Source organism: Nostoc sp. PA-18-2419 (genome assembly GCF_005869855.1).
Taxonomy (GTDB): domain Bacteria; phylum Cyanobacteriota; class Cyanobacteriia; order Cyanobacteriales; family Nostocaceae; genus Nostoc.
Genome location: NZ_SZNH01000011.1, coordinates 1 through 230,686, shown reverse-complemented (window position 1 = coordinate 230,686; position 230,686 = coordinate 1). Strand labels below are relative to the sequence as shown.

Here is a 230,686-nt window from a genome sequence, read left to right as displayed (position 1 = left end):
GGTGTTTCTCGATGAGTGTGGTTTAGGTATAAATTTAGTAAAACGATTGGAAAAACAAAACCAGGATGTTATTACTGTAAAGCTTGGTGAAAAATTTACTGTACTAAGTGATTATCAATATACTATTAATCCCGAAAATAATCAGGATTACAATGCTTTAATCAAAGACTTGATTGGAGAAAATAAGCTGCCAAAAACAATTGTTCATTTGTGGAGCGTTACACCTAATAATGAACAAGAATTAGAAATCGGAAAAATTGATAAAACTCAAATAACGGGATTCTACAGTTTGCTATATCTTGCCCAAGCTTTGGGAAGACAAGAGACTACAGAGAATTTTAATATTATTGTTATTTCTAATAACTTACAACCAGTAACAGCAACTGAAGTAATTTTTCCAGAGAAAGCCACTTTGCTCGGTCCAATTAAAGTTATTTCCCAAGAATATTCAAATATTAATTGTCGTAGTATTGATGTTATCTTACCCCATATAGGCAGCTGGCAAGAAGAAAAACTCTTAGATAGATTACTAGCAGAACTGAGGGTTGATGATTCTCAAAAGCTAATTGCTTATCGAGGTAGCAATCGTTGGGTACAAAGTTTTGAGCCTGTGCGTTTTGAGCAACCTAAAATCCAAAAGCCTCAACTACGAGAAAAGGGAGTCTATTTAATTACAGGTGGACTTGGAGGTATTGGACTTGTTTTAGCAGAATACTTGGCTCGAACTGTACAAGCAAAGCTGCTGTTAGTAGGACGAACAGCTTTGCCCAAAAAAGATGAGTGGGAAAAATGGCTATCCACCCATAATGAAACTGATAGCACTAGCAGTAAAATTCGTAAAGTTCAACAACTCGAAGATTTAGGTGCAGAAGTTTTAGTAATCAGTGCTGATGTCAGCAACATCGAACAAATGCGAAGTGCTATTGCTGTTGCTCAACAGCAATTTGGTCAACTTAATGGTGTTATCCATGCTGCTGGGGTTGCTGGAGGCGGTGTGATTGGGCGAAAAGCTCAAGCAGATGCACAAAGTATTCTCGCTCCTAAGGTTAAGGGGACAATAGTTATTGATAAAATTGTTAAAGATATTCAATTAGATTTCTTTGTCTTGACATCATCAAAAACCTCAATTTTAGGGGGATTTGGACAGGTAGATTATTGCGCTGCAAATGCTTTTCTTGATGCCTTTGCCCATTATAATGCCTCAAAATATCACAGATTTACTACAAGTATTAACTGGGATAATTGGCAAGAAGTTGGAATGGCGGTAAACACAGAAGTACCTGAACAACTCCAAGAATTGCGAGTAGAAAATCTTCAACAAGGGATATTACCTGATGAAGGCGTAGATGCTTTTCTCCGAATTTTAGAAAGTACAATGCCTCAAGTTATAGTATGTACTTCTGACTTATTGCATTATACAAAACACTATACTTCTTACAACGAAACACAAGTCTTAGAATTTTTAGAGACTGTCAATCCATCCAACTCTAAATATCCTCGACCGGAACTAAGTAATGATTATGTTCCTCCTCGAAATGAAATTGAGCAAAAGCTTGCCGATATCTGGCAAGAAATCTTAGGAATTAATGAGGTAGGTCTCTACGATAATTTCTTTGAATTAGGAGGAGATTCACTATTAATAATTCAACTTCGCAGTCAAATTAAAAAATTTTTAAATAAAAATATTCCAACTGCTAGCCTATTTGAATATTCAACTATCAGTGCTTTGGCAGAACATATTGGCAGAAAACAGCTTGAAGAACCGATATTTTTGAAAGCTGACGAACGTGCTAGCAAAAAAGAAGCGGCTATGCAAGAAAAAAGACAATTAATGAAACAAAGGAGGAAGTGGGATGGATAGCGAACAAATCCATGATTCCATCAAAGGCATAGCCGTAATCAGTATGGTTGGTCGTTTTCCAAAAGCCAAAAATGTTGATGAATTTTGGCAGCATTTGTGCAATGGAGAAGAGACGATTTCTTTGTTCAATGATGAAGAATTAAAAGCTTCGGGCGTAGACTCAGCTACACTAAGTAATCCTGAATATGTCAAAGCTGGTGCTAATCTTTCAGATATTGAAATGTTTGACGCTTCTTTCTTCGATTTCTCGCCTAAGGAAGCCGAAATCATGGATCCACAACACCGGATTCTGCTTGAGTGTGCTTGGGAAGCTATAGAAACTGCTGGCTATGCTCCTGGATCTGAGAAAGAGTTGACTGGTGTTTATGTAGGAAATTTTATTAACAACTACTGGCTGAGTAGATTAAGTGTCAACCCTGAGATAATCGAATCAACGGGTTCATTAATTGAATTAAACAATAGTCATCATTACCCAGCTACAAGAATTTCATATAAGTTAAACCTCAAAGGGCCAAGTATAAATATTAGTACGGCTTGCTCTACATCATTAGTAGCTGTTCACTTAGCTTGCCAAGGATTGCTCAACTATGAGTGCGATTTAGCTTTAGCAGGTGGTATTTCAATACAGTCTATACAAAAGCAAGGTTATTTTTATCAAGAAGGGGGGATGACTTCCCCCGATGGTCGCTGTCGCGCTTTCGATGCTAAAGCAAATGGAACTATTTTCAGTGATGGCGTAGGGATTGTCCTACTCAAGAGATTAGAGGATGCTTTAGCAGATGGGGACTGCATTCTTGCGGTGATTAAAGGTTCAGCTATTAATAATGATGGAGCCGCTAAGGTAGGTTACACAGCTCCTAGCGTCGGTGGTCAAGCTTCAGTAATAGCTGAGGCTCAGGCGATCGCTGGATTTAATCCAGAGACAATTACCTATATCGAAACTCATGGAACTGGTACAAGCTTGGGAGATCCGATTGAAATTAGTGCCCTCAAAAAGGTATTTGAATCCCGTACCAAAAAGAATGGATTCTGTGCTATTGGTTCGGTAAAGCCGAATATTGGACATCCAAATATAGCAGCTGGGGTGACTAGTTTAATCAAAACGGTCATGGCACTGAAACACGGTTTGATTCCTCCTAGCTTACACTTTGAACATCCTAATCCGGAAATAGATTTTGCCAATAGTCCCTTTTATGTCAACACCAAATTATTAGAGTGGAAAACTGACGGTAGACCCAACAGAGCTGGTGTAAGTTCTTTTGGTATTGGCGGGACTAATGCTCATGTGATTTTGGAAGAAGCTCCAGTAATTGAAGCTTCAAGTTCCTCGCGTCCTTGGCAATTGCTTGTACTCTCAGCTAAAACCAGTTCAGCCCTGGAAACTCTGACAGCGCAATTGTGTACTCACTTCGAGCAAAATCCTGATATTCTTCTACCGGATGTAGCTCATACCCTACAAGTTGGTCGTCGGGCTTTTGAGTATCGCCGTTTCATCGTTTGCGATCGCCAAGAAGATGCAATAAAATTTCTTGACAACCAAGACCCAATAGGTGTTTTTAGTCATCACCGCAAGCCTGGTCATTGTCCAGTGATCTTCATGTTTTCCGGACAAGGGGCGCAATATGCAAATATGGCTAAGGAACTATATGAAATTGAACCGACGTTTAAAAAACATGTAGATGCTTGCGCTTTTATTTTACAACCCTACCTCGGTCTTGATATCTGCTCCCTACTTTATCCCAAGGAAAAAGACACTGAAACTGCTTCAAAGCAATTACAACAAACAGCGCTGACACAACCAGCGTTATTTGTTATCGAGTATGCTTTAGCTCAGTTATTAATGTCGTGGGGTGTGCTACCAGAGGCGATGATTGGTCACAGTATCGGGGAATATGTAGCAGCAACCATAGCAGGTGTATTTTCTTTAGAGGATGCTTTAAAAATTGTCGCCAAAAGAGGAGAGTTGATGCAACAACTATCCTCTGGAAGTATGGTAGCAATTAAGCTTCCAGAAAAAGATGTGCAGTTGTTATTAGAATCAGAAACGCTCTATAAAAATTATCTCCAAATAGCAGCAATAAATAGCCCATCTTCTTGTGTTGTTTCTGGAACAAACGAGGCAGTTGCGAGACTACAAAATCAATTATCTTCTCAAGAAATTGAATCTCGGCTATTGCATACATCTCATGCATTCCATTCACAAATGATGTCACCAATACTAGAGGCGTTTATTGAGATAATAAAAAAAGTCAAACTGAATCCACCATGTATTCGTTTTATTTCTAATGTTACTGGTAGTTGGATTACAGATGCACAAGCCACAAATCCAAATTATTGGAGCCAACATCTACGAGAAACTGTGAGATTTTCTGATGGAATATCTCTACTGTTAAAACAGTTTGAAGGTGTTTTTCTAGAGGTAGGACCAGGACGAACTTTAAGTACTATTACTACACAGCATTTAAATAAAAATGCTAAACAACAGGTAATAAGTTCATTACGCCATGTGAAAGACCAACAATCTGATGTTAACTTTTTATTGCAAACATTAGGTCGGTTGTGGCTTTTTGGTGTACAGATTGACTGGTCAGGATTTTATACTCACGAGCAGCGTCATCGTTTGCCTTTACCTACCTATCCTTTTGAGCGACAAAGATACTGGATTGATGCTAAATCACCATCGCCTTCTTTAAATAGTAAGTCAGCAAAATTAGATTGTAAACAAGATATTACCGACTGGTTCTATGTTCCTTCATGGAAGCGCTCTTTGCTACGTAACTCATCCTCTGCTCAAATAGAATCTACACCAGACGATTGGCTATTTTTTCTTGATGAGTTAGGAATTGGGGAAAAATTAATCAATGCATTAATTAATCAAGGTAAAAATGTCATTACCGTTAAGCAAGGAGAGCAGTTTAAAAAACTAAGTGATAGCAGTTATATAATTAATCCACGCAGATACGAAGACTACAATAGTTTATTTAAAGAATTAATATTATTAGGAAAAACTCCCCAAAATATTATTTATTTATGGAGTATCAGTAATCTGGAAAATCGCCATCCAGAGAATTATTTAGAATTCAATAGTTTGTTGTTGATAACAGAGAACCTTAGTAAGCTAAATAGCCGCATAGAGAGCAGTAAAGTTAAGAGCGATCGCTTACAACTTTGGGTTATATCAAACAACATTCAAGAAGTCAATGGTAATGAAAAACTAGACTCCCAAAAAGCAACAATATTAGGTTTATGTAAAGTTATTCCTCAAGAATATTCTCATATGAACTGTCGGTGTATTGATGTTGCCTTAAAAAATCACCAAGGCTTTGAAGATAGATATGGAAAAGAAGGAAATTATTACAGTAACATTACCGACCAACTTTTAAGCGAGTTCACAGCTCTTTCCTCAGACTTGGTAGTTGCATATCGCGACTTATATCGTTGGGTACAAACATTTGAGCCAGTTCGCTTAGAGTCAGAAGTTGGAGAAAAAATACCGTTAAAAAAACACGGTGTTTACCTGTTTTTTGGGGGATTAGAAAGTATTGAAATTGTGCTTGCAGAATATATAGCCAAATTTCTAGAAGCACAACTAATATTTATCGAGGATTTAGATTTTCCAGAAAAGGATGATTTCTCGCAATGGCTCGAAGCTCACCTTGAAGAAGATGAAGTGAGTTGCAAAATTCAAAAGTTATTAGCATTGGAGGAATTAGGTGCAAAAGTATTGGTAGTGCGTGCAGATATAAGTAATTATCAACAAATCCACCAGAGTCTTGCACCTGAAAATATTGGTCAAATTGATGGGGTTATCTATTCGACTCGAATCAAGCGCGAAGATATATTTAGTTTGATTCCAGAAATTAGTAATTTAGAATTAGAAAAGCTATTTAAGTTACAACATCGTCAAATTACTGTATTAGAAAAATTCTTAGAAAATAAAAAATTAGATTTTTGTATTGTCTTTTCTTCTTTATCTTCTATTTTAGGAGGATTCGGATTAAGTTTATATTCAGCAGCTAATCATTTTATAGATACCTTTACTAACCAACATAACCGAACTTATTCTTTGCCGTGGTACACTATAAATTGGGATAAATTAAAACTCAATTCTGCTCAAGAGCAAAAAGTACTGCGAGGATCAGGGGTAGAATTAGCCATTACTCCAACAGAAACTATAGAAGTATTTAAACGAATATTTTCTTTAGATAAAGGAACTCAAGTTGTTGTTTCCACAGTAGATTTAAAAGCTAGGTGCGAGCGTACATTTGACCTTGACTCTCTACCAGATTCAAAATCTTCCTCTCAAATAGACTCATCCTCACTTTACTCCAGACCTAATCTTACTAATTCTTATGTTGCTTCGACAAATGAGTTAGAAAAACAAATTACCCAAATATGGCAAGAGGTACTTGGGATTGCAGAAATTGGTATTTACGACAACTTCTATGAGTTAGGAGGAGACTCCCTGATTGCAACTCAACTAATTTCTCGCTTGCGAGCAAACTTCCCAGTAGATTTACCGCTACGTGACCTTTTATTGCAAGCTATGATGCCTATCAAGCAGGCAGAAATGATTGAGCGACTTCTGGTAGAAAAAATTGAAGAATTATCTGAAGAAGAGGTAGAAATGCTTTTGGTTAATCATACATATATTAATATATAGAGAGTTGAAAAGAGAAAATGTTTCTCTTCTAAACGTGATAAAAAATCCTTTAATTTTCAGTTTTTCAAATTAATTTATTTCAAAAATTATTTATAAATAGGAAAAATAGTTTATGTCTTTGGCAACTAATTCTTTTATATCTTTAGCTAGCAATCCTCCAAATTATGAATCGGTTGCTCGCTTACAGAACGAATTTAAGAATAGAGATGAATTTATAGTGGATGGTGTAATACCTTTTTTAGAGCAAATATTGTTTCCATATATCTCTAAAGAAGCGCATATTCTCGACCTTGGTTGCGGTTGTGGACATTTAGTACAACAGCTTCACTTGAAAGGGTATCAAATGACTGGAATTGATGCATCTAAAGGACTATTAGGCTATGCTCAAACAAATGCACCTGACAGTGAATTTATCTTTGGTGATATACGCAACTTTGAGTTGCCACCTACCTTCAATGCTATTATTTCAATCGATGTTTTACTTTTCATCCTCAATAATGAAGACTTAACAGCCATCTTCAAAAATGTATATGCAGCATTACAGGACAATGGTCTGTTCGTGTTTTCGATACCATTAATAGAATTGATGGATAAGCAGACTCAAGAGGGTTCTTTCAATCATATCTATGTTAATGATGAATGTGCATTTATTGAATTATTTAACTATAATTCGGAAAAAAAGATGTGGAAAATCGAAGTTACCGGATTTGAATTAGTAGAAAAAACTTGGAAGCGTTCAGACACTACTTGGCTGAGAAAAGATCACTTATTCACAGATGTTCAATCGGCTTTAGAAAATGTAGGCTTCACTGAAATTAGTCATGTTGATGCTGGAGGGTTAGGAGGTAGCGCTTGCTTTGTTTGTTGGAAACATATCTAGCACAATAGTAAAATGACAAAGTTTTTGGTCTTCATGGTACTGCAATCATAATTAATAATTATTTACCTAAAAAAAGTTGCACTTAGTAACTCTTGAGATAACTTTTAACAATGGATAAACAATACTCTAATTTATCGCCAGCAAAAAAAGCTCTTTTAGAAAAATGGRAGGGAGGAAAATTTAAATCTGATACTATTCCTAAACGTCAAATTAGTGAGAATATTCCTTTATCTTTCTCTCAACAAAGATTATGGTTTATTGACCAACTTTATCACGGGAGTTATTTTTACAATATTCCTATCGCTTTTCAGATAAAAGGACAGCTTAAAATTACAGCACTTAGGCAAAGTCTGAATAAAATTCTTCAGCGTCATGAAGTTTGGCGCACAACTTTTAAACTTGTAAATGGAGAACCAATACAGAAGATTGCACCGCAATTAACTTGGGATTTACCCATTATTAATCTTGAGTATTTGTCTGATAAAGATTGGGAAGGAGAAGTTAAACAACTTGTAGCTAAAGAAGCAACAAAACCGTTTAATTTAGCTAAAGGACTTTTAGTTAGAGCAACTTTACTTCGCTTGAGTGAAGAAGAACACGTTTTGCTTGTAACCATGCACCACATTATCACTGATGGATGGTCTTGCGGTGTGTTCCTGCGCGAGTTGTCAACGCTATACGCTGCTTTCTCAACAAATCAACCTTCTCCCTTACCCGAACTCCCAATTCAGTATGCAGATTTTGCAATTTGGCAACGCGATCGCATTCAAGGTAAATTCTTAGCAACCCAATTAAATTATTGGAAACAACAACTCAGTGGTGAGCTACCTGTACTACAATTACCTACAGACCGTCCACGACCTCATGTCACTACTTTTACTGGTGCTAAGCAATACTTTACATTTTCTAAAGCTCTAACTGATGCATTGAGACAATTAAGCCAGCAAGCAGACGCTACTTTATTTATGAGTTTGCTGGCAGCATTTAATATCTTACTATACCGCTACACAGAGCAAGAAGATATCTTAATTGGTTCTCCAATTGCTAACCGCAACCGTACCGAATTAGAAGGAATGCTGGGATTATTTGTTAATACTTTGGTATTACGTAATAACCTCAATGGTAATCCTACTTTTTACGAACTTTTACATCGAGTTCGTGAGGTGACTCTCGATGCTTATGCACATCAAGATTTACCTTTCGAGATGCTTGTAGAAGAATTGCAACCCGAACGAAACTTAAGTCGAAATCCACTTTATGAAGTCATGTTTGTCCTGCAAAACAGTCCGGTATCTGTGCAGGAGGTTTCTGGTTTAACCTTGCGTACTTTAGACTTCGACAGCGGTACAGCTCAATTAGATATTTTCCTGTCGATGTTTGAATCCCAAGAGGGATTAACAGGATGTTTAGAGTATAATACAAATATTTTTGATTCAACAACTATTAGCCAATTTATTCGTCATTTCCAGACTTTATTAGAAAACATCGTTGTTAATCCAGAGCAAAATATCTGTAGTTTTTCACTTTTAAATAATTTTGAAAAAGAGCAATTATTATTTAAATTTAATCAAACTATTGCAAATTATAAAAATGCAGCTTTGCATCAATTATTTGAGCAGCAAGTTGAACTAACGCCTGACTCTTTGGCATTAATTCATCAGTCACAAGAATTAACTTATCGTCAACTTAATTATAGAGTTAATCAGCTTGCACATTATTTAGAAAAACAGGGTGTAACAACAGAAACTGTCGTTGCTATATGTCTAGAACGTTCTCTAGATATGGTAGTGGCAATTTTAGCTATCCTCAAAGCTGGTGGAGCGTATATTCCCCTCGATCCAAGTTATCCAGTTGAGCGTTTGAGTTTTATGCTTTCTGATTCTCAAGCATCGATATTAATTAGCCAACAGGAAATATTAGAGAAACTCTCACTATCTTCAGCTAAAACTGTTTGCTTGGATATCCACAAAGACGAAATTGCTCAAGAAAATCAAGAAAATCTCATTAGCAAATCACAAGCTGATAATCTTGCCTATATTATCTACACCTCTGGCTCAACTGGAACTCCTAAAGGCGTTCTTGGTACTCATCGCGGTACAGTAAACGGCTTACACTGGTTATGGAAAACTTATCCTTTTACCCCAAATGAAGTTTGTTGTCAGAAAACAGCTATTAGCTTTGTAGATTCTATATGGGAAATTTTTGCTCCTTTACTTCAAGGAATTCCTACAGTAATTATTAGCAATCAAACTCTACTAGACTCGCAGCTATTTATCGAAGCTTTGGCACATCATCGAGTTACCCGGATTATACTTGTACCCTCACTACTGCATTTATTTTTAGATAATTATCATCATCTAACCAAAAAATTATCACAACTAAAACTTTGGATAACTAGTGGAGAAGCACTATCTATTAACTTGGCTAAAACTTTTCGAGAATTGATGCCATTTGCAAAACTAATTAATCTTTACGGCTCATCAGAAGTTTCTGCCAACGCTACTTACTACGATACCAGTTTATTATCAGATCAAGCCAATAGTGTCCCTATCGGCCGTCCTATTGACAATACTCAAATCTATGTCTTAAATCACCATTTACAACTAACACCTATAGGAGTTGTTGGGGAACTTTATGTTGGTGGTGACGGATTGGCAAGGGGTTATTTGCATCGTCCAGAATTAACTCAAGAAAGATTTATTGATAACCCTTTTATTAAAGGAACTAAACTTTATAAAACAGGCGATTTAGTGCGTTATCTGATAGATGGTAATTTAGAATATTTGGGTCGCCGTGATGAACAAGTAAAAATTCGAGGATTCCGAATAGAATTAGGTGAAATTGCAACTGCGATCGCTCAACATCCAGATGTGCAAGAATCTGTTGTAATTGCCAGCAATGATACTCAAGAAAATCAACGTTTGATTGCCTATGTTGTTACGCATAAACAGGATATAGCTGCACAACTATTGCCAGATTTACAACAGAAGTTGCCTAATTACATGTTCCCATCTGCTTTCGTTGTACTGGATGCGCTGCCACTAACACCTAATGGCAAAGTAGATAAGCGTTCTCTGACCACAAATGAAGTTATCCGACCAAATACTACCCAATCTTTCGTTGCTGCTCGTAATTTTACAGAATTATCATTAGTAAAACTTTGGGAAAAGCTTCTAAATACTAACCCTATTGGGGTAACAGATAACTTCTTCGACTTGGGTGGTCACTCATTTTTAGCTGTACGCTTAATTGCTCAAATTCATGACAGATTTGAGCATAATCTTACCCTATCTACTCTTTTTGAAAACCCAACAATTGAAAAACTAGCAACCATTGTCAGTCAACCATCACGCCATAGTTCTAATTCTCCTTTAGTAGCAATTAACTCCAATGGTGACAAGATACCTTTCTTCTGTATACATGGTGCTGGTGGAGGTATTAATAACTACTTTATATTGTCTAGAAGGCTTGGTGAGGACTATCCATTTTATGCCTTAGAACATAACTTAGAGCAAGACCTACCTGAAATTATTTCGGTCGAGGAAAGCGCAACTCGCTACCTCAAAGAAATTCGTCGAGTACAACCAAATGGCCCTTATTTTTTAGGCGGTCATTGTTACGGTGGTACGCTTGCTTTTGAAATGGCGCAGCAATTACAAAGGCAAGGTCAAACAGTAGGTTTGTTAGTTGTTATCGATACGATTTTATCAGAAACACGTATTGAATCTACAAAAGATGACGATGCAAAATTCTTACTCCGGATGGCTGAATCGATAAAAACTAACAATAATATAGATTTTTCAATCCCTTTTGAGGAACTTCGAGTTTTATCATTAAATGAGCAATTTCATTTAGTAAATAAAAAAGCAAACTTTCTTTTTAGCGATACAGAGGTTGAAGATTTTTTTCATTATTACAAACTTTTCAAAGCCCATGTTCAAGCCATGCGAAATTATGTTCCCCAAGTTTATCCTCAATCTATAACTCTATTTCGAGCTAAGGAGGAGATTATTCATGACTTTGATAATCCAGAATGGAGTACTGATGACCCATTATTGGGCTGGGGTAAATATTATAGTCAACCTATTCAAGTAATTGAAGTTCCTGGCGATCATTTCTCGATTTTTGTTGAACCTCATATTCAAGAATTAGCGAAACATCTGAGAAATTGTATCGATAATGCTATGTATAAACTAAATAGATAATGGGAGTACAAAAGCTGATGAAACTACCCCCAGGGCCGAAAACTCCTTCTTGGTTGATAGGTCTGCGATTCGAGATTAATCCTTTTGGTTATATGGATGCTATTTCCAAACGTTATGGTGATATCGTCACTTTAATGTTTGGTTCTACACCAATTGTTTATATCAGTAATCCCTTAGGAATCAAGGAGATTTTCACAAATACTAAGGAAATTGCAGCTAGGGGTGAGTTGAACCAAGATTTCGCTTTGATGACAGGAAATCAAGGAGTTCTGCAATTAGATGGCTTAATTCATAAAAATCGGCGTAAGCTATTAATGCAATCTTTTCACGGAGCGCGAATGCAAGCTTGTGGGCGGCATATTTGTGAACTCACAGAAAAGATGATGAATAAACAAGTGATTGGAAAACCTTTTATTGCCTATCCAACAATTGAAGATATTACCTTACGAGTGGGTATAGAAGTTGTAATGGGTTTGGATAAAGGAGAGCGCTGTGAGAAAATCAAACAATTATTTGTATATGCGCTCAGAGTCGGACAGTCTCTTAGAGATAAGATTCTGGTGAATATTTTTGGACAACGAGATTTAGGTCAATGGAGTCCAGAGGGGTATCGTCTTCACTTAAGACGAGAACTTTTTCAATTGCTATCGGCTGAGGTTAAAGAACGGCGATCGCAAGCAGATTTTTCACGCTCTGATATGCTCTCGGATCTGCTCTTTGCTTGTGATGAAACAGGCGAAACATTGAGTGATGAAGAGGTACGTGACCTGTTATTATCGCCGATATTTGCGGCTGGTGATGCTTCTGGAACTGCAATTACTTGGGCATTATATTGGATTCACCGTTTAAAAGATGTTCGCTCGCGCCTGCTATCAGAACTCGATAGCCTTGGTGAAAATCCAGACCCGATGAGTATTGTAGGATTACCTTACCTAAATGCTGTTTGTAATGAAGCTTTGCGAATTTACCCGACTCAGTTGTTTGCATTTCCCAGGTTGGTAGAATCGACCGTTGAGGTCATGGGTTACCAGTTGAATCCCGGTACAATACTGATTGCTAATATTTATTCCACACATCAGCGCGAAGATTTATACCCTGCCGCAAAAGAATTTAATCCAGAACGCTTTTTAGAAAAACAATTTTCTCCCTATGAATTTTTGCCATTTGGCGGTGGTTCTCGTGTGTGTATCGGCGGAACTTTTGCCTTATTTGAAATGAAACTTATATTAGCAACTATTCTTTCACGTTATCAATTAGAGCTAGTTAGTAAGCGTCCAGAACGTCCCAAATATGGAGGTCTAATTTGTTACCCGGCTAGCGGTGTGAAAATGGTTATGCATAGTCGGCGTCAACATCAAGGACAGTCGCAGACATTCGTTGTCAGTTCAGTTTAACACCTCTCAAAAACTTAATTTTTATTAAAAATACTAATGAAACTACCTGATGGCCCAAAAACTTCTCCCCGATCGCTCGCTGATGAATTTAAGACCAATCCCCTTGGGTTCATGGATACTATGGGCGATCGCTATGGTGATATTTTCACTATTATGGCTGGTTCTACACCTTTAGTGATTGTCAGTAATCCAGAAGGGATAAAGCAGATTTTTACCAGTGCTAAAGAAATTACAGCTTCTGGTAAGTTGAACGAAGGTGGTGCGCCACTGGTGGGAAACAACGGGTTACTGATGCTTGACGGTTTGCGCCACAAACATCGCCGTCAGTTGTTGATGCCTCCTCTGCACGGGACTCGGGTCAAAGTATATGGGCAACGCATCTGTCAAGTAACAGATCGAGTCATCAACGATTTGGCACCAGGGCAAGCTTTTATTGCTTACTCTACAGTACAAAAAATTACTCTAGAGGTAATACTGCAAGCTTTGTTTGGTTTGTACGCAGGAGAGCGTTACGAACAATTTAAGCAAATACTTTCCAAGTTACTCATTTTTGCCCGGTCTCCCTGGCTGGGGTTATCTCTGGCTTATCCGTTTCTGCGAAAAGATTTAGGGCGTTGGACTCCTTGGGGATATTGGCTTGATCTCCAACGCCAATTTGACAAACTACTCTATGCTGAAATTACTGAACGCCGAGCAAAAGTAGATCCAACTCGCAGCGATGTCCTCTCTGAACTACTGTTTGCTCGTGATGAAACAGGTCAACCAATGACCAACGAGGATATACGCGATTTGTTTCCCTCATTACTATTAGGTGGTCAAGATGCCTCAGCCACCGCCATAACTTGGTCATTGTACTGGGTTCACCATTTAAAAGATGTTCGCGAACGATTGCTAGCAGAACTTGATACTCTTGGTGAATCTCCAGATCCGATGGCTATTGCCACGCTACCTTACCTCGGTACTGTCTGTAATGAAGCACTACGAATTTACCCAACTCAAGTAGTTACGTTTCCCAGATTAGTAGAATCACCAATTGAAGTCATGGGGTACGAATTGAGTCCAGGTACAGTCACTAGAGGCTGTATTTATTTGACACATCAGCGTCAAGACTTATACCCACAACCACAGGAATTCAAACCAGAACGGTTTCTAGAGCGACAATACTCTCCTTATGAATTTCTACCATTTGGGGGCGGTGCTCGCCGCTGTCCGGGCGAGGTGTTAGCGCTTTTTGAAATGAAGCTAGTTTTAGCAACAATTCTCTGTCGCTATCAACTAGCACTAGCCGATGAACAAAGAGTAGAAAAACCCAAGGCTATAGGTGTTAACTATCCCCCTGCTAGTGGCTTAAAAATGGTAATGCTTGGTAAACGCCAGCGCCCAGCAAAGCCACAGCAGTTCGTTGCTAATTCAGCATAAAATACGTTTCGTTTTGCAGTAAGTAGTTAGAATGTCAATCCTAAAAAATACCAAATAAAAACCATGATTGAAAAAATCGAGCCATTAGGAACAGGAACAGGAAAAATAGTATACAGTACTAACGATTGTGAAGATATTTTACACTTTTCTCAAGCGGAAATTCTCGATTTATTCAAGTCATCTGGAGTTATTCTGTTTCGAGGTTTTAGTGTAACTCCTATACAGATGAAAGCTTTTTCGGAAAAATTCAGTCATAGCTACCTTAAAGACCCCACCAAGGGAAGTCTTGACTCGGTTGATTTTGTTAACTCAGTAGATACCGGAATGGGTGCTAGTGCTGCTCATACAGAGCATGGTTCTAGTCCTTATCAACCCGATGTTATTTGGTTTTGCTGTACAACCCCTGCACAAGAAGGAGGTGAAACTTTATTTTGGGATGGTATCCAACTTTGGAAAGAAATGAGCAAAGATACCAAACAGTTATTTATTGATAAAAAACTCAAGTTTACTTTTGAAGATGTGCCATTAAATGTATTAAATCAATGGGTTGACTGTGGTGAAACCATTGATGATTGCAAGCAAGTCTTGGATCAATTTGAGAATTTTAATTATCAAATAAATGAAGATTCAAGCTTTTCTTTAAAATATCTTTGCTCAGCAGTAGTAAAAACCAAGTATGGGAATCAAGATGCATTTGCCAACTTCGCTTGGACAGCTCACGCTCGCGGATGGGAGATTTTTGAAGATGGTTCAAAGTTTTCTGAGGAAGTTGTCGATGAACTTGAGAAACTTTTCGACAAGTCTACCCAAGAAATATCCTGGCAAGCTGGCGATTTAGCGATGATAGATAATTCGAGATTTATGCACGGTCGCCGTGAATTTAAAGATAATCGACGGCAGCTATTCACTACCATAGCTAAAATTTTTGACTAATGGATGGCTAAATATAGTAATCCTCAAGCAGCTTTTTTTTAGGAGGAGTTTGAATTGCAAACTCAAGAGTTTGATCAACTTAAGACAACAGATTGCCGTTTTTGCTCGTTGGTTTCCAAAGCTAACAAAGAAGACCCCATTGGCACAGCAGGTACTTGTGACCACTGGTTGATTATGGAAATTCCCCAACCTTGGCCGCAAGACATCTATGAAAAAAATCTCACAATTAAAGCATTGATAGATTTTTTTCAAGAGGTCACCCTCAAGCATAAAATTAATATTAGACCAATACTAATTGCTCCAGATCGCGAGTATTCTCATCCTGGTTTTACCCGCGTGCTGTACTACTATCGTCCTGCCAAACTCTTTTGTGAGTTTGAGAAACAGGAATTTGTTGTGCCACACGAACAAGCAATTACTTTAGTAACGGCAATATTGAAACAGTCCATCCAACAGCCCAACAATTTATCAGAATTTCAGCAGTATCAACAACAAACCAGTCACATCCGCGAACTCATGGTTTGCACACATGCTCAAGTGGATCTTGCTTGTGGTAGATTTGGAACCCCCCTATATCGCCGACTAAGAAAGGAATATGCTCCGGCTGCCAAGGGAAATTTAAGAGTGTGGCAAACAACTCATTTTGGCGGTCATCAATTCGCACCCACCTTAGTTGATTTACCCCAAGGATGCTTGTGGGGACATTTAGAACCTGAAATCCTTGATTTACTGACGAACAGAAATGGTTCAGTTGCAGACTTGCATAAATTCTACCGAGGATGGACGGGTTTAACCAAGTTTGAGCAAATTGCTGAGCGCGAAATCTGGACACAATTGGGTTGGACTTGGCTCGACTATTTGAAAGTCGGCAAAGTGGTTGCTACTGAAGAAGTTCTCCAAGGACAAGAGCCTGATTGGGCAGAAGTACGTATTGATTATGCTACTCCTGATGGAGGCGTATCTGGTGCTTATGAAGCCAGAGTTGAAGTTAGTGGTGAGGTGATGAGTACACTTAACTCTGGAAAATCGATGGAGTTGAAAGCAGTGAAGCAGTATCGCGTTAGCCGTTTGGTCAAAGTTGAGTCAACAGCATCAAACTAAGAACCTAAAAATGACTTCCCAAAAACAATCTCAACTGACAAATGAGATCCTCCAAGGCAATCTCATTAAACTGATGTTCAAGTTATCAACTCCCGGTATTTTGGGAACGCTGTTACTCAGCTCAAGCACTTTTATTGATGCTTTATTTGCAGGACAACTAATTGGTGAAACTGCTGTCGCTGGTATATCTCTTGCTTCACCATTAACTTCTGTTATTCTTGGTTCTGCTTACTTAGTTGGCATAGGTTCTGCTTCTGTTCTTAGTCGAGCTATTGGTTCTGGAGATATTAAAACTCAGTCCAAAATATTTGGCAACTTAATCATAATAAGTATTATTATCTCCTTGGTACTGACAATCATTGGCTACAGTTTTGGTGAAGAATTAATTGTGTTCATGGGCGGAAGTGGTGAAGTTGCCTCTAATGGAGCAAAGTTTTTTAAGACTTATATGCTAGGTTCAGTATTTTGTATCATAGCTATTGCTGCTAACCATCTGATCAAATCTGAAGGAAAACTCCGATTAACTATGATATTTGCAGCTATTTTTGTCATTGTTAATATTATTTTAAATACTATCTTTATTAAAATATTTAATTGGGGAATTCAGGGATTAGCTTTTGCTACAGTTATTGCAATGCTTGTTTACTGTATTGCTATCTTAACATATTTCATTTCTGGTAAAAGTTCTATCCCAGTTCATCCTCTAAAATTAGTTATTGCAATAGATTTATTACCTGAGATTTTATCAGTGGGAATCTCAGAGCTACTAACTCCAATTATGAGTTTAATTCAAAGTTTTGTAGTTTTTAAATCTATCTCTCATTATGGAACCCAGAATGATATAGCCTTCTTCGGAGCTACAGAGACATTAAGTTTATTAGCATTCATTCCTCTGAATGGGTTTATGCAAGCCTTCCAACCTGTAATCGGTATAAATTATGGAGCAAAAAATTACCATCGGCTGAAAAAAGCTTATTTGACTTTTGTCGTTGGTGTCATTGCTTTGTTAATATTATTTTGGCTGCCTATGCAATTATTTCCCAAAACCTTTCTGGGCTTGCTCTTACCTAAGGTAACTTTCACTATTGATGATTTTATTTACTTTTGGATTCTTAATTTAGTGATACCATTAATGCCAGTTATTGCTTGCAGTGTAGTTCTTTTTCAATCTATAGGTAAAGGAAAAGTTGTTGGGATAATAGTTATTTTAAGAAGTCTAATTTTATTTATTCCAATGGTAATCATCTTATCAAGATTTTTTGGTTTAGGAGGTATATATTATGGAATAGTTTTAACGGATGTAATAATTTTGTTAATTGCAATTAAGTTAACTTTACAAGAATTTAATTATTTTAGCAAAATGGAAACCAAAACTTTATAGTTAAGAAAAAATTCTTGGATAGATTTATTGAAGTTTTATTTTGTAGATAAATGTCCTACCAATCGTGAGAGTTAAAAAAATGGTTCAGAAACAAAATGGTGCTGTTTTGATTACAGGAACATCCACAGGAGTAGGTCGAGCAGCAGCGCTCCTACTTGACAAAAAAGGATATCGTGTCTTTGCTGCGGTGCGTAAAGAAAAAGATGCTGAATCACTTAAAAATGATGCATCTGAGAATTTAACACCGATATTAATGGATGTTACTAAAGCAGAAGAAATTAAATTTGCTGCCGACATTGTTTCAAAATCTGTTGGCGATCGCGGATTGGTTGGATTAGTGAACAATGCGGGTTTCTTGGTGGACGGCCCTATCGAGTATCTTTCAATTGACGACTTGAGATGGCAATTTGAAGTCAATGTTTTTGGACAAATAGCAGTTACTCAGGCATTCTTACCATTAATTCGCAAAGCCAAAGGTCGGATCATAAACATCGGTTCAACAGGTGGCAAAATAGCTTTCCCATTCGCCTCTGCATTGTGTGCTTCCAAGTTTGCCTTAGAAGCATTTACAGATGCATTGAGAATGGAGTTAGAACCTTGGGGAATTGAAGTTATTTTGGTGGAACCAGGCTCGATTGCTTCAGCAGCGCCGGATAAGGTGGAAGAAAGCTTTGAGAAAAATTTTGCCAATATGTCACCTGAAGCTAAAGCTATGTATGGTGATGCCTACAAATTTTTTGTCGAGGGTTTGATTAAATCGAATCGCACAGGAATGCCACCCGAACAAGTTGCAGGTGCAATTATAGAAGCTCTGGAAGCTAGTAAACCCAAAACGCGTTATTTCTTGTCTAAAGAACAGATGCTTCTAATGCTTGATTTGATGCTGAAAAAAATTATGCCCGACCGCAGTTTTGATGCAATGATTTTAAAAGGTTGGAAGTTAAAAAACCAGAATTAAAGCTATCTCTTTGTATTAAAACCAAGTGAATACAAAGAAGGTAAGGTAAATTTAATTGCAATGCTTTGAGAATACCAATATTCAATAAATTTAAATAAAAATCATGGTTTTATCAGACTACAAGCCTGCCACCTTTGAGTCTCCCTTGACTGTACAACAATGGGTATACGCTTACTGGGTTTCACGATGTATTTATGTTGTTGCTAAACTTGGAATTGCTGATTTGCTCAAAGACGGTTCCCAGCACTGCAATGCTTTAGCTGCTGCAACAAATACCCACAGTGATTCTCTTTATCGAGTGTTACGAGCTCTTGCTAGTCTGGGAATTTTTGCTGAAACCCAACCCCAATGCTTTGAACTGACTCCACTAGCAGATTGTTTACAGAGCAATGTCCCTGATTCTATACATAATCAAGCAATCATGCGGGGTGAGGAGCATTACTACAAATCCTGGGGAAATTTGATGCATAGCGTGCAGACAGGGGAAAGTGCCTTTGAAGATTTGTATGGCATGAATTTGTTTGAGTACAACAAACAAAATCCTGTTGTCGGAGAAATCTTCCATCAAGGTGTCGCTGCGATCGCTAAAGAGGCACATATTCCACAATTGTCGGCTTATGATTTTTCGTCAATTAGCAAGCTAGTTGATGTTGGTGGTGGTACAGGTAGCTTTCTTGCTGCCATTCTCGAAGCTAACCCGACGATGACAGGGGTGTTGTTCGAGCTCACAGAAGTGATTGAGGAGACCAAAAATTCTGGCGAAACTGCATCTGTCAATGATCGCTGTCAACTGATAGGAGGTAGCTTTTTTGAGCCTATCCCCGAAGGTGGAGATGCTTACTTACTTAAGCATGTTATTCATAATTGGGATGATGAGCAAGCGATCGCCATTCTTAAGCGCTGTTATCAAGCTATGAAAGAACAAGGACGATTGCTAGTCATAGAGTCCATAATATCTCCTGGAAACGAGTTTTCTTGGACGAAGTTTGGAGATGTCAATATGTTGGCGATGTGCTCTGGTGGACGGGAGCGTACTGAAGCCGAATTCAGAGACTTGTTTGAATCTGCTGGGTTTAAACTCAGCAAAATTTACCCAACAGAAACCGATTTCAGCATTATTGAAGGAGTTAAAATATCTAACATTAACTGAAGCACGAGTCTGTCATTTTGATAATTGAAGAGGCTGAGAAATAGTAAACGAATAATTCGTAATGACGCTTGAAGAATCGCTAACGCTGCGCTAACGTAATTCGTAATGACGCTCGAAGACTCGCTAACATAATTCGTAATAGGTACAACGTAGGGGCACATATCTATGCACCCCTACAAATTTATGTACTTTATGTGATTGGGAATCGCTATATATAACACTCCTAAATAATTTGTGAATTATACCAATTTGAAAAAATAATATGACAAATACATCATCTGTAGAGACGCGATGAATCGCGTCTTAGAGGCAATTAATTTTTGTCTATTCCCTATTGCCTATTCCTTATTCCCTATTGCTTGCCTGAACAAGTAAATTTAGCGTTGGAATGTAGAGTTCAGTTTTTTCAAAATGTCTTTAACCCAAAAAATTCTTTCCCAATTACCCGGTGATGTTTTAACAGGGTTGGAGCAAAGCGATCGCATCTTAACATCCCTCAGAGAAAATACTGCACCTGTACCAACCTTAGTTACAGAAAGTCAGCAGCCTTTAGGCATTGTAGACTGGGATGTGCTGATCAGCGGTGGGACGTTGGGCATTTTAATTGGTTCGGCTTTAGCACTCAAGGGACTACGGGTAGTATTGATGGAACGGGGAATTCTCCGGGGAAGGGAACAAGAGTGGAATATTTCTCGTAAAGAGTTAGATGTGTTTGTGGAATTGGACTTATTAACACAGGAAGAATTAGAAACTGCGATCGCGACTCAATATAACCCTGCACGAGTCGGCTTTCACGGGGGTACAGAAATTTGGGTAGAGGATGTTTTGAATATCGGTATAGATCCTGTATATTTGCTGGCTACATTAAAAACCCGATTTCTCGCTGCTGGTGGGAAGTTGTTGGAAAACACACCTTTTACTGGAGCAGTAGTACATCCAGATGGGGTAATGGTAAATAATCAATTTAAAACTAGGCTGTTAATCGATGCAATGGGACATTCTTCTCCCATCGCCCAACAAGCACGTCAAGGAAAAAAACCAGACGCTCTTTGCTTGGTGGTAGGAACTTGCGCCCAAGGTTTTCCGGAAAATAGCTCAGGCGATTTGTTGTTATCATTTACATCTTTGCAGAATCAATGCCAGTACTTCTGGGAAGCGTTCCCAGCTAGAGATGGTAGAACCACTTACTTATTTACCTACATGGATGCACATCCCCAACGCTTAAGTTTAGCAGCTTTCTTTGAGGAATATCTGCGTCTTCTACCAGAATATCAGGGTGTGGAATTAAGTCAGCTGAAATTTCAACGAGCCTTGTTTGGCTTTTTTCCCAGTTATCGCCAAAGTCCCCTTAGAACTCCTTGGAATCACATTTTACCAGTAGGAGATAGTAGTGGTAGTCAATCTCCCTTGAGTTTCGGTGGTTTTGGTGCGATGGTGCGTCACCTAAAGCGTCTAACATTTGGCATTGAAGAAGCGCTGCAAACTGAACAATTATCTGCAAAAACGCTGTCACTCCTGCAACCGTATCAGCCAAGTTTGACTGTTACCTGGTTATTTCAAAAGGCGATGAGTGTTGGTGCAAATCAGAAAATTCCCCCAGAGCAAATTAATCAACTACTGTCAGCAGTGTTTGAGGAAATGCAACAACTGGGTACACCAGTGCTAAAACCGTTTTTGCAAGATATAGTACAATTTCGGGCACTCTCACAAGCACTGTTAAAAACCAATTTATCTCATCCAGAATTAGTTATTAAAATCATTCCCCAAGTTGGTTTAGGAAATTTGTTAGATTGGATGGTGCATTACGTAAATTTAGGTGTTTATACTACCTTGTTTCGCTTAAGTCCGATGTTAGAAAGATGGATTAAGAATCAACCAAGCAAACAACAATATTATTGGCATCGTTTAATTGATGCTTATAAATATGGTTCTGGCGGTGATTACTTAGACTAAACTTAATAATTTTTCGAGTCAGGAGTCATAATAATTGAAAATTTAACGGTTTAATACCTGCTGGATTTTACTTAAATTATCAAGCTTGGGTATTCAAGCCTGATTAATTCTGAATTGTGACGATGAAACTTAAACAATATGTGTGTGAGGATATTATGATTGAACGGAAATCTGTAGGAATCAAATACTTTGGCGTGCTGATTGGCTTCCTGCGCGATCGCCAAGGATTTCTAGAGGAAGTTCGCCAAGGTGCAAGATTACCAAATAAAATCATTTCTTTACTGGTTTGTAGTTCTTTATTCCTGGCTATCTATGGCGCAATCATTGGTGCATATCATAGCTGGATGCAAGCTTTGTCTTCCGCGATTAAACTTCCAGCCCTTTATTTAATCACACTGCTAATTTGCATTCCGACGTTATATTTCGCTAACATCATCTTTGGCTCAAAGCGAACTTTTGGACAACATTTAGCATTAGTATTAACTGCGGTTTCCGTAACTAGCGTACTTTTATTTAGCTTTGCACCAATTACCCTCTTTTTCTTAATTACTACTAATAATTACCAATTTTTAATTCTTTTAAATGTCTTCATTTTTGCACTCACTGGATTTATTGGTATTTCGTCGTTATATCAGGCTACGAGTTTAGTTTTAGAACAAGATAATGAAGGTAGCAAGACACGCCAGAAGATTTTACAGTTTTGGTTATTTCTTTATGCTTTCGTTGGTAGCCAGCTAGGATGGACTCTCAGACCATTTTTTGGCACACCTGATTCTGTCTTTCAATTGTTCCGCGAAAGAGAAGGTAATTTTTATCTCAGTGTGATTCAAGCTATTGGCTATCTCTTGGGAGTTCGTTAATTATTAGAAATCATCTGAGCAGCGATTGGCGAAATTTTAGGTTTGCGTTAATCTTACATCAAGAGTTGTGATAGCTAGCTCAACCTAATTTAACGTCAAATGTGATTACGAGCAAAACAAAGTGAAGCAAACTAATCGCAAAAATTCTATCTGCATTTTTCAATATTGACCTACTTACAAAACTTAATAAGCAGCAATTGAATGTGTGTATTTTTTACGACTTGGCAAATTGGCAACTATTGTCAAAATAATTGTGTTACTTTCAATACTATACAAGGTGTATTTGCACTTTCAAGCTATTAGACGGGTTGCAACCCGTCTTTATTTATCGCCAAACAAAGATATTTGACTAATGGAATTGACCAACACAATAAGTTAAAAGTCCTTGTGTTATATACAGTAACCATTAAAGAATAACATCAAAAGCGTAAACGCAGCGCACCTTTGCCGTCGCTCTTAAACCCAAAAACCCAGTCGTTATGACTGGGCTTTTGGTGGGCTATATGACCCCAAGGTTAGTTATACAAGTTATATATAAGTTGTTCGTTGTTCTAATAATGACTACAACGCCGAGATTACAAATTCCAGAAACTAGTTACGACTTAGGCAAGAATTCTCTAAAAATCTTTTAAAGGAAATGATTTACAAATAAATAATCGAATGGCGGCTTGCTAGGCCAATAGTAGCGTGGCAACGCTAAAATGTTGCAAAAAATTGTAGGTTGGATTTCCTTACGTCAACCCAACACCCTGATTTGCATTGGGTTTAGCAACGCGAAACCCAACCTACACCTAACGTATTACGCAAAGCGTCTCCTAGAGAAGTAATCACAACGTCTGTGCGATTACTTCACTTGGTTGGCAATGACAAGTATTCACCCGAACATGATATTAATCGTTACCATGCTTAACTGACTACTGCTTCAGCTTTTTGCTCTACTTTTTGTTTCACTGGCACATACGGCTTTTCTACACCCTGCGCGAGATATTCTGCTAGCTGACTTTCAATTTGATCGCGGACAATCTGGCGATATTCTAGAAAATGCTCGTTGTGGGCACAAGCAGCGAGGTAATGCTCAAAAACTCCGGGGTTACGTTTGAGAATACTAAATAAATGATGCCAGAATTTCCAACGGGTTTCGCGTTTGATTCCTTGTCGCCAAATCACAATTAACAAGGCTTTGACAATTAACCACTCTGGCATTTTGGCTGGTGCTTTCCAAGTTGGTAAACCCATCATCAAAAAACAGCGATAGGTGCGATCCAAGTATTGTACTGGGTCGTATAAAGTACAAAATGCCTCAATATATTCTCTGGCAATTTCTTCTAAAGGACGGGTGGGAACAAAGTTCATCAATGTTGTTTGGTTGATATTACCATCTTGATTTTCCCGCAGCCGCCCTTCTTTTTTCAGGCGATGCCAAAGCGCAGTATTGGGTAACGCTTGCAACATCGCAAAGGTAGTAGAAGGAATTGCTGCTTGTTCTGCAAAACGGACAATGCGATCGCCTGCACCAGTTTTTTCGCCATCAAATCCAATAATAAACCCAGCCATCGGGCGCAATCCAGCTTTGATGATGGTTTGCACAGCATCAGTTAGAGAACTGCGAGTGTTTTGGAATTTTTTGGTAAGTTGCAAACTATCTTCATCTGGTGTTTCAATGCCCAAAAACACCGCAGCAAAACCTGATTCAACCATCAACTCTAACATTTCTGGATCTTGTGCCAAATCAACTGAAGCTTCAGTATCAAATCGGAAGGGATATTTATGTTCTGCCATCCAGACTTTTAACTCTTTGAGCAACAATTTTACATTGCGTTTGTTGCCGATAAAGTTATCATCCACCATGAACACACCCCGCCGCCAACCCAGTTCATAGAGGAAATCTAACTCTGCTAACAGTTGGGCTGGGGTTTTGGTACGTGGTTTGCGACCGTAGAGAACAATGATGTCACAAAATTCGCACTGGAAGGGACATCCGCGCGAAAACTGCACCGACATCATGTCATAGGCACCCAATTCTAATAAATCAAAGCGGGGTATTGGTGTAGTTGTCACATCTGGTTTTTCTGTGGCGCGGAAAATCCCAGAAGTTTCTCCCCGTTGAACTGCTTCAATAAACATCGGCAAAGTGATTTCCCCTTCATCCAAAATCAAGAAATCTGCACCCACATTTTGCACTTCGTGAGGTACAGAAGTTGGGTAAGGCCCGCCGACTGCAACCAACTTACCACGCCGCTTTGCTTCCTGAATTTGGTCGAGTAAATCTTGTTTTTGCACAATCATCGCCGACAAGATTACTAGATCTGCCCACGCCCATTCATCTTCTGTTGCTGTACGAATGTTGCGATCTACGAGCTTAAATTCCCATTCTTGGGGGAGAATTGCTGCTACTGTTACTAAACCTAGAGGTGGTAATAAAACCTTGCGATCAACTAATTCCAAAATTTTTTCATATGACCAAAAGGTTTTGGGAAATATTGGATACACCAGCAATACTCGCATTTAGTATCAATCCTCACACTTTGATTATTATCCCAACTCTAACGAAAATAACGACTTATTGACTTTTGATGAAAGTTGTTTTAGTTTACCACTGATATCAAATAGCGAGTTGGTACAGACAAGAGTTAACCCTTGTCTATGGAGAGTGGAGCTTTTGCAAGAGGATGTGCGATTTACCCCATTGGAGAAACTCTCGCAATCTTAGCAAACCAAGAAAATACTCCCGGAGCTAAAAGCAATATGATATTCATGTAAAAAGCTAGACCGCGACTTGAAAAAAAGGAACTACAATTATGCTGAGGCGAACTTTTCCCTCGCCGGAAGCGTTACGACGCTTACCGTTTGGTCTAGCTGACATTGCCCTGATTCTGGGTACGTTAGTATTAGTAGGACTAATTGCACGTGTAGGAGCAGGTACATTAATCAGCTTTGTACCACCAGACGTTGTACCTAGTGTCAGCTTAGATCCACGTAATTTGCCTTACTATGCAGGGCGTTCGACCCTACGAATGTTTATCGCTCTGTTTTGCTCAACTTTGTTTACCTTAATATATGGCTACATTGCTGCCAAAAGTCGGCGGGCAGAGCAAGTTTTAATTCCCCTGCTGGATATTTTACAGTCCGTTCCTGTCTTGGGCTTTTTGTCAATTACGGTGACAGGTTTCATTGCTCTGTTTCCCGGTAGTTTACTGGGATTAGAAGCAGCATCGATTTTTGCCATCTTTACCAGCCAAGTCTGGAACATGACCTTTTCCTTTTACCAATCGTTGAGAACAGTACCACCCGAACTCGATGAAGCAGCAAGACTCTACCGCCTATCACAATGGCAAAAGTTTACAAAGTTAGAAGTACCTTCAGCTACCATTGGGTTGCTGTGGAACGCAATGATGAGTTTTGGCGGTGGCTGGTTTTTTGTGGCGGCGAGTGAAGCCATCAGCGTCTTGAACCAGAAGTATACGCTTCCAGGACTTGGTTCTTACGTTGCAGCTGCCGTTGCTAAAGAAGACTTGTCTGCTTTAGGTTGGGCATTACTAGCAATTGTAGTGGTGATATTATTGGTAGACCAGCTATTCTGGCGACCGCTAATTGCTTGGGCGGATAAATTCCGCTTAGAGACAAGTGCAGCCGCAGAAGCGCCAGAGTCTTGGCTTCTCGACTTGCTCAAAGCTGCGCGACTTCCCAGTTTGATTACCCAGCTATTGACACCAGTCGGTGAATTTGCTAGCAGCTTTCTGTCATCACTGACACCATCACGTCCAAGATATAATGTAGATCAAAATCAGYAGGTATTAAGCGATCGCCTTTACAAGTTTGTTTTATTAGTAGTAATTGGCGCACTTGTAATTACCGGGTTGCACTTTATTTTCACCACAGTCGGGTTAGGCGAAGTAGTCAAAGCATTTTTCTTAGGGTTACTTACCTTGGGGCGGGTACTGGTATTGTTGGTAATAGCATCACTAATCTGGACACCGATTGGTGTAGCGATCGGCTTTAACCCAAAATTAGCACGTTTATTGCAGCCTGTGGTGCAATTTTTAGCATCATTTCCTGCCAACTTCATCTTTCCCTTTGCCACCCTCTTGTTTATTCGTACTCACATCAGCATCGATTGGGGTAGCATTTTATTGATGTCCCTTGGCGCTCAGTGGTACATTCTTTTTAATTCCATCGCTGGAGCAATGAGCGTACCCACAGATTTGCGTGAAATGGCAGCAGATGTTGGCTTACATGGCTGGAAGTTGTGGCGTAAATTAATTATCCCCGGCATTTTTTCTTCTTGGGTTACAGGTGGTGTTACCGCTAGTGGTGGAGCTTGGAACGCCAGCATTGTGTCTGAAATCGTTAGCTGGGGACAAACCACTTTGACCGCAACCGGTTTAGGAGCATATATTGCTCAAGCGACTCAAGCAGGTGACTGGCCTCGCATCACCTTAGGAATTGGAATGATGAGTTTGTATGTAGTTGGTCTCAATCGATTATTCTGGCGACGGTTGTATCACTTAGCAGAAACCAAATACCATTTATAAAAAATCAATCAAGGCTTAATTAAAAGACCTCTTAGAGGTTTTACTAAGCAAAACCGTCCCTCCCGAATTCGGAGAGGGACAGACTTGAACTAAAGTTCAAGGCAGGGAGAGGGAGAGGTTCATCGAACTCATGTTAATTCACTCGCACTGATGACGCACAACTTCAGTCCTGCACAGTAAACCTGAGTAAAAAGTAGTGTAATTATGACAAAAATCACACAAACTACAGAGCAAGTACTAATCGGCGTTGAAGAGGTTAATAAAAGTTTTCCCCTTCCCGATGGCAAAGGCGAGTTTACAGTTCTGCGTCACATTAACGCCAAGGTAAATTCAGGTGAAGTTGTCGCTTTACTTGGCCGTAGTGGTAGTGGTAAAAGTACCCTGCTGAGAATTATGGCAGGCTTGATTCCACCCACCGATGGACAAGTGATTAGCAATGGCAAACCCTTACGTAGTGCTAATAAAGATGTGGCAATGGTTTTTCAAAGCTTTGCGCTGCTACCTTGGCTGACAGTACAACAAAATGTGGAACTGGGATTAGAAGCCCAAGGAGTGAATCGAGAATTACGACGACAACGCGCCCTCAAAGCTATTGACTTGGTGGGTTTAGATGGTTTTGAAAGTGCCTATCCCAAAGAGTTATCCGGTGGGATGAAACAGCGAGTTGGTTTTGCACGGGCATTTGTGATTGAACCGCAAGTATTATTTATGGATGAGCCATTTAGCGCGTTGGATGTCCTGACGGCTGAGAACCTGCGGGGTGAAATTGATGACCTCTGGAATGCTGGTAGTTTTCCGTCAAAAAGTATATTAATTGTCACTCACAACATAGAGGAGGCAGTATTTTTAGCAGACCGAGTGATTATTTTGGGAGCAAATCCGGGGCGCGTTCGTGGCGAAGTTGTTATTGATTTGCCACGCCCCCACGATCGCAATCACCCCCGTTTCAAAGCTTTAGTAGACTATATATATACGGTGATGACCAACCCAGAAGCCGAAGTCACTGGAGAAGTTACAGTAGCAGCCACTAAAGCACCAACAGAAACATCGAAATCACCTTATGCCCAATCGCTACCTCATGTACGAGTTGGTGGGATCAGCGGTCTTTTGGAATTAATTGTTGAGCAACCAGAAGGCAAGGAAGATATTCCTAAGTTAGCAGAACGGCTGCAACTAGAGGTGGATGACCTTTTACCGATTTTGGATGGCGCTGTGTTGTTGCGCTTTGCAAAAGTCACACAAGGTGATGTCCAACTAACCGACATTGGGCGTGACTTTGCTACCACTACGATTCTACGAAGTAAAGATTTGTTTCAGCAGCAAGTTTTGCAAAATGTACCTTTGTTGGTCAGCATACTACAAACACTGCGTGAAAAACGTAATGGTTCAATGCGCGCGGATTTCTTCCTAGATTTATTGGATGAACATTTTCCTCATGCAGAAGCAGAACGACAATTTGCTACCGCAGTTGACTGGGGTCGTTACGCAGAACTATTTGAGTATGATTCTAGGGAAGAACGTCTCTATTTGCCAGAGCCAATGTTGGCAGAAAGTGCTGAGTAAGCAATGCTGAGTTAGGAGTTGTTCTCTCCCCATCTCCCCTTATCCCCAGAGGGGGCCCCACCTTCCCCACCTCTGTTTCTCCTACACCTTATCCTTTATTGGTGGGACGATGCCAAATTTATTTAAACCTGTATCAATTTTCTTGAGTGTTTTCAAATCTTCTTCTAGTAAGGGATAGCTATTACTGTTAAACAAATCTGCACTTACAGGTTGCTTTTCCAAGAAACAGAAAGCTTGACGAAACTGATACGGTTCGGCTTTAATTGGTGCATCAAAGTGAGAAGGAATAATCCACTCGAAGTTCCAACTTGTAACTTTATCAGCCCAGTCAATGGTTTCTTTAGGTGCGCGGTTGAGAATTAGAGTCTGTAAAATTGGTGCTACGAATAACCGACCATTACCCCGCAGGGCATCAAACGATCGCTGCCAATCATTCTGCCATTTAAAAGGATACAATCCAAAATAAGCTTTTTTTGAGCGTTCTGGTGCTTTTAAGGCATTTTGGAACACCTGACCCCAAGGACGTATTTCTAATCTGCTTGGTTGAAAGTATAAAGTAAACAAACAGATGCGCTGCCATCCTTTGCAACGATTTGCCTGCATGTCTGCAATCATGTCACTAGCTTTATCCTTAGCATGAAATAGCAACGGATATGGATCTAATTGGACGATCGCAGGTGGATCTTCTGGAACTGAAAGCACTGAATCTGTTACCAGTAGAGTATGCGATCGCTTGTGAAAAAAAGCAACTTCCGCAAACCAACCAGTCCCAAGGTTGATGGGGCCGAGTATGGCATAATCAAATTCATCAGCAAAGGGTGTTTTGCTACTATCTTCTGGAAGCACCTGAGTTCGTTTGGCGGGAAAGCCAAGCCAGCTAAGGGGCAAATTTACCGGGAAACTCCATTGATTGGGGGCTACAAACACCTGTGCAGTAGGAAAGTATCTCGCAAAGGGGCCAACGAAAACCTTGTGTTCTAAACCGGAGACAGTTGGCAGGATGATGTACTTAACATTACCGTGTTCGGCTGCCAACTCATTCACAAGCCGGATGCACTCTGGGGTGGGCGCAACAGGCCCATAAATCAACAGACCCCCTGCTTCCAGCTTAACTACAGTCATGCGAATTGGCACAACAACGTAAAAAATGCCTTGAAGTTGGTCAAAATTCCAGATTGTGTCCTTGAGGACTTCTTTGCGGATTGTCCGCCGCTTACCATATGGGTAAAGTGGCACAAGAGGCCATAATCGCCAGGAAAAGTCCCTTAGATGAATCTGTTCTGCATTGACTATGCGTCCATCATCGACCACTGTGCGCCCCCCTTCAAATTGTCTGCTCAAATTTTAATAGGATATAGCTAGTTCTAAATAATTTGTGAAATATTTTTTTATAGCTGTCATCAATAACACATAATTCAGATTATTCTTTAATTTCAAAATCAACTTTATCGTAAATATCTAATAATGAGATTTCAAATTGAATTGAGGATAGGACTAAAATACTATTTTCACCTTCATATTCTGAAAAAATCCATTTTTTATCATCAGTTTTATAATAATGTTCTACATGCTTTTTATATTGGTCAATTAAAACATATTCTTGAAAACCGGGTATACTCCGATAAGCCGCAAATTTTTCATCTATGTCATAGCTTCTGGTAGATTTAGATAGCACTTCAGCAATTATCAAGGGATTGGTAATTGTATCTGTACGTCCTTGGGCAAATTCTAACGAGCCTGCAACAACCATGACATCTGGATATGTATAAATTTGTTTTTGAGGAATCCATAAACGTTGCTCAGCTACGAATACTCGATAAGGTTGTCACTTCAAAGCAAAATTAAGGGCTGGATAAAAATTACCAGCTATTTGATTGTGATTTGGTGTTCCACCTATCATCGGTATAATTTGACCATTTATATATTCATTACGATACTCACAAATGACTTCTAATTCTAAGTATTCTGTAGGAGAATATTGGCGTTGTTCTTGTAATTGCATAAGACCAAATAATTTTTGATTTGGGATTTAAGATTAGTGCAAAATTTACGCTGGWTTCCAAGTRCCGTGGAARCTGTGRGGAATMACRCTRGGTAATCCTARTTTACAAACKGGTTCTGCATCTAGRCGATCGCTATCAAATACCCAAACTTCACTACTATGAGAATTACCATCGTAGACAACAGTTAGCACCCAACCTTGTTGAGGGTTTTGGCTATCTTGAGCGTGTATGGGTTCGGAAGGATAGCGATTTTCTCCTAAGTCTGCTTCAGTGAGGTTTTCAGTCTTGTGATCAAAACGAGCGATCGCATTTACTATTTCTTGGCTAATATCCGTTCCTGAACGGAATGTTGACATATATGTATACCGAGAATCTTGCCCCACGTTTTGCTGTGGTACATTCGGAAATTCACAATGTCCGTTTAATAGTTGTTGAATTGACGTAACTTTGCCAGTTTGGGGATGCAGATGAACTCGCGTTAGTGTGCTTTTAGCTGGGGTGTGAGTCTCACCTGTAGCTACTTTCTTGAGATATTGATTAGTTTGAAAATCTTCATAACGAGCGATATCCACAATCACTGAGCCGCTAGCATCTACATAACCGTTAGCAAAATGCCATTGGAACCAAGGTTCGGTTTCTCCACGACTGACTACAGATAGGGTTTCTCGATCAATAACTAAAATCTGAGTTCCTAATTTAGGTTGCCACTCTAGCGAATCACTATAGTTGTTTGTCCCTATTAGCACGGGTAAGACATTCAACTGCACTGGCGGAAGGAAAAATACAATATACTGTCCTGCTAAAACAAAATCATGCACCAATGGTACACCATCTAGCTGGTATGCGGCTTGTTGGATAATCCGACCCGTGGAATCGCTTTTGTAAATATTAAGCGTTGCATTTAGTGCAGGGCTGATGCCAAAGTTAAAAATCTCTCCTGTTTGCTCATCACGCTTACAATGCGCGGAATAGTTTAATCCTTTAGTTAACCCCCCTAAATCATCTTCGCCCCAAGTTTCTAAAGTTTCTAAATCGAGGGCGTGGGGTTTACCACCTTCCCACAGTGCCAAAAGTTTATCTGCAAGTGCTAGCACCGAAGTGTTGGCAGCATTCTTGATGGGCTTTTGCCATTGATTCCAAATTGGCCCTGGTGCAGTCATGCCATAATTGCCGTAGAGTAGTGTACCTGCTGCGGCTTCTTCTTGATAGCCAGAGGTTTGCACGTAGCGATAAACTCCAGTGGCTCCTGCATCGGTAAAATTTACAGCAAGAATTGCTCCATCTCCATCAAACCAGTGTCCCATGTGAATGCCACCGCGTTCTAGCCGTGCGGGGCCATTGCGATAAAGCTTACCACGCAAGCCATCCGGGATTTTGCCAGAAAGAATTGGCAGTTGCGTAAGAGGAAATTCTGTTGCTGGTTCGGCGATCGCACCTGCCCAAGCTCTTTTTGTTGACTTTGGAGTAATTGTGTGCATATTAAATCATGCTCGGTTATCAATCTACACAGCTGCTTTCTACATTGTTGTATATTGGTGCGTTACAGCTTTAGCCTAACGCACCTTACTGGCTGACATTCTGAATTTTGCTATATATGAGGTAGCTCATAGTAACTGCTAGAAATAACTACTAAATTGAAATCAATCAATATTCCTAGTGGTTGAAAAAACTATGATTAGCCAACAAACAATAGATATTGTTAAATCTACAGCACCAGTTTTGAAAAAGAACGGTCAGCAAATCACAACTCGGATGTATGAAATTATGTTTCAAAAGCATCCAGAAATCAAAAAACAATTTAATATCTCTGCTCAAGCAGATGGTTCTCAGCCTGCGAGATTGGCTACAGCAGTTTATGCCTATGCTAACAAAATTGATAATCTACAAGCTTTAATGCCGATGGTGGAAAAGATTGCCCATCGTCACGTGCAGACGCGTGTTACACCAGAACAATATCCAATTGTTGGAGAAAGTTTATTGCAAGCAATCAAAGATGTTTTGCAAGAAGCAGCTACAGAAGAAGTGATGGCGGCTTGGACTGAAGCTTATCAGGCATTATCTCAGGTGTTTATCAACAGGGAACATAATATATATAATAAGTGAAGATAAAAATCACAGCTTGTCCATTCATAACTACAGAACTTTGTGTTATGACGACAGAATTTAGTACAGCATTTGATTAATTTGTAGCAAATTAAATTTGGCAATACTCTACAATGCCAATGCATCGAGATGTATTGTTAATGCTTGCCTCTGCAATGCCAATGCATCCCCTTGCATTATTAATGCGTGCCTCTGCAATGCCAATGCATCCCCTTGCATTATTAATGCGTGCCTCTGCAATGCCAATGCATCGAGATGTATTATTAATGCTACGTTTTTATCCAGAACTGTAGTAGGCATTCTAGAACACTAATCATATTATATCCGGCAAATTACTTATGATATGTCATTGCGAACGAAGTGAAGCAATCGCAGAGGTCTTGTGATTGATTCACTTCGTTCCCTACAGGAACGCGTTCCGCCAACGCAATGACAAGTGTTTAACCGGAGATGATATCATTTTTCTGTTGTCGATCAATCGCTTGGAACCAACAACATCCGCGCCTCAATCGCTTCCCAAGTTTGGGGCGACACCCGCACTGCTGCTTGTTTGCACTGGATGATGAGGTAATTGGCGTAAAGATAATTTTCTAGTGCTTTTATTTCTTCCTCTGATAAATCGATCATTTCTAAGGTGGCATTAAAAGCATTAAGCCAAGTTTGTTTGATGCACTCAATAAATGCCAGACGCACTGCCTGCACTTGTTGATTATCAAATCTTTTAGCTTTCAGTGCTTCTAATCGAGCAATAAGCACAGTAAAGTTAACTTGGTTAAAAATTTTTAAGTTTTCAAGCTTACTGGCATTGCAGATCGTGTTGGTGATGGCGTTGCTGTATTCAACGGCGTAGGAGAAGGAGAAGGCTATAGTGATGGTATTGGCGATGGCGATGCCATTACCGTAGGCTAGGACATTGGAGTAAAAGAAGGCATTGCTGATGGTGATCGCATAGGCGTAGATGTAAATGTTGGCAATAGCAACTGCACGTTTACCCACAGGTTTAAAATCTCCTGGCGATCCAGCTGTCACCTGTTCTGCCCAATTGAATAAAGCTTGTAACTTCGGTGTATTAATATATTTTTGCGCTTCCTTTTCCATCAGCACCAGCAAATCATCTGCACCACCACGCATCAATCCAGCTACCAATAAAAATACCTCTTTCCAGCGTTTATCTGTCAGGTGTTCAGTAACTAACTTCTCAACTTGGCGATGGTCATCAATATACTGTGCTGTTAAATATTCCTGTAGCGTTAGATGAGAGAAAGAAAAGACATCCTCAGCGCGTTCTACCAAAATTCCTTGTTGAACAGCAATAGCATTCAGCACTGCTTCCCCATCTAAATGCTGAGGTGCATTCAGATTACTCGCTAAGAATATTTTTATCTGCCCAACAATATCACGCTGTGAAAAGAATAGTCTGTCAGACTCAAAACCAAGATATGCAATCTCTGATAATAATATCTCTTCTAATTCTGTATGTAGTCCTTGATAAATCTCATCTCTGAGAATTCGCTTTTGTGATGCCCACTCCTCTAGCAATATCCGCAGTGCCTTCCGGTAAAGAACACTGCGATTATCTGGAAAACTTTGGGAACGATCGTAAACTAAACACAGAAATGTTAGCAATAAAGGTGTGTGCGCCAACTCTTTTGCAGCTTCATGTTCTGGTTTTTGCAATAATTCCCAACATTTATCGCCTGTATTCGCTTGTTTGTCTGGTTCACAATGAAACCAGTTATAAATAAATTGCTGAATTTGACTATCGTCAAAGTCTGCCATTGCCACATCGCTAAAACGGCGAAAACCACTGCGATAAGCCGCCGTGCGACAGGAGGCAATGAAGCGATTTTTATCGTACTTGTCAACAAAATTTTGAATTTGACTAATTGCCTCGGTTAAGTTTTTTGTTGGTACTTCATCCAAACCATCCAGCAAAATTAGTAACTTACCTTCTTCTAAAGCTTTAGCTGCAAATTTTTCGGGTGATGGAAAGCCGCAAGTACGAAACTCCTCAGCAATAAACTTTTCAATATCGATATTGCTGGATGCAAACCTTTTCAATTCGATAAAAACTGGAATGCAAGCGTGTTTAAATCTTTCTTTTTTACCTTTGAGTGCTTCTAGTCCCATCTTCCGTATAAATGTAGACTTTCCGGCACCTGGTCCACCTAGCACCATTAGATATTGCTTATCATTAGCAACTTTAATTCCTGCTTGTTTAGGAGCATCTTGAGATTGAAACCTTCGGCTTTTAGCTTGGCGATAGACTTTTTCTAAATTTTCAATAGATTCAAAACTTTGAATAGTATCATCATTTAAAAACTGTACTGCTGTGTAGACCGATTCCAGCTTTACAGGTTCACGCATTCCTAAGACTTTAAGAATACCATGCCGTTCTTCGTAGTTCTTTTCATATTGATTTGAGGCGGCAAAAATTAACTTCTTGGTTTTTTCATCCAGAGTTTTGCCCAATACTTCTAAAACCTGACCACTCATTTGGAAAAACATAGCAGCGACACCGCTAACGGCTGATATCGCCCAAGGTTCCATTCCTGTCATAAGATTATCAGTGAATATGTTTAAAAATTAAAGCAAAGTTGTATTATCCTCTAAGTTATATTATGACAACTACACCAAGCTTCAATTCCTGGGTTACCTGTTCTCAACCAAATCCTCAAGCAAACTTGCGTTTATTCTGCTTTCCTTATGCTGGTGGTAACTCGATGATTTTTCGCACATGGTCTAATAACCTACCTCGTAATGTCGAGGTATGTGCAGTAGAATATCCGGGACGGGGAAGACAGATGAGTTCACCACCGATTACGCGGTTAGAAGCTCTTGTAAAGGCGATCGCTCCAGTTCTTCTACCATATTTAAACAAACCGTTCGCCTTTTTTGGTCATAGTATGGGTGCGTTGGTTAGCTTCGAGTTAACTCGTTTACTGCGCTTAGAATATAATCTTAAACCGTTTCACCTTTTCATATCTGCTCGCCGCGCTCCACAAATCCCCCCGACAAAACCACCCATCCACGTTTTACCAGACCCGGAGTTACTCGAAGAATTACGCACTCTCAATGGTACACCCAAAGCAGTACTACAAAATCCGGAACTGATGCAGATATTCCTCCCGGTTTTACGGGCAGATTTTGCAGTTTTAGAAACTTATATTTACACTCCCCAACAACCATTGGAGTGTCCAATTACTGTTTTCGGTGGTTCCCAAGACCAAGAAACTAGCCATGAAACTCTGCAAGCATGGCGAGAGCAGACGATCGCTACTTTCTCATTACAAATGTTTGATGGCGACCACTTCTTTATACACTCTCATCAAAACTTATTATTAAAACTTATTTCTCAACAATTGCAGATGTCTAAGCATAGCTTGTAGTAAACATCGCCACTGTATTTATTAAAAAGCAAAAAGAGTGCTATACATATAGGACTTATACCATGTCCGTTTAAAAACTTATCATTTAGGCTGACGCCAAGACGCAGGGATACGGCAGGGCGATCGCATCTTAATTATAATAAAAACAACACCCTTTTTTAACTAGAAATCCGCTTCTCAACTATTAACATTAAGCCTTTCAATTTCCCATCTTCTGTAAAACTTTGGCTAGTACGATATTTATTATCGTTATTCACCAGATTAATCATTTCAGTTGCTAATAATTGACCTGTAGCTTTATTCCAGATATTAAAAATGATAATGCTATCTCCATGTTCCCGTGCAATAGTGGTGAAATTTGCCCATGCAGGAACATCTACTGCTTCTATTTCTATTTCATCATCACTAATTACCTGACCAACAAAATTGTTAGTGGCAATTCTACCATCACCATAACGGTAAGTATTGGTTTGTAGCCATTGATTATCAACTATCTTTTGTGTAATTTCTGCTTCAAAACGTTCTGTTTCTTGAGCATTCGCATCCATTTTAATCCAGTAACCTGACCAAGTGCCAATATGTTTGGGGAAAACCTGAAAATCACTCAATTGTTTTGGCATATTACTATTACACAGTTTATCTACCTATTTTTATTTATACATTAAGAGAGTACTTTCAAGTATTGAGCGCCTCTAAATATTGTTGTTGCTATATTGTGTCATTAAATAAAAAGAAATTAGGAGTCAGAATATAGAATTTTCCTGACTCTCTGAACTTCTTACACACAATATTTCTACTTTTTATTTTTGAGTAGCGATCGCTAACCTTGCTCCTTTCACCTGACGTACTTGATCCATTATCCCCACTATCTCACCGTGCAATACTTTTTGGTCGGCATTAATAATCACTAATGAATCTGGGTTAGAACCAACTAAAGTCCGCAGTCGTCCTGCTAAATCATTAACTGCTATTGGATCGCGGTTTACGCTGACCTGACCTTTTTCATCTACCGTAATGGTAATTTTAGCGGGAGTTTGCTCTTGCTTAGCCGTGGCTGCCTTCGGTAGATTTACTGGCAACCCTTCTGAGCGTGTTAAAAATAGCGTTGACATAATGAAAAATGTCAAAAGGGCAAACATCACATCAATCAGAGGTACTACATTGATAAATGGTAGTAAATCTGGTTCATTATCCTCTAGATCCATAAGACTTCTCCTGTTGTTCGTAGCGGTTATGTTGTTCATAGCGATCAAGGAAGAGTATTTCTAGCTGTCCCCCGAACTCTTGAATCATTGCTATCTGCCGTTGATATAGTCCCCGGAAGATACTGGCTCCTAAAAGCACAAAAATAGCCACAATTAATCCTGTAGCGGTAGCAACTAAAGCTTCACTAATACCAGCAGTAACTGCACCAGTTTTAGTAGCTCCGACATCACCAACATTCAGTCCAGCAAATGAGCGAATTAATCCTAAAATTGTGCCCAGAAGTCCCATCAGAGGTGCTAAACCGATAATGGTGTCAAATACAGCTTGAAATCGCTTGAGCAGAGGGATTTCTGCTTGCGCCTCGCTTTTCAAAGCCAAACGAAATTTTTCAGGATTCGGTCTTTCTAACTGTAGTCCAGCCAGAAAAATGCGTGCTACGGGTAAATCTACATTTTTTTGCAGCTTATCCACAGCACTAACGAGATTATCAAGTCGATAAAGATTTAAAACCTCTCGCACCACCCGGTTTTGACGTTTACCAATCTGTATCCAAAACTTCGCCCGTTCAATCATTAGTGCCCCTGCTAAGACTGAAAACGCCAACAGGGGCCACATGACCACACCACCTGCTGCAAATAAATTTTGAATTCCCATGTAGTGCCTCTAAGCGTCATCAACAATACAAACTCAGACTACCAGAATCTAGACAAAAACTGAAACTCTTTCTCAATAAAATATAAAATATAATGAAAAATTTTCAAATACTTAATACTATTATTTTTATTTAGTTATTTGTTCGTTTGTTTTAGATAAAATAATTTAATTTATTTGAAACAAAAATTAATTTTGTCCAAAAACTATGATATCGGTGGTTTAAAAAGATATTTTTGCTAGCAGAGGCTTGTGTAAGGTCGTTCCATAGTAATTTTAATTATTTACTTGATATTTGTAACCATGCATTTTAAGATGACTAAATTAGTGAGAATGGGTAGCAATAGCTATGAGCTTTTCCGGCATTACTGTCGAGCAACGTTCCAAAGAAGTTGAGGCTCTCAAGTCTTTTCTGGCTTACAGTCTGATAGGCTCACTGGCGCTGCATATCGGCGTACTGTCTTCAGGCATAGGTAATTATTTAGCGATAGCGCCTGAAGAGAATGATCAACCAATAGAGGTGGCGATCATAGATTCTCCAACTACGGAACCAGAAAAACCAGTTGAACAAATTCCAGAAGAACCCAAAAAACAACCAGAGAAAATAGAACCAGAGATTGTACAAAAACAGCCTATAGAAACTCCACCAGTCCAACAACTTATTGAAAAACCAAAAATTCAGCCTGTTCAACAGCAACCAGAACGGACTACTCAAAGACCACAGCCACAAAATAGAGAAATTGCTCCCAAGCCACAAGTTGCGGTAAAAACTGTTGCTCCTCGAAGCGGTGGTGGCGGTGGTGGCGGTGGCGGCGGTAGTTCAGTCCTTACAGGTAACTCTGGTAGTTCTGGCTCTGGCGTTGCTGTAAGTACTGGTTCAGGTACAGGTATTGGTTCGGGTACAGGTTCAGGAATTGGCTCTGGCTCCGGTAGTGGTACAGGTTCAGGAATTGGCTCTGGCTCTGGTAGTGGTATAGGTTCAGGAATTGGTTCTGGCTCTGGCAGTGGTATAGGCTCAGGAATTGGTTCTGGCTCTGGCAGGGGTATAGGAAATCAAGTAGAAAACCGTCCGACAGTAGCAACAGCGCCAATAGCGCCAGCACCTCCACAAATTAACAATTCAGGTAATGCTAATGGTCGTGCAGCCTGCCGTGAATGTAACGCCAAGTATCCAGAGGCAGCAAGACGGCGGGGTGTCGAAGGCAGAGTAGAAGTAGCTGTTGATACTGACAAAGAAGGTAATGTTACTAACGTGCGGATTGCTAAATCCAGTGGAAACCGTGAATTAGATGAAGAAACCGCCAGACAAGCACGTGATTGGAAATTAAAACCCTCAGAAGGTGGTAGACAAGGAGTATCTATTGCTACTGAATTTGCTATAAAAGGTTCGCGGCGATCGCGCCAAGTTCAAGAACGGCAAGCACAAAGAGAAGCAGAAGAGAGAACTCAGCAAGCAGCAGCACCCGCTAACTCCACACCGGAAAATCCAAGACGTAGACGACGAGAGTTGACACCCCCATCTAATGAAGCAACAGCCTCAAGACCAGCAGAATCTCAATTGAGTCGGCAGCTGGCACCTCAAAGAAGAGGAACTATTACCTCAGGCTCATCATCTGAAGCGAGGATAAATCGCACTCAAGGAAGTGGTAGAGACACTTTACGCCGCATCCGCCGTGAACGAGCGACCAATTCATCGCAAAACTCACAACCAACCACAAATCGACCGCAGCGAACACAAAACAGTAGCCAAAATAAGTTGCGGGAGTCTTTGCGCCGTTTACGTCAACAACCTCAATCGCAACCCGCTGCACCAAGTCAGCAGTAGAGCTACAAAATTGACTGTAATCTAAAATTGTTTTCTCATTTAGTTGTTAGTTGTCATTGATTCAGTGTTTTTCTGATTATCATTGACTACTAACAACTTTTTATTTTTTATTGCTGATGCGTAAGTTAGATTTTTTGTGAACTCCTAAAAGGTACGGTTATTGCGATCGCTTATGACTATAAAACCGAACCTGCTGAACTTGAATATCGATCTAGCGTTGATAGCTAGGAAACTTGAGATTGAGCTGAGCGAAATTTGAAGATTGCTTAACAGACGTATTATATTTAGTTGTTCGCCAGCTAAAAAGCTTGAAATCGAGCCACTAAATAGTTCATCTTAGAGGTGGTAGTTATGGCACTCATTCGTTGGGAACCATTCCGGGATATTGAACGCTTACAACCATTGTGCGCTCGTGAGCGTTGGGAACTATTCCAAGAAATCGATACCTTACAGCGACAAATGAATCGCTTGAAGACCGGACTATAGGTAAACAGCAGTCAATTTCTACTACAGGTACTTACACTCTCGATCAGCGCCATGTAGAGCGCATGGTGCTCGATGCACAGACCAACGCTTAAGAAGACCAAAAACACCACCAACAGATTGATACAAAGAATCTAGCAGATTCACTAATAATTAAGCCCATAAATAGCTGCAAGAATCGGGTGGTCAGGTGAGTCCAGGCCACCGCTCTCGAATTGAAGCACTAGTAAATGATTTATGGCAGGCAATTAATCAAGATAATAGCGATCGCATCAAATCTCTATCTAGTGAGTTACAACAAGCTTTAGTGCAAGTGGGTGGTGCAGGCAAAGAATTTGATAACTAAATATTCAGGGCTTTTAAACTTTTGGTCATACCTTAATTAGCGATAATCACCGTCTCCTAAAAATCAGGAGGTAGTTGTTCCTTATACAAGAATGACTTTGCGGATTGATATCCCTCTACCAGAAGGAAGAAGGGTTATCAATGGGGTAATTTTATCATGGGCAATTAAATACATAGGTAATAATTTTAGTTCTCAATTTATGAAAGTGTAAGTAAATAATTTTGCACTTAATCATCCCCAAATTCCCAGATTGAGGCTTTGAAAATCTGCTGTGTCTACATGTGTACGAATAAAGTTAGGGGTTAAAGTGCGGATAGTTTGGTAAGATTTCTACAGTCTGTTCGAGCAGCCCAAAAAGGTCTTCAAGATATTGTTGTGGAAGTCTAGTCTTATCCAACTAAACGAGTCCATGCTAGCCTTGTTTTGGCAGCCAAGATTATCTGATGATCTAGTGCTTTGTTTACTGCATTGGGTTATTGAGAAGGATTGTACTTTAGTTGAAGATTACCCACTCTCCATCGCCAGTACGTCACTTCAGGCAAAATCACCTAATTACAGGCAGTAGGAATTGTTTTTCAAATCAAGCACTATTAAAAATGGCGATCATCTTTGCTCGTCACCAAGTATATGCTCAAGGGATAGTCAACGCTAACTCAGAATTTGCTGCCAAGCAATATTCTTACCTTGTCTTTGGCATCAAATTGATTGATTTGAATAAAACTTCTACATAAACACACACTGATGCAGTTTCATTTGCTTGAATAGCTATATTGATAGGACATTGATACGAAGGAAATTCATTCCTAATTATGGCAAGTAAATTCATTGATGTTAGGGAATATACTGTCAGGGCGCACAAAAGAGAGATTCACACTCGTGTTTTCCAGTTTGTCTGTAAAGAGTGTAACGAAGTCACAAAACGTGAAACTTATGGACCTCGACCTCTATTTTGCGAGAGATGTCGCCCTCCCCAACCACCGAAGAAATCCCAACCAGCATCTCACAAAGCTAAACCCCGACCAATGTCTTACAAAAGTGACACCGATTTAAATTGATTGAAGCGTTATGAATTCAAAAGGACAACTAGAACCACCTCCGGGCACGTTTCTCTCACCATTATTGGAATTACGAGACTATTATGCTCGTCTTACACAAGAGTACGAACGCTTATTCGTGGAAGCGCGATCGCAGCTCGATCATGTAGAAGCATTGTTATCTAACTGGTCTTTTTCTGATGCTAACAAGCATATATCAAGACTTAAGGCAGTGGATGAAACCTCAAACTCTTCCCCAGATGGCTCTGTGCGCTTTTTATCACCCCGTGAGGACATCTCTCCAATCAACTTAGTTGAGTCTATAGAGTTAGAAGAAAAAGACTTAGACGATGTTGAAATCAATAATTCCTTTGGTGTTGTTGATACAAAAGCAAATCAACCTCCAACTAGATCGCCAATACAAGCACCTACAGAGAACAACGATAACTCAGCTAAGGTGTCAGAAATCCCCATGCTACCTCAGTATCAATCTCTGTCTCGAATGGAAGCTATAAAGCAGCTATTGCAAGAGCAGGCAGGTATTGTGTGTCATATCGATTTCATCGTGCGATCGCTTTATGGAGACTTAGATCCTAATCTGTTTAAAGTAGTTAAAGGTAGAGTTCAATCTTCCCTCACCCAAGGCAGAGAAAGGAGCTACTGGGTAATTATTCCCGAAGAACCTGGTTGTTATACTCTGGATTTAAGTTTAGTCACCTCAAATAATGGCAATGGTGCTTCTAGGAGTATCAAAAACAAAAAGAAGAAAGCTTTCGTACCTCCAAAAATAAAAACAGTACCAATGCTCAAAGGTTTTGAAGGTCAATTCTTAATTGATGCTCTTACCTCTCTTTTTGAAAAAAATCCAGGTAAAGTTTTTACCGTCGCTGAAGTAATCGCTGGAATTTATGGGGAACTAAGTTCTCTGGAACTTCGAGAGATTAAAAATAAGGTGCTTAATGAATTATCCAGAGGCTATCGAACAGGGAGATTTTCTAAGGTTCCCGATCAAATCGGCTTGTACACCTGGGACTCCAATATGATATCGCAAGGTAGTTATCGGAATTAGGGATTGGGGGTGTTGACTGTTAACTGAGGAGTGAAGAGTTATTATTTTTGCCCCTCACCCCCCATCTCCTCATCTCCTCATCTTCCCATCTCCTCATCTCCCTACTTACCCCAAAAACAGCTTGTATGCCGGATTCTTGTTTTCATCCCAATAGCGATAGCCAAGGGTATCCAGAAACGCTTGCCACTCTTGCATTTCGTAAGGAGGAACCTGGATACCAACAACGATTCGCCCGTAGTCTGCGCCGTTGTTGCGGTAGTGAAAAAGACTGATATTCCAGTTGAGACTCATAGAATCAACAAACTTCATCAATGCACCAGGACGTTCAGGAAATTCAAAACGGTAGAGCAATTCATTGTAAGCAAGGGGAGAGTGTCCACCTACCATGTGCCGCAAGTGTAATTTAGTGAGTTCGTCGTCCGTTAAATCAAGGGTTTCAAATCCATGAGCTTGAAAGGTTTCTACCATTTTTGAAGCATCGGTACGGTTTTGAATTTGCACACCAACAAAAATATGGGCTGTTTTGGCATCGGCAATGCGATAATTAAACTCGGTGAGATTGTGTTTGCCAATCAGTTCACAAAATTTACGAAGACTGCCGCGTTCCTCTGGAATTGTGACTGCAAAGATAGCTTCACGGCGTTCGCCCAACTCTGCCCGTTCTGCTACGAAGCGCAGGCGGTCAAAGTTCATGTTTGCACCACAAGCTACAGCAATTAAGGTTTTTCCCTGGATTTGTTCTCGTTCTGCGTAGGCTTTGGCAGCGGCGATCGCCAATGCACCTGCTGGTTCTAAAATTGATCGCGTATCCTCAAACACGTCTTTAATCGCCGCACATGTATCATCCGTACCCACTAAAATAATCTCATCTACATACTGCTGACACAAACGGAAGGTTTCTTCACCTACTTCTCGTACTGCTACCCCATCGGCAAATAACCCCACTTGGGATAAGCGCACTCGATGTCCGGCTTTTAAAGATTGAGACATCGCATCAGCATCGACTGGTTCAACGCCAATCACTTTAATTTCTGGACGCAACCGTTTAACATAAGCTCCAATTCCAGAAATTAATCCGCCTCCACCAATGGCTACAAAAATTGCATGGATGGGTTGCTGATATTGGCGTAAAATTTCCATGCCGATTGTTCCTTGTCCAGCAATTACATAGGGGTCGTCAAAGGGGTGAATGAAGGTTAACCCTTTTTCGGCTTCTAATTGACGGGCATAACTATAAGCATCGTCATAAGTATTTCCATGTAATACAACTACTCCGCCCCTACTTTTAACTGCATCCACTTTAACTTGAGGTGTGGTTATCGGCATGACAATAATCGCTCTCGTTCGCAGACGGTCGGCTGCCAAAGCGACCCCCTGAGCATGGTTTCCCGCAGACGCAGCGATTACACCCTGTGCCAATAGATCTGGTGACAGTTGCACCATCTTATTATAAGCACCCCGCAATTTAAAGGAAAATACTGACTGCATATCCTCGCGTTTTAACAGAAGTTGATTATTCAGCCGTGCTGACAAATTTGGGGCATATTCCAGTGGTGTTTCCTGGGCAACATCATACACACGGGCAGTCAGGATTTGGATAAGGTAGTCGCAATACATGGCGTCAACAGATTAGCAAATACCGGATGGAAATTAATTTTACGCTACAGGTGTACCTGTAAGGGGGAGTGGTGGGAGATGAGGGAGTGTGGGAAGTGTAGGGAGAGAGGGTGGCAAGATTTCTTCCCCATCTCCCACACCTCCGTGCTTACCCGATTTCCCACTCCCTGTGTTGCTTGAGAACATTCACCTTTGAATTTGTGTTAAAGTGTCAAAGGAAGATTAGATTCGGCTGTGTAGTTTGTTATTATATATACTTGTATTACAGACCTCTCCGGATATAAATCTCTACACTCCCATGCTTCTGGAGATACTTTATGTCAATTTACGTCGGTAATCTATCTTATGAGGTTAAAGAAGATGACCTCAGGCAAGTCTTTTCAGAATATGGAACTGTAAAAGATGTGCAATTGCCTATCGACCGAGAAACAGGTCGGGTAAGAGGTTTTGGTTTTGTAAAAATGGAAACAGACGCAGAAGAAGCAGCAGCAATTGAAGCCCTTGATAACGCTGAGTGGATGGGTCGAAGCTTAAAAGTTAATAAAGCTAAACCAAAGACAGATGGAGGTTCTTTTGGTGGTGGTAGAAGAGGAAATAATAGTGGTGGTGGTGGTGGATACTCTCGACGCTACTAAAATATCGAACTAAGAATTTAACTCTAAGGTCTTGAGGGCAGACAAGGCGTCTGCTTTTTTTTACAAAGATTAGGGTGTTGGGAATAGGGAAAGAAAAAGATCCTTTAGGGGTGGGTAACAACCGCTCCAAAATAAAAAGTGTATTTCGAGATCCGCAGTGCGTAGAAATACGGCGTCCACAGTCTAAGTCTCACACCCCACACCCTCTGAAGCTCCAGTTAAACAAGCGTTTACTATACACACTAATCAAGCAAACTTAGTAGGAATATAATATGACCCAAATAATCGTAGGCGAAAATGAAGGAATAGAATCAGCCTTACGTAGATTTAAGCGAGAAGTGTCTAAGGCAGGAATTTTTCCAGATATCAGAAAGCATCGCCACTTTGAAACGCCTCTGCAAAAGCGCAAACGCAAAGCGATCGCTAAGCATAAGCAGCGTAGAAGTTTCCACAATTAATTATAAGTCTGTGCGAGTGTTTTAGCTTAGTTCCAATGAATTGCCTGATAATTATTAAGGCAATCTATAGAAAGCAAAACATGCAGACTCTCCAAAAACTCTTCCTGCCAAACATGGGCTGCGGGACTTGGGCCTGGGGCAATCAATTGCTTTGGGGATATGACGAAAGCATGGATGACCAGTTGCAAGCCGTGTTTAACCTATGTGTCAGCAACGGTGTGACTTTATTTGATACAGGTGATTCTTATGGAACTGGGAGATTGAATGGTCGAAGTGAGCTACTCTTAGGACGATTCAACCGAGAATATGTAGGTTCTAATCAAGAAAATATTTGTATTGCTACTAAGCTTGCTGCTTACCCGTGGAGATGGACACGCCAGTCAATGGTAAGGGCTTGTCAGTCATCTGCTCAACGTCTGGGAAGAAATGTTGATTTAGTACAAATGCATTGGTCTACAGCAAATTATGCTCCCTGGCAAGAAGGGCGGTTGTTGGATGGTTTGGCCGATGTCTATGAGCAAGGGTTGGTTAAGGGAGTAGGACTATCCAATTACGGCCCGAAACGGCTCAAGCAAGTACAGAAAAAGTTTGCCCAGCGAGGCGTTCCCATCACTACTCTGCAAGTTCAATATTCTCTGCTGTCTACATATCCTGTTACCCAACTCGAACTCAAAGATGTTTGCGATGAGTTGGGAATCAAACTGATTGCTTACAGTCCTCTGGCTTTGGGGTTACTCACAGGAAAATACTCTGTTGGAGGTTCTTTACCCAAAGGTATCCGAGGTCTGCTGTTTAGACAGATTTTACCAGGAGTGCGATCGCTTTTAGCATGTTTGCAAGAAGTGGCAGAGTCCAGAAACAAAACCATGTCACAGGTAGCAATTAACTGGTGCATCTGTAAAGGAACCATTCCTATCCCTGGAGCAAAGAGTGTGGAACAAGCAAGGGAAAATATTGGTGCGCTGGGTTGGAAATTAGACGCTAGCGAGATGACAGAGTTAGATAGAGTGGCGGCGAATGCAGACAAAAAAATGGTACAAAATATCTTTCAAACTAAATAAAATTCAGACATAAGTAAGATACTTATGTCTGAATCAATCTAATATATATAACTATTTTGAGATGAGTTTTGAGGGACATTTTGCTATATATATTTTGGTAAATAGCTGTTTCATTTACTAGATACTGGATATGAAGGAAGGAAACATAATTAAATATATGCAAACCAATTAAACCTTGTGTAGTTAGAAATTTACCTTGTGCCTCCTACTTTCTACTTAATTCCATATAAACTACTTTTAATTAAATTTTCAAAAAGACTTATACCCAGGAGTTATGTCCTAATATTAAATCTCACTAACTTGATTTTTTGCATTTTATAAGAAAGAATGAATATTGAGTCTAACATCTTGTAGACACTCTTGGTGACAACTTAACCTTATCCAATGTCCACAGTCCGCGCAAGCGGACTTTATTTATGTATAACCGTAGTTAGTTACACTCTTTAAGACATAATGACAAGCATGAATGCTATGAAGAGTAATAGTTCTACCTCCTGCCTCCTACTAAAACGACTGTCTTACCAGCTAACTTTTTTATAATTTACCACTTGTATTTTACTTAGTTGCTGACAAAGAGTTATGGTTTTAGCACAAAATAAAAATACTTATAATTTATACTAAAACTACTATATAGAATTTATATTTTATTTTTTAACAAGACTGAAAACATATCTATCCCTTCTTTTATATTTCCTGTTTTCTATTCTCTATTACCTTTTTGAACGGGATAGTAGTTTTGAGCGATCGCTATTTTCTCATCAACACAATTTACGACAGCTAGAAAATCAAATTGATTGACGCTCTCTACCTAAAATTTAGTTAGGCCTAAGTGAATACTTCGAGGGTTAAACTTGTAAAACCTGATGGATTGTAATGGCGAATAGCACGTTGCAATAAAGTATGGCTACTTAGCCAATCCATTGCCAAAAAAAACGTATCACCATTTTCTACATATTGCGGAAAACTGGCAGAAACCCCGTCATTCAAATGTAGAGTCAGGTTATTCTCTGACAGTTCATGAAGTTGTATCCACGAAGTTGCAGTTTTTGGGTGGACTATCCAATCAGGTGTCATCTTTGTAAGGATTCCTTGCCAGTTATCGTTCTCGTTATTCACTTGAGAAATAGGATAACTTTCAGCAAAGCTGTTTAAATGTTCTATGAGAATAGTAATCCGTTGTAAAGAGCCACTTTCATCATATCTAGCTATGGCACTCGCACGCCTATCTTCATCTCTTAAACACGTATCAAAAAAAAAAGGGAGTACTTGGTTCTACTCTTATAGATCCCCAGGAAAAGCAAGTATCTAAAAATAAGCCTTTCGTGATTGGTTTTAAGTAGGGACTAAAAGTTTTTGACTCTTGAGTGCCATCGGCATAAATATAATGATTCTGATGATAAATTTCACTGCAATCATTTTTGGCACAGAAACTTCTAATACATTGGAAAGATTCTCTAGATTTTTCCTTTAATAAATATCTAGTCCAAGTCCCATACAAGTCTGCTGAATAATATTGACAGAAATTACCCCAATTTTGTAGTTGTGGCTCCATAAAGAGACTTACCTTATCAAACTCAAAATTACTCATATCATATCAGCTTAACTACTTACAATATGTCATTGTGAGTAGAACGTACCACTTCTGTGCGGGATGCTACGCGAATGTAGAAGCAAGCTAAGCGTTTCGTCGAGAAGCAATCACAATATTTTTTGGGGGTCTTAAACCTAATTATTCATCTGCCAATTGGACTCGAGTACCCAACTAAATTATGATGACTGAATTCTTATTAAAAATTTGGTTTCGGCACTTTTTTAATTTGCTCAGTAAAGTATACTTCTTGATGTTTGAGTTGTTGCGCTAGTTGTAACCCTTTTTGAAAAGCTGTTAGTGCTTGAGGATATTCTTTGCGTTGTAAATACAATTGCCCAATTTCGTCATAAGCTTGCATCAGCCCGTAAAAGTTGGCGGCTTGGGTTTGTGTATCTACAAGAATTTGGCTAGCCTCTAAAGCCTCATCTATTTGTCCTTGAGAACGGTACAGCGCAATTATCTTCTGCAAAGCTTCACCAGCACTAACAAACTCCTGCAATTGCCAAGCAGTGGTATAAGCTTCTTGATAATTTTTAAAAGCCTCTACCAGTAAACTAGGATTAGTCTTCCCCAGAGATTCATAATCTGAAGCGATCGCCAGCTTTAATTCTGGTATTTTAATTAGATTATTTTCATTAGTGTAAATTTCTCCAAGTTTGTTAAGTACATTTAATGATTGCTGCGATTGTTGTGTCTGTGCGTAAATCTCTGCCAATTGTTGCAGATATGTTACCTCGTTTACATATTCCCCTTGGGAGGTAGCTAAACTCAACAATTCCTCGTAGACTGGCGCAGCTTGGCGATAATCAAACCAACTCAGATGCAGTTCTCCAATTGTCTTGAGAGTTTCTACTAATGCTGCGGTATCTTTTTGTTGTCGGACTGCTAGCAAAACTTGGTTATAAGCTTCTACAGCTTGTTTAGGCGATCGCACATTTTGGTAAGCTTGACCTAGCGATCGCCATAGTTCTAAATCAATTTCGCTAGATTTTTTCTCTTGTTGGGTCTGCTTTTGAATTGCTTGCAATCGTTGAGTAATATATACTACTTCTTGGCGGTTGTTTTGATTCCAAGCGATCGCACCGACTCGTGATAATGCTTGCACTTCTGCTAGAGAACCCAAAAAGCGCCGCAAGCGGAGTTCTCGGTTCCAAATTTCAAAGGCCGCAACTTCATCCCCTGCTTGCAGTTTCGCCGCAGCTTGTTTGTTTAACTCATCTAATTCTGGTTCTAACCTTTGCCGTTCTTGGGGAGTTAACGGTAACGGCTTTTTATCCTTGGGCGATCGTGGTAAAAGTGGATCGGGTGTGGTAAATTCTAGCGGATTAGGAGGAAATTTATCTGGTGGTTTGGGCTTTTTACTTTCTGCTAGCGCCAAAGAACTGCTAAAAAGTATACTAATAGTAACAATAACAATTAAGCGCTGTAGCATAGTAACTTTACCTTCTTGAATCGGGAATTAACCAAACAGGGCATTGGGCATTGGTATTTATGTTAATCTCACATAACTTACTATTTCCTGCTCTCAACCCTGCCAACTTGTTTGACGCATAAAAGATTAACAATTATCCCCACTTTCTACTTCCCATTCCCCATTACCATCAGCAAGGTCTACAATACTTCAAGATAATTTTAAAACAACTAATTGTTTGTCTGTAATGACTCATTCTACTGATATAGCCACTTTAGCCCGCTGGATGTCTGCTGACTTTAGCAATCAAGAACAAGCTTTTGAAAATCCACCTTTTTATGCCCACATTCGTGTTTGTATCCGTCCTTTACCCTGGGAATTGTTCTCAGGCGTCAGCTTGTTTCTCGAACAAGCTTATCATTTTATGCTCAATCAACCTTACCGAATGCGGGTGATGAACTTGATCGAGTCAGACAACCACATTATCATCGAACACTACACACTCAAGGAAGAACAAAAATTTTACGGCGCATCCCGAGACCCCGAACGTCTAAAAGTTTTATCCCTCGATCAATTAGAAAAAATGTCAGGTTGCAATATGGTTGTAGAGTGGACAGGTGATAGCTTCAAAGGCAAGGTTGAACCTGGTAAAGGGTGTATTGTCGTTCGTGATGGTAAAAATACTTATCTTGATAACGAATTTGAGATTGACGCTAAAGAATTTTTCAGTCTCGACCGGGGAAGGGATTTAGACACCGATGAACGTCTCTGGGGTTCTATAGCCGGGCCATTTCACTTTCTCCGGTGGAGTAATTTTGCTGATGAAGTAAAGGTGTAACAAGCCAGGAGTCAAGAGTGAGGAATTAAAACTTATAACTCATACCTTGGTTGTAGCAGTTGCGATCGCACTGTCATAATTAACAGACAACTACTAACTGAGTCTTTTAAATGCTGTATTGAGCTTATGATGTATAGATTGCGCTGAGCTAGTAGATAATTTATAGCCTAGTCAAAAACTAGAAAATTTATTCACTCAAAAGATGGAAATTTAGATAAAAGATTGGTAACATAGTAATTCGTGGGTCTGGCGACATAGCCAAGTGGTAAGGCAGAGGTCTGCAAAACCTTTATCCCCCGGTTCAAATCCGGGTGTCGCCTTAAGGCTTTTAGCCTTTTTCTGTTCTTCTTCTACCCGATTATTCCTAAAATGATAGTCATTTTGATAGTCAAAGACTTTCCTGATGCAGCAACTAACATCATCAGGTAGACTTAGGATTGCCTGGGTTTGCTTAAGTATTTCAGTAAGTATAAATACTTATCGGGCATTCTTTTAGTTATTTAGGGGAGCCTGGGGCTGTCTATGGTAGCCTGGGATTATCTTAGATAACTGGAATGCAGCAAATAACTTGATGGATATTCTTAAACAGTTAGGGGCGATTGAGGCAGAGCTAGAGGAACTTAAGGAGAGCTTAAGTAAGAATGATCGGGATTATGATTATGTTTCGATAGCTTTGAAAGCCCTTAGGCGCTCTATGATTGCTTACAGCCAAACAAGGCATTCTAATGACCAACTGCCATTTAAGGTCATAGCTAATCCCCTATGCGCTGATCGCCCTAGATATCGCCCTGGTCAGTACAAGCAGCAGAAAAGGTAGCCTTTTAAAAAATCAGAGGTTACCAGAGGCTACTTTTTAGGTTACTTTTTCCTTGAAACTCTTAGCTGATAAGCATTGTACCATGATAATCTAACTGTACCATGAGAAAAACTATCATGGGGCAGCTAGGATGCTTACTACATAAGCATTGTACCATGATGCCCCATCTGTACCATGAGAAAATAGAAAAAAAGATAGGAAACCTTAACCCTACCTAAAGGCTTCTGGCTGTCTGTAGCTGGAAAGAAAAGTTTTAAGAAAATGATGGTACAGATGGGGCATCATGGTACAACCTATGTATGGTAAGGGTTTCAGAAATAAGCATCATGGGGCAGTAAAAAATATGATGGTACAGGCTGTAACCTATGCTGGGTAACTATTTCAGCCATCATAATCCTTAAAGAGGATATATATCATGGGGCAGTAACTAATAGATCATGGTACAACCTATGTATGGTAAGGGTTTCAGAAATAAGCATGAAAAAACCTGGGTCTGACTCCAGGCTTTTACTAAACTACAAAATCACTTTAGAACCAAGCCGCCCCCAACTGCCCGATTAACTCCGCATCAAAGAAAGTCTGGTTAGACTCGGATTCTCTCGCATAAACCCAAGGGCGAGATCCATCAGCTTGAGTAATCTTTTTCCGAATATAGCCAAGATCACCTAAAGCCTTCGCTATCTTTTTACTGCTAGCTCTTTGTTGAGTAACTGGAATGTTTAGGCACTTCTCCATGAATGCAGAAATCGCTAATGAAACTCCACCGGACAACTCTAGCTCTTTCTTCGCCATAGTCTTATTCTTGTCTGCCACATAGCTTTCGAGCTTCCTCACACAATGCAATACTTTTTCATCCCACTCATTACCTTCTTGATAGTTTTTGTTTCTTTCTTCGGATGCCACAGACATATCAGGAGTTAACCACCAAATGGCTCCTCTCTGGGAGTAGTAAAGCGCAGTAGCTAATATTTCCTCCCGGTTCTCCTTTAGATACTCCAGGTTAACATCTCGATCGCCAAGGTCAATAACCCAGAATCTCCGGCTACCTGTAGAATCTCGAAGGAAATCATCTGAGTTGCAAGTACCACCAAATACCACATGGCGCGGATGATCGGTTGGCTTCTTCTCATACAAACCTCGGAAGGTATCTTTGCTAGAACTCATAAATGCTTTGAGAGCCTCGACATCTTTCTTGCGAGTAATACCTTCAATCTCGCCCATCTCTACTATCCAAGCTCGATCCAGTTGTCTTTTAACCTCTAAGTTATCGGTTGATGACTCCATCTCAAGGAAATAATCACCACCGATTAGGCTAAAGAAAGTTGATTTTCCTGCGCCTTGCTTGCCCTTGAGAACTAATGCGCTGTCGGCTTTGCAACCGGGCTGCATCGCTCTAGCTGCACTAGCGATCAACCAAGAGGATAGTAGAACCTGGCTCAACTTATCATCAGTACCGAATAAAATACTGGCTAAGTTGCTCCAATCTTTCATCGGTTCATACTGATTCTTGACCAGATGCCCACCAATCCTACAAATCCTTTCTAAACTTTCGACTCTTTGATCATATCGATCAGTAAAGTAACAATCGCGGGTATCTAATGTTTTAGGATCAGTTCCAGGATGCACCCATATTGCTAACCTTGACCTTTGGCATTCTTCGAGCATTTCCTTAACTGGATTAAAGGAATAACTAGCGATCCAAGCAGAGAACTTTCGGGTAAACTGCTCCATGCTAAGTTTCATCATTATTCCTAAAGCATCTTCCAGTTGATCGATCAAATCTCCTTCGGTAACCACTCGATCATCAAGTAACAAATCGCCAGTCCAAAGGTTCAGTTTAACTCGCCCTTCATAAACTTCTTTGAATACCTCGAACCAAGCCAAACCCTGCTCTTGACCTGCTTTGTTTATTTTGATTCGATAGTCTGCGATCGCTTCTTTTTGGTCTTTGGCATCTTTGTTGTTATAGCTAGCTGAGCCATCTACTTGAGGAACCAAGATATCAGTTTTGCTCTTTCTTGACTGAGTATTACTAGATGGGTTAGAATGGTTATAGTTCATTTCTTTTTCCTTTGAGTTATAGTTCATATCTTCTTCCTTTGAGTCGAATGGGCTGTTATCTAACATTTCTTTCTCCTTTTCCTGTTGATTGTTTAATATCTGAATATTGATCTTTGGCGCTACTAGCTGGTTACTGGTAGCGCTATTTGATTGCTCAGTCATGCCTCTACCACCTTAGGCTCGCTAGTTGGTACAAACAATCCTAAAGCAGCTAGCCTGATATATTCTGATTGGCTGTATCCTGCGATCGCTGCCAGTTCCTTAATCTTCGCCACTTCTAACTCGGTAGCTTTGAAGTTGATGTATTTATCTCTTTTCATACCTATGTCCTCTATTGGGGTTACTCTAATAATCTGTCATTATTAGAAAACCAATGGAATAATCAGGGTTTGAGCCACTTGGGAACTCAGCACCCGACTAATCTTTTATTGAAATATCTGATTTTTCATTAGATTTAGATAAGATAAACTTATTAAAATCCTTCTTAATCTCTCGAAGGACTGTAGAGCGCACATATGATGAAATGGTTTGCCCAGTTGCCTCCGAGACTTCCGAGAATAACTGATGCTCCGCTGGAGTCAGCCATATCTGCAACTTCATTCTTCTGTTAACTCTCTGATTCGCCATGATGATATCCTTTTATTCCTTGTACTCCCATTATAACACCAGGAGAGACTAAACTGGCACAGGTAAAAAAGAAACTGGCACAGGAAGGTCAACCCATTCATAGGAGATTTGGTATTTTAATGCGAGTCATAGGTCATTAAAGTTCTGCCAGAGATACTCTAGGAACATATAATCAAGCAAGTAACAGCATCAGGGTAGAAAAGAAAGCCCTGAGAGCCATGGACAGTCTCAGGGTTAATGTAGTCTACAGATTAAGTTAGGAGTTCAGTATAGAAGTTAATGCCATACTCCTAGATTCAGTCAGGGTTACTGCCCATCCATGAAATATTGAAGGTAGAGGGCATCCTCGGTAGTTAAATCTTCGATATCAGGTAGCACTAGCCGCGATCGATCAGCCTCGACCAATCTGATTAGCTTCGGTACAAAATCGGTCTTCCAGCGAGGAATGAGAACCTCGGCAGCTAAAAAAGTCCCATCCTCCTCAAATACTTGAGTTAAAAGGTAGTTAAACCAAACTTGGGATTCTAGAGGCTCTATCCCTGCCATTTGATCAATAATGGCTAAATATAGTTCATAGGCTCCTGAGTAGGACTGACCCTTCCAGATTAGCCCGCCATTACCGACTCGATGGGTAGTACATTCTACCCCATAAAACTCATGAGTAAGTAATCGCGCCACAATCGCTAAATATTCAGCAATAACCGCATCCTGTCCATATTCTTTCTGATACTGGGTTAAATACTCTTGTACTTGCCCTGGGGTTAGGTTACCTAGCTTGATCTGAACATCAATCAGATTGCCCAAATACCGCATTACAGCCCTTCTGGACTTAGCCACTTTGGCTGCTTCCTCGCGCTTTTTTCTCTTAGCCTCCTCTTCGATACCTTGTAATCGGGCTAACTCTTGAATATGTTGATCTATTTCAGCCTGGAGTTTTTCTAACATTTTTTTTTACCTATGCTATTTAACATATTTAGTCAAGATCTGAATCCTAGAGGTTTTTTGGTTGACTAAATCTATATATAAGCCACACAGGAGGATATAAATGGCAAAGGTTAATCAGAGCAGACAAGTAGGGATCAGAATGGAACAGGGTACTTATGATTGGTTATTGGAGCTTTCGGAGAGATCGGGGGTATCGGTATCAGAGTTAATCAGAGAAATAATCAAACAACAACAAATGGCTGAAGGCACTCGAAAGGTTTATGGAGAATGTCTAGAGTATCTGGCTAGCTTGGAATCCTCTGAGTTTATTACAGGATTAGAGGTATTGATTGATACCTTCCGGGAGGCTCAAGGTAATGTCTAGAGGTAAGAAGGTTTGCCCTATTTGCAACTTAAATGCAGAAGCTAGAGAGGCATTTGATGAAAAGCTAGCGCTGGGGCTACCTGCAACAGCCTTAGCTGATTTCATGATTACATTAGGCTCACCCTGTACTCCTCAGCAAATCTACAGCCATAGGAAGCACAGTAAGCCAACAAAAAACCAAACTATCAGCCTAGTTAATCAGTTTTCGCCATTGATCTCCAATGTCTCAACCGAGGGGTTAAGCAATGATATTAGGCAGGAAAAGTTACTTAATGTAGCCTTGCAAGCTGTTGATGCCTTGGCTGAACAGTTCAATGCTAATAACAATCTCAGGACAGCCCGAATGTTAAAAGAAATGATTGATCTGGCAGATGGCTTAGTTAGAGGTCGAATGAGCCGAGAAACTATTCCAGATCCTATCCTTAATGTTACTGTCGCGATTGGCTCCCTAGAGGATCGACTAGACCAAGAACTACAACAAAGTATCAGGAGGATGGATAAAAGTTAGAGCTTCAGTAAGCCATCTGGCTAATCAGTTCTTTTAGTCGAAATATTTCGATGAAAATAGAAAATCTTTCGATAATCCCTTAGATTCCCTAATGGTAAGGGTTCTAACCATTTTCTCAAATCAAAAGCTCCTGAGTATTTGGCGATACTGAGGAGCCTAACAAATAAAAACTAGCAATAAAATCCATATATGACCATTGTAGCGCATAATGATCGCCTTGGCAAGCAGTCAGCATATTATTTTACAGATTCATTCGAGGATAGGCTCGCCTGCGGTAAGTCCTGGGAAGAAAGTTTAGCTGATTTTCTTCATCATCAAGGCTTAGACAAAGCCTATCAGCTAGATCAGTTCATCCCTTGGAGATCAGTCTATGGGGATTGGAAGAAAGATCCGACTAACTGGAGGAGTCGGGGACAATCAGAGTTAGGGCGATCGCTGTTTGCTCAATACCAAAGGGATATCAGAGTTATCCATAATGGCAGAGGGTATAACCTAGAGGTCAAGTCCAAATCAGCAATCTTTAAAGACAATAACATACTGGTTGGCGGAATAGCAAGTAGATGGGAGAAATATCGATTCAAGGTTGATTTTGTGGTTGCCATTGACCGAGAAACCGGAGAAGCTAGGGTGGCTGCTGCCGACAAAATAGCCAGAGAAACTAGTTGGTTGAGAATCAAGGCTCAAGAGTTGAGTTATGGAGTCCCCAGGCATTTATTTAAGCCCCTAGACTCCTGGATAGATTTCATCAAAGCTCAACCCATTCGCTAAAGTTCTGGCAGCTTCAAAGGTACTGTGTTCCCTGCATAATGGCTCAGAATAATCTCTGGGCTATTACCAACTAGTTTTGATACTGCGGTAATAGTTAATCCTTGCTCAAGCATTAATGTAATAAATGTATGCCTTGTATTATAGGGGCATCTGTAGCGCTCGATTTCTCCTGATTCTAATAGTTTCTGGATTACTCCTTTGTAGGTTTTCTTCCCTGATTTGCAACCCTTCCATACTTGGTTACTAAACTTACTGTTATTGATGATTCCTCCAGTGGGGCTAGTAAAAACTGTCTGATTAGGATCTGGCTGGTCAGGGCGAATAGATAAAAGTAGGGCTTGAACCTGCTGATTACAGGGAAACTTCCGAGTCTTGCCTGTCTTAGTTCCCTTCCTAATATTCAACTGACTATCATAGGACTCAGCAAAGATAATCTGGGAGCAATCATGGCTAATATGTCTCCATTGGAGCGCAATAGCTTCCCCAGTCCTGCAACCAGTCCAGAAAAGGAACTTAACAAAAGGGGCATAATGGGGCTTAGTCTCCTCAAATGCGCTGATAATGATTCTCATTTCTACCAGGCTAAAGGGGTCGATCGCATCTGATTCTTTCTTAAGTAGTTTGATGTCTTCTGCCATACCAGTAAATGGATTATTGGTAATGATACCGGAAGATTTAGCCCAGGAGCAGCAGGCTTTCAGATAGGTTAGGACTCGCTTGGCAGCATTGGGGGTTAAATGGGTCAGCAAATGATCTCGGATAGCGATCGCCTGATTTAGGTCTTTAGTAGGTAGGGCATTGATATGATTATGGTACTTTCGGGCATAGTCGCGCTGGTATGTAGTAGATGCTATCTGAGGTCGCATGTACTCGCAGTATTTCAGCCATAGCGCCATTACATCTGACTCAGGGCATATCGGTTTAACTAGCGATAACTGAGGCTGCCTGTAGGATTCTAGAAGCTCCCTGTAGCGATTTAGAGTTATATCTAAGTTACCAGTTAGGATGTCTTCTTCAATCTTGTTGGCAACTGTGGCGACCCTTCTCCGATTTATCTCATTGGCATCTAATCCGGTGCTAAGGTAAATCTGTTTGCCTGTTTGTTCGATTGTTCTGGGCATTCGGAGTCTTAACTTACCTCGGAAATCCTCGATCCCAACATCGCCCTTTGCTGTTCTTACTGCTTTCATGACTATCATTAAACCTTTACCTTACCTAATGATATTCAATCTGATAGTCAAAGTCAAGGGTTGGGTCAAAGATTATTAGGGTGCAGGGGTTTGGTCAGTTGCGGCAGAGGTCCGCAAAACCTTTATCCCCCGGTTCAAATCCGGGTGTCGCCTTGAGCAAAATCAAGCATTACAGGATTTTCAAGCCGTCTTTTATTGGGCATTTAAGGCTTGTTTTCAAAGCCTTCAGATTTATTTTGGGTAATTTGGGTAAAGAACTGGGGTAAAAATGTAAGGTAGAGGTTTTATGACCCCAGTTAATTATCCTTATTGAATTTCAAAATTTCAAAGTATTGCCCGTCGGGGTTCAATGCAGGTTAAGAACTCTAATAGCAGTTTCCAATAAGTTTTTTCTCATCCTATTGTTACGCTGACGGGAGTTAAAAACGAAGCGTTTCTACCTTTCGACAAGGCACTCTAATACACCTTTAGGAAGACATCAAGCCTCAACTTTAGCGGCAACAATGCAGAGGGATATTGACTATAGAGAGTTTGATGCCAGTTCAGCTAAGTACAAACCAGTAACTTCATTCAGCACCATTAGCTTGTTATTGGTTCTCTGTAGGTATTGATTGCCAAGCAAAACGATGTTTCCAGTGCGATGTGAAATTAAGTTGAACTGCTTGGTTAAAGTCCTCCAAAGCTGCTGAAAAAGCTTTCTGTTTTGGTTTTGCTGCACCTTGCTTGTTCAACTCTTTAGGACATTGTGGATTCCATACATATTTTTGACAAGTATTGTCAGGGTTTTGAAAGACGGGATGATAATGTAACCTATTGCAACAAACTTGTAACCACTCTTGCCACCCACAAGGCCACAAGCGCACTGTTCCATCAAGACTACCACTGGCAATCAGTTTACCATCAGGGCTAAAAGCTGCGGAATTTACCCAATACTCATGCCCGCACCAAGGTTTACCAATGGGATTGCCGTCAATATCCCACAAGCGCACTGTCGAATCATTGCTGGCACTGACAATCCAGTTGCCATCAGGGCTAAAGGCGACACAATTAACTTCTTTTTCATGTCCGCACCAAGGTTTACCAATGGGATTGCCGTCAATATCCCACAAGCGCACTGTCGAATCATTGCTGGCACTGACAATCCAGTTGCCATCAGGGCTAAAGGCGACACAATTAACTTCTTTTTCATGTCCGCACCAAGGTTTACCAATGGGATTGCCGTCAATATCCCACAAGCGCACTGTCGAATCATTGCTAGCACTGACAATCCAGTTGCCATCAGGGCTAAAGGCGACACAATTAACTTCTTTTTCATGTCCGCACCAAGGTTGAGTGATGGGGTTGCCTTGGATGTCCCACAAGCGCACTGTCGAATCATTGCTAGCACTGACAATCCACTTGCCATCAGGGCTAAAGGCGACACAATTAACTTCTTTTTCATGTCCGCGCCAAGGTTGAGTGATGGGGTTGCCTTGGATGTCCCACAAGCGGATTGTCGAATCATTGCTAGCACTGACAATCGACTTGCTATCAGGGCTAAAGGCAACACAATTGACCCAATTCTCATATTTGCGCTGCGATCGCCCGATCACCCGCTCTTGTAGTATTTGATGTAGCTCCCACAAACGCACAGTTTTATCCCCACCACTGACAATCAGCTTGCCATCGGGGCTAAAGGCTAGGGAATTAACCTGTCCTTCATGTCCGCGCCAAGGTTGAGCGATCGGGTTGCCTTGGATGTCCCACAAGCGGATTGTCCGATCGCAGCTACCACTAACAATAAACTTGCCATCAGGGCTAAACGCTACAGAATTTACATGCCCTTCATGCCCGCGCCAAGGTTGAGTGATGGGATTACCTTGGATGTCCCACAACCGCACTGTAGAATCACTACTGCCACTGACAATAAACTTGCCATCAGCGCTAAAGGCGACGCAAATAATTTTTGCCTCGTGTTTGTGCCAGGGTTGAGTAATGATGTTACCTTGTAAATCCCACAAACACACCGTCCCGTCAAAACCAACACTGATAATACAATCGCCATTTGGGCTAAAGGTGACGGAAATAACTCCTTCTTTATGTCCGCGCCAAGGTTGAGTAATGGCGTTACCTTCTAGATCCCACAAACACACCGTTCCATCAAAACCAACACTGACAATGCAATTGCCATTTGAGCTAAAGGCGACGGAAATAATTCCTTCCTGATGCCCCTGCCACGGTTGAGTAGTGAGATTACCTTGTAAATCCCATAAACACAAAATTCCGTCAATACTGCCACTAACAATAAACTTGCCATCAGGACTAAAGGCTAAACAATTCACCTCTTGCTCGTGTCCCCAGAAAAATTCAGCAGTGGGATTGCCAACGATATTCCACAAGCACACAGTAGAATCACTACTGCCACTAGCAATAAACTTGCCATCGGGACTAAAGGCTACACAATTTACCTCTTGGTTGTGTCCACGCAAGTTATTTGCCTCTGTGGGTGTGTTCATTGCTTCTTTTAAACTTCCCAAAACAGGAGCCAGAAGCTGATTTGGGTATTTCTCTAAATTCTCACCCATTGTTTGAATTGCCAGCACCAAACCCTCTAGCGGTTTGACAGGAAGTAAATTCAAAACCCTGGCAGATTGCTCGCGTAGTTTTAATTCAGTCAGTGCAAAGTTTAACTTTTGAATTTCTTGTTCCTTTTCTCTCAAATCGCAATTCTGCCATCCAACATTAGCATTAATATATTGATTAGCTTGTTCGCTTAAATAACCAAACGTTTGCTCTTTTAGTTCTTGATAAGTCTTTGTCTTCAGAACCCGGTTTGCAATATCTTCCTTTTCCCACAATATATTCAAGATGTATGCCAGAAGTGGTAAATAATCATCTTGTTGGTGAAAATCATCAATAATTTGCTCAACTAGCCCTTGTTCAAAGGTAACGCCATTTCTAACAGCAGGTTCAGCGATCGCTAACTTTAATTCGCCATTGCTCATTCTAGTGAGTATACGACTATAGCGATCGTGGATCTTCGCAAGTTGGGCATACTCGCTAAATCTATCCAAAAAATCAGAGCGCATTGCTAAAACAATTTTGACAGAGCTATCCTGCTGCTGCAATAGTTGAAATAGACTAGCAACAAACTTGTCACGTTCTGGCTTTGGAGTTTTCGTAAATAGTTCTTCAAATTGGTCAATAAAAATCAGAATGGACTGATAATCTTGTTTAAAATATGTAGCAATTTTAATTAGGGTATCTTCTCTGATATTTCGAGCAATATTCGCTATTTTTGATTGTTTTCCGTATGTAAAGGCAAGACACTTATAAAGAGATTTAAAAGGATTTTCATCTGGATGAAAAGTTAAATTAATTAAGGAATTTTTATTATCTCCCAAATAAGGAATTAAACCTGCCCGAATCAATGATGATTTGCCACTGGCTAATGCTCCTAAAAGTAAGAGGACATTATCTTTTTTCAAGTGATCGCCCAGATTAGCAATCCACTCTTCTCGACCAAAAAATTTGTCTTTATCTTTAATTTCAAAAGTTTTTAATCCTAAATAGGGAGAGTCTGTTTTGAGTGGATGACAATGAATATCTTCAGACTTACTGTCAGAAAAAAAGTTGTATTCAGAAATACCTTGGACATTACACCCAATATTTATATTGCTTTGAGAACTGTTAACCATCTTATTTCCTTACCTTTGGACACCTCGGGATAAATCTTTACCTTAGTTATAGTTCCTCGGCTAATATTTGTAAGTACCTCAACAAAATTAATTACACATTCTCTTGTGAAGCTTTCCCTGTTGCCACCGTATATAGAAGTTTTGTAAATCCCATCCACGAAAGATTAAGGATTTAAATTCATTCATTCAGCAAAATTACTTAAGCGACTTTTAAAAATATGTAGTAACTTTATCCTTAAACGCCATAAATGGCAAACGGGATGGAACTTTTTGATAACCTACACCTTGCTATGTTTAGCGGCAAAGGTGGAGTCGGAAAAACAACAATCTCCTGCACCTTTGCATGTCGTTGGGCGCAGAAATTTGTCAACGAGCAAATTCTTTTAATCTCAACCGATCCGGCTCACTCTCTTGGAGATGTCTTACAAATTAGCGTTGATGACATTCCTCGTCCCATAGCAGAACTACCCAATCTACAAGTAAGGGCATTGGATGCAAAGCTTCTGTTACAAAAATTTAAAAAACGTTACGGTCAGGTTTTAGAACTACTGGTGGAGCGGGGTAGTTTTGTTGAAGGAGAAGACTTGCTTCCAGTTTGGGATTTAGATTGGCCTGGACTGGATGAGTTGATGGGCTTATTAGAGATCCAACGCCTTTTCAACGAGCAGCAGGTAGATCGAGTAGTAGTAGATATGGCTCCTAGCGGTCATACTCTCAACTTGTTTGGGTTGATGGATTTTTTAGATACTTTCCTCCACTCTTTGGAACTGTTTCAAGAAAAGCATCGGTATATTAGCAAGACCTTTGCTGGAAGTTACACACCCGATCGCGCTGACGAATTTTTGCAAACCCTGAAAGCTGAACTGTCACAAGGTCGTCGTCTGCTTCAAGATTCCACCCATACAGCTTGCTTGTTAGTTGCGATCGCCGAACCAATGAGTTGGTTGGAATCAAAACGATTCCTAGAAGCGTTACAAACCATGCAGGTTCCTTGTGGAGGGTTGTTTGTCAACCAAGTTCTTACCAGTGCGACTGACCCAGATCGTTACCAAGAACAACAACTGCTGATCAGCCAGTATACGGCTCTTGCTAGCGGAAAGCCGATGTTGATTGTGCCACAGCAAAATGAAGAGCCTTTAGGGGTTTCAGCCCTTACGCATCTGATCAACCAAATCCATGTTCCTCAGATGGAACCGCTATCTCCTGTCGATCTACTCCCAGTTCAATGGCCAGAAACAATTCCGCCTAGCTTTGGAGATTTTCTGAGCAAAGGTCGTCGCCTATTACTAATTGGCGGTAAAGGTGGAGTAGGCAAGACCACAGTAGCAGCTGCCATTGGTTGGGCTATGGCTCAACAACATCCTGAGCGTAAAATTCGCATGGTTTCTATCGATCCAGCCCATTCCTTAGGTGATGCCTTTGGTCTGAACTTAGGACACGAACCATATCAAATAACTGCCAATCTTGGTGGTCAGGAAGTAGATAGCGATCGCATTCTCGATCAATTCAGAGCCGATTACCTGTGGGAACTGGCCGAAATGATGAGTGGCGAAACCCAAACAAGCGAAGCTATTGAAATGGCCTATGCTCCTGTTGCTTGGCGCAAAATTGTCGAGCAAGCTTTACCAGGGATTGATGAAATGCTTTCCCTATTAACAGTAATGGAATTACTAGAGCAACAAGAAGAAGACTTGATTATTTTAGACACTGCTCCTACAGGTCATCTTCTACGTTTTCTAGAAATGCCAACTGCACTAGCAGACTGGCTAGCTTGGATTTTCAAACTCTGGATCAAGTATCAAAATGTCCTTGGTCGTACAGAGTTTATGGGGCGTTTACGAATTTTGCGACAGCGCGTCGTCAAAGCCCAAAAAGTGCTAAAAGACCCACAACAAGCAGAGTTCATCGGGGTTACACTTAACCAGACTAGCGTACTTGCCGAACAACAACGCCTGTTCAAATCTCTGCAAGAAATAGGTGTGAGCCAGAATTATTTTGTTCTCAACCGCTTTACTTCTACAGCAACCATTAATTGCGATCGTGCGAGCCAGAATGACCACCAGATAAGTTTTCCAGGTTTGACAATGATTCGCTTACCTCTGCTTCCTCGCTCAGTTCAGCCTTTAGAACGCATCCAAGCAGCAGCCGCCTGTTTATTCTAAATGCTAATTATATTAAATACTTTCATATCCAAAAAGAAATTTATTATGCAACCCACTCCAAACCACAGAAAAATTCCAGCCAAAATTAGCTCAATGCCTCCTCAGCGTTCTCAAGCAAGAGTTTACTTAAATGCTTACAAAATGATGGTGGAAAAAGAGCGTTTAGAGCAAGAACTACAGAAACTCGAAGCACGCCGACATCAGATTCAGCAGCGTCTTGCCATTTTAAATAGTCAAATAATAGCTGAAGAGGACACCCATCAGCAAGCAAATATTGATTTTGAGGACAATAGACCAAAATTCAATACCCTAACATTGGAATACTAAGGTTGGGTTTTGCTGTCGCTTTACCCAGCCTAGAATTATCTTTAAGCCAAGCGTATTGGTTTAAAATCCAATTTCAATGGTGAAGCTACGAATTTTTCCTGTATCTAGGTTAGCTTTATCTGCTACTTCTAGCGTCCAGCTTCCTTGGGGACTTTTACCTTTAAAAACAGCAAGTTTAGGGCTATTCACTTCGTCATAAGTTGTTTTTATGTTATCTGAAGATCCGCCGAGGCGATCATGGAGGATTATTGGCAGTACACCTGTTTGGGTTGGAGGATTAAGAGTAACTACGAGGTCAGCAATGTAAGTATGCTCTATGTCTACAGTAACTTTGATGGATTTAACGAGGTTGGTATTAGCGATCGCCAATGGTAATTTTGATGTTTGCAAGTCGCTAATTGGTACATCTTGCACTGCTTGGAATCTGGTGATGGGTGATGGTTGATTGGGCTTAGCCAGTTCCACTGCTTTGAGAGCATTCATCCGACCGTAACCGTAGAAAGGACTGCGACCGTTAGCATCATACTTACCTCCGGGTTGGTCAATGCGATCGCAGGAGTGTTTAATAATGTCTCGTACTTCATCCCAACGCAGATTTGGATTGCTAGCAATAATTAAGGCTGCTACACCAGCAGCACCCGGAGCAGCGCTAGAAGTGCCGCCGAATGAGTTTGTGTAATTACCTACGGTATCACCCAAATTTAGATTACCAGAGTTATAACCAACTGTACCAGAGCGATCAGTTGTCCAAATTCCAGGAGTTTGAGAATTGTAACCATGATTGCTGGGGAAGGCGCACCAGACTGCTTGACCATAGTCGCTATAAGCGCTTCTGGTGCCGAAATCATTACAAGCTGCCACAGCAGTCACATTTTGGTAGCTGGCGTAGCCGTCGTTATCGACGCTTTCGTTACCATTACCAGCAGCGAAGAAAATTACACAACCTTTGCCGTTGCGTCCTTTAGTAATTGCATAGTCAATAGCAAGTCTTGTAGAGTCAGGTAGAGGCACTTTTTGGTTGTGTAGCGGATCGTTTGCGTTAAACCAAACACCATCTGCTGGTCCCCAGCTGCAAGAGATCACATCAGCACCGTTTTGAGCTGCCCAAACAAAAGCATCGGCTTCCTCCTGCGATCCCAATGCCGAAGCTAAACGAATCGGCATTAGTTTTGCACCAGGTGCGACACCAGATGCACCAAAGTTGCCKTTTGCACAAGCTACTCCAGCACAGGATGTTCCGTGGTTGTCATCGTTTCCTGGTCTGGGATCGTTAGTTTTACGCGTAACATCACGGGGGGCAACAATTTTTTCAGAGGAACGGAATTCTTCATGATCGAGATCTACACCGTCGTCGATAATTGCAATAATCGTTCCGGTACCATTGCTCAATTTCCAAGCTGCCTCAACGTTGGCATGGGCGTTGATAACTTTACTATTAATTGTTGTTTGCTTGAGGTGCCATTGCTGTGGGAAAGCTTGACGTGGGCGTAACTCACGCACTAGTTCTGGATGGCATAACTCAACTGATTGCTCATTTAGAAGTCTCTCGGCGATGTCAAAGATGGCTAAACCAGTATTTGCAGGGGCGCTGACAAAATAAGCATTTCGGGCATACTCAAGTTGGCGTTTTATTGTTAAGTTGTAACGTTCTAAAACTTGCTCACACACCCTTGACTCTTGGCGATTATCAAACTTAACGAAGAGGTTTTCCGTATAAATTACAGGTTCTTGGGATGTGGGATCGACGAGAACACGTCCCGCAAATTCAATTTTAGACTCTTCATTGAGAATTGCCCTAGCGCGATCGCGCAAAGCAACCGCTTGAGTCGGAACTTTCGCTTGGAGAATTTCTACACCCGCTTGGCGAAACCGCGTTTTTAAATCGAATTGATTAAGGATATTACGGGCTGCAACTGAGACTGGTGCGACTTCAAACGGTCTTTCACTAATCAGAGTGCTGCGGTTTTCAGTACGAACTACAATGTGTTGATCGCTAATTGCAAGTTCATACCGTTGACCATTTTCACCACCATAGCGAACTTGAACCATAATTTAATCTCCTATATTTATTGGACATGGGGCAAACAGGGAGTATGGGAGGAAAAGGAGGTGTGGGAAGAAATCTTGCCCCCCTCTCTCCCCACACTCCCCACACTTCCCTATCTCCTCATCTCCCCACTCCCTCATCTCCTTGATCAATTTTCATGTGTTATATCTGGATTAGGGCGCAGAAAAGATATAGCTTAAACAGAATTTAATCTCTCTAAGTTCATACAACTCTTTAATTCTTCTTTCCAGAAAAGAGGGGGTTAAAAGTCAGATTGATTTACGAATCTTCACTATATATCTGTACAGAACTAGGAAAGATTTGTATTTCACGTCACTAAAAAAGCTATAACATCATTAGAACTTGAAAAAATGATTTATTTTCCTGCTGAGTATCTTCTGACGATATATTCTCTACCCTTGATTGCTGAAGTGAGATTCCAAAAAGATTACTTTTCTGAGTATCCTCAACAAATTCGTGTTAGCAGCAATCGCTCTGCTATATCCTACACTCGTCAGCCTGGGTACTATGCAATACATTACGATCAACCTAACACGGTGGCTCGGGGAGCAATTTTACAACTCAATCAAGGAGCGATCGCAATTTTTTCTGGCGAACCCAATCAATCACAAAAAAATACATTGAGTCCCATTTACACACTCGAACCCAATGGTTCCCTTGCTGTACCAACTGGATTGGTTTTTATCCGCTTTGCTGAAGGTGTTGATGTGGAGTCCCAGCGCCAGGCCATCAATGGAGCAGGTTATAAGGTAGAGGAAAGTCTTGACTATGCACCCCACGCCGCCTGGTTGCGTCCTCAATCAGGTAATATTGCCGATGCAATCACTGGAATTTCTCGGTTAGAAGCGATACCAAGTGTTGAGAATGTCGAACTTCAGATGTTGATGGAAAGGGGTTTGAGACTAGGGCAGTAAAGGAATATCATATGAAAAGGCGATCGCTTCAGCAAAAGGCTACAGAACTTCGGGAAGAGAAGGAAGATTTGCTCGTTTATCTCCTCCGATTCTTCCCTGTACCCTATCTCGCCTCAACAAACAACTTTCCTTAACTACTACACCGGCTTGAAGAATATACTTTTTAACATTGCTCGGCCCTCTGTCGTTATTTCTGCATTCTTACAGGTTACCAGAGGGGTTGACGAGCCTGATTCTGAATTAGCTTTGTTGCTTTCAATCTCGCCGGTGAAGTATCCAGACTGCTTCAGACGATTTAGTAACTCTAGTAATTCTTCTGGATTAACCTGTTTACCCTCGAAGTCCTCAGCAAAAAAGCTAACATCTCGCTGCCCTTCTTCATCGTGTTTAATCTTGTCGAGCAAGACGTAAACGATTTGATCCGGCAGGTTATCTGCTGGTGTCAGATCATTAAGTGACATAGAACACTCCTAAAAATAGTTAGATATTATTGTAAGCTATTAAGAAAATTTAGCAATAATTAATTTACTCAAAGCCAATAAATAGACAAATTCTACCCTAGGAACTAAATTGAGGATTGAGCTAAATTATCAACAAAGACTGAAACCTTAGTTGGAAGCAGCAACTACCAACTTCCTCCCCTTGCAAGTAAGAATTGAGCGATTGCAACGAATAGCGAATTCTAGAACGACTATGACATCAATCCTCAATCGCGATCGCCAGAAAAAGCAGGGGAGCAGAGGAGAAAAACTACCCAATGTTCCAATGAATTAGAACCAAATTCATAAAGCTTGCTTTTTGTGCTTTACTATCCATCGAACTCAAGTTAAACTCCAGTAAGAAGGCGACCATCCAAAACCAGGCTAAGTTGCCCATTGGCAAGAATGGTAGTTCCTTGGATATAAGCAGCAACTGGGATTGCTTCCCCCAGAGGATGGATCGCAGAAGATTGCTTACCGATGATGCAATCTACTTCCAAAGCACATCGTTTGTCTAAGTAACGAAATACTAATAACGGCTTATCTTGCTTGAAAGCATTTAGTGTATCTGTACTGTAAGTGGTAACTGAGGTAGGAAGGTGGTTAGGACAAATCAGCACATCAGTCAATAAGTGGATAGGGACGAGCATTTGTGTTGTTGAATAATCGCGATCGCCACGAAGCAAGCCACTGATGCCAGAAGACTGCAATAATAACATGCGTCCCGCTTGAGTTTGAATAATTTGTTCGGACTGTGATAGACAAATCTGCTCTACAGAATCGGCAATAAATGCATAGACTTTGGAGTTAGCTTGACAGATGATAAGTTGAGCAATTTTTTGCTCGAGGGGAATTTGGAGCGAGAAAGCTGTACCATGTCCAGCCTGAGACTTCAATACTATTCTTCCCTGAATAGCTGTTAATTGCTTGAAAACCTCGGTTAATTCTGCTCCTAACTCTAAGGCTGCACGCTCGCATAAAACAGATGAAACCTCTGGTTCAAGTACCAGCTCGGTCACTTGTAAGATATTCTCTGGTTTAGTCAAGTCAAGTCCTTGGGCTGAAGCCTGTTGATAGATTTGAAATAAGTTAAGTCCTGCGCCATCATCACAGCCATCAATAATTAGTTGATTTCCCTGCTGGTAAACTTGAATTTCGATGATACCGCTGCTATTTTTACCAAGGTCTTGCCGTGTTTGGGAAGACTCAATACTTTGCTTTAGTAAATAGCAACTTATATGCAATAAAAGAGCATGAAGGCGATCGCTAAATGCCCGATCAATTTGGATATCGGTAATTTGTAAATGCAGTTTAGCAGACTTATCTTGGAGAGCTTGTAACTGATACCAAAGTTGATGCAACGGTTCTAAAGCTACTTTCAAAGGAATAGTTGTAACTTTTTTGACCAAATTGGCAGAACGGTTAATTAACTTTTCCTGCTGTATGAGTTCTTGTTTGAGTTGGTGATGATTGTTATTCAGGAAATCAACAGTTGATGCCACCTGAGACGCTTCAGCCAAAACAGATTGCAGAGTATTGTACAATTGCTCAGAGCGATAACCAGCTAGAGGAGAAAGGATATCTGAAATTGCTGCTAAACGTCCTGACCATTCCTGTAGATTATCCAGCAGATGTTGCAATCGTTTAACTTGTCGAAGCAACTGCTTGATTGTATATTGCTGTTGTTCTCCCTGACAAACTTGCTGATTATAGGTAGTTAGTAATGTTGCAAGCAGCACATTTAGTTGTGCGAGATGCTGAATATTTATAGGTGTGGCGGCTGGAATACTTGTTGCCACAACAGTAGAAATGGATTCTTGCAAACAGAGTGGATGACGATCAGCAAAAGATTTAACTAGGGATGCTTCAGATGTTTGAGTAGGTAGAGAAAAATCCCCCAACCAAGCCTGAAAATCTTCTTCCCCATACTCCTCCAGGTTTGCTAGTTCCCTTACCTTGACGGGAAACTGCTCGGTATCTACGTGATAAAGGCTGCCAGATTGGGAGTTAATTTGACTTATTAGTTCTGTGTCAAGACTTTCCTCATCTTTAACCATAACTTGCTCTGGTAAAGATGCAGAAGCTTCTAGCTCTGCCAAAGAATCGTTAAACTCAATAACTGGTTGATATTCCTGCGGTTGCTCTACCGATGTATCCAGGTTTGTTTCCTGGGGAATGACGCTTTGTTGGCGATTGCTAAACTCTGCTTGCAGACTAGCAACAATGGCAGACATGCGCTCTAGAATTTCTACTTCCTCAATTTTTGAGGCTGTTAAAAATGCCATCAATAGCATCTGTAGACAATCTAATCCTTCCGACAACAAAGAGGCGATTGAGGCGTTAACAATTGCACGATACTGATGCAAAAGCTGAAAAATCTCTTCTAGTGTAGCTGCAACTATGGCAATGGCATCTAGCTCGGCTGCTATGGCAATCGAATGCACAGAACCAGCAGCTTCCATGAGAGCTAAAGCTGTACCGGGGTTACTGTCTTTTATATAATTAGGCAACTCCTGCTCCAAGAACAGTAACAAATCGATCACTTCTTCTAGAAAGCGATCGTCGTTCTGCGGTTGGGGGACAAAATCGGTACTCATCGAAACTCCTGGTTTGTAGACAATTCTATGGCTTCGACATTGATTTGAGGGTACAAGCAGCGATATCAGCGATCGCTTTAAATTGATCCTGAATTTGCGCGATTGACTCCAGCCCAGTACTGATTTGGCGATCGCACGGTTCGATAGCAGAAGCAACGTCTGCTGCTGCCACTTGGAATTCTTTAAACCATTCCTCTATATTTAGGGCGGTTTCACGAGCTTGACGGGCGAGAATTTCCACTTGTTCGGCAGCAGCTAGCAAACCTCCTTCCTGGTGGCTAGTTTTTGTTGCTTCGATGGTTGTATTCAAAGACAAAATCTGAATTTTGCTACTCAAGCCTTCCACAAGACGAACAAAGCCAGAAGCTTGCTGGCAAAATTCACCCAGGTATTGCAGCTGTTTATTAGTAATAGCAACAGTATCTTGAATACACATTAAATGCTCGTTGGCGAACTCGGCGATTCTTGCTCCCGCTTGTACAGCCTCGCTCACCTGCTGAAATGGTAATAGGAACTCAGACCGATCCCAAGATCCAGCCTTTTGAGGAGGCGATGACAGCTGTTGAACAAGTGGAGATCCTATTTCAGCCGAGTGCAAGTTAATTGTCAACATCATTCCGACTTGTTGCAGCAAACTGCGCTCTGCTTCCTGCCATTGTCGAGGTTCCAGGCAATGATGAATAACTAACAAACCCCAAGGCTGTTGTTTGACAATCAAGGGCAAGCACAGGCTAGCTTGCACCTGAAAGCGTTGCCAAAATTTCTGTTGGCGGGGAGTTAGTTCTAATACTTGAGCTAAGTTTTGGAGCGAGTTTTCTCCGTCGTCAACATCGGTAGTAACAAACAAATTTATCGGTAGGGATTGGTTGAGCAGGGTTGTCCAACCCGCTTGTATAGCTTCAGCGATCACCCGACTGCGATTATTTTCCTCAAAACGGTAAATCAGGATGCGATCAGTGTTGAGAACATCTCGAAGGGCGGTGACTGTAACCTCCAAAAGTGCGGTTTCACCTGTTGCCTGCTGCATTTGCCGCTCAATCGCCCCAAGTTGTTCTCGCTGGAGTTGAAAAGCTTCTCGAACATTACCATCATTGTCACTGGGCGAATCCTTCGCCAAAGCTTCGATAAAAGCTTCGATTTGACTCACTTTCTGCTGCAATTGAGCGACCTTTGGCCCCTTGGCAGATTGAAAGACTGCTTTGAGTACGGCCACATTAGCCAAAATTTCTTCTATCTGGATTTGATTTTCAACAGGCTGGGTTGGAAAATTAGGATCTAAGGTTGCGATCGTCACAGAAAACTCCTTGGCAGCATCAAGTTAAATCAGTGGGTTTGCCATTGCAATGTCTGGGCGATGGCTTTGGTGTCTAAAATCCAGCGTTCGCCTGGCAGAATACCTCGAACAAAATTTAGCAGTTTGTTTGGGGAAAAGTCGGTTGGTGTTGATTGTGCTTGCTGTAAATCCTGCCACTCTACATCGTAGACATCAGCGACCAAAAACCCGACGACCTGATTTTGAACCTCAATAACCAGAACTATTGGCTTTTGTGGTTGTGACTGCCGCTTCAGAAGTGGTGCATAACCAAGCAAATGTTCTAAGTCAACTAGCCGCAGCATCTGTCCTTGCCAATTATAGAAACCTAAAATCCAACTTGGTAAGGCTGGGGCTGGGGAAATTTCTTGGCTAGCGAGATGAATAATGTCTAATACTGAGTGGAATGGTACTAATCCACTTCCTTGATTCCCCAAGCAAAAACGCAGAAATCTTTGCTGTTGTTGGCATGATGTCACCCCAGCAGCCAAGGTTGGGGTTGTTCCCGGCAATCCCAACTTATCAGCCAATATCTGGCTCATACCTAGAAGAAGTACTTTGAGAGGTTCCTCGTTTGGTGTTAAAGACAAGACAGCCATGTGGCTAATAAAGTTTAACTCTGCCACTTGCCGATAAGACCACGGCACCGGACGCACAGCTGACAAAGGAATATCGATTAAGGCAGGGGGTTTGTCCGCAGGAATGCCACAAATTTCTCCAGTCCGCGTTTGAGTCAGAAGTAAGAAGCGCGCTGAAGTGTCAACTGCATAGAGAACTTGGTGCGCCTGTTGGGCTTGTACTTGCGGAATCAACTTCTGGCGCAAATCCACAATTGTAATTGTTTGCGTTCCCAAATCGACCATCCCGATACCACTTTCAACCGTACTGCTAATCGGTGGACAAGCAATCACTTTGAGAACTGCACCAACTGGCAGGGCAAATAAATAGTCTGCGATCGCAAAAACAACGACTCGTAATGAGTCGTGTTCGCTCACAGTGCCAGATAATCGCTTAAACGGAAAAGGAGTGTTGAGCATAAATACTAATTCGTAATTCGTAATTCGTAATTAAGAAAGTCTGATTTAGTCTGGCTTCGTGGGTTTGGATCTGTATCTATATCATTATTTTTGGGAAATGGTATTAATTAGTTCAGCGATGGTGGCTAGGAAGTTTTGTTCTGAATAGGGTTTGGTCAGGTAAGCTTTCGCCCCTAGAGCTAAAGCTAATTGGCGGTGCTTTTGTCCGCTACGAGTAGTCAGCATCACAACAGGAATTCCCGACAAACGCTCGTCTTGGCGATGGTGTTCTAAAAACTCAAATCCATTCATCCGCGGCATTTCAATGTCACAAATCACTAGATCGACATCAGCGTGTTGAAGCATTTGAGCGATCGCGTCTCGACCATCGCCTGCTTGCAACACTTGATAACCAGTTTTCTGGAGCGTGTGCACCAAACTTTGCCTTTGTACAACCGAATCTTCCACCACTAACACCGTCAGTTGACTAGGTTGAGCAACGGCTGTATTGACTTCCATCGGCTGTTGCTGCGGTTGGGTTATGGTTAACTCGGATTGCTGTTTCTCCAAAGCAAGAACAGGCTCAGGCGCTGGCAATAGTTGAGTTGCAAGACTTGATGCCGGGGAAGTCGGCATCATATCTGTCTCCCAGGTTTGCCGAACTAACTCTAACGGGTCAACAGTTAAGGTGAGGCTACCATTTCCCAACACGCTGTAGCCTTGGATGTAACTAGGTAAAGTAACGACGCTGCCAAGGGATTTAATTACTAATTCCTGCTCGACTAAAATCTGATCGACTTGCAAACATAGATATTGGTGCTCCGTTTGCAACAACAGCAGAGGTTCGACAGCGTTTCGTTGTTTGACTGGAAAAGGACTGAGGGTTATATTATGGTCTTGGGTGAATAAAGGATATTTATAATCCAGCAAATTAGCCAGTGGGCGGATGGGAATTAGTTGCTGACTTTGCCCTTGTTCCCACTGCCAGAATTTTTGGATGCCTTGCCCGTGTAAAGATTGTTGAATTTGAATTTGGTCTGGCTGGGGTAATAAAACCTGGCTAATTCCTTCAGATAACAAGGCATAAGTAGTACCTTGAGATTGACAAACGAGCAAGCGTGCTGTTGTCAAGCTTAGGGGCAATTGCATGATGAAAGTGGTTCCCTGCCCTGAAAGCGATCGCACTACAATCGAACCTTGTAAAGCTCGCAATTGAGTGCGAACGACATCTAAGCCGATACCACGTCCAGATAATTCACCAATCTGGTTGGCGGTAGAAAAGCCTGGTTCAAATAATAACTCTGCCAGTTGGTCTTGTGAGGCGTAGACGGCTTGTTCGGCACTCAGCAGGTGTTTTTCTATTCCTCGCTGACGAATCGATTCCCAGTTTAAGCCTCGACCATCATCGCGTACCTCAATAGTTGTGCGGTTGCCTTGATGATAAGCTTGAATTGTAATTGTTCCAGTTTCTGGTTTACCCTGCTGGCGACGGGTTTCTACCGATTCAATACCGTGATCGAAGGCATTGCGAATCATGTGCAGCAAGGGATCGTACAGCTGCTCGGAAATGGCTTTATCCACCAGTACCTTCGTACCGCCAAGCTTAAGTTCAACAGGCTTGTGATAAGTTGCTACCATCTGTTGCAGGAGGCGGGGAAATCGATTTAACACTGTTCCCAGTGGAACCATTCTGGCTTGCAGTAAATCTTCTTGCGCTCCTGAAAGCAGTTGCTTGCGCTTTCCGAGACTGAAGCGAGATTGCTGAACTAAAGTATTAAAAGCCTCAATCTGTTCTTTTAACTGCACCATATCTTCTGTAAGATTTTGCAGGAGAATATGCAACTCGCTATAGGTATCCATTTCTAAGGCATCAAAATTAGATTGTGCCTCGGCAGCTGGAACTGAGCGTGGAAATCTATGTATATGTCGCTGCTTGCGTTCGGGAAGCAGCAGATGTCGATCTGACCAAGTAGAAACTTTATTAAGTTGTTGTTGACAATATAAAAACTGTACTAGAGTGTCTCGAGCCGCTTTGTGGATGTGGTTAGATTGCAGGTTTTGTTGGTTTTCGTTGATTAGCAATTCCCCAATTGTGTGGCTGAGGCGATCAAGCTGTTCTATCGCTACTCGGATCGTGGGAAGTGATGGCGATGAGTGAGCTTGGAGGCTTAGTGCTGGTGGAGAGGCTGGGCTATCTGAGTCTGAGTAGCGGTAACATGTCTTTGGATCTCCGATCCAGATTGACTGTAAAATCCGATCTATAGCAGAGGGAGCTACTACCGAATCCTGAGAAATGGGTTCCAGTACCTCCGGTGCTTTTGGTACAGAGTTATCAGTCCGCTTTGGAAAAAACGACCAAATTGATTTTGATTCGCTCGCACTGAGGATGGGGGATGGCTTATTCTCAGTTGTAGTCGTTTGTGTTGGTTGGTCAGCTATCGAAACTGGCTGCTTTTGCGGCTCTGGGACAGGAGTAGTTAGTCCTGCCCATTCTCGTAATTGTGGAAATATTTCTCCCCCATGAGCGCGATCGCCTGCAAGTACTGCTACTTGAGCCGCTTGGAAATTTTCTAAAGCCACCTGAGCGATTTGCAGTATTTTATCTGGATGTGCTTTGAGCGAGTTTAGGGTCGCTTGGGCAATTTCTGACAATCCAGATAAGCTATAAGATGCTGCTAGTTCAGCAAAAAATTCTGCTTGGGAGTTGAGTGTTGTTTGAATTTGTTGTGGATCTTGACTCTCGATGTCAGCTGCAAGTTGTTGAAGATCCTGGAGCACGCTCCCAGAAAAGATTGATTCTACCACATCAAAGCCAAGTTCTTCGGAACTGGGAAGCGGAGCCTCACGACCAAAAAAGTCGCCTAGTTTATCTTGGAGTTGAGCAAAGATTGAGGCAGTTCGATCAAGTACTTCTTCCTCATTGCAAGATAAGCCCATCAAGGTTGCACTCAATGGAGTTCGCAGGCACTCATAAGCATCTAGAAGCAAAGCGCCCAATTCTGGATCGATTTCCAGTTCTGGAGCATACAATGCCTGGAATACATCTTCCAAATGATGGGCAATTGTCTTAATCGTTTCTTGGCCAAGACTGGCAGCACTTCCTTTAAGAGTATGAGCGCTTCGCATCAAGGCGTGAACTTTTTCTATTGTTTTTTCATCAAGTAGACCGATAAGATTCTGCTCAATGGTTTGCAACAACTCTGCCGCTTCTATAAGAAAAGCCTGCTCTAGCTGTTCTTGATTACTGGGATCGGGGTTCATAACAGTTTTGAGAGATTAGTCAACCTTGAACTGGCTAACGCTGGTTTCCAGTTGTTGTGAAGTCGTCAGTAGTTCCTCAAAAGACTCGGAAATATGGATGGCACTTTCTGAAGTCTTGCGGGCGATGGCCGAAACATCGCTCATCGCCTCTGTCAAAATCTGAGATTGCTGACTTTGAGTAGAAACTGCTTGAGTAATTCCTTGCACCAGTCCGCCAATTTCGTTAGTAGCTACCACGATCGCACTCAGGGAATGACGAGTCTCATCAATCAATTTCGAGCCTTGGACAACTTGGCTAATTCCTACTTCCATTGCTTGGGTAACTTCGTTGGTTCCACTTTGAATTTCTTGCACGAGTCGCTCAATTTCTGTGGTGGCACTAGCTGACTGATAAGCTAGGGAACGAACTTCATCTGCAACCACCGCAAAGCCTTTACCATACTCTCCAGCACGGGTAGCCTCGATCGCCGCATTGAGTGCCAGCAAATTAGTTTGAGTGGCAAAGTTTTCAATCAAACTCACGACTTTCGAGATTTTCTGAGAAGCTTCACCGAGACGTTTAATCTTCTTCGCTGTTTCCGACACGGTTTCCCGAATTTCCAAAATGCCATCTACGGTTCTTTCCATGAGGGAATCGCCAGCTTGGACGGTGTTATTAGCTCTTTGAACTGCCTGCCCTACTCTTTGGGCATCAGTAGCCACTACCTGGGTGGAAGTTACCATCATTTGTAATTGTTCGAGAGCGCGTTCGAGCCGTTCTACTTGCTGTTGAGCTTGGTCAGATAGTTTCACTACTGAAGTAGTGTTATTGCTGGAAGTTTCACTCACCCTGCCGGCAGCAATCTGCACTTGTCGGACTAAATCTCGCAAACTTTGGATTGTAGTGTTGTAACCATCGGCGATCGTCCCAATTTCATCTTCAGATAACGGTGCTCGAACGGTGAGATCGCCTCTAAAGGATGGTTCCAAAGCCATGAGAACGCGTATAGCTCCTTGTTGGAGTTTTTCGCGAGCAGTGCGTTCGCGCTCTGCTGCTTGTGCTAGTTGCTGCTCTTGAGTACGCACCTGTTTCAGGTACTCTGCAAGATTGAGGGCAAGACCAATCTGGACGCTGGCTTGGTTGAGAACATCCTCCTCTGATTGCTCCCACTGACGCGCTCTGCTATTTTGATAAACTCCCATCAGCCCCCATAGCCGATCTTCTTGAAAAATCGGAGCAATCATGTAGGCTTTAGTTCCCCACATTTCTAACAATTGGATGTGACATTCGTCATGACCGACAGTATATATATTGTCAACCAGCAAACTTTCTTTACGGGCATAACGCCCTCCTTTGTTGTACTGGAGATAAGTATCTCTAACTCTGGCAAGACTAGTTCCCACAAGCTTAGGCCAATCCCCGCTCACAGACTCAACTACAAATTCTCCAGACCAATCAGCCTCAAAACGGTAAACTCCAACTCGATCTGCTTTGAGTAGTTGACGAAGTTCGAGGGTTGCAAACTGGACAAATTCCAGAACATCACTATGACTTTGGGCCATCTCCGTTAGCCGACTTGGTAGGCGATAAGAAAATCGGGCGTTTGCTACTTCCCGTTCTGCCAGTTTAATCAGTTCCTCATTCTTGCTTAAGGTTTGTTGTAAGTATTGCGATTGCTGGACGGCAACCCCAAACTGCGTGCCGATTTTCGTTACCAAGTTAATTTCATTATCTTGCCATTGCCGCGGCCCATCATTCTGATATGCTCCTAACAAACCCCAGAGCTGGTTTCCGGCAATAATCGGGGTGATGATATAGGCTCTAACTTGGAATTGCTCTAGAATTTTCAAGTGGCAGTGGGCATGACCAGCAGTGTAAACATCATTAATCGTAAAGGTCTCGTTGTTGCGATAGCGTCCGCCTTGGGTTTGCTGTAGGTGTTCGTCTTCCCATACGGTCTTGATATCAGGGCCAACCAAAGCCACCCATTCACGACTTACGGATTCGGCAATAAACTCCCCACCCCAATTTGGATTGAAGCGATACACTGCTAGGCGATCGCATTGCAATTGCGATCGCAATTCTGGTAGCCCATTGCGGAAAATCGTATCTAGCTCTTGAGCTTGGCGAATTTTTTCTGCCAACCGTGTCAGCGCTCGTTCTCCTTCGGCGGTTCGCGCTAACTCTGCATTCTTCTTCTTGAGCTGTTCAATATACTCAATTTGTTGCAAGCCTATACCCATTTGCACAGCGAGTTTTCGCAACAGTTGCACATCTTTGGATTTCCACTGCCGAGGGCCAGTATTTTGATATGCTCCTAAAAAGCCCCAGAGTTTGCTTCCAGTAAAGATAGGAGCGATTGTGTAAGCTTTAGCCTGGATTTTTTCTAATATCTCTAGGTGGCACTGAACGTGACCGATAGTGTAGATATCATTGACAACAAAGGTTTCATGATTGCGATAGCGTCCGCCCTGAGTTTGTTGTAAGTGATCGTCCATCCAAATCGTTTTCATGTCGGAACCAGCTAAAGACAGCCATTGATCTTTTACGGATTCGGCAACAAACTCCACACTCCAGTCAGGACTAAAGCGGAATACTGCTAGGCGATCGCATTCTAGTTGTTTGCGTAAACTTGGCAGCAGATTCTGGAAAATTGTTTCTAGCTCTTGGGCTTGACGGATTTTTTCTACCATCGCTGTTAGCACCTGCTCCTCTTCTGCTGCTTGCGCCAACTCAGCATTCTTCGTTCTCAGTTCTTCGATGTACTCGGCTTGCTGCACGCTTAACCCCAACTGAATGCCCAATTTGGTCAGTAATCGCACCTCCTCGGAATTCCACTGGCGCGGACCGCTATTCTGATAAGCTCCTAACAAACCCCAAAGTTTGTTTCCAGCAAAAATCGGGGCGATGGTGTAGGCTTTAACCTGAAACTGCTCCAACAGGTCGATGTGGCACTGGGCATGACCAACAGTATAGATGTCATTGACGACAAAAGTTTCATTATTGCGATAGCGTCCGCCTTGGGTTTGCTGGAGGTGTTCGTCTTCCCATACGGTTCTGATATCGGGGCCAACCAGAGGCACCCAGTCACTTCCTACAGATTCAGCAATAAATTCACCACCCCAATCTGGATTGAAGCGATATATTGCTAAGCGATCGCATTTGAACAACTGCCGCAATTCTGCCAAGGTAGTGCGATAAATTTTTTCTGGCTGTTGGGAATGACGCACTCTATCCGCCATTCGCGCGAGCGCGTTTTCTACTTCAGCTACTTGTGTCATTTCTATATTTTTTAACCGTAGCTGTTCGATATATTCAGCTTGCTGGAGGGCTATGCTCAACGATTCGCCGATCTGCAATAAAGCACCGGCCTCTTCCTCAGCCCATTTCCGAACATCAGAATTTTGATAGGCTGCTAACAAACCCCAGAGATTACCGGCGCGGAAGATGGGAACAATAATGTAAGCTTTGGCTTGGAACTTCTCTAATGCTTCTAAATAGCAAGGTGAAAAACCAACTGCATAAATATCATTGACTTTGCGGAAGCGTGTTCCTTTGCCGTACATTCCACCCTGGGTTTCCTTAAAATAGGTATCTGTATCAGCTTTAATGGGAGAGCCATAGTCTTTAACATTGCAACGTTCTGAAGATATCAGACCTGTTTTTAAAATGCTATCTTCCTCCTGCATCTCCAACAATGACGACCAGCCAGCAGCCACAGATTCAGCAATAACTTCTCCACTCCAGTCAGGGTAAAATTGATACACGACAACGCGATCGCACTTCAGAAATCGGCGCAACTCTTGGGTTGCAGTGCGGAAAATATTGTGAATATCTGTTGCTTGCCCAATCTTTTCAATGATGCCGAAAACCGTACGTTCTCGTTCAACAAGCTTGGCTGACTCCTCAGAGCGTTTATAAAGTTCTTGCTGATATTGCAACTGTTGAATAGCAATACTAGACAAAGATGCAACCTGCACCATCAATCGAACTTCACTATCTTTCCACTGACGAGGCTGAGAATTTTGATAAGCAGCGAGCAAGCCCCACAACTGTTCCCCTTGGAAGATGGCAACAATAATGTATGCTTTGGCTTGATAGGTTTCTAAAACTTTGATATAGCAGTCGGAAAAACCAGCACTGTAAATATCATTAGTGACTCGATAGATTTGTCCGCTATGGAAAGTTTTGCCTTGCGCGTACTGAATATAGCTATCCGCACTGGGCAATCGCCCTGTTGTCCCAGCCAGTCCCCCTTGGTCTGCCAGGTTCCTAACACTGCAATAGTTAACGTTCTTAACAATTGCTGGGTTGTTTCGCTGTTCTTCTAATAGAGAAACCCACTCAGATCCAACAGATTCAGCAACAAATTCCCCACTCCAATCTGGCTGGAAACGATAGATTGCCACGCGATCGCATTTTAGTGACTGTCGCACTTCTTGGCTGGCAACCCGAAAGATGGTATCCAAATCTTTGGACTGGAGAATTTTATTGGTTACACCGACAAGAATTTGGTCTTTTTCTACTTCTTGTTGCAAAGTAGTTTGAATCACGGCAACTTGCAGTTGTACTTCTAATTCCAGTGCGATTAGTTTTAGTAACCGAATTTCAGCATTCTGCCACTGACGAGCAGCAGTGCAGCAATGTACTACCAATAAACCCCAAATCCCATCTTTGACTAAGATTGGCAAACTCAAACAAGCTCTGATCTGAAACCGATCCACGAGCTGCTTTTGATAAGGAGACAAGCTTGCTGTGTAAGTATCCGCGATCGCTGCTAATTTTTCTTGTTGATAAAGCTTGGCAGAACCCAACCCGAAAGTGACTGCGGGCAGTTTTTCCTTGAGCATTGGGGTAAAACCATCTTTCATCGCTTCGGCAACAACTATCCCCAGCGTCGGATTCGTAAACTCATACAGCACCACGCGGTCAACTTGCAGGGCGCTTTGTACTTCCATGACAGCAGTGGCGAGCAAGGTATCTAGATCGGAATATTGGCGGATTTTGCTGGCGATCGCCTGTACTTGCTCTACCTCTAATCCATCTCCTCCGTCTTGATATGGCAATACACTTACCAGGTCTTTTAACTTGCGGATTCTGTCTCGCAATGGCCCTGTTTCCACCCAATCAGCTTGATCCAGTTCAGTTCGCAATTCTTCTAAAGTCGAGGTGATTTGCTGTTTTGCTGGTAGATCGACGGTATGCCCGTTATTGGTGCCCTTATGACCGTTGCTGGAATTTGAGTGTGGTTGGCTGGGTGTAAGATTGTGTTGCGTTACCATAATCTTTCTTGCTATGAAGGTTATCGGAGTAAGTTAAGGAGGCAGAGGGTAGGAAGCTCTGAATTTTAAAGAGGCTGAAGGGCTTGAATCACAACATGGGTGTCAAGTAACATCAAAGGGTTACCTTGAGAATCCACAAAGTAACCCTGCAAGAACGAGGCTAGTCGGGCGGGTAACATCGATGCCGAAATTGCTAACCGCTCTTGGGGATCGTAAACTTCAATGGTATTGACTTGCTCGACCAACAGCCCGACAGTTTGATTCTCGACTTGAACAAGCATCGCCATGCCAGAGTTGCGTACATTTTCTCGCCGACACCACTGTATTGCTCCCAACAAACCTGCTAAATCAAGAATCCAGATAGCTTCTCCCCGCCAATTCATAATGCCTAACAAGAATTCTGCTACCTGCGGTACTGGTAAAATCTCGGTGAGTGCAACCTGAATTACTCCCCGCAAATCAGCTAGTGGGAGTAATCCATTTACCTTTCCATTCAACGGAAATCTTAAAAACCTCTGGTTGTTTCCTTGGGGAGAGTTTTCAAGTCGAAATTGGTTATTAATCGGTAGCGAAGAAAAGCGATCATTGACCTGTACCATTGCCCCTGTTTCCTTTAGTGAATAAATTTACTAACAGTCTGGAGCAAGGTCTTTTCATCTACAGGTTTGATTAAATAGCCATCTGCACCACTCATAGTCCCCCAAGTTTTATCAACATCTGTATTTTTAGTTGAGCAAATTACTATCGGGATTGCTTTTGTTGTAGAATCAGCTTTCAACTTGCGGCATAACTCAAATCCACTTTGGCCTGGCAAAATCAAATCCAGTAGAATCAAGTCAGGTTTTTGTTGTTTCAACCTTAGTTGAGCCTCTTCACCACTGCGAACTTCATAAACTGAATATCCTCCTTGCTCCAGGTAACGTGTCATCTTTTCGGATTCTGTGAGGCTATCTTCAACTAAAAGAACTTTTTTCATTTTTATTTCCTAACTATTTAATTTAGAATTTGAAAAATGATTGCGATAAATCAATTAACACAAATCCAGAATTTCTGAGGCAAAATCTGTCTAGAAAATGGGTATAGGTGAGCTAACGATATAACTAGCACTTCAATTTAAACAGTTAAATACTTATGAACTACACTAAGTACTTTTTCTGCCTCTACGGGTTTACCCAAAAAGTCAGTTGCTCCGACTAATTTTGCTCGCATCCGATCTACTATTCCATCTTTCCCCGTTAAGATGACAACTGGAACATCTTTGAGAACTGGAGTTTTACGGATTTGAGAACAAATTTCATAGCCATTCACTTTTGGCATCAAAAGATCCAAAAAAATGAAGTCGGGCTTGCTTTTGATTAGCTGTAAAATTGCTATCAAGGACTCTTGAATACCAACAAAGCGATAACCTTGATGGGTAAGAATTTCCTCCAAACTGCGACAGATTGTCGGACTATCATCCACACAGGCTACTAAAGGTCTCGAGACATCAATAATTGCTTTGCTAGCTGCTGGGGGAGCAACTTGTATAACAGTGTTCTCTTCCGTCTTTAGTGAAGAACTGGAATTATTAATTGCACTGGACGGACTGACAATTTCTTTACTAATCGCTGGAGAAGGAACTTTTTTAAAATTGGGTGCAACTTGTATAAAAGTGTTCTCTTCTGTCTTCAGTGAAGAATTGGAATTATTAATTGTACTGGATGGGTTGCCAGTTTCTTTAACCATCCCAACCTTCCTGAAGCTTGGAGTAGGTGAAAAAGCGATCGCCCCTGCTTTTACTAATGGCATCAATAACCGAGCCAAAACTAAAGCATCCCGACCGCTTTTTTGCCCTATACCTCGTAAAGTTTTTGTTCCATCAACTAGAGAAATAATCTGTTTAGAGGATGTATGTCCTTGAAGTAGTTCAACTTGTTGAATAACAACAAATAAATTGGGCGAGTAACTTGCTAGTCCTGCACCTCGCCATTCTTGCCAAGCTTGTGTAGCCTGTTTCAAGACTTCCTCAGTTGGTATGATAGCTAGAAGAAACCCAGGAACTTCACCAACAACGACGGTATGTGACAACTGCCCTGCTGAATTCTCGCCACTTGTTTTGGCTTCAATGTACTGCATTATATCAAACAGGACTTCAGCTATTAAGCTTGTAATCAAGCTAACAAGTTGTTGTTGTTCGATTAATTTTTGTTCTCGCAACTTAGCAAGAATGCAATACTCGCGATAATTTTCCTGGGGAGGAACAAGCCACTCCAACTGTGTCACATCCAGATTAGAACAGTACTGCGACAAGTATCGTCGCCATCGCTCATCAGCATTAGAACCACCAGCCTGCCAAATTAATCGTCCTAAACGAAAATATAGCGTCCAAGTCGGCCCATCCCTGGCTTCAAGATTCAGCTTGCCTGTGAATAATTTAGTTTGAAGTTGCTCGATCAATTGATTCACAACGGATCGCACCTCCTTATTGAGTTTTCCATTTACATTGAAATTCCTCAAAAATCCAGCTTACTAACCTCATCGTGTGATCGCCAATAGCACAGGTCAAAACCTCAATCGAGCTACCTCAGCTTGTTATATCCCTTTCCAATCAGGACATTTTTAAAGTTCAAAGCTGAAAGCTCGAATAAAGATTTAAGCTCTTTTTATAATTATCAGTAAGTTATCTATATTACTTTTGCAATGTTATATATACTGAAATTATCGGTTGTATATACCTAGGTAGTTGTAATACAGACCTGAAAAAAATGGAAATGTTGAATGCTAAAAAGCATAGACCAGCTTTAATGCTTATTGATTGTGTAGTATGCCTGCTTCAGGTGACACAGACAAGCCATCGCCCAGCTAGCTGCTAGTCTGCGTAAAAAATGAGATTGATCGAATTTGTCAAGAAATTGCTTGTTACCGAACAAAGTATTGGCGATCGCGTTGTTCTAGTACCCCTTGCTTGATTAATGAGCGCAAGATATCTATTGTTTGCAGCCGACTTAAGCCTATCACCTGTTCAATTTCTATCAGAGTAGCTCCTTGAGCTTGCTGAATGTATTGCAGCACTCTAGATTTAACAGCATCTCCATTCAAGGCAGGCGCTTTTTTTGTCATGCTATTGACGGCAGGAGGAAAACCAGTGGCTTTAATTGAAGAACGGGAGATTGTCAATTTTGAAACTGTTGCAACTAATTTCTCTTTTTCAATAGGAGTTGGGGAAACTGTTGCTAATTTCTCTTTTTCAGCAGGAGTTGGAGAAACAGCTTGTCCATTACTATAATCTCCCCAAACACTGTTATGTAAGATTGCTCGAAAATTTTGCAAATCCTGGAATAATGCTTGAGCCTTTGCTGCGCGCTCTTGGCGGTATTCTTGCTGGCGTTGCCAGACATCTGTTTTCAGCTGCAATATTTCCAGTTGTCGCTCTGCAATCTCTTGCTGGAATTGCTGCTGTTGTAACTTTCTGTTGTTGTGAAGGCTGGCAACAAAACTGCTCAAGTCTTGATGAAGCAAATCTGCTTGCAGCCGAAGTTCTTGTTGAGTTAGCTGTTTCCATTGGTTAACTTGTTGACGGCGTTCAGCAGTTATTTGCAATCGCTGTGTAGGCATTCGCACAGCGTCTCGTAGAGAAGCCTGCCGCAGGCATCGCTCTTGTTCCCATAAATTCTTGAGAGCCATCAGTTGAAATCTCCTATTTTCTTAACTAAAAATATTAAATAGGAGCCATGAAGACTCCCTTTTTCTAATCTGGTGTTAAGCAGCAGATGGAACAGCTGCTTGAGATGTTAAACCAACTGCCTCCGCATATCTTAAGTAAGTTTCAACTGAAGCAATCACAATGCGAGCTTCGACAGCTAGTAGTTCAATACCAACTAAAGAAACACGCACCCAAGCATCAATTACAATTCCTTTGTCTAAAATGCGGTCAATAACTTCAGCTAGACTAGAAGATGAGTTAACTTTTTCAACAGCCATTTTTTTCCTCACATAACTCTAATTATTGGTTTCATCTTGCTCTGATTGAGCAATGGGTAAAACTTACACAATGTGTTTTGTTATTCCTGGATTTAGTGTTCCCAAAAATATAAGATAAATATAAGAAAATAAAAAATATAAGAAAAAGTTAACAATATTTTTGATTAAAATTTTAATCAAAAAATCATTTCATCTTTATTAGTTCTTTGAAAACTTTAAATATCATTTTTTATAAATTTATATAAGAGTATTTTTTAAAGAATGATAGGGTGGTAGAGGTTCACTCAGTGCCAATTGCCAGTGCGAGCATTGTATCTGCCACAAGGAAAACTGCTGCATAATGAGCGTTGAATCGTTGCGCTGTGCCAAAAAGTGGATTTGCCGCACATCTGGCTTTTGAGTTTCACAGATAATATTTGTATGTGTTTTGAGAATTAACTGGTTCAAGAGTTCCCACTGTTCGCATTGTTGTGCTTGAAATGCTTGCTGTGTTTGGTAGCGTTGTTTTTTAGCTAATAAATAGGCTTTTCCTCTAGCATCAATAGTGTCAGACTCATCAAGCAAATCGCAGGGTGTAGCTTTTAAAGTGTACTCAACTTTGTCTCTTAACTGAGTTAGGGTTTCTAGATATTGCTCTTGATGCTTTTCTAGATGATTGAGCAGTTTTTCTATAGAGGTAAAACTGCTGCCAAAGCGTAAGGGAAGAAGGGGAGTTTGTTGAAAGAGTTCTCGAATCACGCGATCGTGGGTTAATACCGCTTGAAGTAACTGCTCATCGGTCGCTTGTATTGCCTCCAGTGAGATTTGTGGTTCTACGATCGCAGCTAAACCAGAAGAGTAAACGAGTTCAATATTCCTTTCCATCCCTAAAGGTAGGACAAGCCCTGATGTGATCGGTACTAAAAGAGCATAGGCGTATATTGACATAAGTAGGTGGGCGTGAATATTTATTGTTGAGATTGGTGCTGATTAGCAAGCATTTGGTATGTAACTTGGAAATCATCATTTGTAATCTGAATCAGGCTGGAGTCGCTTAATCCTTGGGCGCGGTATCGACGAATTGCGCTTAAAGCTGCTTGATTGCTCAACAAAGCCAAGTCTGCGCCATTCCAACCTTCGGTAACTGTCGCCCAGGTTTCTAAATCGACATCAACCACGGGACGATCTAGATTGTGAACTCGTAAAATCGCTAATCGGCTGGCTCGATCTGGTAGATCGATTTTAATTTGTAAGTCCAATCTTCCAGCTCTGAGCAAGGCAGGATCGAGGGTTTCTGGACGATTGGTTGCTCCTACTAACAGTACTTTTGGGCATTCATGCAACCCATCCAATTCGGTGAGCAGTTGACCGACAACGCGATCGCTAACTCCAGAATCACCACTGAATCGTCCCCGTACTGGTGCCAAGGTATCAATTTCATCTACAAACACAACGCAAGGCGCTGCTTGCCGAGCTTTGCGAAAAAGTTCTCTGACTGCCTGTTCTGCTGCACCTATCCATCGGCTGAGTAATTCCGGGCCATTCACAGTAATAAAGTTGGCTCTAGCCTGAGAAGCGATCGCTTTTGCAAGTAATGTTTTTCCCGTTCCAGGCGGTCCCCACAAAAGAATTCCACGGGGAGGCTTGGCTTTGGTTTGCTCGTATAGTTCGGGGTAAAGAAGTGCGCCCTCTACAGATTCTTGAAGTTTTTGTTTAGCGTTATCCAAACCACCAATGTCATCCCAACTGACACTTGGTGCTTCAACTGCTACAGCCCTGAGAACTGAGGGTTTTATCTCCTTAATTGCTTCGATAAAATCCTGTTGCATGACAGTCATGTTCTCAGGAATGGGACTGTTGAGCGAGGGGACTTGACGACGAAGGGCAATGTAGGCTGCTTTTTGACAAAGAGCTTTGAGATCAGCACCGACAAAACCGACAGCCGAATCAGCGATCGCTCCTAAATTAACCGAAGTCTCCAAAGGCATGGCACTTGTCAAAATCGTGAGAATTTCCAATCGGCCATCGCGACCAGGAACCCGAAAATGAACTTCGCGATCAAAGCGTCCCGGACGACGCAGCGCCGGATCGAGATAATCGGGACGATTTGTTGCTGCTAATACAAGTACGCCCTCGGTTTTAGCAAACCCATCCATTAATCCAAGCAACTGCGCCACCAGTCTTTTTTCAACTTCACCTTCTACTTGGCTGCGATCTGGGGCCAGACTGTCAATTTCATCAATAAATATCAGACAGGGAGCAGAACGAGTTGCTTTGTCAAAAATGCTTCGCAAACGAGCTTCTGCTTCTCCGTAATACTTGCTCATCACCTCTGGGCCATTGATGGCAATGTAGTTTAACTTTAACTCTTCTGCCAAAACACGGGCTGTTAAAGTTTTTCCTGTACCGGGCGGGCCAACTAGCAAAACCCCACGCGGAGGCTCTAACCCTAGTTTCACTAATAAATCTGGACGTTTAAGTGGAATTTCGACTAACTCTCTGATTTCTTTGAGAACATCAGCCAAGCCGCCGACATCTTGCCAAGAAGCTTTTGAGTTCGTCCGAGCTGATGGGGGGGTGACATCAGTATCATCCATTGGTGTAGCGGCATCGGTAGAATTGGATTGGACTCGGCTGGAACTACTTTTTTTGGGAATATTACCTTGCCGGGGAATACTACTGAGATGATGAGACTGAATTTGAATAGAAGTTTTTAACTCGCCTTTCTCTACTTTTTCTTCTAAAGCTTTGGCAATTTCTAATAGCTGTTCAAATCCTTTAAATATGTCATCCATTGATTTTATTTAAATAAAAGACCGAGAAAATTTAATTTCCCAAAAATTCAAAAGTTTTAATAATTTTTGATTTTCAATTTTTATTACTGTTCATACCGTTTCTTTGTATGACTTTTTTTAACACATGGGCGCTTCTCTACGAGACGCTACGCAAACGCCTTCCCGCAGGGTAGGTACGCAGAGGTTAGCGCAAAGGGACGCAGTGAAAAGCTTGAGCGCCAGAAGCCAGCGCTCAAGCTTTTCAAGACAGAGATTTTCTCAGGATAATTTGTCATGTTCCAAAATAATTAAGCGCATTTTTATAAAGAATTGGGATTAGTTGGAACTAAATAATCGCAGACGAGCAAAGTTAAACGGGGCAGTGAAATTGTTGTAACGAATTCGCAAACGCTCTTCAAATTGACGGTCAAGTGCTTCAACGTGTTCGCTAAATTGTGATTCTGCTTCCCAAGAAATTAGGTAGGCTGCATTGTAGATCATTGTCTCCATTTGGGGAGTATTTTCCACCACATCGATCGCTATGGAGTTGAGCGTGCCTTGAAATACATCTATGATGCCTTGCTTGCGATCATTCATTCCCTGTTCGATGGCTTGCCCTATTTGGATCGCTTGCTCCATACTCAGGGGTTGACCCACTAGCTTATCCCTTTGGGTTTTGAGATTTGGATGTTCTGCTAGCAATCCTTGAATTTCTACATCGGGATCCCAAAAAACTTTAACACTCACTTCTCGGCGACCAGATAACTTTGCTAGCAATTGCGTCAATTCTTCTTGATGAGGACGAATTAATTGCTCTGAAACAGTTTCCCAGCTGGAAACCAAAAGTCCAAATTGCACGGGGAGTAAATTGCGTTGGCGTAGCCCGTCGTAGACATCGCCTGCTTGCATGATTTCCTCAAGGACTTTTTCATGACTTAGCAGGTTACGACGGCTTGCCAAATAACGCTCTTGCTGTGCTTGAGAGTAGATCACTGCAAAACCATCCAAAATTTTAATTTGTACGGGTTGCCCATCTAAACCCTGTAAACTAAAGTTTTCGGGAGCAGGCAAGGTCAAAATTCCATAAATATAAAAACTCATATAAATGTCTTACCAAGAAGAATGTAGATAAAAAAGTTACAGAGGTTTAGAGGTGAGTACTAATCTTAACTTGGCATGAACTAAGCTTAACTGAGCCAGTCCTAAGTCCAAGTCACCTTCAACCACTACACCCGTATTTAATAGGCGATCGAGGAGTTCTAAAATAGAGGGTTGACTAGAGGTTTCGCCTGGGTAATATCCTCCAGATTGGGGAAGTAAAGTTCCTATTTCACCCAAGTTAATATTTAGCTCCGCTGGGTCAATATCAAATATCTCGCAAAGCTGAATAACCTGTTGTTCAAGCTGTCGCAGGCTTTCCGCAGCCCGATCTAGCTCAGAGTCGTTGAGGATGCCAGCATCCATTCGGCGAATCACCTGAGCTTCCATAAGTTGGCGTATCAGTTCAACAACCGTTAATAACAACGGTGCTAAACCGGAATCAGAACCTTTTGATTTGCTAATCGCCTGCATTCTGTTGATTAATAGGATTGAGTGCTTTGAGCGATCGCAGTTCTGTTTCTAGACTGGCAACACGCTCTTGAAGTTGTTGATTAGTTGTTAATAAGGTGCGAGTTTGACTATTAAGATAGGGGTCGCTCTCCCACCAGTTAATTCCAATCTCTTTAGCTTTATCAACAGAAGAAATCAACAAACGAATTCGGATGTTAAGCAGTTCTGTGGAGCCGACAGAAATAGAAATATCTCCTGCGATCACAATGCCTTTATCCAGAACCCGTTCGAGAATATCTGCCAAGCTAGAACCCTGAGTTGCTGTGATAACTCCCCGGTTAGTATGAGTATTCATTTGTTTATTAAATGCCCAGAATCAAAAGCAACTGTCTGTGATCCGTTCGGCAGATCGGCATTGCCCTGCATTTGTACTAATACTCCTTGCTCTCTAAGAGACTTGAGTGCAGCCACAATTTGACTGCGATCAATCCCTAATTCTGCCGCCAAATCAGAGAAACGCTTTCCTGGAGACTTGCACAAGTAGTTGTAAACTTCATGCTCATAAGGTACTCGTTGTTCCAATACAATCTGATTTTGACTGTTTGGTATTATCTGTGCCGACTGAGATTGAGTATTTGTATTATGATGCAATTCACTCAAAACTTCTTCCAGTAGCCGACTTGCTTCCATGCGAGGTTGATTCGTGCGAGAAAGCAGGATATCAGCACAAATATCTTGGAAGTTAGGGTTTTCAAAGTTGACGGAAATTTCGTGTTCGTGGCAGATTCTAGCAATCATCAGACACGAACGTAAGCCACCGCCTTGCCCAGAGCCAGATCGACTCCAAAACATCCGCACTAAGCGCACGATTTTGTCTGCTTTCTCAGAATCTATGCCTGTTTTCTGAATTACAATCTCCTGCTGAGTTAGTTCATCAGGTGGAGGCATATCGATGGTAATAACACGATCCATCAAAGCATCCTGAGTTGCATGGACTCCACAATACTCTTGAGGATTTGATGTTAAGATTGTCCGAAACTGAGGATGAACCCGGATATACTCGGCTCGATGTTGGTTCATTGGCAATACTAACAATCTCTCCTCAAGTACGGAGAGTAAAACGTTATTTACCTCTGGGTGCGATCGATTGAATTCGTCGTAAACCAGTGTAAATCCTTCTTTACAAGCTAAGGTTAATCGTGCATCAACCCAGTGTTGTCGAAGTTCATCCTCAACCTTAACAACGCTGTGGATGAAGTTATCAACAACCTTTTTGCGGGTGTAACCTAATTGATTACCAATCAAGTCTGAGGTTTTAAACTCATCATCTCCAAATAAGAGAATGATAGGCTGATTGAGCAAATCAGCTAGATGCATTGCCAGAGTAGTTTTTCCGACTCCAGCCGCACCACGTAAATGTACCGAAAAACCTGAGTGTAAATAGCGCAAAGCACGTTGAGCGATGCGTTGAACAGCAGGGGTATTGACAAATCGCTGGGGAGATGCACTTAATACTGTTGTCAAACTCTAAATACCTCCTAAATAGTAATTTACTAAAAAAGTAATTTTATGCACATCGGATATATAAAATACTGATGTCAATTAGCCTTAACTGGACTCAAACCAACGCATTTTGGTATCAACATAAGACTAAGTAATGTTTAATATTTATGTCATCAGCATGATTACGGTCTTGCAAGACAGCTTTATAAATCTACACAAGTGTAAATTAATATGGTTCTGCGCTTCTTACTATTACCGATTACTGGCCCATTAATGGGGGTAACGTGGCTTGGGGAAAAAATTTTAGAACAGGCGAATACTGAAATTGATGATAAAGAAAATCTCAGCAAGCAGCTTCTTGCACTGCAACTTGCTTTTGATATGGGAGAAATTCCGGAAGAAGAGTTTGAAATTCAGGAAGAAGCCCTTTTATTAGCGATTCTGGAAGCAGAAAAGCAGGAACACGATCAGACACAAGAGTATTAAAATTCTTTGTTAGCTTGTGTGATTTATTGCTTTGACTAACGTGCGCCTCCGTTGGAGACTCACGTTAATTTTAAAAATGTTGTTAGCTATTATACTTAAATAAATTTTACTTTTACTATATAAGCATTAATTTAATGGAAGCTTACCGATAATTGGGCAAAGATTCAACCTCGTACTGTATGTCTTTCAACTGGTGTTGCGTTAGCCTTTGGCTAACGCAGCAAAACATTTAGCTGTAGATTACTAGCGTGTCAAGGCTAAAATGTTGCATTAGATTTTTGGGAAAAGTCAGATAAATCAATACTTTCTGCTTTATTTTTAATGCACTATTTTAAGCTTGACACGCCACTACAAAACTTTTTACACTACTTGTGTTTGTATACCTGCGTCAGAGCCTCAATTAACTTTGGGTCACAGGCTCTTTCGCCAAAAACTTCTCTAATTCTGTCAGCGCGTCAGCATCAACTTTAGTTTGCATTGGGCAGAATTTAGGACCGCACATGGAACAAAACTCAGCAGTTTTATAGATATCTGCTGGTAGAGTTTCATCATGATATTCCTTAGCTCTTTCTGGGTCGAGTGCTAATTCAAACTGACGGTTCCAATCGAAATTGTAACGCGCCTGGGAAAGTTGATCATCTCTGTCCCTTGCACCAGGGCGATGTCTAGCAATATCCGCCGCATGAGCTGCTATCTTATAGGCAATCAATCCATTGCGTACATCTTCGGCATTTGGTAATCCCAAATGTTCTTTCGGTGTTACATAGCATAACATTGCTGTACCGTACCATCCCGCCATCGCTGCCCCGATCGCTGAAGTAATATGGTCATAACCAGGAGCAATGTCTGTTACCAATGGCCCTAACACATAGAAAGGTGCTTCGGAACACTCTTCCATTTGCTTGCGGACGTTAAACTCAATTTGATCCATTGGCACGTGTCCAGGTCCTTCTACCATCACCTGTACATTATCTTCCCAAGCTTTGCGAGTTAACTGTCCCATGGTTTTCAATTCAGCTAATTGTGCCGCATCTGAGGCATCATGAGTACAGCCAGGACGCAGAGAATCTCCTAAACTGAAACAGACATCGTATCTTTTGAAAATCTCAACGATGTCTCGGAAATGGGTATAAAGCGGGTTTTGTTTGTGGTGATGTAGCATCCACCGTGCCAGAATACCGCCACCGCGAGAAACAATACCAGTGATGCGGCTTCTTACCAAAGGCAAATGTTCAATTAAAATTCCAGCGTGGATGGTTTGGTAGTCTACCCCTTGCTGGGCGTGTTTTTCAATAATATGAAGAAAGTCATCAGCAGTCAGCTTTTCAATTGTGCCGTGGACACTTTCTAAAGCTTGGTAAACTGGCACTGTACCAATGGGAACCGGAGAAGCGTTGATAATAGCGGTACGAATTTCATCCAAATTCCCGCCACCTGTAGACAAGTCCATCACAGTATCAGCACCGTACTTCACCGCCAGATTCAGCTTATCCACTTCTTCCTGAAGATTGGAAGAGTTGGGTGATGCGCCGATATTAGCATTTACCTTACATTTAGAGGCGATGCCAATAGCCATTGGCTCTAGGTTTGTGTGATTAATGTTAGCCGGGATAATCATTCGTCCCCGCGCTACTTCCTCACGAATGAGATCCGCAGGGAGATTTTCCCGGTGGGCGACGTAGTGCATTTCTTCGGTGATAACACCTTGGCGTGCATAATGCATTTGAGATACATTACTCTGCCCACGCCGCTTAGCAACCCATTCTGTTCGCATATTGAATTCCTCGATAAACAGCTTCCCTCCGCTGGTATTACCCAGACTCAGGTGTTAAGGGTGTGATCTCAGCCTGATAATGTAGGCACCCCTAGCATGGTTGTTGATTGTAGCACTTTAGTTATGGTTGCGAGCAAAGGTGTTAACAATTCCTGAGGTGAGCGATAATTTGTAATTGCGTTGGGGCGATCGCATCAGCACCTTCGCTTTTAGGCATTCGCAAATCCATCAGTGCCACATCGGGCTAATTAATGTTTGCCGAAAAGTTCTAAAGCTTGTTGGCTATTGCAGGCATATCCGACTTGCATAACTACTCCCTTCCCGCTAGAAGATTACCGATAATCTAGGAAAAAGTAATACCCTAAGCCCGATCGCTATACACTTGACTAATACTCCGATCGCCATTAATCTCAATTACTAAATCAACCGCTGTTGCATCTTTTACTAACGGCTTGATAAATAATTCTGGGTGAAGTGATTGCCAAAAATAATTGACAAATTGCTCTATCTCTGAGTCTGTCATACCTGATTTCCCCGCAGCAATCATCTGGTGTTCTGCCTGTTTGCGCCACTCTAAAGAACAACAGTAATCGATGGGATACAGTACAATTAGGCTGTCTAATCGCTCCCACAGTGGTAGATAATCGTGGAGGCGAAGATTCATATCGCGGGCAAATGCTTTGTCTGCATCTGTAGCAATTGGCAACGGTGCAGTATCAAATAAATCTGGGTCGATTGGTCGCACACCCACAAACCAACCTTCAAATAGTACTATATCTATATTTGTAACGATTTCTGGATTAGTGCGATCACCAGCACCCCCATAAGCAGATTTATCAAAGCGAGGAATCATAATTGAACTTTGGAAATCGCGGATTCGGTCTAGTACATTTAAACCTAAGTCGATATCGTGAGTTCCTGGGGGGCCGCGCCAAATCAAGCGGGGATCTTGTTTTGTTAAAAGTAAGCGATCGCTGTAAGTTTTATATAAGTCATCCAAAGACAAACTCAAAGTCCGGTATCCCAACTGATGGAGAATCAAGCTGAGAATTTTGCACATTGTGGTTTTGCCAGTCCCTTGTCCTCCCAAAATTCCTTGAATCAAAGGGCGTCCCAACTGTTGGCGGTGCGATGCGAGTCTAATCCCCAAAGGCAGCCACAAGTCCCACAAAACTTGTAACATTTCCTTGGGTTCTCTTTGCAAAGTAGTTTGGCAAAATTGGTTGAAAGCTGGCAAAACAGATTTTAGTAAATGCGATCGCTTTTCTATCACCTGATCTACATTTTCCGGTGTGATTCCAAAAGCCTTTGCCCTCAACCCATCTGCCAAGGCCGCTTCTCTTGCTTCCCCATCTCCCCTAATCCCCACTTCGTGGGGGTCCGGAGTTTCCCATCGCCCCTTATCCCCAGAGGGGGGCCCCACCTTCCCCATCTCCCCATCTCCCTTCCTACGATCCCAACTTAAACGCTTCGAGAAACAGGCTGTAGGTGAAACCAACTTTTAGGAGATTTAATGAGTCTACTAAGAGCGATCGCCTTGATAAAAAGCCGCGACTATAAAATATCCTACTAGTAATTTCCGTCAAAAGTACTAAAAAAGCAGCTACTACAATGTCTAGTACACCTTGTTGACCAGCTGTAGTAGAAACTGCATTTCCCAGAAAAAAACCGAACAAAAAACTAATTATCAGCAACGATTGTCGCCGCCAAGGGTTTAGAAACCATTGCCCCAACTGTCTAGCAATGGCATCGAACAAGTTATTAAGACGAGTATTTTGCATCAAAGGGACTTTTGGGAGAAAGTCAACATATCTTAAAATATTATCGATATTCAGATTGAGGAAATTGGTATTAGATTAGTTTGTTTGTTAATATTATAGATATCTACTGGGTTTCCAGTGTTTATTGAAATTTTTTGTAAATTTTATCATCTTCAGGGAAATGCAAGTCTTTCAAAGGTGACTTTCCCATCTCCCAGATGAAATATACTATCTAGATTTATCTCAGTTTTGGCAATGGACGCTTTGTTGAAGCCGCTAGCGGTTCCACAAAATTTTTATTGTCTTATACAAATTAATTTCCTGATTAAGTATCTAATTGTCTTATTTTTATGCAAACTTACGGATAAAATACTCAGTAATCGGTCTCTACACTCCTTGTGAGTCAAACATCAAAGGAATTATTTTCCCAAAATCTTTGTAACTTCAAATGATATTGCTCGTGCATTCCTCAGTCTAATTTTAGAAAAATCTATATTAGGCTACTTTTTATAATTGCTTTTTATGATACTAGGCTACTATTTGGTCAAGCATATACAAATATTTATTTCTAATAACTCTCAATATGAAAACTTCAGTGTATCGTAACCTCGGTGTTACAGCTTGTTGCTTGGGAATGCTTGTTGCTCTGGTGGGATGCTTGGGAGTGAGCGTATCTTTTGAGTCCACCAACCCAGATACATCTTCACAACAACCAAGTAAGACTTCTGAGCAGGAAATCGGTTCGTCTACATCGGTTTCAGCAGAAAAAGGTATCTCCACTAGCCTATCGAGTCCAGCAGCGAACCTAAGCAATAAAGTAGAACATAGCACTAAAGAGAATACTTATCCTGTCTTAGCAAATCGTGATAAATCGGCTACTAAAGTCAAGGATCGAGGAACTTTGCGGATKAGCAATCAAACTAATCAGCCTGTGCGGCTAGCATTATTGGCGCGAGAGTCTGTAGCAAATAGATCTAGTGCTAAGCAGATTAAATATGATGTCCCAGCACATTGGGATTTTGCTCCCCAAGAAGGTAGTGACAAGGGATTAATTTTATCTCTACCTCAGAATAATTTGAAACTGGAGAAAGGAGATATTTTAGTTGCCTTTGCACAAGATGGTTCCCGTCGTTACTGGGGCCCTTATGTTGTCGGAGAAACTGAATTACCTAAGTGGAATTCCCAAAGCAAAGAATGGCAACTAGTGCTGACTCCATAGTTGAGTGAGGATAGGGAGTTAGGGACTTCCAGAAAATAAATTATCCAATTTCATGCCCATCAAAACGGCTTTCTCTCCCCCTGCTCCCTGCTCCCCTGCCCTCAAGGCGTTCGCGTAGCGTCCCGCAGGGATGGAATATTTTTTTAATTGGAAGTCCCTTAGGAGTTATTATTCTGTGTCTGTTTCTGTTTTCCTTCAAACTTCCCCTTAAGCACGTATAATTAATTTTGCTCAATAAGTAATTGAGCAATTGTTTTTTTAAATAAGAACAAAATATAGACAAGCAACGACTATTGACTAGTAATTGTTGACTATTGACTAATGAGAATGAAATTGAGTGTGAAGGGCACTGTTGATCGGTGGTTCAACAAAATAGGAAATAATCCAACCCTTGGTTTAACCCTGTCGATTTTCGGGTTGATGGTGATTGGCTGGATAGCTTTTGGGTGGAATTTGGGCAACATTGGCTTGATTGATGAGACAGAGCCACTGTTTGCAGAGGCTTCCCGCCAGATGTTAGTTACAGGTGATTGGATCACTCCATTTTTCGATGGTGACACTCGTTTCGATAAACCTGCTTTAATTTACTGGTGTCAAGCTATCGCTTATGCAATTATTGGAGTCAATGAGTGGGCAGTACGCCTTCCTTCTGCGATCGCTGCATTCGGCCTAATTTGTTTAGCTTTTTACACTGTACAGTGGTATTTGGTTAAACAAGACCAATTAGAGCAAGTTTCACGTCCTACTCGCCGCTACTTAATATCTTTTTTAGCAGCAGCGTTGATGGCACTCAATGGAGAAACAATTATTTGGGCGAGAACTGGTGTCTCTGATATGCTGCTTACGGGCTGTATGGCATCAGCTTTATTGTGTTTCTTTCTAGGATATGCAAAGGAAGAGACTGGGGAGAACTCCCAACCGCTAATCTCTAATTCCCGATCTCCATTTCCTAATAAATGGTATTTAGCTTGTTATGTACTGATTGCTGCTGCAATTTTAACTAAAGGCCCAGTGGGAATTGTCTTACCAGGGTTAATTGTTGTCGCCTTTTTGGTTTACGTGGGCAAGCTACGAGAGGTATTGCAGGAAATGCGTCTCTTGGTAGGTTTACTGATAATTTTTGGTTTATCAGTACCCTGGTACGCATTAGTGATTTGGCGTAATGGCTGGAATTATATTAATGCCTTTTTTGGTTATCACAACTTAGAACGCTTTACAGAAGTAGTTAATGGTCACTCGGCACCTTGGTATTTTTATTTTCTAATAGTGTTATTGGGCTTTGCACCATACTCAGTCTATTTACCAGTGGCAATATTCAGACTGAAATTTTGGCAGCGATCATACTGGCTCTGTCAAGAACGTTTTCAGCAATTAAGTTTATTTGCCTGGTTCTGGTTTGCTGGTGTGTTTGGCTTTTTTACTATTGCTGTCACCAAACTTCCTAGCTACGTATTGCCTTTAATGCCAGCAGCAGCCATCTTAGTGGCGCTGTTGTGGAGTGACCTTTTTTCGGGCACGGTAAATAAAAAGGGCACGCAAACACATGGGCACCCAGACCCGAACAAAGATGACACTAAGACACAAAGACACACAGATGAGTCTGAGCATTGGCTTGGGGCGAATAGAACTTCCCAATACACAGAGAAATTACTTCCTAGGTCTTCGCTTGTCTGGAGTGCCTGGTTGAATGTAGCATTTTTATCAGTTCTGGCAACCGCACTGCTTAACATCACCCAAATATTAGGTAGCGATCCGGCTATCACTAACTTCCACCAACTAATTAAACAATCCGGTTTACCAGTCATTGGCGGCGTCATTTGGCTCGTTTGTGCTGTTTTGGTTGCAGGTTTACTATTAAATCGCCGCTGGGACTATATCATCAGTATGAATATAGTGGGATTTGTCGCGTTTTTAATTTTTGTTCTCACGCCTACTTCATTTTTTATTGATCGCGAACGTCAATTACCGTTAAGAGAGTTGTCTGCAATCATACAGCAAGTTAAACAACCAAATGAAGAACTGGTTATGCTTGGCTTTAAAAAGCCTAGTGTAGTATTTTATAGCCACATCAATGTAAATTATTTAACATTTCCCCAACAGGCCGTAGAGCATATTAAAAACCAGGCTGCCAAGGCAATACAACCTCCTTCATTGCTGCTATTGGCTGAGCAGAAAAAGTTTCTCCAAATGGACTTGCAGCCAGATGATTACAAGAATTTATCTACCAAAGGTGCTTATAATTTGATTCGCATTCCTTTGGTTAAAAAGAAAAAAATGGAAATATCATAAAACTATTAAAAAGTTATTAGTCATTTGCAATTGGACTTTGAACAAATGACTAATGACGCGATTAAGATTTGTCGTTTTGACTGTTGAGAGCTAAAGCTTGATTAATCTGGCTTAACAAATCTTCCATAGAAATTGATCGCGGTAAGATCTGGGTAGCGATCGCACCAAAAATAGTTTCTACCGATTCCAAAGCATTGCGATCGGGCTTGTCAATTTCCTTGTCAGCCACCCCAGGCTGAGAAATAGTGTCTGGGTGATTCAATGGTTGGTTGAGTACTAAAATTGGTGGTAATTTCGAGGGTGACTCTCCTAATCTTTTCAATGCTTTGAGTACCTCTTTGTGGATAGCAGATTCTCCTAAGCAAATTAGCAATAAGTCAACGCTTTGGTGACGAATTTGTTGTAACACTTCTGCCCAACAAGGACTCATCGCTGCTTTCAAGCCTGCTGTTTGTAAGTACTGAATTAAAGCTTGGAACCACTCAGACCCTCGTTCGGGTGTTTCACTAGCATTGGAGCAATTTTTTTCTAGGCGATAACCTTTGGCTTGCTTGCGTCTTGCCTGTGGTAAATCGCGCAGCTTTGTCAAATCCACTACTAAAATGTTGGGAGGGCAGCAGACACCAGAAGCAATTTGCAGTACTGATAGTAAGGCATCTGTTTTCTCGGTGGGAGTGCTGTTGTCTTTTCCCAGTGGTGTTAAACAAGGAAATACAGATAACCCTGGTATTTGAGAAGCTTTTAGGGTGGTTGCAGCATCGCAAGTAACCAACGGTATGGCCGCTAAACGTGGATGCTCAATTAGTTGTTGCAAATAAGTTTGAGCGGTGGTACTCTCGACATCGAGCAAAATTACATCAAATTGCCACACCCGCGCCAACAGTTCTGCCTGATTTAGGTCATCGACTTCAATCACCCGATGTTCTCGCAGTGAGGAGTGGGGATTGATGGATTCTAGATCGGGATTCACTAACCTGAGAATTCGCAGTGGCGTCTTAGTTGGGAGATTGGCGCTATTGTTTGACCCTAGCTGTAGAACTCCTTGTGCAGTACATAATTTTTCTAACAGTGGTGCCAAGACCTGATATTCTACTGGCAAGCTTAAGAAACCATCGGCTCGGTTGGCAAATGCTTGCTCTTTTTCTGCTGCCGTTGCTGTGAGAATTACAGATATATGACGGGTTGCGCTGTCAGATTTAAGTAAGGTTAGCACATCCCAGCCTGAGAGCAAGGGCAGCAAGGGATTGAGAAATATTGCTATTGGTTGCAAGCGCCGAGCTTTTTCTACTGCTTCTGTCCCCGATCGCGCAATCACTACGCGATATCCTAAACTTTTGAGTTGTTCGGTCAAATCTTCAATATATCGGGCTACTGCCTCGACTACTAAGACCAACCGTTGCGAACTAGTGGTATGAAACTGTGGGGACTTTGTGACATGCTGATGACCGACTAGGAGAATTTCTGGTGTCTGTTGGTGTCGTATTTGTCCGTCTTCTCTAATTGCAATATCTGACTCGGCAAAACCTGTTTTTGCGGGACTGGGTGGTAGCAAGAGTGTGAACTGGCTACCTTTACCTTCACGAGATAAAAAGCTCACATCTCCACCGTGGAGACGAGCCAAGGCGCGAGTTAATACCAACCCCAAACCAGTGCCTTCAAACTGCCTGGTCAAGGGATTTTCCAGTTGTTGGAATTTTTGAAATATTAAATGTTGCTGGTCTTCGGGAATACCAATGCCTGTATCCCAAACTGTAAAGGCAATCCATCCTTCCCAACGACTCACCCGCAACCCAATTTCGCCTGATACTTCGGTGAATTTAAAGGCGTTGGAAAGCAAATGGATGAGCATCTGGCGCAGGCGTAATTCATCTGCGACAATTTGGTCTAAACCTGGTTCAATAGAAAGAGAGAATTGGGGAGCAGATGAACGGGTCTTTTGAGTCGACGACCCGACTGGAGCTTTGCCAGTTTGAGTCTGAATGGCTTTGACTTCAGATAAGGCGCGATCGCACACAGCCCGAATTTTGACTGGGGCTGGTGTCAGATCCATTTGTCCCGTCTCCATCCTGGTCAAATCTAAAATGTCATTGACCACACTCATCAAATGGCGTCCGCTTTGATGAATCAGTCCTGCATAACGGGCTTGACGCTCGTTGAGTTCTCCCAACTGCCGATCTGCTAGCAATCGCGATAATCCCAAAACGGCAGTTAGGGGAGTTTTCAGTTCGTGACTAATACAAGCTAAAAATTCATCTTTCAAGCGATTTAATTGAATTAAATCGGCATTCTTGGCTGATAGTTCTTTGCAAAGCTGCTGCTGTTCAGTGACATCAGTTGCTAAAACTAACCACAAATCACTGCTGAGTGCCATCTCTGATTCGGCACTCATGAGTTTCAACTCTGGACTGTCTAATGGAATTTTGGCAAACTGCCAAATTCGTTCCTGACCATTTTGTACTTCGACAACGCAGGTACAAGTACCTAATTGACTATCCAAAAAGCAGCGACTGGATGTAGTTTCTTGAGCTTCGGGCTGTTCTCTAAGATTGTTCAGAGTAGATAAGCCTGGTTCAGGTATTGCTTCACTCTTAACCAACAACTGTGGCGTTAGTTGTTCTTCACCACCATTGGGATGAACTTTGATTCCTCGTTGCTTAACGTATTCTGCTTTTTTGGCTCGCAAGGGGCTAAGTATTGCCTTTACTTGTTGTCTGACTCCTTCTGGGTCTTTTAAAACTCCTAACTGCTGCCACCAAGCAGGATTTTGGGCTACTACCTCGCCAGTACTCGTTTCCAACATCAAAGGCCAAGGCAGTCTTTCTAACAACTTCACCAGTGGCTTTTGTACTAATGACTTGAGTTGATTTGGCGTCTGCACCTGAGAGTGAGTTTGCCCATTATCATATCTATGGGCATGCTCGCCAGAACTGAGTGACCCAGCCGTTTTTTCCTTAGCCAGCGATCGCAATAGGCGTGAAGTATCCACCAATCCCAAATATTTCCCATCACAGTCAATCAAAGCCCAATCTAAGTTTTGCGGTTTTTGAGTTTGTTGGGACAAACGCGAGATCAATTGCTCTACACGCTCAGAAACTGGTATTGTCTGTATTGGGTCAATCAAAGCTTGATCCCAGATAGAGACTGATTGCTGTAAATTTAAATTTTTCTCGTCGTTATGACCTAATAATGTTTGGATTAAACGGATAGAGTACAGCAATCCGATGGGGTATTGCTGTTGATTTAATACTACCAAGCGATCGCACTGCTGTTGCTCAAAAATCTCCAGCACCACCGCCAGAGTAGTTGTCTGGGGGCAGCTAGGTACGGTTGCCTGAAAGTCATAGAGCGGGTAATCTAGCATTGACATAGGGCTTTGGGGGTCATTCTTCCTGCGGAAACCTCTGGCATTCCCATCTGCCATCTGCCGATGTTCTTTGCACCTGAAGCCATATCCTTTCAGAAGACTCATATAAGCAATTTTGGTTAGGATTTCAACGCCATAAAAATAACAGGATTTAATTTTACAGACACTTGCTGGCATCCGACCTGGAAAACTGAGGCTGATGGCAGTTTTTGCTGCTCCTCATTTTTAGTAAATAGCCTCATCAGTGTCTTACTGGTATTTAAACTCCTCATCGATAGTGACGGCTAAAACAATTATGGCTCCAAAGATTCGCTTTAGAACCTTGAGGAATTATAATGATTTAGAATGCGACAATCCTTTAAGTTCGTTTAAGTATCTTATCAACGACCAAAATAGAAAAGTTTATCTATCTGTATATTTACATATGCATATCCAAATAATTAGTTGCCGATACATAACTCATCTCAGACCTACTAAGTCCTACTATTGTGTTCCTACACAAGGTTGTTGAGTGATTGATCTAACTGTTAACGCAAAGCGTTATTTTCCGCTAGAACCACAATTTGACTGCACACCTAGTATTACTCTAGAAGCGTTTGCCACACTTATTCAGCCCGCGCTTCTCAATGGAGTTGATCGAGTAGATAGACAATAAATGTTATTACCTATATTCATTCAGCAACGTGATGTTAACAAATATTTAAAGAATTCAGCCCAGTTAGCCAACAAAAATGTTGTTAGCGTCTGGATATCTAAGTTTGTTTCTAGTATTTTTAACCACTTTTGCTATCTACCTGTCGCTGTAACTTCTTGTGGAACAATTAACGCTTCACCACTTTGGTCGCAACGCCACCCAATTGAACCAGATAACGGCAAGTATTTCGATGCATTTGCTAATCACTCGCCAAAAAAGCAACAGCATTTCCAACAAATGAGTGTAGGAGAACGTCAAGAATTATTAAACGATTTGAAATTAGATTACACTCAAATTCTTATAGATTATTTTAGCACAGAAAAAACTCTTAAAGAAAAAATTGATAAATTTATCAATATTATATTTTATGCTAATATTCCTGTGCCTCAACTTATTGAAATTCACATGGAAATAATTGATGAATTCTCTAAACAGCTAAAATTAGAAGGAAGGAGCGATGAAACGTTATTGGATTATCGTTTGACATTGATAGAGATCCTAGCTCACTTGTGCGAAGTATATAGATGTTCAATTGATAAATAAATTAAATTTATCGATATTAAAATCTGCACAAGCTACGGCTATTATTTAGTTTCAATGCGCGATCGCATCTTGTATTTATCTTATAATAATTAGCCTGTAACTTTATGAATAAAGCCAGAAAGACTTATGTTCTCAAGCTTTATGTAGCAGGGAACACTCCTAATTCAGTACGGGCATTAAAAATACTCAAAAATATTTTAGAACAGGAGTTTGAAGGTGTTTATGCTTTAAAAGTGATCGATGTCCTCAAAAGTCCGCAACTGGCCGAAGAAGATAAAATATTGGCGACACCTACATTATCTAAAATTTTGCCTCCACCGGTTCGCAAAATTATTGGCGATCTCTCAGATAGAGAAAGAGTATTAATTGGATTAGATTTACTGTATGAAGAACTAAGTGAAGAAAATTTGACAGAAGAAGACATTTAATCATTAGATTGCAGCCAACCTATTAATAATAAAAAATATTTCATACCCATTTGTGATTAAGCATGAGTGAAAACGAGCAAATAGCCGCAGCTAAGAAACCACCATTAATTGTGGGTATAGAAAAAATTCGCACGATGATTGAGGGATTTGACGATATTAGTCATGGCGGATTACCTGTTGGTAGAACTACCTTGATTAGCGGCACATCAGGTACAGGAAAAACTTTATTATCTCTTCAGTTTCTTTATAATGGTATTACTTACTTTGACGAATCAGGAGTATTTGTTACCTTTGAAGAGTCACCTAGTGATATTATTAAAAATGCTCATATTTTTGGATGGAATTTGCCACGCCTAATAGAAGAAGGCAAGCTATTTATTTTAGATGCATCTCCCGATCCAGAAGGTCAAGATATTATTGGGAATTTCGACCTTTCTGCACTGATTGAGCGCTTGCAATATGCCATTCGCAAGTATAAAGCTAAACGGGTGGCGATCGACTCAATCACAGCAGTGTTTCAGCAGTATGAAGCTATGGGAGTGGTGCGGCGCGAGATTTTTCGCTTGGTTGCACGTCTCAAACTATTGAGTGTCACTACTGTTATTACAACTGAACGTAGCGAAGAATATGGTCCTGTTGCGTCTTTTGGAGTTGAAGAATTTGTATCCGATAATGTCGTAATTGTTCGCAACGTTTTAGAAGGAGAACGCCGCCGTCGCACAGCTGAAATTCTAAAATTGCGCGGTACAACTCATATGAAAGGTGAATATCCCTTCACCATTACCAATGAAGGAGTCAACATCTTTCCACTGGGAGCAATGCGTTTAACTCAACGTTCTTCTAATGTTAGAGTATCTTCTGGCGTCAAAACCTTAGATGAAATGTGCGGTGGTGGTTTCTTCAAAGATTCAATCATCTTAGCAACAGGAGCTACAGGCACTGGCAAAACCCTGTTAGTCAGTAAGTTTATTCAAGATGGCTGTCTCAATGGAGAACGAGCAATTTTATTTGCTTATGAAGAATCACGCGCCCAACTATCTCGCAACGCTTCCTCTTGGGGAATTGATTTTGAAGAATTAGAACATCAAGGTTTACTGAAAATAATTTGTACCTATCCCGAATCGACTGGTTTAGAAGACCACTTACAAATTATTAAATCAGAAATTGCGATTTTTAAACCAGCTCGTATTGCCATTGACTCACTCTCAGCACTAGCCAGAGGAGTGAGTAATAATGCATTTCGACAGTTTGTGATTGGTGTTACCGGTTATGCTAAACAAGAAGAAATCACCGGTTTCTTTACTAACACAACCGACCAATTTATGGGATCGCATTCGATAACAGACTCTCACATCTCCACGATTACCGATACAATTTTGATGTTACAGTACGTAGAAATTCGTGGAGAAATGTCGCGGGCAATTAATGTATTTAAAATGAGAGGCTCTTGGCACGATAAGGGTATTCGTGAGTATAATATCACTGCTGATGGCCCAGAAATTAAAGATTCATTCCGGAACTACGAGCGGATTGTTAGTGGTGCTCCTACTCGCGTTAGTATCGATGAAAAGGCGGAACTTTCTCGCATTGTCAGGCGTTTTGAAGATAAACAGAGTTCCGAATCCTAAATTTAGTATCGTAGTATATTCTTTCCTAAATTTAGTATCGTGCTATATTCTGTGGTGAAGAAAGGTTTTCTGCCGCTAGATTGATTTTCGTGTGAGGGGATGCGGTGAAAGGACAGCAATTATTCCATAGCTTCTTGCCTGGTGTGACAGCAGCGGTCTTAACAACTCAGCCTGTGTGGGCTGATACTGTGAAACTAAATGGGGTAAACTCGGCGTCTTCTCCAAGTGTTTTGATTTCTACCTATGGTCAGCCCTTAGTTGTAGACTTCATAAATACGCAATTGCCTAAGACAGCAGATGTTACTATTCCAACCCTATTAGCTGCTCCTGGTTTTACTAAGTTTAATGTAAAGCCTTTAAGTAATAACAGTATTCCAGTTTTTCTGGCTGGAAATACTAATGTGCCAATAAAACAAGTAGCTCAAAAAGATGAAGATAGATTTTTCAGTTTAACACCTACCTCTGGTTCTTCCCAACAGCCAGATATTAAACGTTCTGTTCAAAGCAATCAAAAACAGAGCAATTCAAGTGCCTATTGGCAGAAATTAAAGAAGATAGTACCTGACTACACTTCCAAACCCGCTTCTGCCCGAAAAGAAAATTTGTCGCTGTCTGCTTCACCGCAGCCAGTAGTTCAAAAGATAAATAATGTTACTCAGTTGCAGACATTTTTACAAACTTCAAGCACAGATGGAGGAGCAGCAAAACTATTATCAGCCGAGAGGTGTCCGCAACAACAGTTGGGAAATAGAACCGACTCATGGGGTACTTCCTTGGTGACCTCAAACACCTGCCAACAACAAAATGCTGTTGACAAACGCTTAGCTCAGAGTAACACCACAATTCCTACAGATTCAACGCCAACTCTTACTGTACCAGGAAGCGTAACTCCTGCACCAGCCAATTCGACGCCGACTCCTACTTTGCCAGGAAGCGTAACCCCTGCACCAGCCAATTCGACGCCGACTCCTACTTTGCCAGGAAGCGTAACTCCTGTGCCCTCAGGTGCGGTGGAAATTCCTCAGAACTTGATTCAAAATCCAAATCCCTTGCAATTTCCTACCAAACCGGAGGAAGTGAGACTCCAGGAAAATCAGCCGATTACTTTGGCGCAAGCTTTGGAGTTAGCACGGCGTAACAATCGGGATTTGCAGGTGGCGTTATTGGAGTTAGAACGCAGTCGATATGCCCTCAAAGAGGCGGAAGCTAGTTTATTGCCCAGTCTTGGAATTAGTGCGGATATCACTCGCAGTCAGTCTGCGAGTAATCAGCTTCAGGATAAATTAAGTGCGCGAAATGGCTTCCCTTCTGACACAGATCAGGCTAATACAAATTTTTCTGGGCAAGCACAACTGTCTTATGACGTATATACCTCTGGGTTAAATAAAGCGCGTAGAGAGGCTGCTAGAGAACAGCTACGTTTTAATGAGTTGGCTGTAGAAACTCAGTCCGAGGGAATTCGCTTGAATGTGACGACTGACTACTACAATTTACAACAAACAGACGAACAAGTACGTATTGCTCAATCGGCTGTACAGAACTCTGAGGCTAGTTTACGGGATGCAGAAGCTTTAGAGCGAGCTGGAGTTGGTACGCGATTTGACGTGTTACGCTCTCAGGTGAATTTAGCAAATGCCCAACAAGACTTAACTAATGCTAGATCCCAGCAGGCAATTGCTCGTCGTCAGTTGGCTACTCGAATCAGTTTGCCACAGGGGATAAATATCAGCGCCGCCGACCCCGTACAATTAGCTGGTCTTTGGGATCTAACGCTAGAAGATAGTATCGTGCGAGCTTATCAAAACCGCCCAGAACTGCAACAACAGTTAGCACAACGTAATATTAACGAGCAACAGCGTCGGCAAGCCCTTGCAGAACTCGGCCCTCAAGTTAGTTTGGTAGCCAGCTATAACCTGCTAGATCAGTTTGATGATAGCGTTAGTGTTACAGATGGTTATTCATTTGGAGTCCGAGCAACCCTGAATCTGTTTGATGGAGGAGCAGCAAGAGCGAGGGCAGCTCAACAGAGAGCTAATATTGCGATCGCAGAAACTCAATTTGCTGAACAGCGTAACCAAATTCGCTTTCAAGTAGAACAAGCCTTTTCTACCCAGCAATCTAATTTGGAGAATGTTCAAACCTCTAATACCGCTTTAGAACAAGCCAGGGAAGCTTTACGTTTAGCGCGTTTGCGATTTCAAGCTGGTGTAGGTACTCAAACTGATGTAATTAATTCTGAAAACGACTTAACAAGAGCTGAAGGTAATCGAGTCACAGCAATTTTGGATTACAACCGTGCTTTAGCTCAACTGCAAAGGTCTGTTACCCTCAGAGGACTACCCTAGTAAGGCTTTGCGTAATTCGTAATACTCGCCTTTGGCCAGAAGCAAGCTACGTAATTCGTAATTAGCGTTCGGTAAGGGTTTTAGACATTTCAAATGGATGGCGTGATTTAGCTGCCCTGTACTAATTACCCAAAACTCGACTACATCAGAGAATCTAGTAGCGTTTTTGATAAAAAGCTCTAATCAACCTCATTTTTCAGTTAATTAACTGGAAAATGAGGCTTTTTACCAAAAGAGGTAGTAGGCAAATGAGAGATGGGAGAGAATTTCACCTTACTACCCCACCTCTGTTACACCCTCAATACCCTATTTTCATGTGAAGTGTCAAAATTGAACTAACATAACTGAGTGTTCGTAGTTTACCGCCGTAGGCATCGCTCGCCTTGTCAAAGACTCATGACTAAAGTAACATCGAAGGAAATTGCACAGTTTCGCTCTCAATTGGCAGATGATCCCAGCGATATGGAAGCGCTGGACTTGATTGAAGACTGTGATGGAGATTTAGAAGATGCAGCGATGACGCTAGCTATCCGTGCAGGACAAGAACCAGAAAGAGCAAATTCCGAATGGTTAGATGCTTTGGCGAGAAAATGGCGTGCCGTCATTTGCGAACAAGAATATCGAGAAGATTTGCTCAATATGTCACTTCAGAAGATGATGGAACGTCTCAAAACAACGCCCACGTTTCCAAAAATTTTGGCAACGCCAGTTTTGATTTATGTCCTCAAGCAAGGCGTGAACAATTTTTGTGAGCCACTGGATTTGTTAAAGTAACCTATGAATCTAGATTTAACTTGTACTAAGGGACTGATAAATAAAAAAATATGCCATCGCTTTTAGAGCAGGGGGGAGAGAAAGTCGTTTTGATCGGCGTCAAATTCGATAATTTATTTCTTGGAAGTCCCTAAGTAGAACGCTGTGGAAAAAACTATGTTAAGAAAAATTAAATAGGTTTAAACCCTCTTCCCTCAAGCAAGAACTGCGTCCTGCCTCACCCCAACGATAAATACTCGCACCGACCTACTTAGTGTGGCGATCATTATTTCGATGCAACACCCTGTAGGTTAGCACAACTGTCATAGGTGTCAACTTCAGCTAGAAATAGCTTAACTTTTGGCTGCTTTTGTATTAAGTTGACACCTATGACTAGATGTCCACCCCACAAATAGTAGTAATTTATTTTTGGAAATCCTCTAATAGAAGATAGATTCAACCAGGACTGATACGCTGTTAATTAAGGCAAAACTTTTATTAGACATGTATTGTAGAATCAATGAATTACCTTGTTGCCGTATTACCAGACCGCATTCAAGCTGAAGCTGCTTACTTAGCTTTAGAAAAAGAAGGCATAAACAGTACTATCCTGGGGAAGGGGTATAAAACTGCTGACGAGTTTGGCTTAATTGACCCCAAAGACCAAGCCAAAAAGCAAGCACGGCTGATGGCAACTTGGCTGATACCATTCGGTTTTTTTGCGGGTTTTACCTTTAGCCTGATTACTGGTTTGCATACTTTCGCCTGGGCGGGTGAAGTTGGCAATCACATAGTTGGAGGACTACTAGGTGCTGCTAGTGGTGCGATGGGTGGTGTATTTGTCGGTGGCGGAGTTGGTTTACTCGTAGGTGGTGGTGATGCTTTACCCTACCGCAACCGCTTGGATGAAGGTAAATACTTAATTGCAGTTCAAGGTTCTGAAACTCTGACTCGGCAAGCAACCAGGATATTACGACAATTTGAGCCAGAAAATATTCAGGGTTATGCAGATACAAATAGCGCTTAGCAAATGAATCATAGTTTACACATTACGACACAACGGCTTGAGTTGCTTCCCTGTTCCTTGAAAGTGGCGCAAGCCGTTGTGGCAAAAAACAAATCAGAAGTGGAAAGGCTCTTAGGAGTACGTGTTCCTGATGAATGGTATGCATCTGAGGTGCTAGATTTTTTCCCAATCTATGCTCAGATGTTAATAAACGATCCTTCACAGTTGGGTTGGGGTGTGTGGCTAATGATTCACATCGCTGATTCTACCCTAATTGGTGATTTGGGATTCGGTGGCAAACCTGATGAGCAAGGAACAACAGAAATGGGTTATGAAGTGATATCAGCCTATCGTCAGCAAGGATTTGCTTTTGAAGCTGTAGAAGCATTAGTAAATTTTGCTTTTACTCAGCCGGAACTTCAAAGAATTATCTCTGATTCTCCAGATAATCATGTTGCCTCAATTCGCATTTTGGAAAAATTAGGAATGCAAGAAATTAATAGAGATGAAAACCTTATAAAATGGGAATTAAAGTTAGGATCAAGATAGTTTTAACTAAAAGGGTATTGGGCATTGGTAATAGATAAATAACTAATGACTAAGCGCAAAGTCTGAGCGGAAGTTTCCGACGCTCGCAGACTCGCTAACGCTGCGCTATCCGTTGGCGCAGCCCGCTGAAGGCATCAGAACTTTGTAACAGAGGATTAATGACTAATTCATAATTTATCAGAATGTTGCCACGAGAAGAACTTTTAAAGGGTGTTGAAAATCGAGATAGTGTAGCTCGTGTAATTGACCAAGCAGAGCAAGCTATTAAAACTTGGGAAGTGGTTGTAACGGATTTTTTATCTCCTCCGGAATTAGCGGAAATTCAACGGGTGTTTAGTCGTTTAACAGAGGTGCAATTAGTTGTGTGGGGTGGATATCCGCAAGCTGAACGCCAAAGAATTGCGATCGCTCGTTCTGAACTTCCCTTAGATCAATCTCAAGTCAGCCTAGTTGCAGTAGAAATTGCTGGTAATTTCTTGTTTGATACCGCCACTCACCGCGACTTCTTAGGCGCAATGCTGGGAACGGGAATTGTTCGTGATAAGACGGGAGATATTATTGTTTTGGGAGAACGAGGAGCGCAAGCAATTGTCGCACCAGAGTTGGTGGATTTTTTGTCAATGAATCTCAAACAGGTGCGATCGGTTCCTGTGAAAACTCAACAAATTGAAATTACTGAACTAAAAATTCGAGAACCGAAGAAAAAAGAATTAACTACTGTGGAAGCGTCTTTGCGATTAGATGCGATCGCCTCTGCTGGTTTTGGCATGTCTCGCAGTAAAATGGTTGACTTAATTGATGCTGGTGATGTGCGCGTCAACTGGAAAGAAGTAAGTCAAGCTAGTTCTCAACTCAAATCAGGCGACTTAATCGCCATACGCTCTAAAGGACGTTTAGAAGTTGKAGAAATTGCTGTTACTAAAAAAGACCGTTACCGTGTGCAACTAACTCGCTATATGTGATTTTTGAGTCCATAAGTATGAACTTTGAGGATAATGGCTAAGAACTATCTTAAAGTTGAAACCTTTTTGCCAAAATATTCAGCAGAATTTTTCGCGGTACTAATCGAGCTAATAGACTTCTAATTTGAGTAGTAGTATCACCAATAATAACCGTAGGCTGACCCTGATCTAAAGCTTTAAGGGATGCACGAACTACTTCTTCAGAAGAATAAACCTTTTCTGTGCTTCCTGCTAAAGCTGGAGGAAAATTGGCTTCTGTAAAAAAATTTGTTTCTATTGGCCCTGGACAGGTAACTAAGATGCGAACACCATATTGGTGATTTTCTGCCCAGAGTGCTTCACTAAAGCTGATAATAAAAGCTTTACTAGCAGCATAAACAGAAACGTACGGTATCGGTTGAAATCCAGTAATTGAGGATACGTTAATAATACTTCCAGAACGACGTTGCCGCATCAAGGGTAGAAATTTATGGGTTAAATCTACCAATGCCAAAATATTTAATTGTACGATTTTAACTTGTCTTTCTCCATCTGATTCGGCAAAGTCTCCATAGTCACCAAAGCCAGCATTATTGATTAATAAGTCAATCGTTAATTCCTTAGCTTTTGTAACATCAAATACAGCAGCAGCCGCGTTAGGTTCTGTGAGGTCTTTAACTATAACGTCTACTTGAATTTTAAATTGTTCTTTTAGTTCTTTGGCTAATTGATTGAGTTTCTCTTCCGAACGAGCAACGAGTACAAGATTTGCCTTGCGTGCAGCTAATTCTTGGGCAAAGGCCTTACCAATACCACTAGAGGCACCAGTAATTAAAGCAGTTGACATTCTACATATAAAGATAGTTTTTTCAGCATATTAGAAATTGTTACCTAAAGTGCATATAAATTTTAACTATCTAAAGTGATATACCTAAAATGGTAAAATTAGCACTTAGTAATAACTACCATTGTTCAGCCCAGTAGATAATTTCTGAGGCAGAACTATTAATTGCAACACCATAGCTATCTCCATGATTCCATTTAAAGCCCTGTTTACCTTTATTTGTTGCATCTAATACTAATATTTCATATGTATCTGGAAAAGTTTCCGCAGGAGAATCACTGGTGTAGAAGAAAGTTGTGGGCACACCATTAGGCTGATTTATATGGTCGTTTGTGTTCCCACCTCTATATTTATGCTTTGCATTAGTTCTGTATTGTAAGAGTAATTTTGCTATTTTTTCTGAGGGCTGTTTCAATCTAATTTGAAAAAAACTGCCTGCTTGTAAAAATCCAGGAGAGTAAGCAATGCGAACATCTTTAGCATCAGTGGGAATCTGATTCGGAAAATGTTTTAATTCGTCCTTATTAGACCACAATTGATTACGAATTTCTCCATAGCGTGTTGTATCAGTTATGATTTCAGGTTCATTAGTATTGCTAAAAGCTTTTCTGAGGAAAAAGCTTCCCCCGACAATACCAAGGCTACCAAGAGAAAATAGAACTATCATGGCAACTTGGACAAAATGCGTAGGCATAGCCCGTCGTAGACATCGCTTCATCGAGTTGGATTAGTCTAATCTTTATGGTTATATATCCAACTACTAAACTATATTCGTACTATTGCGGATATTGACTTAGAGATATTAACGGAAACTTTGTGTAATCTGGGTAAATTTAAAGTATTTGTAAAATTACTGTGAAGATAAGCAATGTTTATCTAGTCAAATACCGTAGGTTTATCTTGTTTGAGTTAGTACTAAAGTTATAGATAACTAAATTAATTCGCCAGCTATCTATTTTTTTCAATTCTTCCCGATTAAGCGAGAACTAAAGCGGATATATAAATAGTAGATGCACCTTAATTAAATCACAGCCCTCAGCCTTTAGCTGGGGGCTTTATTTATTGCTAATAATTTTTAATCTCAAAAAATAAAAAAATGTTAACAATTGAATTTTTCCGGATAGAGTAAGAACTAAAGTGGATTAATAAATAGTAGATGCACCTTAATAAATTCAATAGCTCTCAGCTTCTGGGAGCTTTATTTATTGCTAATAACATTTTTTAGTTGGAATAAGTTATAAATTTAAATGTATTAAGTATATTTTTGATAATTATTTTTAAAATTAGAAGGATAGTTTTTTAAATGATATTTTTTTAGCAATTTAAAATTGCCCGGATAGACTAAAAAGTAAAGCGGATTAATAAATGGTAGATGCACTCTAATAAATCACATAAGTCACAGCCCTCAGCCTTTAGGTTGGGGCTTTTTTATTTAAATATAGATGGTAGTAAACTAGGAGCTAACCACAGAGCATAACCAATAAATCCAAATAACAAAGTAATCATGCCTGTAATAACATAACCGATACAAATTAATAAGCCATCAGATTCGATGGTGGCAACAGTCAAAAGTAAAATGCCTATAGTAGGGATGGGATTTGTCAAGGGAATTGGTAATACTAATAATATTGTTAACCAAGAGATACAAAACCCATTAATTTGCCAAATCAAAGGGTGATGAGCTATTTTTCCCAAGCGGGGACGGGCGATTTTCTGTAAAACTTTGGTGAGACGACCCAAATTTTGCAAAAGTAATTGAGCAAAGGCGCGAGGAAATTTGTAGTTAGCAATTCTTTTTGGTAACCAAGGCGATCGCCTTCCTAAAAGCATTTGCACAGACAACAACAAACAAGCACCACCAAAAGGCCCAGTTAATCCTGGTGGCATCGGAAATAAAAACGGCAAAACTAATAATGCAATTACTAAGCTAAATCCTCGTTCTGAGGTTTCTGCCAGAACATCACCTAGAGTCAGAGGTTGCTCGGCTAGCCGTTGTAACAAGGACTTTATATCTTGAGAAAATCTCAGATGCATTTGGTGTAATTTATTTAAAAGGGAGTAGTTAGAGACGCGATTAACCTAAGTCTTTCCAAGAGTAAGGAAGATGAGCAAGAATAATTTCTAATTCTTAACTCCAAACTCTAAACTCCAAACTCCGAATTTTTAACCTTGACTTGTGGAGGTACTAAAACAGCTACAGCTTTAGGTATAACTCGAAAATGGGCAGGTGTGTAAGTAGTGATTTCACCATCTGTATTAATAGGGCGTGGTTTGTTAGTATACAAATGAATTTCCTCACCTTGATGCGAGCGTACAGTCTGCCAATGTATATGCCGCCCTTGTCGCATTGACGGTAGTAATAATATAATCTGCCACCAATGTTGAATTTCCAAACTATAAAGATCTAGTCTTTGATCGTCTATTGCCGCATCATCTGCCACTGCCATCCCGCCGCCATAATAGCGACCGTTACCCACAGCAATTTGCACAGTTTTTACGCGAACTGATTGACTGTTGATCGCAATTTCCGCACTAAAAGGTCTAGCTGACAAAATTACTTGTAATGCAGTAGCAGCATAAGCAAATATTCCCCAGCGGCGTTTGACTTCTTTAGTAAGTCGTTCGGTAATTTTTACACTCAATCCCAAACTGGCAACGTTAAAAAAGTGCTTGCCGTTCACCCAACCCAAGTCAATGCGGTGTAAATTTCCCTGGGCAATAATATTACAAGCGTCCTTGAGGGAGTTGGGAATCTCTAAAGTTCTTGCCAAATCGTTGGCAGTTCCTAAAGGCAAGATTCCCAAAGGCAACTGAGTCTCAACTAAAGCATCTACTGCGGCATTAAGAGTACCATCGCCACCACCAATAATTACCATATCAACTTGATGCTGGTAGCGAAATATAACTTCAGAAAGTTGTTTGGGATGTTCTGTAGACTCTTCAATTAAATCAAAGCCGAGTGTCTTCAAATAGTCAATAGCTTCGGATAGACCCTTTTGCCCTTGGCGGGCATGACGATTCACTAACAGCAGTGCGCGGGAACTCATAGGCAGTACCTTTTGTAGTTAATATGTCTAAATATCCGCATCTGTTTACTCTGCTTAATTTAACTATGAGAAACTTTTGAGATTGCGATCGCAGTTGTCAAAAATTCATTTTATCGTAATTATTCCAGACTCAGATAGTTCAAGAATCAGCAGAATATTTAATAAATGAATATAGCTAACATCCTATAGCAGTCCGATTTGATTGCGTGAAAAAAACGGTATACTTGAAGAAAAAGGGCAAGAGACAACAAGCGATTCATCTTTGTCTATTGCCTACTAACCATTGCCTGTCTTGACAAATAAGTTCAAAAACAAAATAAAAATCCTATACTTTTCAGTTGTATTCTGTCTAATTTCACTTTATCGGCTATTGATGTGTTAATAATCAGTAGATAGAGTGATGAGTGCAACTTGAACTAGAGACTGGAGAATCCTTTGGCGAAGCCTTAAAGTTTGAAAACTCGTAGCAATCATTTTGTAGTATTTCAGGAACAAAAATAGTTACGTTGTGATCTATATAACTAGTACGTGAATCTACATTTATTCTTAAGAAGCTATAGAGGCGTTGACAGAGTTTACTGTGCCTTGAAATTCTTATTCTTTTTAATTCACTAAATTAATTCCGAGAAAAATTGCGGGGTCATGAATGCAGCAGATTAAATTTTGGGTATTTTTCCCACTCACCTTGACATTTGGTTGCTCAGATCGATTGCTTCCATCTAACCCAACTGTAGGCAACTCTCAGCCAGCAGTAGTTGAAAAAAATAGCCCGACTTTGTTAGCAAAAGCAAGTTACCTTTCACCACTCGAGCAACAGGTAATTATTGAAACAAATAAAGTTAGAACAAATCCTCAAATATACGTGCCGATTTTGGAAAACTATCGCCAGCGCTTCCAAGGTAACCGAGTCAAAATTTCTGATAATACTTATTTGAGAACTCAAGAAGGTGTAAAAGCAGTCGATGAGGCGATCGCATTTCTCAAAACAGCACGTCCTATAGGTGCTTTGAGTCCCTCTAAAGGTATGTCTTTAGCCGCAAAAGACCACGTTAAAGACCAAGGCACAAAAGGTGCTACAGGGCATGATGGTAGCGATGGTAGCGACCCCTTTACTCGCATCAACCGCTATGGAAGATGGCAAACAACCGCAGGCGAAAATATTAGTTATGGGCCAAACACCGCCCAAGATATCGTCATGCAATTAATTATTGATGATGGTGTACCCGATCGCGGTCATCGAAAAAACATTTTTAACGGCGCTTTTCAAGTCTCTGGTGTTGCTTTTGGAATTCACAAATCTTATAGAACAGTCTGCGTGATTGACTACGCTGGAGGGTATCAGGAAAAATCGTTTTAGGTGGGGAGTGTGGGGAGAATGACTCTTAACTCTTAGCTCTTAACTTCCTACTCCTAATGCTCAGATTATCCCAAATTGAATAGCTTGGCGATCACAGGCAATAATATTATGTCCAGCCAAATACTTGTCATTACGTACTGCTAAGGACGGAACCCGTAGGGTACGCAGCAATAGCAAAGTGAAGTAATCGCAGAATCATTATGATTGCTTCGTTCCAATTGCAAATTTATATAATCAAATGAAAAATGGTATTTACTCTTTTTGAAATTACGCTACTTTGTATCTAACTTATAAAAAAATAAGTAAGTTATCTATAAATTTTGTTTGACAACAAGATACTTTAGTTGCAATTATCACTTATCAAAATATAATTCAGTAGTCATATTATTTTATTAAAAATATTATTAGCTAATCAATAGCTAATAATATTTTAATAGAACTCCAACACCTACAAGGATTCAAAGTTCTTGAAGTAGTTGAATTTATCTAGCCAGGATATGATGACTCAATATGACTATATTGTGATTGGTGCGGGTTCGGCAGGCTGTGTTGTCGCCAACCGGATGACAGAAGACGGTGAAACAACCGTGTTATTGCTCGAAGCTGGCAACCCAGATACTAAACCAGAAATTCAAATCCCCTTAGAATCCCCCAACCTACCCCGCTCGGAGCTGGACTGGGGATATTTCTCCCAACCCGAACCGTACCTCAATAACCGCAAAATCTTTTGTCCCCGTGGCAAAGTTTTGGGTGGCAGCAGTTCGATTAATTCTATGATTTATATCCGGGGCAATCATCACGATTATGACCACTGGCAGTCATTGGGGAATTCTGGGTGGAGTTACCAAGATGTATTGCCTTATTTTAAGAAATCTGAGAACCAGCAACGGGGTGTTGATGCATACCACGGCGTTGATGGGGAGTTGAGCGTGACCGATATTCAAGCCCCTACTGTAGCATCCCAACGATTTATAGAAGCAGCTGTGGCAATCGGATATAACCACAATCCAGATTTCAATGGCATACAGCAAGAAGGTGCGGGAATTTATCAGTTGACGGTAAAGGATGGTAAACGTCACAGTGCTGCTGCTGCATTCTTGGTGCCAATTCTCCAGCGTCCCAATTTGACAATAACGACTGGAGCGTTGGTGACTCGGTTGTTGTTTGAGGGAAACCGCACCGTTGGGGTGGAATATATGCAACATGATCAGTTGCACCAAGCCAAAGTCAACAAAGAAGTGATTTTAAGTGCTGGTGCATTAGATTCACCCAAGTTGCTGATGCTTTCCGGCATTGGCGATGCAAAATACCTGCAAGCAATGGGGATTCCTGTCGTCATTGATTTGCCAGGTGTCGGTCAAAACCTCCAAGACCACTTTCTTGTTCCTGTAGCACACCAATTAATTACCAATCCTGTGCCACACCAGGTAATTGCCGGGTTAGACCCAGCAACTACTAGTAATGGTAACGCTGAAGCTGGATTATTTTTGCATACTGAAGGGAATCTGGATACCGCGCCAGATTTACAGTTTTTCTTCGGTCCCATTCTGTGGATATCTCCTGGCCAAACTCTCTCTGGTTTGGGATTCACTGTTACAGTCAGTTTGACTCATCCTCAAAACATTGGTAGTGTCAGTTTGCTCTCGCCTGACCCTAAAGACCCACCGATTATTCAGATGAACTTTTTGCAAAGTCAATCCGATGTGGAAAAGGTGATTAAAGGAATTCAAATAATGCGCCAATTATTTGATACAAGTGCTTTTGATGAATTTCGAGGTGAGGAAGTCGCTCCCGGTGCTGAAGTGATTAGCAATCAAGCACTCGAAGCTTACATCCGGGAATTTTGCGTTACCGGGTATCATCCTGTCGGCACCTGCAAAATGGGAACTGACCCAATGGCGGTTGTCGATCCCGAACTGAGAGTACGCGGTGTTACGGGGTTGCGGGTTATTGATGCATCGATCATGCCAACTCTGGTTGGGGGCAATACGAACGCACCCACCATTATGATTGGCGAAAAAGGAGCTGATTTAATTAAAGCTGCTCTTCGTGTTTCACAGCAAGCAGCTTCAGCAATGGCAAAGTGATAGAGAAAACAAGGGGCTTAAGCCCCCTATTTGTTGTAACCAGCAAAGACAGGTTTTGTTTGTCTAAATGGGGTTTCTAACCGCCTATTCCTGTGCAATCCAGGTACCATGAAACCCATAAGGCACTCGCTGGGGAATTATCACCCGCGCTACAGGTTCAGCCGTGACATCTTGAGCATTCACCACCACTAATTCTGAAGTGTTGGAATTTTCATCTTGGACGAAAGTCATAAGCCAACCATCATCCTCAGCTGTTGCACCAGGACGCGGTGCAAACACAGCTTCACCGCCGTAGCGTCCTTCTCCGTATTCGTGGATTTGCGACTTTCCACTGTTGAGGTCGTATTTGATGATACCTTCAAATAAAGGCAGGGGGTTGTTCGCCATTTTGTTAGTGTAGCCATATCGGGTTTGCCGCCCCACTAGATTTTCGTTGATGCGGGGAAATTCCGAAGCTACATCATCTAACATTTCTTCACGCACTGTCCCAGTCTTGAGGTTAAATCGCCAGCGATACAGACGGGGAATATCTGCGTCTGGGTCGGGTTGGGAATTATTTGAACTCAAAACACTAGTAGAACTCATGCGACAAGCAATCAGCACTACTTCGTCTTTTTCTTCGTAAGCGTTGAGTGTATGGAAGACGTAGCAAGCAGGACTTTCAAACCAGCGGATATTACTGTTGTTACCGTGACGTGGTAGAATACCGAAACGACTAGGGCGATCGCGCTCAAACATCATTACAGGTTCTCCGCGTTGCGCTCTTTGGGGGTTGAAAGTCAGCGGCAGATCCATGAAAATCGTATAGTTTTCAGTGATGGCGAAATCGTGCATCATCACCCCTATTGGCAGGTCAATTGGCACTGTCCACAACAGTTCGCCTTCTGCTGAAACCACGCTATATTGCAAGTACGGTGGGGCGACAAAAGAGTAGCCAAAGAAAATCATTTCTCCTGTCACTGGGTCTACTTTGGGATGGGCTGTGAACTTAGAAATCAGCTTGCCATTGTAAGTGTACTCGCCAATAGTATCTAGTTCTGGAAGCTTGATAGCATGAGGACTACCCCCCTCGTTGAGCGCCAACATCTGACCATCATGCCACACTAGGGCAGTGTTGCCAGTGTTTTTGTAGCCACCAATATCCATTTGTACTGGTTCTAACAACCCCGTCCAAATAGCCTTACCCGCTTCTCGTTCTTTTTTCCATCCGGCTGTCTGCACATAGCGGTTACGGTAAGTGGCTACGCCGTTGCTAATTTGCACACCATGCAACATTCCATCTCCATCAAACCAGTGATATTCACCGATGGGTGGCCATTGTGGGTTAGGGCCATTGCGGACAAACATCCCCGATAAGTCCGGAGGTAGTTCGCCCATGACTGGTAATTTGTCAGTGGTGATTTCTTTGCGAATTGGAGCAAAATTGCGATCGAGATAGGGATTGACTGCTACTGTTGTCATTGTTTGGATTGATGAGAGTTAAAGAATTTGGTATTGTGATGGATATGGTTTTTGCTGACCAATAACATTGATTGCTGTCTTCAACCAATCAATATAAATCTGTTCTCTACGGATTACCAACTCCAGCACCAGCCTTTGCATTACCTGTTCGCGGCTAGCAGACTCATCGCTGAGTATTGGTAAATCAATAGTTTCACACTCGGCAAGCTTTTCGTTTCGAGCTGCCAATTGCTGCTCTAATAGATGAATAATGGTTTCATTAGGCAATTGTTCCGCAAAATGCAACTGAATAAGCATTGGTTCGCGTACGATCGGTAAGGATTGATGAATACCAAGCCATCGAAGTAATTCTGCTTTCCCTGACTCGGTTATGCTGTAGATTTTGCGGTTAGGGCGATCGTGCTGAATCTCAATCCTACAGGTAATATAGCTTTGCTCAACTAGCTTTTCGAGGGTTCTGTAAATTTGTGCCTGGTCTGCTGGCCACAAATGGGCAATGCATTGATCGAAGCAGCTCGTTTTCAGGTCATAGCCCGTCATTGCTTGCTGCTGAAGAAGACCCAGAATTACATGTGCTAGCGACATGAAGACGGTTTTTCCATAATTGATGTTTGCTCGATAAGCTTCTATCTATATACTTGTTATAATTTTATGTTAATATATGATTAATCGAATATGAGAAATGACCACTATAAAGATATATGTTAATCATAGTGCGTCTTAGCAAAGAAACCGATAGATGAACTTCGGTTGATAAATAGCGAAGCAGAAATTATTCAACTTTTTGAAGACTATCGTAACGAGAGGATGGTTAAAATTGACTTCTAACACACTTCTACAAAGAATCCGTCAACATCAATATCTGCGTGATTTACGAAATAAATTACTATACCTTCACAAGATGTTGCTAGAGACAGAACGCATCGCCTACGAACAAGTTAGGGGAAGGGTATCGAGTACAGAACTCCTGCAACTTGTCATTGGCCACGAGCAATTTGCTTGGTTACATCGAATTTCTGAAATTGTTGTGCAAATTGATGAAATGCTCACAGCAGATGAACCAATAGCCTTGAATGATATGCAAAAGTTGATTGCTGATGTCCGCACATTGATTGTGCCCTTAGAGACAGGTAATACCTTCGAGAGAAAGTATTATAACGCGCTCCAGAGCGAACCTGCTGCTGTGTTGGCACATGCGGAGATATCAAAGCTTCTGATGTCTAATGTCGAGTAACTCAATCATATGGCTTGGGTCAGCAGCAATCGAAGCAGAAAACCCACAACTAACACCGTGAAAGCCAAAAACGTTTCACGGTGTTAAAGACTTGCAAAAAATAAATTATCTACGTTGCTGAATCAAAGACTTCCAAATTAAAAAAACATCCAACTTTTCTTGTGGAGTGGGCGTTTCACCCGCCTTTAAGGAAGGGCGGACAAGATGTCCACCCCACGGGTAAAATATTCTCAGATGTTGAGATTCTGTTTACAAATCAGCTGCTAACTCAGATCTTGCACCTGCCGAATAAACCCGTAAAAAACAAATAAAGAGTATAAAAATCTAACACTATCATCGGCGGAAAGCTTATGTATATTAAAGTCATTTAAATTACTAATAAAAATAAAAGGACTACGAGATTTCCTCATAAATTTGATGGCACGTTATGATATTCCCTATAGCTCAGATCTTGCACCTGTACGAGTAAACCCTAAAAAAGCTTACCAACAGCACAAAAGCGTAACATAAAAAATGAAGAGCTTCAGTAAGAAAGCGTAACATAAAAAAAGGAAGAGCTTCAGTAAGAAAGAGTCGCTATTCTTACTACAATAAGATCGATAATACTTGATTTAAGAAATTGCTCACAAACAAGTCAGTTGTCATTGACAATGACTTTGTTGAGGCAAGCAGCTAGCCACCGTCGCGGAGAGCGAAAGTGATACAAACGGCTTTGGGTTGACCGATAAATAGAAGATGAATTACGTATGACCTATAGTAAAGATGCTCACGAATGGCTTTCCCAATCGATCGGCATCCCTCACTGCCATTTTGATGTGGTGCAGATGAAAGGTTCAACCTCTTGTTCGGTTTTCCTGATTCACTGCTCACGTGACTTCAATCCTCAACGGTTTGTTTTGCGTGTACTTGACAATCAAGAATGGCTAGCGGAGGAATCTGACCTTGCTCATCACGAGGCGGCTGCGCTGGAAGAAGCACAGAAGACGGATCTCCAAGTCCCGAAGCTCGTAGCTTACTCCACGAATGATGTAGGTTTCGGTGCGCCAGTAGTACTCATGTCGTATCTTGAAGGAAATGTCGAGCTTTGCCCTGTAAACTTTCAGCAATGGCTGAACGATCTTGCTAAACAACTGGCTTTGCTGCACCAGCACACAGCGAATAGCTTTCCGTGGCGATTTCACAGTTGGGTAGAAAAAGCGACTCTGGGACCACCGAAGTGGACTACGATTCCCCATGTTTGGGAACGTGCCATCGAATTGTTGCTTGGTTTAGAACCTGCCGAGCAGCCAGTTTTCATCCATCGTGACTACCACCCTGCCAATGTTCTGTGGCATGGGGGCAGAGTGAGTGGCATTGTGGATTGGATCAATGCCTGCCAGGGACCAGCAGGGGTTGATGTGGCAATTTGTAGAACGGATCTAGCTCTGATGTTTGGTTTTGCAGCGGCAGATCAATTTTTAGATGCATACACTGCAATTTCCGTTAAGTTCGATTATCACCCTTACTGGGATATAGATTCAATACTTGATATGAGCCTGCCGCAGCCAACTTTTTATAAGCCATGGCAGGACTTTGGTCTCAGTGTTATCGCTCCTGAATTGCTTAGACAGCGAATCGACGCTTACCTAGAAAGTGTGATTAGGCGCATATAAAGAACTAGTGCTTTTGATAATTCGCTGATAATTTTTCGATAGGAACGCGATCGCAGTGCTAGAGTGATTTCTCTGACTTAAAGCGGTCTAACTACTCCAGGACTTACGTAAACTACCTGATTGGGGAGAAGCTGCACGAATCGCATTTCAAACAATATTTCCACAATTACTTCTGTGTTGCTTTTTACTTGATCTTGAACGAATACGTCCGATTGCACTTAGTCACGGAATTGACATTCAAATTTCCTGGTGCAAGATATAAGCTAAGGAAAGTCAAGTATTAGCTTCTCTGGAAAACTCTTCCTTACTTGCAACTCATCATTCCCTTTTCTCCTCATCTCCTAATATTCGCAGTAATTTTCTTGCAGCTAAAACACCAACGACTCCCACACCAAGTAACTGTACTGCTTGTACTACTTTTTTACTCACATCTTGAGGGTCAAGATGGTGATGAAAAATCTCTTCATCCAACCATTCAGTTGTAGCTTTGAAGTCATGAATTGGAGTTGGTAATAGTGTTAGATAAGTAGCTTGGCGAATTAAGTGTGCAGGTTCGCCTGCAACTTCAAAAACATTGAATAAGTTAGCACCAGCATCATTCAACCCTAACTTTAAGAGGGTTCCTCGGATATTAACATGAAGAGGTTTGAGGGCTTCTCCTGCAGCGATCGCTTTTAAGTTATTGGCAATATTAGCTCCTTGTTGATAAGCTACTTGGGCTGTTGCTGGGAGCGGATTATTTTGAACGGCTGCACAGTCACCGCCTGCAAAAACTTCTGGAAAATCGAGCAATTGCATTGTCGAATTAACTAAAAGACGATTATGATGATCTCGATGTTCTTGAGGAATTGGTAAGTTTTCAATCAATGGATGAATCGAAGTACCAGCTGTCCAGATTGTGGTATATGTGGGCAGCGTGTTTACTTGATTGTTCTTCTTATATTCAACTGCGTTAAGGTAAACAGCAGTGGCTTCTGCTCCTGTAATAATTTCAATTGGTACAGTGCGTTTTTGTAATGCTTTTTCGGCAATTAGGCCTAGTGGATCGTTAATATCGCCATCAAGAATTTTTTGCCCATGATTGAGGATAATCACCCGAACTTCAGCTGAATTTCCTCCTAAAGCGTCATACCATTGGGGAACAAAATCTGCTAAGGTAGCTGCCATTTCCACACCAGAAGCACCACCACCAACTACAACTACTGTTAATAGTTTCTGACGTTGTTGTGCATCTTCGGTTTTGATTGCTTTTTGTAAACAGTCGCGTAAATGACGGTCGAGAGCGATCGCATCTGCTTGTGTCCAGAAAGCAAAGGCATTTTCTTTGGCTCCTTCAACATGATGATAGCCAGTAACACTACCTAAACCTAATACTAAGTTACTGTATTTGTAGGAGTTTCCTGAAGCTAAACTGACTTGCTGTTGATGCAGATCTATCGACTGTACTGTATCTTGAACAAAGATAACACCGCTACCGCGAAGCAATTCCGAAAAACGCGGTAAAACTTGAAAGGTCTCCATCTCGCCATCGAAATATTCATACAGTAACGGCTTAAAGCAAAAACGCTCATTTTTTTCAATCAAAATTACAGAGCCAGGATAACGTTCCCGGGCTAGATGTAATGCTGTGAATAGTCCGGTAAAACCACCGCCGACAATCACAGTTTGATAAACTGGGCTGTTCATAAATATTGAAGATTAGGGACTGAGGATTGGGAGAAATGAGCCAGAGGGGCAGGGTAAATAATTAATAATTGATAGCCAATGACTATTTGCTATACAAAGATAAAGAAAGCAATCAGAATCGCACTCAGAATAATAGCGAATACAATAGCGTATTCTACTCGGCGGCTAAAAAATCCTACAGCAGCAACCAGGGCGATCGCTAGCCCGAGAATGCCTACGTACTGTTCTTTTTGCAAACTATGTGCAATTAGTGGATCTCTGTTTGTACCCGGTGGTGGAGTTTCTTGAATTGCTCTTGGAGGTGGTAATTCATCTGCTAATAATTTCATAAATTTACTCCAAAAAATGCTTGATTTTTTAAATAATTTTATGCTCGCCACAGATAAAGTAGTGAGAATAAAAAGACCCAAATTACATCAACAAAATGCCAAAACAAAGTGGTTGCACTTACACCAAAGTGACCTTTATTATAATTATCTCGAATAAAAGAGCGAATTAACATAATTATCTGAAGAATTACACCAGTCAGAACGTGGAGACCGTGAAAACCCGTTAATAGATAAAATGTTGAACCAACTAATCCTGTAGTTAACCCAAAATCGAGTTTCCGCCACTCAATTAATACACCAATTAAGAAGTAGGTTCCCATTGCGATCGTCATCAGCCAAAGCCAGCGAAATCTATTCAACCTACCACGCTTGAGAGCATTTTCCGCAGGTTGAATTACAAAACTGCTGGAAAGCAAAACTACTGTATTAATAATCACAAAACTAGATAATTCTACCCCAGAAACACCAGGTGGCAACCAGTTTTTTGAGTGCGTCAATCGCAGAGCCACGTATGTCAAAATAAAACTCAAAAAAACTAAGCTTTCTGATAGCAGGAACACGCTAAACCCGAACATCCCTTTGCCATGATGGTCTTCAAAATTTCCGCCCCCACTTGGCAGAAAGCGTTGCAACCAATTTGGTAAATATTGCCGCCACCGTTCAAAACGGATAGGACTTTCATCTATATGAATGATACGACGCGTCATAAATTAGTTATTAGTCATTGTCATTAGTTATTCTCCCCATCCCCCTACTCCCTTATCTGTGTTGTACTGATTCACCGTTGTCAGAATTTTCAATCACAGAGTATTTAGGATCGCCATAGTCGTAAGGGGGTCTTTTCACAACCGGAATATTCTCAAAGTTATCTCGCGGTGGTGGTGATGTTGTTGTCCATTCTAGTCCAGTAGCGTGCCAAGGATTATTTACTGCTTTAGGCCCGTATAACCAAGAACCAACTATGTTAGCAATAAAGGGCAATGTGGATACTCCCAGCAAAAAACCTCCAAGACTAGCGATAACATTCCATCCTTGATATTGCGGGTCGTAGGAAGAGATGCGGCGCAACATTCCCTGTAAACCCAATGGGTGCATGGGAAAAAAAGTTAGGTTGGCACCGATAAAGGTTAGCAAGAAATGCAACTTACCCCAACCTTCAGCATACATCCGTCCAGTAATCTTCGGAAACCAAAAGTAAATGGCTGCGAAAATTGTCATTGTGATGGTGTTAAAGACGATGTAGTGAAAGTGACCTACTACAAAGTAAGTGTTGTTGACATGAATATCGAAAGGTGTAGCAGCGAGCATCACACCAGTAACACCACCAAAAATAAACATTGCTGCCCCGCCCATTGCAAACAGCATGGGTGTCTCTAGGTGTAGCTTACTCTTCCAAACTGTGGCAGTCCAACCAAATGCTTTGACACCAGTGGGTATAGCCACTAACATTGAAGTCAACATAAAAGTCATCCGCATCCAACCAGGGGTAGCACTGGTGAACATGTGATGCACCCAAACAAAAATGCTTACTAAAGCAATGCCCACAGATGCAAGTGCTAATGAACGATAGCCAAATAAAGGATTCCGGGAAAAGGCGGGCAGAACCTCAGCCAGAATCCCAAAGGCTGGCAGTGCCATGATGTAAACTGCTGGATGAGAGTAGAACCAGAAAAGATGTTGATAAATTATCGGGTCACCATTTTCTAAGGGTTTGAAAAATTGTGTTCCGAAAGCCAGGTCAAATAACAGCAATACCAATGCACCTGTCAAGAAAGGCAAGTTAATCAACTGCAACAACTGGGCGCTAAGCACTGACCAAATAAACACAGGCATCCGAAAAAATGTCATGCCTGGGGCGCGCATCCAAAAAATTGTTGTAATAAAATTGACTGCTCCCATGATGGAAGAAATGCCAAGCAGTACTAAACTGACAATCCAGAAGAATTCACCGTTAATCGGTTGATTGGCTGGAAATTGCAGACTAACGGGTGGATAAGACCACCAACCAGCTTTTGCCGGGCCGTTGGGTAGCAAAAAGCTAGACACTAAAAAAATACCAGCTGGTGGAATAATCCAGAAAGAAATAGCGTTGAGCAGGGGAAAGGCCATATCCCGCGCTCCAATCATCAACGGCACTAGGTAATTAGAGATACCTGCATTGAACGGGATAATCCACAGGAAAATCATGATTGTCCCATGCATCGAGAATAAGCCGTTGTAAAGGGGGCGATCGACTACATTTAATTCCGGAGTGAGCAGTTCGGCACGAATGAGCATTGCCAACAACCCGCCAATCAGGAAGAAAATGAAGGTCGTTACCATGTACTGAACACCGATGACTTTATGGTCGGTGTTAAAGCTGAAGTATTGTCGCCAGTTATCAACAGCCTCGTTTGAGGAATTTTCTAAATTAGGAACATTATCATGTGTCATTGCTGACTTTCCTTTGATTAGCAACAGCAGATTCAGCAGGTGTGACAGTGTACCAACTAGTTTTAAATAATGTCTTCGGCGGTTGGTTATATTCAGCAACAGCCTGATTTTTAATAGTCATTGGTTGACTAGCTACTTGGGTAAGCCATTGGTTATATTTCTCAATCGGTTCAACATACACATTCGCATCCATCAAAGCAAAGTAAGTACCGCTAAATTGAGAATCTTTCAGCTTATATTTACCAACACGAATTGGTGTAACTACAAGGTCAATATTCCGTCCGGGGACTATGTCCTGCTTTAAACGAAATTCGGGGACGTAGAACCCGTGAATCACCTCTTGGGCGTGCATATTTASACGAGTACGGCGATTAACTGGCAAGTGTAATTCATTACTATTAACATTATTTGGATAGCGGAAAGACCAATCCCACTGCTTGACAAAAACATCAATAGTTTCGTCAGCTGGTTTGGGGACATCGCTGACTTCTGCGGCGTAGGCTGCTTCTGATTCTACAGGTGTATGCAAATGTACAATTTGTCCTAAACCTAAAATATTTAATTGCTGATAAATATTGAAGCTTTGAAAAGCAATCCACATTACTAATAAAGTTGGCGTTGCCGTCCAGAGGATTTCTAGCCTAGCATCACCTCTTGATGGATGCCCTTCAGTGTAGTCTTTTTTGGATGTCCGAAAAAAAAGTATTGAATAAACCATCATCCCAACAAGACCAAGAAAGATGAACGCTCCAATTGAAACTAAAAAGCTAAATAAACTATCTACCTTTTGTGCTTCTGCTGTAGCTTCAAGAGGCATCCAAGAATATGCTTGCTGCCCAATCCAATGACTGATGACAAGCAACACTGCTATACAACCAGCTATTAGTAAATACTCTAAGAATCTCACCATAAAATTTGATAAATTTTCGTTGATTTTGATATCAAATTGAGATAGAGAAATGTATTTGATTTTTTTAGCTTAATTTGGGTAGATAGAAGATAAAAATAGAAAGATGAATTAACGACCAATGACCAATGACCAATGACTAATGACTAAATAATCTAAAGTCCCAAATTGGCATGAGTAGCAAATTTGGGTTTGCACCCTGTTGGATTAACTTAGCCGCAGTCACGTGTATTCCGAACTGCTCTCCGAGTTGCGCCCCTAAAGTTCCGTGAACAAACAAAATACCAAACATCACAATACCTACTAATAAGTAACTCCATTGAACTTGTCGGGAAGCATCCTTGCGCCAGCGATCGCGTTGCAATCCTCTCCATACAGTCATGGCTACAATCATCCCCAACAACAAAATACCACCCAAACCATGCAATAACATTGTTAAACCAGGACTCAACCCCCAATCACTCTTTTGATTCACTGCTGGATTTGCCAACAGTAGCTCAAAAAAACCAAAGGCAACGGTAAAAAATGTCACAACCGCAGCAGCTATGAGATTGTACCAGCCAACATCGAAGAAGCCAGAACGAATGGCAGGAAGACCGAGAAATCTGAAAATTGGTCGCCATAAGCGAAAAAATGCTCCAGCGATGTCAAACAAAATGGCGATAATGAACAAGCCCAGTGTTAGATGTACTAATTGTGGATGTATCGGAATTTCGTAAGGCAGTCCGTTAGCGCCTAACCTCAATCTTAACTGTTCGATCAGTTGCCAGTTCATCGCCAGACTCCCTGCTTCATTGCTTCGACTACAGGCTCGACATGTAACCCATATACCCAAAACAGCTTGCTTCCCAGATATACTTGCAAAAACACCAGACAAATCAAAAAAGTTGTGACACCAAGGTAAGCTGGCGGTATCTTCAAGGAATTGCGATTACGAATTACAAAACGCCAAGCTGTAATCCCAGCGACGATCGCCGCTAATGACCAACCCATGAGCGTATGAAAATTCAGTGTTGGCTGAACCGCTTGATAACTGTTTGCCAAACCTGCTTCAAACTGACCAAAGATAACTGCTAAGAAAATAGCTACCGAAGCGACAAACATATTCCAAAAACTTACTTCAAACAAACGCACATTATGAGTAAAGTAACCTACTATATCGCAGAAAAATGAAAAAAATATCATCGCTATCACAAAGTGGACGATGATCGGGTGTATGGGGTCGGGGTATGGGAGATTTTGACTGTTGAGAGGCAGAACAGACATCATTTTTTCTTCAAGTATCCAGGCGCTATTATCACCTTTTTGCAGTCAAAATAAAATTATATTTTTTAAGTATTTTTCTTGACATAAACATGGTGTATTTTAATTATGTCTGAATGAATAGTTTCTGAAACTGGCAAGCAAAAACAGTATCTTTGGAATGATTTACGTAAAAAACTATTAAATAATTACAACATCTAAACTGTTTGAGTTTGCACTTGGTAAGAGCTTCGCCAGTTCTCCCCTTAGATAGATTTCAACTCATTTTTGACTGAGGACAGTTAATGCAGTTATCAGGAGCGAAGATGGTTTATCCGATCGCTTTGGAGGAGATGGTGAGCCAAGCAATCACTTGTTCTCATCATAACGTGGCGTTGGCGTACCCCTTTGATACAGAACGCTACGCTAACGGGGAAGCAAGCTACGCATAGCGTCTCGTAGAGAAGCCCACACTTTTCTACGAGACGCTGCGCGAACGACAAAGCTCAATGATTACCGTAGGCCTGCCTACTATCAACAATCAAGCCAACACTAACGAATTATAAGCTCCACATAACCGTTTAAATTCTGGTGGTGTCAGGTCTTTTATCTGTTCGTAACTCATTGCCCTTTGTTTTTTGACCTCTATTTTTTCACGCTGGCACTATTCGTGCAAGAGGTCTATTCATTTTACGTTTACTATCGTCCGATTCTTGCTTGCGCCAAAAGAGTATTTAATTTTGTAGAAGCTGGTTTAACTTGACAATACCCGCTTGATTTTAGCTGGTAGCCCATTTTGTGGCACAATAGTTGCGGCAAAAACTTTCGTATCGAAGTTACAGGAAGGATCTACATTTACAGAATATTCTGCAAGGATTGTCGTTAATACAATTTTCGTACAGGCAAGAGTATAATACATACCTACGCAAGCTCGCGGCCCAGCTCCAAACGGAAAATAATGAAATGGCAAAGGTTCAGTGGTAAAACGTTCTGGGTCGAAGGTATCAGGATTTTCCCAGTGATTTGGATTGCGGTGAAAAGCCCAACTACAGAAAAAGATTTGGGTTTTTTCAGGTAGGGAATACCCACCTAAGACTACAGATTTGTCTGGAATAACTTCACGAATAAAAAGTGGTACCGCTGGATACAACCTCAATGCTTCTTTAATTACCTTATCTAGATAGCTTAATTTATTAATATCTCCCAACTCAAAATTATTTCCCTCCTTCGATACGAACTCTTGAATTTCCGATTGCAGCTTTTGCTGTGTTTCTGGATGACGAGAACACAAATACAATACAGATGCCACGACAATGGCAACATTACGTGTTCCCACCGTGAAACTAGTAGACAATTCATCTCGTAGCTGTTCTATTGATAATTCGCTACTATTTCTGCTTGTGATATAAGCTAACAAATCGATAGCTTCTTCATCATTATGGCTTTGGCGAGCGCTAATTCTATTATCTATAAATTGAAACCATTTCTGCCTATCTGACCAAAATTTAGGACTCAAAGATAAAGGAAAAGGTTGCTTCAAGCGACTGTCTATTTTGGATAGAAACCTAGTAGTGCTATATTTTTCGCTGATACGGGGAAATAAGTAGGCGTTGCTAATTACTAGTATGAAAAATAGAGTTTTAAAGTTTACTCTTTTATATCTATCAGAGGTTTATTGGCGAATTATGCAAGAGTATTGGAAACAACTGCGACCGTGCAAAAAAGTTGTGTAGCACTAGCTGTTTGAAATCTTCTCTATAAGCTACTTTCAGCATTTATGAAAAGATGTTTTCGATGGTGAAGTTAAAGAGCTTTAAGAGCATGGGGTAGGATTAGTAAACTGGATAAATGCGGGTATATTTGCTGAAATTTCTGAGAAAAAATTAAGTATAGCAAGCGAATTGAAGGTTAGGACATCTTGAAAGTGTAGATGTTAGGAATAGTAATGTTTTACCTCCTGCCTCAAAACCCGTAACGTAACTTTGTACTTCATGTAAATGAAAACTGCTGTATTACAGTTATTCCCCACATAGTCATATCTGGGTAAAATGCTGTAAGAAACGATCTGCATTCTTATAGTCCCTAGCCTAAATAATGTCATTTACAGATAAACGTGCTGCGGGTTGGTTGTTGCAGCAATTTCAACTCAAGCCAGGTAAACCCGACATTTTCTCTGGATTACGTAGCCTTTTGATATTGGGTGTGCCCATTGGAATTGGATTTATTACTGGTCATGCTGCCACAAGTGCGATCGCCACTATGGCAGCTTGGTTTGTTGGGATGGTAAATGTTGAGGGAACTTACCGCCAAAAAGCGATCGCCATGATAGCAGCAACCATAGGGATAACTGTGGTGTTCCTGATTGCAAGTCTGGTTAGCAGTCATCTGTGGTTAGTTGTGCCAGCAACATTCTTGGTAATATTTATCGCAGGCTTAGCAGGTCTCTATGGCAGTGTGGCTGCATCTGTGAGCTTAGTCACTTCAATTATGTTTGTGATCGCGCTTGCTAAGTTCGCTTCATTCTCTAATTTATCTACTCTGATCCAAAACTCTGCCCTCTGTTTAGCTGGTGGAATGTGGACAACTATCTTGTCATCAGGGCTGTGGGTAGTGCGTCCTGATGCACCAGCAAAACAGGTGGTTGCTAAATGTTATGACTCATTGAGCAAATTTGTAAACTTGGCAAGGGAGAGAGCATTAAATCCCCAAGATCCTCAAGAGTGGGGACAAAGATTTTTGCAAGCTCAAGATATTGTCATCCAAGATTTGACATTTGCCCGTAGCGTCTGGACAGCTATGTGGAATAGGCAAAAAGGAGCTAACCTGCGGGGAAATTATTTAATTGTGTTAATTGAGGATGTAAATCAAATTCTCAATTCTGTTGTCGTATTGAGTGAATTGTTGGCCATCGCATCCACAGGTGAACTATATTTTCGATTACAAAGAGAAATTCAGCAAGCGATAGAACAGTTGGCTATTGCTGTGCAAATGTTATCACAAGCAATTGTCAAAGAAAGAAGCTTAGTTGGCTTGGGAGATTCAGATAGGTCTATTGAAGCACTAGAACACCAGTCGCAAGTTCTCCGCGCTCAAATTATTAATCAAACTATAAATCTTCACACAGATGAATATGCCCAACTACTCAACTTGAAGAAGATTGTAGCCAGTCTGACAAATCTGGCACAGCAAATTCATACTGATGCAGAGATTGTTGCAGATTTTAAACAGGGAAAACAGCGCCGCTTTGCCCAGCGAAATATTTCTCCTTCAAGCCAGTCAGAGCGCTCTGCAATTATTGATACACTGCGAAATAACTTTACTTTTGATTCAGTCCTGTTTCGTCATGCATTGCGCTTAGCATTGGTAACAACGCTTGCAGAATTACTGGCCTCAGTATTACAACTACCTAGAGGTTACTGGATAACGCTAACAGCTTTAGTTGCACTCAAGCCCAACTTTGGGGGAACGTCCGAGACAACTGTACAAAGAGTCATCGGTACTATTTTGGGCGGAATTATTAGTATAGCTCTGCTTTTAGTAGTTAAAAATCAATTAGCGATCGCAGTTTGTTTCTTGCTGCTCGTGTTTACTGCAACGTCACTACGAGCCTTAAGCTACAGCACATTCATCATACTGCTCACTCCMGCCATCATCTTACTGCTCAACCTGATTAGTGCGGGTGACTGGAAGATTGGCATATTGCGTATCGTTGATAGCTTCATTGGGGGTGTCTTAGCACTGCTTGGCAGCTATTTGCTTTTTCCCCGTTGGGAACGACAGCAACTTCCAGCACAATTAGAAAAGACAATTCGAGCTAATCTCGCTTACTTTCAGCAGGTGATAGCTACCTATCTCCAGCGAAAACAGAGTACATCTACTGACTCTATTAATACGCTACGTTATCAAGCGGCACTAGAAAACGCCAACGCTACCGCCGCAGCTCAAAGATTGTTCAGCGAACCTCGTCACGTCCAGGGAGAAATTGAACCCGTAATGACGCTGATGGTATACATTCGTGGCTTTTTCAGTTCAGTGACAACTCTGGCAGAAGATATCCGCGAATTTAGCGGCGAGTACCAATTTACTGACCTCAACCGACTCAGTGATAGCATTATCCAAGTTTTGGAAAACTTAGCAACCGCCCTGCAACAAGGACAGCCACCCCAAAAATTACCAGCACTTGATAACTATCTCGAAGCAATTCACGATCAAATTCAACAGCTACATACTGCTCGATTATCAGAGATTGCCACAAATCCCAACACTTCAACTACTCCTACATTACAAGCCGTTCGAGAACAAACTCCCTTATCCACAGAACTGGAGCGAATTGTCAATGAAGTTAAAGTTATACACTGTGTGATTGCCCGTATGCAACAGTAAATCACCAAATAATATTGTGTCTGGTTAAAGACTGCTTGTGAAAACGGCAGGAGGCAGGAGAAAAGAGAGTTTCCTACTTTTTGCACAGATATCTGCTAATTGTAACTCAATACAGTTCAGATAAGACCAAAACACTTGTAGAGACGGCGATTTATCGCGTCTCGAAAACCCACAATTTTGGAAAATTAGCCTTTAACTCAACCGTATTGAATCATAACTAATTAGCCCAACATCATATACCGCAGTTTTCTTTTGCATGAAGTACAAAGCTACGAGTTTTGAGGCAGGAGGCAGCTATGCTGGAGGTAAAAACTTTTTATATCTAATTTTAAGTCCTGCATTTGTACCTCATTTACTTGCAAACTGCTGTAATATCATTTTCCTAGTCGCTACAGACTTGGGATTAGTCGCTCCAGACTTGAGATTAGTCGCTCCAGACTTGGGATTAGTCGCTACAGACTTGAGATTAGTCGCTCCAGACTTGAGATTAGCCGCTACAGACTTGAGATTAGTCGCTACAGACTTGAGATTAGCCGCTACAGACTTGAGATTAGCCGCTCCAGACTTGGGATTAGTCGCTACAGACTTGAGATTAGTCACTCAGTAAGATCCATTTCTGTGCTCAATCAGTCCTGAATTTTATACCTCACTTAAGTAGAACGGTGTAGAAAAATAAAATAGGCTTAAACCTTCTTCTCTCCTGCCTTCTACCTTGTCTTCGACACGCTACGCGAACTGCCTCCTGCTATACCTATAATAGTTATCTCCTAACATTTAACATTCATGCTTTTGTGATTTGCATTTCAAAACGCAAATCTGCCGAGCGCGATAATGCCTAATGAGAAAATAACATCAGCATGAAAGCGTGAATACAAAACTCCTCATTTCTGCTCAAGAACTCGCATCACTGTTAGCAGAAAAATCACTACAAACTGTCGTTATAGATACGCGAAGTCCAGAAGATTATGCTAATTCTCATATTCCTCAATCTATAAATATTAGAGATTTTTTCACATATCTTTTAGAGAATTCCCACCCAGCAGGATTAAAGAAATTGCAAGAGTATTTTGCAGAAATAATGAGTAGGGTAGGAATATCTGGTACAGAACAGCTAATTATTTATGAAGATGCTTTAAATAAAGGTTATGGTCAATCTTGTCGAGCAGCTTTCTTACTAAAGTATTTGGGTTGCACTCAAGTATCTATCTTACACGGTGGATATAGAGCATGGCTCAAAGCGGGATTACCTACTACCGATGAAGTACCAAAACGTGAAAGTAGCATATTTAGATTGCATCCCAATGCTGACATGATGGTAACTACCCCCGAGATGTTGCAAGCAATTGACAATCCAGCAATTATTAAATTAGATGTGCGCGACAGTTCAGAATGGCTTGGGCTAAGTTCTTCTCCCTACAATCCCGATTTTTGTCCTCGCAAAGGTAGAATCCCTAACGCAGTCTGGTTAGAGTGGCATCGTCTAATGAATTGTGAATCAGAAATCCCCACATTTCGCTCGCCAGATGAAATCCGAGAAATTTGTCAATCAGTAGGTATTACTTCAGATTCCATTGTCTACATCTACTGCTTTAAGGGTTCAAGGGCTGCTAATACATTGATAGCCTTAGAAGAGGCAGGAATTTCTGCCAAAAATTATTTTGGTTCTTGGAATGAATGGTCTCGTGATTTTTCCCTACCTATTGATAGTAGCTTTTAACTTGAAGTTGACTTTTTATTTTAATAAGTTTAGTTAAACCAGAAAATAAATTTGTGTAGGTTAGGGAGCTAGTACCTTTTTAGATTTATTTATATTATTCCAAACAATTAATTACCCACTTCAAAAATTAAATAGGAGTCTGATGTCTATTTTCTTGCTTAAATAGTTCCACTAAGCCAATTGTACCTACGAAAAAAGTATAAATTCCATATTGTAATGGCAGTTGACTTTTTGAACCTGCATAAATAGCTGCCATTATTCCCTCTAAGAAATGAGCTATAAGTGCAAATCTTGCTATCCCTAAAATTAGAGTAAAAATATTGGGAGTATTGTTAGTGTTTAATATCCCAAAAATGTTTGCTAACTCTAACCCTATGGCACCGAGGATTAAAATTATAGATGTAATTTTTACTAAAGCAGCTATCTTTTGTCTTATCTCGCTTTGACTCATGCTCAAATCAGATAGTTGTTGGTTGACTATTTAAAATCTCAAATTTTTTCATCCAAACTTGTTTGACTAATAGCCAATGCCCAATAATATAACAGTTTATTGCACTCCGTGACTCTTAAACCACGCTAAAAGGCGCTGCCAACCGTCCTTAGCTTCTTTTTCGCGGTAAGAGGAACGATAATCAGCAAAAAAGGCGTGGGGTGCATTGGGGTAAACGATGATCTCAGATTTACTGCTGCTTGACTTCAAGCGATCGCGCATTTGCTCTACTGTATCTAAGGGAATACTTGTATCCTGACCACCATAGAGTCCGAGAATTGGGACTGTCAGTTTTGAGGCAATATCCACGGGATACTTAGGCTGAAGTTTGGTAGCATCGCCCACGAGTCGCCCGTACCAAGCCACACCCGCCTTCACTTGGGGATTGTGTGCTGCATATAGCCAGACAATGCGACCACCCCAACAGAAGCCTGTAATTGCCAATTTATTGGCATTACCCTTGGCTGATTTCACAGCCCAGTCTAATGTGGCGTCAAGGTCGGATAACACTTGAGCATCTGGTACTTTGGCAACAATTGGGCGAATTTCGTCTATGCTGCTCAACTTGGAGACATCACCTTGACGAATAAATAATTCTGGAGCGATCGCCAAATACCCCAACTTGGCAAAGCGGCGAGTGATATCCTGAATATGCTCGTGTACGCCAAAAATTTCCTGGATTACCAGAACAATTGGGAAATTCTCACCAGTGGCCGGTACTGCTCGATACGCAGGAATTTCGCCATCTTTAACGGGAATTTTCACGCTACCAGCGACTAATCCCTTGCTATCAGTGGTAATGACTCCAGCAGAAATCGGTTGCACTGCTAAAGCAAAACCTGTCGCCAAGGTGGCTGTGGCGAGAAATTTGCGGCGAGTTATTTCTTCGATCATCTCTACCTGAAATTGGCAAAAACTTTGTTGTTTGTTATCCGTACAGTACTATAAAATAAATACTACGCTTTAGCAATCAGCATAGTGGAATATTCAGTGGATTCTGCGAATAAGCGTTGCTGATTTCAAATATGAATTTATTTCACGCACAGGCGCAGCTGAAAGTCTGAGCGGTGGCTTCCGGCGTAGACGCTTTGTGGTGAGGGGGTCGCGGTCTTTGCGGTTTCCGTCGATTGCGATCCCCCGAACCCGTAGGGCTTGCCGCAGGCATCAGAACTTTCCAAGACAGAGTCGCACAGAGTAAGAGTTGAGAAGAGTTAATTTTTAAATTTCATACTCAAATTCAGCAACGCCTGCAAATAAATAGCTACTGTTTCTGGTTTTCTTACTGATTATACTTACCCCGTAGTAACAAAAGAGGGATTACGGTTCAGTGATAGCTTTTGGTTGCAAAGATACAGATTGCCCATTAACTGACAATGCTGTAGCTTCTAAAATCTGGCCGTAACGATTGCGAGTGCCAAATCCTTTGGCTTGAATTGTGTTTTTGATGTTCGCCATACTCATACTGGTTAGCTGTTCACCTACATGGGGCGGGAACTTGACAATAGTGCCATTAGAAATAATAACGCCGTTAATTTCTCCTCGATGTCCCACTAACCAATTCTGAGCAGTTCCCTGTGCAGATAAGGTACTGTAGTTGCTCAAGCTGGGTGGTTGGGGGGCGATTGTGGGAGGTTGTTCGACTAAAGTCTGTCCAGTTTGAGAATTGGTGATGCTTTTGGCTCTCACTTCCTGTCCAAAGCGAGTGGAAAAGCCAGGATCACCAAAAATGCTCACTTTCGTGTTTGGGGTAATTATCCGTACTAAACTGTCCGCCATCTGGGGAGAAAATTTCACCTGTAGCCCGTTATTGAGTAATAGCCCATCCACCTTACCTTCAGGGTTGAGAAGATACTGTTTTACCTCTCCAGTGAAAGTGGTTCCGGCTGTGGGGGGTAATTCTGGTGGGGGTGCTGGGGGAATATTTAGAGGATTAGCATTGGCTAAATTGGCACTTGGGAGATTAGCTTCTAGCGATCGCCCGCTTGGTGTAGCATTACTAGCAAAAGTATTGTATGTCCAAAAACCGAAAAGTGCGATCGCTGCTCCAATGCCGCCACTAGTTAAAATTAACTTTAACTTGCGTTGGCGATCGCGATCTCGGATTTGCTTGGCTTGAATCTGCTGTATTGCTTGTTGAATCACCTCTGGAGGAATTTGTACTTCTGCTCCAGCCTGCATAATTTCTTCTAAAGAATAATCCTGATTTTGTTGAGCATATAACTGAGCCGCTAGAGCGAAAACATCGGGAGCAATTTCTTTCGGAATGCGAACTTTAGAGTTATTCATCTGCTTTAATTCAATTTAATTGCTAACTACAACTGTAAGAGTGCAAAACTCGTGCCATAGATATAAGACACTCGTTAGCTAATAAGGCAGGATGAAAAATAAAGAGGGAACAGGGAACGGGCAACAGGGAACAGAATGTAATGTATGGGGATTTAAAACCAACACATAACTTGCTACTTGATAGTTGTAGGGGTCTTTTACTCCCTCCAGGATAGGAAATAGGAAAAACTGTTCCCTATTCCCTGTTTCCTTCTTGGACGAGCAACTGGAATTTGGCATAGTTTTTGCACTTGTATAAGTTCTAACCCTTATTCCATGCAACCTATTGTGTTATCTCAACGTTGGACACTCCGGCGACAGCTAACAATCCTCAGTATCCTTTTTTTAGGTTTAAGTGGAGCTGCTTTATGGTTAGTGGTACAACTATTTGAAAGTCTGGAAGGTGCTGTTGTTGCCAGAAATCAGAGAGAATTAGCTTTTGCCAACACCAGACTAATTAAGCTGTTTTGGGAATCAAATCTTGGGCAAACACCAAAGCCAGGTAAGCCGTTGGCGGAACTTTCAATCGATGCTCTAACTGCTTTCCCAAGGGTAGAAGGGGGATTTTATCTGCTGCAACAAGACCAGCTTTTAGGCTATGCCTATCCTACCCACGGGGGTCCTGTCCCCAAAAAAGATATTCCTCCTGCTGAACGAGACACAATTTTGCAATTGACTCGCACAGCCACAAGCCAAGGTTTACCTCAAGAATTAGTAGTGCACCCTGGTCTTGATATTTTGGTACTGCGTGCTGACCCTCTACCTCTGTGGGGAGCAGTGTGGACGATGAAACGTATGCCTCGTCTAGAAGATAGCAATCAAAAAGTTTTAAGTGTTTTCGTAGTTTTAGGAATTTTAGTTGTAGGAGTTTGGACTTTTTATATTGCCTTACAGCTACAGTGGGGAGTGCAGCGACTCCAGCAAAGTATTAAAGCAATGGAAGAGGATAAAGCTTCGCTAATTCCTGCGCTACCCGCAGAAATGGGACTGTTGGGAACTGCAATTAATAGTATGCAATACCATCGCCAAGAGTTAGAGCAGCGCTTGCACCGAGTTGAGCGCTTGGCTTCTCTGGGACAACTGGTAGCAGGAGTAGCTCATGAAGTCCGCAATCCCTTAGCTAGTATGCGCCTCAATTTGCAATATACAGAACGGCAATTAAAAAAGCAGGGAATTACGACTTTACCGATCGCTAGTTTACTAGAACAAGTAGACCGTTTAGAGATGTTGGTGCGACGGCTATTGTATTTTGACCAAAATCAGCAAGAAGAAATGGTAACAACTTCCCTAGAAGCGATCGCTTTTGAATCAGTTTCTCTATTACGTCTCAAAGCCGAAGAACAGGGAGTAACACTTTTTTATCGCTCTGCTGCTGAACCTTTGCCCCAAGTACCACTACGCCACCGAGAGTTAGGACAGGTGATGGTTAACTTAATTTTAAATGCCATCCAAGCAAGTCCACCAGAAAGCGAAGTTGAGGTTGGTGTCAGCCAAGAGCAAGACTATTTAGTGACTTGGGTAAAAGACACTGGCGCAGGTTTAGCACCAGAAGAACGCGATCGCATTTTTGATCCTTTTTATTCTACAAAACCCCAAGGAACAGGTTTAGGTTTAGCCATTAGCCACGAGATTGTCACGCGACACGGAGGGCATATTGATTTGAAATCTCAACCAGGTTGCACCGTTTTTAGCGTTTACTTACCGAAGAATCATAACGATGGCTAAGATTTTGATTATTGATGATGAAAAAGCTTTGCGTCAAGCGATGGCGCAGATTTTAAAAGATGAAGGCCACGACGTACTAGAGGCGGGAGACGGAGAACAAGGACTGAAGATAATTCAACAAAATACCACATCTCGTCCTGACTTGGTATTTCTAGATTTGAAAATGCCCAAAACTCAGGGTAATGCTGTTCTGAAAGCTTTAGGTAGCAAAACGTTGTTTGAACTGCCAGTAATTGTGATGACAGCTTATGGAACAAGTCGTACAGCCATTGAAGCTATGCAGTTGGGAGCCTATGATTATTTAACTAAACCCTTCGATTTAGAAGATTTAGTCAACTTGGCGCAAAAAGCTTTAGCTCATTCCCAAGCATCCGCCGAGCAAATTGGTGAAGCAAATATTCAAAATCTCGGACAACCAGAAGAACTGTTGGGGCGATCGCCTAAAATGGCAGAAGTTTTTAAACTTATTGGTAGACTTGCCCAAGGAAACACCACAGTTTTAATTGTCGGCGAATCAGGTACTGGCAAAGAGTTGGTCGCTTCCACACTGCATAATGCTAGCCCTCGCAGTCGCGGCCCTTTAGTAAAAGTTAACTGTGCAGCCCTTCCAGAACATTTGTTAGAAGCAGAATTATTTGGTCACGAAAAAGGAGCCTTCACTGGAGCGAATCACTTGCGAATTGGTCGCTTTGAACAAGCCAATGGCGGTACAATTTTTCTGGATGAAGTCGGAGAATTGAGCCAGATAATTCAAGGGAAATTGTTGCGAGTATTACAAGATAAATCCTTCGAGCGCTTGGGTAGTAACCAAACCAAAACTGTAGATGTCCGCATTTTAGCTGCCACCAATCGGAATTTAGAACAATTGGTACGCCTGAATCAGTTTCGAGAAGACCTTTACTATCGCTTTAATGTAGTACGAATTGAACTACCACCTTTGCGCGATCGCCCCGAAGATTTAGAACAACTTACCCAATATTTTTTAAGTTCTATTGCTCTCAGAAATGGAATTAAAAATTTAGCAATTACCTCAACAGCCTTAGAAAAACTCAGAGATTACGCTTGGCCAGGGAATGTGCGAGAACTGCAAAATACTTTAGAGAGAGCAGTAGTTTTTTCTGGAGGAAGAACCATCCTTTCAGAGCATCTCATTTTTAATCAAAAATATCAGATGAATTTGAATTTAGAACAAGCGATCGCTCAGTTAGAAATAAACTTTATTCGTCATGCTTTAGCACTTTATCCCCAAGAACCCCACAAAGCATTAGGAATTTCTGTCGAAAGCTTTGAACAAAAAAAGAAACAATGGAATTTATAGCAAAATATCCTTGGTTTAACCATTTTCCCAACTCTCTGTGTTCTCTGCGCCTCTGCGGTTCGTATCATGAATTCCTTAAATTCAGCATCTACACTAGAAACACACCTAGAAACTCAAACAGTTATTTACCCAACTCTACAGTATTTAGTTCGCTTCTTGCCGTGGGATGGTAAGCGAGTATTCGACTATCTTCAAGAAGAATCTAAACACAATCCATTTATAGTAGAAAATTCTGATTTCCAGAACAGCGAAGCACTTTTAGATGATATTCTACCTAATTGGTATAGTCCCATCGCCCAGGAATTAAGTTTAAGCGAGCATCTTCTTGGACAAATATCAGCTTTGTCAATACCATACAAACAACGTGAAGCCTTAACCTATCTAACTCAGTGGCTATCAAACTCAGGTTACTTAGAAGAAACTCCAGAAGTTTGGGCAGATGGTAGTATCTGGAGTGCAAAAGAACTAGAGGCTGTTATTCCTCTTCTCCAAAGTTTAGATCCACCTGGAATTGGTACGCGAACCCTACAAGAATGTTTGTTAATACAACTCAAAAACCAGCCTGAAAGTTTAGCTTTTCTACTAGTTAAAAATTATTTAGAAGACATAGCAAATTGTATTGGTAATTCTTCCGAGTCAAAGCATAATTGTCAATCACTATTGCAAGAACTGCACCAAAATCATCAATATTTTAATATTAATATTGAGAAAATCACCGATGCTATTCATAAAATTCAAGAATTAGAACCCCGTCCTGCCAGAAACTTCGGTGGTAGCGATGCTCCCATTGTCACCCCTGATTTAAAAATTGAGCTAATAGCTGGAAGTTGGCAAATTTCTTTAGCCTATGAAGTCAAACAACGTTTTTGTCTGAATTCCGAAGCCATAAAGCTTTTGCAGGAATCACCAAAAGCAAGGCGAGATACCCAACAACTAGAAGCATTATTACAAAAAGCTAGAAATTTACTCACAGCTTTGCAACAATGGCAGGAAAATCTGCTCAAAGTTGGGAAATTTTTAGTTGAGCGACAGCAAGCTTTTTTGCAGAGTTGGGATAAATTAGACTTAGTATCTACCCCTCAGCAATTAGTAGCTCAATCGGTAGGACTTAGTAACTCTACAGTCAGCCGGATTGTGCGGGGACGGTATATATTAGTTTGTAACCAAAACAGTCGGATAATTTCGCTGCATTCACTATGTGTTCCTATAGGAGTAGGCGGACGTACTCCTCAACAAATCCAACAGATGCTAATACAGTTAATTGCAGAAGAATCACCCGCCAATCCTTATACTGATGAGCAATTAGCCCAGCTTTTTAAAATCCGATTTTGTCTGCCAATCACTCGCAGAACAGTTACAAAATACCGTAAAATTGCCGGAATAAAGTCATCACATCAACGCAAGTTTACTGATAAAAAGATGGGAAGCAAAAGCAGGAAGGAAGTCTTTTGAAATATCAAAGTTGAGCCTTTGAAGGTGAACGTTGAGCCTTTGAGCCTGAACGTTGCACCTTTGAACCTCGAAGTTGCGCCTTTGAGCTTGAAATTTTAAGTTTGATTCTTGACAAATGACAAATGACCAATGACAAATAACTAAATCCAAAAATAAGCCAGGATAAGAGTCACGACAGTTAGCGGTAGACCAAAACGTAGATGTTCCCAGAATGACAATTGATAACCAAGTTTTGCAACAGCCTCAGCAACAATTAAATTGGCAACTGAACCTAACAAAGTTAAATTACCAGCTAAAGTAGATCCTGCTGCTAATAGTAACCAGGTATTCGTGTCTGGATGAGGAATTAAATGTTGTAATAACAATACTGCTGGAACATTAGAAACTAAATTTGAAAGCAGAGCAGTAATTCCTAATATGCTCAAGGGGTTATAAACTAAACCGCTAAATAAATTCAATATTCCTAATTTTTCTACTCCAGCAGTCACAACAAATAGTCCAGAAAACATCACCAGTAAATCCCAATCTACTTTATTTAAAACTCGTTGCGGTTTGATTCGCCTAGTAATGAACAGTAAACCAGCAGCTACAAGTGTTGCTTGGGCTGGAGGTATCCCAATTAAAAATGCAATTAATAATCCTCCTGTTATTACTAGGCTTTTAGTAAGCAACGGTTTAAATATGCGGTAACGCACGGGGGTTACACTCGGACAAGACTTAGTAGAACGAACCTCAGGATAAAGCCACCACAATAACCCAATTTGGATTAACAAACTTACTAATGCAATGGGAGTCAATGCTTTCGCAAAATCGAGATAGCTGATACCAGAGAAGGAACCAATCAGAATATTTTGTGGATTGCCACTTAAGGTAGCTACTGAGCCTAGATTAGTTGCTCCCGCCAAGGCAAGTAAGTAAGGAATCGGATTGAGGTTCAAAGTTTGGGTTAAACCAAGAACTAAAGGAGTCAAAATTAGAGCTATGGTATCATTCAGAAAAAAAGCGGAGAGAATTCCACTGCCGAAAGTTAAAACAATTAGCAAACCTAAAGGGCTGCGGGTGAAGTGTGTAACTGTATCAAGGGTTAGTTGAAAAAAACCAGCGTAAGCTAAATTTGTGCTGATTACCATCATGCCAAACAGGAAAATCAGCGTTTTATAGTCTATCGCTTGCCATGCTTCTTTGAGGTCTAATACCCCAAATGCCATCAGCAAAGATGCACCAACTAAAGCAATACTGGCTCGGTTCATCCGCAAACCAGGTATATATCCTAAACCCAAACCGATATAAGTCAATCCAATGATGATGTATCTCAAAACAATCATGATTTTGCTAAATGCTTTTGATTAAGTAGTCATTAGTCATTAGTCATTGGTCATTTGTCATTGGATTTTAGTGCATACCTCGCCCCTTGTGGGTGGAAAAACTTTGTCTTTCATGGGGCTAATTCAAACCATGTTAAAGAGTGGGCGGGTTTATTTTGGACTAATGACTAATAACTAATGACTAATGACTAATAATTAATGACTGCCCTAAGCGGTTTGATGTGATGCTTTTCTATTAATTCCTGTTTTTGTTTCAGGTACACAGAACCAAAAAACTGCTAAAGCCACAACTGCGATCGCTGCTAAAATCAAAAAACCAACATTGTAACCAGCACTTTTAACCACAAACCCAGCTAACACGTTGCTCAAACCCGCACCAACGCCAATGGCAGTGTTAAGCATCCCTTGGGTAAGATTAAAGCGTCCCGTACCTTTAGTCAAATCAGCTACCATCAACACGGCAAGCACACCAAAAATCCCGCCTGCAATACCATCCAGAATTTGTACAGAAACGAGAAAATAGGGATTGTCCGAAAACGTATACAGCACTCCTCGAATCGGTAAAACGGCAAAGCCCAGCAAAAATATGGGTTTTCGGGCTGTATGTGCAAAACGCCCAGCCAAGTTAGACACTGGAATCATGACTAACTGAGCGACAATGATACAAGCAGACATATAAACTGTGTCACTTGTCCCTTTACCCTGTGCCAATTCTTGACCAACTAGCGGTAACATAGCAGCATTGGCAAAGTGAAACAGAACGACTGCAATAGTAAAGAATAAGATTTTGCGATCGCTTAATAATTGCAATATGCCTTCAGATGGCTGCTGATGTTTTTCATTATCCTCCTCTTGGCCTTCTTCGCCCTCTTCACCATCTCCACGCGCTAATTCGTGGTCAATCTCTCTTTCACGAATCATCCTCACCGAAATAATACTGCCCACAGCCATAGCTGCAACTAGGAAAAATATTGCCTTGCGTGCAATAAAGTAACCTACTAAACCAGCGAGAGTAGCAGCTAGCAGATTTCCTGTATGGTTAAATGTTTCATTACGACCTACCCGCCTATCTAATCTCTCATGTCCTACGAGTCCCAGAGTAATAGCAGTAATTGCAGGTGGGAAAATTGCAGCAGCAATCCCAATCATAATCTGAGAACCGAGGACAACAGGCAAATTGGGGAACAAGCCCATAGCAATAGAGCCGATAGAAACAAATACAGCCGCCAGTACAATCAACATCCGTTTTTGACGTAGCCTGTCAATCAATGCACCAGCTGGTGTTTGAGCAATAACTGTGGCAATTGACGAAGCTGACATCGCCAATCCAATCTGGGCAGGGTTCCAATTTGCTGAAGCTTTTAGGTAAATACTCAGATATGGGCCAACACCATCGCGCACATCTGCGAGAAATATATTTAAGTAATCAAGCGATCGCAAACTCTTCTTACTCGGTCTTCGCTGTTGTTGCATAAGTCTTTAGTGATATTTTGTGAGCAATGGAGAGGTCACAATACTCTTGTGCAAAAATCGTGCCAAATCAATGGCGTCCGGCTACATCTAGCGAAAAACCCTCTTTGTGCTGGATACAACTTACACAAGTAATAGCCGAAACTCTGATTTTCAATTAACGTGAGTTCGACAGACCTCTCCCTCTCAGCCTCCCTCGCCTTTTAGGAGAGGGAGGAGTAACGAGAAAATAGGGTTTTTGCTCCAATACGGTTCAGTTAAGGCTCAAAAGCTGATGAATGACTTTAAATTTCGAAGCTTCGACTCGTTGTCCAGTACCTCTGTGTTTTGGCCTTTTAGAACGAAACTTTGATACAGTTTTTTTTACAACCCTGGGATTAGTACGGTGAATGCGTTCAGCTAATAATAGACCTCTTGCAAAAGTCTTTCTCCCCGTTCTCTTCTGGAGCGCCTCTGCGTGAGACAAAAAATATTTATCCAAGAGGTCTAATGTCTTCGCTAAATTGAAAAATACCTCGATTGGTGGCTTAGTTTCGTTTCCTTAACCCAACTGCCAGAAAATGGCAAAGATATTGAAAATATAAAATTCTTTGATTCAAAATGGTATGAGATATTGCCAAGTCACTAGAAATGAAATATACCAACAGTTAATCTGTTATTTTTAAGAATTGGCTTGCTAGCACTTAAGTTTATATAGAGCATAAAATGGGACAAGGTTTTTTACAAATCGGCTTAACGCTGTGTATCGTTGTAGCAATTACTCCGATATTTGGAAGATACATGGCGCGTGTCTTCATGGGAGAAAGAACACTGCTTGATTTCTTGATCAACCCGATAGAGCGAAGTATATACGTACTAGCGGGTGTCCGTAAAAAAGATGATATGACGGGGTGGCAATATATCCGGGCTGTACTCTGCACTAATTTGATTATGGGAGTTACAGTATATTTACTGTTATATTTTCAAAGATTCTTACCCTGGAATCCTAACGGCTTAGGTGTGATTAGTTGGGATGTATTGTTGCACACAACGATTTCATTTTTAACGAATACCGATCAGCAACATTATGCTGGTGAGACAACTTTAAGTTATTTTAGTCAGGTGGCGGCTTTAGGCTTTTTGATGTTTACCTCCGCAGCCACCGGCTTAGCAGTGGGAATTGCTTTTATTCGGGGATTGACGGGTAAACGACTAGGTAACTTTTACGTCGATCTTACCCGTGCGATCGCGCGCATATTGCTACCAATTTCAATCATTAGTGCGATCGCCTTGGTTGTAGTAGGTGTACCGCAAACATTAGCTGGGACTATGGATGTGACAACCTTGGAGGGAGGAACCCAGTATATTGCTAGAGGCCCGGTAGCATCCTTTGAAGCAATCAAAATGTTGGGTGAGAATGGCGGCGGCTTTTTTGGTGCTAATTCTGCCCATCCCTTTGAAAATCCTAATGGCGCTTCTAATTTAATCGAAATGATCACCATGATTTCCATCCCAGCAGCCTTAATTTACACTTATGGCGTGTTTGCCAACAACATCAAACAAGCGTGGTTACTTTTCTGGATGGTGTTTGTAATTTTTGTAGTTCTGGTTGGAGTCACAGCCGTGGGAGAACTACAAGGTAATCCCGTAGTTAACAGATCCTTTGGATTAGAACAACCAAATTTAGAGGGTAAAGAAGTGCGATTTGGTTGGGCACAAACGGCATTTTGGGCAGTTATGACCACCGCCACCATGTGTGGTGCTGTCAACGGGATGCACGATTCCTTAATGTCGCAAGGAATATTTTCGACTCTGTTCAATATGTTTATTCAAATTATCTGGGGCGGTCAAGGAACTGGCACAGCTTACTTATTCATTTACTTAATTCTCACTGTTTTTCTAACTGGGCTAATGGTGGGACGTACCCCAGAGTTCTTAGGACGCAAAATTGAAAAACGGGAAATCGTCCTTGCCAGCGTAGTGTTGTTAGTTCACCCAATTGTAGTTTTGATTCCCAGCGCGATCGCCTTAGCTTATCCAATTTCCCTAGCAGGAATTAGCAATCCTGGCTATCACGGCATTTCCCAAGTAGTTTATGAATATGCCTCAGCCGGGGCAAATAATGGTTCTGGCTTAGAAGGATTGAAAGATAACACCTTATGGTGGAACTTGAGTACTTTAGTTAGCTTGATAGTAGGACGCTACATTCCGATGTTTGCCATCCTGCTGTTAGCTGACGGAATGTCTCGCAAACAACAAGTACAAGAAACCCCTGGTACTCTAAGAACTGATTCTTTGATATTCACCGGGATTGCTGCTGGAGTAACACTAATTTTAGGAGTGTTGACTTTCTTTCCCGTTCTCGCTTTAGGCCCTATAGCCGAGGGTTTACAACTAGCCTCTGGCAGCTAGAAAAGTTATCTGTTGACGGTTAACAGTCAACAGTTATCAATTATCAGTCATCTTCTAACTTTTAACTTTTAACTCCTAACTCCTAACTTGACTTTATGAATAAAGGGGCACCTACCTCCAAAGCTAGACGTCCAAGTTCTCGTCCTGGCGATCGCCGCCAAGCACGTAAAAAAGCGAGGGTAAATACCAAGTTATTGTACTTCAGGGCAGCTCGAGATGCTTTTGTGAAGCTCAACCCTAAGTATGCAATCAAAAATCCGGTGATGTTTTTGGTTTGGGTGGGAACGATTGTTACTCTATTGGTAACCATTGATCCCAACTTATTTGGCCCAGTCACTCAAAAGAAACCACAACTGTTTAATGCTTTGTTATCAGGAATTTTATTTTTTACAGTTTGGTTTGCCAATTTTGCTGAAGCCGTAGCTGAAGGACGGGGAAAAGCTCAAGCCGATGCCTTGCGGTCTACAAAATCAGAGACGATCGCCAAAAAACTCGCTACCGATGGCACAATTAATGAAGTTTCATCTACCAGCCTCAAACAAGGTGATAACATTTACGTAGTTGCTGGCGATATTATACCTGCTGATGGCGAGGTAATCATGGGTGTCGCCTCGGTGGATGAATCGGCAATTACTGGAGAATCTGCACCAGTATTAAAAGAATCAGGCTCCGATGTTGCCAGTTCTGTCACTGGTGGGACGCGGATTATCTCAGACGAATTAATTATCCGCATTACATCTGACCCAGGTAAAGGTTTTATTGACAGGATGATTGCCTTGGTAGAAGGGGCAGAACGCAGCAAAACACCTAATGAAATTGCCTTGACAGTGTTGCTAGCAGTTCTCAGCTTAATATTTTTGTTTGTTGTGGCGACTTTGCCCGCACTTGCCTATTATGTTGATAATCCAGTTAGCGTCCCAATTTTGATTGCCCTATTAGTAGCATTGATTCCTACCACCATCGGCGGGTTACTGAGTACTATTGGTATTGCTGGTATGGATCGAGTTGCCCAATTTAACGTTATTGCTACCTCAGGACGAGCCGTAGAAGCTTCTGGCGATGTTAACACTTTAGTTCTCGATAAAACAGGTACAATTACCCTTGGTAATCGGTTGGCAGAAGAATTTATCCCAATCAACGGTCATACTATACTGGAAATTGCCAGTGTTGCTTGGGCAGCTAGTGTTTTTGATGATACACCAGAAGGAAAATCGATTCTCCGCTTGGCAGAAAAGTTAGGCGCACGCTTTGATTTTGATTCCAGTCAGGCACAAGGGGTAGATTTTTCTGCCAAAACACGCATGAGCGGTACAAACTTACCCGGTGGACATGAGGCCAGGAAGGGAGCAGTAGGAGCCATTAAAGGATTTGTCCGTTCTCGCAACAGCGAAGATACTCCAGAACTGGATGCAGCTGATGAACGAGTTTCTCAGCTGGGAGGTACACCCTTAGCAGTTAGCCTCGATCACGAAATCTACGGGATTATTTATCTTAAAGATATTGTCAAACCTGGTATCCGCGATCGCTTTCTTGCACTGCGACGTATGGGAGTCCGTACCGTGATGCTAACGGGGGATAACCGAATTACAGCTTCCGTGATTGCTAGAGAAGCCGGAGTGGATGACTTCATCGCCGAAGCCACACCAGAAGACAAAATCAGTGTGATTCAAAAAGAACAAGCAGCAGGCAAATTAGTTGCGATGACAGGGGACGGAACTAACGATGCTCCAGCATTAGCTCAAGCTAACGTCGGCGTCGCTATGAATACAGGAACCCAAGCTGCAAAAGAAGCGGCTAACATGGTGGATTTGGACTCCGATCCCACAAAATTAATTGATATTGTTAGCATTGGCAAACAATTGCTGATTACTCGCGGTGCATTGACTACATTTTCCATCGCTAATGATATTGCTAAATACTTTGCGATTATTCCAGCAGTATTTGCTGCTGCTAACCTGCAAAGCCTGAATATTATGAATTTAACTAGCCCTAATTCTGCTGTATTATCAGCACTGATTTACAACGCTTTGATTATTCCAGCTTTGATTCCTTTGGCATTGAAAGGTGTACAGTTTAGACCCTTGACAGCTAATCAGCTATTGCAACGCAATATCTTAATTTATGGGTTAGGTGGGTTGATTGCGCCGTTTATTGTCATTAAGTTGATAGATATGCTGATTACAGTTGTAGGCTTAGCTTAATAACAGCAAAAATACACATACTACAAGATAAACACCTGTTACCAAGGTAAGATAATAGACATTTTTGCCTATTGAGAGGGGGAAAAAATGTCAATAACTCTTGATACAGCTAAACACGGGTTTAATCGTGTTATCAACTTGGAAATTGTTTAATCTAATGGCAGCGAGCTATTAGATTAAACCTGCTCCACTTCGTGACGTTGCGCGAAGGCTAAGGTTGGGCTATCTCGTAGAAAACAAGATGAATAACACTCTCTTATAACTTTGAGATCATAGTTCGATGACTTATGCAAAAGTAATGCTTGCAGGATATCCTTTGTTTGGTAGTAATGCGATAAACAACATTTACCACTCGCTATTTTTAGTCTGCTGTGGTTGAATGTGGTAGTTATCCCAAATATTCATGCTGTTGACAGCATCCTATCTTGGAAAATAGTTAAAAATTAAAAATTAAAAATTAGTTTTAGGAGTAGGTGGAAAATTTATTATGGCTATTATTCGAGAAACAATCAGAGCAATTTTTATGACTCTAATGCTTTGGTTGTTAACTGCGATCGTTTATCCTCTGATAATCCTTGTAGTGGGTCAAGTTTTTTTGCCCTACCAAGCTAACGGCAGTATCATGCGAAACTTAAATAATGAACCAATTGGTTCAGCTTTGATTGGTCAAGTCTTTACATCTGAGCGATATTTCTCTCCTCGTCCCAGTACTGTTAGATATAGCCAAGGTAAAAAAGCAAGACCAACTGGGATATCTGGAGCCAGCAATCTGGCTCCTAGCAATCCAGAACTCCTCAACCGGATTATAGAGCAGGCAAATGAATTGCGAGACGATAATCTTCAACCAATCGCTGATATTATTTACACCTCTGGTTCTGGGTTAGACCCGCATATTTCTATTAAAGGAGCACGCCAGCAATTGGAGCGAGTCGCTCGTGCCCGTGGAGTCAAAGAAGATGAAATTTTACGTTTAATTAATAAGTATACTGATGAAAGATTTTTATGGATTTTTGGTGAGCCTGGTGTCAACGTCCTGCGATTAAATTATGCTCTTGACCTGCAAGATATTAATCGTCAGCAAAATCAGTAATCACAGTATAAGCTAGCCGATGCTATGGGTAGTTCTGACGTTTTAGGTTTTGGCTTAAATGGCGATCGCTGCTGTGACAATCGCCACGCCACGCACTCATTTGAATCAATTCACCCGATGTCTGGAAAGAACCTAGGTACGAGGGACTGAACCGTATCTATTTCAGAATGGGCAAAGCGAGATTTCAAATAGGAAGTTTAAGTGATGTCGGAACCATCAGAAAATATCATTGAGATGTTTCAACAAGCGATCGCGCTTCAGGACGCAGGAAAGTTTAGCGAAGCAGTGATCTGCTATGACAACGTGCTTGCAATCGATCCGCGCCATGTGGAAAGTTGGATCAACAAAGGATTGGCACTCTGGAGACTAGATAACTACGAGGCAGCTTTAGAGTCTTACAACTGTGCGCTGGAGTTGAAACCAAGAAATGCGATTGCATGGATGAATAAAGGAAATGCGTTGAGCAGCCTTGGTCAGCCAGAGGAAGCGCTTTGGTGTTATGATCAAGCGCTAGAAATAGATCCACTGATGTCTAGAGCTTGGTATAACAAAGGCGATGAACTGGGTAGAAGGAGTCGGGTAATCGAAGCCAAAGCCTGTTTTGAGAATGCTTATAATCTCGGATTATTGGAGGCGCAGGAAATGATCGCAAGGTGTGAGCAAATTCTGATGAATGAATGGTACGGGTAATTAGCTATGACTACAAACCACTGATAGCAGTCAAGTTAGTTAATATAAAAAACTTACCTGATTATTTCATTCTATATTAGATATTGCTGTATGAGTGATATCTTCATCTAGCTGCGGAAAATTATAACTATCATAGAGAACTTTCATATATTCCTCCCTTTTTAAGGGGGGTTAGGGGGGACCTAGGTTTCAGACTTGAGTGCGTAAGTCGTGATATTTTTAAAGTGCTATTGCTTATTGACAAATAGTATCAAATCTTCAACTCTGATGAATGGCTGTTGATTATGAGTGTAGAGACTTAAGCGTGGCTTTTCGAGTGATATTGCGTGATTAAACTACTATTAATCGATTGACTTACAGTAGATTATCTATTAAAAAGGTTTATAATAGCTGTATTGTAAAAGTACCTAATTAGCACAACAGAATATGACATTGAACAATACCTTTGGTGAATATAGTTTTGTCACTAAAGTAGACGTTACTAATCTCGAAGCTAGCGTCGAATGGTATAAATCCAAGCTTGGATTAGTTGCTGAAGAACAATATGACACGCCTAGCTGGAGACAGTTTAGTTWTCCTGATATTCCACGTTTTGCAATTGGATTGAACTTAAGTAACTCAGTTAACACAGGTAGTACTGTTAGTACCTTTGTTGTAAAAGATATAGTTGCTGCTCGTCAAAGCCTTATTGAAAAAGGAGTAGAAGTTGAGCCAATTACAGATGTCGGTCACGGAGTGCAATTGTCTATCTTCAGAGATATTGATGGAAACTTGTTAGGGCTTCGGCAAAATTCGTAATCTTAACCAGCTTGCTGCACAAATCGAGTTATTGGCAGCAACATGAGATCAGTTGCTGCCTAATTCTCAAATTTGTATATAAGGGAATAGAATTAATATCTGTATCCCTAATAACTCTACCTTACCTCAGTTTTGCCCACCGTACTTAAGCTGGTAAGGATTGTTGAGTTCTCTGTAGGCATTAATTATTACCCTAACTGCTGCTTTCTCCTCTCCAACTCCTGAACTCGATTCAGCAAGTGCTTGGGAATGTGAGAATGTTCTTTGATAAATTGAGAGTGCGATCGCCTCATTGCCTGCTACCTACATCATTCAGCCATAGCTCTACATCGACATTCCACTAACGCTACGAGAGGCAAATCAAGCTTTTTGTGCAAGAGGTCTGAAGAATATTTGGCGGCATCGATTCTCTTTTTTAGAGTAAATGATTATAAAAATGACGAGCGCAGTTTTCGATGAAACTCTTTTACACACCTAACTCTCCCTATGCACGCATTGCTAGGGTAACTGCATTAGAACTTGGTCTGTGCGATCGCATCGCTATGCAGAAAGTCACTGTACGAGATCCGGACAGCGAACTACTCAACTACAATCCAACAGGTAAAGTTCCAACCCTAGCGACTGACGACGGATTTATCTTAAGCGAAACGCGGATAATATGCGTTTATCTTAATCAGTTAAATCCTGAAATAAAACTAGTTGCTGACATTTCTGATGGCTTTTTACAGCAACTTGAAGGTACAGCTGGTGGATTCATAGATGGTATTGCTGTCTGGGTACGGGAGTTACGGCGTTCTTCAAGTGAGCAATCATCAGGGGTAATCAAGTTAGAGCGATCGCGTGCTTTAAGAATCTTGGACTACTTTGAGAAGATTTCTGATAAATTCGACCAAACTCCTATGCTTGCTCATATCACCATCGCATCAGCGCTAGGATTAGAGAGTCGTCTGCCTGAACTGCAATGGCGACTAAGCTACCCCAAACTTGCACAATGGTATGATGAATTTTCTAGGCAACCTTCCTTGCAAGCGACGAAACCAGACTCCTAAAAATAATTAGTAATTCGTAGTTAAGATTTCAATTGCGAGTTATTTATTGTTGGAATAATAATTGTGAATTATGAATTATGTCTGCCTCCACTATTCTGTTTGATTTAGATGGGACATTGACAGATCCCAAGCCTGGTATTACTCGCTGCATTCAGTTTGCTTTATCTGAACTAGGTTATAGACCACCCGATGCTGATAAATTACATTGGTGTATTGGCCCTCCAATCCAAGACAGTTTTTCGCTGCTACTGAAGACTTCAGATAACAAAGTTTTAGAACAAGCCATTTCACTTTATCGCAGTCGCTTTGCTACGATAGGATTATTTGAAAATTCTCTTTATCCCAAGATTTCAGAAACCTTAGACGCTATTCGTTTTGCTGGTCATAAAACTTTTGTTGCGACTTCTAAACCACATATTTATGCTACGCAGATTATTCAACATTTTGGCTTGTCATCGCTTTTTGATGGGGTTTATGGGAGTGAACTTGATGGCACACGGACTGTAAAAAGTGAGTTAATTAATCACATCTTAGTCACAGAAAATCTTTCGTCTTCTGATGTGGTTATGGTAGGCGATCGCTTGCACGATATGATCGGAGCTAAACATAATAGTATTACTGCAATTGGTGTCACCTATGGTTACGGAACTGAGGAAGAGTTAAAGAGCTACGGTGCTGATTTAATTGCCCATACTCCAGATGAGATTCCCAAATTGCTTGCGGTGAGTAAAAATGAATTTCACTATTAGAAAAGTAAAAGAATCAGATGCACAAGCGATTTTTCACATTATCAGAGAATTAGGTTGGTTTGCATGGGTGAATTCAACCTCCCAGGAAACAAGTGTTGCCCAAATTCAGCAGCAAATTATTCAGTGTTATCAAAATAATAGCCATTCTATTTATATAGCGGAAAATTCTGAAAATGATGTAGTAGGATATGTTGCAGTTCATTGGCTACCTTGTCCGTTTCTCCCCAAACTCCAAGGTTATATTTCTGAGTTATTTATCCAAAAAGCGGCTCGTGGTTTTGGTATTGGTAAAACTTTGTTAGCAACCATTATATCGGAGGCAAAAATCCGAGAATGTTCAGTACTCATGTTGGTGAACCACAAAGAGCGAGAATCTTATCAAAGAGAATTTTACCGTAAACAGGGTTGGGTCGAACGTGAAACAGTTGCTAACTTTATCTATCCATTAAATGCGCGATCGCATTCTCACTAATAAACCAAGGATTCAGTAAAGTGGATTCATTTGATTGGAATGTATTAAACTCTAAATATGTCGTCAAAGATAGATGGATATCAGTAAGAGCTGATACTTGTCAAATGCCTAATGGCAAAATCGTTGAGCCTTATTATGTTCTGGAATATCCAACATGGGTAAATGTTGTAGCTTTAACCAAAAATCAGGAAGTTGTCTTAGTCAAACAATATCGCCACGGTCTACAAAAAACATTTTTAGAATTGCCTTGTGGTTCTGTAGAAGCAGAAGATATCTCCCCAATTTTGGCAGCGAAACGCGAGCTATTAGAAGAAACAGGTTACACTAGCGATAATTTTATTGAAACTGGCGTATTATCAGCTAATCCAGCTAATCATAATAATCTCACTCATTGTTTTTTAACCACAAATGTAGAAAAAGTAGCTGATTTAAATCTTGATGATACGGAACAGATTGATTTAGTGTTATTGCCTTTAGAAGAAACTATAAAAATAATTGAAAGTGGAATTTTCTTGCAAGCATTACATATTAGCTCCTTATTTTTAGCTTTAAAAAAGCTTGGTAGATTGCAACTACATTAATCAATTTACTTGAGAATATCCATCAGGTGGTAAATCGTCCCATGATTACTCGCTAAACAAACTCAAAAGACTTAATAAATATCATCTTGAATAAGTATGTTTACTTATAGGAGAATTAAGAATATTTATAAAATTTCTATCTGATTAACTATTGATGATCAAGCCAAAAGTATCTATACAGATGTACAACGGATTTATTTGCATCCATTAGTTCCAAATGAAATTCCTATCTATGGCTATATCTACGATGTCAAAATAGGGCAATTGATTGAAGTTTTTGAAACTACTAAACTTGGTCAACCTGCGTAGTTTTATCGTATAACGTAAAAGTAGTATTTAATGAAGTAGCAATTTGTGTAAAAATCTCTTTTACTGGTGAAGCACATTCGCTGATTGCAATCGGATTTCCAGTATCACTACCGCTACAAATGCGGGAATCAATAGGAATTTGTCCTAACAGAGGCGCTTGTAATTCTGTAGCGAGTTGTTCGCCGCCACCACTACCAAAAATCGGTGTGCGTGAACCACAATCACCACAGATTAAATAACTCATATTTTCAATAATCCCAAGGACAGGAACGCCCACTTGGCGAAACATATATATGTTACGTCGTACATCTGCAACAGCCACTTGTTGAGGAGTTGTCACTAAAATGACTCCACAAATTGGGCTTTCTTGGATAATTGTAATTTGAGCATCACCTGTACCCGGAGGTAAATCTATCAATAAATAATCTAATTCCCCCCATTCCACATCTTGCAAAAATTGCGTGATAATTTTATGCAATACAGGCCCTCGCCATGCCAAAGGACGATTTGCTTCTGCAAGTAAACCTACTGACATTACTTTTATTCCCTGAACTTCTAGAGGTAAAAACTTATCACCTGTGGGAGTATTTATTACTTGAATATCAGCTTGTCCTAAACCCAACATCTGGGGAACATTGGGGCCATAAACATCAGCATCTAATAATCCTACTTTTGCACCTTGTAATTTTAAAGCTGCGGCAATATTAACGGCTGTTGTGGATTTGCCCACACCACCTTTACCACTAGAAACTGCAAGAGTTGTTTTAACACCAGGAATTGTACAAATTTGAATATAAGTTTTTTTACACCAAGATAGAGATGATAGTTTAGATTGAATTTCTGGCTGTAATTGGTGTTGATGAGAGCCAATATATAAACGTAAGTAAATATAGTCATCAACTATACGTAAATTTCGTACCATTCCCAAACTAATGATGTCATTTTTTAAAATAGGTTCGATAATTTGTTTGAGTAATTGCACGACTTCTTGCTGATGCACTGTAGTCATATCTTGTGGATGTTATAAAGAATATTTCTGTGCCTGATGTTAGTGTAAGCTTTGTCTTCGACACGCTAGGCGTAAATAATTTTTAATTTGCTGTATAACCTTTAATAATTTATAAGTATGTCTTACGCACTCGTACATTACCCTAATATTAACACAGAGAATATCAATCAAATAAGGCAGAAATATGACCCACAATTTGATTTAATTGAACCACATATTACGCTTGTATTTCCCATAATCAAGTCTATTAATGAAATAAATCTCATTATTCATATTGATAGTATCTTGAATAAATGGAAAACATTTCCTATTTGTCTCAAAGGATTACAAAAATCATGGGATGAGTATATGTTTTTAATGGTTGAAGAAGGAAAAGTAGATGTGATAAAACTACACAACGAACTATATACAGGTATATTATCTGAATATTTCAGAGATAATTTACCATTGGTTCCTCATTTAACGTTAGGAAGATTTACAAAACATACAGATAACTTTTCGCAAGTGTTAGAAGAAGTACAAAATTTAGATTTAAATTATCGTTGTTTTGTCGATAAAGTTCACTTGATAAATATTGTTGATAAGCAGAGGTCAATAATTTGGAGTAAGGAATTTTTACTGCGAAATTAGTAAAGCTTTAATCGTGTTAATATTTATCCTAGTTATTTACTGCTTCCTCAAGACTTTTTTATCTGTTTGAATCTTCTGAATTGCCCGTTGCGCTTGGATAGACACTTCTTTGTCAGGGTCATCTAAGGCTTGTTTAAGGGCATTAATAACATCAGGATGAGCTAAATTCCCAAGAGCAATTACTGCTTCCTTGCGGACATCTGCATATTCATCTGTTAATGCTTGAATTAATCTCGGTATAACTTGAATATCAGGGATTATTTGCAAAGCTTGTGCTACTGATTTGCGTACTTGCCAATGTTCATCATTTAAAGCTATTTCTAATGCTGAAATTGCTTGCTGATTTTCATGAATAGTTAGAGATTTAGCTGCATTACGGCGAACTTGCCAATCGCTATCATTCATAAGTGCTTGAGCAAGTATTGTAATTACTTGTGTATCTTGTAGATGTCCTAAAGTTAAAGCAGTAGCACGACGAACAAGTGTTGAGTCATCAAATATTAAATCCAAAGCTTGGGGACATTTCTCTATTTGATTGATATATCGCAATGTGGTAATTGCTGCTTCTCTTAACTCAGGATTATTTGATTTTAAAAATGGTAAGATATAGGGTAAAGATTGAATATCATGGATTTTTCGCAACAGTACTAAGACATTTAACTGAGTATTTATATCATCACCCTGAAGTTTATCTAATAACAGTAATAAATCATCCTGGGTAACTAACTCGTTTAAAGCTGATGCAGCTTCAGTGCGAATATCTATATCTGCGGAACTGAGACATTCGATTAAAGCAGGAATAGCTAAAGAATTAGCAATCTCCCAAAGAGCTGATATAGCTATTTTTTGAACAGCAATATCTTCATCTTGTAAAGCGATAATTAGTGCATCTACTGTTTCTTCTTCGCCAAGGTGTTGTAATGTTTTGACAGCTACTAAGCGGTCATTTATATCAGGCGATCGCAGCATTTCTAGCCAGTATTTGATGTCATTGTTCATTATGTTTACCACAGATGCACAGACTCATAGAGAATAAGAGAAGAACTATCGCAACAAAAAGGGAATTTGTACGGTAATTGCATTTGTTGGACATTCTTTTTCACAAGGCAGACAAAACCAACATTCATCATATTTCATATATGCTTTGCCTGTTTCTGGATTTTTTGCCAACACATCAAGAGGACAAACTTCAATACAAGCTGTGCATTTCTCCAAACATTTTGATTCATCAACGATTACAGGAACATCTATTCTTTGATTGATTAAAGCCATAAAACTAATTCATTATTTTTTATAAAAATGTATATTTTTACGAAACTAATTGTTTTTGAAAAGCTAAAGACTGTTTTATATTGGTATAGCCAACTTTTTCATAAAATAAATGCGCTTCTTTGCGTCTAAGACTAGAACGTAATATAACACCTTCGCATCCAGTCAGATAAGCCCATTGTTCAATCTGTTGCATTAAAATACGTCCAATTCCAATACGACGATAATTTTTATCAACAACTAACCCCAAAAGAATCGCTTGAGTTGGAATAATTAATAAATCACTAATATAAGCGTGCGCCCAACCAATTACATATTGATTTGCTAAAGTTGCAGCATACACAATATGAGCATTGTTATCTTCAATTTTAGCAAGTCGCTGCTCTATTTGTTGATTTGTAACGTAATATTCAATTTGCTCGCAAAGATTAGCAATTCGTTCTGCATCTTTAATATTAGCTTGTCTGATTTTAATGTGTTCAGATTCAGTAACTTTATTTATCATAGCTTAAAATTATAATTGTTTAATTATCTAGCCTTGCACTGATAAAGCGATAACCTAAATCAATTTCTGTCAAATTGCAAATATTACCATACTTATTTACCCATTCATCAGTACTTAAATCTGCTGCCAATAAATGTAATCCTTTATTTAGTAAATCTTGATTTGCTAGTGTAAAAGATGATATTCCCGCACGTACTTCTGGTTTGAGATATAATTTTGGTCGTCTCCACCCTGCTGCTGCGAATAAATCAGATAAATCATATGGTAACAAAAGGGGTATAGCTTCAACACGCCTTCGAGTATTACTCTGAATTAGATTAATCTGTTCGTTAAGCGGTAAAAATTGTAAGGCATCTTCCCACAAAAATGGGAAGTAATCATAAAGCCATATTTTCTGAGCCAATCTAATATCAAAAGTTAGCAAAACTATTGTCCCATCTCTAATAATTCGCTGCATTTCTTGAAATGCTTTTTCGAGATGAGTAAAGTGATGAATTGCCAGGGTACTTACAATACCATCAACAGACTTATCTGGAAAAGGTAAATTTTCTGCATAGCTAGTAAACCATTTAACTTGGGGATGTTGTACTGCTTGTTTTTGCATCACTACAGAAGGTTCAACAGCATGAACAAAAAATCCTTGGTTAGCTAGGGCTAGGCTATAACTACCAGTACCAGCACCAATATCAGCGATAATGCTACCTTTGGGTAAATTGAGTAAATCAATTAATCTATTGACAATGCGAATATCAGCAATGCGAGTTTTGGAATATTGTTGACCAATTGAATTATAGATAGGCATTCTTTTAAAGATTTTATCTCACAGCTACATTGTACGATTCCTTGACTGTATCTACTTCCACAATATAAGAATCTACAGGACGCTTAAACAATGTCATTTCTCCTAATTCATCTTTCTTTAAGTTGACATGACAGAACCATTCATCATCATTTTTTTCTGGATAATCTAAGCGGTAATGATAAAGTCCCCAACGAGTTTCTTGACGATATAATGAGGCTCTGGCTGCCATTTCTGCACAGTCACGAATAAAATGCACTTCTATACAACGCATTAATTCGTGGGGGTCACGCGCACCCATTACATCTAATGTTTGTCGGTATTGAAGAAAATGTTTCAAACCAATCTCTATCTTGTTACCTGATTTTGGTGGTTGCAAATAATCATTAACTAAGCGTCTGAGTTTATATTCAACCTGTGTATGAGGTACACCGTTGGTGCGAGTTAAAGGTGCGTAAATTCTGGCTTTTTCAGTTTCTAAAAAGTCTGTATCTGGTTCTAAAAAATCCAAATCTTGAATATATTCAATGGCATGAGTTCCGGCTATGCGACCGAAAACAAATGCCCCAATCATATAATTATGGGGAACGCTGGCCATGTCTCCGGCTGCATACAAACCGGGGACTGTTGTTTGAGCATTTTCATTTACCCACACACCAGAGGCACTATGACCGCTACATAACCCAATTTCGGAAATGTGCATCTCTACGCCGTGGGTGCGGTAATCTTCATTTCTGCCTTGATGAAAGCGTTCTCTACTTGGTCGTTCATTCGCCCAAAGTATGGATTCAATTTCCGCAATTGTATCTTCATCAAGATGAGTCATTTTGAGTTGGACTGGCCCTTTACCAGAATTCAATTCTTTCCAGATTTCCAACATCATTTGACCACTCCAATAGTCACAACTAATGAAGCGATTTCCTTCGGCGTTAGCAGTATGAGCGCCAAAAGGCCCAGCAACATAAGCACAGGCAGGGCCGTTGTAATCTTTGATTAAAGGATTAATTTGAAAGCATTCAATATTGCTGAGTTCTGCGCCTGCATGATAAGCCATTGAATAGCCATCTCCGGCATTGGTAGGATTTTCATAAGTGCCGTAGAGATAGCCAGAAGTTGGTAGTCCTAGTCTGCCACAAGCACCTGTACACAAAATGACTGCTTTGGCTTGAATGACTATATAATTGCCGTTTCTCACATCAAATCCCACTGCACCAATAGCACGTCCTTCTTTGACTAACACGCGGGTTGCCATGACGCGATTTGTAACTTTGACTTTGTGGCGTTTAACTTGGCGGGTGAGAATGGTTTTCAGGTCTTTACCTTCTGGCATGGGTAAGACATATTTACCTACGCGATGGACTTGTTTTAAGTCATAGTTGCCTTGGGCATCTTTTTGAAATTTTACACCCCAGCTTTCTAATTCTTGGATAACCTCGTAACCTAATTTACCTGTTTGATATACGGCTTTTTGGTTGAGAATGCCATCGTTAGCTAGGGTGACTTCGCGCACATATTGTTCTGGCGTAGAATGGCCAGGAATGATTGCGGTATTCACTCCGTCCATACCCATTGCGATCGCACCACTCCGTCGGATGTTAGCCTTTTCTAAAATCAGCACCTCTGCATCGGGATTCGCTTGTTTGGCTTTAATAGCTGCCATTGTCCCGGCTGTACCGCCACCAATCACAAGCACATCTGTTTTCATCCACTGGGTATCGATATTCATATTCTTCTACCTTCTATTGATTGCCTTTCCAAACGATTTCACTAACATTGATAGATTTCGGTATTAGCTTGATTTTGTAAAAGGTATCAGCAATCTCTTGCTGTTTACGAATCACTTCCTCTGTTAGCGGTAGTACGCCATAGTCTCGTCGTTTTTCGGCAACTTCTAGCACCCCAACATCAATACCCAATTGTGGTGAGAGAAATTTAGCAACTTCTGTGGGATTATTTTTTGCCCAGTTGTTTCTTTTTTTGACTTCATCAAGCACTGTTTTTAAAGCATCAGGATACTTGTCAACAAAAGATTTAGCAGCCAGATAGTAACCGCGATTGGGTGCTAACCCAGTTGCATCTGTCAAAGTGCGTGCGCCTGTAGCAGCTTGCGCCGCCGATAAATAAGGATCCCAAATTGCCCAAGCATCAATATTATTACCCTCAAAAGCCGCACGAGCATCAGGAGGTTGGAGAAAAGCTGGTTTAATATCCTTATAATCTACTCTTCCCTTTTCTAAAACTTTTACCAATAAGTAGTTAGTATTTGAACCTTTAGCAACACCAATTCGTTTACCCTTAAGGTCTGCAAGAGTTTTAATAGATGAACTTTTCGGCACAAGAATTGCTTCTGCTTTGGAACCCCAAGGATCGTAAGCAACATAAACCAAGGGATTACCCGCAGCCTGGGCAAAGATTGGCGGTGATTCGCCAGTGTAGCCAAAATCAATACTCCCTGCGTTCATTGCCTCTAACATTGGCGGCCCAGAAGGAAATTCAGCCCATGTTACTGAAGCGCCATTAGCAGTAAAAGCTTTCTCCAAATCTTTTTGCACTCTCATAGTGTTGAGAATAGTTGCTGCTTTTTGATAGCCAATCCGAATCACAACATCTTGATTTGTGGCGCTTTGATTTGCTGCCTGCGTTGCGACAGAATTACTTGTGTTATTGGAAGAACACGCAGATATCACAAGAGTCAAACTTAACCCGTAGACAAAAAATAAGGCAAATTTGTCAATTCTCCATATTCTATGCTTGTGAATAAAGCTGTTGACAATCTTCATTAGTTGATTTGATAAATACTTGGTCAACATATGTATATTCAGACTATAAGTATATTTAAATTACTATAAATTGAGCAACTTACCGTATTTTAATATAGAATGTTGACATAGCTCGGCTGCAAAAGCAAGATCCAAAAAAGATATCTACAGGGAAAACACTAAATCTGACTATTGATTTGGATGAATATCTGTTGGTGTAATTGCTATTGATAATGTACTGTTGTCTGGAAGAGTGAGTCAGCCCGAAAAGAAGACTCGGCTACTGTGGCTATTCGTGAGTTTTACAGTAAGCTATCTCAAGACGATCGCATAGACATGAGTTTGATTACGATGGCTTCTGTTTCAAAGACGCTACCGCGTAGCTTGCTTCCCCGATAGGAGAAGGAGAAGTGGTACGGGGGGCTTCTCTTCTCTACCAGACGCTACGCGTAGCTTGCTTCTGAAAAGGAGTACACCTACGCCGATGAGCTGAGTATTAACACGCAAGCGCTAGGATAATTCTTAATTAAGAGGCGTTGGGTTTGATTCGTTGTAGGAAGTTGATGTTTAAATCTAGCTTATTGCCTAACCACAAAGCATGTGCTGTATGATCTGTGACATCATCTCCGGTTTCTGGGTGAACGAGAATATCTAAGTCTTCACGGTTAAGCATTAACCAGGGAACAACTTGCGTAAATTGATTGGATGCGAAGGCAACTTGATACATAGATTTAGGATGTGGACCAATGGGCTGATCGTGCCAGCGCCCAAGCTTTACTTCAAATTTAGCTCCCAATCCTTCACGAATATGGGCAGCCATCTCACGAGTTTCGGTATCATAGTAGACATGAGCATGAAAACCAGTGATGATGCTATTTTCTTTCATAGCTTTATCTAGATGATTTTGTATTATCTCAATAAATATTGTCTTAAAAAAGCGTTGACCTCATCATTTATTTATAGAGATTATCTTTTAACTTTTTAACTTACCTTTCTTGCTGAGTTGGTCTAATGAGAATTTCATTGACATCAACATGGGGTGGCTGAGTTACAGTATGAGCGATCGCTTTATTTTTACTTTCTGACTCAGCTTGTGCAATTACCTGACTTTTCACGTCATGTGGAAAAAGGGACAGGGTATGGGGTATGGGGTATGGTAAGACTTTCATGATTTACCCTACACCCTACCCCCTATCCTAGCATCGACGAGGGTCTTAAGACTTCCCGTGAAAAGTCAGGTGCAATTACTGGGACAAAAATTTTGGTTGATAGTAGTACTACTCCTAGTGTTTGATATTTGAAGGTCAGAAAAAAGGCGATCGCATTTTTCAAACCACCTCTCGATTGTGCTGAAAATAAATTGCGATCGCCTCTTAAGCCTATTGAAATTAAGTTTGATAAGGGCGTGGTAGTTGACGTAGTTGATGAGCAGTATCTAATTCACTATTGTTTTTTCTGCCATATCCCCAGCCTAATATCTGGCGATATTCACCCATAATGCCACTTTCAATTAACTCATCCTCATTGACTGCAATATCAGTATGAGATTGGGGGGCAACATAGAGCGCATCCGCAGGACAATACGCCTCACACATGAAACAAGTTTGACAGTCTTCCTTGCGAGCAATTACGGGTGGTTGATTGGGAACTGCATCAAAGACATTAGTAGGACAAACTTGGACGCACACATTGCAATTAATACAGAGTTTATGGCTGACAAGCTCAATCATGATATTGCTCCTGCTACAACTTTGATACAACGGGTGTGGTTTGAGTGGTTTGTACTGGTGCTATGGGAGCATCCGTAATCCAATCCCGCCTCACCCATAGCTTATCTAAGCCGCCTGTGGCTTGATAATAACGCTGATTAGAATCGGTCTGGGGATAGTCGATACGAATATGTTCGCTGCGGGTTTCTCTGCGATGTAAAGCACTAAAATATGCCCATCGTGCAACAGCAGTTAGAGCAGCCGCGCGACGAGAAAATTCTATATCGCGCACACTATCTTGTTTTGGATTCCCTTGTACCTGCTGCCACAGAGTTTCTAATTTGGCGAGGGAATCGAGAAGTTTTTGCTCAGAACGCAAGTAATTCTTCTCCAACGGGAACATCTCGGCTTGGACACCGCGCACAATCGCCTCACTATCGAAGGTTTCAGATGCGGGGGAGTTTGAACGCAATCCTACTTGACCAGTCGCATATGCAACCCGTTCATTTGCACGTGCGCCTAAACTCTTGGCAAACCCAGCCGCCCCAACTCCTGCCCATTGTCCTGTAGAGATTGCCCAGGCAGCATTAGGGCCGCCACCACCAGAAGCTAACCCGGCTAAAAACTCCCGCGATGCTGCATCACCAGCTGCGTAAAGTCCAGGAACTTTTGTCGCACAACTATCATTTACAATCCGAATCCCGCCTGTACCCCGGACTGTACCTTCTAAAAGCAGTGTTACAGGTACTCGTTCTGTATAGGGATCGATCCCAGCTTTTTTATATGGTAGAAAAGCGATGAAATGAGACTTTTCAATTACTGCCTTAACTTCAGGTGTGGCTTTATCTAAACGAGCATAAACGGAGCCTTTCATTAGGGCATTGGGGAGAAACCCAGGATCGCGGCGACCATTGATATAACCACCAAGATCATTACCTCCTTCATCGGTGTAACTAGCCCAGCCAAAGGGAACACCCCGCGTCACTGTGGCATTAAAAGCGGTCGAAATTGCATAGTGATTAGAAGCTTCCATACTGGAGAGTTCGCCGCCAGCTTCCACTGCCATCAGCAGTCCATCACCTGTATTAGTATTGCAACCTAATACTTTACTTAAGAACGCACAACCACCATTTGCTAAGACGACTGCACCAGCACGAATAGTATAAGTACGATGATGTTGTCTCTGTACACCTGTTGCTCCTGCCACTGAGCCATCGTCAGCCAATAAAAGCTCTAAAGCCGGACTTTGGTCGAGAATCTGCACACCAGAACGCAAGAGGTTTTTGCGAAGTACCCGCATATATTCTGGGCCATAATAACTCTGACGCACAGATTCCCCATTTTCTTTGGGAAAACGATAGCCCCATTTTTCTACTAAGGGTAAACTCAGCCAAGTTTTTTCGATGACACGCTCAATCCAACGTAAGTTAGCAAGGTCTTTTCCGACGCGATAACGCTCCGATAAAACTTTGTCCCAATTCTCTGGAGAAGGAGCCATGATGCCATTACCACTGGCCGCAGCTGCACCGCTTGTACCCAGAAAACCTTTATCAGCAATAATGACTTTGACACCTTGGGATGCAGCTGCCCATGCTGCCCACGCAGCAGCAGGGCCACCACCAATTACCAGCACATCAGCACTTAGTTGTAGTTCATTTTCTGTTAGCAATTCTTTTCCTCCTGTTTGGCAGTCAGCTTCATAACTTTGCTACTGTGAGCAGCCTCTACAGGCAAAAATCTATTTGCCTGCATTTTCTCTGCTAGTAATTCGTCATCAGTGCCATCTTTGACAATCAGCTAGTATCCTGGTGTGTTTTGCTGATCTGTTTTTTGTCTATATAGATAGAGTTTGCATAATACAAAGAGTGTATACAGCAATTAACAATTAGTATGATAATCTAATTATTAGTTTTTCTAACAAAAATAGTGCGAGTTAATTTTCTATCTGATTGAAACTGCCGTAGAGCTTTCCATTGTCAGAGTGTATTCGCTCAAAAACTAAGCAACTTTGTGTAAATGTTGTACACGAGGCATAACTTCTTGGGCAAAACGTGTCATCTCCTGTAGGAAAGGATTGAATTGCAGCATGAAAGTATCGATACCTGCATCAATGAAAGCTGCGATGCGAGTGGCTACAGTATCATAACTGCCAACTAATCCTGCGGCTGTGCCACCATTGCCGCCAACAGCCGGATTTTTGGCGAAAAGTTGGAACATAACGGCTTCTTTGTCAACTCCTTTGGCAACACTTAATTTATATTGTTCTTCCAGCTTTTGCAGTGCCATGAGTCGTTCTAGTTCTGCTTGTGCTTCTTCGTCTGTGGGACGGGCAATGACAAAGGCTGATAGACCGAAGCGGACTGGTTGAGGTAGAAAGCGCGATCGCTCCAAAACTCGTTTAATTACTTTGCGGACATCTTCAATCGGTTGACCGTTGATGAAATAAACATCAGCTTGTTGGGTCGCTAAAATCTGCGCTGGTTCAGATGCTCCTCCCAAGTAGATGCGGGGATAGGGTTGAGCAACAGCAAAGGGTCGAAGGCTCAAATCTTCGATTTTGAAGTATTCACCCTCGAAGTTCACTTTCTCGCTACTCCACAAAGCTCTCACGATCTGCAACCACTCACCAGAGTAGTGATAACGTTCATCGTGGGGTGGGAAAGGGATATTAATACGCTCCATTTCTGGGCGAAACCAAGCACTGATAAGGTTGATGGCAAAACGTCCCTGACTAATGGCATCAATTCCCAAGGCCATCTTGGCTAAAACGGCCGGATGAAACAATAAAGGTTTAATTGCAGCGATAATCTCTATTTTTTCTGTAGCTTCAGCCAACGCCGCACAAGCTGTCCAAGTTTCTAATTGGTCTAACTCTAAACTGCGGGGGTTGGCAAGGTGCTGTGCTACTAAAGTTGTGACATATCCTAAACGTTCTGCTTCTAATACTAGCGATCGCGTGCGCTCGTAACTAGCATCAATCGGTTCATCTGGCGTATTGAGAGGGCCAAAGTTACCGCCCACAGGCAACCAAATACCGTAGCGTGGTTCTGACATTTTTACCTCCAATTGAAACTGCCTTTTGCTGTAACCCCTTGTTTTTTATGCTCATTTGTGCAAATCTCATATTTAAATACTACGGTAAATTGACTGATTTAAAGTAGTAAATAAACGAATTGCCCAATAAGTTAAACATTTACTGCTAAACATCCTATTAGTGCCTATGACAAAGGTTCTGGAAAGCTATGTCTGAGCCACGTTACGGGATTTGGATTCCCGTTTACGGTAACTGCGGCGTCATGAACCATCCTCTTGAGGCTCGTGATGCTAGTTACTCACGAGCCAAGAATTTAATTCAGTTGGCCCAAAGGTGTGGATTTAACACGACTTTAATTGCACAACACATCATCAATCCCAGGAACCAAGAACTTGATCAGCTAGAAACTTGGACAGCAGCAGCAGCCCTGGCTGAAGCAACAAAATCCATCGAGATTATTGCAGCTGTCAAGCCTTTACTTTTCCATCCAGCCGTCTTAGCAAAGATGGCTTTAGGTATTGATGCGATTAGCGGTGGACGTTTTGCTATTAACCTAGTCAGTGCTTGGTTCAAGCCAGAAATGGAAAAAACAGGGATAAATTTTTTTCCTCACGATGAGCGTTATCGCTATTCAGATGAATGGATTAACGTCGTAAAAGCCCTATGGAGTGGAGAAAAAGTCAATTTCCACGGTAATTATTTTCAAATCAACGATTTGCAGTTTAATCCCCCACCTATAGCCAAACCACATCCGCGCGTATATGTGGGAGGAGAGTCAGAAGCAGCCCAACAACTAGCCGTAAAACAAGCGCATACATTTTTCCTCAACGGTCGTCCGATTGAAGCTATCCGGGAAACTATTGCTCAAATTGCTAAAAAAACTCAGTTTCGCTCTCAACCTTTGGGCTTTGCTATGTCAGCTTTTGTGATTGCTCGACCCACAGACGAAGAGGCAGAAGCGGAATATCAAAACTTGAGAGCAATGGTATTAGCACGAGACGATCGCTCGGAACTACTCAAAGGCGTAGATTCGGAAGTAGTTATGTTTAAAAATATGGCTAAGTACCCCGGTGTGGGAAGCAATGGCGGTACAGCAGCAGGATTGGTAGGTAGCTATGAAACTGTAGCCCATCGGATTGCTGAGTTTACCAAAGTAGGAGTTGATACTTTCATGCTGCAATTCCAGCCTTTTGCCACAGAAATGGAGCGTTTTGCTGCGGAAATTATACCAAGAGTGCAACCGTTAACAGTAGATAGTGAAGCCATAGCTAATTTGAAGGTATGGCGCTGTTGAATATTGTGAAAGCGCAAGTAAATTTAGAAAAGCCCTTACAGCCCTTGGGTATTTCTGTGACCATTATACAAGAGCTAAAAAAGGCTGCTACTTGGTCTAAAGATAACTATCAAAATTCAGCCAGTCAGTTTCACATGAAATTAGAAAATAAAAAGTCACCCAAGCTTTGAAATATTTACAAAAAGCAGAGTTTGAAGTAGAAGAAACTAAAGACTGAACAGGTAGCAAAGAGCAGCGCATTTAAGACTAAATCGGCAAAAGATGTATCATTTGAGAAATTAGACAAAATACTGTAAACCACTTGAATTAAACCTTTTTTTAGATGTTTTAATTACGAATTACTGTCTTCGAAGCGGTAGCGATAGCGAAGCGTTAGCGACGGAGGAGCGTCGGAACGAGCGTCATTACGAATTACGAATTATATATACGGAGAGATAATGAGCAGATCGAAGCAATTAAAACTAGGTGCATTCATGCGTCCGGTAAGCATACATACAGGCGCTTGGCGCTATCCTGGGGCTATACCTGATGCCAATTTCAACTTCCAGGCACTGAAAAAATTCATCCAAAAACTAGAACAGGGCAAGTTTGACGCATTCTTCATGGCCGATCACTTAGCGGTGCTGAATATGCCAATCAACGCGCTCAAACGCAGCCATACTGTTACATCCTTTGAACCTTTTACCCTGCTTTCTGCCCTCGCCACCGTCACCGAACACATCGGACTAGTAGCCACCGCTTCCACAACCTATGACCAGCCTTACCACATCGCTCGTCGCTTCGCCTCTCTCGACCATATAAGTGGCGGTCGCGCTGGCTGGAACATCGTCACCACAGCCAATCCAGACGCAGCGCTCAATTTCGGCTTAGAAGAGGAGGTAGAGCATGACGAACGCTACCGGCGGGCTAGAGAATTTTATGATGTCGTCACAGGTCTTTGGGATTCTTTTGCTGACGATGCGTTTATTCGGGACGTGGAAGCAGGGATTTATTTTGATCCCGCAAAGCTTCACGTTCTGGATCATAAGGGAAAATATCTCTCGGTGCGGGGGCCATTGAACATTGCTAGACCAGTCCAGGGTTGGCCGCTAATTGTCCAAGCGGGTGCATCCGAAGCCGGACGGCAATTAGCCGCAGAAACAGCCGAAGCTGTGTTTGCACCTGCTGGTAATCTGGAGGCTGGCAAAGCTTTATTTGCAGACATTAAGGGACGGGCGCGGGCGATCGGACGTGACCCAGACAGTATAAAAATCCTTCCAGGTGTTTTAGTCATTGTGGGAGAAACTGTTGCCGAAGCACATACCAAGCGTCTTCATTTAGACAACCTAGTACATTATGACAGTGGGATCGCCAGTTTAAATGGCGCGCTTGGCTACGACGTTTCCGGCTTTGATCCGGACGGGCCCTTGCCAGAAATCCCACCGACTAACGCTGGTCACTCTTCACGAGAAAGAGTAATAGCCTTAGCCCAACGTGAAAACTTGACTATTCGACAACTGGCGCAACGCATTGGCAGTTACGGCGGACTAGCCTTCGTCGGCACACCTCAAACGATCGCTGATGAAATGGAGCAATGGCTGACTGAGGAAGGTTCTGACGGTTTCAATATCATGTTTCCTTTTCTTCCTGAAGGGCTGAATGATTTTGTTGACAAAGTTGTGCCAGAACTCCAACGGCGCGGAATTTTCCGCAAAGAGTATGAGGGTAAAACCCTGCGCGAAAATCTCGGATTGGCGCGCCCTGCTAATTGCTTCTTCCAAACCAGTTTAGTGTAAACAGCGATCGCAAAACTTTTCGGTCTACTGACAGTTACTCGCAGCGATCGCAGGGCAGGGGGTTGAGAAAACCTTTGCAATTCGCGTTCTATAGTTGTTCCTGTAGGTTGGTTATTGACCGAGACTGGAACAGTGCATTGAATCTTTTTGAACTTGTAGAGAAACTAGTTCTAAATATGACCAAGCTGGAGAGGAAATATCTCAGAGTTTCCCGAATAATTGCAAGTCAGAGAATAGACCTCTTGCATTCATTACTTTTTGCACTCTTATGGTCAAAGGGAAAAGGGAAAATACAAAAACCTTTCTCCCTTTTTCCCACTTATGCAATAAGTCTAATGGACGCTTTCAGTTAGTAATTAAAAACAAATCCCTCAGTTGTCAAAGGCAAACAGAGGGAATACAAACTTTATAAGTCGGGGTGTTATTGCTATAAGTTTAGCTTCAAAAATGACATTGCTAGAGGTTTTTTACAATGACTACTGACAGCTTCAGCAATAACACAAGAAAATGCCATATTTACATGGATAGTAAACTTGATAATTTACCTTTAACAATAAAGGCTGAAATACAAGCCTGGGCATAAACTAGCTAATCATTATATTACGCTCCCATGAATGACGCGCCCTCTGCCACTCATTACTACTAGTTTACCGCGCTGCTTATAACACCCTTAAGGGCTGCAATTCCCTGTTCAATGCTAGCCCACAGACCCATGTCAGGTTCCTTACCGGCTATCTCTCGCGTTCCGACGAAGTAAAGAACGCCTTTAAGAATCTCTTGATGAGCGCGATTTTCAAAATTAACTCGGTTGAGCGGTTCCATCAAATCTTGAAGCTCATCATTCAAGGACTGGGCAACCTTATGTAGAACCAGCCCGGTCATTGTCTGTTGATGCTTTAGCAACTCAAGCTGTAAGTATTTGTCATACAGAGTTAGCTCGGAGCCGCTCATCATTTGGCTTACCTTCTGAGCATGTTGAGTAGTAATGTCGCGAGGTTCTGCTGCGTTGCCATATTTAGAAATAACTGCTTCGATGACGCCAAGATTTTCGCGATCGCTGTTTATCATTCCTTCGAGCCGCTCGCAAATCGTATTGTCGTCCGTCTGTGCTATTAACTTTTGCTCACTTTCCAACAGAACATTCTGAAAAAGCTTTAGATCGGCAAGCTTAGTCGCTATATTTGTCACATCGGTCATTATTATTAACTCCAGACTACAAGTTTTATCGGTTATGACAAGCAAACTCACTTTTTCTATATTCTCGTGAGGTTTGAGTAAGTCTGTCCCTCCTCAGAAAGATATATCAAGTTTGGTAAGTATGTTTCAGCCTAGCTGATTAGTCGCTGTTTGGTTTATTTAGGCAGGTCAGAAACAACTTTCCTATTACCTTTACGCTGTTGAAGCATCACATACTACCAAGCGGCGGCAGTGACTACTATTCTCTGTAAAATTTATGATTGGACTTATTGTAAAAGTTGAAAAACAATGCAGGTTTCGTTCCTTTAGCAAAAAAGAACGAATGTGTCTTTCCCGCAAAAAGACGTTAAAACAGATTGACAACTTGGAGAAAATTTGGGAGTATCAAACTACGGTAACTCGGTAGATTTTTAGTATTTTAAAAAACTTAAATACATCTAAAACCCTTACAATGGTTTTTGTCGAGTGTAGTCGATGGCTTGAATATGTTACCAGATGTAATCGCCTCAAGGCTGGAAACATTCTTCAACTTTGTAGTGCTATCACGTAACCCAGAACTAGCAATTGTCTCACCACTCATCAACATAGATTTTTCACAGAATATTCGGAGATAAAAACTAATGATTAAGAGTCCAGAGAAGCTTGCAGATACAACAATTCAGTTTTCGGCTCCTGTGAGAGCAAACTCGCCGGAACTCCAGCAGCTTTTTGATTTTATTGCTCTGGGGGCAAGTGAACGCGATCGCGATCGCATCCTGCCTTTTGATGTGGTTGAATTAATCCGGCGTTCTCGGTTGGGTGCATTGCGAATCCCGGTAGCTGAAGGTGGTGGCGGTAGCACGGCGCGGGAATTATTCGAGGTCGTGATTCGGCTGGGGGATGCTGACCCGAACGTCGCTCACATTGTGCGGAATCATTTTTCTGTTACAGAGCGGATTTTGCGTTCTGAGCGCACCCAAAGGAATCGCCGTTGGCTCAAAGCCGTTGCTGATGGTGCGATTATTGGACTCGCTTCCACCGAACTAGAAGCCAAGCGATCAGGCGGTCGCCAAGTCGTGAATACAAAATTGACACCCGATGGCGACGGTTATCGTCTGAATGGAAAGAAATATTACAGCACTGGCAGCCTTTATGCAGACTTGATTTTTGTGCGTGTGTTAACACCTGATGGCACTACAGCGTATATACTCATTCCGACTAACCGCGAAGGTCTTGAACTGGTGGACGACTGGGACGGTTTTGGACAAAGACTCACAGGTACCGGAACGACCACCTTCACGAATGTCCGTGTAGAGGCTGAAGAAGTAATTTTTGAGACAGACACAGACAAAGACGACCTGCCCTATAATATCGTCCCGCAATTATTCCTGACTGCCATCAACGCCGGTATTATTTGCAGCGTTCTGCGTGATGCTACAGCCCTCATTCGCAACAGACCCCGCACTTTCTACCATGCTGTATCCGAGCAAGCCTCAGAAGACCCAATCTTGCAGCAGACTGTGGGGCAGATTGCCGCCAATGCCTTTGCTGCCGAAGCGATTGTTTTAGCAGCAGCGGATGGTCTCGATCGCCTCCCTGCTGCCCAAGCTCAGGGTGAAGAGGCAGAGACGGCTGTGGCACTGGCAACTTCTCTGAGTGCATCCAAAGCCAAATTGATAGTTGATGATTTGGCATTACGTTCGGCTACCTTGTTGTTTGAAGTTGGTGGGGCTTCTACAACTAAAAAAAGCTCAAACTTTGATCGTCACTGGCGCAACGCTCGTACTTTGTCCTCACACAACCCAAATCATTTTAAAGCTCGTGCGATCGGCGATTACGAGATTAACGGTACACCATTACCGCAGAGAGGATTCTTTTAATTCTGTTCAAATTCCTGACTTCTAGCTTGGAGAGATCGCTTTATGAGTCTATATAAAAAGTGGTGGAACGACGCAAACGCAATGTTTATTCATCAACAGTTTTAACTACTACATTTGCATACCTTTGAAGAATATAAGCAGCTTGAAATGGATCTAAAATTGCACCTTTAAGCTGACTTATATTAATTTGCAAGCCTTCTATATTAGAACCTCTAAAATCTGTGTCTTTAAATTTAGCATTAGCAAGGATAACGTTATTCATTTGGCAATTTATAAATTTTACATTTGTTAGAGAAGTTTCTAAAAATGTAGAATTTTCAAGATTACAATTATTAAAAATAATATTATCAAATTTACTAAAAGTAAACTGTGAAAATTGTCCCTGACACTCTTGAAAAACAACATTTTTTAATCTACATTTTATTGCTTTAAATCCCAATAATCTAGAGTTAATAAACTCAATTCTATTAAGTGAACCTTCTTCCCATTGAGTATTAGCAAAATCACTTTTAGTAATTCTAACATCTTGTAGAGAAAGTCTTTTAAAGTAAGTATTTATAATTTTAACATTATCAAAGTAGGCATACTGAAAATCTACTCCTTTAGTTCCCTGAAGCTGGCAATTTGATAAATATACATTTTGATAGCTTTCCGATTCATATAATTGCTTATCTGGTATCCCCTTATTCATTGTTTCAAGTGAAGGTAAAATAGGAGATTCGATAGCTCTATGTTTGCTAGGCATATTTTATATGAAAAACATCTTAATATTAAGATAATACTTTATAAGCTTTCTAATCTTTACTTGTCTTCTCTGGGAGAGGCTACGCTAACAAGACGCTTTGCAAAGTGTTGCAATGACGGTTATTTAAACGCACATGATATCAAACTTCCACCTGTTCTATCTTTGCATTAGTTGGCTGATCTATTTCTGTAAACTTTGGCCCGGCAATGAGAACTGTAACCATCATTAATATACTCGTCACCATGATAATGCTCACCACGCTGGGATCTTCAAAGTTGCTTGTAGCTACTAATAATGCGGCGGCAAAATTGCGTTGAGCTGTTCCGACTCCTAGCACTCTTTGGGTGTCAATACCAGGGCCGCCTAAAAGATAGCCGACGCTAAAAGAAAAGATAATAAATACAGCACAAACAAAGATTGCACCAGTTTTTAATAAGGCAATCATATCGTTAGTATGAACTGCCAGTCTGACTATTAGACCTAAAAGTAATCCAGCATTAGATAATTTGAACAAAAACGGCTGAAGAGTCATAGCGATCGCTGGAAATTTAGCTTTGATAAATAGCCCAATTACTAATGGGCTGACCATCATTAATAATAAGGGTTCCGCAATCTCCCAAGAGTTGATTTGTACGCCTTCTACCACTAAAGGTAATACAATCGGCATGTAAATGATTGTGCCCAACATCAGCAACATCATTAACCCTACGGAAAAAGCTATATTCCCCTTGACTATATGAGCAAGTTTTGGTAAAGCTGGGGGGCCTGATGCTACTGCCATGACCAGTAAACCATCTCTGAGTGGTTCGCTTAAATGTACAACTTGCAGCAGCAGGTAGACAAAAAGTGGCACCAGTACAAAATTTGTCACCAGAGATAATATCACCAGACGGCGGTTGCGGAGTGGTTCCCAAATCTCTTGTACGGTTAGGCGTAAACCCGCACCCAACATAGTGAAAACAATGAATGTGAGAAGCGCTAATTTGTCGATTACTACCAAAATTTCATTCATGATTTTAATAGGAATTGGGGATTGGGCACGGGGCATAGAAATTGGGTATTTGAACTTCATTAATGAGTATTTGAGCTTCATTAATGAGTATTTGAACTTCATTAATGAGTATTTGAACTTCATTAATGAGTATTTGAGCTTCATTAATGAGTATCTGAGCTTCATTAATGAGTATTTGAGCTTCATTAATGAGTATTTGAACTCCATTAATGAGTATTTGAACTCCATTAATGAGTATTTGAGCTTCATTAATGAGTATTTGAGGAAAATGGACAAGTCCCCAATGCCCAATCTCCATTACTTACTTCAACTCAAGGCTGACTTGCTGTAAGTTACCAGTGAAGGCAAAGGGTACTTGATAGGTGTCAACGACCGGAGTACCTGTGTCTCTACCGACATCAAAGGTTTCATCTAGGGCTAAACGATAAGCGATGGTTTTTTCGATTCGACCTTCAGCTACCTGCTGTTGGTTGATGAATAATTTTCCAGTTCCCCCTGCACCTACACTGCCACCGTCATAATCAAAGTCGAACCGTAATCTAGATTTACCTGTGGGCAGTTTTTCAGGGGATTGAATAATGTAGCGAACAGCATTGGCATAGTTGTAGACATAGGTGGGCTTGCCATCCTCAAGGAAAAAACTCCAACCAGCAAAACGTCCGCCCTGAGTTAAGAGGATACCTTCTGCCCCAGTTTCGGGAATTTCCACATTAGCTGTGATGCTGAAGGATCTGTTTTTTAGATTTGGGGCGCTACCTTCTGGGATGCCAAATACACCAGGATAATAAGTAAAGCTTGTGCGTCCGGTGGTGAAACCGGGGCGAATTTTGACATCAAACCGTTCTAGGGCGCGATCGTCTAATGGTAAGACTTGGTGGTTACGGGCTTCTTCTAAAAACAGTTTTTGCAGTTTTTCTAGCTTGTCTGGATTTTCTTGAGCCAGGTTGTTCGCTTCGCTGAAATCTTCTGCAATGTTGTACAGTTCCCACGGATCTGTGTCAAAGTCACCTTTTGCAGTACGTTCCCAAGGTAAGCGACCATGACGAGCCGCCGCCACCCATCCGTGATCGTAAATCGCTCGGTTGCCCAACATCTCGAAGTACTGTGTTTCACGATGGGATGGAGCATCAGGGCGATCGAAGGTATAAACCAGACTAGTTCCTTCGATTGGTTGTTGCTTGACCCCATTCACTTCTGTAGGGGCTGTAATTCCCGTTGCTTCTAAAATGGTGGGTGCAATATCAATTACGTGATGGAATTGACTGCGGATTCCACCTTGGTCTTTAATGCCTTCGCCCCAAGAAATTACTAAGGGGTTACGAGTTCCACCAAAGTGAGAGGCGATTTGCTTTGTCCATTGAAAGGGAGTGTTGACTGCCCATGCCCAAGCGGCGGGAGAATGGTTGAATGTCTTGGGGCTACCCAAGTCATCATAGGAAGCAAGCAGTTGTGGTAGATTTTCGGGTACACCGTTGAAGAATTTCAATTCGTTAACGGTACCTGTTAAACCGCCTTCTGCACTAGCACCGTTATCTCCCACGACATAGATCACTAAAGTGTTGTCTAGTTCACCGAGTTGGGCAACTGCGTCAATTAAGCGTCCAATTTCATAATCTGTGTGCGCTAGAAATCCAGCAAATACTTCTGCCATGTGGGCAGAGAGTTTCTTTCGATCTGCTGAAAGGGAATCCCAAGCCGGCAGTTCTTGGGGGCGGGGTGTTAGTTGGGCATTCGCAGGAATTACACCCAGTTGTTTTTGACGCGCAAAGATTTCTTCGCGCAATTTATCCCACCCTTGGTCAAATTTGCCTTTGTACTTGTCAATCCAAGCTTTGGGGGCGTGGTGGGGTGCATGGGTGGCTCCAGTGGCGAGATAGGTGAAAAAGGGTTTGTCAGGGGCAATAGATTGTTGGTTGCGAATCCAGGCGATCGCATGGTCTACTAAGTCGGGAGTCAGGTGGTAATCAGGGTTATTGGCTGGTTTCTCGACTCGTTTCGTATTTTCGACTAAGGCTGGACTCCACTGATTAGTATCACCACCCAGAAAACCGTAAAAGTACTCAAATCCTAATCCTGTAGGCCAGCGATCAAAAGGCCCAGCGGCGCTGGTTTCATAGTCTGGTGTGTTGTGCCATTTACCGAAAGCAGCTGTATTATAGCCGTTTTGTCGCAGGACTTCGGCGACGGTAGCAGCACTCTTGGGCAAAATTGTTGTGTAGCCAGGATAACCTGTGGCCAATTCCTCAACTACCCCTGTATTGACTGAATGGTGATTGCGTCCAGTTAACAGGGCTGCCCTGGTAGGTGAGCAAAGGGCTGTGGTGTGGAATTGATTGTAGCGTAATCCTCTTTCGGCTAAACGAGTTAAGTTAGGAGTTTCCACCGGGCCGCCAAAGGTACCAGCTTGTCCGAAGCCAACATCATCTAGGATCACTAGTAGAACATTGGGGGCTTTGGCTGGGGCAGCGTTCGGTTGGGGAAAATCTGGTTTTGAGTCTTTGTAGGTGATGCCAATTTTGCCCTTGAAGTCTGGTTGGGGAATGGGTAAAACCTTTGATGTGGCTGCTAGGGCAGGGTTATTAGCCGTCAATAAAATAATGACTATAGATAAAATCAGCGATCGCCAAAGTAAATGCAACATAAACTAATTGGTAATTGGTTGAACTTGATTCAAGCTCTTAATTAAACGAAATCCGATATGCGTAGTTCCGGTGTCGGGAGCTTGAGATTCTCGTGCTGCTGGGCGGAAGCGGCTGCAATAGTTAGGCGCGCAAAGGTAAGAACCTCCTTTGATGGTGTGTAAGACATTTTCTGTGGGTTTGTTGGGGTCAAAACTTTGTTCTGGGCCTATGGGATCGACACTATAGTTTTTCTGGTCATGTCCTACCCCAAACAAATCTGAGGTCAATTCCCAGACATTACCTGCCATGTCGTAAAGACCATAACCGTTGGGTGGAAAGGAACCAACGGGAGCGATACCTACGTAACCATCGCTTTTATTGTTGAAAAAGGGAAAGGTTCCTTGCCAGGTGTTGGCTTTTTTTTCAGAGTAGCGATCGCCCCATGTATAAGTTGCACGGTCTAACCCGCCACGGGCGGCGTATTCCCACTGAGCTTCGCTGGGTAAGTATTTTCCTGCCCATTGGGCATAGGCTGCGGCATCTTCATAGGCAATATGAACAACTGGTAAGTTGTCTTTTGTGGCAATTGCACTTCCCAAGCCAAAGGGATGCCGCCAATTCGCCCCAGTCGTCCAATGCCACCAACTCAGCTGCTTTGCTCCTGGTTGTGCCATTTCAAACACCAAGGAACCTGGTAATCTCTGCTCATCTGGTAAGTCGGGAAACTGTTCTTTGGGTAAAGGCCGCTCTGCAACTGTTACATACCCTGTTGCTTTGACAAATGCTGCGAACTGTGCATTTGTCACTTCATATTTATCAATACAAAAGGAACTAACTGTGACATCAAAAGCCGATTGTTCTTCCACAAAACCAGAATTATCTGACCCCATTGTGAATGTCCCTGCTGGGATCATTACCATTTCTTGTGGACAGGGATTTAGGGTAGCGGCAGCGGAATGTGGGATGAATAAAAGTGCGATCGCCACTCCTGTAGTGAACAATAATCTTAAAAAACTTTTCCCTGGCTTGGACATGCTAAAAATTACCCCCTCGGTGGGGCTACATATACGCTTTTCATCAATAACATGCAAAATTATTACAAGCTTTTACAGCGCTTGCATCAAGTCGTAATTTACTGCGAATAAAACACATCAAAATTAAAACTAACTTTGGCTCAAATACTTACAATGTAAAACTTATAAAGATTAATACCTTGATTAAAAATTGAGACATATTGACCTTTAATCAAAATAATTTAGTTAAAGGAAAATGCAGAATACATAACAATAAAGTGGGGCATTTCAACCCTCACTACCACTCAGACTCTAATTCATGCTGAATTCTGATTCCTGACTTGTTATTCAAAAATACTGTATATATATAAATTTACCGTATTTAATTACAATATTGATAAACTACCTCTAAGACAAAAATAAGTCAAGAGCTTTGTTATATAGGGAATCCAGTTTGATTCGGAGAAATTATTTGTGTAGATAGGCAAGAGACAAAGAACATAAAGGAAGACTCATACCCGTTTTTTAGAGACTGTTGCTCAAAGCGATGCATAGAAATAAAGAAAGATTGATTTGGACAATCCATCAAAAGGTGGTATTCTTAATTTTTATTAACTACGGTAATTGTATAAACTTACCGTAGTTAGTTGCTTTTATTATAGATATAGCTCCCTAAACTCCTAAAAATTGATATCAAGGAGTCAATTGTGGTGAATTATTTTACAGAACGCCGCTTTCCGCACAAACAAAAATATTCTGTTAGTAAAATCTTTGCAGTTACAACGTCTTTTTTTGGATTGATGGCTTCTAGTTGCAGCCAACAAACAGCTATGAATGCCGCAGCTAACCAAGATTCCTCCTTAAAAACACTCAGTACCAAAACTACAGAGAAAAACAATGTGATTCGCTTGGGCTACCAAAAAGGCGGGATTATTCCCATTGCGCGTCAACGAGGTGAGCTAGAACGTCAGTTAGCAACGCAAAATATTAAAGTTGAATGGAGTGGGCCATTTGACCGTTGCGCGACGCTTTTAAGTTCTCTCAATGGTAATCGAGCGGATATTGGCGGCTGTGGTGATATTCCTTCGATTTCTGGAATTGCTGCTGGACAGCCTCTTTGTATTGGTTCTGTACAGCGTCCTGTTCTAAATTCTTTGAGTAATGCCATTTTAGTTCGCGGTGATTCTGCTATTCGTAAACCTACTGATTTAATAGGTAAAAAAGTTGCAGTCAATCAAGGTGGTGCAGGGGAATATCTGTTATTAAAAGTTTTGGAAAAAGAAAATATTCCTTCATATAAAGTCCAGCGAGTTTATCTATCGCCAAATGATGCCGCACCTGCTCTATATCAAGGTTCTGTTGATGCGTGGGCAGTTTGGGAACCTTATATTTCTATTGCCCAATTAGAGCATCAGGCGCGAAGAATTACTACTACACATCCTGCTCCTACCTACGGCATTCTGGTTGTTCGTAGTGATGCAGCTAAAGATAATCCAGTAGCAGTCAAAGCTGCTCTGACTGGTTTGAGCCAGAATGGTGAATGGCTAAATCAGCATAGCGATGCAGCATCAGATTTTTTAGTTAAAGAGTTAAAAATCTCGGATGCTGTAGCCAAGCAAGTGACTAAAAATCGAGGCCCAGAGTCTTATGTATTTCCTAACACTGAAGATATTGCCAATCTTCAAAAAACAGCTGACTGGTTACTAGAGCAAAAAATTATTCCGCAACGAGTAGATATTGCAACAGCAGTGTGTCCGTTGGAAACTACTGCCCCTAAGTAGGAAAAATAGGGAAACACAAACAATCACCTTTAAATAACAAAGATTTGGAGCAATAATATGCCTGTAGAATTTATTGGCATGATTGGTACGCGAGAAGCGTCAGAATTACATAGCCCTACCGTATCTATCACGGGGGGAAGTATAGACTTAGATTATGTCCGCAGATTTGCGAAAGTCCATGAAGATGGTGGCTTTGACCGAGTGCTAGTTGGTTATAGCTCTACAGGTCCGGATGGCTTTAATGTAGTTAGTTATGTGGCTGCTGCAACAGAACGACTCAAGTTTTTACTTGCACATAGACCGGGTTTTGTGGCTCCGACTTTAGCCGCCCGTAAATTAGCAACATTAGATCATTTTTCTAATGGTCGGGTTGCAGTGCATATCATTACTGGTGGAAGCGATGCCGAACAAGAGCGCGATGGTGATTGGCTCGATCATGATACTCGCTATCGCCGTACCGATGAATATCTTGATGTTGTGCGGCGAGTTTGGACGAGTGAAGAACCCTTCGATTATAAAGGAGAATTTTACCAACTCAAAGATGCATTTTCGGAAGTTAAACCTTTACAGCAACCACATATTCCAATATATTTCGGGGGCGCTTCTGGTGCTGCTGTAGGTGTAGGTGCGAAGCACAGTAACGTCTATGCGTTTTGGGGAGAACCCATAGCTGCTATTAAACAACGCATTGCAGAGGTGAAAGCCGCAGCACCGCCTGGAAAAGATTTACAGTTTAGTGTTTCCTTGCGTCCAATTTTGGGCGAAACAGAAGCAAAAGCATGGGAAAAGGCGCATTATATTCTCTCACGGATTAATGAAACCCGCGCTAAGGCAGGGATTCAATTATCTCCGGAGGCTTCTGCACGACCTCAAGCTGTTGGTTCATTGCGGTTGCTAGATTTTGCTCAGGAAAGCGAAATTCATGATAAGCGTTTATGGACACCGATCGCAGCTGCTACTGGCGCTCGTGGTAATACTACTGCTTTGGTAGGGACTCCAGAACAAGTTGCAGAGTCATTATTTGATTACTACAAAGCTGGCGTGACAACACTGTTGATTCGCGGTTTTGATCCAGTGGAAGATGCGATCGCTTACGGACGAGATGTGATTCCTTTGGTGCGTCAACAAGTGCAACGACAAGAACGACCAACAGTAACCATAGCTTAATCTACCTGTGAAATAAGAAAGAGAAAATCATGCCAAATTTCACTAGACCACAACCGCCAGTCTTTGAACGAGTTGAAAAAGAACGACTCCACCGCAAACAACGCCTTGCTGCTGCATTTCGGTTGTTTGCTCGTTTTGGCTTTAGCGAAGGAATAGCAGGCCACATCACTGCCAGAGATCCAGAGTTTACCGACCATTTTTGGGTAAATCCCCTTGGCAAGTACTTTGGTCACATCCGTGTTTCTGACTTGATTTTGGTTGATAGAGAAGGAGAAGTTGTCAAAGGTAATGCTCCTGTCAATCGTGCCGCCTTTGCCATTCATTCACAGGTTCATGAGGCACGGCCTGATATAGTTGCAGCTGCTCATGCTCATTCTCTGTATGGTAAATCTTGGTCAAGTCTTAGTCGCCTGCTCGATCCCCTAACTCAAGATGCTTGTGCTTTTTATCAAGACCACGCTCTCTTTGATGACTATAAAGGTGTAGTTTTAGATACTTCAGAGGGTAAAAGAATTGCTGAATCTTTGGCAGACAAAAAAGCTGTCATCCTGCGGAATCATGGTTTTTTGACAGTGGGAGAAACAGTAGACGAGGCTGCTTTTTGGTACATTTCTTTTGAGCGATCGGCTCAAGCCCAACTGCTTGCAGAAGCAGCTGGCAAACCATTTCCCATTGACCACGAAACAGCAACTTTTACTCATAACCAAGTCGGAACCCATTCTGGCGGTTGGTTTAGCTTTCAGCCACTCTACGACCGAATTGTGAGCGAACAACCAGACTTACTAGAGTAGTTGGCGGTTATTGTTATTGCTTGTCTTTTTATACCCAAAAATTAACGTGTCTACCAATTGGCTATCGCAGAATTTTTTCTTATCTCTGGGTTGCTTGTTAGCCCTAGCAACAACGGCTTGCTCAGAGGTGAAGTCTACCAGTCCGGCAACGATCGCTGCTAATTCTGGCTCATCCAAAATCGCAGTATCGAATACAACTCAACTACGTGTTGCTAAGTATAAAGGTGGTTGGGACTTAAATTTAAAGTGGGCTGGACTAGATAATTTCCCTTATCAAACTCAATTTACTGAGTTTACTGGGGGTAATTTGATGGTACAGTCAATCAATGCTGGTGCGATTGACTTGGGTTCAGCTAGTGAAATTCCGCCGATTTTTGCGATTGAATCGAAAGCATCTGTAAAAATTATTGCCACTCTCAAAGGGCCGACGATTGGTCAAGTTGTACTTGTACCCAAAGACTCCACTGCCAAAACGATCGCTGACCTGAAAGGTAAAAAAGTGGGTTATGTTAAAGCCACAACTGCCCACTACTTCCTGATTAAAATGTTGGAAAAAGTCGGGCTGACGATGAAGGATATCAATGCAATTCCTTTATCAATACCCGATGGGCTTTCGGCTTTTCGTAAAGGACAGCTTGATGGTTGGGCTACCTACGGTTATGCCATCCCCCAAGCCGAAAAAGAAGGGGCACGGGTGCTAGAATCTGCAAAAGATATTTTGAGCGGTAACTTCGTAATTATTGCTTCACCTGATGCGATCGCCGATCCGCAAAAGAAAGTTGCGATCGCTGATTTTCTCTGTCGCTTGCAAAAATCTCAAACTTGGCGGGAATCTCATCTTAAGAAGTGGTCGAAGAATTATGCAAAGACCATTGATGTTGATCAAAACATCGTTTATCAGGATGCCCAGCAAGGTCAACAACAGCGTCCTCAAGAAGTACTTCCTGTTTCTGAGGAAGCTATTGCTTCTGAGCAAAAGGTTGCAGATACCTTTTTTCAAGCAGGTGTAATTCCCACAAAAGTTGATGTGAAACCACTTTGGGACAGTACTTTTAACGAAGATATAACTAAATGCAAGTAGAACGCAGAATTGACTAATTAAATGAGCGATCGCCAATAAATAAAGATAAATACTAATTGTCAACTCTCATTCTTTTCGCAAAACTTAATATTAGTTATACTAATAGTTAGTTTAACATGATATTGTGTTCTTCAGTACAGATTTTTTGTATTAATGTGTATAAGCTAAATCTGCTCAGTAAAATTGCTGCATAAATTTGTGGTAAATCGCTAACCAAATAGCATTCCTTTTCACTCCTTGTACAGCAATTAATTAAGTGTGTGGAAGCAAGTTTGTTTGCTGGAGAGCATTTCCTGATGGCAGACTATTTCATCTAAGGTAAATTAAGAGCTTGCATAGTTATCAAACTGGTTTGACTGAACTTTCTTAACATTTTATACTACGATAAATCTATCGATTTAAAGTATGATATTAAGCTACGGATGCTTCTTTGGTATATTGCTGGGACTCAATAAAAATCTGACAAAGGAAGCTAACGAGTACAAACATTCACCCATAGATCAAGCTTTGGAGAATAAACATGAGCTATAAACACATTGAAGTTAAACCGACTTCTGGTTTCACTGGTGCCCAAATCAACGGCGTGGATCTTTCGCGTCCTCTGGACGATGAAGCAGTTGCAGAAATTCGTCAAGCATTATTGAAGTGGAAGGTGATTTTCTTTCGCAATCAGAACATCGATCATGCTGCACAGATTGCCTTCACGGCTCGTTTTGGTGAAGTGACCTACGCGCATCCCCACGAAGATGACCCGATAGAAGGCTTTTCTGAAATTTTACCAATTGATCGCAGCCGCTTTGAGCGCCGCAACGGTCTACGCCGTACCAGCTATGAAAGTCGTTGGCATACTGATGTAACTGCTGTTGTTAACCCACCTGCGGGTTCAATTCTGCGAGCAGTTAACGTCCCTAGTTTTGGTGGTGACACACAATGGACTAATCTAGTTGCAGCTTATGAAGGTCTATCTGCACCCCTACGCGCCCTAGCAGATGGATTGAAAGCCGAGCATCGGTTCAATGCACGTTTACGGATACCTAGCAGTAGCAAATATGCCCAGCGCATTGCTGCCAATCCGCAGGTTTCGATTCACCCAGTGGTACGCGTTCATCCAGAGACAGGTGAACGTGCATTGTTCGTCAATCCTGGCTTCACCTCGCACATTCTTGATGTGTCACCACAAGAGAGCGAACTGCTGCTGGAGTTGTTTTTCAACCAAATCACTAAACCCGCTTATACCACTCGCTTCCGTTGGAACAATGGTGATATTGCATTTTGGGATAACCGCGCCACTTCGCATTTAGCCCCACAGGATTTGGATCATATAGAAGTTGAGCGCGTACTCTATCGCACCACCATTACAGGTGATATTCCAGTCGGACCTGATGGTTTCCGTTCGCAGAAAGTTGAAGGCGAGCCGTTAACGGCTGAATTACCAACTGTCCTCAAGCAAAAAGCCGAGAAGGTGTTAGCAGAACCAGCATTCAATTAAGTTATGAAGTGCTAGTTGGATCGAAGGCTAACAATATATAAGACAAATTAAGGCGATCGCACAAAGCAATCACCTTCAATAATACGGTAAACTAACATGTTTACCGTATTCTGATTATCAGATGCAGATACCCAAAAACCATAAGTCATGCTCCGTGCTTTTAGTTCTAGAAATTTTAGCTTGTTCTACACAGTTCTATCTTGATTGGTTCAAGTTTAGTCTGCTGTGTTTGGGGATTTTACCTAGCTTTGGGGCCGATTTTTGCTAAAGAGATTTTGCAGGGTGAATCTAACACTTTTGGTTTTCTGATGACAGCATCTAGCTTAGGAACTTTAGCGGGTGGTATCTATTTAACTAGGCATAAAAATGTACATGGATTAGGAAGAATTTTAGCATTAGGTATAGGTTTGATGGGCATGAGTCTGATTGTTTTTGCCCTATCGCGTGTGTTCTGGCTTTCTTTGCTATCACTATTAGCGGCTGGTTTCGGCTTTATTTTGCAGATAATCGCCGGACGTACTTTACTTCAGTTGTTAGTCAGCGATGAAAATCGTGGACAAATCACAGGTCTTTACGTGATGGCATCTACGGGTGCAGTTCCTCTGGGCAATTTGATAGCTGGCACACTAGCAAGCTGTATCGGTGTTGTGAATACTGTCATCCTTGGTGCAAGTATTTGTATTCTAGGTTCAGGTATTTTTATGCACCAAATTTCTACCTTTCGGAATTTAGTTCGGTTGAATTTAAATGCAAATAATTCATAAAATATATTTTTACTTTAAAAAAACTTGGTAAAAGGCAAATTTATTAATTATCTATTTGACTTAAGATTTGCAAATTAACTTATTTCCAAAGGATAAAAAGATGACTGCAACAATTTCATTTGACCGTCTATCTGATGTTTACGATTCTACAAGAGGATTACCTCCAGGAATATCTGAACAAATAACTGACACTATCCTCGACATAGTTTCACCAACATCAGAGACTAAGTTCTTTGAAATTGGTGTGGGTACCGGCAGAATCGCTATTCCGATTGCTAAAAGAGGCTATTCTTACACAGGTATAGATGTCTCAGAAAAGATGTTATCTGAGTTGCACCGCAAGCTAGAAGGTATTTCCCACCTCCTGACAGCTGTTAAAGGAGATGCTAGTACTTTACAGTTTGCTGATAACTCCTTTGATGTCGGGTTGACGGTTCATGTGTTCCATCTGGTTTCTGCTTGGAAGCAAGCACTCGCTGAAATCCGCCGCGTCCTCAAATCCGGTAGTGTTTATCTATATACTCATGGCACTATGGATTCTAACTTAGCAAATCCTAATCACGATCTGATGTTTCGGCAACGTTGGGAAGATATTATCGCTAGTTATGGTTATCCTTTACCTCGTTATGGTGCAACAGAAGAAGAAGTATTAACAGAACTACGCGCCCAAGGTGCAAGTTTAGAAACAGTAATTGCAGCTAAATGGCAATCTGAATTAACTGTTAACAAATCACTAGAACACTATCAAAACAGAGTCTATCGTCCTAGTTGGCATCTTCCTGATGATGTCTTTGCCAAAGCCATTGATGATTTACGCGGATGGGCTTTAGAACACTACGGTTCTCTAGACTATGACTTATCTAGTGAAACCAAATTCAAAATTGTTGTAGTGCGAAATTGGGCTTAATGCGGAATAATGCAACGTTTTAGTCTTGCCACGCCACTACGATTCTTCCCTTAAACCTTTCCCCAGTACCCAATCCCTTCACCCTGAGAGATCGACATGACAACAATAACTGACCCCGATTTTGCCGCCCGCGAGGCGTTGCGCTTACTCGGCCCCGATCCGGAAAACTGGGTGAGCGATCGCCCAGATATTGACCATAATGTGACAATAGTAGGTGGTAGTGGCAGTGGCAGTACCTTTGCATTTGCCCTCCGACGCGCCGGTATTGGCCGCGTGACGATAATTGATGAGGCTCTTGACGAAGCCCATGCTGGCGTGTGGCTGACGCGAGCGCGGATGAAAAAGCTACGCACACCAAAAAACCTGCCAGGACCAGAACTTGGCATACCAGCGCTGTCATTTCAGGCTTGGTACGAGGCGCGGCACGGTGTTGAGGCCTACGCAGCGCTTGACCGCATTCCACGAGTGGTGTGGGCTGAGTACCTTAGCTGGTATCGGCATTTTTTAAACATTGCCGTTCGGTATCAGACGAAGCTGGTGCGGATTGAGCCAGTTGAAGGTTTGTTTCGTCTGCACCTGGAAGTGAACGGTGTCGCGCAGGTGGAAACCACCCGCAAGATTATCTTCGCCAACGGTGTAGGTGGCACAGGTGGCCCCTACATCCCGCCTGTACTAGCATCTGTGCCCCGCAGTTTGTATGCACATACGGCTGATGAAATCGACTTCGGTGGGTTGCGTGGCAAGACTGTTGCAGTGCTGGGTAGTGCAGCTTCGGCCTTTGATGCCGCAGGGGTGGCACTGGAATCAGGAGCTAAGGCAGTACACCTGTTCGCACGACGGTCTGCGATCGCTTCACTTCCAGTGATTCGTGTGCGTGGGTATCCTGGTGCTTACTACAACTATCCACAGTTACCTGATGCAGCTCGCTGGTTCCAAGCTTGGCGGTTTAATCAGGTTGGCTCCACGCCACCACCAGACGCAATCGAGCGGGTAATCGCATTCTCCAACTTCCATCTGCACCTATCCGCACCGTGGAGAGACGCTAAAGACCAAGGCAATCACATCATCGCTCAAGTCAATGATGATGTTTTCGAGTTCGATTTTGCGATCGCTGGTACTGGTTACTTCGTCGATCCGACAAAGCGACCGGAATTAGCTGACTTTGCCCATCACATCGCCCTCTGGCGCGATCGCTATCAGCCACCAACCGACCAAGACGATGATAAACTCAGTACTTACCCTTATCTTGGTAGCGCTCATGAATACCAAGAGAAAGTTCCTGGTAGTGCGTCATACCTGAAGGACATCCACATTTTTAATCCTGCGGGCTTCGTGAGCTTTGGTCTGCCTATTGGCGATGTGCCTAGTATCCGGCGCGATGTGTCGGCAGTAGTAACGCGCATCAGCCACGATTTATTCTTCGCTGACTGGTCAATACATGAAGCTCGTATCACTAGCGACAACATTGCACCAGACTTTGATCCCTCAGTGTATGCCGCCGCCGTATGGAAACAGCCGGCTAAGGTGACACTCACTTGAGTCTGCCCCAATCCCCAAATTTTAGGAGTCAAAAGTATGACCGTTGAACACCGCCTGAACACCAGCACATTGCCTTATCTTTTCTCGTCTGTTTCTGCCGATGTCAACCAACCTGCGCCCTTGGTGTTATTTTTGCATGGGGCACGCGATCGCGGTACAGATTTAAATGTGCTACTTAAATGGGGTTTACCTCGTTTCGTGGATGAATCCAGCCCTTTACCTTATGTCTTTGCAGCCCCTCAACTTCCTGAAGGACAGACTTGGGTAGAGCGAGAATCAAATGTGATTGCTTTGTTGGATAATCTCATCGCCTCCCAACCCATAGATCCTTCCCATATAATTTTATCTGGATTCAGCTTAGGTACTGCCGGAGCTTGGCATATCGCCGCTTCCCATCCTGGTCGCTTCGCTGGTTTAGTAGCAGTTTCCGGTCGTGTACCTAAGACATTAGAAGAAACCCAACTAGCTGCACTCAAGGAAATTCCCATCCAGATATTCCAAGGTGGAAAGGACGAAAAACTACCAATTGAGGATACAGAGCAGATTGTGACTACCTTACGCAGATTGGGGGGAACAGTAGATTTTACTGTACTACCTGAAGGCGATCATTTTATTGCCGATGAAGTGTACAGTGACCCGAAATTGCAACAATGGCTGATTTCACAGAACCGTCACGTATCTGTAAGTGTCTAAAGCAAAATGTCTATAAACGAACTTGCAATGTTCCGTGACAGAGGCATCTTGGCTACCTAATATGACGATAGATAAATATCTTCGTGAGATGAAAAAATCATGTTCATTGCAAATCAAAACTAACCTTCGCCAAAATTGAGGTTACTGTGCGTCAGAAAGTTCGAGCTAATTGGCGATTGTTATTTTTCATCACCCTGCTTTGAAAAAAATTCAGAATTGAGAATTGAGTGGTCATAATCACTCTTCGTGAGGAAGTCTTGAAGAGTGATTGTTAACGGTTATTGTGTGGTATCCGATTTGGAAGTGCACCTTGATTTTGAGGTTGGGAAGGATGTTTTTTTAGCTTTTGGTGTCGTTGCTGATGCTTGATTTTTGGTTTTTTATTGGGTTTTTGCAATTCATTTTCCGGTCTTGGGCGTTGTTGTGAAATCTCTGGCCTGGGATTGGATGGAGATTGGGCATTTGCTTGGCGTGCAACAAAACCAAATGTACCAATTACCAAAGGAATCCCTACTACAGCTAAAACTCGACGAATATTCATTATCGTTAACCTTGATGTTGCTTATATTTTTGATTAAGCCATCTCAAAATTACAACTCGCTGAGTTTGCGAATTACATTTTTGTAATTTGAGTCAAAGGGTAATGAATTTACAATGGAGTAATGTTTGTCAAGTAATCAATAATTTGTGAACATTTTGTTTGTCGAAGATGAAGCCAAAATTGCTAACTTCGTCCGGGCTGGATTGAAGGAGCAGGGATTTGTTGTAGACTACTGCGACAACGGTGATGAAGGATATCTGCGGGCATTAGATAACGAATACGATGCGATCGTACTTGACATCATGGTGCCAGGTAAGGATGGGCTATCGATTCTCAAACAACTACGGCACTCAGGGCAAAATACACCAGTAATTTTATTAACGGCTCGTAATGAACTCGACGATCGCTTGTCTGGGTTGAATTTGGGAGCCGATGATTATATTGCCAAACCGTTTTTTGTCGAAGAACTAGCGGCTCGAATTCATGCTGTTGTCCGCCGGAGTGTGGGCGATCGCCAAAATTTACTGGCGGTTGGGTCGCTCAAGCTTGATCGGATTGCGCGGGAAGTCACCTACAATCAACGAGCGATCGAACTTACCACCCGTGAATTTAATCTTCTGGAATATCTCATGCGTTCTCCCGGACGAGTTTTCACCCGTACTCAAATCCTGGAACACGTTTGGGGATACGACTTTAACCCCAATACCAACGTCGTGGATGTTTGTATCCAGCGAATTCGCAAAAAAATTGACCCCATTGATGAAACTGGCCCAATCGAAAGCATTCGCGGGGTTGGATATCGGTTTCGCAAGCCAGACGAGAAACTATGAAACGCCCCTCGTTTCGACTCCGGATTGCTTTGTTGTCTGCGGTTTTAGCTGGAGGTGCATTAGTTGGGTTTGGTGCAGTCTCTTGGTTTCAGATTTACGAGGCTAAGATCAGCCGCCTTGATGCAGAATTGTTAAATCAATTAATGCGCGTAAGCCGTCCACCCGAACGTCCACCCGAACCACAGCAATGGCAACGCTACGAAAACTCATTAACCCACACCTTAGGAACAAATACAAAAACTCGGATTGCACTTTTAGTAGTTGATGCAAACAGCAACATAGTTTATCAATCCAACGAAGTGCAAACCGACCTCGACTTAAATCGTTTGTTACTTCGGCAGATTAACTTGATACCTATACCACCGCCCCCGAATAGAGAACGACCACCCATAGCAGAGAATACAAATCCACCTTTTCCTCCCTCACGCCCACCTCAATTTATCTCCCAGCAGACAGCAACAGCAACTTGGCGAATTGGGGCAGCGAGATTTCCCAATGCTCGGGTTGCCATTGCCGTTAACCTCGAAGCCGTCAATCAAGAGATGGCTATTATTCGCAATATCTTTCTTGTATCAATTCCAGGAGCGCTTTTGCTGGTTGCCGTCGGGGCATGGCTGGTTGCTGGTAGTGCCTTGTATCCCGTCGGTCAATTAACAGGTGTCATTCAACAGGTAACTGTCCAAGGACTAGATCAGCGGATTCCCATTGGGACAACGGATGTTGAATTCGTCGAACTGATTCGGGTATTTAACCAAATGCTAGAACGCCTGGAACGCAGTTTTACACAAGCTTCTCGCTTTAGTGCTGATGCTGCTCACGAGTTGAAAACCCCACTAACCATTCTTCAAGGCGAACTCGAACGAACACTGCAACAGGTTGAACCTGGATCGGAAGTACAACAGCGCTTAAGTAACCTGTTGGATGAAGTGCGTCGCTTAAGCGGCATTATGCGGAAACTTTTGCTGTTATCTTTGGCAGATGCAGGACAAATGAGCTTGTATTTAGTTGAAGTAGATATGTCACAGTTGCTTTGGGAAATGGTAGAGGATGTAGAACTGCTGGCTCCTCATTTGAGCCTGCAAACCAATATTCCTGATGGTCTCAAGGTACAGGGCGATCGCGATCTCCTAATTCAAGTTCTGCAAAACCTCTTGAGTAATGCCATCAAATATAATCTCGCCCACGGTTGGATACAAATTCACGCCGAACAAACTCAAACAAGGCTTTGCGTCACGATTACCAATGCTTCAATTGATATTCCAGCCAGCGATCGCTCCCGCCTTTTTGACCGCTTTTATCGCAGCGATCCTGCCCGCACCCGCAAAGTAGAAGGAATTGGACTCGGATTGAGCCTAGCCCGTGAAATTGTCCGGGCACATCGTGGGGATCTTACCCTTGACTCAACAACATCTGTTGGTCAAACAGCATTTACTCTCACTTTGCCGCACACTAACAAATTAGTTTCATCAAGCTGAGCCTTATCTCCCAAAAATTCTAGGACTTATAGTTAAAACAGAGTAAAAAACTATGTTCAAGCTAGATTCATGACCTGATTTCATTGAATGACTCAACATATGTATTTTTTTTGGAAGTTGTTACAAATTAAGATTTATGTTGAAATAAAGTAAACACATATTGAATCGGTAAACCTCTGAAGACAGATTTATAAAAATAATAACTACTGTAAAATTTAGATTCTAATCGTATTAAGTAATTTTTACATTTATTACTACCAAATATGGGCTAGAGGCAATAGTCCGTAAGTATAATCATCAGCAGTCAAGAAATATTGATAACGTCACAGATGAGAGGGGGCATATTACAGATGAACAACGATGAGTTGAATTCAGAGTGCCACTTCACAGATGGTAAGCAGGCAGAGGAGGTACTCGAACAGCAAATTCAATGGCAGCGACTGGTGATGGCAATTGCCCAGCGCATCCGCCAGAGTTTGAATTTGGACAAAGTTCTTAATACCACCGTAACTGAAGTACGTCAGTTGCTCCAAGTTGATCGAGTGTTCATGTATCAGTTTGAACCAGACTATAGCGGGGTAGTGGTGGTAGAGTCTGTTGATAAACGTTGGATTTCTGCTTTAAATACCCAAGTCGAAGATACTTATTTCATGGAAACTCGTGGCAAAGAGTACAGACAGGGGCGTATCCAAGCTATCGCAGATATTTATACAGCAAGTCTGACTGAATGCCATAGGGATTTACTTACTCAGTTTCAAGTCAGAGCAAACTTGGCAGTCCCCATTTTGCAAGGAAAAAAATTATGGGGATTATTAGTTGCCAACCAGTGTGCGGCACCCCGACAGTGGCAAACCTGGGAAATTGATTTACTCAAACAATTGGCTATACAGGTGGGCATTGCTATCCAGCAATCTCAATTGTATGAGCAGGTACAAACTGAACTCGCTGAGCGCAAGCGGGTGGAATCTGGTTTAAGAGCGCGCGTCCGCCAGCAGGCAGCGGTGGCTGAACTGGGTCAGTTAGCTCTAGCTAATTTAGATCTTTACGCATTAATGGATAAAGCCGTTGTCCTGGTTACTCAAAGCCTAGAGGTAGAGTACAGTAAGGTTTTGGAACTGCTTGCGGGGAACGTGTTGCTGTTGCGCTCGGGAGTCGGTTGGCATTCAGGGCTAGTGGGAAATTTTAAATTGGCGTTAGGTTCAGGGAGTGAAACTCAGGCATCTTATACACTACTTTCCAGTGAGCCAGTAATTGTTTATGACCTTCAGAAAGAAACACGGTTTCAAGGGCCACCGTTATTGATTGACCACTCTGTAGTCAGTGGCATTAGCGTCATTATTCAGGGTCAAAAACAACCTTTTGGTGTCTTAGGTGCACATACAACTAGACTCCGGGAATTTACCCAAAATGATATTCACTTTTTGCAGGCGATCGCTAATGTATTGGCTACCACCATTGAGCGCAAGTGGGCGGAGCAGAAAATCCGCCAACAAGCAGCCCTACTCGATATCGCTTCTGACGCGATCGTTGTGCGAAATTTGCAAAATCAAATATTGTTTTGGAATCAAGGTGCAGAACGTCTATATGGTTGGGAGGCTCATGAGGTTTTAGGAAAGAACCTAGAAGAGATTTTGTGCAAAGAAACTTCACAGCAATTGCAAGCAGCTTTAAAAAGCGTTACTGACTCTGGGTTCTGGCAAGGTGAGTTACATAAAGTGACCAAAGGCAAAAAAGAAATTATCGTGGAAAGCCGCTGGACACTGATGCCTGATGAAGCAGACAAACCTAAATCCATCCTCTCCGTTGATACCGATATCACAGAAAAAAAACAACTCTTTGCTCAATTTCTCCGTGCTCAGCGCCTAGAAAGCCTTGGTACCTTGGCAAGTGGCATTGCCCACGACCTCAACAATATCCTGACACCCATTTTGTCCTCAGTGGAAATGTTGGCGCTCAAACTTCCTAATCTGGATGTACGCAATCAGCAACTGTTAAAACTTCTCGAACATAACTCTAAACGTGCGGCAGATTTAGTCAAGCAAATTCTAACTTTTTCCCGTAGATCTGAAGGCAAAGGTGTTTCTTTACAAATAGAACACCTACTGTTAGAAGTTGAGCAAACTCTTCAAAGCACATTTCCCAAATTGATCGCAATTATTAATCATCGACCTAGATATAAACTCTGGACTATTTTGGCAGATCCTACTCAAATTCATCAGGTATTAATGAATTTATGCCTCAATGCTCGTGATGCCATGCCCAAGGGTGGCACATTATGGATGTCTGCGGATAATTTATTCCTTGATGAAAACTTTGCCAAAATGAATCTAAATGCTCAGGTTGGCTCCTATATAGTTATAACTATTTCAGATACGGGATTTGGGATTTCTCCACTAATTTTAGAGCGAATTTTTGAACCTTTTTTCACAACTAAAGAACCAGGTAAAGGCACAGGGTTAGGTTTGTCAACTGTGATTGGCATTGTCAAAAACCACAATGGTTTTGTGAACGTGTCTAGTGAGGTAGGTAAAGGTTCTCAATTTCAGGTGTACTTACCAGCTATAAATAAAAGTACAAACCACCAAGCACAGAGCATAGAATTGCCCAACGGCAATGGAGAATTGATTTTAATTGTTGATGATGAAGCCGCTATTTTGGAAATTAGTAAAACTTTGTTAGAAGATCACAATTACGAAACCTTAACGGCTATTAGCGGCATTGAAGCCATTTCATTGTACGCCCAGTATAAAAAGAAAATCAGCATGGTATTGATGGATATGATGATGCCGTCAATGGATGGGTTAACTGCGATTAATATCATGCAACAAATGAACCCACAAGTCAAAATTATGGGTATCAGCGGCATGGTAACGGACAACCAGATGGTCGAGGCTGCCAATGCTGGTGTCGATATATTTTTGAGGAAGCCTTATACTTTCCACCAATTATTACATGCTATTAATAACTTCTTGAGCCAGTCATAATCTCAGGGTAAGTGCTGGCTATTATCAGTTTTTTTAAATCAAAAAAATCAATTTACGGGTAAATAAGTAGAAATAACTTAGAAAGTTTATTGATAACTTTAAGGAAATTATATAAAACTAGAACTAATTCATATTATCTTTATAAATATTCTTTATAAACATAATAATTTAAAATTTTGTATATTGAAAAGCTTGAGAATTATAGTAACAAAGGCTATATATCAGATTATATTCCAGAGATTTACTTACTGAGCTTAAGTCCCAAAAATAATCCAAATAAATACTGAATCAAGAGTCAAAAAATTGTCATAATGGCTGTTATCTCTCAAAATGTCGATTGTCAAGCCTGTGCAGATACATTATTTTAAATTAATCTATTTAATAGTTAGAGCCAAATAATATTTTTCCTGGCTCAATATATAACAAGCAAATGCTCGTATTTTTTATATTGAAGGAGAACTAACCATGTCTATAAACAAAAATGAAAACCTGATAATTGAAAACCAAGAAGAATTGTTTGAAGTCTTATCAGATGAATACTGCGAACAATTAACAGGAGGTAAAAGTTGGTGGAAGAAAGTTACAAAAACACTTTCACATGCGACAATAAAAACTTTGAATAATGCAGGCAGTGCAGTGACTCAGGCCGGAGGCATGACAGCACTTGGACTCTACACAGCAGGTGAGCTAGCTTTAGAAGCAACTGGAATAGTAGGAGAAAACCAAATAGACGGAAATTAGATTAACAGAAATTAGAATAACAAAACTTAAACAACTTATCTACCTCATTTTTCAACTTTAACCGATAAATACATTTACTCAAGCTCTGCCTCCTTCAAACAACTAAAGGCAGAGCTTTTTGATTACTACACTTTAAGTGGAACTAGAAATTTTATAACTTCTTAGGGACTTCCAGAAAATAAACTGTTAGCCAAACAATAATGATAATTCTTTTAAAGGAAGATGAAGGAGGTTTCTAGAGGGTATGGTCTATTTCCACGCCTACTGTACTAGCAAGTTTTTACTCTGACTCAACTTGACAAGTGATATAGGCAACTACAGAGGGCAAACTATTCAGATTGCTCATATCATAGGCTGAGGTATAAATTTATCTCGGTTAATCTTGAGTTTTGAGTAAGAAATATTACGCAAATATGAAAAGCAAAATTCTCGCTACAGCCACATTTTTAACCACAATTAGCCTGACCACAACCGTACAAGCCGCAAATTCCGAACACGTTAGACAGTTATTAGCAACCAAACAGTGTCAAAACTGTGATTTGACTAATGCAGGTTTAGTGATGGCTGATTTATCTGGAGCGAATTTGAGCGGCGCTAATCTTGCAGGTGCAAACTTGAGCCGCGCCAACTTGAGCGGTGCAGATTTGCGAGGGGCAAACTTGAGCGGCACTAGCTTATTTGGTGTTAACCTAAGCGAGGCTAGATTTAGTGGCGCAAATTTAGCGGGTGCTGATTTGAGAAATTCCTATCTCACAAACGCACAATTGAATGGTGCTTACCTGAATGGCGCTAACTTCCAGGGGGCAATTGGTATACCATCACAAATTGCTTCACCAGAGGATTTCTATGCTTGGGGTGTAGCAGAAGCAGAAAAAGGCAACCAGCAGCAAGCAATTAGTTATTTTAGTCAAGCGATCGCCATTAAACCAGAATATGCAGGTGCTTATCTAGCTCGTGGTGTCGCCCGATACCAAATATTAGATAGGCAAGGTGCATTCGTAGATGCCCAAGCTGCTGAAAAATTGTTTATATCTCAAAATAATACCTCTGGAACCGAAACAGCTCAGGCTTTTATGAAAGAACTGCAAACACCCTATACTGAAAAAGTCAGCTCTGGTAAGCCTAGTTTTGTTGACTTTGTTGGAAGTCTTGGCTCAATCTTGCTTCAGTTTTTACCTTTTTAGAGAGTGGGGAGATGACTGTTGACTATTAACAAATGACAAATGACCAATGACAAATGACTTTATCCAATGAATTATGGATGGTAAATCAAGATTTAGCCAAAGTGTGTCTAGAGCATCCTTTTGTTCAAGGCATTAGTGATGGTACTCTTGAGCAAGCAAAGTTTGCTTACTATGTAGGGCAAGATGCTTTTTTCTTAGAAGCTTTTGCCCGTGCTTATAGTATCGCCGCAGCTAAAGCACCAGATTGGGAAGGTTTCACGAAATTTCATAACTTAGCTGATGGAGTTTTAGCAGAACTGCAATTGCATAGTAGCTATGCTTCTGACTGGGGAGTTAATTTATATTCTGTGGAACCTGGACCCGCTACCCGGCACTATACTGATTTTTTATTAGCAACTGCTTGGGGTCGAGATGTGAGTTTAACAGCTGCGGCTATGTCTCCCTGTATGCGTTTGTATGCTTTTTTGGGAGAACAGTTAGCTGTTAATGGCATCCCAAATCATCAATATGCAGACTGGATTCGGACTTACAGTAGCGCCGATTTTCAGGCATTGGTACAGCAATTACAAAATTTGGTTGACAATTATGCCACAACTAATGCTGTTGTGCATTCAACCTACCGTTATGCGATGTTGTGTGAGTATGACTTTTTTCAAGCTGCATGGAGTTTGTAGGAATTTTGCACAGAAAGTGGCTTCGATAGTTGGGGGATGATTTTTGCACGCTCCAGGCGTAGCAGAAAGCCTGAGCGCCCGCTTGCGACGCTCGCAGACTCGCTAACGCTGCGCTATCCGTAGACGCTTTGCGGTAAGGGGGTCGCGGTCTTGGTGGTTTCCGTCGATTGCGATCCCCCGAACCCACAGGGCTTGCCGCAGGCATCAGAACTTTCCAAGACGAGAGGCGCAAACAGAAGAAGAGATGGGGAGACGCAAGGACGCGGGGAGGCAGAGAATAATTCTTAACTTCTAACTCACCACTCCTAATGCCCAATACTCAATAAGTATGTAAAACAGTACGATTGTTCTACTATAAACTAATTAAAGATAGTATTATTAAGGACTGTTTCACAGGAAACTCCTTTTTTGCCGCGTAATATGTCAGACCCACAGCTTACAGCATCCCCGAAGTTCCGTTCAGAGCAGGCTAACGCTCAGGCTTCTCTGTTGAACGGACATCTTCCCTCGCACAATAGCCAGAATACCATTCGGATTCGGGGTGCTAGGCAGCATAATCTGAAAAATATTGACTTGGAATTGCCACGCGATCGCTTAATTGTGTTCACTGGTGTTTCTGGTTCTGGTAAATCTTCTTTGGCGTTTGATACGATTTTCGCTGAAGGGCAACGTCGCTATGTGGAATCCCTTAGCGCTTATGCAAGGCAATTTTTAGGACAGTTAGATAAGCCGGACGTGGAAGCGATTGAAGGCTTAAGTCCGGCAATTTCCATTGACCAAAAGTCAACTTCTCATAACCCCCGTTCCACTGTGGGTACGGTGACGGAGATTTACGATTATTTGCGGCTGTTGTTTGGTCGCGCTGGCGAACCGCATTGTCCGATTTGCGATCGCTGTATTGCACCCCAAACAATTGATGAGATGTGCGATCGGATTCTGGAATTACCAGACCGCACTCGTTTCCAAATTCTTGCACCTGTGGTTCGCGGTAAAAAAGGCACACACCGCAAGCTTTTGTCAAGTCTAGCTTCCCAAGGTTTTGTCCGCATTCGTGTTGATGGCGAAGTGCGCGAACTGTCAGATTCCATTGATTTGGATAAAAATTTGACGCACACCATAGAAGTGGTAATTGACCGCTTAGTGAAAAAAGCTGGTATTCAAGAGCGTTTAGTTGATTCGCTATCTACGTGCTTAAAACAGTCTGGTGGCATTGCAAACATAGTCTTCGGTCATGAGACAAATGACAAAGGACAAACAACAGATGACGAAGAATTAGCATTTTCGGAAAATTTTGCTTGTCCAGAACATGGCGCGGTAATGGAGGAATTGTCGCCGCGATTGTTCTCTTTTAACTCACCTTATGGTGCTTGTCCTAACTGTCATGGAATTGGGACTTTAAGAAGATTTGCGCCAGATTTGATCGTACCCGACCCGGAAGCGCCAATATATGCTGCGATCGCCCCTTGGTCAGAAAAAGATAATTCTTATTATTTGGAATTGCTCTACAGTGTGGGGCAAGCTTATGGATTTGAATTACAAACAAATTGGAGCAAGCTGACAGAAGAACAGCAGCAGACTCTTTTATATGGAGAAAAAGCAGAAACTACAAAAACAGATAAAAAACAAAGTTTTAAAGGTATTATTCCAATTTTACAAAGGCAATATGAGGGTGGCTCGGAGTTAATTAAGCAAAAATTAGATCAGTATTTAATTGATCAACCATGTGAAGTTTGTCTGGGAAAACGATTAAAACCAGAAGCTTTAGCGGTGAAGTTGGGACAATATGGAATTTTGGATTTAACTGGAGTATCAATTCGAGATTGTCGGGAAAGAATTGAGCAATTAAAATTGAGCGATCGCCAGTTGCAAATTGCTGATTTAGTACTCAGAGAAATTAAAGCCAGATTGCAATTTTTGTTAGATGTCGGTTTAGATTACCTCACCTTAGACCGTCCAGCCATGACCCTTTCTGGTGGCGAAGCGCAACGCATTCGTTTAGCTACACAAATTGGTTCTGGATTAACAGGAGTTCTTTACGTTTTAGATGAACCAAGTATTGGTTTGCATCAACGAGATAACGGTAGATTGCTGAAAACTTTAACGAAATTGCGCGATTTGGGTAATACCTTAATTGTTGTTGAACACGATGAAGAAACAATTCGTGCAGCCAACTATATAGTTGATATTGGCCCTGGTGCAGGAATTCATGGCGGAAACATTATCGCCCAAGGTGATTTAGAAGCATTATTAACAGCAGAAGATTCCTTAACAGGTGCTTATTTATCAGGAAGACGGGTAATCACTACGCCAACAGAACGCCGAGACGGAAATGGACGCAGTTTAATTATTAAAAATGCCCATCGCAACAATTTAAGAAATATAGATGTCGAAATTCCGTTAGGTAAGCTTGTTGCTGTTACTGGCGTGTCTGGTTCTGGTAAATCTACTTTAATTAATGAGTTACTTTATCCATCATTACAACATCATTTAACTAAGAAAGTTCCCTTACCCAAAGACTTAGATAAAATTCAGGGATTAAATGCGATTGATAAAGCGATCGTCATCGATCAATCGCCAATTGGACGCACACCGCGTTCTAATCCTGCAACTTATACAGGAATTTTCGACGCGATTCGCGATGTATTTTCGCAAACAATAGAAGCCAAAGCTAGAGGCTACAAACCCGGGCAATTTTCTTTCAACGTTAAAGGTGGACGTTGCGAAGCTTGTAGCGGACAGGGTGTGAATGTAATTGAAATGAACTTTCTCCCTGATGTTTACGTGCAGTGCGAAATTTGTAAAGGCGCAAGATACAACCGCGAAACATTGCAAGTAAAGTACAAAGACAAATCTATTTCTGATGTTCTCAATATGACAGTTGAGGAAAGTTTAGATTTTTTCCAAAATATTCCCAAAGCTTTCGCCCGTTTGCAAACTTTATTTGATGTCGGCTTGGGTTATATTCAATTGGGACAACCTGCGACTACTTTATCTGGTGGTGAAGCGCAGCGCGTAAAACTAGCTACAGAATTATCTAGACGCGCCACAGGTAAGACACTTTATTTAATAGATGAACCAACAACAGGGTTATCTTTTTACGATGTCCACAAATTGTTAGATGTTTTGCAAAGATTGGTGGATAAAGGTAATTCAATTTTAGTAATTGAACATAACTTAGATGTGATTCGTTGTGCAGATTGGGTGGTAGATTTGGGGCCAGAAGGTGGCGATAAGGGTGGAGAATTAATTGCTATCGGGACACCGGAGGAAGTTGCAGCAAATCCCAAGTCTTATACTGGGCAATATTTGCAACAGGTGTTGCAGCAATATCCCGCAGTGAAGAAGTCGTAGTATGTCTTAACAAAAGGTAATGTCTTTTACTAGCGCACTACTATATCTAAATTTTATACTTAGTTTTAAAATATTTAATTTTTGTATGTTGTATTACAGTATGCATGAGTCAATTGCGCATTATCTAAAGTACCTAAGCCACCATCAGCTTTTCTCTTAATGTGATCTATGGAGTTAAGACGACTGGGGAGATAGCCTGCACAGATTTTACATCGTGGAGAACCAGGTAAAGCATCTCTAATAAAAGCTGCTGCTTTTGTCTCTCGTGAGAATTCTTTACTTAGGGTTTCACTTGCATTACTTTTAGTTTTAGCTTTTAATGAGCCAAAACCTTTTTCGATGATGATTTCCTTAATGACATTTTTCTTATCTATTTTTTCTAATAATTTATCAATAATTTTTATATAAAAATCTTTAACTTTCTCTCTTGCTTTGAGTGCATTTCCATTTTTGCTGACAATCTGCGGAACCATATCATCTTGCCAAATCACCCATTCAAAATCTTTTCGGACATCTATAAATTTAGAAAAGTATTTAGTTTTTTCTAAATGTAGTATTAAAGTAATGATGCCATAAAATGACCCAATTTTGGGCTTACCAGCGCTAGTGTAAAATATATAATAGGGTGCAAACCCAGAGATGAAGGATGATTGCTATTTATTCTTTGCGCCACTTTTTTACAATTTTTGAGTAGTTCTACTGTTTTTTCTCCTGTAGGATCGTCTCCTAATTGACTATCTACTTCTATATTATTAACTATATTGACATATTCTAATATGACTTCAAGTTTTTCAGGAGCCGAGAGACTTCCTACTATTGGCACATCTAGAGTTTTAATCGGGTTTTTTAATTTAGGTTCAAAAATAAGTTGATGTATTTCTTGAGCAAGTTGTTCTATTTCATCCTGTTTATCTTGTGAAAAGTCTGACCAATATTTATGACCATTACCACTTCTCATGATTGCACGAGCTGCAACACCATTAGGTGTCTTTCGTGCAAGTAGTAAACGCATTTCAGTTTCACCAATAGGTGCTGCTTGTTGATTAATTTTAAAAAAAGATGCTTCTGCTTTTTCTGAATTACCTTCAACCCACTGTAGCTGGATACCTAAAGCTCCTAAGTTTCTTGCTCTATCGAGAAATTTTTGATCAACTTGTCCTTGATGTTGTGTTAAAGATTGATAATCTTTATAAGAACCTATAGCTGCTTTAATAAGTTTCCTTACCTCTTGAGCAGCGACTTTTTGCTCTTCTGTAATATCTCCATCATAAAATTCTTGAGAAATTTTACCATCGCCATAGTCATCATTGATCCAAGCTATTAAAGAACTAAGTCTATGGGAGCCATCAATCACAAAATAATAACTACTAGAACTTCTCCAAAGAATTACACATGGAATTAAATCACCGTCTAAAAAACTTTCTATAAACTCACATATTTTCTGAGATTCCCACTCATTAGTTTCTCTTTGAAAATCAGGTTTGCGTAAAAATGGATAGAAAAAAGAACTTTTTTCTAAATCACGAATAGATATCATAGGAATATTTCTTCCTATGTTTTGACCTTGTACTTCAAATGCTTCTCTACATATGAGGGCATCTAAATAAACTTTTAGACTCTCTTTTGCCATCTTCAGTCTCTCTTTAGTTTTTATATTTATTAAGTATATATAGTAATCTGTTTTGGTTTTTAAGCTTATTTGCGTAAGCAGGAGTAGAGAATCAGCCTTTTCGAGTTGTACAGAGTTTTTGCAAAAATCAGATAAGAGTTTTATATACTACTTAAGTAGATAATTATACTACAAAACTTATAGTTTATCAAAATAATACCCAAAAGTTTTGGTAGCAACTATATTGGGCAAAATCAAGAAATATAGTACCTTTGAACTATTTAAATCTTGGAATAGCGATCACTTATCCATAAAATAACTACGCTCTGACAAAATTTGAGCTTACAAAAGATAGCCTTAAGCAAAAGCTTGTTTCTTAAATCAGCCATTCTAAAAGATGAATATCTAGTAGCTAATTAGCTTCTCCCCTTTGCCAAAACTGCTTTAATATTTCTTTTGGCTTTCTATCCCAAGTGTCAATATGCTCGTATATCAAATTATCTTGGTTGAGTTTATAAGTTGAACAACCATTAAACAACAAAGGTGCTTTCCAGGGAACACGCAACACTCCCCGCACTGTCCAATTTACTAAAATAGTATCTTCAGCAGACTGTTTTATATCATGTACATCAAAGTAAATTTTGGTAAAAAATAGGCGAGCATGAAATCGCAAAGTCCAAAATATAATCCGATAATTAAATTTGTATTTGAATGTATTCACTGGGTCTTTAAAATAGATATCCCGTGTATAAATATTATAGGAAATATCTTTTTGAAAAAGTGTTGGTAAATCTTGTTTGAGAGTTTCAATTACTTGTTCCATCTGCTAATAACTATGTAGTTTTAATTTTGTCCTTCGCCCCCAACTACTTTTAGCTAGAGGCAATATTTGCGACAGGATACACCTTTTGCACTTATAGGAGTTTTTATATATGTGAATCACATCTGTTGTCAAGATACAGTAATACTGTGTCCCTACAGTTTGATCAATAGCTGTAAATGTTAAAATATTTTAATATAACTGTTAATCGCTAAGATTAATGTAACAAATCAAAATTTACTAGAAAGCGGTTTTCAATTGAATAAAAGGTAGTGGTAAATATGTAGTAGGGTAGCACAAGCTCTGCTACCCTAGTTGATTGGTGTATTTGTAGTAAAAATCTCTTAAGCCTTGTTAGGCAATGATTTTACTGACATCAAGGTTAATATACTCAACAGCCTTGGCACAGTATCAACGACAATTGAGCGATTAAAATCCGACGTCCCCATTCCCGATACTGAATGTTATCATCTCGTTTAAAAAAACAATTTGAATCGTGCTAGCTGATTTTCAATCGTTCGTGTCAGAATTTTATTCAGTTCTTTCATGTCTTGAAATTGTAAAATTTGCTGTGTGGGTAAGTCGAAAGGAAATTGTCCTTCAAAATTTGGACGTTGCATTTGCGCTAGTAGAATCTGTTCAGACCGCTTACTTTGAATGGCATAGCCGATTTCAATACAGACATTGGGACTCGGAATTAGTTGAGGAGTTTCTTTACTAGCAATACTAGCAATGGGTGTGGTATCAGCGATAAATAACAAACTCTTACGGATTTTTCGCATCATAGTCCGATTAATTCGGAAAGTAGCACCGGTGGGACGAGAGGATTCTACTAATGTTAAGGGAAGGCGCGATCGCAAGTTTAAAGTCTCCAAACTTTTTTGCAGTTCTTCTCTGAGAACATCACTCGCTGCGGCATACTCAGTTTGATTGCAGAAAAAAATTGTTGGTTCTAACTGAGCCAGCACCGCCTGCTTAGTAAAATAAATTTCGTGACTAATCAAGTCAATGTTAGCTACGCGATAACCGCCACTACCCTCAATATAAAATTCAATATCTTCACCTTCCAGATAGCGCCAAAACCAAATTGATTTCTTAATTTCGTCACTTTCTTCTAAAAAGTCCGCTCGCAATGCCGATCTCAGCAGACTTTTTTTGCTGAGGCGAATGTCTGGTGGACGTTTTTCCAATTCTGGAATCGGCTCATAATCCTGTAAATACCATGCTCTGAGCGCAATAATTGACATAAGGCGCTATTTTAACTGTTTATCGCTATTTAACTTCGTATTCACTCTAGCGATTTATGGGGTGGACAGGGAATTAGTAGGGCAAATCTTTATAGTCATCTTCCGAGTCTCGATCATTGTCAAAAGTCACCATTCTCAAGCAGCCAGGATGATAGCGAAGTATCCACTGACTGCTTTGAGGATATAAAAATAACTGGTGATTCTTTTGTGCCGATGGCCAGCAGACACCGCAAACACAAGCAACCAGGATTTCCCGGCTGACGGTAATAACTAAAGGTGACATCAGTCGGTAGTGGTTGAAGTTGTGGAGGAATATGACTCATGGGCTTTGACTAGTTCTCTAAACAATAATCTTGCTCCTAAAGCTGCAATTTTCATCCTCATCAACTTGATCGGGCGACCAGCTTGTTTTTGTGCTACCAGTTTTTCACCCAAAGTTTTATCAATCTCATTTTTTAAACGCGATCACTGAGGTTCTAGTCTGGTATAAACTCATTGCCACAGAGAAAGTCTACACAAGTCTGACCCTCCAACAACTTTGGTTTTTTGCTTATCGCCGAATGCCGCCGAAACCGGAATAACTCTAGTCATTGTTCACCATACCAATAGAAACGGACAAGCCAGGGGGACAACAGCAGTTACAAACGCTGTCTCAGAGGTGATCAAGCTAGAAAAGGACACTAACCCCAGCGCCAATGTCCAAGAAAAAATTCTCACCATTGAAAAATCGCGATCGCGCCGCTTCCCAGCGAGTTATCGCCTGTTCTTCAATGAAGAAGATTTTAGTTTCTCACTCCTGGAGGAAGTAGGAGAAGAGTTAGGCTCTCCAGATAACTCCACCAAAGACCGTATCATCAAATTTTTGCAAGAAAACGCTAATAATAAGTTTGAAGCCGAGGAGGTAGCCCACTACATACACACCACCACTGGCAACGCTCGGCGCTGTTTATCCCAACTAGCCAGAGACAGACTGATAAGCCTTGACGAGAGAAGCTTCAGTGGTACGAAGAAGTTGTATTACATCCTCCGGGAGTCAGATAATTGTAGTATTCAGGGCTTGTTACAAAGCGAAACAAGGACAAGGGGAAAGACTTGTTGCATGTCCCTTTGTCTTTCCATCTCACCACTCCCCCACCTCCACTTCACTGCTTGTTACTGGAGGCTTGAGGGGAATCTCAATCCAGAATTCTGTACCTTTGCCTGGTTCTGAAATGCACTCCATCGTTCCGGCATGTTTTTCTACAATAATTTGATAGCTGATTGCCAATCCCAGTCCTGTGCCTTTACCTACAGGTTTGGTAGTATAAAATGGGTCAAAAATTCGCTTTTTGACTTCTTGAGTCATTCCAAGCCCATTGTCACTAATACGAATCAACACACCAGAGTTGTCTGCTGAGACTTGAGTGAAAATGTGGATAGTGGGCATTGGAAATAAGGATGAGGGAACAATGGGAATTGGGGACAAGGGGAAAGACTTATTGCAATTTGTCTGATTGTCTGATTGTCTCCCCATCTCGCTACTCTCGACTCCCCACTCCCCATTCTTCATTAATAGGGCATCTACAGCATTGCTGAGAATATTCATAAATACTTGATTCATTTGTCCGGCATAGCATTCCACCCGTGGGATCTGGCCATATTTTTTAATTACTTCAATGCCTGGAAATTCAGGACTTGCTTTCAGGCGGTGTTGCAAAATTAATAAAGTATTGTCAATGCCTTCATGCAGGTCAACGCGCTTGTTTTCCGACTCATCCAAGCGAGAAAAATTGCGTAATGACAGCACTATTGAGCGAATGCGATCGCTTCCCACTTGCATTGAGGTGATGATTTTTGGCAGGTCTTCTACCAAAAACTCAAAATCGATCCCTTCGAGGGCGGCGCGAATTTCACTATGAGGGTGGGGATAATATAATTGGTAGAGCCGTAAAACTTCCAGTAGTTGTTCGGTATAATCGCTGGCATGGCAGAGGTTACCGTAGATGAAGTTAACGGGGTTATTGATTTCGTGCGCGATACCCGCCACTAGCTGTCCTAAGGCGGACATTTTTTCGGTGTGAATCAATTTTGTTTGTGTTTCTTGGAGTTGATGCAGAGTATGTTCTAACTGTGCAGCTTGATTCCTAGCTTCAGTTTCGGCTCTAAAGGTCTGTTCATACAGTTGCGCTTGTTGAATGGCGATCGCAGCTTGATCTCCTAGCTGTTGCAATAAATCGATTTCCGCATCCTGCCAATTTCTAGGAGTGTCGCACTGATGAGCAATCAGTAATCCCCATACTTGCATACCTATTTTTATCGGAACAATTAAGTTGGCTTGCACTTGCAGACTTTGCAAAAAATCTCGATGACAAGCGCTTAAAGAAACTGCTGATACATTGTTAACAGCCCGGATTCTGCCTTGAAAGTATAAATTAATAAACTCATCAGGAAAGCAGTCTGGTGGTGCTTTCACTTCTAAAACTGACTGCCAGTTGCCGTTAATTTCTTCCACAATCACCGATCTACTCTTGATTTGGAAAATCAACACCCGGTTTGAGTTTAGCAGCGAGCGAACTTCGCGGACGATCGCTTGCAGAGTTGTCTGCAAGTCTAATGTACTGCGGATCTGGTCTGTGACTTGCTTGAGTACTTTGGTGAATAGTAATGATTTTTTTAGTTCGGCAGTTTGCTCTTGCACCCGCAGTTCTAGGTTGGAATTGAGCGCTTGTACCTGTTTGTACATTTGCTGCTGCTCAATTGCCATTGAAAAATGATCGTATAGTGCTTGGGCTAATGAAATGTCTTCTGCCCTCCACTCACATGCTTGCCCCTTTTTTTGCTCTCGCCAAACTTCAAAGGAAAGTTGCGGTAGTAATTGCCGCCGATTGTCCTCACACTGTCCTGCCCACAAAATTTCTGTATTAAATTCCGAGCGAAAAATGCTTAATACACCAGTAAATTTTTCTCGGTAATGTAAGGGAATCACCATCAGTCCCCGAATTGGAGTGGAACGGAACCCTAAAGCTAAAACTCGTAAACGCGGTTCTTTATAAACGTCAGTGGTTGCCCAAATATTACCTGGTTTACACTCAGCCATCCAGTTTTGCCACATGGAATGCTGTTCGATGACACCATTTCCTAACTCATAAGGTAGTTTTGGTTGCTTACCCCAGGTGTATAATTCTTCAGTCTGTTGAATATAAAGCCTGCCACCTACGCCATCGAAGGCAGCGATAGCTTCTTCTAGTGCCCCTTGTAATTGGATTGTTGGTAGTTTATGTAGTAGTGTGGTTATTCGGTTAATAGTAGCTTCTCGTTGTTGCTGGGCGATGGCTTCAGCGAACAGGTAACTTTGAGCGATGGCGATCGCTACTTGATCGGCAACTTGCTGCACTAATCTCAGTTCTCGCTTCAAAATCGTTCGCTGTTGGGCGTGATGAGATACCAACAATCCCCACAATTGGGGTTTTGCCGATTCTTCTTTGAGGTTGTAATGTAAGATTGGCACTACTAAAGAAGATTGCACGCCCATTGCCTTTAAATATTGAATATGACAAGGGTCTACCTGCCGATAGGAGATATTACTTTGTAGACGTTTACCAGTTTCTTTTGAATGTAGAGGTGATAGCCCAATTTTCCCGTTACCCACATCTACAATCGAGCGTTGCCCGGCTACCAAAAACATCTCTCTAGCTTTTTGGGGAATATCATGGACTGGGAAGCGTAGCCCCAATAGAGATGGTAGACGCTGCTCATGAATTGATTCAGCAATAACTTCACCACTACCATCAGCATCAAACCGATATACCTTCACCCGATCTGTACCTAAAAATAACCGTACTTGGCTAACGGTAGTCGTTAATATCTCTTGGAGATCAAGCGATCGCCTGATCTGTTTTGTCATCCGGTGCAGTAAACTTTCTTGGTCTAAGCTTTGTTGCAACCAGTTTGGTTTATCGGTAAATGTCATTGCTTATATACACCATAACTGAAGTATTAAAAAGTTTTTTATAGTTGTCTTTAATCGAAATCTTCAACTTACATTTCCTTGATTTTCATTCCATTTCACTAAATTGTTCCTACAAATATAGCAGTCTGATTTTATTCACAAACTTACCTGTGTAGTTAGGTAAGAGGTCAAACAGTATCTTAACAATTCCGTTATATTATATTAAAGCGTGCTTAATTATGTTTCAAAATTGAATCGGATTTTTATTAGGTCTATCTGGTCAAACAATTATTTGTCGCAAATATCTTTGGATGTATTAGAGAATATTTTAGAGATATCAGATATTCTGCCGAATAAGGATATTTCATAAAATTTTTAAAAAATATTAAACCCCTTTTTTTATTAAAAATATGCTACACAAATCCTCACAAATTTATTTTTTAGAAAAATTTAATTATTGATACTTATTAATTTTATATTCTCAATCATTAAATTATTTCAGTAATATTACTCAACTTACTAACTTAATAATTGCCTAGAATTAATAATATTTTTTAATGATTGTGCCCATCAAGCCAATTAAACAAGATTTTTGCCGCTCAATAATTAATTATTAACGACTACTTCAAAGATTTTTGACTGGGAAAATTTAACTATTCCCCGTTGAATTGCTGATTTTATGTTAGATGTAACTTTTTTAATTAAATTATTCGTAAATTATTGTTAAAGATAGTAACTTACGGATTTCTTCACGAACACTTATGAGAATTTTACCGAGATGGTTTTGACCGGTTTCATTAGCGCCACAACCCCAAAAATAATCAGTTGGGGAATTTTCAACCAACATTTCATCACCTGTTCTTAAAAGAACTTCTCTAATATCAGCATGAGTAAGAAACTTTTTTAGTACAGCTTCTCGCATCACTTGAGTTTTGACCAAATCCCAATCTCGCCGTAATTGACGAGTACCACATCTTCCCAAAGCAGCAGCTTCTTCAGGAGTAGGGGCGGCATGAATGAAAGGTATAATTATTGCATCCGTACTACCAACAAACTTTTGTGCTTGATAATAATGCTCAACCGTTGGCCAGTGAGTACCTTGGATGTGGATTTCATGGAAAGAAAAGTTAGAAAAACAGCCATAAGGCTGCCAAGCCTTATAAAAGTAAATAGTCATTTGAAAATTGCTCTTTTATATATTTAATTTCACTCTAAAGTATTAAATCATTTTACAACCCCCCACTATTGGGAGATTATCATTAGTAATTAGTCATAAGTCATTAACCAATGGGGTTTGTTTGCCGCAAGTTCTCAACAGTTCACGATACAGAACATTGGCAACTGTGGACATTAGCTTATTTTGCAAGTGCTTAACCTTGAGTAGGTGTTTACCGGACTATCAACTTTTCTTTTAAGCGCGTCCTTGTAAGAGGCAATTTCATTATCTATAGGATTCTCAGATAAGCGACTGTTAGTTTAGATTTTGGTAAGTACTGCCAAAAGTTGATTCGGCACAGTTTACTACCCGCTCCGTTCTCAACTAGCTTGTCTCCCAACTGTTGAAGAACGATTCCCATACCCAACCTGAGTTTGAAAGCATCCCTTAAGCGCTTAGGGAGTTCCTTTGTAAAAAATATCCCACTATTGACAGTTAACAGTCATCAATCATCAATCAGCAACTTCAAACTAAATAATTTATTTTTTGGAGCTCAGTTCCCTTATTAAGGGTTCTCATATATTTGATCACGGGAGACTAGGCGTAAATAATCTTAGCCTTGGAGTCTGGTGAATAATTAGCTACTCGATAGCCACCGCTCTTAACATGAGATAACATCAATTCATCTCGTTGATGCCAAACTTCAAATATTTTTTCTCTACCATCATTTAATGTTGCTGAATCTATTTGATAAACTTCATTTAATCGCTTCAGTTTCAAACCTAATAAATTTAACAGTTGGGCGAGTATTTTAATTCCCAAAAGTTGTTGTTTTCCTCCAAACAAACTAACACCAAGTACTCTTTTAATATGCTTATTATACTGAAAAGCAACATTTTTCAGTAAAATTAACTCAGTATTGTTTTCTGTAAATTCTCGTCCTATTTCCAGAAATTGCAATATGCCTAAAGCTCTCATTGCCTCAACTTTTAGAGTGTAAGTATTTAAATCTGGTAGAAAAACCTTTCCTTGACCACAAGATAATTGTTGATGCCATTCTTGGTGGTCTCTAATCTGAAAATACTCACTTTCGTGAGTCAGATAATAGTGAATTAATAATTGAGTATAATATCCTTGGTCATCCTGTAATTTCAGCGCCGGAGTAACTTCTATTCCATATTTTTGTCTGAGAATATATTTATTAATTTCGTTACGTTCTTCATTAGTCAAAAAACTTTTAACTAATAGTTGCTCATATTTTACATAATCGATATCTTTAGCGTTAGCTACATATTTTGCCGCTGCCAATTGATTTTGTTGCTTAATTTCTTTAATTTTATATTTAATATCTTTAGCTTTTTGTCGGCTTTGTGCCCAATCTTTTTGAACTTTAACAATTTCTAAAATTAATCTCTTGCGGGTTGCAAAATCATTGGGATCACTTGCTAAAAATGCAAGACGTAAATCTCGAATAATATTATTGTGAACTGCATTACTTCGTATTTGAATTAGATGTCCATCAGCAATTAAACCATCTTGCATCGATTGACGGTAGAGGCGAATTGATGCATTTATCCTAGCAGATAATTTTGCCCATGTTCTCAAATGAATTGGGTCCTGAACTAAAGGTAAATCTACGTCTATTTTATGTAACGGACTGAGCAAAGCTAAATTTTCTTTTTGATTTTCTTGGTACCAGTCAGATAGCAAACGGTAATTTGTACTACCACTGCCAATTAAACCAATACCTCGCTTAGCACACCAGACAATACGCGGCACGTCATCCCGCACTCTTGCTAATGCCTGTCGTGCTTCCGAGTCAGGAATTACGCCTTGAAAAATTCCATAAACTCGGTCGAAATGTTGAACATCAATACTAATTCCTGTGCCAAGACTAGGGGTAACAAAAACACCATCATAATCAGAGATTTTTTGATTAATACCTGCAATAAAATCTACTGCTGCATGACCCTGTGTGTTTGTAGTGTGACTGCTAACTACTAGAGTTTGAGGAAACTTTTGTCTTAATTTTTGTAACCGTTCTTTCAAATAACGTTCTATAGTTTCACAACTGTAACGCCCAGCACGACTATCGGTAGTAACATAACATTTACGCCCAGCAAGTAAATCTAATTCTAGTTGATGAATTAGCGGTGTTGGATTTGGCGAATCATAAAAAGTAACATCCCATCCTTGCCGAGGTTTCCACTCGTTAAGAACTATCCAAGGTGTTAATTGTATTCCTGCCAATCCTTGTAAATATTCAAGTGAGACATCTGATAAGTCAGCATCTTGGGCAATTACTAATCCTCCAGTTGTTAAAACTGTAGCAATTAGTTGCTGGAATAATTTTAGTATTTTGACACGCTTATTTTTACAAGTATTACTATTTAATAGATGCCATAAAGTTTGTTCTACTTCATCCAAAACTACTATTGCCCCATGCCAATCTTTGGGATTTAGTTTCCAAATTGAATCAACGCACAAGCCGAAAGATTTGGGAATTGAATATTGATTATTGGGAAAATTATTCTCTAATTCCCAGTTACTTATACCCAATCCCCATTGGATACCAATTTTTTCACACAAAAATCGTCCAAGAAGGATTCTATGAGTAATTAATAAAATAGGTTTATTTCTATTTTTTGCTTGGTGGACAACAGATTGTAATGCTGTGGTTTTACCTGTTCCTTTTGCTGATTTTACTCCGACTAATCCAGAGGTCGGGAAAGGCATTTCGCCGATGTGAGGACGATTAAAAGTTAATGTAGCAGGAATACTTAATTCAGTGTGGGGTTTGGTTTGGGCTAGATAAATTTCTAAATCAAGACTTTGACGATAAAGTTTATCGAAATTACTTGCACCTTTGGCAATAATAAAATCATCAACACCTTTTTCTGTTCCTGGAAGCTCGATGACTTTAACAGAGCAATTTTTTTGCTGGAGTAAACAACCAAGTTGAGAAATCGCATTATTTATAGCAGCGATTTTCTGAGGTTGAGTTTCAAAATCAAAGCAAATATAAAAGCGACGTTTTGTTATCGCCAAGGCGGCTAAGTCAGCAATCAGCTGGCGACGGGTGATTTTACCAAATTCATCTTTGACAACCCGATAACCACTAGTAATTCCAGGAACACCAATAGCTGCATATCCTTGTGTCAGCAGTGCTGCTGCTTTCTTCACACCCTCGCAGATAATCACAGGAATATTGTTTTCTATCACCCATTGCCAAAAACCGCTAGCTTCGCCATCGGGGCTAATAGTGATATCATCGGGCATTAGCAGATTATAACGCCCTGCAACTTGCTGCCAGACTTGCTGTGTTACGCGCAAACAAAATACCCGCGTTGGCGTGCTGGGGGGATGCTCGTATTTGATAAATTTGCCATTGTTATTTTTTCGAGGTTGGTTTGGTTTAAAGCATCCCCATTCCATCATTTGCCAATTATTTAAGGGGTCTAGTCCTGAACACCACCAACCACCTTCAGTAATATGAGCGTAACGCTGCAACCAACTACTTTTTACCATTCCTGTATTGGTGCGAGGAAGTAACTGAGAAATCAACAAGTACTCATAAGCAGTTACACCTAGGACTGACCGAAAATTAAGATGCACTAAGTGTAAGTCTATACCACTACTCTTGACTAATTCTTCAAGGTGTTGGGGGTGTGAATAGTGCAGATGCATAACAAAAAGCCCAAAGGCAAGACGATGAGATTAAAACATTAACATGCATCTTTTAGTTATTTGTAAGCATGATTGCGATGATTTGATGATATTTTTTTTACTACGTTTGCCAATACACATCGGTTAATGGTTTTGTGCGTTATTCTGTCTAGTAGATCCCCGAAGTAATAATTTTGTATTGTGATATTTGTTCACTATAAATTTTTATTTATCAGTAAATTTTTCTGTTAAGGAATACGATCGCCATCTGTCATAAGTTAAAATATTGCTTGAGCGGGATTCTATAAGATGCCAAAAGATTAAAAAATTAGAAGATATTCGGAAACTACTATCAGTAAACTTTATTACTTTAAATATATAAGTTTAATTTAGATCTCTAGTATGAAATCCAAAGCAACCCACAAGTAAATAAAATATCAAACTATTAGATAATGCACAAATCAAAATTAATATTTAGATTTATCCTATCGGCAGCGATCGCAACTAGCGTGCAGTTCAGTTTAAAAAGTAACTGATTTTGGGACTTATTTACTCCCGTTAATATCATGTTCGTTTTAAGCTTTTCAATGCCCGTCTATTGCAGTAATTCCTGAAACCGCTTTTGACTACGCACTTTGTTAAAGTCAGGGTCAGTTTTGGCTAAATTTTTGTACTTTTCTGGAACAAGTTGAATTGCTCGGTCTAGGTTTTCAGTTGCTAATTTTACATCGCCCTGTAAAGCATAAGAACAAGCTTTGTTATAGTATGCTTGGTGCAAATCCTGTTTGATGGCGATCGCTTGATTATAAGATGCAATAGCGTCTTGGTAGCGTTTCAACTTTGTCAAAGCAATGCCTCGGTTAGTTAAGGCTTCATACTTGTTAGGCTTGATAGAGAGCGCTTGGTTGTAAGATGCAACAGCGTCTTGGTAGCGTTGTAGCGATGTTAAGGCTATGCCACGGTTATACCAAGCTTCATCTTTGTCAGGCTTGATGGCGATCGCTCGATCATAGGATGCTACAGCGTCTTTGTAGCGGTGTAGCGATGTTAAAGCTATGCCACGGTTGATCCAAGCTTCAACAATCTCAGCTTTCATGGCGATCGCTTTGTCGTATGCTTTAATTGCATCTTGGTAACGCTGGTTATCTAATAAATTATTGCCTTGAGTCAGGAAAACTTCTGCATTTTGGGTAGCCTTCGCTTCTACTAAAAGCTGGGTCACATTACTTTTCTGTACAAATTGTGTGGTATTTTCTGTTGATGAGTTTGCCCCATTACTACAGCCAAATGCGAAGAAAACTATTAAGCTAGATGCAATGAACCCGTGCCTAAAGACCATGCTATCTCTACAGAACTTATAATTCTGTTATTCCAATTTTGTTATTTTTTGAATCTTATCAAAATACACTACTCTTTACTCCTTGATTTACTTCTATTTTGAGAAAAAGTTTGCTCAAGTATTATAAGTTTTTTTTATTCTCAATTAGAGTCTATAATAATATATTGAATACACATCAAGCAATTACTTTGTTTAAAGCCTCATTTGCGAAAAAAGAGTAATTTGTGTTGCTAGTTTGGTAATTTTCCTTTTGATTGAGCAAGATGCGCTTGTACAAGTTTTTCATCACCTTGGATTTAGGATTTAGCTGTCTAGTATTAGCGCAAAATCGAGCCAGTAGCTTGGGGCTTGCGAAACTTGGGCAAACCGATGTAAGCGAGCAAAAAATGTTTTCCAATTACAACTACCCCAAGCACTGATATTCCTAATCCACTGTTTGTTTTTGTTGCAGTCGCCTTGGGAAATCGATGGTAGTAATAAAGTTCTCATTAGCGGCAGCTTCATTACAGCTTCCCCTGCTTGCCTCAACAAATAACTCAAGCGTGCCATTCAACTCTATAACACTAGAGCCAACGCAAACTACCTACTGCTCATGATAGTTCCGGCTGAGTCCTCCATCTACATAAAAGGTTGCCCCTGTTATGTAGTCTGCATCGGCTGAGGCTAAGAAGCTAACTATAGGTGCGATATCCTCTGGCTTACCTAAACGACCTAAAGGAATGTTTTTCAACAATGCTCCCAATTTTTCGGGGTCATTTAACAGCTTACTATTGATTGGTGTTTCAATTGCTCCTGGGGCTACATTGTTAATTGTTATTCCCAGAGGACCAAGTTCAACTGCTAAATTACGCATCATCATCTTTACACCACCCTTGCTAACACAGTAGCCAGTGAAGTGGGGGAATGCTATTTCCTCATGGGTGGAGCTAATATTAATGATTTTACCAGTTCGCTTGGTTTCGATGAAGTGCTGTACTATCGCTTGAGTAGTGAAAAACGTGCCTTTGAGGTTGAGATCGATTATTGCGTCATAGTCGGCTTCGCTAATGTTCCAGAAGTCAGCATTTCGACCGTCAATTCCAGCATTGTTGACGAGAATATCTAGCTTACCAAAGTATTGAATACCCTGGTCTATAAGTTGGCGGATATCGCTAATTACACTCAAGTCAGCTTTAATAGTTAAGCCTTTGCTACCAGCTTCTTCTACTTTAGACAGAGTTTCTTGAGCGCCTTCAGGATGAGAACGGTAGTCAATGACAACATTTGCACCTTGTTGGGCAAGATGTATAGCAATAGCTTGACCAATTCCGCTGCTGCTACCAGTTACTAAAGCTACCTTTCCTTCTAGTTTCTTCATTGATTTTCTCCTTCTTAAATATTTTGATGTTTTCTAGGGTTGATAACTTCGTGTTCCCCCATAGATATAAGTTGAAAAACTTTTACACTAACTAATGCTCCAAGTGGAGATGCAATATACTTTTTAAAGTTTTTAGGCATTCACCTGTGCTAATACCAATTATTGATGAAGCTGCGCTAAATAAAGCTTCATCAATAATTGGTAAGCTCTTCCACTTTTAACTTACATATTTTGGATTGTTGCTTAATTGCTTAATTCCTCTCCCCATATCCTTATCTCCCCATCAGCCTTAACAGGCAAACTAGATGTTTTACAGATTATTACTAAATTTATTTTATGGGCTGTAAACTACCTGAGTGCTTTAACTGCTCCAAGGTGGCGTTACCGGTGCAAAATAATACTGTGGTGATTTCGGCAATTAATACTTCAGCTAATTCGGCAACTGCTGTTTGTGATACTGCTGCGGCTTTTAGGAAGGGCATTGCTAAACCGGCTATGTCTGCTCCTAAAGCGATCGCCATTGCTGCATCTAGTCCATGACGCAATCCCCCGGAAGCAATTAAGGGCACATCTGGAGCGATCGCTCGAATACTGGTAATGCACTCTGCTGTCGGTAAACCCCAATCGGCAAATGTCTTTCCTAAACGACGTTGCAAGGCATTTTCTGCCCGTTCGCTTTCTACCTTCGCCCATGAAGTTCCACCCGCACCAGCTACATCAATGGCAGTGACTCCAGCATCTAAGAGTTTTTTGGCGATCGCTGCTGAAATCCCATTACCCACTTCTTTGGCTATTACTGGTACTGGCATTTTAGAGCATACTTTATAAATATTATCAAGCAACCCCTTAAAATTAGTATCACCTTTGGGCTGAATGCATTCTTGTAGGGGGTTAATGTGTAAAATCAAAGCATCAGCCTCTAGGATATCGACTACCCGCAAACATTGAGCTAAGCCATATTTATAGTTAAGTTGCACAGCGCCCAAGTTGGCAAATAGCAAAACATCCGGCGCATACTTGCGGACGGCAAATGTATCGGCTACTTGGGGTTTTTCCACAGCTATTCGCTGGGAACCAACACCCATCGCAATTTTATAGTGTTGGGCGACTTCAGCTAACCGTTGGTTAATGATTCCTGCTTGTTCGGTTCCTCCAGTCATCGAAGAAATTAACAAAGGTGCGCCAAGGTATTTACCCAAAAAATTTGTACTGATTTTAATGTCGCTGTAGTCTAGTTCTGGTAAACAACAATGGGTGAAGCGATAGCGTTCTAGTCCATTGGTGACTTCGTGAGATTGAACATCTTCTTCTAGGCAGATGCGAATATGATCTGCTTTGCGATTTTGAGTTTGCGCGGAGACGTTGGTAGAGGCGTTCACTGGTGAGGATGATTTCAAAAGTTTGCTTACAATAGCTATTGTTATATTCTTACAGCCTCAAGTGTCTGCTTTGCCTACTTGCTCAAAAATTCTCCGGGCAAAAAGGTTTATTATAAGCCTTTTTTGCCCAATCCCTAGTCTGGCACGCTGCGCTTTGACTCTTTGCCCTTGACTTTTAACTGTTATTGTGTAGCTGTTTGATGTCGTAGCGTTTCTCTGGCAGTAAATCCATAATGTTTATTTTCTCAGATCAATCATGTCGTCTGAAGAATAAGAGAGAATACTAGCCAGGATTGGGGGAGGTGGGAGGACAAAGAAAATAATTCCTAATTCAATAGTCATCAGTCAACACTTTTAATACCAATTTGAAAAAAGAATGCGATAGATACATCCGGACATACTTTTGTTCTGTCTGGCTTTGCTAATGCCCAATTCACAAGAAAGTACCATAGATAGGAACTGAGTCGATTAAAGTGGCGACAAAATAAGCAGTGAAGCGAAAATTTGCTCAATCGGTGGCTTTCATGCAACAAACGAGAAATTTGTTCCTTGGCTTTTTGGATGGGCAGAGAATTGTTCTCTACCGTCTAGGGTTGGCTTTTTTTCTGGTAGCAGGACTTTCTAGTTGTGGTAATTTATCCTCCTCTGGCTTGAGTGGGACTGGCTTAAAATTTGGCACAAATGTCACCCCAATTCGAGAAATTAAACCAGAACCAAAGAATCAAGCTACAGTTTACATCCAAGGAAAGGTAGAAAAGCAAGCTCCTTTAATGAAACAGTGGGCTTATCAAGTAGATGATACAACCGGCAAAATTTGGGTTATCACTAATCAAAAAAGTTTGGGAGAGGGATCGCAAGTGGTGTTTAGAGGTAAAGTTCGCTACCAAAGTATCCCTGTAGCTGGTAAAGAACTGGGAGAAGTTTATTTAGAAGAAGAATAATTTAGCAATTAAAAATCAATATATGAGTAATCAAGTAGTACATGTAGCGATCGCTATTCTCTACCAAAAAAACAAATTTCTCATGCAACTGCGGGACAATATCCCCAGTATTCTTTATCCTGGTTACTGGGCGCTATTTGGCGGTCATATCGAACCTGGTGAAACGCCGAATGTGGCAGTCAAACGAGAAATTTTAGAAGAAATCGGCTATGATTTACCACCTTTTGCTGAATTTGGCTGTTATCCCGACGAAAGAGTTGTCCGTCATGTTTTTCATGCACCACTCTTGGTGGAGTTAAATCGATTGGTTTTGAATGAAGGCTGGGATATGGGATTGTTGACGCCAGAAGATATTCGCCAAGGTAACTGTTATTCAAAAAATGCTGGCGAAGTGCGACCATTAGGGGAAATGCATCAGCGAATTATGTTGGATTTTATCGAGAAGAATTCAGTATAGGAGTCGTAAATGAGAAAGTGAGATTTTGGATAGAGGATGTCAACAGTCAACAGCCAACACTCCCCACTGTTTAGCAGTCAAAATAAAGTTAAAACTCTTATGGAGTAGTTATCACTAATGCAATCTGCAAACAAAGTCCCACGATGGTTAAGCATAGGATTAGCATTTCCCATTATCATTCTCAACGGCTGGCTGTTCCTTCAGCTTGTGCAGTATTTTCAACCTTTAGTGAGTATTATTGCCGCCGCCATCTTACTGGCTTTTGTCTTGGACTATCCCATCCAGTTTCTTCAGCAACGAGGGGTGAAACGTAATTTGGCGATCGTGGGAGTGTTACTTTTGACTGTGGTGATTATAGTGGGTTTAGGCATCACCTTGGTTCCCCTGATTATAGAACAGCTCAACGAGTTGGCGAATATTTTGCCTAGTTGGATTGATTCTGGTACTCAGCAGCTAGAAGCTTTTCAAGATTGGGCGTTAAGTCAACAGCAACTTCCGATTAATTTAAGTGCTTTAGTTAGCGAGATTTTAGAAAGATTATCTAATCAACTCCAGTCTTTTACGGGTAGAATTCTCAGTTTTGCTGTGGATACGATTAGTACTGTGGTCAATGTACTGCTGGCGGTGGTGCTGACTATTTACCTAATATTGAACGGCGAACGTCTTTGGGATGGAATTTTTCAATGGTTTTCCCCCAATATCGGCTCAAAAGTCCGGCAATTACTCCGAGAGGATTTTCATAATTACTTTATCGGTCAGGCTACATTGGGTGCAGTGCTGGGATTGACGGTTACACTGGCATTTTGGATTTTGCGAGTTCCCTTGGCGCTACTTTTTGGTCTGGCTATTGGGTTGTTTTCTTTGTTTCCCTTTGGTACAGGAATAGGTATCGCCATAGTCAGTCTGTTGGTGGCGTTGCAAAATTTTTGGTTAGGAGTGGAAGTTTTAGGTGTAGCTGTAGCGATTGACCAAGTTAATTCTAATTTTATTGCTCCTCGAATTCTCGGCAATTTGACTGGCTTAAATCCCGTCTGGGTGGTAATTTCTTTACTATTGGGGGCTAAACTAGGAGGCGTGCTAGGTTTATTAATTGCAATTCCGGTTGCCAGTTTTATTAAGGATGCGGCTGATAGTTGGCGTGCTGGCGAGTTGAATAAAATACATGATATTGAGTTAGAACCTGCAAAGGTTACAACTGAGAGAGCAGGAACTTATAGTTAAAAATCTTACGGCTGATTTGATTAACTTCTGGTTAATTAAATTGAACTGGAGTTTTATTGACATACTCACCGACCTTGAACGTCAGTGATTCTTGACAGTTCACAGTAACTTGCTGACCATTGCCAGTCTTACAGTCACCCCCTGTCCGTTTAAGGTCGTGGCGATGCCCCATCCCGACCATTTCTATATTTTTTGATGCGTTGCAATCCCGATCCTGCTCAGTGCCATAGTTAATACAGAGTATTGAACGGATGGAAAGGTTAATTTGGCCCCATTTAAAACCACAATCAGAGCAAACTTGACTAGTAGGCTCCCATCTATTAATTACCCTAAAATCCCTATTGAACTTTTCTAATTTAGCTTCACAAAGTGTTCTAAACTCTCGCCATCCTTGCAGGCTAATCACCCTTGCTAGTCTACGGTTTTTAATCAACCCTGACACATTCAAATCTTCCAAAACAATTACTTGGTTGTCGTTAACTATTTTGGTTGATAGTTTATGCAAGAAATCTTTCCTAGTATCGGCAATCCGATTGTGATGTTTAGCTATCCTTAGGCGAGTTTTATTTCTCCTTTTTGAATCTTTTTGCTGGCGTGCTAATTTTCGTTGCAATTTACGAATCTTGCGGTCATGTTTTGAGTAGCTAGGGCTTAAAGCTTTTTCTCCATTACTCATTACAGCAAAAGTCTTCACACCCAAATCAATACCCATGCTTCGATTTTAGCAACAATAGTATTGGGTTCAATTTCTACAACGAAGCTAATAAAATAGCGGTTAGCGCAATCTTTAATCACCGTGAATGACCTAGGTTCAGCACTCAGTACTCACCTGGCGACAAAAAACGAACATAGGTGGAAATTTTAATGAAAACACAAACTGCCAAACTCCTTGATGGTAAGGCTTTAGCTGCAAAAATTCAGCAAGAACTTTCTGCTGCCATTAGCGAATTACAGCCAAAAATTGGACGACCTCCTGGCTTAGCAGTGCTGATGGTTGGCGATAACCCAGCCTCAACTGCTTATGTACGCAATAAAGAAAAAGCCTGCGCTAAAGTTGGTATAGCCTCTTTTGGCAAGCATTTTCCCGCCGAAACTACCCAAAGGGAATTAGAAGAGGTGATTACTACACTCAACCACGATGAACGGGTAGATGGGATTCTCGTGCAGCTACCGTTACCTAACCACTTGGATGCTGTTAGCTTGTTACATCAAATCGATCCCGATAAAGATGCTGATGGACTGCATCCTGTGAACTTGGGGCGACTAGTACGGGGAGAAACCGGTTTACGTAGCTGCACTCCTGCTGGTGTGATGCGGCTTTTAGAAGAATATGAGATTCCCTTCCAGGGAAAACAGGCTCTAGTGGTGGGACGCAGTATTTTAGTAGGTAAGCCAATGGCATTAATGCTACTAGAAGCTGATGCTACAGTCACCATTGCTCATTCGCGATCGCACAATCTCAAAACGATCGCTCAGAATGCTGATATTCTAATTGCAGCAGTAGGTCGTCCTGGACTGATCTCTGCTGACATGGTAAAACCGGGCGCTGTTGTGGTAGATGTGGGAATGAATCGCGTTACTGACAGCAGTGGCAACAGTCGGCTAGTTGGCGATGTCGATTTGGAATCAACTGCTGCCGTAGCAGGATTTATCACGCCAGTTCCTGGTGGTGTTGGGCCGATGACTGTCGCCATATTGTTGCAAAATACATTCGCTAGCTATTCCAGGACGGTAAGCAAGTGAGCGGTGATGAACAGACACAGAAAGGTGTCGGAGGTGTCGGAGGATAGAGAAGAAATCTTGCCCCCCTATCTCCCCACACTCCTCCATCCCCCCTCTCTCCCCACACTCCGCACCTCCTTGCGTCTTCTTTCCCAACTCCTCATTTTTTGAGTCCCACAGCACCTTAAAATTGTGACTTATAAGATAAAAATCTCAAAATGTCAGGAATTTAAGAATGGTAGCAACTGATAACGTTCAAAAGACACCACCGGAGGAAGCTCAGTTTAACCTAGCAGTCTATCTCAAAGAACGACAAAAGCTTTGCGATACTGCTTTGGATCTGGCTATTCCCGTTGTTTACCCAGAAACAATTTATGAGTCGATGCGCTACTCCTTATTAGCTGGAGGTAAGCGTGTACGCCCCATCCTCTGTCTTGCTACTTGTGAAATGATGGGTGGCACTATCGAAATGGGTATGCCGACAGCTTGTGCAGTAGAAATGATTCACACAATGTCTTTGATTCATGACGACCTGCCGTCAATGGATAATGACGATTATCGTCGTGGGAAGTTGACGAATCATAAAGTTTATGGCGAAGATGTGGCGATTTTAGCTGGAGATGGCTTGTTGGCTTTGGCTTTTGAACATGTAGCCATTAAAACTCCTGCTCATGTTCCCAGGGATCGAGTCTTGCAGGTAATTGCTCGTCTTGGTCGGGCTTTGGGGGCAGCTGGTTTAGTTGGCGGTCAAGTTGTGGATTTACAATGTGAAGGAAAATCAGATATTTCTCTAGAAACGCTCAATTTCATTCACGAACATAAAACAGCCGCCCTTTTAGAAGCTTGCGTAGTTTGTGGCGGGATCGTCAGTGGGGCATCATCTGAAGATGTGCAACGACTAACCCGTTATGCTGAAAATATCGGACTAGCATTTCAGATCGTAGATGATATTCTGGATATCACTGCTACCCAAGAGCAATTAGGCAAAACAGCCGGCAAAGACCAAAAAGCTAAGAAAGTAACGTATCCCAGCCTTTGGGGACTTGAGCAATCCCGCTCAAAAGCCCAAGAGCTAGTTATAGCAGCTTGTGCAGAATTAGAACCATTTGGGAACAGAGCCAAGCCACTCCAAGCGATCGCTCATTTTATCGTCAATCGCAATAACTAGTACTGCTTGGGGTAATTCGTAATTTGTAATTCGTAATTCGTAATTACTATACCACAAGCGTTTCATTGATTTGGAATGGGTGGTTGATTTACGTGATCGCTGTACTGGTACAAAAAGGCAAAGGGCACAAATGTTCACAGCATAAACTTTTTGTCTATTTTTAATGGTCGAGGTATTTTTGCCGCAATTTACTAGCTTAATTTGGGATTTTGGGTTGAATCTAAATGTTTCCTCAACCAACAACTGCTGCTCTATATTACTAATCTAACCACAATACCATGCAGGACATAGGCAACATTTTAGACAACCGGGTGCTGCTGGTTGCTCTGACAGCTTGTTTAATTGCTCAAACATTAAAGCTTGTAATCGAGATTATCAAAAATCGCAAGCTAAATGTACGTGTTTTAGTAACAACTGGAGGTATGCCCAGTGCCCACTCAGCTTTAGTTACGGCTCTAGCTGCTGGTGTAGGGCAAACACTTGGTTGGGCATCTGCTGATTTTGCATTAGCAATGATTTTTGCCATCATCGTCATGTACGATGCAGCAGGAGTTCGCCAAGCGGCTGGTAAACAAGCTCGTATCCTCAATCAAATGATTGATGAGTTATTTGATGAAAAACCAGACTTTAGCCAAGACCGTCTTAAGGAATTACTTGGACATACACCAGTTCAAGTAATAGCTGGGTCGGCTTTGGGTATAACCGTTTATTGGTTAGCTCGGTCTGCTTATTAAGCTACCAGTCACAATTTTTGTCTTTTGCGTATTGATTAAACAGAATTAAGCTATCTTGTTGTTACTAGTATCAGCTTGCATTCATCAAATCAGTGATCGCCTTTATTAATTCATCTGGATCTATTGGTTTGGGAATATGCATTTGGAATCCTGCTGCTAGTGCTTGCTGCTGATTTGTGTCTCCAGCGTAAGCTGTCAGAGCGATCGCTGGTACGTGTCCTCCTTGTTGAGGCGATCGCTTTCTCACTTCATGTATCAACATATAACCATCTGTTTTTGGCATTCCGATATCACTGATCAAAACATCCGGTACCGAGTTAGACAATGCATCTAATGCTTCTTGGGCTGATGCGACGGCGGTTACCTGTACACCGTAATCTTGCAAAATAAATGTTAGTAAGTCCCGGATATCTAGATCATCGTCCACCAGCAAAACTTGAGTGCTTCTGTTGAATGGGGTGTCAAACTCAGAAACTAAAGACTGATTCTCCTCATGTCCGATGGGTTCATTTGTGACTAATAGCGGTAAGTTTACGCTGAAAGTTGGATTGAATTGTTCTCCAATACCTTCAACTTCAACTTTTTCTCCATGTACTATATTGACATTTGGCATCTTTTGTACCGCTGATAACTAAACAATACCGACCTCAACAGTAGGCATCCCCTAGCTTGAAGAGTATGGATTTTTCTGGTTAAAAATACAATCTATCAAAAGGTATATAAACAAATAATTAAAAGTTTAAAATTTAAAAATAGCTTCATATTAAGCACTCTAGCTACTAGTTATATGCCTTATTCTCTGAAATTCATTTAATAATTTCATCCAACATGTATAGCAATTTTATTATATTTATATTTTTATAAGTTTGAGAGCGCCGATGTAGATACAGCAGATTTCAACAAGCCTAAAGTACACCATCTAGGTCTGGTAGCTAGGCACAGAATCTACTTCCATTGGTGAATTTACCAATTCTGCTGTAACTTCACCAGGTATAAATCATATTTTAATTTTAAATTCTGCTAGTAAGTATGTTGTTTCTCACCTGGCAAACATCCTAAATCGCATGAAAGCTGCACCAATCACTAATCCTACAATCTGCCCCCAGTAAACAGCACTAGATTGATTTACACCACCGGGAGGAATATTTAAACTACCGATACCATAAAATATTTGTTGTACAAACCACCAAAATACATAGAAAAAGGCTGGAAGTTCTATAGGTATATATACAATTATTAGCGGCAAAACAGAGTCAATTTTTGCTTGAGGAAACTTGCTGATATATGCTCCTAAAATTGCTGCGATCGCCCCATTTGCCCCAATCAATGGTACTGTCAAACTTGGTTCAGCTATAATTTGTGCCACCCCTGTGATAACGCCAGCCGCTAAGTAAAATTCTAGATAACGTCTATGTCCGAGAATATTTTCTACAGTCTTACCAAAGACCCATAAAAATAGCATATTTCCCAAGATTTGGCTAAAACTTCCATGCAAAAATATTCCAAAAATTAGGGAAAATAAACGCCAAACTACAACTATCCAAGCCGCATAATTCAAAAAAATAGTATTTGTAATTGCATTAGTAATTTGGGCAGGAATCACACCCCAACTATTCACAAAATAGCCCAATTCATCATTAAATTCTAGTTTTATTTCCCATAAGAATACAGCAATATTAATGCCAATTAGCCAGTAATTAATTATTGGCTTATTCCAACAACGAACATTGTCACTAATAGGAATCATGGATTTATCATTTGTCAATGGTTATTTGTCATTGGTCATTGGTCATTGGTTATTTGTCATTTGTCATTTGTGATTAGTTTTTCTTTGCGTTTCCTGTACCCCTGCTGTCAAGTAAGCTAGCAGGAGCCTCTTTGAAGGAGAAGTTTACATCATCCCAAGCCGATGCGGAGACTTCTGTTTGCGTCCCCACGTCCCCACTCATCCCCGTATCTTCCCCATCTCCCCACATTTCCCATTTCGCCACTCTCCCTTAACCTGTGGCAAAATCAAAATCAGATCGCATCGCACTTACAGTGGGTAAACAAGATGCTGGGAAACACACTTGTTGGAAGATACCAAATTATTAGTAACTTGGGAGGTGGGGGTTTTGGCGAAACTTTTGTTGCTTATGATACTCAATTACCTGGTTCGCCTCTATGTGTAGTCAAAAAACTCAAACCCCAAGCAAATGACCCAGTGACTTTAGAAACTGCGAGGCGTTTATTTGATACAGAAGCTCAAGTTTTGTACAAATTAGGTACTCACGATCGCATTCCCCAACTTTTAGCTTATTTTGAGGAAAATGCCGAATTTTATCTCGTCCAGGAATTAATTGAAGGTCATGACTTAAGTAAAGAATTAATACCAGGGAAAACCTGGAATCAAGACCAAGTGATTTCGCTTCTACAAGAAATTTTAACAATCTTAGAATTTGTCCATCAACAAAATGTAATTCACCGCGATGTCAATCCCCGAAATATTCTTAGACGCCAGCTAGATGGCAAGTTAATCTTAATTGATTTCGGTGCAGTTAAAAAAATTGCTACTCAAGTTATTACTCCCCAAAATTCAACTCAATGTACTGTTGCTATTGGTACACCTGGATATATTGCTAGCGAACAGGCTCATGGAACGCCAAAATTAAGCAGTGATATCTATGCTACAGGGATAATTGCTATTCAAGCTCTGACTGGATTATCTCCCGAAGAAATGGTAAAAGATGCCGAAAATAATGAAATTATTTGGCAAAATAAAACCATAGTTACACCAGATTTTGCTCAATTTTTAGATAAAATGGTGTGCTATGATTTTCGACAACGCTACCCTTCAGCAAAGGTGGCATTAAAAGCGCTACAAGAGTTAACACAACCCCCGGCTGAAACAATAGCGTTGACTCCTATTGTCCCACAAAATAAGATAAAAAATCCTCAAACAAAAAAAGGTTTATTCAAGAAGTTATTATTAATAATACTTTTGTTTGGCTTGAGTGGGGTAGCATCAATATTTATTTTGAATCAGATTAATTCTAGTAATGCCATAGAATTATCTAAACAAGGAAATACGCTTTTTGATTTACAACGCTATCAAGAAGCGTTAGCAGTATATGAAAAAGCAGTTAATATTAGACCAGATTATGTTCAAGGATGGAATGGTCAAGGCAGAACGCTTTTGGAATTAAAAAAATATAAAGAAGCTCTAGCAGCATATGACAAAGCAATTCAAATCAAGCCTGATTATTTAGAAGCTTGGATTGGACGAGGTTTTGTCTTGGGAAATTTGCAGCACTATCAAGAAGCGATCGCCTCTTTTAACAAGGCCTTAGAATTAAATAACAAAAATTCCCAAATTTGGAATGCAAAAGGAGAAGTTTTAAGTAGTTTAGGGCAATATGACCAAGCAATTGAATCTTATGAAAAAGCAATTGAATTAAAATCAGATGATTTTGAAGCTTGGTACAAAAAAGGATTGGCTTTACAAAATCTAAAACGATATCAAGATGCGGTCGCCGCTTTCCAAAAGGTTGTTGAATTGAAACCAGACTACGTTTTAGCTTGGTACAATTGGGGGAATGCTCTAGTTAATTTACAACGCTATGAAGATGCCTTTACAGCTTATGATAAAGCAGTACAATACAAGCCAAATTTTTATCAAGCTTGGTTGTCTAGAGGTAATATTCTGATGAATTTACAACGTTACCCGGATGCAATTGAATCTTTTAATCAAGTAATTAAATATAATCCTAGTAATTATCAAGCATGGTATAACATGGGTTGGTCAATGCATCAAACTCAACGTTACGAAGCAGCAATAGAATCGTATAAGAAAGCAGCAAATTTGAAGAAAAACGATTATCAACTTTGGTATAATTTGGGTAATTCCCAATATAATTTGCAAAAATACGTAGAAGCGATCGCATCTTATGATAAAGCAGTTCGTTATCAACCAGGCCATTACGAAAGCTGGTATAGTAGAGGCAATGCTCTATCAAAATTGCAACGCTATCAAGATGCGATCGCTTCTTACGATCAAGCTATAAAATATAAGCCTAATTATCATCAAGCAATAAACGCCCGCGACCAAGCCCAAATTGAACTACAAGCCGAAAAACCAAAGTCTGTAATTGTACCAACTATCCCACTTCCTAATTCTACCAATCCACCGCAGATCACACGTTAGTACTACTTGGGATAATTCGTAATTCGTAATGACGCTCGTTCCGACGCTCCTCCGTCGCTAACGCTTCGCTATCGCTACCGCTTAGCTAATGTAATTACTATACAGCTAGCGGTTTATTGATTTAGAATGAGTAATTTATTTATGCTGTGCTGTAAGCTATCCCTCTTGTGTCACTTTCCGAGTATTCTAAATAAATGGATTAAGAACATCGGTAGAATATGGTTTTCGGCAGTGTAAACAGGAACTGGGCTGGACAGATTATAGGTTTACAAATTTCCAACATATTGAGAGATGGTGGGAGATTATTTTTTATGTCTACACAATGATTAGTTTAAGTTCTCCACCTTTCTTATGCTTAAATCAAGCTCCTCAAATTGAAACAGAGGTAGAAGATAGTATTTGTATTGATTGTGTAGATTTTTCTAATCATCAACAATGGAATTATGATTCTGGATGGAAGAATACTCTTAATGGTCTTCGTTTAATTGTCCAACCTCTTTTACTATTTTGGCTGATTTATCTCTGGCTAGATATTTTCCCAAATTCTCATTTATTGCTAGGATTTAATCATCTAATTTCTGCCATGAACCAATTTAAACCTTTTTTGCTTCTGGATGATTTCACTCCTGAACTACTTGCTTATCTCGGAAAGTGACAGAAGAGGGATATATATACAAATGTATAAAAAATCTAGTTGTTTTAAATATATTTTCCTTAGCTTACTCTCAACTACTCTGGCTGTTAGCTCTAATTCCATTCAAATAGAAGCAAAAAGTATACCTAGAGAAAAAATCTTTAGAGGCGAGAATTATGGAAGATTAACAAACCAAGGAAAGTTACGTACATACTATATGTATACGCCAAAATCTTATAATCCTAAACATGCGATGTCATTAGTTTTAATGTTTCATGGAGATAATGGCAGCGGCAATTCTATTGCTAAAATTTCTCGCTTCAATAATTTAGCAGAGGTATTCGGGTTCATTGCAGTTTATCCAAATGGACTTGACCATCAATGGAGCTTTACAGGTCATGTCAAACAAAAAGTGGATGATATTTCATTTGTTGCAGCTTTGATTGGGCATATAGAGCAAATTAGAAATATTAACACTCGGAAAATTTATGCCACTGGTTTTTCTCAAGGTGGGATACTCACTCAAGCTTTGGCCTGTAAGCTGCCGAATAAAATTGCTGCTTTTGCATCAGTAGCTGGCTCTCTAAGCGCTCGATTTGCACGTAGCTGTCAGCCGACGGTTTCGATATCAATGATGATGATTAATGGTACGAACGATTTGAGTGTACATTATCATGGCGATCCTATTACTCAAAAAGAGGCACTAGTTTCTATCCCAGAAACCATAAATTTTTGGCGAAGACATGACCAATGCACTTCATCATCTCAATCTCAACACCTAGCTCCAACTAAATCTCATAATCACTTAGGAGTCAAAACTTTTCGTTATTCGGGTTGTAGAAACGGTTCAGAAGTCTTGCAGTTCGCTGTAGTCAACGGTGGGCATTTCTGGCCTGGTGGCGCTTCAACCGATCCGAAATTAAATCGGTTAAATATTCAGCTTGGTTTTAATGCCAGTAAGGCAATTTGGAGCTTTTTTCAACATCACAGTTTAAGTACTTTCAAAGCAGTAACTATTAAAAAAGCTAAAAGATGATCTCTGAGATCTGATTCGTCAAGAAAATATTAAGGATACTCAAATCATTACTAAATCTAAGTTTCAGCGAATAAATGCTTTATCAACTCAAATTACCAGGGTAAACACATCTAAAGTATGAGCATCCATTGTCCAAGAGTCTGGTTTGGGTTAATTTCTATGGTATGGTGGTCGCAACAATTAGACGGACTTCTTCGCGAATGCTGGATACGGCGCGAGCGGCAAAATTTGGTAGTCAGCGTAATCAACCTTGATCAGCGGAAAGCTGTCGATCATCTTTTGCAGATGCTCCAGTGACTCCGCTTCAAAGAGAACGGCTGCGCCACGGTTTTTCGTGTCCAGCGCCCACACTTGACGGAGACCTCCCTGTGCGTAAAGGACTTGCGCTTGCGCCTGCTCTTCTAGTTCCCGTTTCTGAAAGTCAGAGGGCATTCCGTCAGTCTCGAATTTCTGTTTGGGTGTAAAGATAACGAGATATTGCATATATCACCTCTATTTAGCTAGCTAGGTTGTGAAAACCGGACAAAAAAGGAGGCATACCGCCTGGTCAACCAGACACCGAAGCCTCAACAAACACGCTGCTGACCCCAAAAAGAGAGCGTAGTCGAAGAGTTCTTAGCTATTTGCGATAGTAACGGCTTGATGGAGATATTCGTTAGTGTCAAGCTGGGCAAGCATGAAACAAGCTAAGTCGGCACGTGTAATTTTATGGGCCTTCTCGCCCGTTTCAGCATCGAAGACTCGAACGTTCCCCGTGGCAGGGTCGTCGGCGAGGAGGGCTGGGCGAAGAATTACCCAGTCTAGACCGCTTGACTCGACAGCGGACTCCATTGCCGCTTTGTCCTTGTCCGCGCCGCGCAAAAAGGTCGAAACAAGTAAGCGCTCATACAGGGTGGCATTCGCCTCACTATCCCCTTCGCCAAGCATGGAAGTTACCACCAGACGGCGCACACCGTTTCGCTGCATGGCAGCGATGATTGTGTTGGCGGCGCTCGATTCGAGTGTAGTTGCCTTGTAAGGCGTTTTGCCACCAATCGTGTCAATAACAGCGTCTTGACCGAGGACTGCTGCGTTCATCGTGGCACTGTCAGTAGCGTCACCTTCAATGACGCGAACGTCTGAGACCTCGTATTCCTCAGCTTTGTGAACGAAGGCGGTGACCTGGTGACCAGCGGCCACAGCCTGCTCGACTACAGCTCTACCGGTCTTGCCAGCAGCTCCTATAACTAGGACTTTCATGTTTTAAGCCTCCTATGTAACGCGAATGGCACTAGTATGATTCCTGACGGGGTGACAAGGAGGCTAGAAGGCTGATTGAATAAGGGTCATAGCACGTAGACCCCGTTGAAAATAGGGAAGTTTACTAGGCTTGAGATGCACAAGTGCGATCGCCAAATCTGACCAAAACTCCATAGCACCTACCCATAAACACCCATATAATCCAATCCAAAAAGTACTATGTCGGCGTGTATAACGCTTTAATTCTTGAATGCGACCAATATATTGTTGTAGCCCCATTTTTCGGGATTTGCGACCAGCTAAAACTGCAATTGTGTAGGCGATTGCAATCAATAAAATT

190 protein-coding genes, 1 tRNA gene, 4 pseudogenes and 1 riboswitch (1 of these 196 cut by a window edge) are annotated in these 230,686 nt (G+C 41.1%); of the genes and pseudogenes, 97 read left to right on the top strand and 98 right to left on the bottom strand.

The window, feature by feature from the left end; genetic code table 11:
• The 13 genes from FCR06_RS14295 to FCR06_RS14235 all read left to right on the top strand — a co-directional run.
• Positions 1–1,861: the 3' end of a type I polyketide synthase gene (locus FCR06_RS14295; RefSeq protein WP_138500699.1), read on the top strand. 2,828 nt of this gene lie to the left of the window's left edge; the window shows 1,861 of its 4,689 coding nt (coding positions 2,829–4,689); its start codon lies off the left edge, out of view; its stop codon occupies positions 1,859–1,861.
• The gene (locus FCR06_RS14290) at positions 1,854–6,524 is read left to right on the top strand and encodes a type I polyketide synthase (protein ID WP_138500697.1); all 4,671 of its coding nucleotides are present in this window, start codon (positions 1,854–1,856) and stop codon (positions 6,522–6,524) included. Before FCR06_RS14295 ends, FCR06_RS14290 begins: the two co-directional genes overlap by 8 nt.
• 112 nt (positions 6,525–6,636) lie before the next feature.
• Complete coding sequence (locus FCR06_RS14285; RefSeq protein WP_223280140.1) at positions 6,637–7,404, top strand: class I SAM-dependent methyltransferase; 768 nt, start codon at positions 6,637–6,639, stop codon at positions 7,402–7,404.
• Positions 7,405–7,514: 110 nt separating this feature from the next.
• Positions 7,515–11,609, top strand: coding sequence for a non-ribosomal peptide synthetase (locus FCR06_RS14280; protein ID WP_138500695.1), 4,095 nt, complete (start codon positions 7,515–7,517; stop codon positions 11,607–11,609).
• Between the two features lie 17 nt (positions 11,610–11,626).
• Positions 11,627–13,003: a cytochrome P450 gene (locus tag FCR06_RS14275; protein ID WP_138500693.1), complete on the top strand. Its 1,377-nt coding sequence runs from the start codon at positions 11,627–11,629 to the stop codon at positions 13,001–13,003.
• 36 nt (positions 13,004–13,039) lie between these two features.
• Positions 13,040–14,422 (top strand): cytochrome P450, encoded by a 1,383-nt coding sequence (locus FCR06_RS14270; RefSeq protein ID WP_138500691.1) that lies wholly within the window; start codon positions 13,040–13,042, stop codon positions 14,420–14,422.
• Positions 14,423–14,485: 63 nt separating this feature from the next.
• Positions 14,486–15,355: a TauD/TfdA dioxygenase family protein gene (locus tag FCR06_RS14265; protein WP_138500689.1), complete on the top strand. Its 870-nt coding sequence runs from the start codon at positions 14,486–14,488 to the stop codon at positions 15,353–15,355.
• 54 nt (positions 15,356–15,409) lie between these two features.
• Positions 15,410–16,456, top strand: a complete 1,047-nt coding sequence (locus tag FCR06_RS14260) for a sucrase ferredoxin (protein WP_138500687.1) — start codon at positions 15,410–15,412, stop codon at positions 16,454–16,456.
• A gap of 10 nt (positions 16,457–16,466) precedes the next feature.
• A complete protein-coding gene (locus FCR06_RS14255; protein ID WP_138500685.1) occupies positions 16,467–17,837 on the top strand; it encodes an MATE family efflux transporter in 1,371 nt (456 codons plus the stop codon).
• A gap of 79 nt (positions 17,838–17,916) precedes the next feature.
• Positions 17,917–18,795: an SDR family oxidoreductase gene (locus FCR06_RS14250; protein ID WP_138500683.1), complete on the top strand. Its 879-nt coding sequence runs from the start codon at positions 17,917–17,919 to the stop codon at positions 18,793–18,795.
• 103 nt (positions 18,796–18,898) lie between these two features.
• Positions 18,899–19,945: a methyltransferase gene (locus FCR06_RS14245; protein ID WP_138500681.1), complete on the top strand. Its 1,047-nt coding sequence runs from the start codon at positions 18,899–18,901 to the stop codon at positions 19,943–19,945.
• Between the two features lie 411 nt (positions 19,946–20,356).
• Entirely contained in the window at positions 20,357–21,898 is a 1,542-nt protein-coding gene (locus tag FCR06_RS14240; RefSeq protein ID WP_138500680.1) for an FAD-dependent oxidoreductase, read from the top strand.
• A 155-nt stretch (positions 21,899–22,053) separates the two neighbouring features.
• On the top strand, positions 22,054–22,758 hold the full coding sequence (locus FCR06_RS14235; RefSeq protein WP_138500741.1) for an actin-binding WH2 domain-containing protein: 705 nt from the start codon (positions 22,054–22,056) through the stop codon (positions 22,756–22,758).
• A 906-nt stretch (positions 22,759–23,664) separates the two neighbouring features.
• On the opposite strand, the gene FCR06_RS14230 is transcribed toward FCR06_RS14235, so the two are convergent.
• Complete coding sequence (locus FCR06_RS14230; RefSeq protein ID WP_138500679.1) at positions 23,665–25,263, bottom strand: B12-binding domain-containing radical SAM protein; 1,599 nt, start codon at positions 25,261–25,263, stop codon at positions 23,665–23,667.
• Positions 25,264–25,556: 293 nt separating this feature from the next.
• On the opposite strand from FCR06_RS14230, the gene FCR06_RS14225 reads away from it, so the two are divergent.
• Positions 25,557–27,290, top strand: a complete 1,734-nt coding sequence (locus FCR06_RS14225) for an ABC transporter permease (protein WP_138500678.1) — start codon at positions 25,557–25,559, stop codon at positions 27,288–27,290.
• A 204-nt stretch (positions 27,291–27,494) separates the two neighbouring features.
• Entirely contained in the window at positions 27,495–28,853 is a 1,359-nt protein-coding gene (locus FCR06_RS14220) for an AAA-associated domain-containing protein (RefSeq protein WP_138500677.1), read from the top strand.
• A gap of 81 nt (positions 28,854–28,934) precedes the next feature.
• Here FCR06_RS14220 and FCR06_RS14215 read toward each other — a convergent pair whose 3' ends face one another.
• From FCR06_RS14215 to FCR06_RS14205, 3 genes and pseudogenes are all read right to left on the bottom strand, one after another.
• Positions 28,935–30,164: a DUF4336 domain-containing protein gene (locus FCR06_RS14215; RefSeq protein ID WP_138500739.1), complete on the bottom strand. Its 1,230-nt coding sequence runs from the start codon at positions 30,162–30,164 to the stop codon at positions 28,935–28,937.
• A gap of 109 nt (positions 30,165–30,273) precedes the next feature.
• Positions 30,274–30,855, bottom strand: a pseudogene (locus FCR06_RS14210) (Uma2 family endonuclease).
• A 45-nt stretch (positions 30,856–30,900) separates the two neighbouring features.
• Positions 30,901–32,334 carry a carotenoid oxygenase family protein gene (locus FCR06_RS14205; protein ID WP_138500676.1) on the bottom strand — a complete coding sequence of 478 codons (1,434 nt, stop codon included), beginning with the start codon at positions 32,332–32,334 and terminating at the stop codon, positions 30,901–30,903.
• A gap of 193 nt (positions 32,335–32,527) precedes the next feature.
• Here FCR06_RS14205 and FCR06_RS14200 point away from each other — a divergent pair, with 193 nt between their 5' ends.
• Both FCR06_RS14200 and FCR06_RS14195 read left to right on the top strand, forming a co-directional pair.
• A complete protein-coding gene (locus FCR06_RS14200; protein WP_138500675.1) occupies positions 32,528–32,959 on the top strand; it encodes a globin domain-containing protein in 432 nt (143 codons plus the stop codon).
• A gap of 113 nt (positions 32,960–33,072) precedes the next feature.
• The gene (locus FCR06_RS14195; protein WP_138500674.1) at positions 33,073–33,252 is read left to right on the top strand and encodes a hypothetical protein; all 180 of its coding nucleotides are present in this window, start codon (positions 33,073–33,075) and stop codon (positions 33,250–33,252) included.
• A 181-nt stretch (positions 33,253–33,433) separates the two neighbouring features.
• Here the strand turns inward: FCR06_RS14195 and FCR06_RS14190 are convergent, their stop codons facing one another.
• Positions 33,434–35,518 carry an NACHT domain-containing protein gene (locus FCR06_RS14190; RefSeq protein ID WP_138500673.1) on the bottom strand — a complete coding sequence of 695 codons (2,085 nt, stop codon included), beginning with the start codon at positions 35,516–35,518 and terminating at the stop codon, positions 33,434–33,436.
• Between the two features lie 62 nt (positions 35,519–35,580).
• Here FCR06_RS14190 and FCR06_RS14185 point away from each other — a divergent pair, with 62 nt between their 5' ends.
• Positions 35,581–36,348, top strand: coding sequence for a thioesterase II family protein (locus FCR06_RS14185; protein WP_138500672.1), 768 nt, complete (start codon positions 35,581–35,583; stop codon positions 36,346–36,348).
• Between the two features lie 158 nt (positions 36,349–36,506).
• Here the strand turns inward: FCR06_RS14185 and FCR06_RS14180 are convergent, their stop codons facing one another.
• From FCR06_RS14180 to FCR06_RS14170, 3 genes are all read right to left on the bottom strand, one after another.
• On the bottom strand, positions 36,507–36,968 hold the full coding sequence (locus FCR06_RS14180; RefSeq protein WP_138500671.1) for a DUF3598 family protein: 462 nt from the start codon (positions 36,966–36,968) through the stop codon (positions 36,507–36,509).
• Positions 36,969–37,148: 180 nt separating this feature from the next.
• On the bottom strand, positions 37,149–37,553 hold the full coding sequence (locus tag FCR06_RS14175) for an ExbD/TolR family protein (RefSeq protein ID WP_138500670.1): 405 nt from the start codon (positions 37,551–37,553) through the stop codon (positions 37,149–37,151).
• Complete coding sequence (locus tag FCR06_RS14170) at positions 37,537–38,208, bottom strand: MotA/TolQ/ExbB proton channel family protein (RefSeq protein WP_138500669.1); 672 nt, start codon at positions 38,206–38,208, stop codon at positions 37,537–37,539. Before FCR06_RS14170 ends, FCR06_RS14175 begins: the two co-directional genes overlap by 17 nt.
• A 346-nt stretch (positions 38,209–38,554) precedes the next feature.
• On the opposite strand from FCR06_RS14170, the gene FCR06_RS14165 reads away from it, so the two are divergent.
• The 6 genes and pseudogenes from FCR06_RS14165 to FCR06_RS14150 all read left to right on the top strand — a co-directional run bounded on the left by FCR06_RS14165 (position 38,555) and on the right by FCR06_RS14150 (position 42,962).
• Complete coding sequence (locus tag FCR06_RS14165; protein WP_138500667.1) at positions 38,555–40,030, top strand: energy transducer TonB; 1,476 nt, start codon at positions 38,555–38,557, stop codon at positions 40,028–40,030.
• A 351-nt stretch (positions 40,031–40,381) separates the two neighbouring features.
• A pseudogene (locus FCR06_RS14160) lies at positions 40,382–40,501 on the top strand (Hsp20/alpha crystallin family protein); the annotation flags it as partial.
• 202 nt (positions 40,502–40,703) lie between these two features.
• A complete protein-coding gene (locus tag FCR06_RS32635; RefSeq protein ID WP_189523423.1) occupies positions 40,704–40,859 on the top strand; it encodes a hypothetical protein in 156 nt (51 codons plus the stop codon).
• Between the two features lie 596 nt (positions 40,860–41,455).
• Positions 41,456–41,590, top strand: coding sequence for a hypothetical protein (locus tag FCR06_RS34265; protein ID WP_262984669.1), 135 nt, complete (start codon positions 41,456–41,458; stop codon positions 41,588–41,590).
• A 78-nt stretch (positions 41,591–41,668) separates the two neighbouring features.
• The gene (locus FCR06_RS14155) at positions 41,669–41,914 is read left to right on the top strand and encodes a hypothetical protein (protein WP_138500665.1); all 246 of its coding nucleotides are present in this window, start codon (positions 41,669–41,671) and stop codon (positions 41,912–41,914) included.
• 10 nt (positions 41,915–41,924) lie between these two features.
• Complete coding sequence (locus FCR06_RS14150) at positions 41,925–42,962, top strand: hypothetical protein (protein WP_138500663.1); 1,038 nt, start codon at positions 41,925–41,927, stop codon at positions 42,960–42,962.
• A 105-nt stretch (positions 42,963–43,067) separates the two neighbouring features.
• On the opposite strand, the gene ilvA is transcribed toward FCR06_RS14150, so the two are convergent.
• Positions 43,068–44,579, bottom strand: coding sequence for a threonine ammonia-lyase, biosynthetic (gene ilvA, locus FCR06_RS14145; RefSeq protein WP_138500661.1), 1,512 nt, complete (start codon positions 44,577–44,579; stop codon positions 43,068–43,070).
• 39 nt (positions 44,580–44,618) lie between these two features.
• Positions 44,619–44,765, bottom strand: coding sequence for a hypothetical protein (locus tag FCR06_RS32630; protein WP_189523422.1), 147 nt, complete (start codon positions 44,763–44,765; stop codon positions 44,619–44,621).
• A gap of 131 nt (positions 44,766–44,896) precedes the next feature.
• Here FCR06_RS32630 and FCR06_RS14140 point away from each other — a divergent pair, with 131 nt between their 5' ends.
• The 3 genes from FCR06_RS14140 to FCR06_RS14130 all read left to right on the top strand — a co-directional run bounded on the left by FCR06_RS14140 (position 44,897) and on the right by FCR06_RS14130 (position 46,733).
• Positions 44,897–45,214, top strand: coding sequence for an RNA recognition motif domain-containing protein (locus FCR06_RS14140; RefSeq protein WP_138500659.1), 318 nt, complete (start codon positions 44,897–44,899; stop codon positions 45,212–45,214).
• A 272-nt stretch (positions 45,215–45,486) separates the two neighbouring features.
• Positions 45,487–45,672 carry a 30S ribosomal protein S21 gene (gene rpsU / locus FCR06_RS14135; protein ID WP_138500657.1) on the top strand — a complete coding sequence of 62 codons (186 nt, stop codon included), beginning with the start codon at positions 45,487–45,489 and terminating at the stop codon, positions 45,670–45,672.
• Positions 45,673–45,752: 80 nt separating this feature from the next.
• Entirely contained in the window at positions 45,753–46,733 is a 981-nt protein-coding gene (locus FCR06_RS14130; RefSeq protein WP_138500655.1) for an aldo/keto reductase, read from the top strand.
• An 825-nt stretch (positions 46,734–47,558) separates the two neighbouring features.
• On the opposite strand, the gene FCR06_RS34785 is transcribed toward FCR06_RS14130, so the two are convergent.
• From FCR06_RS34785 to FCR06_RS14120, 3 genes are all read right to left on the bottom strand, one after another.
• The gene (locus FCR06_RS34785; protein WP_411268000.1) at positions 47,559–47,807 is read right to left on the bottom strand and encodes a hypothetical protein; all 249 of its coding nucleotides are present in this window, start codon (positions 47,805–47,807) and stop codon (positions 47,559–47,561) included.
• Positions 47,808–47,979: 172 nt separating this feature from the next.
• The gene (locus FCR06_RS34255) at positions 47,980–48,285 is read right to left on the bottom strand and encodes a DUF3598 family protein (protein WP_262984671.1); all 306 of its coding nucleotides are present in this window, start codon (positions 48,283–48,285) and stop codon (positions 47,980–47,982) included.
• Between the two features lie 235 nt (positions 48,286–48,520).
• Positions 48,521–49,756, bottom strand: coding sequence for a tetratricopeptide repeat protein (locus FCR06_RS14120; protein WP_138500653.1), 1,236 nt, complete (start codon positions 49,754–49,756; stop codon positions 48,521–48,523).
• Between the two features lie 226 nt (positions 49,757–49,982).
• Between FCR06_RS14120 and FCR06_RS14115 the strand changes: the two genes are divergently transcribed.
• Entirely contained in the window at positions 49,983–50,573 is a 591-nt protein-coding gene (locus FCR06_RS14115) for a chromophore lyase CpcT/CpeT (protein WP_138500651.1), read from the top strand.
• Between the two features lie 248 nt (positions 50,574–50,821).
• Positions 50,822–50,893 (top strand) — tRNA-Cys (locus FCR06_RS14110).
• 1,025 nt (positions 50,894–51,918) lie between these two features.
• Here the strand turns inward: FCR06_RS14110 and FCR06_RS14105 are convergent.
• The 3 genes from FCR06_RS14105 to FCR06_RS14100 all read right to left on the bottom strand — a co-directional run bounded on the left by FCR06_RS14105 (position 51,919) and on the right by FCR06_RS14100 (position 55,023).
• Positions 51,919–53,613, bottom strand: a complete 1,695-nt coding sequence (locus FCR06_RS14105) for a virulence-associated E family protein (RefSeq protein WP_138500649.1) — start codon at positions 53,611–53,613, stop codon at positions 51,919–51,921.
• Positions 53,610–53,771 (bottom strand): plasmid mobilization protein, encoded by a 162-nt coding sequence (locus FCR06_RS32625; protein WP_189523421.1) that lies wholly within the window; start codon positions 53,769–53,771, stop codon positions 53,610–53,612. The genes FCR06_RS14105 and FCR06_RS32625 overlap by 4 nt, the downstream gene beginning before the upstream one ends.
• Positions 53,772–54,384: 613 nt before the next feature.
• Positions 54,385–55,023, bottom strand: coding sequence for a hypothetical protein (locus FCR06_RS14100; RefSeq protein ID WP_138500647.1), 639 nt, complete (start codon positions 55,021–55,023; stop codon positions 54,385–54,387).
• 100 nt (positions 55,024–55,123) lie between these two features.
• Here FCR06_RS14100 and FCR06_RS14095 point away from each other — a divergent pair, with 100 nt between their 5' ends.
• From FCR06_RS14095 to FCR06_RS14085, 3 genes are all read left to right on the top strand, one after another.
• The gene (locus FCR06_RS14095) at positions 55,124–55,387 is read left to right on the top strand and encodes a ribbon-helix-helix protein, CopG family (RefSeq protein WP_138500645.1); all 264 of its coding nucleotides are present in this window, start codon (positions 55,124–55,126) and stop codon (positions 55,385–55,387) included.
• Positions 55,380–55,895 carry a hypothetical protein gene (locus FCR06_RS14090; protein ID WP_138500643.1) on the top strand — a complete coding sequence of 172 codons (516 nt, stop codon included), beginning with the start codon at positions 55,380–55,382 and terminating at the stop codon, positions 55,893–55,895. Before FCR06_RS14095 ends, FCR06_RS14090 begins: the two co-directional genes overlap by 8 nt.
• A 189-nt stretch (positions 55,896–56,084) precedes the next feature.
• Positions 56,085–56,663 carry a hypothetical protein gene (locus FCR06_RS14085; protein WP_138500641.1) on the top strand — a complete coding sequence of 193 codons (579 nt, stop codon included), beginning with the start codon at positions 56,085–56,087 and terminating at the stop codon, positions 56,661–56,663.
• Here FCR06_RS14085 and FCR06_RS14080 read toward each other — a convergent pair.
• Together FCR06_RS14080 and FCR06_RS14075 are read right to left on the bottom strand one after the other, a co-directional pair.
• Positions 56,660–57,853, bottom strand: coding sequence for a tyrosine-type recombinase/integrase (locus FCR06_RS14080; protein ID WP_138500639.1), 1,194 nt, complete (start codon positions 57,851–57,853; stop codon positions 56,660–56,662). The two genes, FCR06_RS14085 and FCR06_RS14080, sit on opposite strands and share 4 nt — an antisense overlap.
• A gap of 587 nt (positions 57,854–58,440) precedes the next feature.
• Positions 58,441–61,530, bottom strand: coding sequence for a WD40 repeat domain-containing protein (locus FCR06_RS14075; protein WP_138500637.1), 3,090 nt, complete (start codon positions 61,528–61,530; stop codon positions 58,441–58,443).
• 248 nt (positions 61,531–61,778) lie between these two features.
• Between FCR06_RS14075 and FCR06_RS14070 the strand changes: the two genes are divergently transcribed.
• A complete protein-coding gene (locus FCR06_RS14070; RefSeq protein ID WP_223280138.1) occupies positions 61,779–63,692 on the top strand; it encodes an ArsA family ATPase in 1,914 nt (637 codons plus the stop codon).
• A 45-nt stretch (positions 63,693–63,737) separates the two neighbouring features.
• A complete protein-coding gene (locus FCR06_RS14065; protein ID WP_138500633.1) occupies positions 63,738–64,019 on the top strand; it encodes a hypothetical protein in 282 nt (93 codons plus the stop codon).
• A gap of 60 nt (positions 64,020–64,079) precedes the next feature.
• On the opposite strand, the gene FCR06_RS14060 is transcribed toward FCR06_RS14065, so the two are convergent.
• A complete protein-coding gene (locus tag FCR06_RS14060) occupies positions 64,080–66,068 on the bottom strand; it encodes a S8 family serine peptidase (protein WP_138500631.1) in 1,989 nt (662 codons plus the stop codon).
• Positions 66,069–66,437: 369 nt separating this feature from the next.
• Between FCR06_RS14060 and FCR06_RS14055 the strand changes: the two genes are divergently transcribed.
• A complete protein-coding gene (locus tag FCR06_RS14055) occupies positions 66,438–67,001 on the top strand; it encodes a hypothetical protein (protein WP_138500629.1) in 564 nt (187 codons plus the stop codon).
• A gap of 137 nt (positions 67,002–67,138) precedes the next feature.
• Here the strand turns inward: FCR06_RS14055 and FCR06_RS14050 are convergent, their stop codons facing one another.
• From FCR06_RS14050 to gvpN, 17 genes are all read right to left on the bottom strand, one after another.
• The gene (locus tag FCR06_RS14050; RefSeq protein WP_138500627.1) at positions 67,139–67,462 is read right to left on the bottom strand and encodes a hypothetical protein; all 324 of its coding nucleotides are present in this window, start codon (positions 67,460–67,462) and stop codon (positions 67,139–67,141) included.
• Between the two features lie 365 nt (positions 67,463–67,827).
• Positions 67,828–70,077, bottom strand: coding sequence for a chemotaxis protein CheW (locus FCR06_RS14045; protein ID WP_138500625.1), 2,250 nt, complete (start codon positions 70,075–70,077; stop codon positions 67,828–67,830).
• 25 nt (positions 70,078–70,102) lie between these two features.
• Complete coding sequence (locus tag FCR06_RS14040) at positions 70,103–71,371, bottom strand: GAF domain-containing protein (protein WP_138500623.1); 1,269 nt, start codon at positions 71,369–71,371, stop codon at positions 70,103–70,105.
• A gap of 29 nt (positions 71,372–71,400) precedes the next feature.
• Positions 71,401–72,426 carry a chemotaxis protein CheW gene (locus FCR06_RS14035; RefSeq protein WP_138500621.1) on the bottom strand — a complete coding sequence of 342 codons (1,026 nt, stop codon included), beginning with the start codon at positions 72,424–72,426 and terminating at the stop codon, positions 71,401–71,403.
• A gap of 84 nt (positions 72,427–72,510) precedes the next feature.
• Positions 72,511–75,666, bottom strand: a complete 3,156-nt coding sequence (locus FCR06_RS14030; RefSeq protein ID WP_138500619.1) for a hybrid sensor histidine kinase/response regulator — start codon at positions 75,664–75,666, stop codon at positions 72,511–72,513.
• 15 nt (positions 75,667–75,681) lie between these two features.
• Positions 75,682–80,928 carry a GAF domain-containing protein gene (locus tag FCR06_RS14025; RefSeq protein WP_138500617.1) on the bottom strand — a complete coding sequence of 1,749 codons (5,247 nt, stop codon included), beginning with the start codon at positions 80,926–80,928 and terminating at the stop codon, positions 75,682–75,684.
• A gap of 65 nt (positions 80,929–80,993) precedes the next feature.
• Positions 80,994–81,527 (bottom strand): chemotaxis protein CheW, encoded by a 534-nt coding sequence (locus FCR06_RS14020; protein ID WP_138500615.1) that lies wholly within the window; start codon positions 81,525–81,527, stop codon positions 80,994–80,996.
• Between the two features lie 14 nt (positions 81,528–81,541).
• Positions 81,542–81,904, bottom strand: coding sequence for a response regulator transcription factor (locus tag FCR06_RS14015; RefSeq protein WP_138500613.1), 363 nt, complete (start codon positions 81,902–81,904; stop codon positions 81,542–81,544).
• Between the two features lie 137 nt (positions 81,905–82,041).
• A complete protein-coding gene (locus FCR06_RS14010; protein WP_138500611.1) occupies positions 82,042–83,373 on the bottom strand; it encodes a response regulator in 1,332 nt (443 codons plus the stop codon).
• A 453-nt stretch (positions 83,374–83,826) separates the two neighbouring features.
• Positions 83,827–84,591 (bottom strand): gas vesicle protein GvpC, encoded by a 765-nt coding sequence (locus FCR06_RS14005; RefSeq protein ID WP_138500609.1) that lies wholly within the window; start codon positions 84,589–84,591, stop codon positions 83,827–83,829.
• A 75-nt stretch (positions 84,592–84,666) separates the two neighbouring features.
• The gene (gene gvpA, locus FCR06_RS14000) at positions 84,667–84,888 is read right to left on the bottom strand and encodes a gas vesicle structural protein GvpA (protein ID WP_138500607.1); all 222 of its coding nucleotides are present in this window, start codon (positions 84,886–84,888) and stop codon (positions 84,667–84,669) included.
• 237 nt (positions 84,889–85,125) lie between these two features.
• Positions 85,126–85,815, bottom strand: a complete 690-nt coding sequence (locus FCR06_RS13995) for a GvpL/GvpF family gas vesicle protein (RefSeq protein WP_138500605.1) — start codon at positions 85,813–85,815, stop codon at positions 85,126–85,128.
• Between the two features lie 20 nt (positions 85,816–85,835).
• Positions 85,836–87,662, bottom strand: a complete 1,827-nt coding sequence (locus FCR06_RS13990) for an AAA family ATPase (RefSeq protein WP_138500603.1) — start codon at positions 87,660–87,662, stop codon at positions 85,836–85,838.
• 315 nt (positions 87,663–87,977) lie between these two features.
• Positions 87,978–88,742, bottom strand: a complete 765-nt coding sequence (locus tag FCR06_RS13985; RefSeq protein ID WP_138500601.1) for a GvpL/GvpF family gas vesicle protein — start codon at positions 88,740–88,742, stop codon at positions 87,978–87,980.
• A gap of 36 nt (positions 88,743–88,778) precedes the next feature.
• Complete coding sequence (locus tag FCR06_RS13980; protein ID WP_138500599.1) at positions 88,779–89,213, bottom strand: gas vesicle protein K; 435 nt, start codon at positions 89,211–89,213, stop codon at positions 88,779–88,781.
• Positions 89,200–89,547: a gas vesicle protein gene (locus FCR06_RS13975; RefSeq protein WP_138500596.1), complete on the bottom strand. Its 348-nt coding sequence runs from the start codon at positions 89,545–89,547 to the stop codon at positions 89,200–89,202. Before FCR06_RS13975 ends, FCR06_RS13980 begins: the two co-directional genes overlap by 14 nt.
• Entirely contained in the window at positions 89,544–90,716 is a 1,173-nt protein-coding gene (gene gvpN / locus FCR06_RS13970) for a gas vesicle protein GvpN (protein ID WP_138500594.1), read from the bottom strand. The genes FCR06_RS13975 and gvpN overlap by 4 nt, the downstream gene beginning before the upstream one ends.
• 210 nt (positions 90,717–90,926) lie before the next feature.
• On the opposite strand from gvpN, the gene FCR06_RS13965 reads away from it, so the two are divergent.
• Positions 90,927–91,181 (top strand): gas vesicle protein GvpG, encoded by a 255-nt coding sequence (locus FCR06_RS13965; protein WP_138500592.1) that lies wholly within the window; start codon positions 90,927–90,929, stop codon positions 91,179–91,181.
• Between the two features lie 400 nt (positions 91,182–91,581).
• Here FCR06_RS13965 and thiC read toward each other — a convergent pair whose 3' ends face one another.
• From thiC to FCR06_RS13950, 3 genes are all read right to left on the bottom strand, one after another.
• On the bottom strand, positions 91,582–92,955 hold the full coding sequence (gene thiC, locus FCR06_RS13960; RefSeq protein ID WP_138500590.1) for a phosphomethylpyrimidine synthase: 1,374 nt from the start codon (positions 92,953–92,955) through the stop codon (positions 91,582–91,584).
• A 6-nt stretch (positions 92,956–92,961) separates the two neighbouring features.
• A riboswitch (TPP riboswitch) is annotated at positions 92,962–93,058 on the bottom strand.
• A 258-nt stretch (positions 93,059–93,316) separates the two neighbouring features.
• Positions 93,317–94,387, bottom strand: a complete 1,071-nt coding sequence (locus tag FCR06_RS13955; RefSeq protein WP_223280137.1) for a glycerate kinase — start codon at positions 94,385–94,387, stop codon at positions 93,317–93,319.
• A gap of 16 nt (positions 94,388–94,403) precedes the next feature.
• Positions 94,404–94,736 carry a DUF565 domain-containing protein gene (locus FCR06_RS13950; protein WP_138500588.1) on the bottom strand — a complete coding sequence of 111 codons (333 nt, stop codon included), beginning with the start codon at positions 94,734–94,736 and terminating at the stop codon, positions 94,404–94,406.
• Positions 94,737–95,298: 562 nt separating this feature from the next.
• Here FCR06_RS13950 and FCR06_RS13945 point away from each other — a divergent pair.
• The gene (locus FCR06_RS13945; RefSeq protein WP_138500586.1) at positions 95,299–95,934 is read left to right on the top strand and encodes a hypothetical protein; all 636 of its coding nucleotides are present in this window, start codon (positions 95,299–95,301) and stop codon (positions 95,932–95,934) included.
• A 321-nt stretch (positions 95,935–96,255) separates the two neighbouring features.
• Positions 96,256–98,223 carry an ArnT family glycosyltransferase gene (locus FCR06_RS13940; RefSeq protein WP_138500584.1) on the top strand — a complete coding sequence of 656 codons (1,968 nt, stop codon included), beginning with the start codon at positions 96,256–96,258 and terminating at the stop codon, positions 98,221–98,223.
• A gap of 61 nt (positions 98,224–98,284) precedes the next feature.
• Here the strand turns inward: FCR06_RS13940 and FCR06_RS13935 are convergent, their stop codons facing one another.
• Positions 98,285–101,590 carry an ATP-binding protein gene (locus tag FCR06_RS13935; protein ID WP_189523424.1) on the bottom strand — a complete coding sequence of 1,102 codons (3,306 nt, stop codon included), beginning with the start codon at positions 101,588–101,590 and terminating at the stop codon, positions 98,285–98,287.
• A gap of 652 nt (positions 101,591–102,242) precedes the next feature.
• Here FCR06_RS13935 and FCR06_RS13930 point away from each other — a divergent pair.
• From FCR06_RS13930 to FCR06_RS13895, 8 genes are all read left to right on the top strand, one after another.
• Positions 102,243–102,824: a KaiA family protein gene (locus tag FCR06_RS13930; protein ID WP_138500580.1), complete on the top strand. Its 582-nt coding sequence runs from the start codon at positions 102,243–102,245 to the stop codon at positions 102,822–102,824.
• A 104-nt stretch (positions 102,825–102,928) separates the two neighbouring features.
• Positions 102,929–103,252, top strand: a complete 324-nt coding sequence (gene kaiB / locus FCR06_RS13925) for a circadian clock protein KaiB (protein WP_138500578.1) — start codon at positions 102,929–102,931, stop codon at positions 103,250–103,252.
• 62 nt (positions 103,253–103,314) lie between these two features.
• Entirely contained in the window at positions 103,315–104,880 is a 1,566-nt protein-coding gene (kaiC, locus tag FCR06_RS13920; RefSeq protein WP_138500575.1) for a circadian clock protein KaiC, read from the top strand.
• Positions 104,881–104,984: 104 nt separating this feature from the next.
• A complete protein-coding gene (locus FCR06_RS13915) occupies positions 104,985–107,225 on the top strand; it encodes a TolC family protein (protein WP_138500573.1) in 2,241 nt (746 codons plus the stop codon).
• A 396-nt stretch (positions 107,226–107,621) separates the two neighbouring features.
• A complete protein-coding gene (locus FCR06_RS13910) occupies positions 107,622–107,999 on the top strand; it encodes a hypothetical protein (protein WP_138500571.1) in 378 nt (125 codons plus the stop codon).
• Between the two features lie 499 nt (positions 108,000–108,498).
• Entirely contained in the window at positions 108,499–109,005 is a 507-nt protein-coding gene (locus tag FCR06_RS13905) for a hypothetical protein (protein ID WP_138500569.1), read from the top strand.
• Between the two features lie 3 nt (positions 109,006–109,008).
• Positions 109,009–109,533 (top strand): GNAT family N-acetyltransferase, encoded by a 525-nt coding sequence (locus tag FCR06_RS13900; protein ID WP_138500566.1) that lies wholly within the window; start codon positions 109,009–109,011, stop codon positions 109,531–109,533.
• Positions 109,534–109,715: 182 nt separating this feature from the next.
• Entirely contained in the window at positions 109,716–110,495 is a 780-nt protein-coding gene (locus tag FCR06_RS13895; protein ID WP_138500565.1) for a photosystem II S4 domain protein, read from the top strand.
• A 49-nt stretch (positions 110,496–110,544) separates the two neighbouring features.
• On the opposite strand, the gene FCR06_RS13890 is transcribed toward FCR06_RS13895, so the two are convergent.
• The 4 genes from FCR06_RS13890 to FCR06_RS13875 form a co-directional block, all read right to left on the bottom strand.
• Positions 110,545–111,321: an SDR family NAD(P)-dependent oxidoreductase gene (locus tag FCR06_RS13890; RefSeq protein ID WP_138500563.1), complete on the bottom strand. Its 777-nt coding sequence runs from the start codon at positions 111,319–111,321 to the stop codon at positions 110,545–110,547.
• Positions 111,322–111,436: 115 nt separating this feature from the next.
• On the bottom strand, positions 111,437–112,036 hold the full coding sequence (locus FCR06_RS13885) for a hypothetical protein (protein WP_189523420.1): 600 nt from the start codon (positions 112,034–112,036) through the stop codon (positions 111,437–111,439).
• Between the two features lie 710 nt (positions 112,037–112,746).
• Positions 112,747–113,352, bottom strand: coding sequence for an exopolysaccharide biosynthesis protein (locus tag FCR06_RS13880; protein WP_138500560.1), 606 nt, complete (start codon positions 113,350–113,352; stop codon positions 112,747–112,749).
• Between the two features lie 107 nt (positions 113,353–113,459).
• The gene (locus tag FCR06_RS13875) at positions 113,460–114,365 is read right to left on the bottom strand and encodes a lipid kinase (protein WP_138500558.1); all 906 of its coding nucleotides are present in this window, start codon (positions 114,363–114,365) and stop codon (positions 113,460–113,462) included.
• Between the two features lie 646 nt (positions 114,366–115,011).
• On the opposite strand from FCR06_RS13875, the gene FCR06_RS13870 reads away from it, so the two are divergent.
• Both FCR06_RS13870 and FCR06_RS13865 read left to right on the top strand, forming a co-directional pair.
• Positions 115,012–115,722 carry a CAP domain-containing protein gene (locus FCR06_RS13870; RefSeq protein WP_138500556.1) on the top strand — a complete coding sequence of 237 codons (711 nt, stop codon included), beginning with the start codon at positions 115,012–115,014 and terminating at the stop codon, positions 115,720–115,722.
• Between the two features lie 500 nt (positions 115,723–116,222).
• Positions 116,223–117,809 (top strand): GMC family oxidoreductase, encoded by a 1,587-nt coding sequence (locus FCR06_RS13865; protein ID WP_138500733.1) that lies wholly within the window; start codon positions 116,223–116,225, stop codon positions 117,807–117,809.
• Between the two features lie 84 nt (positions 117,810–117,893).
• Here the strand turns inward: FCR06_RS13865 and FCR06_RS13860 are convergent, their stop codons facing one another.
• Positions 117,894–119,270, bottom strand: coding sequence for a carotenoid oxygenase family protein (locus FCR06_RS13860; RefSeq protein ID WP_138500554.1), 1,377 nt, complete (start codon positions 119,268–119,270; stop codon positions 117,894–117,896).
• A gap of 18 nt (positions 119,271–119,288) precedes the next feature.
• A complete protein-coding gene (locus FCR06_RS13855) occupies positions 119,289–119,855 on the bottom strand; it encodes a PadR family transcriptional regulator (protein WP_138500552.1) in 567 nt (188 codons plus the stop codon).
• A 232-nt stretch (positions 119,856–120,087) separates the two neighbouring features.
• Here FCR06_RS13855 and FCR06_RS13850 point away from each other — a divergent pair, with 232 nt between their 5' ends.
• Positions 120,088–120,504: a hypothetical protein gene (locus FCR06_RS13850; RefSeq protein ID WP_189523419.1), complete on the top strand. Its 417-nt coding sequence runs from the start codon at positions 120,088–120,090 to the stop codon at positions 120,502–120,504.
• 746 nt (positions 120,505–121,250) lie between these two features.
• Entirely contained in the window at positions 121,251–122,156 is a 906-nt protein-coding gene (locus tag FCR06_RS13845; protein WP_138500550.1) for a phosphotransferase family protein, read from the top strand.
• A gap of 318 nt (positions 122,157–122,474) precedes the next feature.
• Here FCR06_RS13845 and FCR06_RS13840 read toward each other — a convergent pair whose 3' ends face one another.
• From FCR06_RS13840 to FCR06_RS13810, 7 genes are all read right to left on the bottom strand, one after another.
• The gene (locus FCR06_RS13840; protein ID WP_138500548.1) at positions 122,475–123,842 is read right to left on the bottom strand and encodes an NAD(P)/FAD-dependent oxidoreductase; all 1,368 of its coding nucleotides are present in this window, start codon (positions 123,840–123,842) and stop codon (positions 122,475–122,477) included.
• Between the two features lie 89 nt (positions 123,843–123,931).
• Entirely contained in the window at positions 123,932–124,171 is a 240-nt protein-coding gene (locus tag FCR06_RS13835) for a hypothetical protein (protein WP_138500546.1), read from the bottom strand.
• 38 nt (positions 124,172–124,209) lie between these two features.
• Positions 124,210–124,878, bottom strand: coding sequence for a heme-copper oxidase subunit III (locus tag FCR06_RS13830; RefSeq protein ID WP_138500544.1), 669 nt, complete (start codon positions 124,876–124,878; stop codon positions 124,210–124,212).
• Between the two features lie 52 nt (positions 124,879–124,930).
• Entirely contained in the window at positions 124,931–126,604 is a 1,674-nt protein-coding gene (locus tag FCR06_RS13825) for a cbb3-type cytochrome c oxidase subunit I (protein WP_138500542.1), read from the bottom strand.
• Positions 126,594–127,514, bottom strand: a complete 921-nt coding sequence (locus tag FCR06_RS13820) for a cytochrome c oxidase subunit II (RefSeq protein WP_138500540.1) — start codon at positions 127,512–127,514, stop codon at positions 126,594–126,596. The genes FCR06_RS13825 and FCR06_RS13820 overlap by 11 nt, the downstream gene beginning before the upstream one ends.
• 136 nt (positions 127,515–127,650) lie before the next feature.
• A complete protein-coding gene (locus tag FCR06_RS13815) occupies positions 127,651–128,286 on the bottom strand; it encodes a DUF2231 domain-containing protein (protein ID WP_138500538.1) in 636 nt (211 codons plus the stop codon).
• Positions 128,283–128,777 (bottom strand): DUF2231 domain-containing protein, encoded by a 495-nt coding sequence (locus FCR06_RS13810; protein WP_138500729.1) that lies wholly within the window; start codon positions 128,775–128,777, stop codon positions 128,283–128,285. Before FCR06_RS13810 ends, FCR06_RS13815 begins: the two co-directional genes overlap by 4 nt.
• Before the next feature lie 281 nt (positions 128,778–129,058).
• On the opposite strand from FCR06_RS13810, the gene FCR06_RS32620 reads away from it, so the two are divergent.
• A complete protein-coding gene (locus tag FCR06_RS32620) occupies positions 129,059–129,205 on the top strand; it encodes a hypothetical protein (RefSeq protein ID WP_189523418.1) in 147 nt (48 codons plus the stop codon).
• Positions 129,206–129,507: 302 nt separating this feature from the next.
• On the opposite strand, the gene FCR06_RS13805 is transcribed toward FCR06_RS32620, so the two are convergent.
• Positions 129,508–130,293, bottom strand: coding sequence for a cytochrome P450 (locus FCR06_RS13805; protein ID WP_223280135.1), 786 nt, complete (start codon positions 130,291–130,293; stop codon positions 129,508–129,510).
• A gap of 554 nt (positions 130,294–130,847) precedes the next feature.
• Here FCR06_RS13805 and FCR06_RS13800 point away from each other — a divergent pair.
• The 3 genes from FCR06_RS13800 to FCR06_RS13790 all read left to right on the top strand — a co-directional run bounded on the left by FCR06_RS13800 (position 130,848) and on the right by FCR06_RS13790 (position 134,853).
• A complete protein-coding gene (locus FCR06_RS13800) occupies positions 130,848–133,136 on the top strand; it encodes an FUSC family protein (RefSeq protein ID WP_138500534.1) in 2,289 nt (762 codons plus the stop codon).
• Between the two features lie 256 nt (positions 133,137–133,392).
• The gene (locus FCR06_RS13795) at positions 133,393–133,743 is read left to right on the top strand and encodes a hypothetical protein (protein WP_138500532.1); all 351 of its coding nucleotides are present in this window, start codon (positions 133,393–133,395) and stop codon (positions 133,741–133,743) included.
• A 258-nt stretch (positions 133,744–134,001) separates the two neighbouring features.
• Positions 134,002–134,853, top strand: a complete 852-nt coding sequence (locus FCR06_RS13790) for a sulfurtransferase (protein WP_138500530.1) — start codon at positions 134,002–134,004, stop codon at positions 134,851–134,853.
• 127 nt (positions 134,854–134,980) lie between these two features.
• Here FCR06_RS13790 and FCR06_RS13785 read toward each other — a convergent pair whose 3' ends face one another.
• From FCR06_RS13785 to FCR06_RS13775, 4 genes are all read right to left on the bottom strand, one after another.
• On the bottom strand, positions 134,981–135,304 hold the full coding sequence (locus FCR06_RS13785) for a hypothetical protein (protein WP_138500528.1): 324 nt from the start codon (positions 135,302–135,304) through the stop codon (positions 134,981–134,983).
• Positions 135,305–135,400: 96 nt separating this feature from the next.
• Entirely contained in the window at positions 135,401–136,234 is an 834-nt protein-coding gene (locus tag FCR06_RS13780) for a dienelactone hydrolase family protein (protein WP_138500727.1), read from the bottom strand.
• A gap of 145 nt (positions 136,235–136,379) precedes the next feature.
• Positions 136,380–136,508: a hypothetical protein gene (locus tag FCR06_RS34250; RefSeq protein WP_262984668.1), complete on the bottom strand. Its 129-nt coding sequence runs from the start codon at positions 136,506–136,508 to the stop codon at positions 136,380–136,382.
• A 152-nt stretch (positions 136,509–136,660) separates the two neighbouring features.
• On the bottom strand, positions 136,661–137,629 hold the full coding sequence (locus FCR06_RS13775; RefSeq protein ID WP_138500526.1) for a hypothetical protein: 969 nt from the start codon (positions 137,627–137,629) through the stop codon (positions 136,661–136,663).
• Between the two features lie 315 nt (positions 137,630–137,944).
• Between FCR06_RS13775 and FCR06_RS13770 the strand changes: the two genes are divergently transcribed.
• From FCR06_RS13770 to FCR06_RS13760, 3 genes are all read left to right on the top strand, one after another.
• Entirely contained in the window at positions 137,945–139,393 is a 1,449-nt protein-coding gene (locus FCR06_RS13770) for a sensor histidine kinase (protein ID WP_189523416.1), read from the top strand.
• Positions 139,386–140,711, top strand: a complete 1,326-nt coding sequence (locus FCR06_RS13765; RefSeq protein ID WP_138500525.1) for a sigma-54-dependent transcriptional regulator — start codon at positions 139,386–139,388, stop codon at positions 140,709–140,711. Before FCR06_RS13770 ends, FCR06_RS13765 begins: the two co-directional genes overlap by 8 nt.
• 66 nt (positions 140,712–140,777) lie before the next feature.
• Positions 140,778–142,163: an RNA polymerase subunit sigma-54 gene (locus tag FCR06_RS13760; protein WP_138500523.1), complete on the top strand. Its 1,386-nt coding sequence runs from the start codon at positions 140,778–140,780 to the stop codon at positions 142,161–142,163.
• Positions 142,164–142,303: 140 nt separating this feature from the next.
• On the opposite strand, the gene FCR06_RS13755 is transcribed toward FCR06_RS13760, so the two are convergent.
• Together FCR06_RS13755 and FCR06_RS13750 are read right to left on the bottom strand one after the other, a co-directional pair.
• Positions 142,304–143,488: an anion transporter gene (locus FCR06_RS13755; protein WP_138500521.1), complete on the bottom strand. Its 1,185-nt coding sequence runs from the start codon at positions 143,486–143,488 to the stop codon at positions 142,304–142,306.
• A gap of 207 nt (positions 143,489–143,695) precedes the next feature.
• Positions 143,696–144,961 (bottom strand): MFS transporter, encoded by a 1,266-nt coding sequence (locus tag FCR06_RS13750; RefSeq protein WP_138500519.1) that lies wholly within the window; start codon positions 144,959–144,961, stop codon positions 143,696–143,698.
• A 702-nt stretch (positions 144,962–145,663) separates the two neighbouring features.
• Here FCR06_RS13750 and kdpA point away from each other — a divergent pair.
• The 9 genes from kdpA (at position 145,664) to FCR06_RS13705 (ending at position 154,979) form a co-directional block, all read left to right on the top strand.
• A complete protein-coding gene (kdpA, locus tag FCR06_RS13745; RefSeq protein ID WP_138500517.1) occupies positions 145,664–147,349 on the top strand; it encodes a potassium-transporting ATPase subunit KdpA in 1,686 nt (561 codons plus the stop codon).
• Positions 147,350–147,444: 95 nt separating this feature from the next.
• Positions 147,445–149,550 carry a potassium-transporting ATPase subunit KdpB gene (gene kdpB, locus FCR06_RS13740; protein ID WP_138500515.1) on the top strand — a complete coding sequence of 702 codons (2,106 nt, stop codon included), beginning with the start codon at positions 147,445–147,447 and terminating at the stop codon, positions 149,548–149,550.
• 487 nt (positions 149,551–150,037) lie between these two features.
• Positions 150,038–150,640 (top strand): K(+)-transporting ATPase subunit C, encoded by a 603-nt coding sequence (gene kdpC, locus FCR06_RS13735; protein ID WP_138500513.1) that lies wholly within the window; start codon positions 150,038–150,040, stop codon positions 150,638–150,640.
• Between the two features lie 204 nt (positions 150,641–150,844).
• A complete protein-coding gene (locus FCR06_RS13730; protein WP_138500511.1) occupies positions 150,845–151,330 on the top strand; it encodes a tetratricopeptide repeat protein in 486 nt (161 codons plus the stop codon).
• A gap of 426 nt (positions 151,331–151,756) precedes the next feature.
• Positions 151,757–152,128, top strand: coding sequence for a VOC family protein (locus tag FCR06_RS13725; protein ID WP_138500509.1), 372 nt, complete (start codon positions 151,757–151,759; stop codon positions 152,126–152,128).
• Positions 152,129–152,583: 455 nt separating this feature from the next.
• The gene (locus FCR06_RS13720; RefSeq protein WP_138500507.1) at positions 152,584–153,177 is read left to right on the top strand and encodes a glutathione S-transferase family protein; all 594 of its coding nucleotides are present in this window, start codon (positions 152,584–152,586) and stop codon (positions 153,175–153,177) included.
• A 77-nt stretch (positions 153,178–153,254) separates the two neighbouring features.
• A complete protein-coding gene (locus FCR06_RS13715) occupies positions 153,255–153,926 on the top strand; it encodes an HAD family hydrolase (RefSeq protein WP_138500505.1) in 672 nt (223 codons plus the stop codon).
• The gene (locus FCR06_RS13710) at positions 153,910–154,398 is read left to right on the top strand and encodes a GNAT family N-acetyltransferase (protein WP_138500503.1); all 489 of its coding nucleotides are present in this window, start codon (positions 153,910–153,912) and stop codon (positions 154,396–154,398) included. Before FCR06_RS13715 ends, FCR06_RS13710 begins: the two co-directional genes overlap by 17 nt.
• 20 nt (positions 154,399–154,418) lie before the next feature.
• A complete protein-coding gene (locus FCR06_RS13705) occupies positions 154,419–154,979 on the top strand; it encodes an NUDIX hydrolase (RefSeq protein ID WP_138500501.1) in 561 nt (186 codons plus the stop codon).
• Positions 154,980–155,265: 286 nt separating this feature from the next.
• On the opposite strand, the gene FCR06_RS13700 is transcribed toward FCR06_RS13705, so the two are convergent.
• Entirely contained in the window at positions 155,266–156,297 is a 1,032-nt protein-coding gene (locus FCR06_RS13700; RefSeq protein ID WP_138500499.1) for an Mrp/NBP35 family ATP-binding protein, read from the bottom strand.
• 117 nt (positions 156,298–156,414) lie between these two features.
• On the opposite strand from FCR06_RS13700, the gene FCR06_RS13695 reads away from it, so the two are divergent.
• A complete protein-coding gene (locus FCR06_RS13695; protein WP_138500497.1) occupies positions 156,415–156,927 on the top strand; it encodes a 2'-5' RNA ligase family protein in 513 nt (170 codons plus the stop codon).
• A gap of 36 nt (positions 156,928–156,963) precedes the next feature.
• Here the strand turns inward: FCR06_RS13695 and FCR06_RS13690 are convergent, their stop codons facing one another.
• The 11 genes from FCR06_RS13690 to FCR06_RS13640 all read right to left on the bottom strand — a co-directional run bounded on the left by FCR06_RS13690 (position 156,964) and on the right by FCR06_RS13640 (position 167,022).
• The gene (locus tag FCR06_RS13690; RefSeq protein ID WP_138500495.1) at positions 156,964–157,926 is read right to left on the bottom strand and encodes a HEAT repeat domain-containing protein; all 963 of its coding nucleotides are present in this window, start codon (positions 157,924–157,926) and stop codon (positions 156,964–156,966) included.
• A 45-nt stretch (positions 157,927–157,971) separates the two neighbouring features.
• Positions 157,972–158,199: a ferredoxin family protein gene (locus FCR06_RS13685; protein WP_012408944.1), complete on the bottom strand. Its 228-nt coding sequence runs from the start codon at positions 158,197–158,199 to the stop codon at positions 157,972–157,974.
• 37 nt (positions 158,200–158,236) lie between these two features.
• The gene (locus FCR06_RS13680) at positions 158,237–158,701 is read right to left on the bottom strand and encodes a GNAT family N-acetyltransferase (protein WP_138500493.1); all 465 of its coding nucleotides are present in this window, start codon (positions 158,699–158,701) and stop codon (positions 158,237–158,239) included.
• A gap of 19 nt (positions 158,702–158,720) precedes the next feature.
• Complete coding sequence (locus tag FCR06_RS13675; protein ID WP_138500491.1) at positions 158,721–159,503, bottom strand: class I SAM-dependent methyltransferase; 783 nt, start codon at positions 159,501–159,503, stop codon at positions 158,721–158,723.
• A gap of 13 nt (positions 159,504–159,516) precedes the next feature.
• The gene (locus tag FCR06_RS13670) at positions 159,517–161,226 is read right to left on the bottom strand and encodes a fumarate reductase/succinate dehydrogenase flavoprotein subunit (RefSeq protein WP_138500490.1); all 1,710 of its coding nucleotides are present in this window, start codon (positions 161,224–161,226) and stop codon (positions 159,517–159,519) included.
• Between the two features lie 13 nt (positions 161,227–161,239).
• Positions 161,240–162,280, bottom strand: coding sequence for a sulfonate ABC transporter substrate-binding protein (locus FCR06_RS13665; RefSeq protein WP_223280134.1), 1,041 nt, complete (start codon positions 162,278–162,280; stop codon positions 161,240–161,242).
• 505 nt (positions 162,281–162,785) lie between these two features.
• A complete protein-coding gene (locus FCR06_RS13660) occupies positions 162,786–163,145 on the bottom strand; it encodes a DOPA 4,5-dioxygenase family protein (protein ID WP_138500486.1) in 360 nt (119 codons plus the stop codon).
• 100 nt (positions 163,146–163,245) lie between these two features.
• On the bottom strand, positions 163,246–163,428 hold the full coding sequence (locus FCR06_RS32615) for a hypothetical protein (RefSeq protein WP_189523415.1): 183 nt from the start codon (positions 163,426–163,428) through the stop codon (positions 163,246–163,248).
• Between the two features lie 219 nt (positions 163,429–163,647).
• Complete coding sequence (locus FCR06_RS13650; RefSeq protein WP_138500484.1) at positions 163,648–163,989, bottom strand: 4Fe-4S binding protein; 342 nt, start codon at positions 163,987–163,989, stop codon at positions 163,648–163,650.
• Between the two features lie 13 nt (positions 163,990–164,002).
• Entirely contained in the window at positions 164,003–165,637 is a 1,635-nt protein-coding gene (locus tag FCR06_RS13645) for an FAD-binding protein (protein WP_138500482.1), read from the bottom strand.
• Between the two features lie 329 nt (positions 165,638–165,966).
• A complete protein-coding gene (locus FCR06_RS13640) occupies positions 165,967–167,022 on the bottom strand; it encodes an LLM class flavin-dependent oxidoreductase (protein WP_138500480.1) in 1,056 nt (351 codons plus the stop codon).
• A gap of 188 nt (positions 167,023–167,210) precedes the next feature.
• On the opposite strand from FCR06_RS13640, the gene FCR06_RS13635 reads away from it, so the two are divergent.
• The 3 genes from FCR06_RS13635 (at position 167,211) to FCR06_RS13630 (ending at position 170,071) form a co-directional block, all read left to right on the top strand.
• Positions 167,211–168,296: an LLM class flavin-dependent oxidoreductase gene (locus FCR06_RS13635; protein WP_138500478.1), complete on the top strand. Its 1,086-nt coding sequence runs from the start codon at positions 167,211–167,213 to the stop codon at positions 168,294–168,296.
• A 5-nt stretch (positions 168,297–168,301) separates the two neighbouring features.
• Positions 168,302–168,466 carry a hypothetical protein gene (locus FCR06_RS32610; RefSeq protein ID WP_189523414.1) on the top strand — a complete coding sequence of 55 codons (165 nt, stop codon included), beginning with the start codon at positions 168,302–168,304 and terminating at the stop codon, positions 168,464–168,466.
• Positions 168,467–168,733: 267 nt separating this feature from the next.
• Entirely contained in the window at positions 168,734–170,071 is a 1,338-nt protein-coding gene (locus FCR06_RS13630) for an LLM class flavin-dependent oxidoreductase (RefSeq protein WP_138500476.1), read from the top strand.
• A gap of 642 nt (positions 170,072–170,713) precedes the next feature.
• On the opposite strand, the gene FCR06_RS13625 is transcribed toward FCR06_RS13630, so the two are convergent.
• On the bottom strand, positions 170,714–171,268 hold the full coding sequence (locus tag FCR06_RS13625; RefSeq protein ID WP_138500474.1) for a hemerythrin HHE cation-binding protein: 555 nt from the start codon (positions 171,266–171,268) through the stop codon (positions 170,714–170,716).
• 620 nt (positions 171,269–171,888) lie between these two features.
• Between FCR06_RS13625 and FCR06_RS13620 the strand changes: the two genes are divergently transcribed.
• Positions 171,889–173,127 (top strand): acyl-CoA dehydrogenase family protein, encoded by a 1,239-nt coding sequence (locus tag FCR06_RS13620; protein WP_138500472.1) that lies wholly within the window; start codon positions 171,889–171,891, stop codon positions 173,125–173,127.
• 85 nt (positions 173,128–173,212) lie between these two features.
• Here the strand turns inward: FCR06_RS13620 and FCR06_RS13615 are convergent, their stop codons facing one another.
• From FCR06_RS13615 to FCR06_RS13595, 4 genes are all read right to left on the bottom strand, one after another.
• Positions 173,213–173,872, bottom strand: a complete 660-nt coding sequence (locus tag FCR06_RS13615; RefSeq protein ID WP_138500470.1) for a pentapeptide repeat-containing protein — start codon at positions 173,870–173,872, stop codon at positions 173,213–173,215.
• Between the two features lie 139 nt (positions 173,873–174,011).
• A complete protein-coding gene (locus FCR06_RS13610) occupies positions 174,012–174,920 on the bottom strand; it encodes a bile acid:sodium symporter family protein (RefSeq protein WP_317616821.1) in 909 nt (302 codons plus the stop codon).
• A gap of 265 nt (positions 174,921–175,185) precedes the next feature.
• Entirely contained in the window at positions 175,186–177,525 is a 2,340-nt protein-coding gene (locus FCR06_RS13600) for a sulfatase-like hydrolase/transferase (protein WP_138500466.1), read from the bottom strand.
• A 3-nt stretch (positions 177,526–177,528) separates the two neighbouring features.
• Positions 177,529–178,539: a formylglycine-generating enzyme family protein gene (locus FCR06_RS13595; RefSeq protein ID WP_138500464.1), complete on the bottom strand. Its 1,011-nt coding sequence runs from the start codon at positions 178,537–178,539 to the stop codon at positions 177,529–177,531.
• 689 nt (positions 178,540–179,228) lie between these two features.
• Here FCR06_RS13595 and FCR06_RS13590 point away from each other — a divergent pair.
• The 9 genes from FCR06_RS13590 (at position 179,229) to FCR06_RS13550 (ending at position 188,730) form a co-directional block, all read left to right on the top strand.
• On the top strand, positions 179,229–180,299 hold the full coding sequence (locus tag FCR06_RS13590; RefSeq protein ID WP_223280133.1) for an aliphatic sulfonate ABC transporter substrate-binding protein: 1,071 nt from the start codon (positions 179,229–179,231) through the stop codon (positions 180,297–180,299).
• 57 nt (positions 180,300–180,356) lie between these two features.
• A complete protein-coding gene (locus FCR06_RS13585; RefSeq protein ID WP_138500462.1) occupies positions 180,357–181,466 on the top strand; it encodes an LLM class flavin-dependent oxidoreductase in 1,110 nt (369 codons plus the stop codon).
• A 29-nt stretch (positions 181,467–181,495) separates the two neighbouring features.
• Positions 181,496–182,257 carry a class II aldolase/adducin family protein gene (locus tag FCR06_RS13580; protein ID WP_138500460.1) on the top strand — a complete coding sequence of 254 codons (762 nt, stop codon included), beginning with the start codon at positions 181,496–181,498 and terminating at the stop codon, positions 182,255–182,257.
• A 46-nt stretch (positions 182,258–182,303) separates the two neighbouring features.
• Positions 182,304–183,338 carry an ABC transporter substrate-binding protein gene (locus FCR06_RS13575; protein WP_138500458.1) on the top strand — a complete coding sequence of 345 codons (1,035 nt, stop codon included), beginning with the start codon at positions 182,304–182,306 and terminating at the stop codon, positions 183,336–183,338.
• 520 nt (positions 183,339–183,858) lie between these two features.
• Positions 183,859–184,827: a TauD/TfdA dioxygenase family protein gene (locus FCR06_RS13570; protein WP_138500456.1), complete on the top strand. Its 969-nt coding sequence runs from the start codon at positions 183,859–183,861 to the stop codon at positions 184,825–184,827.
• Between the two features lie 200 nt (positions 184,828–185,027).
• Positions 185,028–185,591, top strand: coding sequence for an MFS transporter (locus FCR06_RS13565; protein ID WP_189523412.1), 564 nt, complete (start codon positions 185,028–185,030; stop codon positions 185,589–185,591).
• A 100-nt stretch (positions 185,592–185,691) separates the two neighbouring features.
• Positions 185,692–186,498 carry a class I SAM-dependent methyltransferase gene (locus tag FCR06_RS13560; protein ID WP_138500452.1) on the top strand — a complete coding sequence of 269 codons (807 nt, stop codon included), beginning with the start codon at positions 185,692–185,694 and terminating at the stop codon, positions 186,496–186,498.
• Between the two features lie 96 nt (positions 186,499–186,594).
• Positions 186,595–188,037 (top strand): SidA/IucD/PvdA family monooxygenase, encoded by a 1,443-nt coding sequence (locus tag FCR06_RS13555; protein WP_138500450.1) that lies wholly within the window; start codon positions 186,595–186,597, stop codon positions 188,035–188,037.
• A 36-nt stretch (positions 188,038–188,073) separates the two neighbouring features.
• Positions 188,074–188,730 (top strand): dienelactone hydrolase family protein, encoded by a 657-nt coding sequence (locus FCR06_RS13550; RefSeq protein WP_138500448.1) that lies wholly within the window; start codon positions 188,074–188,076, stop codon positions 188,728–188,730.
• 271 nt (positions 188,731–189,001) lie between these two features.
• On the opposite strand, the gene FCR06_RS13545 is transcribed toward FCR06_RS13550, so the two are convergent.
• Entirely contained in the window at positions 189,002–189,271 is a 270-nt protein-coding gene (locus tag FCR06_RS13545) for a hypothetical protein (protein ID WP_138500446.1), read from the bottom strand.
• Positions 189,272–189,417: 146 nt separating this feature from the next.
• On the opposite strand from FCR06_RS13545, the gene FCR06_RS13540 reads away from it, so the two are divergent.
• The 7 genes from FCR06_RS13540 (at position 189,418) to uvrA (ending at position 200,510) form a co-directional block, all read left to right on the top strand.
• The gene (locus FCR06_RS13540) at positions 189,418–190,101 is read left to right on the top strand and encodes a response regulator transcription factor (protein WP_138500444.1); all 684 of its coding nucleotides are present in this window, start codon (positions 189,418–189,420) and stop codon (positions 190,099–190,101) included.
• The gene (locus FCR06_RS13535) at positions 190,098–191,576 is read left to right on the top strand and encodes a sensor histidine kinase (RefSeq protein ID WP_138500442.1); all 1,479 of its coding nucleotides are present in this window, start codon (positions 190,098–190,100) and stop codon (positions 191,574–191,576) included. The genes FCR06_RS13540 and FCR06_RS13535 overlap by 4 nt, the downstream gene beginning before the upstream one ends.
• Before the next feature lie 350 nt (positions 191,577–191,926).
• Positions 191,927–194,560: a GAF domain-containing protein gene (locus FCR06_RS13530; protein ID WP_138500440.1), complete on the top strand. Its 2,634-nt coding sequence runs from the start codon at positions 191,927–191,929 to the stop codon at positions 194,558–194,560.
• 465 nt (positions 194,561–195,025) lie between these two features.
• Positions 195,026–195,301, top strand: coding sequence for a hypothetical protein (locus FCR06_RS13525; RefSeq protein WP_138500438.1), 276 nt, complete (start codon positions 195,026–195,028; stop codon positions 195,299–195,301).
• Between the two features lie 413 nt (positions 195,302–195,714).
• Entirely contained in the window at positions 195,715–196,485 is a 771-nt protein-coding gene (locus FCR06_RS13520) for a pentapeptide repeat-containing protein (RefSeq protein WP_138500436.1), read from the top strand.
• Positions 196,486–196,538: 53 nt separating this feature from the next.
• Positions 196,539–197,159 (top strand): TenA family protein, encoded by a 621-nt coding sequence (locus FCR06_RS13515; RefSeq protein ID WP_138500434.1) that lies wholly within the window; start codon positions 196,539–196,541, stop codon positions 197,157–197,159.
• 420 nt (positions 197,160–197,579) lie between these two features.
• Positions 197,580–200,510, top strand: coding sequence for an excinuclease ABC subunit UvrA (uvrA, locus tag FCR06_RS13510; RefSeq protein WP_223280132.1), 2,931 nt, complete (start codon positions 197,580–197,582; stop codon positions 200,508–200,510).
• A 74-nt stretch (positions 200,511–200,584) separates the two neighbouring features.
• Here uvrA and FCR06_RS33550 read toward each other — a convergent pair whose 3' ends face one another.
• The 6 genes from FCR06_RS33550 to FCR06_RS33545 form a co-directional block, all read right to left on the bottom strand.
• On the bottom strand, positions 200,585–200,983 hold the full coding sequence (locus tag FCR06_RS33550) for an HNH endonuclease (protein ID WP_223280131.1): 399 nt from the start codon (positions 200,981–200,983) through the stop codon (positions 200,585–200,587).
• Positions 200,984–201,066: 83 nt separating this feature from the next.
• Complete coding sequence (locus tag FCR06_RS13505; RefSeq protein ID WP_223280130.1) at positions 201,067–202,140, bottom strand: DUF262 domain-containing protein; 1,074 nt, start codon at positions 202,138–202,140, stop codon at positions 201,067–201,069.
• Positions 202,141–202,531: 391 nt separating this feature from the next.
• Positions 202,532–202,942 carry a DUF2358 domain-containing protein gene (locus FCR06_RS13500; RefSeq protein ID WP_138500431.1) on the bottom strand — a complete coding sequence of 137 codons (411 nt, stop codon included), beginning with the start codon at positions 202,940–202,942 and terminating at the stop codon, positions 202,532–202,534.
• A gap of 473 nt (positions 202,943–203,415) precedes the next feature.
• The gene (locus FCR06_RS13495) at positions 203,416–204,186 is read right to left on the bottom strand and encodes a hypothetical protein (RefSeq protein WP_138500429.1); all 771 of its coding nucleotides are present in this window, start codon (positions 204,184–204,186) and stop codon (positions 203,416–203,418) included.
• Between the two features lie 73 nt (positions 204,187–204,259).
• The gene (locus FCR06_RS13490; RefSeq protein ID WP_138500428.1) at positions 204,260–204,469 is read right to left on the bottom strand and encodes a hypothetical protein; all 210 of its coding nucleotides are present in this window, start codon (positions 204,467–204,469) and stop codon (positions 204,260–204,262) included.
• Positions 204,469–204,621, bottom strand: a complete 153-nt coding sequence (locus FCR06_RS33545; protein WP_223280129.1) for a hypothetical protein — start codon at positions 204,619–204,621, stop codon at positions 204,469–204,471. Before FCR06_RS33545 ends, FCR06_RS13490 begins: the two co-directional genes overlap by 1 nt.
• 103 nt (positions 204,622–204,724) lie before the next feature.
• On the opposite strand from FCR06_RS33545, the gene FCR06_RS13480 reads away from it, so the two are divergent.
• Positions 204,725–205,396 (top strand): hypothetical protein, encoded by a 672-nt coding sequence (locus FCR06_RS13480; RefSeq protein WP_189523425.1) that lies wholly within the window; start codon positions 204,725–204,727, stop codon positions 205,394–205,396.
• On the opposite strand, the gene FCR06_RS13475 is transcribed toward FCR06_RS13480, so the two are convergent.
• From FCR06_RS13475 to fni, 7 genes are all read right to left on the bottom strand, one after another.
• The gene (locus FCR06_RS13475) at positions 205,307–208,135 is read right to left on the bottom strand and encodes a GAF domain-containing protein (RefSeq protein WP_138500424.1); all 2,829 of its coding nucleotides are present in this window, start codon (positions 208,133–208,135) and stop codon (positions 205,307–205,309) included. The genes FCR06_RS13480 and FCR06_RS13475 overlap by 90 nt on opposite strands.
• A 685-nt stretch (positions 208,136–208,820) precedes the next feature.
• Entirely contained in the window at positions 208,821–209,291 is a 471-nt protein-coding gene (locus tag FCR06_RS13470) for an NADAR family protein (RefSeq protein WP_138500422.1), read from the bottom strand.
• Between the two features lie 576 nt (positions 209,292–209,867).
• Positions 209,868–212,957 (bottom strand): plasmid replication protein, CyRepA1 family, encoded by a 3,090-nt coding sequence (locus tag FCR06_RS13465; protein ID WP_138500420.1) that lies wholly within the window; start codon positions 212,955–212,957, stop codon positions 209,868–209,870.
• Positions 212,958–213,531: 574 nt separating this feature from the next.
• Complete coding sequence (locus tag FCR06_RS13460) at positions 213,532–214,275, bottom strand: tetratricopeptide repeat protein (protein ID WP_138500418.1); 744 nt, start codon at positions 214,273–214,275, stop codon at positions 213,532–213,534.
• Positions 214,276–214,578: 303 nt separating this feature from the next.
• Positions 214,579–214,779: a hypothetical protein gene (locus FCR06_RS13455; protein ID WP_138500416.1), complete on the bottom strand. Its 201-nt coding sequence runs from the start codon at positions 214,777–214,779 to the stop codon at positions 214,579–214,581.
• Between the two features lie 79 nt (positions 214,780–214,858).
• Positions 214,859–215,632 carry an SDR family NAD(P)-dependent oxidoreductase gene (locus FCR06_RS13450; protein WP_138500414.1) on the bottom strand — a complete coding sequence of 258 codons (774 nt, stop codon included), beginning with the start codon at positions 215,630–215,632 and terminating at the stop codon, positions 214,859–214,861.
• A gap of 329 nt (positions 215,633–215,961) precedes the next feature.
• Entirely contained in the window at positions 215,962–217,011 is a 1,050-nt protein-coding gene (gene fni, locus FCR06_RS13445; RefSeq protein ID WP_138500717.1) for a type 2 isopentenyl-diphosphate Delta-isomerase, read from the bottom strand.
• Between the two features lie 491 nt (positions 217,012–217,502).
• On the opposite strand from fni, the gene FCR06_RS13440 reads away from it, so the two are divergent.
• From FCR06_RS13440 to FCR06_RS13430, 3 genes are all read left to right on the top strand, one after another.
• On the top strand, positions 217,503–217,952 hold the full coding sequence (locus FCR06_RS13440) for a hypothetical protein (protein ID WP_317616820.1): 450 nt from the start codon (positions 217,503–217,505) through the stop codon (positions 217,950–217,952).
• Positions 217,953–217,974: 22 nt separating this feature from the next.
• Positions 217,975–218,409: an NUDIX hydrolase gene (locus tag FCR06_RS13435; protein WP_138500412.1), complete on the top strand. Its 435-nt coding sequence runs from the start codon at positions 217,975–217,977 to the stop codon at positions 218,407–218,409.
• A 117-nt stretch (positions 218,410–218,526) separates the two neighbouring features.
• The gene (locus FCR06_RS13430) at positions 218,527–219,630 is read left to right on the top strand and encodes an AI-2E family transporter (protein WP_138500410.1); all 1,104 of its coding nucleotides are present in this window, start codon (positions 218,527–218,529) and stop codon (positions 219,628–219,630) included.
• Positions 219,631–219,661: 31 nt separating this feature from the next.
• Here FCR06_RS13430 and FCR06_RS13425 read toward each other — a convergent pair whose 3' ends face one another.
• Positions 219,662–220,342: an RNA-guided endonuclease InsQ/TnpB family protein gene (locus FCR06_RS13425; RefSeq protein ID WP_223280128.1), complete on the bottom strand. Its 681-nt coding sequence runs from the start codon at positions 220,340–220,342 to the stop codon at positions 219,662–219,664.
• 152 nt (positions 220,343–220,494) lie between these two features.
• Here FCR06_RS13425 and folD point away from each other — a divergent pair, with 152 nt between their 5' ends.
• The 3 genes from folD to FCR06_RS13410 all read left to right on the top strand — a co-directional run bounded on the left by folD (position 220,495) and on the right by FCR06_RS13410 (position 223,254).
• Complete coding sequence (gene folD, locus FCR06_RS13420; RefSeq protein WP_138500408.1) at positions 220,495–221,373, top strand: bifunctional methylenetetrahydrofolate dehydrogenase/methenyltetrahydrofolate cyclohydrolase FolD; 879 nt, start codon at positions 220,495–220,497, stop codon at positions 221,371–221,373.
• Between the two features lie 214 nt (positions 221,374–221,587).
• On the top strand, positions 221,588–222,520 hold the full coding sequence (gene crtE, locus FCR06_RS13415; RefSeq protein WP_138500406.1) for a geranylgeranyl diphosphate synthase CrtE: 933 nt from the start codon (positions 221,588–221,590) through the stop codon (positions 222,518–222,520).
• A gap of 278 nt (positions 222,521–222,798) precedes the next feature.
• Positions 222,799–223,254 (top strand): divergent PAP2 family protein, encoded by a 456-nt coding sequence (locus tag FCR06_RS13410; protein ID WP_138500404.1) that lies wholly within the window; start codon positions 222,799–222,801, stop codon positions 223,252–223,254.
• 70 nt (positions 223,255–223,324) lie between these two features.
• Here FCR06_RS13410 and FCR06_RS13405 read toward each other — a convergent pair whose 3' ends face one another.
• From FCR06_RS13405 to FCR06_RS32600, 3 genes are all read right to left on the bottom strand, one after another.
• Positions 223,325–223,867 (bottom strand): response regulator, encoded by a 543-nt coding sequence (locus FCR06_RS13405; protein ID WP_138500402.1) that lies wholly within the window; start codon positions 223,865–223,867, stop codon positions 223,325–223,327.
• A gap of 426 nt (positions 223,868–224,293) precedes the next feature.
• Complete coding sequence (locus FCR06_RS13400) at positions 224,294–225,001, bottom strand: rhomboid family intramembrane serine protease (RefSeq protein WP_138500713.1); 708 nt, start codon at positions 224,999–225,001, stop codon at positions 224,294–224,296.
• Positions 225,002–225,074: 73 nt separating this feature from the next.
• Positions 225,075–225,245: a hypothetical protein gene (locus tag FCR06_RS32600; RefSeq protein ID WP_189523411.1), complete on the bottom strand. Its 171-nt coding sequence runs from the start codon at positions 225,243–225,245 to the stop codon at positions 225,075–225,077.
• Positions 225,246–225,307: 62 nt separating this feature from the next.
• Between FCR06_RS32600 and FCR06_RS13395 the strand changes: the two genes are divergently transcribed.
• From FCR06_RS13395 to FCR06_RS13385, 3 genes and pseudogenes are all read left to right on the top strand, one after another.
• Positions 225,308–227,437 carry a tetratricopeptide repeat protein gene (locus FCR06_RS13395; protein WP_138500400.1) on the top strand — a complete coding sequence of 710 codons (2,130 nt, stop codon included), beginning with the start codon at positions 225,308–225,310 and terminating at the stop codon, positions 227,435–227,437.
• Between the two features lie 196 nt (positions 227,438–227,633).
• Positions 227,634–228,092 (top strand): annotated as a pseudogene (locus FCR06_RS13390) (hypothetical protein); the annotation flags it as partial.
• Positions 228,052–229,107: an alpha/beta hydrolase family esterase gene (locus FCR06_RS13385; protein WP_138500399.1), complete on the top strand. Its 1,056-nt coding sequence runs from the start codon at positions 228,052–228,054 to the stop codon at positions 229,105–229,107. The pseudogene FCR06_RS13390 and the gene FCR06_RS13385, both read left to right, overlap by 41 nt.
• 180 nt (positions 229,108–229,287) lie before the next feature.
• Here the strand turns inward: FCR06_RS13385 and FCR06_RS13380 are convergent, their stop codons facing one another.
• From FCR06_RS13380 to FCR06_RS13370, 3 genes and pseudogenes are all read right to left on the bottom strand, one after another.
• Positions 229,288–229,590 (bottom strand): muconolactone Delta-isomerase family protein, encoded by a 303-nt coding sequence (locus tag FCR06_RS13380; protein ID WP_138500397.1) that lies wholly within the window; start codon positions 229,588–229,590, stop codon positions 229,288–229,290.
• 132 nt (positions 229,591–229,722) lie between these two features.
• The gene (locus tag FCR06_RS13375) at positions 229,723–230,346 is read right to left on the bottom strand and encodes an NAD(P)-dependent oxidoreductase (protein ID WP_138500395.1); all 624 of its coding nucleotides are present in this window, start codon (positions 230,344–230,346) and stop codon (positions 229,723–229,725) included.
• A 63-nt stretch (positions 230,347–230,409) separates the two neighbouring features.
• A pseudogene (locus FCR06_RS13370) lies at positions 230,410–230,686 on the bottom strand (IS4 family transposase); the annotation flags it as partial.

Bases quoted from the DNA above. Each gene is read 5' to 3' on its own strand.
- kdpC (WP_138500513.1), top strand. From the start codon at position 150,038: ATGGCTATTATTCGAGAAACAATCAGAGCAATTTTTATGACTCTAATG.
- FCR06_RS13515 (WP_138500434.1), top strand. From the start codon at position 196,539: ATGACTTTATCCAATGAATTATGGATGGTAAATCAAGATTTAGCCAAA.
- FCR06_RS13375 (WP_138500395.1), bottom strand. From the start codon at position 230,346: ATGAAAGTCCTAGTTATAGGAGCTGCTGGCAAGACCGGTAGAGCTGTA.
- FCR06_RS14050 (WP_138500627.1), bottom strand. From the start codon at position 67,462: ATGTCACTTAATGATCTGACACCAGCAGATAACCTGCCGGATCAAATC.
- FCR06_RS13650 (WP_138500484.1), bottom strand. From the start codon at position 163,989: ATGATTGAGCTTGTCAGCCATAAACTCTGTATTAATTGCAATGTGTGC.
- kdpA (WP_138500517.1), top strand. From the start codon at position 145,664: ATGGGACAAGGTTTTTTACAAATCGGCTTAACGCTGTGTATCGTTGTA.
- FCR06_RS13975 (WP_138500596.1), bottom strand. From the start codon at position 89,547: ATGAATACTCATACTAACCGGGGAGTTATCACAGCAACTCAGGGTTCT.
- FCR06_RS14130 (WP_138500655.1), top strand. From the start codon at position 45,753: ATGCAGACTCTCCAAAAACTCTTCCTGCCAAACATGGGCTGCGGGACT.
- FCR06_RS13560 (WP_138500452.1), top strand. From the start codon at position 185,692: ATGACTGCAACAATTTCATTTGACCGTCTATCTGATGTTTACGATTCT.
- FCR06_RS14065 (WP_138500633.1), top strand. From the start codon at position 63,738: ATGCAACCCACTCCAAACCACAGAAAAATTCCAGCCAAAATTAGCTCA.
- FCR06_RS14230 (WP_138500679.1), bottom strand. From the start codon at position 25,263: ATGCGAGTATTGCTGGTGTATCCAATATTTCCCAAAACCTTTTGGTCA.
- FCR06_RS13680 (WP_138500493.1), bottom strand. From the start codon at position 158,701: ATGATAAATAAAGTTACTGAATCTGAACACATTAAAATCAGACAAGCT.
- FCR06_RS13980 (WP_138500599.1), bottom strand. From the start codon at position 89,213: ATGCAGGCGATTAGCAAATCAAAAGGTTCTGATTCCGGTTTAGCACCG.
- FCR06_RS13845 (WP_138500550.1), top strand. From the start codon at position 121,251: ATGACCTATAGTAAAGATGCTCACGAATGGCTTTCCCAATCGATCGGC.
- FCR06_RS14175 (WP_138500670.1), bottom strand. From the start codon at position 37,553: ATGGATCTAGAGGATAATGAACCAGATTTACTACCATTTATCAATGTA.
- FCR06_RS14075 (WP_138500637.1), bottom strand. From the start codon at position 61,530: ATGGTTAACAGTTCTCAAAGCAATATAAATATTGGGTGTAATGTCCAA.
- FCR06_RS13635 (WP_138500478.1), top strand. From the start codon at position 167,211: ATGTCTGAGCCACGTTACGGGATTTGGATTCCCGTTTACGGTAACTGC.
- FCR06_RS13700 (WP_138500499.1), bottom strand. From the start codon at position 156,297: ATGACTACAGTGCATCAGCAAGAAGTCGTGCAATTACTCAAACAAATT.
- FCR06_RS13620 (WP_138500472.1), top strand. From the start codon at position 171,889: ATGATTAAGAGTCCAGAGAAGCTTGCAGATACAACAATTCAGTTTTCG.
- FCR06_RS13755 (WP_138500521.1), bottom strand. From the start codon at position 143,488: ATGATTGTTTTGAGATACATCATCATTGGATTGACTTATATCGGTTTG.
- FCR06_RS14030 (WP_138500619.1), bottom strand. From the start codon at position 75,666: ATGAACCCCGATCCCAGTAATCAAGAACAGCTAGAGCAGGCTTTTCTT.
- FCR06_RS13770 (WP_189523416.1), top strand. From the start codon at position 137,945: ATGCAACCTATTGTGTTATCTCAACGTTGGACACTCCGGCGACAGCTA.
- folD (WP_138500408.1), top strand. From the start codon at position 220,495: ATGAAAACACAAACTGCCAAACTCCTTGATGGTAAGGCTTTAGCTGCA.
- FCR06_RS13870 (WP_138500556.1), top strand. From the start codon at position 115,012: ATGCAGCAGATTAAATTTTGGGTATTTTTCCCACTCACCTTGACATTT.
- FCR06_RS13625 (WP_138500474.1), bottom strand. From the start codon at position 171,268: ATGACCGATGTGACAAATATAGCGACTAAGCTTGCCGATCTAAAGCTT.
- FCR06_RS13525 (WP_138500438.1), top strand. From the start codon at position 195,026: ATGTCTATAAACAAAAATGAAAACCTGATAATTGAAAACCAAGAAGAA.
- FCR06_RS13595 (WP_138500464.1), bottom strand. From the start codon at position 178,539: ATGTCCAAGCCAGGGAAAAGTTTTTTAAGATTATTGTTCACTACAGGA.
- FCR06_RS13715 (WP_138500505.1), top strand. From the start codon at position 153,255: ATGTCTGCCTCCACTATTCTGTTTGATTTAGATGGGACATTGACAGAT.
- FCR06_RS13615 (WP_138500470.1), bottom strand. From the start codon at position 173,872: ATGCCTAGCAAACATAGAGCTATCGAATCTCCTATTTTACCTTCACTT.
- FCR06_RS13675 (WP_138500491.1), bottom strand. From the start codon at position 159,503: ATGCCTATCTATAATTCAATTGGTCAACAATATTCCAAAACTCGCATT.
- FCR06_RS13660 (WP_138500486.1), bottom strand. From the start codon at position 163,145: ATGAAAGAAAATAGCATCATCACTGGTTTTCATGCTCATGTCTACTAT.
- FCR06_RS13880 (WP_138500560.1), bottom strand. From the start codon at position 113,352: ATGCATCTGAGATTTTCTCAAGATATAAAGTCCTTGTTACAACGGCTA.
- FCR06_RS14185 (WP_138500672.1), top strand. From the start codon at position 35,581: ATGACAACTACACCAAGCTTCAATTCCTGGGTTACCTGTTCTCAACCA.
- FCR06_RS13670 (WP_138500490.1), bottom strand. From the start codon at position 161,226: ATGAATATCGATACCCAGTGGATGAAAACAGATGTGCTTGTGATTGGT.
- FCR06_RS13545 (WP_138500446.1), bottom strand. From the start codon at position 189,271: ATGAATATTCGTCGAGTTTTAGCTGTAGTAGGGATTCCTTTGGTAATT.
- FCR06_RS13995 (WP_138500605.1), bottom strand. From the start codon at position 85,815: ATGTCAATATACGCCTATGCTCTTTTAGTACCGATCACATCAGGGCTT.
- FCR06_RS13750 (WP_138500519.1), bottom strand. From the start codon at position 144,961: ATGCAACAACAGCGAAGACCGAGTAAGAAGAGTTTGCGATCGCTTGAT.
- FCR06_RS14035 (WP_138500621.1), bottom strand. From the start codon at position 72,426: ATGCTCAACACTCCTTTTCCGTTTAAGCGATTATCTGGCACTGTGAGC.
- FCR06_RS14275 (WP_138500693.1), top strand. From the start codon at position 11,627: ATGAAACTACCCCCAGGGCCGAAAACTCCTTCTTGGTTGATAGGTCTG.
- FCR06_RS14045 (WP_138500625.1), bottom strand. From the start codon at position 70,077: ATGAGTACCGATTTTGTCCCCCAACCGCAGAACGACGATCGCTTTCTA.
- FCR06_RS14190 (WP_138500673.1), bottom strand. From the start codon at position 35,518: ATGACAGGAATGGAACCTTGGGCGATATCAGCCGTTAGCGGTGTCGCT.
- FCR06_RS13450 (WP_138500414.1), bottom strand. From the start codon at position 215,632: ATGAAGAAACTAGAAGGAAAGGTAGCTTTAGTAACTGGTAGCAGCAGC.
- FCR06_RS13955 (WP_223280137.1), bottom strand. From the start codon at position 94,387: ATGGGGAAGGTGGGGCCCCCCTCTGGGGATAAGGGGCGATGGGAAACT.
- thiC (WP_138500590.1), bottom strand. From the start codon at position 92,955: ATGCGAACAGAATGGGTTGCTAAGCGGCGTGGGCAGAGTAATGTATCT.
- FCR06_RS14020 (WP_138500615.1), bottom strand. From the start codon at position 81,527: ATGGTACAGGTCAATGATCGCTTTTCTTCGCTACCGATTAATAACCAA.
- FCR06_RS14005 (WP_138500609.1), bottom strand. From the start codon at position 84,591: ATGGCTCTCAAGAATTTATGGGAACAAGAGCGATGCCTGCGGCAGGCT.
- FCR06_RS13875 (WP_138500558.1), bottom strand. From the start codon at position 114,365: ATGAGTTCCCGCGCACTGCTGTTAGTGAATCGTCATGCCCGCCAAGGG.
- FCR06_RS13965 (WP_138500592.1), top strand. From the start codon at position 90,927: ATGGTTCTGCGCTTCTTACTATTACCGATTACTGGCCCATTAATGGGG.
- gvpA (WP_138500607.1), bottom strand. From the start codon at position 84,888: ATGGCTGTTGAAAAAGTTAACTCATCTTCTAGTCTAGCTGAAGTTATT.
- FCR06_RS14265 (WP_138500689.1), top strand. From the start codon at position 14,486: ATGATTGAAAAAATCGAGCCATTAGGAACAGGAACAGGAAAAATAGTA.
- FCR06_RS14165 (WP_138500667.1), top strand. From the start codon at position 38,555: ATGAGCTTTTCCGGCATTACTGTCGAGCAACGTTCCAAAGAAGTTGAG.
- FCR06_RS14240 (WP_138500680.1), top strand. From the start codon at position 20,357: ATGTCTTTAACCCAAAAAATTCTTTCCCAATTACCCGGTGATGTTTTA.
- FCR06_RS13720 (WP_138500507.1), top strand. From the start codon at position 152,584: ATGAAACTCTTTTACACACCTAACTCTCCCTATGCACGCATTGCTAGG.
- FCR06_RS13640 (WP_138500480.1), bottom strand. From the start codon at position 167,022: ATGTCAGAACCACGCTACGGTATTTGGTTGCCTGTGGGCGGTAACTTT.
- FCR06_RS13550 (WP_138500448.1), top strand. From the start codon at position 188,074: ATGACCGTTGAACACCGCCTGAACACCAGCACATTGCCTTATCTTTTC.
- FCR06_RS13685 (WP_012408944.1), bottom strand. From the start codon at position 158,199: ATGGCTTTAATCAATCAAAGAATAGATGTTCCTGTAATCGTTGATGAA.
- kaiC (WP_138500575.1), top strand. From the start codon at position 103,315: ATGAGTGAAAACGAGCAAATAGCCGCAGCTAAGAAACCACCATTAATT.
- FCR06_RS13860 (WP_138500554.1), bottom strand. From the start codon at position 119,270: ATGACAACAGTAGCAGTCAATCCCTATCTCGATCGCAATTTTGCTCCA.
- FCR06_RS34265 (WP_262984669.1), top strand. From the start codon at position 41,456: ATGGCGATCATCTTTGCTCGTCACCAAGTATATGCTCAAGGGATAGTC.
- FCR06_RS14195 (WP_138500674.1), top strand. From the start codon at position 33,073: ATGCCAATGCATCGAGATGTATTGTTAATGCTTGCCTCTGCAATGCCA.
- FCR06_RS14250 (WP_138500683.1), top strand. From the start codon at position 17,917: ATGGTTCAGAAACAAAATGGTGCTGTTTTGATTACAGGAACATCCACA.
- FCR06_RS14025 (WP_138500617.1), bottom strand. From the start codon at position 80,928: ATGGTAACGCAACACAATCTTACACCCAGCCAACCACACTCAAATTCC.
- FCR06_RS13885 (WP_189523420.1), bottom strand. From the start codon at position 112,036: ATGAAGCGATGTCTACGACGGGCTATGCCTACGCATTTTGTCCAAGTT.
- FCR06_RS13585 (WP_138500462.1), top strand. From the start codon at position 180,357: ATGCCTGTAGAATTTATTGGCATGATTGGTACGCGAGAAGCGTCAGAA.
- FCR06_RS13695 (WP_138500497.1), top strand. From the start codon at position 156,415: ATGTCTTACGCACTCGTACATTACCCTAATATTAACACAGAGAATATC.
- FCR06_RS13405 (WP_138500402.1), bottom strand. From the start codon at position 223,867: ATGCCAAATGTCAATATAGTACATGGAGAAAAAGTTGAAGTTGAAGGT.
- FCR06_RS14285 (WP_223280140.1), top strand. From the start codon at position 6,637: ATGTCTTTGGCAACTAATTCTTTTATATCTTTAGCTAGCAATCCTCCA.
- FCR06_RS13600 (WP_138500466.1), bottom strand. From the start codon at position 177,525: ATGTTGCATTTACTTTGGCGATCGCTGATTTTATCTATAGTCATTATT.
- FCR06_RS13455 (WP_138500416.1), bottom strand. From the start codon at position 214,779: ATGAAGCTGCCGCTAATGAGAACTTTATTACTACCATCGATTTCCCAA.
- FCR06_RS13555 (WP_138500450.1), top strand. From the start codon at position 186,595: ATGACAACAATAACTGACCCCGATTTTGCCGCCCGCGAGGCGTTGCGC.
- FCR06_RS13470 (WP_138500422.1), bottom strand. From the start codon at position 209,291: ATGACTATTTACTTTTATAAGGCTTGGCAGCCTTATGGCTGTTTTTCT.
- FCR06_RS14180 (WP_138500671.1), bottom strand. From the start codon at position 36,968: ATGCCAAAACAATTGAGTGATTTTCAGGTTTTCCCCAAACATATTGGC.
- FCR06_RS14115 (WP_138500651.1), top strand. From the start codon at position 49,983: ATGACTCATTCTACTGATATAGCCACTTTAGCCCGCTGGATGTCTGCT.
- FCR06_RS13460 (WP_138500418.1), bottom strand. From the start codon at position 214,275: ATGGTCTTTAGGCACGGGTTCATTGCATCTAGCTTAATAGTTTTCTTC.
- FCR06_RS13435 (WP_138500412.1), top strand. From the start codon at position 217,975: ATGAGTAATCAAGTAGTACATGTAGCGATCGCTATTCTCTACCAAAAA.
- kdpB (WP_138500515.1), top strand. From the start codon at position 147,445: ATGAATAAAGGGGCACCTACCTCCAAAGCTAGACGTCCAAGTTCTCGT.
- uvrA (WP_223280132.1), top strand. From the start codon at position 197,580: ATGTCAGACCCACAGCTTACAGCATCCCCGAAGTTCCGTTCAGAGCAG.
- FCR06_RS14290 (WP_138500697.1), top strand. From the start codon at position 1,854: ATGGATAGCGAACAAATCCATGATTCCATCAAAGGCATAGCCGTAATC.
- FCR06_RS13795 (WP_138500532.1), top strand. From the start codon at position 133,393: ATGAAGTACAAAGCTACGAGTTTTGAGGCAGGAGGCAGCTATGCTGGA.
- FCR06_RS13815 (WP_138500538.1), bottom strand. From the start codon at position 128,286: ATGAACTGGCAACTGATCGAACAGTTAAGATTGAGGTTAGGCGCTAAC.
- FCR06_RS13940 (WP_138500584.1), top strand. From the start codon at position 96,256: ATGAGAATGAAATTGAGTGTGAAGGGCACTGTTGATCGGTGGTTCAAC.
- FCR06_RS14140 (WP_138500659.1), top strand. From the start codon at position 44,897: ATGTCAATTTACGTCGGTAATCTATCTTATGAGGTTAAAGAAGATGAC.
- FCR06_RS13710 (WP_138500503.1), top strand. From the start codon at position 153,910: ATGAATTTCACTATTAGAAAAGTAAAAGAATCAGATGCACAAGCGATT.
- FCR06_RS13530 (WP_138500440.1), top strand. From the start codon at position 191,927: ATGAACAACGATGAGTTGAATTCAGAGTGCCACTTCACAGATGGTAAG.
- FCR06_RS13505 (WP_223280130.1), bottom strand. From the start codon at position 202,140: ATGGCAAAAGAGAGTCTAAAAGTTTATTTAGATGCCCTCATATGTAGA.
- FCR06_RS13865 (WP_138500733.1), top strand. From the start codon at position 116,223: ATGACTCAATATGACTATATTGTGATTGGTGCGGGTTCGGCAGGCTGT.
- FCR06_RS13835 (WP_138500546.1), bottom strand. From the start codon at position 124,171: ATGAAATTATTAGCAGATGAATTACCACCTCCAAGAGCAATTCAAGAA.
- FCR06_RS13935 (WP_189523424.1), bottom strand. From the start codon at position 101,590: ATGTCAATGCTAGATTACCCGCTCTATGACTTTCAGGCAACCGTACCT.
- FCR06_RS13630 (WP_138500476.1), top strand. From the start codon at position 168,734: ATGAGCAGATCGAAGCAATTAAAACTAGGTGCATTCATGCGTCCGGTA.
- FCR06_RS14105 (WP_138500649.1), bottom strand. From the start codon at position 53,613: ATGACTGAGCAATCAAATAGCGCTACCAGTAACCAGCTAGTAGCGCCA.
- FCR06_RS32620 (WP_189523418.1), top strand. From the start codon at position 129,059: ATGCAGTTATCAGGAGCGAAGATGGTTTATCCGATCGCTTTGGAGGAG.
- FCR06_RS14270 (WP_138500691.1), top strand. From the start codon at position 13,040: ATGAAACTACCTGATGGCCCAAAAACTTCTCCCCGATCGCTCGCTGAT.
- ilvA (WP_138500661.1), bottom strand. From the start codon at position 44,579: ATGTATTGCGACTACCTTATCCAAATCCTGACTGCCCGTGTGTATGAT.
- FCR06_RS14170 (WP_138500669.1), bottom strand. From the start codon at position 38,208: ATGGGAATTCAAAATTTATTTGCAGCAGGTGGTGTGGTCATGTGGCCC.
- FCR06_RS14080 (WP_138500639.1), bottom strand. From the start codon at position 57,853: ATGAAAGCAGTAAGAACAGCAAAGGGCGATGTTGGGATCGAGGATTTC.
- FCR06_RS14155 (WP_138500665.1), top strand. From the start codon at position 41,669: ATGGCAAGTAAATTCATTGATGTTAGGGAATATACTGTCAGGGCGCAC.
- FCR06_RS14150 (WP_138500663.1), top strand. From the start codon at position 41,925: ATGAATTCAAAAGGACAACTAGAACCACCTCCGGGCACGTTTCTCTCA.
- FCR06_RS13730 (WP_138500511.1), top strand. From the start codon at position 150,845: ATGTCGGAACCATCAGAAAATATCATTGAGATGTTTCAACAAGCGATC.
- FCR06_RS13905 (WP_138500569.1), top strand. From the start codon at position 108,499: ATGAATTACCTTGTTGCCGTATTACCAGACCGCATTCAAGCTGAAGCT.
- FCR06_RS13950 (WP_138500588.1), bottom strand. From the start codon at position 94,736: ATGCAAAATACTCGTCTTAATAACTTGTTCGATGCCATTGCTAGACAG.
- FCR06_RS13465 (WP_138500420.1), bottom strand. From the start codon at position 212,957: ATGCATCTGCACTATTCACACCCCCAACACCTTGAAGAATTAGTCAAG.
- FCR06_RS14255 (WP_138500685.1), top strand. From the start codon at position 16,467: ATGACTTCCCAAAAACAATCTCAACTGACAAATGAGATCCTCCAAGGC.
- FCR06_RS13765 (WP_138500525.1), top strand. From the start codon at position 139,386: ATGGCTAAGATTTTGATTATTGATGATGAAAAAGCTTTGCGTCAAGCG.
- crtE (WP_138500406.1), top strand. From the start codon at position 221,588: ATGGTAGCAACTGATAACGTTCAAAAGACACCACCGGAGGAAGCTCAG.
- FCR06_RS34785 (WP_411268000.1), bottom strand. From the start codon at position 47,807: ATGACACCTGATTGGATAGTCCACCCAAAAACTGCAACTTCGTGGATA.
- FCR06_RS14235 (WP_138500741.1), top strand. From the start codon at position 22,054: ATGATTGAACGGAAATCTGTAGGAATCAAATACTTTGGCGTGCTGATT.
- FCR06_RS13430 (WP_138500410.1), top strand. From the start codon at position 218,527: ATGCAATCTGCAAACAAAGTCCCACGATGGTTAAGCATAGGATTAGCA.
- FCR06_RS14085 (WP_138500641.1), top strand. From the start codon at position 56,085: ATGACCATTGTAGCGCATAATGATCGCCTTGGCAAGCAGTCAGCATAT.
- FCR06_RS14070 (WP_223280138.1), top strand. From the start codon at position 61,779: ATGGCAAACGGGATGGAACTTTTTGATAACCTACACCTTGCTATGTTT.
- FCR06_RS13385 (WP_138500399.1), top strand. From the start codon at position 228,052: ATGATTTCACTCCTGAACTACTTGCTTATCTCGGAAAGTGACAGAAGA.
- FCR06_RS13520 (WP_138500436.1), top strand. From the start codon at position 195,715: ATGAAAAGCAAAATTCTCGCTACAGCCACATTTTTAACCACAATTAGC.
- FCR06_RS13580 (WP_138500460.1), top strand. From the start codon at position 181,496: ATGCCAAATTTCACTAGACCACAACCGCCAGTCTTTGAACGAGTTGAA.
- FCR06_RS14120 (WP_138500653.1), bottom strand. From the start codon at position 49,756: ATGCTACAGCGCTTAATTGTTATTGTTACTATTAGTATACTTTTTAGC.
- FCR06_RS13890 (WP_138500563.1), bottom strand. From the start codon at position 111,321: ATGTCAACTGCTTTAATTACTGGTGCCTCTAGTGGTATTGGTAAGGCC.
- FCR06_RS13910 (WP_138500571.1), top strand. From the start codon at position 107,622: ATGACTAAAGTAACATCGAAGGAAATTGCACAGTTTCGCTCTCAATTG.
- FCR06_RS14220 (WP_138500677.1), top strand. From the start codon at position 27,495: ATGACAAAAATCACACAAACTACAGAGCAAGTACTAATCGGCGTTGAA.
- FCR06_RS33550 (WP_223280131.1), bottom strand. From the start codon at position 200,983: ATGGTTCCGCAGATTGTCAGCAAAAATGGAAATGCACTCAAAGCAAGA.
- FCR06_RS13535 (WP_138500442.1), top strand. From the start codon at position 190,098: ATGAAACGCCCCTCGTTTCGACTCCGGATTGCTTTGTTGTCTGCGGTT.
- FCR06_RS13830 (WP_138500544.1), bottom strand. From the start codon at position 124,878: ATGACGCGTCGTATCATTCATATAGATGAAAGTCCTATCCGTTTTGAA.
- FCR06_RS13855 (WP_138500552.1), bottom strand. From the start codon at position 119,855: ATGTCGCTAGCACATGTAATTCTGGGTCTTCTTCAGCAGCAAGCAATG.
- FCR06_RS32630 (WP_189523422.1), bottom strand. From the start codon at position 44,765: ATGTTCTCAAGCAACACAGGGAGTGGGAAATCGGGTAAGCACGGAGGT.
- FCR06_RS32625 (WP_189523421.1), bottom strand. From the start codon at position 53,771: ATGAAAAGAGATAAATACATCAACTTCAAAGCTACCGAGTTAGAAGTG.
- FCR06_RS14100 (WP_138500647.1), bottom strand. From the start codon at position 55,023: ATGTTAGAAAAACTCCAGGCTGAAATAGATCAACATATTCAAGAGTTA.
- FCR06_RS13495 (WP_138500429.1), bottom strand. From the start codon at position 204,186: ATGTCAATTATTGCGCTCAGAGCATGGTATTTACAGGATTATGAGCCG.
- FCR06_RS34250 (WP_262984668.1), bottom strand. From the start codon at position 136,508: ATGCCTGCGGCAAGCCCTACGGGTTCGGGGGATCGCAATCGACGGAAA.
- FCR06_RS13500 (WP_138500431.1), bottom strand. From the start codon at position 202,942: ATGGAACAAGTAATTGAAACTCTCAAACAAGATTTACCAACACTTTTT.
- FCR06_RS13930 (WP_138500580.1), top strand. From the start codon at position 102,243: ATGTTATTACCTATATTCATTCAGCAACGTGATGTTAACAAATATTTA.
- FCR06_RS14245 (WP_138500681.1), top strand. From the start codon at position 18,899: ATGGTTTTATCAGACTACAAGCCTGCCACCTTTGAGTCTCCCTTGACT.
- FCR06_RS13840 (WP_138500548.1), bottom strand. From the start codon at position 123,842: ATGAACAGCCCAGTTTATCAAACTGTGATTGTCGGCGGTGGTTTTACC.
- FCR06_RS32615 (WP_189523415.1), bottom strand. From the start codon at position 163,428: ATGAAAGTCTTACCATACCCCATACCCCATACCCTGTCCCTTTTTCCA.
- FCR06_RS13690 (WP_138500495.1), bottom strand. From the start codon at position 157,926: ATGAACAATGACATCAAATACTGGCTAGAAATGCTGCGATCGCCTGAT.
- FCR06_RS13570 (WP_138500456.1), top strand. From the start codon at position 183,859: ATGAGCTATAAACACATTGAAGTTAAACCGACTTCTGGTTTCACTGGT.
- FCR06_RS14095 (WP_138500645.1), top strand. From the start codon at position 55,124: ATGGCAAAGGTTAATCAGAGCAGACAAGTAGGGATCAGAATGGAACAG.
- FCR06_RS13900 (WP_138500566.1), top strand. From the start codon at position 109,009: ATGAATCATAGTTTACACATTACGACACAACGGCTTGAGTTGCTTCCC.
- FCR06_RS13810 (WP_138500729.1), bottom strand. From the start codon at position 128,777: ATGTCTGTTCTGCCTCTCAACAGTCAAAATCTCCCATACCCCGACCCC.
- FCR06_RS13985 (WP_138500601.1), bottom strand. From the start codon at position 88,742: ATGAGTTTTTATATTTATGGAATTTTGACCTTGCCTGCTCCCGAAAAC.
- FCR06_RS13785 (WP_138500528.1), bottom strand. From the start codon at position 135,304: ATGAGTCAAAGCGAGATAAGACAAAAGATAGCTGCTTTAGTAAAAATT.
- FCR06_RS14055 (WP_138500629.1), top strand. From the start codon at position 66,438: ATGATTTATTTTCCTGCTGAGTATCTTCTGACGATATATTCTCTACCC.
- FCR06_RS13610 (WP_317616821.1), bottom strand. From the start codon at position 174,920: ATGCCCCGTGCCCAATCCCCAATTCCTATTAAAATCATGAATGAAATT.
- FCR06_RS13395 (WP_138500400.1), top strand. From the start codon at position 225,308: ATGCTGGGAAACACACTTGTTGGAAGATACCAAATTATTAGTAACTTG.
- kaiB (WP_138500578.1), top strand. From the start codon at position 102,929: ATGAATAAAGCCAGAAAGACTTATGTTCTCAAGCTTTATGTAGCAGGG.
- FCR06_RS34255 (WP_262984671.1), bottom strand. From the start codon at position 48,285: ATGGAGCCACAACTACAAAATTGGGGTAATTTCTGTCAATATTATTCA.
- FCR06_RS13775 (WP_138500526.1), bottom strand. From the start codon at position 137,629: ATGAATAACTCTAAAGTTCGCATTCCGAAAGAAATTGCTCCCGATGTT.
- FCR06_RS13990 (WP_138500603.1), bottom strand. From the start codon at position 87,662: ATGGATGACATATTTAAAGGATTTGAACAGCTATTAGAAATTGCCAAA.
- FCR06_RS13490 (WP_138500428.1), bottom strand. From the start codon at position 204,469: ATGTCACCTTTAGTTATTACCGTCAGCCGGGAAATCCTGGTTGCTTGT.
- FCR06_RS13475 (WP_138500424.1), bottom strand. From the start codon at position 208,135: ATGACATTTACCGATAAACCAAACTGGTTGCAACAAAGCTTAGACCAA.
- FCR06_RS13380 (WP_138500397.1), bottom strand. From the start codon at position 229,590: ATGCAATATCTCGTTATCTTTACACCCAAACAGAAATTCGAGACTGAC.
- FCR06_RS14090 (WP_138500643.1), top strand. From the start codon at position 55,380: ATGTCTAGAGGTAAGAAGGTTTGCCCTATTTGCAACTTAAATGCAGAA.
- FCR06_RS13760 (WP_138500523.1), top strand. From the start codon at position 140,778: ATGAATTCCTTAAATTCAGCATCTACACTAGAAACACACCTAGAAACT.
- FCR06_RS14200 (WP_138500675.1), top strand. From the start codon at position 32,528: ATGATTAGCCAACAAACAATAGATATTGTTAAATCTACAGCACCAGTT.
- FCR06_RS13410 (WP_138500404.1), top strand. From the start codon at position 222,799: ATGCAGGACATAGGCAACATTTTAGACAACCGGGTGCTGCTGGTTGCT.
- FCR06_RS14015 (WP_138500613.1), bottom strand. From the start codon at position 81,904: ATGAAAAAAGTTCTTTTAGTTGAAGATAGCCTCACAGAATCCGAAAAG.
- FCR06_RS13825 (WP_138500542.1), bottom strand. From the start codon at position 126,604: ATGACACATGATAATGTTCCTAATTTAGAAAATTCCTCAAACGAGGCT.
- FCR06_RS13425 (WP_223280128.1), bottom strand. From the start codon at position 220,342: ATGGGTATTGATTTGGGTGTGAAGACTTTTGCTGTAATGAGTAATGGA.
- rpsU (WP_138500657.1), top strand. From the start codon at position 45,487: ATGACCCAAATAATCGTAGGCGAAAATGAAGGAATAGAATCAGCCTTA.
- FCR06_RS13665 (WP_223280134.1), bottom strand. From the start codon at position 162,280: ATGAAGATTGTCAACAGCTTTATTCACAAGCATAGAATATGGAGAATT.
- FCR06_RS13400 (WP_138500713.1), bottom strand. From the start codon at position 225,001: ATGATTCCTATTAGTGACAATGTTCGTTGTTGGAATAAGCCAATAATT.